Genomic DNA, 226,726 nt, shown 5'->3' on the forward strand with positions numbered 1-226,726 from the left:
AAATGCCGTCGATTTTGCGCGCAGCAATGTCAATGTGACGTGGGGCTGGACAGACGCCAGTGTCAGTGTGACCATTCAGGACGATGGCGAAGGGTTCAAACCGGAAATCCTCGACCGCATCGGCGAGCCTTATATGACCAGCCGTGATGCCACCAGAAACGGGGGCGGGCTGGGGCTTGGCCTGTTCATAGCCAAGACCCTGCTGGAACGATCCGGTGCGCAGATCACCTTCCGCAATCGCAATAATCCGGGGCAGGGTGCCGAAGTAAAGGTGATATGGCCCCGCTCTGCCTTTACATCGGTTTGACGGAGACGTTCGCATGACCATACCGCTGGAAATCCAGAGAGCGACCGAGGAGTTCGACAGGTTCCTCGCCACAGCGCGGGACGAAGCGGGACTTGCAACCCGCAACCAGACTTATACGATGGTGGAAGGCGTTCTCGTCACTTTCCGCCGCAGGCTCGACTTTGCTGAAGCGATTCGCTTCGCCGGCATCCTGCCGCCGGTCCTGCGTGCGATCTTTGTTGCGAACTGGGATCTGGACGAAGCGAAGCAACCATTTTTCAGCCGGCAAGTTTTGACAGAAGAAGTGCAGTCTTTGCGTAAGGATCATAATTTTGCGCCTGATTCGGCTATTTCAGACGTAACAAAGGCATTGCGCGCGCATATGGACCAAAAGGAACTCGATGCCGTTCTGGCGCAGTTGCCGCCGCAGGCACGCGATTACTGGGGTATCTCAAGCAACTGAAACAGAACCTGTATCAAATTCTTGTGTTTGGTGCGGGAAATATCCTGAAAATACAAGAACTTGCGTTGGAGGGGCTAATGAACATCTGTTCAAATTGCTTCAAGAATTCAATGGCTATTTGACTTTTTGACGCAGGGGTATCAATAAGGAAAGAAAAATACAGGCAGGAAGCACCCGATGGACGACTTGAAGCAGGAAGACACCGAAGCCATAGGCAACGATCCCACCCTTCTTCTGGTTGATGACGACAAACCCTTCTTGCAGCGCCTTGCCCGCGCCATGGAAAGCCGGGGTTTTCAGGTGACGACTGCAGAATCGGTTGAAGAAGGCATCGCAGCCGCCAGAGTCGCCGCTCCGGCCTATGCGGTCGTGGATATGCGGCTCGGCGATGGTAATGGACTCGATGTCATCGAGGCGATTCGTTCACGCCGTCCCGATACGCGGGCTATCGTTCTCACTGGTTACGGCAATATCGCAACCGCCGTGAATGCCGTGAAGCTCGGGGCGATCGACTATCTCTCCAAGCCTGCCGACGCGGACGAGGTTTTTGCGGCACTCACCCGCAAGCCAGGCGAAAAGGTTGCGCCGCCGGAAAACCCGATGTCTGCCGATCGGGTTCGTTGGGAGCATATCCAGCGTGTCTATGAAATGTGTGAGCGCAATGTTTCCGAAACGGCCCGCCGCCTCAACATGCACCGGCGCACATTGCAGCGCATCCTTGCCAAGCGCGCTCCCCGCTAATCTATTTCGGTCTCGGGCATATCAAAAGGCCGCTATACGCTGCGCCAGAAGCGTGTTCTCTGATTGACTGCTGCGGGAAAGCAGGTGGGTCTTATGGGAAATCACGATTGGCATGGCCACATTCTGTGTCCGTAATTTTTGTGAGGCAATTGCAAGCTCATGGCGTTTGTGGCCAGTTTTTGGCGTGGGAGCGTTGAAAATGGCAATAAAATGGCTGAAATAGGTTTTTTCAATTTACGGTTTACGGCTGGTTAATGATAATTCCGCATCGTGGACAATAAATAATTGATTCGTACCAGCAGTCCGAATGATTCAATCGAGGGGAAATTCATGAATTCTCGCGTCCTGCAACTGACCGCAGCTCTCCTTCTTGGTGGGGCGCTTGCGGGTTGCTCCACGGTTGGCGGCAGTTTTTACACCGCATCCTACTCGTCGGTCCGTGATGCCGGCTATACGATTCCCGCCATTCCGCGTGAGAAAATACCGGCGCAGTATCGCCGCCAGATCGTGAACTACCAGACTGCAGAAAAACCCGGAACGATCGTCGTCAATACGGGCGAAAAGTTCCTTTATTACGTCATGCCCGATGGCAAGGCGATGCGCTATGGCATTGGTGTCGGACGCGAGGGCTTTGGCTGGTCTGGAACGGCACGCGTTGCCATGAAGCGCGAATGGCCGACCTGGACGCCGCCTGCCGCCATGATCAAGCGCCAGCCGGAACTGGCCAAATACCGCACAGGCATGCAGCCGGGCCTGAAGAATCCGCTCGGTGCGCGTGCGCTTTATCTCTTCAACAAAGGTGGTGACACCGGTTATCGCCTGCATGGAACGCCCGAATGGTGGTCGATCGGCAAGTCGATGTCGTCCGGCTGTATCCGCCTGATGAATCAGGACATTCTCGACCTTTATGAACGCACCGAAAAGGGCGCAAAAGTTGTCGTAATTTAATAGAGGCAAGAACCAGAGCATTCCCAGCAAAAGCGAGAAATAGTTTTGCTGGGAATGTGCTCTGAATACAGGGCTTTTGGCCGATTTTTAAATAAAGCTGGTTATATTTGCGCAAAGCATCGTAACGAGATCTATGCCATTTTGGAAACGTAAGAAACAATCTGCAATATCATCTCCCCCGGCAGGTAAGTGTATCATTAAATCATATTCCCTTTTATATTAGAGAGAATATAATAAGATCATCACTCGGAAAATCACAAAAAATAGCGATCTATATATAGGGAAATGCAAATGGATTTAAGCATTCCCAGCAAATCCGTATGACAGACTTGCTGGAATTAACTTAAATCTGTTCGACCTGCTGCACTTCCGGCACGAAATGACGCAGAAGATTCTGGATGCCGTGCTTCAAGGTTGCCGTCGATGACGGGCAGCCCGAGCAGGCGCCCTTCATATGCAAAAACACGGTGCCGTTCTCAAAACCGCGGAAAGTGATATCCCCGCCATCCTGCGCGACGGCCGGGCGCACGCGGGTGTCGAGCAATTCCTTGATGATCCCCACAATTTCCGTATCGGCTTCATCGAAGAACTCTTCGTCGTCATGACCATGGCTGGCGCTAGCTGCGGCATTTTCCGCCATGACCGGCGCGCCCGACATGAAATGCTCCATGATCGTGCCGAGGATGGCAGGCTTGAGATGCTGCCATTCACTGTCTTCCTTGGTCACGGTAATGAAATCATAGCCGAAGAAGACGCCGGTTATGCCCGGCACGGCGAACAGTTTCGCTGCGAGCGGCGATGTATTGCCTGCGCTTGCCGCGTCGCGAAAATCGGCTGTACCCTCCGGCATGACCACCTTGCCGGGAAGAAACTTCAGGGTCGCCGGGTTCGGCGTGGTTTCGGTCTGGATGAACATGCCCGTTCTCCGCTTTCAATTCTGGAATAATTCTAATAAGCGCCTGTCCGTGAGGAAGCAAGGCTTGATAACAGCATCTTGGTTGCCACCAATATAGGATGCTTAGGTCACGGCATCAATGTCGTCATCGGTTAACCCTGCGGGGATCACGGTGACGGGGATCTGGAATTGTGCCCGACCGGCGAGCGATTGCACCAGAGGGCCGGGGCCTTCCTTGCCGGAACCTGCGGCGAGGACCAGAATGGCGATATCCTGATCTTCATCGATAAGGCTTGTCAATTCGTCACTGGTGCGGCCTTCGCGGATGATAAGTTCCGGCTCTATGCCCTGTTGTTCGCGCACGGTGGCGGCGAATTTTTCCAGCGTGGTGCGCGCGCGATCGCTGGCTTCCTGTTGCATGATTTCGCCGACGCCCAGAATCTGCTGGAATTCAGAATTGTCGACCACAAAGAGCATTACCAGCGCACCACTGGTATTCTTGGCGCGGCGCGCGGCATAGGCGACCGCCCGCTCGCATTCGGGCGTCTCGTCGATAACAGCCAGAAATTTGCGTCTATGTCCGGCTTCCCGGCTCAGTCGTCTTGATACCATGACGGCAATGTGCCACCGAGATGGATCGCCCGCAAGCGGGTAGCCGATGATTTTCAGAAATTGAACCTAGTTCTGCAACCAGCCGATAATGTCGCGCACATGGTGCATCGTCTCTTCGGCGATCATGCTAGCCCGTTCGCCGCCATCGCGCAGCACGCTGTCTATATAGGCTGGATCGGCCACCAGACGACGCATTTCCGCCGTGATAGGCGACAGCCGCGTTACGGCGAGATCAGCCAGCGACGATTTGAATTCGGAGAATTGACGTCCCCCGAATTCGGCAAGAATTTCTTCCTTCGACTGGGAGGCAAGCGCTGCATAGATGCCGAGGAGATTGTCGGCTTCGGGGCGCCCGGCCAGACCTTCGATCTGCGAGGGCAAGCCGTCCGAATCTGTCTTGGCCTTGCGAATCTTCTTGGTGATCGTGTCCTGATCATCGATCAGGTTGATACGCGAGAGGTCCGATGGGTCAGATTTCGACATCTTCTTGGTGCCGTCGCGTAGCGACATGATGCGCATGGCGGGCCCTGAGATCATCGGCTCGGTCAGCGGGAAGAAGCCTGAAACCTGCTCGTCGCCCATCTGCATGTCGACGCCAACACCCAGCGAAGCGATGCGGTCAGAATAATCATTGTTGAACTTCTGCGCGATGTCGCGGGTCAGTTCCAGATGCTGCTTCTGGTCATCGCCGACCGGCACATGCGTCGCGCGGTAAAGCAGAATATCGGCGGCCATCAGGCTCGGATAGGCGAAAAGCCCCAGCGAAGCATTCTCGCGGTCCTTGCCAGCCTTGTCCTTGAATTGCGTCATGCGGCTCATCCAGCCCACTCGCGCCACGCAATTGAACACCCATGCGAGTTCTGCGTGCTGCCGAACACGGCTCTGGTTGAAGACGATGCTCTTGCTGGCGTCGATTCCCGCCGCAAGGAAGGCTGCGGCCACTTCGCGTGTCGACTGGATCAGTTCAGCCGGGTCGGGCGATACGGTCAGCGCATGCATATCAACCACGCAGTAGATGCATTCCTGCGTCTCCTGAATCTCGACCCACCGCTTGATGGCACCAAGATAATTGCCGAGGTGAAGATTTCCCGTCGGCTGGACGCCGGAGAAGACAAGCGGTTTGAACGTGCTCATGATAATGCCCTGATGTTGGCCTTCGCCGGTGGAGAGCGAAGGGAAAGATAATGCCGGTGTTGTCGCAGACGGATGACTGCCTTTCAAGGGCAAATCACGTCTCTCCTTCCGGCTGTTTTTTTACAGCACCGCGCTTGACGCTGCGCCGGATCATGGCCGTGTTGGCGCCGCCAAGGCCGAAGGCGAGTGTAAAATAGATGGCCATAGCGGCAACTACGATTGCAGCGAGCGTGGCCGCCCGCAACCCAAGCGGAACCGCGGATGACAATTCATGCGAGAAATATTCGGTCGCATAATAGGCAGCGGCAGCCATGAGGGCAGCGGCGATGACAAGGCGCGGTATGCGGGTGAGCAGCGGAATGTCGCGCCCCCAATGGCCGCGCCAGACCAGCGTTGCAAAGAGCAGCACCGCATTGACCCAACCCGCGACGATCTCGGCTATGGCGATGCCGGTCGGCCCCATGCGCGGAAACAGCGTGACCGCGAGCGTGATATTCACCGCCACAGAAATAGCCGCGAAAATCATTGGCGTACGTGTGTCCTCGCGGGCGAAAAAGCCGGGAATGAATGCCTTGATAAGCACAAAAGCGGGCAGGCCCAGACCGTAAATCGCCAAAATGTTGGCAACCACCAGCGTCGAACTGGCACTGAACTGCCCGCGCTCGAACAGCAATCGCACGATGGGTTCCGACATGACGAGAAGGGCTGCGGCGGCAGGCAGTGTGAGAAACAGGGTGAACTCGACCGAGCGGTTTTGCAGGTTTGATGCTTCCTGCATATGTCCGCCGCGCAGCGCGCGCGACAATTCCGGCAGAAGCACGGTCGCCACCGCAATACCGACTACACCGAGCGGCAACTGATAGATGCGGTCGGCATAGACGAGCGAGGAAACCGCGCCTTCCATGCTGGAAGCTATATTGGTGTTGATAAGCAGGTTGATCTGCGTGATGCCGCCTGTAATTGCGGCAGGCAGCGCAAGCACCAGCAGCCGTTTGACATTCGACGTCAGGCGTGGGCGGCGAAAGCCGATTTTAATGCCCGCATTACGCACTGCCAGCCAGACGATTGCCAGTTGCACCAGACCTGCGGCCATGACGCCCCATGACAGGCCATAGCCGACGGAAAGCGCGTCATAGCCCTGCCACCAGGCGAATGCCAGCACGATGATCAGGATGATATTGAGGAAAACCGGCGCAATGGCCGCTGCAAAATAGCGATGCAGAGAATTGAGCATTCCGCCCATCATCGCGGCCAATGACATGCAGGCCAGATAGGGAAACATGATGATGGCAAGCCGCACGGTATTGTCGAATTTTATCGGATCGTCGGTAAAGCCCGGTGCAATCACCGTGCGCACGATGAAGGGCATTGAAAGCTCCATCGCGATGGTGAGAAAGAGTAGCACCGTGAACAGAACGCCGAATACTTCCTCGGAGAAGCGGCGCGCGCCATCCATACCACTCTGTTCGATTTCCTTGGCAAAAAGCGGCACGAATGCGGAATTGAACGCGCCCTCCGCAAAGAGTCTGCGAAATGTGTTTGGAAAACGGAACGCCGCATTGAAGGCGTCGGCAACCGGGCCGGTGCCGAGCGCTGCGGCCATGAACATTTCGCGCGTGAAACCGAAAATACGGCTCATCAGCGTGCCGGACGCAACAGTGGCGAACTTTTTGACCAAACTCATTTGCTTGAAATACCTATGCTGCTGTGCGCCCGTTTGTCTTTACATTGCTCTCGCCGCCAAGAACGGCAAGCAGCTTGCGCCTGATATTGCCCTGGCGGTTGGCGTTTGAAATCTTGTGGCCCACGAGATCTGTGACATAAAAACTGTCAATTACTTTTTCCCCGAAGGTTGTAATGTGAGCCGAAGCAATATCCAGTGAAAGGTCGGAAATAAGGCCGGTCAGTTCGGACAAAAGGCCGGGTCGGTCAAGTCCCTCCACTTCGATGACGGTAAATTTGTCTGAAAGCGTGTTGTTGATTTCAACGCGCGGCTCCACCGTGAAGGTTTTCGCGGCGCGTTTGGGTTTGGTGCGTTTCGCAAGCACATCGGGCAGATGGGCCTTGCCGGAGAGCACATCCTCAATCACCTTGCCGACGCGCTCTGCGCGCCTGCGCTCGTCTTCATCGGTGTCGAATTCGCGGTTAATGAGGATTGTGTCGAGTGCGCGCCCGTCGCGGGTCGTAAAAATCTGCGCATCGACAATGTTTCCGCCTGCGGCCGCACAGGCTCCGGTGATGATCGATAGCAGGCGCGGATGATCGGGTGCAAGCACGGTGATTTCAGTGACGGCCTCGAATGTATGCGGCTTGGCCATGGTTGCGAGCGCGCGCCCCATGCGGTCTGCTTCGCGTATGAAATTGGCATGACGCACCTGATCATCGAGGCTGACGGTCAGGAAATAATTGGTGTAATGCAGGCCAAGATAGGCGTTGCGTTCGTCTTCACGCCAGCCGGAGAGGCTTTGGTCCAGCGCTGCGCGCGCCTGACGCCCACGATCCGCCCGCGGCAGTTTTGAAAAGCCACCGGTGAGCACAAGTTCGGTTTCGTAGAATAATGTGCGCAGAAGTTGTCCCTTCCAGCCATTCCAGACACCGGGACCGACCGCCTTGATGTCGCAGACGGTGAGGATGAGAAGGAGTTTGAGCCGTTCCGTGGTCTGGACGGTGTCTGCGAAATCGATGATGGTCTTGCGGTCGTTGAGATCGCGCGATTGTGCCACCATGCTCATGGTCAGATGCTCGCGTACCAGCCATTCCACGGTTTCCGTCTCCGCTGCGCTCAATCCGAAACGTGGACAAAGCCTGCGAGCGATGCGCGCACCGGCAACGGAATGATCCTCTGGACGGCCTTTGGCGATATCATGCAGGAGCAGCGCCACATAAAGCAGGTTGCGGTCGCGCCGGATGGTGGTGATGATATGGTTCGAGAGCGGATGCTCGTTTTCGAGTTCGCCATGCTCGATTTCCGACAGAACCCCGATGCAGCGCAACAGATGTTCGTCCACCGTATAGTGGTGATACATGTTGAACTGCATCATGGCGACGATCTTGCCGAAATCGGGGATAAACTTGCCCAGGACCCCGGATTCGTTCATACGGCGCAGGATGAGTTCGGGATTGCGCGGCGAAGTCAGCACTTCGAGGAAAAGCCGGTTTGCTTCCCGGTTGTCGCGCAGTTCTGCATTGATGAGTTTTAGCGAGCGGGTTAGTTGCTGCATAGCTTCGGGATGAAATTCCAGTCCGTGCTTGTCGGCCAGATGGAATATGCGGATGATATTGACCGAATCTTTTTTGAACACATCAGGCGCCGCAATATTGATGCGATGGTTTTCCGAGACGAAAAAACGGCTGCCTGAAAGCCTGCGCTTGCGGCGCGAGAAGGTCAGAAAAATGCGGTTGAAGCCGGGTACATGCTTGACCTGCTCTTCTTCCAGCGCCGCACACAGAATGCGGGTCAGGTCTCCCACATCCTTGGCCACGAGGAAATAGTGCTTCATGAAGCGTTCGACATAGTTCTGGCCGGGGTGGGCCGTATAGCCCAGCCGCTCTGCGATCTCCGGCTGGATGTCGAAGGACAGGCGCTCTTCCGCTTTCAGCGTCGCAAAATGCATATGGCAGCGCACGGCCCACAGAAAGTCTTCCGCCTTGTTGAAAAGGCGCAGCTCGTTGCGTGACAGTACGCCGAGCTTGATGAGTTCTTCCTTGCTCTTGACACGATAGAAATATTTGGCGATCCAGAACAGCGTATGCAAGTCGCGCTGCCCGCCTTTGCCTTCCTTGACATTCGGTTCCACCAGATAGCGGGTTTCGCCAGCCTTGCGGTGGCGCGCATCGCGTTCGGCAAGCTTGGCCTGAATGAATTCCGGCCCCGTCCCCTTGACGACTTCCTCATCAAAACGGCTGACAAGCACCTGAAACAATTCCTTGTTACCGATGATGAAACGCGCATCCAACATAGCGGTGCGGATTGTCATGTCTTCTCGCGACAGGCGGACGCATTCATCCACGCTGCGGGTGGAATGGCCGACTTTCAGCCCCATGTCCCAGAGCATGTAGAGCATATACTCGACCACCTGCTCGCCCCATGGTGTCTGCTTGTAAGGCAGCAGGAACAACAGATCTATGTCCGAACCGGGCGCCAGCCCGCCGCGACCATAGCCGCCCACCGCCACGATCGCCATAATCTCGGCTTTTGACGGATTACGCATCGGATAGACTTTGGTGGTGGCAAAATCGAACAGCGCGCCGATAATCGTATCCATCAGATAGGAGAGCCGCCGCACGCAGAGCATGCCGCCGCCATCTTTCATCAGCATGCCTTCCGCATTGGTGCGTCCGCGTATCAGTGCGTCCTTCAGGGCATGCAGCACAACTTTGCGCACCGGCGCGCTCGTATAGCTTTCATCCGTAGCATCGGCGAGTTCATGCAGCTTTCGGCGCAGCGCCTCTGCATTGACGATCTCATCCAGCTTCAGCTCATGTGCGCTCATACAGCTTGCAGGTCCGGTTGGTGGGGTAGGAAATCGATCTTATAGCCGCTTTTGCCTGCCATGAACATGCAAAAGGCCGGGCAATGCCCGGCCTCCCTGTCCGACAATCGGAGAAGATCAGTTCGTGGCGTTATAGGCCGTGATCGCCGCCATATTGACGATATCGGAATCCTTCGCGCCGATGGTGACGATCTGCGCCGGCTTGTCGAGGCCGACGAGCAGCGGGCCGATGATGGTCGCGCCGCCCAGTTCCTGAAGCATGTCGGCGGCAATCGATGCCGAATGATTGTCAGGCGTAACGATTACATTGGCCGGGCCGGACAAGCGAATGAACGGATATTGTTCCATCAGCTTTGGATTGAGAGCCACATCTGCGCTCATTTCGCCGTCGAACTCGAAATCGACATGACGCGTGCTCAGGATGCGAACGGCTTCCTGAATTCGTGCCGAGCGTTCGCCGCCCATGTGGCCGAATGTGGAGAAGGCGGTGAGCGCCACGCGCGGCACATAGCCCATGCGTCGCGCCATGCCTGCGGCTTCCACGGCGATATCGGCCAGTTCTTCGGCCGTCGGCATTTCATGCACGGCTGTATCCGCGACGAAAACCGTGCGGCCGCGGCAAAGCGCAATCGACACGCCGACCACGCGATGACCCGGCTTGGAATCGATGACCCGGCGCACGTCGTCGAGGCCGGTTGCATAGTTGCGGGTCACGCCCGTCACCATGCCGTCCGCATCGCCGAGCGCCACCATGCAGGACGCGAAATGATTGCGGTCATTGTTGATGAGGCGATGGCAGTCGCGAGCCAGATAGCCCTTGCGCTGAAGCTTCTCGTAAAGATAGTCGGCATAGGCCGCATTGCGGCTGGAAAGGCGCGCATTGATGATCTCGATGCCGGGGCGCGAAAGATCGACACCCGCAGCTTCGGCTGTCTCCTTCACGCGCTCCTCGCGACCGACGAGGATGGCCGTCCCAAGCCCCTGATTGACGTAGGAAACGGCGGCGCGCATCACCTGCTCTTCTTCACCTTCGGCGAAGACGATACGCTTTGGCTGACGGCGCACGCGCTCATAGATGCCGCGCAGCGTCGAAGCGATGGGGTCGCGGCGGGCCGATAGTTCACGCTTGTAGCCTTCAATGTCATCGATTACCCGTCCGGCAACGCCGGTCTCGATAGCGGCCTTGGCGACGGCTGCCGAAACGGAAGCAAGCAGACGCGGGTCGAAGGGCACCGGAATGATGTAATTCGGGCCGAAGCGCGGGCGGCTGCCCTGATAGGCGGCGACCACATCGTCCGGCACGTCTTCACGCGCAAGCTCGGCGAGAGCATTGACGGCGGCGATCTTCATCGCATCGTTGATCATGGTTGCGCGCACGTCGAGCGCACCGCGGAAGATATAGGGAAAGCCCAGAACGTTGTTGACCTGATTCGGATAATCCGAACGGCCCGTTGCAACAATCGCGTCATCGCGCACTTCCGCAACATCTTCCGGCGTGACTTCCGGGTCGGGATTGGCCATGGCGAAAATGATCGGATTGGGTGCCATGGAGCGCACCATTTCCTTGGTCAGCGCGCCCTTGGCCGAAACGCCGAAGAAAATATCAGCATCCTGCATGGCGTCGGCCAGCGAGCGCTTATCGGTCTTGATCGCATGGGCCGACTTCCACTGGTTCATGCCCTCTTCACGCCCCTGATAGACCACACCCTTGGTGTCGCACAGCGTGACGTTTTCGGTGGGGAAACCCATCGCCTTGACGAGTTCGATACAGGCAATGCCCGCCGAGCCTGCACCATTGCAGACCAGCTTGGTCGTCTTGATATCGCGGCCCGTCAGATGCAGCGCATTGATCATGCCTGCGGCGGCGATGATTGCTGTGCCATGCTGGTCATCGTGGAAAACCGGAATGTCCATCAGTTCGCGCAGACGCTGCTCGATGATGAAGCAATCCGGCGCCTTGATATCTTCCAGATTGATGCCACCGAAAGATGGGCCGAGATAGCGCACGGCGTTGATGAAGGCATCGATATCGGTCGTATCGACTTCAAGATCGATGGAATCGACATCCGCAAAGCGCTTGAAGAGCACGGCCTTGCCTTCCATGACCGGCTTGGAAGCAAGCGCCCCCAGATTGCCCAGGCCGAGGATGGCGGTACCATTGGAGATGACGGCGACGAGGTTGCCTTTGGCGGTGTAATCATAGGCGCGCGCGGGATCTTCCGCGATTGCCTTCACGGGCACGGCTACGCCCGGCGAATAGGCAAGCGACAGGTCGCGCTGCGTCGTCATGGGCTTGGTGGGGTTGATCTCCAGCTTGCCCGGGCGGCCATTAGCGTGAAAGTCGAGAGCTTCCTTCTCACTGGCTGTGGGTGTGCGTTCTGATGTGTTGCCCTTCGGCGTTGAGGCTGGCATGTTCCCTCCGGTTTCATCTGCGGAAGAACTTCGATAGCGCTCGCGCAGCACTGTGTAAACAGCGCTTCAGGGAATAGATATTCATCCAAAAACGATGGAACACGAAATTTAATGACTTTGGCTGCGACAAGCGCGCAACAAATGAAGGTTTTATGGCATGGAAGCGAAGGTCGAGGACGGTATGCCGAAGGCGGAAGAAAGCACCGCGCAGGAGACGGTCGTACGCCTGACGCCCATGATGGAGCAATATATCGAGATCAAGGCGGCGAATGTTGATTCGCTGCTTTTCTACCGCATGGGCGATTTTTATGAATTGTTTTTCGACGATGCGGTGGAGGCTTCCAAGGCGCTGGGCATCGCGCTGACAAAGCGCGGCAAGCATCTTGGCGAAGATATTCCCATGTGCGGCGTGCCGGTCCATGCCGCCGACGATTACCTGCAAAAACTGATCGCCAAAGGCTATCGCGTCGCCGTCTGCGAGCAGATGGAAGATCCCGCAGAGGCAAAGAAGCGCGGTTCCAAATCGGTCGTTCGGCGCGATGTCATTCGCCTGGTGACACCAGGCACCATCACTGAAGAAAAGCTGCTGGACCCCTCCGAGGCCAATTATCTGATGGCGCTCGGCCGCACCAAGGGCGACGGCGCGCTGGCGCTTGCCTGGATCGATATTTCGACAGGCACGTTTCGTGTGGTGGAAACCACGGAAGACCGGCTTTTTGCCGATATTATGAGGATCGATCCAAGCGAACTGATCGTGGCCGATACCGCGTTTCATGATGCCGCATTGCGCCCGGTTTTCGACCTGATAGGCAAGGCGGTGATGCCGCAGCCCGCGACCCTGTTCGATAGCGCCGCTGCCGAAAATCGCATCCAGCGTTATTTCAATGTCGCCACGCTCGACGGTTTTGGCCAGTTCAGCCGGGCTGAGCTGTCGGCCATTTCGGGTGCTATCGCCTATATCGAGAAGACGCAGATTTCCGAGCGCCCGCCGCTGATGCGGCCCGAACGTGAGCATGAAGGCGGGACGATCTTCATCGATCCGGCGACGCGCGCCAGCCTGGAGCTTGTGCGCACCATGTCGGGCAGTCGGGACGGCAGTCTCCTGAAGGCCATCGACCGCACCGTGACGGGCGGCGGTGCGCGGCTTCTGGCCGAGCGCCTGAAAGCGCCGCTGACCGCCCCGAAGGCGATTGCGCAGCGCCATGATTCCGTTTCCTGGTTCCTGAGCGAACAGCCGCTTGGCGACGGCATGCGGCTGGAGCTGAAGGGCGTGCCGGATATGCCGCGTGCGCTTTCGCGCCTTGCGGTCGGTCGCGGGGGGCCGCGTGATCTTGGTGCGCTGGCGCGGGGATTTGAAGCTGCTGGAGCCATCGCGTCGCTTCTGGAAGGCGCGCTTCTGCCGGATGAGCTTGCTGCGGCATGCGAAGCCATCGAGAAAATGCCGGCAAGCTTTGCCGCGCATCTCGATCGTGCGCTGGCCGATGAAATGCCGCTTCTGAAGCGTGACGGCGGTTTCGTGCGCGAGGGCTATAATACCGAACTCGACGAGATGCGTGCGCTACGCGACCAGTCGCGCCGGGTGATTGCCGGTTTGCAGGCCGACTATATCGAGGAAACCGGCATCAAAACGCTGAAGATCAAGCACAACAATGTGCTTGGCTATTTCATCGAGGTGACGGCGAACAATTCTGGCGCGATGACCGGGACGGATGAAGCCAAGAGCCGCTTCATCCATCGCCAGACCATGGCCAACGCCATGCGTTTCACGACCACGGAACTGGCCGAGCTTGAAAGCAGGATTGCAAACGCTGCCGATCGTGCGCTGTCCATCGAGCTTGCGATCTTCGAGGAGCTGACGGCGGAAGCTGTTTCCCACGCAGACAGCATTCGCGCCGCGGCGGCAGCGCTTTCCGTCTTTGACGTGTCGGCGTCGCTGGCGGTGCTGGCCGATGAGCAGGGCTATTGCCGTCCGCTGGTCGATGACAGCCTTTCCTTCAACATCATTGCCGGGCGTCATCCGGTGGTTGAGCAGGCGCTGCGCCGTCAGGCAGCCAATCCGTTCGTGGCGAATGATTGCGATCTCTCGCCGCAAAAAGACGGTGGCAATGGTGCAATCTGGCTTCTGACCGGTCCGAATATGGGTGGTAAATCCACCTTCCTGCGCCAGAACGCGCTGATCGCCATTCTCGCCCAGATGGGCTCTTTCGTGCCAGCCGGTTCGGCTGAAATCGGTGTGGTGGACCGCCTGTTCAGTCGCGTCGGCGCGTCCGACGATCTGGCGCGCGGACGCTCTACCTTCATGGTCGAAATGGTGGAAACGGCAGCGATCCTCAATCAGGCAGGCGAGCGCTCGCTGGTGATCCTTGATGAGATCGGGCGCGGCACCGCCACTTTCGACGGGCTTTCCATCGCCTGGGCAGCGGTTGAATATCTGCATGAGAAGAACTGTTGCCGTGCGCTTTTCGCCACCCATTTTCACGAAATGACGGCGCTTTCAGAAAAGCTGGAACGGCTTTCAAATGTCACCATGCGGGTCAAGGAATGGGACAATGATGTCGTCTTCCTGCATGAAGTGGCAAAGGGCGCTGCCGATCGTTCCTACGGCGTGCAGGTGGCGCGGCTGGCCGGTTTGCCGGAAGCGGTCGTTAATCGCGCCCGCGATGTGCTGCATCAGTTGGAAGCGGGCGAAACGTCCGGCAAGGCCGATAAGCTGATCGATGATCTGCCGCTTTTCTCTGTTGTCTTGCAGCAGGAGAAGCCAAAAGCCCAGGCGACGGTACAGGATAGCGAACTGGTGAAGGCGGTCGCCGCCATCAGCCCGGACGAACTTACCCCGCGCGAGGCGCTGGAGCTGGTTTACAGGCTGAAGGAACTGGTTGGCAGGACATAAAACAAAAAGGCGAAACATATGTTTCGCCTTTTCTTTACACGAACCGGTTCGCCTCTGCTCCGTAATAGGTAATGTAACGGCTGGAGATGCGTTCGATCGGCAGGATGATGAAGACATCCGTCGTGCCGAAGGCTTCATCGATGACCGCGCCGTCACCGATCATCGCGCCGAGACGCAGATAACCCTTTACCAGAGGCGGCATGGAGAAGAGGGCAACCTTGTTGTTGATCGCCTCCGTCGGCATCAGATCCATTGGCTGATAGCGGTGCGGCAGAGCCCGTACGTCCCAGTCCGCAGTGGCGCGGCAATTGTGATGCAGGAAGGAAAGACCGAGCGCATGCGCGGCGGGTACGGCCCCGTGAAACGAGGCGCAGCCGAACATCACGTCAATCGAGTGGCGGCGGCAATAGGCCCATGCTCCCTGCCACAGCAGCTCCACCGTGCGCTTGGAACGGTATTCCGCCTGCACGCAGGAGCGGCCCAGCTCCAGTAGCCGGAGGTTGGGACGCGATAGCGCCAGACGCTGCACGTCATATTCATCCGCCGAATAGAAGCCGAGCGCTTTGTCCGCCTGTTCGCTGCGCATCAGGCGATAGGTGCCGACGATCTGGCGGTGTTCAGGCACGGGCAGGGCAGTATCATAGACGAGGAGATGATCGCAGATCGCATCGAAACGGTCGGAGTCACGTTGTTCCGCAGCTTCGATGGTTTCCTTGCGGGCGCCCATTTCTTCGAAGAACACGCGAAAACGCAGTTCCTGCGCGGCCTCGATAGCCTCGCGGGAGTTTGCAAGCCGTACTTCCAGCGAGCCGATGCGCCCCAGAACAAGGGGATCGCTGCTGGACGAAAAGAGCTTCGGTTGTGCGTCTATACCCGACATGACCGTATCATCAATGATTTGCTGGCCCATTCCAAGCGCTACTGTCATGATGATCGCTCCTGTTCTGTCTGTTCACATAGTCCCGAAATGGCTTTCCCACTGATATTTCAGCAGAACCACACCGCTTTCATGTCTTTGGCGGTTGCTGGAAAGCATGTCCGTTTCGAGTTCAATTTCGAACCGGATCGTAGGAATTTAGTGCTACGCGAGAATGACAGAAGCATGTCACCAATGTGTCAATTGGGGTGGGCGGCGCTTATCCCCTTAAAAAATATGTGAAATTTTCTGCACCAAAATATGTGAAACGCCGCTGCGGATCAAGCTGCATAGTTTGCCGGCAAGATTAGCGTGCCGCACGCTCGCGCCGCCAGCCGAGAAACTCCTCCCAAATAATGAGCGCGGCTCCGATGGTAATGAAGGCGTCGGCGAGATTGAAGATCGCGAACGACCATGCTGGCAGGTGAAACAGAACATAATCCACCACATAGCCATGCATGCTGCGGTCGATCAGATTACCGATAGCGCCACCGACCACCAGTGCGAAACCATAGCGCGCAAAGACGCGTTCGGGCGCATTGGTCCACCACAGATAAAGCACGAAGGCGATGACGGCGATAGTGATGGCGATCAGGCCCCCGTCATGCAGCCAGGCAAGCATGGAAAAGGCGATGCCCTCATTATGTACGCGCAGCAAGGCAAGGAAAGGCAGCAGATCGATCTGCTCGCCATAGCCCATGCCGGTTTCGACCTGAAATTTGACAAACTGATCGAGCGCGACCGCGAGGATGACGACAAGAAGCGAAGACAGAACCGCATGGCGTTTCATCGCTCTTCCCTTTCATCGAGAGCGAGCGCGTCGCGCCGGATCTCATAAAGCATGACGCCGGTTGCGATCGCCAGATTGAGCGAGTCGGCGCGGCCGGCCTGCGGGATGCGGGCAAGGTTGTCGCAAGCCGCAGCCAGATTGTCCGGCAGGCCCTGTTGCTCATTGCCCATGATCAGCACCACAGGCTTATTCTTGTAGGGGATTGTACGGTAGTCGACCGCACCCTTGAGATGCGTGCCGACGACAAGCCCCGAAAAGCCCTTGCGCCAGTGGAGGAAATCGGATTCGCTTATCTTGTAGAGCGGCACGGAGAAAACTGAACCCATCGTGGCGCGTACGGTTTCGAGTGAATAGGGATCGGTCGTATCACCGATAAGGATCACGCCCTTCGCGCCAACGGCATCGGCGGTGCGGATGACCGTACCCAGATTTCCAGGGTCACGCACGCGGTCGAGCGCGATATAGACATCGCCGCCTTTCGGCTTGAGGCTTGCCAGCGGCTGATATTGCTGCTCGAAAACGCCCACCACCATTTGCGGATTGTCGCGTCGGGTAATCGCCGAGATGACTTTATCGGTTACTTCCAGCACCAGCCCGCCTTTGGCGAAGGTGCGGGCCGCGACCTGCTCCACCGTTTTGTTGCCTTTGCCGGATTTCGCAAAAACCAGCGTCTTGATGCGCCAGTCCTGCTCCAGTGCGTCGATGACAAGCTTGAGTCCTTCGGCCAGAAACACGCCCTGCTGGTCGCGGAATTTCTTCAGGCTGAGCGAACGCAGGTCCTTAACAATCGGATTGGCGAGGCTGGTGACTTCCTTCACCTGTCCCACCTTCGAATATTCTCTGCGAACAGTGCCGCCTTTGGAAAAATCGTCGTTTCGGCTCATTTTGCTACCCAGCGGCTGAACATGGATGTCGATAGCGCGCGCCCTGCCGAGCGTTCACGCAGGATGAGTTCGCCTGATTCGACCGTACCGCCAAGACCAGTGAACCGGTCACGCATCAGTTCATGAATAGCGAAGAAAGAGGCACGGATTGAGTAGGCCGTCAATATGACAGCAAGCGACTTCGGGGTCAGGATCGAACGGCAGGTATCGACCATGGCGGGCAGATGCTCGAACAATTGCCAGACTTCACCGCTCGGGCCGCGCCCATAGGCGGGCGGATCGAGCAGGATGATGTCGTAGAAACTGCCGCGCCGTTCCTCGCGCTGCACGAATTTCATCGCGTCTTCGCAGATCCAGCGGATAGGCTTGTTGGAAAGCCCCGCCATTTCCTGATTCTCGCGCGCCCACAGGATGGCTTTCTTGGAGGCATCCACATGAGTTACTTCCGCACCGGCGCGCGCGGCAACCAGTGAGGCCAAGCCGGTATAACCGAAAAGATTGAGCACTTTCACGCTGCGTCCGGCCTTTGCGGCTTCGCGGACAAGTCCGTCCATGAACGACCAGTGCGCCGCCTGTTCAGGGAAAACACCGACATGACGGAACGAGGTGAAACGGCCATTGAATGAAATGCCGTCATGCTGCATCGGCCATGTTTCACCGAGTGGCACATGCGGAAAAGCCCACCGGCCCATGCCTTCCTCATCGGTATTGCCCGTGAAAACGGCGTCGGCTTCGTCCCATTCCTTTTGCGGCAGGCTCGGCAGCCAGATTGCCTGGCCTTCGGGGCGCACGATGCGATAGGGACCGTATTGTTCGAGTTTCAGCCCATTGCCGCTGTCGAGCAGCGCATAATCGTCCGATGGTTCGGTTTCGAGAATCAGCGGCAGCTTCTCACCGGGACGCGCGCCCGAATATGGCTTGATCTCGCGCATCGGGCTTGCAGCCTTTTCCTCAGCGGAACGGGGTGCGGCCTTCGCGAATTGCGGACGCGGTTTCTTGAAGAAAGATGCCTTGTTGTCCGGCTTGCTTTCCTGCTTGCCGCCCGTCGGCTTTCTGCCTTTTCCCTTTGGCGCTTTCACTTAAAACTCCGTTCAAGCTTTTTGGCTGTAGGTAGGGCAAATGCGGTTGGAACGAAAGGAAAAAAGACGGATGGTGCCTTTCAGTTATTGGACTGGCTACCGGGAAGGTGACGTTTTTCCGCTGATTCCGCGCGTTCGAGCAGTTGCGACGCTTCTTTTTTGTATCTGCGCTCGCGGCGGCGATGCTTGCCCTGCGTCAGCCATGTCACGGCCGAGCCGATCACGACGCCTGCAAGAAGCGCGCCGAACAGCCAGACAAACAGCGGCGCATGATAGGAAAGCGCGGGATTGCCAGGGTTGAACGGATCGACCGTGAGGGCGACCGTTTCCCGGTTGGCGACCGAAAGCGCAATCAGGATGATCGCGAGCGGCACCAGAATAACGATGGTTATGACGCGTTTTGCCATCATGACGCTTGATCAGACCGCGCCGTTGAGACGATCACGCAGTTCCTTGCCGGTCTTGAAGAACGGCACCCATTTTTCTTCCACATCCACTGTTTCGCCGGTGCGCGGATTGCGTCCGCTGCGGGCAGGACGGTTTTTGACCGAGAAAGCGCCGAAGCCGCGCAGTTCCACGCGATTACCTTCCGCGAGCGCGGTGGTGATCTCTTCAAAGACCGCGCCGACAATATTCTCGACATCGCGCTGGAAGAGATGCGGATTGCGGCTGGCGATAATCTGAACGAGTTCCGATTTGATCACGGCTTTAAACCCCTGTGTTTCTGTGCTGTCCGATGAACGGACTCATTTATTTACCGGCGTTGCGTCAACGTGCCAAACCGAAAGAATTCCGTCAAGGAAGATACGATCCTTGATGATATCCTTGAATACGCCATCAGCCTGCTGCGGCATGCCGAGAAACCGCGCACCGGCATGGATGATGAGGTCGCGGAGCGAAAAGCCCGTCTCGCTGCTTTCGGGTTTCCATTCCAGCCGTGGCAGCTTGTCGGGCACGCCTTTACCGGCCAGCCATTCGACGGCTTCTTCCTCGCCGCCAAGCCCGTCGATGAGTTTCTTTTCCAGCGCCTGACGCCCGGTGAAGACAGCGCCATTCGCCAGTGCCAGCGCTTCCTGATGTGTGAACGAGCGGCGTTCTTCGACAATGCCGACAAACCAGTCATAGGAATCCATAATCATGTCATGGATCATGGCCTTGGCTTCTTCGCTTGCCGGGCTGAAATAATTCGGCTCTGCCTTCAGTGGCGACGATTTGATTGTTTCGACCTTGATGCCGAGCGTGTCGAGCAGTTTCGAGACATCGGGATATTGGAACAGTACGCCGATGGAGCCGACGATGGAGGTCTGTCGCGCTACGATATGATCGGATGCGCTGGCGATCATATATCCGGCGGATGCGGCAAGGGTTCCGACCTGCGTCACCACCGGCTTCTTTTGCGCGATCTTGCGCACAGCCTCATAGATCGATTCTCCGCCTACCGTCGTACCACCCGGCGAATCGAGGATCAGGATCACGCCTTTGACGGCATCGTCCTTGGCGATTTTGTCGAGGCGCTTGAGCAGTTCTTCATTTTCGAAAATGGTGCCTTCGATACGCACTTTGGCGATATGGGGTGCCGCATAATTTGCGCCCCGCATCGAATAGGTGGCGATGCCGACGATCAGGATGGCCAGCAGAAGCAGAAAGGCAATGCGCCACGATGTCAGCTTTCTGCGCAGCTTGCGTCTTTCAATCACCGCCTCGGCGTCATAAGCCATATTTATCCATCCATTTCTTTGTATGAAACAGGGTCAGTTTAGAACATGCCACCCGAAACGTGAATATCGGTTGGGCGAGAATGGGTGGACAGGAGAAGCTTGTGTGACTCATCCTGTAAATGCAGCATCTGTAACCGCAATCCATTTTGTGGTAAAGAAAGGTTGATCGGCATTTTACGTGATGGAAAACGCCGTAGACACCATTATTAGGGCCGTGACTGCTATTTTGCATAGCAGGTGCGGTCTTTTGTGTCGTGCAATACTATTGAGTATCGGGGTATTGCACCCCAGATAAACCATATTGAGCTATGATAGCGGCAGATGAAACCGGTTTGCCCTGATGTGTTGTCCATTACTGAGTAACCGAAAGACAAGATGAACGCCGACACACCGCATATTCACGTATCGACCCACGCGGCGGCCGCAAGGCACGGTGGAGGAGGTATGCAGTTTGGCGCGTCCGAAAAGGCCGCGACACTCTTTCATGCGGCGCAGCGCCATTCGGTTCGCGTGCGCGTACTCAAGACAGCACTGCCGGTTGCGGCGATTGCCGTCGGCATTGTCTTTTCGTGGTATACGTTTCTGGCGACGCCTGCGGCTCCGGTAAAGGTCGAGGTCAATACGGGCGGAGAAAGCGGCAAGCTTGTCATGACCAGCCCGCAACTCAATGGCTACACCAAGGATAATCGGCCCTATTCGATGGTTGCCACTAAAGCCGTGCAGGATGCCAAGAATAGCGGCGTGATTTCGCTTGAGGGCATTTCCGCCCAATTGCCCGTGGGCGATGAGGGCAGCGCGCAGGTGGAAGCGGCGTCTGGCGTTTACGATAATGCCAATGGCCGTTTGCAACTTGATAAGGATTTTACTGTTACGACGGATAATGGCTTGCATGCGGTATTGCGCTCGGCGGATGTAAATCTGAAAAGCGGGCAGGTGACAACCGATGAGCCGGTCGATATTCGCAATGGCACCACGCAGATCAAGGCCGACAGTATGCAGATCAGGGACAGCGGCAAGGTTCTTATCTTTGAGAACAAGGTGCGCGTGGTTATTGACGGCAGTGCCGTTTCAGGTAACAAAACGCCCTGACGGCAATAAAACGCTATGGCGAATGCCGGATGAGAATTTAAGCGCTCCTTGCGCGTGGCGTGAGGGGAGCGAGGTGGGGAACTGATGAAGCGCGAGACGGGCAAGATGAACAAGACCATGAAGATCCGCACTTTGCGGATGGGATTTGCAGCTTTGGCGCTTGGCCTTGTTGTTTCGCCATTCTCCGTTCTGGCGCAGGACAGCGAGCAGGTGCCTTTCGGTAGCCTCAAGCTTTCCGACAGCAAGGATCCGATCAAGATCGATGCCGACAAGCTTGAAATGCGTGACAAGGAAGGCATGGCCATTTTCACGGGTAATGTTTCCGTCATACAGGGCGATGCCTTGCTCAAATCCGGCAAGATGATCGTCTATTATAACAAGGATGCGCAGGGTGAGGGCGGAGAGGCTTCCGGTACGGCCGGCCTTAGTTCGGCTGGCATCGATCATCTGGAAATCAGCGGCAAGGTCTATCTCAAATCCGGTACGCAGGTCGCCACTGGCGATAGCGGCACCTATGACGGCAAGAGCCAGGTCATGGTATTGGAGGGCCGGAAAGTCGTGCTGACTGATGGCGACAATGTCGCGACCGGTTGCAAGCTGACGGCCAATATGAGCACCGGCAAGGCTTTTCTCGAAAGCTGCAAGGGGCAGAGCAAGGGCCGCGTTTCGATCATCATGGCGCCCAAGGACCAACAGCAGGGCGGCACCGCGCCCAAGCCGAACTGACCGGAGCGCGTGTGGGATTGTTCCGGAACAAGAATACAGACGGGCAGCAGAGTGTTTCTGAAAATGCAGCCGCTTCTGCCAATGCCGGTGGTGTCATGCCATCGCAGCCCGGCAAGGCGACTCGTCTCAAGGGGACGCTGGTTGCGCGCGGGCTTTGCAAGAACTATCGTGGGCGTCAGGTTGTCAACGGTGTGTCGTTTGGCGTACGGGCGGGCGAGGCGGTCGGCATTCTCGGCCCCAACGGTGCAGGCAAGACGACCTGTTTCTATATGGTGACGGGCCTCGTGCCTGCCGATAGCGGCTCGATCGAGATCGATGGTTTCGACGTGTCTTCCATGCCCATGTATCGCCGCTCGCGGCTCGGTATCGGCTACTTGCCACAGGAAGCGTCGATTTTCCGCGGCCTTTCGGTCGAGAACAATATCAAGGCCGTACTGGAAGTGGTCGAAAAAGACCGCAAGAAGCGCGCCGGGGAACTCGATGCACTTCTGGAAGAGTTTCACATCGCGCATTTGCGTAAAGCGCCCGCGATTTCGCTCTCGGGCGGCGAACGGCGGCGTCTGGAAATTGCACGCGCACTCGCGTCGCGACCTAATTTCATGCTGCTTGACGAGCCTTTCGCCGGTGTCGATCCCATTGCGGTTTCGGATATTCAGCAGCTCGTGCGCCATCTCACCAGCCGCGGCATCGGTGTCCTCATCACCGATCATAATGTGCGTGAGACGCTCGGGCTGATCGACCGCGCCTATATTATCCATGCCGGTCAGGTCCTGACCCATGGCCGCCCCGCCGAGATCGTCGCCAATCCCGACGTACGCAGGCTCTATCTGGGAGACCAGTTTACCCTGTGAGCCATGCCGTTCTTGATGTATTCATTGAGGATCGATCGGAGTAGCCGGGGGAAGAACACCACGCATGGCCCTTTCGCCAAAGCTCGATTTTCGCCAGTCGCAATCGCTGGTGATGACGCCGCAGCTGATGCAATCCATCAAGCTGTTGCAGATGACGCATATCGAGCTGAACCAGTTTCTTGAACAGGAAATCGAGAAAAATCCGCTGCTTGATCTGATCGAGACGGCAGATGGCGATTTTTCTGACCCTGATTCGGCGGGGAAGACAGAGGAAACGGAAAGCGCCGACCCATCCTTCGACGAGGACTGGTTCAGGACCGACATGACGACGCAATGGGCGTCGCAAACCGGGGCGGGTGATTACGATATAGAGCAGATGACGGCGAGCCGCCGCTCGCTCAGCGAACATGTCTCTGAACAGATTGCATTGGCATTCCCCACGCCTGCTGATCGTTTTATCGCGACCGCTCTGGCGGATGCGCTGGACGAGAGTGGTTATCTGCGTACCGATATTTATGCGCTTGCGCAAAATTTAGGCATGGAAAGCGCGCATGTCGAACATATCTTGGAAAAGATGCAGGGCTTTGATCCGGCGGGTATTTTCGCGCGAGATCTGCGCGAATGCCTGGTTATTCAGCTTCGCCTTAAGGATCGCTACGATCCGGCGATGGCCGTATTGATCGATCATCTCGATCTGCTTGCGCGCCGCGACTTTGCCGTCCTCAAAAAGCTTTGCGGTGTTGATCAGTCCGATCTTGCCGATATGCTCCGCGAAATCAGGACGCTCGACCCCAAGCCCGGCGCTCTCTTTGAGGTCGATATTGCCGATACGATCATTCCCGATGTCCTTGTCACGCCTACGCACGAAGGCAATTGGACGATTGAGCTTGCTCCTGCAGCACTGCCGCGTCTGATCGTCAATAATCAATATTATGCGCAAGTCATCAGATCGGTGAAGGCCGAGGAAAAATCCTTTCTGTCCGATTGCATGCAGACAGCCAACTGGCTCGTGCGCAGTCTCGACCAGCGCGCCCGCACGATCCTGAAAGTATCGCAGGAGATCGTGCGCCAGCAGGACGGCTTCCTGCGCCATGGCGTGTTCCACCTCAAGCCTCTGAACTTGCGAGCCGTCGCCGATGCCGTCGGTATGCATGAATCGACCATAAGCCGTGTTACCGCCAACAAATTCATGGCAACGCCGCGAGGCGTGTTCGAATTACGCTATTTTTTTACTGCTTCCATCGCATCGTCGGAAGGCGGCGGCGCGCATTCCTCGGAGAGCGTGCGTCATCGTATCCGGCAGATGATCGATGCGGAAAGTTCCCATGCGGTTCTTTCCGATGACGCCATTGTGGACGCACTGAAACAAGACGGTGTGGATATCGCGCGAAGAACGGTGGCAAAATACCGGGAATCGATGAATATTGCTTCGTCAGTACAGCGCAGGCGCGAGAAAAAGGCCGAAGTAGGTCGTCCGTGAGAGAGGGGCTGGCAGAAGGTTCAATTGACATTTGACGTTTCAGTCAATAGAAGCCCCGCTCGCGTAGCGGAATTTGCCGGTGAATGCCGGTTTTCCAGTAATCTTCACGAAACGTTCGGTCGGTTCCGGCGTTATATTGCAAGGATATGCAGCTTCGTTCCACGGGGCGGATGACAAGAGTTCAGGGAGCCGTAATTTGAACGGAACGAAAAGCAGATTTAATGCTTGTTCGCTTTGCGCTTCCCTCACCATGTGATTAGACTATATCCCGTAATGTAACGCAAATGAGGTGTACCAAATGACTCTGCGTGTAGCTGGAAAGCATATGGACGTCGGCGAAGCCTTCACGGTTCGAATCAAGGATCGAGTCAATGAAGCCGTCGGCAAATATTTTGATCATGGCTTTTCCGGGCAGGTAACGGTCACCAAGTCCGGATCGCGGTTCAGTGCGGATTGTACCTTGCATCTCGATAGCGGTGCGACCTTGCAGAGCGCCGGAGAAGCGCAGGATCCGCAGCTGGCCTTCGATGCGGCTGCGGAAAAGATTGAGACCCGGCTGCGCCGTTACAAGCGCCGCCTGAAGTCGCGCCCTGCCACCACGCCAAATGCGATCTATGATGACGTGGCATATCGTGTTATGGCGCCGCTGCCGGAAGAGGAGGAGGAACTTCCGGCTGATTACGCGCCGACCATCGTTGCGGAATCTTCTGTGGCCCTGCGCACCCTTTCGGTGGCTTCGGCGGTTGTGGAGCTGGACCTGACAGAAAATCCGGTTCTGGTATTCCGCAATGCGGGCAATGATGAAGTGAATATCGTCTATCGTCGTGCGGACGGCAATATCGGCTGGGTGGACCCATCGACGGTCACACGTCAGGCCGCGCCTCGCGCGTGACGGCAAACCTGAAGCGCACGCAGTTGTCTGCTGTCGTGCGCTTCTCAAAACCGGGCCATGGCTGGCCTGATTGAAGAAGGAACGGAGAGAATGGATCTTAGTGATCTGATTCAGCCTGGGGCTATTATCCCTGCGCTGAAAGCCAGCTCCAAAAAGCAGCTTTTGCAGATATTGTCTGAGAAGGCCGCGGAACTGACCGGTCTCCCTGAGCGTGAAGTTTTCGAAACAATTCTCCAGCGTGAACGCCTCGGTTCCACCGGGGTCGGTAATGGCGTCGCCATTCCGCATGGCAAGCTGGAGAGCATCAATAAAATTGCTGGAATTTTTGCGCGCCTTGAAAACCCGGTTGATTTTGAAGCACTGGACGACCAGCCGGTTGATCTGGTTTTCCTGCTTCTGGCCCCAGAAAATGCTGGCGCTGACCATCTCAAGGCGCTGTCGCGTATCGCGCGCCTTTTGCGTGACCCTGATGTCGTGGCCAAGTTGCGCGGAACCCATGACGCGCAGGCGCTCTATTCATTCCTGACTTCGCGCCCGGCCTCGAACGCCGCTTAAATCCGGATTCTTTAAAAACAAGGCCGCCAGTCCGAAAGGACGACGGCCTTGTTTTTAGGCATTGTGCTCGCGCAAAACGGCTATGCACTTTTGCTGGAAATGCTCTAATGCAGCATTACGGTGCGTAGCTCGTGCTCGTGCGCGCCCTGCAATGCGGTGGCGCGTACATCGGAAAGCACGATCGGCTCGCCGCTGGCGCCAAACAGCGCCCAGAGTTCAAGTCCCGGCGCTATGGGAGGGAGAGCGGGGAAATTACGGGCAAGATCGTCAGAACGGACCTTGCGCACATAGGCCAGCTCACCCTCACCCAGATGGGCGAATTCCTGTTCGGTGAAAATCTGTCTGGTCATGGTCGTAGCCTCCATTTTGGCAGCATATCATTTACGATCATGCTGCTTGAGAGCTTTGATATTTCTCAATATAGCAGTGTAAGTGTGAATTGGGTCTGAACGGGTTCTAATCTTTCACCGCAATATCGATCCGCTTTATCACCCTTTCCGGTTCGGGACGGTCGAGGTCGATGGCGAGAAGGCCGTTTTTGAGCTCGCAGCCCACAACCCGCATTCCATCGGCCAGAACGAACACGCGCTGAAACTGTCGGGCAGCGATGCCGCGATGCAGATATTCGCGTTCGGTGTCGTCGGTCTGGCGTCCACGGATGACGAGCTGGCTGTCTTCCGTCATCACTTCCAGATCCTCGCTGGCAAAGCCCGCGACGGCCAGCGTGATGCGCAGGCGTTCGGAACCCGTCTCGCCGCATAGGCGTTCAATATTATAAGGCGGATAACCGTCGCCGGTTTTAGCGATCCGTTCCAGCGTCTTTTCCATTGTGTCGAATCCAAGCAGCAATGGACTCGAAAACGGTGTCATTCTTGTCATTTCATCAGTCCTTGTCGAAGCGACCGTTCTGGAAAGCACCCATTCGGCGTATCTTTCCATCCACTGATATGGCTTTTGAAAAGCTTGACTTCAAGGGCCGAAATCCGATTAGCCTTCGCATAAGGTAAACCGCTGCGTCGATGAGGAAAAGCTGTCAACTTGGATGAAAAATGAGGACAGCGGCTTCAGCGCCGTGCTTCGGAAAGCGCCTTGCCAAAGGCCGAGGCGAAGCTTTCGCGGTCATCGGGATTGAGGAAGCTGCCGATGGCGACACTGTCATTGCGGCTTTCCACCCGCATGGAGGCGATGCCTCTATCGGGTTTCCGCGCCACGTTGAAACGCGCCCAGAAGGGATTGAAGCGATGCGCGGTTACTTTGCCCGATGCCGTATATTGCCTTATATGCAGGGCCGAGCGGGAGATCGAGATTTCCTCGCGCGCTCGCGCCGCATGATAATTCCAGCGGAATGCGAGATAGATCAGCAATATGTCCAGCCCGAAAAAGCCGAAGATCGGCCATGCGCCGATAGACCAGAAAAGAGTGCCGACAAATAGCCAGCATGTTATCAGGATGCTCATCAAGGCCATGAAACCTGTCCGGCCCAGCGAGCGATAGGGCGTCAGCAGGGCTTCAAAAATGGGGGTGTCGAACCGGTCGGGTTGTGCGCCGTCTGGATGCTGCATCGAAATCTGCCTGGAAGCTGCGTCAAGCTGCTGATTGTTTTCCGGGGTCTAAACCGAGTATAGAGGCCAAATGCAAAAGGCCAAAATCAAATCCTCGTTCGTTGCCCCCGATGCACCTGCGCGCCGCCCGCGCCGCGTTGCGGGTACGCTTTATACGGCAGATGAAATCCATGAGATTTTCCGCCGCTTTTCTATCCTGCGCCCAGAGCCGAAAGGCGAGCTCGAGCATGTGAATTCCTTCACCCTGCTTGTTGCAGTCGTGCTTTCGGCGCAGGCGACCGATGCGGGCGTCAACAAGGCGACGCGGGCGCTTTTCGCAATTGCCGATACGCCGCAGAAAATGCTGGCTCTCGGAGAGGAAAAGGTCGGCGAATATATCCGCACCATCGGGCTGTGGCGCAACAAGGCAAAGAATGTCATTCTCCTGTCGGAAGCATTGATCCGCGATTATGGAGGCGAAGTGCCGGGCGAGCGCGACGAGTTGGTGAAGCTGCCCGGCGTGGGCCGAAAGACCGCCAATGTGGTGCTCAATATGGCCTTTGGCCAGCGAACCATGGCGGTGGATACGCATATTCTGCGCATTGGCAATCGCATCGGCCTTGCGCCCGGCAAGACGCCGGAGGCGGTCGAGGCTATCCTTGTGCGCGTCATTCCGCATGAATTCATGCTTCATGCCCATCACTGGCTGATCCTGCACGGGCGCTATGTGTGCAGGGCGCGCAAGCCCGAATGCGAGAAATGCGTCATTGCCGATATTTGCAAATATCCGGCGAAAACTTCCGATATTCCGGCACCGCTGGTCCCCTTGCCGCCTCAGGCGTAGCTTTTGGCTTCGCGCTGCGAAATGGCCTTGTGCAGATGCACCATCATGGCGGCAGCAAAAAGCGGAGTCAGCAGATTGACGATCGGAACCGCCATGAATGCAGCAATCAGCAGGCCAGCCAGAAAGACCGTCACGCCATATTGCGAGCGCAGCGCCCTGGCCTCCGCTTCGGGTCGATGACGCATGGCGGCGAATTCAAAAAATTCGCGGCCCAGCAGATAGGCATTGATGACGAAAAAGGCGATCAGATTGACGCCCGGAACGAAAAGCAAAAGCAGCGCCACGATATTGCCGACAATGACAATACAGAGGAATTTAAGCGAAACCACTATGGAACGCGCCAGCGGCAGCGGCGTGCCGGGCGCTTCGCCGGGATAGTCGTCGCGTTCGACCACTTCAGCCACATCGTCAAGGAACAGACCGGCCATCAGCGCGGTAACAGGTGCGATCATCAATGCCATGACCAGCGCGAGGCCAAGACCGGCGGCGATAGCAGCAATAATGCTGAGCCAGCCTGCCCAGTCCGGCATGCCGGGCAGCAACTGCTCCATCCACGGCCATGCGAAGACAACAAATATCTGCCGTATGGCTATCCATAGCCCGATGAGCAACAGCAGCGTCAGGCCGAGCGTTTTCCATAAAACCGAGCGAAACTCCGGCGTTAGCAGGCGTCTGAGTGCTTTCAGGGCGGCGTTAATGATCATGCTGGATCCATTTTGCGCAATTCGATGCGACGAAAATAGGAAGGTTGTTCGTCCGACACAAGATATTCTACCCACAACCGACGACATTGGCAGGGTAGCCAAAGTCCGTTCAACAGGCTAAACCGGCCCCGCATGACTTATGTCAAATCGCCGCCGCGACGCTCCCGCCGGGAGTGAACGGCAGACCGGAAGGGGAGTCCTGGTTCGCTCATGGCCACATTCGACGTTCTTTGCATCGGCAACGCCATTGTCGATATCATCGCACGCACTGATGATGCATTCCTCGAAACCAACGGCATTATCAAAGGCGCGATGAACCTGATTGATGCCGACCGCGCGGAGCTTCTTTATAGCCGTATGGGTCCAGCCACCGAAATGTCAGGCGGCAGCGCGGGCAATACGGCGGCAGGCATTGCGAACCTTGGCGGACGCGCCGCCTATTTCGGCAAGGTGGCGACCGATCATCTGGGCCGCATCTTCGCCCATGATATTCGTGCGCAGGGTGTCGCTTTCGATACTCGCCCGCTTGAAAAAGGCACGCCCACCGCCCGTTCGATGATTTTCGTCACCTCCGATGGCGAGCGCTCGATGAACACCTATCTTGGCGCCTGCGTTGAACTTGGGCCGGAAGATGTCGAAACCTCCAAGGTGGCAGACGCCAGAGTGACCTATTTCGAGGGATATCTGTGGGATCCGCCGCGCGCCAAGGAAGCCATTGTTCTGGCGGCAAAGATTGCGCATGAGCATGGCAGGCAGATCGCCATGACCTTGTCCGATCCGTTCTGTGTGGATCGTTATCGCAACGAATTTCTCGATCTGATGCGCAGCCGTACAGTCGATCTGGTCTTCGCCAATGAAGACGAGGCGAAGTCACTTTACCAAACCGGATCGCTGGACGAGGCGGTGGAAGCGATGCGCAAGGATTGCCCGCTGTCCATTATCACGCGCTCGGAAAATGGCGCGGTCGTCGTTACATCCGACCAGACAATCAAGGTGCCGGCAATCGAGATCGACAAGCTGGTGGATACCACCGGCGCGGGCGATCTATACGCTGCCGGTTTCCTTTATGGCTACACCAAGGAGCGTTCTCTGGAAGATTGCGCGCGACTGGGTTCGCTTGCTGCCGGAACGATCATCCAGCAGATGGGGCCGCGTCCGCTCATGAGCCTTCAGGCCTTGGCCGGTCAGGCCGGGCTGGCCTGATTGTATTGCTGGAAATACTTTATTCGTCGGGTCTGACGATCCGGTCGCGCTTGAGTTCTTCTTCGGTGCGGCCGGGATTGCTTTTATAGATCGGCAGCTTCCAGCCGAAATGGAGCGCGCCGCCACGTATGATGAAGGCGGTCAATGCTGCGGCCAGTGCCGAGAATGCCGAATCGACGCCAAGCCGCTCAAGCCCCACATAAAGACATGCGCCAGCGAGCGCAGCCGTCACATAAATCTCCCTGCGCATCAGCACCGATGGTTCACCCGCCACCATGTCGCGCAATATACCCCCAAGCGTGGCGGTGAAAATGCCGGTGACGATTGCGACCGCCGGGCTAAAGCCCAATGCAAGCCCCTTGGCGGCTCCCATCACCGTATAGGCCGACATGCCCATGGCATCGAACCAGAGCAGAAGGCGATAACGTGATTCCACCATATGGGCGGTGAAATAGACGATGATCGCGGGAACCGTTCCGGCAAGTAGGAAAAGCGGTTCATGCACCCAGAAAACAGGGCTGTCGCCTAGAACCAGATCGCGTAGCGTGCCGCCGCCGATACCGGTGATGTTGGCGAGGAATATAAAGCCAATAATATCAAGCTGACGACGTGAGGCGGCAAGCGCGCCTGTGGCGGCAAAAACGAAAACGCCTGCAAAATTAACCAGTTCTATAATCGCCACGCTGCAGGCCTCCCTCTTTCAGCGGAGTTTTGACCGGAAGTCGCGCGAGCGCAATAATAATATGCTAAAATGCAAAAGCGGCGGAATAACCCCGCCGCTTCATAAACAGTCTGGTTTTGGATCAGGTGTTGCTTTCGTCCTGATTGGCGTCCTGACTGGACGCACCATTATCGGCGCTGGCTTTCGGGCCGCCCTTGGAAACGCCGACCATCGCAGGTCGCAGGACGCGTTCGCCGATGGCGTAACCGGCCTGAACCACCTGCACGACTGTATTGTTCGGCAGATCGGGATTGGGAACCTCGAACATGGCCTGATGGAAGTTGGGGTCGAACTTTTGGCCTTCAGGATCGAGTCTGGTCACGCCATGGCGTTCCAATGCCTGCAACATGGCGCGCTCGGTCATTTCGACGCCTTCGGCAAGTGAATTCAGGTTCGCATCATTCTCTCTGGCATCGACCGGTATCGCTTCCAGTGCACGATTCAGATTGTCGGAAACCGAAAGCATGTCACGGGCAAAATTCGTCACTGCATAGCTGCGTGCATCCTGCACGTCGCGCTGCGTGCGCTTGCGCAGGTTTTCCATATCCGCCGCCATGCGCAGCATCTGATCCCTCAGGCCGGTATTTTCCGCTTCGAGCGCTGCCAGCGTGTCTGCGCTATCGTCAGTGGACGCCTCTTCTTCGTCCTCGGATGCCTCCGCGCGTGCTTCGGCCTTGCGGCTCTTGAGAAAATCATCGGCAGCCCGCTTGAGAGCTTCACGATCACGAGGATTGTTGATATCGCGCTGCTCAAGATCGGGGTTTTCGGTCGTATTTTTTTCGTCAGCCATAATGCTCTTCCGTCTTGAATGTTATTGGGCCGGATATTGAGTTTCGTGCCATTAAAATCAAGGTCTATTTTCAGAGGCTTGACAAGTCTGCCATGTTTACCGCAGCAATCGGGACACGATTTGCGCCGTATAATCCACCATCGGCACGATACGGGCATAATTGAGCCGGGTCGGACCGATCACGCCAAGCGCTCCGACGACCCTCTGGTCGGAATCGCGATAGGGAGCGACCACCAGCGACGAACCCGAAAGCGAAAACAGCTTGTTTTCCGAACCGATGAAGATGCGCACGCCCGAACCTGCTTCTGCCAGATCCAGGAGCTGGATCATGCCGTCTTTGGTTTCCAGATCATCGAAGAGATGCCGCAGGCGCTCGATGTCCTCCTGCGCATGGATGTTTTCAAGCAGATTGGCGCGCCCGCGCACGATCAGCCGTGCGGGCTGGTCCGTACCCGCGCCGCTCCATACTGCAAGCCCTTGCGCGACCAGTTCCTGCGATAATTGATCGAGTTCCTGCCTTGTTTCATCGGAGAGTTTCGTAAGCTCCGAACGTGCTTCCGACAGCGTGTGCCCATGAATATGCGCGTTGAGGAAATTTGACGCCTCGATCAGTTGCGAAGCGGAAATTCCTGTCGGCAGATTGATGACGCGGTTTTCGACATCGCCATTTTGCATGACCAGAACAGCCAGTGCGCGTGTCGGTTCAAGGCGCACGAATTCGATATGTTTCAACGCGCCTTCCGCCTTGGTGGCGAGGACCAGGCCCGCGCCGCGCGACAGGCCGGACAGAACCTGACTGGCTTCGGTCAGCACGCTTTCCACAGAATTGGAGCTGCCTGCGGCGCTTACCTGCGCTTCGATGGACGAACGTTCGTCGGGCGGCAGATCGCCCACTTCCAGAAAAGCATCGACGAAGAAGCGCAGGCCGATCTGGGTCGGCAGGCGGCCTGCCGAAATATGCGGCGCATAGATCAGGCCCAATTGCTCCAGATCGCTCATCACATTGCGGATGGTGGCAGGCGAGAGGCTGTGCGGCAACAGCCGCGACAGATTGCGCGAACCGAGAGGATCGCCATCGTTGAGGTAGCTGTCGACGATTAGCCGGAAAATATCGCGCGATCTCTGATCGAGCGCGTTGAGCAATTGGTGTTCCGGCGATTTGATCATGGTTCGGTTTATAAACTCTCTGATTTCTTAACCATAAATATAAGGTTACTGGCCGGGCCGTCAAAGCCTTACCTGTCCTCTCAACATCTGTCTTGCTGTTCGGGGGTAAATTTCCTTTCTATTTTACGCCAGCCATCCTAAAAGCTGCACTGAAAGCTGAATTATTGAATTAAGGAATTGTTATGCGTCCATCCAAGCGCACTGCTGATGAAATGCGCGCCGTGTCCTTTGAGCGCGGCGTCTCCAAACATGCGGAAGGTTCGTGCCTCGTCAAGTTCGGCGATACCCATGTGCTGTGCACCGCAAGTCTTGAGGAAAAGGTGCCCGGCTGGATGCGCAACAGCGGCAAGGGCTGGGTCACGGCGGAATACGGCATGTTGCCGCGTTCGACCGGCGACCGTATGCGCCGCGAAGCAGCGAGCGGCAAGCAGGGCGGACGCACGCAGGAAATCCAGCGCCTGATTGGCCGTTCCCTGCGCGCCGTGGTCGACATGCAGGCTCTGGGCGAGTTTCAGATCACGGTCGATTGCGATGTCATTCAGGCCGATGGCGGCACGCGCACGGCAGCAATCACCGGCGGCTGGGTGGCGCTGCATGATTGCCTGCGCTGGATGGAAGCGCGCCAGATGGTACGCATCGAAAAAGTGCTAAAAGATCATGTTGCTGCGATTTCCTGCGGTATTCATGAGGGCGAAGCTGTTCTCGATCTCGATTATGTCGAGGATTCCGCTGCTCAGACCGACAGCAATTTCGTCATGACCGGCAAGGGCGGCATCGTCGAAATTCAGGGAACTGCGGAAGGCGAACCTTTCTCGGAAGAAGAATTTTCTTCGCTGATGCGTCTGGCCCGTGGCGGCATTGATCGCCTGGTGTCATTGCAGAAGATGGCTATTTCCTGATAGATACGGCCTTCTCCAATGATGAGGAGGCCGGAACATGCGTGCAGCCCGTATTCTTGAAACCGCGCTTTATGTCCGCGATATTGCGGAGGCGGTTGCCTTCTATCGCGATGTGATGGGCCTTGTGCCGGTGGGGAAGATGAGCGAACGCAATGCGTTCTTCCACTGCGGCGAGGGTATATTGCTGCTTTTCAAAGCGGAAGAAACGCTTAAAACGCCCGCACCCGGATCGCTGCCTGTGCCGCCCCATGGCACAAGCGGGCCGGGCCATGTATGTTTTGCGGCAGAGCGCGATGAGATTGATAGCTGGGTTGGCCATCTGGAAAAGCACGGTGTTGCGATTGAATCGGATTTTGAATGGCCCAATGGCGCGCGTTCGATTTATTTTCGCGACCCTTCCGGCAATTCACTGGAAATAGCCGAACCGGGACTATGGAATTAGGCATGGTGCGCAAGGCCATACGGCTATGAGACAGGATTGAAAATGAGAGCACTTGAAAAAGGCAAGCTGATCGTTGCCTCGCACAATGCAGGCAAGCTGCGTGAGTTTGACGGGCTGCTCGGCCCTTACGGTTTTGAACTGAACTCAGTTGCTTCACTTGGCCTGCCTGAGCCGGAAGAAACCGGCACCACCTTTGAGGAAAACGCCTGTATCAAAGCCTTGGCTGCAGCCCAGATCACCGGCCTGCCGGCGCTTTCCGATGATTCGGGCATCATGATCGATGCGCTGAATGGTGAACCGGGCGTCTATACCGCCAACTGGGCGGAAAAGGCCGATGGCACACGCGATTTCGACATGGCGATGCAAAAGGTCGAAGATCTGTTGCAGGAAAAGGGCGCAACCACGCCCGACAAACGCAAGGCGCGTTTCGTTTCCGTCATTTGCCTCGCCTGGCCCGATGGCGAGGCGCAATATTATCGCGGCGAGGTCGAAGGGACTCTGGTCTGGCCGCCGCGCGGCGATCTGGGCTTCGGTTACGACCCGGTATTCCTGCCTGATGGCTATGAAAAGACCTTTGGTGAAATGGAGGCTGATGAAAAGCATGGCTGGAAACCAGGCGATGCTCTGGCTCTTTCACATCGTGCGCGCGCCTTCAGGCTTTTTGCTGAAAAGGCCCTCGGCACCGTTTCGGACGCGGCGGAATGAACAGGCACTTTTCTCCATCCGGCAGGACAGCGGATATTTTACCGATCGCCCGCGCGGACGGTGAAACCGCCTTTGGCGTCTATGTGCATTGGCCGTTTTGTCTGGCCAAGTGTCCCTATTGCGATTTCAACAGCCATGTTCGCCACCAGCCGGTGGATCAGGAGCGTTTTGCGAGCGCCTTCAATCGCGAAATGGAAACCTTGCGGGAGCGTACCGGCCCGCGCACCGTTACCAGCATATTCTTGGGCGGCGGCACACCCTCGCTGATGCAGCCTGCAACCGTGGGCGCCTTGCTTGATGGTATTGCGTCGCGCTGGTCGGTGGCGCCTGATATAGAAGTAACGCTGGAAGCCAACCCAACAAGCGTGGAAGCGGAGCGTTTCCGGGGCTATCGCGCGGCTGGCGTCAACCGCGTGTCGCTGGGCATTCAGGCATTGAACGACCCGGATTTGCGCAGGCTTGGCCGTATGCATTCGGTTGAGGAAGCAAAAGCGGCGATTCGTCTGGCGCGCGAGATTTTCCCACGCCTGTCCTTCGATCTGATCTATGCGCGGCCCGACCAGAGCATCGAAGCATGGCGCGAGGAACTGAAGGAAGCCATCGGCCTTGCCGCCGACCATCTCTCGCTCTACCAGCTCACCATTGAGGAAGGTACGCAGTTCTATAATCTGTGGAAGGCGGGCAAACTTGTGACGCCCGAGCCGGATCACGCAGCCGCACTTTATGAAGAAACGCAAAGGGTGACGGCGGCGCACGGTCTTCCGGCCTATGAGATTTCCAATCATGCCCTGCCGGGACGCGAATCGCAGCACAATCTGGTCTATTGGCGCTACGGGCAATATGTCGGCATCGGACCTGGCGCGCATGGGCGTTTTATCGAAAATGGCGTACGCACGGTGACGATCACCGAAAAGCACCCCGAAACATGGGTCGAAAAGGTCGAACAGAACGGCCACGGCATTATCGAGGAAGAATATCTCAATGGCGATCAGCAGGGCGATGAATTCCTGATGATGGGCCTGCGGCTGCGCGAAGGCATCGATCTTGAGCGTCACCGCCGCCTGACCGGCCATGAAATCGACCGTCGCCGCCTTGAAAGGCTGGTCGCTGCGGGCATGATCGAGCCGATGGAGGGAAGCTTCATCCGCGCCACGCCGCAAGGCGCGCTGGTGCTCGATGCGCTTGTCGCCGATCTGGCAAGTTAGGAACAGCGATGAGCGAATTTCAGGACGAGGTGAAACGCGACTATGTGGTGGGCGGCACATCCGTGCGCGCGCGTCCGCTGGAACCCGCACTCTATATCGTCTCGACTCCGATCGGCAATCTGGGTGATATGACCCTGCGCGGCGTGGAAACGCTCGCCAGCGCCGATGTGCTGGCCTGCGAGGATACGCGCGTGACCCGCGTTTTGCTTGATCGTTATGGCATTTCGCGCCGCCCGGTCAGCTATCATGAGCATAATGCTGCGGAGGCCGGACCGAAGCTCATTGCCGCTCTTTTACAAGGAAAGAGCGTGGCTCTCGTTTCCGATGCCGGGACGCCGCTGGTTTCTGATCCGGGCTTCCGTCTGGTGGGCGAGGCGCGCGAAGCAGGCATTCGCGTGGTGCCTGTTCCGGGCGCATCCGCCGTGCTGGCAGCTCTTGCCGCATCCGGACTTCCTACCGATACCTTCATGTTTTGCGGCTTCCTGCCCCCCAGGCACGGCCAGAAAATATCCCGGCTCGAAAGCCTCAAAACTATCGATGCGACGCTCGTTTTCTATGAATCGCCCAACCGTGCCGCCGCCACTCTGGCCGCCATGGTTGCGGTGTTCGGTGAGGCGCGCGAAGGCGCGCTCTGTCGCGAGCTGACCAAAGCCTATGAAACCATCGTCACCTTGCCCCTGGGCGAGCTGGCAGCGCAGTTTGACGGTGAAGACCGCATTCGGGGCGAGGTCGTACTTCTGGTCGGCCCGCCTTCGGGCGAGATGATACCGCAAAGCGAGGAAGACATCGACAGGCTGCTTTTATCGCTGGCGCAGGAACTGCCGCCATCGAAGGCTGCGGGCGAGGCGGCGCGCATGACGGGCGGGCAGAAATCCGTGCTGTACCAGCGGCTGATGCAATTGAAGGCAAAGGCCTGATGAGCGGGCTTCGCGAGAAAAGGCGCATGGCCTTCTTTCGCGGACACCGTGCCGAGCGTCTTGCGGCGCTCGCGCTTATGCTGAAAGGTTTTCGCATTGTTGCGCGGCGCTATCGTACGCGTCTTGGTGAAATCGACCTGATCGCGCGGCGTGGGCATCTTGTCCTCATCGTCGAGGTGAAGGCGCGCGCGAATATCGAGGCCGCGCATCTTGCGCTGACGCCGCAGGCCATGCGCCGGATCGAGGCAGCAGCCGATCTGTGGCTGCAACGCCAGCCGGATCACGCGCATCTGTCGCTCCGGTTCGATCTGGTGGCCGTGTTGCCCCGCCGCTGGCCCAGACACGTTCCGGCCTTCTTCACCAGCGCGGAATGAAAATCCTGCAAATCCTGTTTGCGCGAAAAAGCGATGCGCGGCGCTATGATGGCGCGCAAGCCCGTTTCTTATAAAATCGTGCGACACACGGAATAATGGCACTGTCTGAAAAAGGATAGTGCCATGGCTTTCGCATCCAAACCTCTTCTGGCTGATTTCCCCGCCTTCTTTCGCGTTTCGGAAGAAGTGGTCGCTGTCATTGGCGGGGGCGAGGAAGCGCTCAACAAGGCACGCCTCGTTGCGCTGACATCGGCGCGGCTGCGCATTGTCGCGGAAGAGGTCGAGCCTCCCCTTGTGCAATTCATTGCCGATCAGGGCGCAGAACATATTGCGCAGCCTTGCGCGCCCGAACATCTTGACGGAGCGAGGCTTGTTTTCGTGGCCACCGGCGATGAGGCGCAGGACCGCGCTATCGCAGCCATTGTGAAGAGCCGGAAAATCCCGGTCAATGTGGTGGACCGCCCCGCACTTTGCGATTTTCTGACCCCGGCAATCGTCAATCGCGCCCCCATCGCCATCGCCATCGGTTCGGAAGGTGCATCCCCGGTACTCACGCAAATGCTGCGCGCGCAGATCGATGCGGCCCTTTCGCCGCGTCTGGGTGATCTGGCACGTTTTGCCCAAAGCTGGCGACCAAAAGCCGAGCGCAGTTTGCCAAAAGGACTGGCGCGCCGCAATTTCTGGCGCAGCTTTCTTACAGGCCGTGTGGCTCGCGCCATAGAGGGCGGCGACCGCGACGGGGCAGAGAGGGCGGCTTATGAACTGATCGAACAAGACCACAGGACCGCCGGTTATGTCTGGCTGGTCGGGGCCGGTCCCGGCGCGGAAGATTTGCTTACCCTGCGCGCGCATCGCGTGCTGATGGAAGCGGATGTTATCGTCCATGACGCTTTGGTGCCTGAGTGCGTGATCGCCATGGGGCGCCGCGATGCCGAGCGCATTGCGGCGGGCAAGCGCAAGGGGTGCCATTCCAGGAGTCAGAACGAGATCAACCGGCTTCTGGTGTCGCTGGCGCAGGCAGGCAGGCGGGTGGTGCGGCTCAAATCCGGTGATCCGCTGGTCTTTGGCCGGGCGGGTGAAGAGATGGCGGCCCTGCGCGCTGCCGGTATCGGCTTTGAGGTGGTGCCCGGCATCACATCGGCCTTTGCTGCCGCAGCCGATATGGAACTGCCGCTGACCCTGCGCGGCATCGCCTCGTCGCTGGTCTTCACCACCGGCCACGATATGGCGGGCGATGTGCTGCCCGGCTGGGCGAAGCTCGCGGTCTGCGGTGCGACCATCGCCGTCTATATGGGCGCGTCGGTCGCAGCTTCCGTTGCCGCGCGGCTGATTTCGGCGGGACTGCATGAGGATACTGCGGTTGCCGTGATCGAGAATGCCAGCCGTCCCGGCAAAAGACTGTTTCATGGCACATTGAAGGATTTGCCCGCACTGGAGGGCAAGGCTCTGGCCGGACCCGTCATGGTCATTATCGGCGATGCGGTCGCGGGCGCCGCAATCGACAAGGCGGAGGCTCTGGCTGCAAACCCCGTCTCCATCGCCGTTGCTGCCTGATGGCGCAACGGGTTCGGATCAGGATGCGCGGTAAAGAAAAAGCAGGAGTTTGGATATGGTCGTAAAAGTTCTCACCGCAAACCGGCTCATTGACGGGCAGGCCGTATGGCTGGCTGCTGACGGCGCATGGCGTGAAACCATCGACGGCGCGCTGGTCGCCCGCCATGCGGAAGCAGTCGCGGCGCTTGAGCAGGCGGGGAAGCTTGCCGCTCGCGACAATCTCGTCGTGGATGTGAATGTCATCGATGTCGAGGAGCGTATGGAGGGGCTTTATCCCATTCGCCTGCGCGAGCGCATCCGTCTTTCCGGCCCGACCATCGTCACGCTGGGCCAGCCGCTTTTCAAGCACGCTTCCTGATCCAGAATACGGAATATACCATGTATCGTTATGATGAATTCGACCATGATTTCGTTGCAGCCCGCGTGGCGCAGTTCACCGATCAGGTCGAGCGCCGCCTTTCGGGCGAACTGACCGAAGACCAGTTCAAGCCGCTGCGGCTGATGAACGGTCTTTATCTGCAATTGCACGCCTATATGCTGCGCGTCGCGGTCCCTTACGGTACGCTGTCGAGCCGCCAGTTGCGCAAGCTTGGCTATATCGCCCGCACCTATGATCGCGGCTTCGGCCATTTCACCACGCGCCAGAACATCCAGTTCAACTGGCCCGCGCTCAAGGATGTACCGAGCATTCTCAAAGAGCTTGCGCAGGTGGAAATGCATTCCATCCAGACGTCTGGCAATTGCATTCGCAATGTGACTGCCGATCATTTCGCCGGTGCCGCCAGCGACGAGGTGGCCGATCCGCGCCCCTATGCCGAGATTCTGCGGCAATGGTCTTCGCTGCATCCGGAATTTTCCTATCTGCCGCGCAAGTTCAAAATCTCGGTTATCGGCTCGGAGCATGACCGTGCCGCCATTCAGGTCAACGATATCGGCCTGCAACTTAAAAAGAACGAGGCGGGCGAACTGGGTCTTGCGGTCTATGTTGGCGGCGGGCAGGGGCGCACCCCGATGGTGGCAAAGAAAATCCGCGATTTTCTGCCCGTCGAGGATATGCTCACCTATGTAACAGCGATTGTCCGCATCTATAATCTGTATGGGCGGCGCGACAACAAGTTCAAGGCGCGCATCAAGATACTGGTTCACGAAACCGGCGTCGAAGCGCTGGTCCGCGAAATCGAGGCCGAATGGGAGCAGATTCGCCATGGCGACCTGAAGCTTCCGCAGGGCGATATTGATGCCATCGAGAGCTATTTCCGGATGCCCGACCTGCCGCAGCGCCCCGAGGGCTGGGAAATTCTTGCCGCCGCGCAGAAATCCGATCCCGCTTTCGCGGTCTGGACGCAGCGCAATGTCACCACCCACAAACATCCTGATTATGCTGTGGTGACGATTTCGCTCAAGCCCATCGGCGGCATTCCGGGTGATGCCAGCGCAGAGCAGATGGAACTGATCGCCGACATTGCGCAGACCTATTCCTTTGACGAAATCCGCGTCAGCCACGAGCAGAACCTGATCCTGCCCCATGTCGCCAGGGCCGATCTTCCAGCCGTTTTTGACCTGCTTGAGTCGGATGGGCTGGTCACGGCCAATGCGGGGCTGATCACCGATATCATCGCCTGTCCCGGCCTTGATTATTGCGCGCTGGCCAATGCCCGCTCGATTCCGGTGGCGCAGCGCATTTCAGAACGTTTTGGCGCTTCCGAACGCCAGCTTGAAATCGGCGATCTCAAGATCAAGATTTCCGGCTGCATCAATGCCTGCGGCCATCATCATGTCGGTCATATCGGCATTCTCGGCGTGGAGAAAAAGGGCGAAGAGCTTTACCAGATCACGCTTGGCGGCTCGGCGGATGAAAATTCATCCATCGGCGACATTACCGGGCGCGGCTTTTCCTCGGAAGATGTGGTGGATGCCATCGAAACCATCGTCGATACTTATCTCGGCTTGCGCGAAAGCCCCGACGAAACCTTCCTCGACGCCTATCGCCGGGTGGGAATGGAGCCGTTCAAACAGGCCCTTTATGGGGAAATAAGCCGTGCTGCCTGATGCCGAACAACGCGCCAGTGCGCAAGCCCGCTTGCTGGAGGCAAGCCATGGGGCCTCTTTGCCGCAGGAGGTGATTGCGCTCGCCGTGCATGAGCTTTTTGCCGGGCATATCGCTGTCGTATCGTCCTTTGGCGCGGAATCGGCGGTGCTTTTGCACATGATTGCACAGATCGATGTGGCGACGCCGGTGCTGTTTCTCGATACGGGCAAGCATTTCCGCGCCACGCTCGATTATCGCCGCGATCTTGTGGATCAGCTTGGCCTCACCGATATTGAGGATATTCTGCCGCTTGAGGAGAGCGTGAAAAACGACGATCCTTTTGGCGCGCTGTCCATGACTGACAAGGACCGCTGCTGCTTCATTCGCAAGGTGGAGCCGATGGCGCGCGCGGTTGCGCCCTATCGCGCATGGATGACGGGCCGCAAGCAGTTTCAGGCATCAACCCGCAATGGTTTGCCGGTGTTTGAATCCGTGGGGCCGCGCATCCGCATCAACCCGCTGGCGCGCTGGCAAGCGGCTGACCTGCAAGCCTATGCGCAAAAACATGACCTGCCTGCCCATCCGCTCACCGCGCAGGGCTATCGTTCCATCGGCTGTATGCCGTGCACGCAGCCTGTGGGCGAGGGCGAGGATCAGCGCGCCGGGCGCTGGGCGGGATCGGAAAAGACTGAGTGCGGCATCCATCTTACGGGCCTTGCGGAAAGCTTGCAGAATTTGGGAGCAGCGGAGCACAAATGAGTGATACCACACCTGAAACAAAACTCTGGTCTTCGGAAGGCTTTCGCAAGGATGATTATATCTTTGCCGACGATCTGGACGTTGCGGGCGACGCGCCAGCGATCATCATCCCGCTCACCATCTGGCTGGAGCTTGGTGAAGAACAGCGTCGCTCGTCGAACCGCCGCATTGGCATTTTTGTCGCGCCGGGCGAGAAGATCGAACCGCTGCTGGAACATCTTGGCACCATTCCCCTGATCGCTCTGGAATTCCCGGCCTTCAATGACGGGCGATCCTACTCCAGGGCGGAAGTCCTGCGTCGCGCAGGTTTTCGGGGTGAATTGCGGGCGGTCGGCGATGTGCTGATCGATCAGGCGGTTTTGATGCTGCGCATTGGCTTCGACACTTTGCAGGTGAGCAATCATGTTGCGCAGGCACGGCTCGGCGAGCATCGTCTGGTTGACACGCCCGGCTATTATCAACCGGGCCGCGGTTCGGTGCCGCAGGAAGGCGGTTTCGCGTGGCGCCGCGTCAAAACCGGCTGAAATCACAGGTTAAACGTGGTTTTGCGGTTTTGTTCGTGGGATTGATGAGGTAGATACCCTCATCAATCTTTGGAGACAGGACGTGATCCGCCATATTGTTTTCTTCAGCGTCAAGCCAGACCAGGACGTCGAATTCGTCCGCAAGGCTCTGGAGCAGTTGGGTACTATTCCTCATTCGGAGGTGTTCGAGGTCGTAGCCAATTCCAAGGTCGACCCGATGGGCAACGAGATCGATCTTGTTGTCTATGCCGAGTTCAGGGATGAAGAAGCGCTTTTTGCCTATAAGAATCATCCGACCTATGACGCCACCACGCAATATGTCCGCCCCATGCGCGAATTGCGCTTTTCCGCCGATGTGGTGAGCCGTCTGACCTGATCAGAGGTCGGATTGCGGGCGTGCTTGCAGCGGCAATCCGCCAAAGAGATCGGCCTCTGGAGTAGTGCGGGCACGTTCGATATTGAGCAGCCGCAATTTGGTCTCGACCCCGCCCGCAGCGGAAAATCCGCCAACCTTGCCATTTGTGCCCAATACGCGATGGCAGGGAACGATGATGGGAAACGGGTTTTTGCCCAGCGCATGGCCGACCGCTTGCGAAAGATGCACATCGCCCAGCCGCCGCGCAATCGCGCCATAGGTCGTCGTTTCTCCGGCCTTGAGCTCGAGAATGATTTCATAGACTTGCCGGTTGAGATCGGGCAGCGGTTGAAGCGCCAGCGGCGTGGTGCCGAAATCAGGGTTTCCCCCCGCAAGCAGCGCCTGTATCTTTGCGACGGCCTCGATGACGAAAACGGGCGGCGTCGAAATTTTCCCCTCGGGGAAACGTTGCCTGAGCCGGTAGCCGGTTTCCTTTTCATCAGCATCGCCGATTTCCACGCCCGTAATTCTGCCTTCCTGCCATGCAATGCCGCAGGAGCCGATGGGTGTGTCGAAGAGGATGAGGCCGCGCGATTCCATGAAAACAAGCATAGCATGGCTTGTCGGCTTCTTCCGAAGGATTTGCGCAACACTTCGCAAGAATCCCAACGGATTGCGCAGCGAGATGGTTGAAGAACGCGGCAAATAGTGATTGTGTGAGAAAGAATGGTTATGGACTCACAAGTGTCCGTTTATTCAGATGACCTGATGATTTGATGACAGTTACCGGCACGTGCTATGTGGCCGGAACCGAGGAATTTAAATGGACGACTACGAACGCTACGCCACAGGGTTGATGATCGTTTTCGGCGCCCTGATTATTGCCGGGTTGATGGCGGCCAACCTTTATCATGGCGACAAGCCCGGCTTTCTGTTTGCGCTCGGCGCGGCGGTCGTTGCCTGGTTTTCGGCCTTCGCGGTTCTGTTCGACAAGCCGCGCGTCTATGGTGTGATGATTGCGGTAGCAATTGGTCTGGTGGCCGCTTCCATCGGTGCCTACGTTACCTGAGATCGCCCCATTTCTGAAAGTCCCGGCCTGAAAGAAAAGCCCCGGCTTGGTCCGGGGCTTTGCCGTTTCAGATAAAGGGCGAATAGCATTGGCGGCGCGGTCCGTTATAGGGCTGATATGTGTTGTCATAAGCACGATAGGATCGGTAGCGGTTATAGCACCAGCGCACATGCGCATTGCCGCGGCGATAAGCGCGGGGCGGTCTGATACGGGGACCGCGATAATGCCGGTGGTGGTGGCGATAGCGCGGATGATGGTGACGCCAGTTGCGCTCCGGGTATTGCTGCCAATGGCGACGATGACGATAATCGTAGTATTGCACATTTTCGACTGGCCCGGACGAAGCCAGGGGAATGGCTATGGGCGGTGCCGCCTCTGCCATGCTGGTCAAGGCCGGTACGCCCATGCCGAACGAAAGGCATACCGCAAAAAAGGAAGATGCAAGTCTTTTCATCGGTTCCTCCATGATGCGGCCCTGAGCCGCATATTTCCATCAATGTCCCTGACGATGATTTTGTTCCGGCATTGTGGCCCGTGGAAGGTGGCGAAACACACGATTTCTTGCCAGTGCATGAACTTGGTGATGGCTTTGGCGAATGCGAAGTAGCTCCCAATAGAATTGACATAAAGATATGTTTATGTCATTAAGTATGCTTTAGGATGGCGCGCACCCACGCGCTGGCATCCCGGTTAATCCATCCGCACATCATGCTGCCTGAAACCATTTTTGGATTTTCATGCTTCTGCTGTAGCGATCAGGCATATCTGAATACAGGTGTAATCCCCATGGCGTCCTCTCTTGATGATCTTTTTGGTGCAACTGCGGCAAAGCCGGACGGGTCCGAAGTGCTGGCGGCTCTCACCAAAGCCGCTAGGGAGCGCATCCTGATTCTTGACGGCGCGATGGGTACGCAGATTCAGGGGCTGGGCTTTCATGAAGAGCATTTTCGTGGCGAGCGCTTCGCATCCTGTGATTGCCAGCTTCAGGGTAACAACGACCTTCTAACTCTGACCCAGCCCAAATCCATTGAAGAAATCCACTATGCCTATGCGATGGCCGGGGCGGATATTCTCGAAACCAACACGTTTTCTTCAACTACCATCGCTCAGGCCGATTACGGCATGGAGGATGCAGTTTACGATCTCAACCGCGATGGTGCGCGTCTGGCCCGCCGTGCGGCCCTGCGCGCGCAGCAGAAGGATGGCCGTCGCCGTTTTGTGGCTGGAGCGCTTGGCCCGACCAACCGCACGGCGTCGCTCTCACCTGATGTCAGTAACCCCGGCTTCCGCGCCGTCACTTTCGATGATCTGCGCATCGCCTATGCGGAGCAGATCAGGGGGCTGATCGATGGCGGTTCCGACATTATCCTCATCGAGACGATTTTCGACACTCTGAATGCGAAAGCGGCGATCTTTGCCGCCGAAGAAGTGTTTATCGAAAAAGGCGTTCGCCTGCCGGTCATGATTTCGGGAACCATCACCGATCTTTCCGGTCGCACTCTTTCCGGCCAGACGCCCACGGCCTTCTGGTATTCTCTGCGTCACGCAATGCCATTTACGATCGGCCTCAACTGCGCGCTAGGCGCCAATGCGATGCGCGCGCATCTGGCGGAAATCGCTGGCATCGCCGATACATTTGTCTGCGCTTATCCGAATGCCGGACTGCCCAACGAATTCGGCCTTTATGACGAAAGCCCGGAGGCGATGGCGGCCCAGATCGGAGATTTCGCGCGCGAGGGTCTCGTCAATGTGGTGGGCGGATGCTGCGGCTCGACTCCCGAACATATCCGTGCGATTGGCGAGGCCGTCGCGAAATATCCTGCGCGAAAGCCCGTTAAAGTGCCGCCAATGATGCGCCTTTCCGGCCTTGAGCCGTTCACGCTGACCAAGGACATTCCTTTCGTCAATGTCGGTGAGCGCACAAACGTTACTGGCTCCGCGCGTTTTCGCAAACTGATCAAGGCAGGCGATTATTCGACAGCGCTGGAAGTGGCGCGCGATCAGGTGGAAAACGGTGCGCAGATCATCGACATCAATATGGATGAGGGCCTGATCGACTCGCAGAAGATCATAGTCGAATATCTCAATCTGATCGCCGCCGAGCCGGATATCGCCCGCGTGCCGGTCATGATCGACAGTTCCAAATGGGACGTGATTGAAGCCGGGCTGAAATGCGTTCAGGGCAAGCCGATCGTCAATTCGATTTCGCTTAAAGAGGGCGAGGAGGCTTTCCTGCATCACGCGCGGCTGGTGCGCGCCTATGGTGCGGCAGTCGTCATCATGGCTTTTGACGAAACCGGCCAGGCCGATACAGAAGAGCGCAAGGTGGAAATCTGCACCCGCGCTTACAAGATATTGACCGAGCAGGTCGGCTTTCCACCCGAAGACATCATCTTCGACCCGAATATTTTCGCAATCGCCACCGGTATCGATGAGCACAATAATTATGGTGTCGATTTTATCGAAGCGACCCGCAAGATCACTTCGACCCTGCCGCATGCTCATATTTCAGGTGGCGTGTCGAACCTTTCCTTCTCGTTTCGCGGCAACGAGCCGGTACGCGAGGCGATGCATGCGGTATTTCTCTATCACGCCATTCAAGTCGGTATGGATATGGGCATCGTCAACGCTGGCCAGCTTGCCGTTTATGACACCATTGATCCCGAACTACGCGAAGCTTGTGAGGACGTTGTTCTTAATCGCCGCACCGATGCGACCGAACGGCTTCTGGAACTTGCCGAGCGTTACCGGGATTCCGGCACGAAAGAAGGCAGGAAACAGGATCTGAGCTGGCGGGAATGGACAGTCGAAAAGCGGCTGGAACATGCGCTTGTCAACGGCATCACCGATTATATCGAGGCCGATACCGAAGAGGCGCGCCTTGCCGCCGCGCGACCGCTTCATGTGATTGAAGGTCCGCTGATGGCGGGCATGAATGTGGTGGGCGACCTATTCGGTTCGGGCAAGATGTTTCTGCCGCAAGTGGTCAAATCCGCCCGCGTGATGAAACAGGCCGTGGCTGTGCTTCTGCCCTTTATGGAAGAAGAGAAACGCCTCAATGGCGGCGAAGGTCGCCAGAGCGCCGGCAAGGTGCTGATGGCGACGGTCAAGGGCGACGTGCATGATATTGGCAAGAACATTGTCGGCGTCGTGCTGGCCTGCAACAATTATGAGATCATCGATCTGGGCGTGATGGTGCCAGCGCAGAAAATCCTTGAAACAGCGCGTGCGGAAAACGTTGATATAATCGGACTTTCCGGCCTTATCACCCCATCGCTCGACGAGATGGTGCATGTGGCTGCAGAAATGGAGCGGGAAGGTTTTAATTTGCCCTTGCTCATCGGCGGTGCCACGACCAGCCGCGTTCATACGGCGGTCAAGATTCACCCGCGTTACGAACAGGGGCAGGCTGTCTATGTGATCGATGCCAGCCGCGCGGTAGGCGTGGTGTCCAATCTGCTATCGCCCGAAAATAAGGCTGGCTATGTCGAAGGAATTCGGGCCGAATATGCAAAGGTGGCAGCAGCCCATGCCCGCAATGAGGCGGCAAAGAAGCGCCTGCCGCTGGAGCGCGCCCGTGCCAATGCGCACAAGCTCGACTGGGATGCTTACGAGCCGCCAAAGCCGACTTTTCTGGGTACGAAGGTTTTTGATGATTATGATCTGACCGAAATCGCGCGCTATATCGACTGGACGCCTTTCTTCCAGACCTGGGAATTGAAGGGGCGTTATCCGGCAATTCTTGAAGATGAGAAGCAGGGCGAGGCGGCGCGCGCGCTGTGGGAAGACGCGCAGGCCATGCTCAAAAAGGTTATTGATGAAAAATGGTTCGCGCCAAGAGCGGTAATCGGCTTCTGGCCAGCAAATACGGTGGGCGACGATATCCGCCTTTTCACGGATGAAGACCGTCAGGAAGAACTTGCAACCTTCTTCACCTTGCGCCAGCAACTCTCCAAGCGTGATGGGAGACCCAATGTGGCCATGTCCGACTTTGTCGCTCCGGTCGAGAGCGGCAAGCAGGATTATGTCGGCGGTTTCGTCGTCACCGCGGGCATTGAGGAAGTGGCAATTGCCGAGCGTTTCGAGCGGGCAAACGACGATTACTCGTCCATTCTGGTCAAGGCGCTGGCCGACCGCTTTGCGGAAGCTTTTGCGGAATTGATGCATAAGCGGGTGCGCCGCGAGTTCTGGGGCTATTCGCCCGATGAAGAAACGAGCAATGACGACCTGATCCATGAAAGATATGCCGGTATCCGCCCCGCGCCGGGCTATCCGGCCCAGCCCGACCATACCGAGAAAGCCACCCTGTTCAGGTTGCTCGATGCGACCGCCAAAGCCGGTGTTGAACTCACGGAAGGCTATTCCATGTGGCCGGGCTCGTCGGTTTCGGGCCTCTATATCGGCCATCCGGAAAGCTATTATTTCGGTGTTGCGAAGGTCGAGCGCGATCAGGTCGAGGATTATGCAGATCGCAAGGGCATGAGCATCGAAGAAGTCGAGCGCTGGTTGGGGCCGATTCTCAACTATGTACCAAGCGCGGCACCGGAGACGCTCGATCCCGCAGCCTGACCGTCTGATAGATAGAAACTGCGACGCGTCGATCTGATTGAGCCGGATCGGCGCGTTTATACTTTACGCTGAAAGCGGCGGTTGATCGTGCCGACCTTGCTTTAAAGTAATGTATATAAAATAAAATATTTGTATTATGAAACAACATTAAATTATTGAAAGCTTTGTTCGTGGATGAGTTGCAAAATTCATGCTAGTAAGTTTTCATCCCGCGGTTTTGTGAGGAATGATGATGTAACTATTGTTTGTTTTGATAAAAGCAATATTGGGATGTCGATTATGAAATGGGAAGACTTTTACGATAATATACAATCATCCGACAATGCGGAAAACCTGTTCGAACAGGTAAGACTTTATGCCGAAAAGCTCGGCTTTCCCTATATCTCCTATATCATGTGCGTGCCCTCGCTCACCAGCGTCGCGCATTGGATACGTTTTGAAGAACTGCCGGAGGGATGGCAGAAACACTATGCCGCCAGAAAATATGCCGAAATAGACCCGGTCATAAAGCGTGGGGCCAGCAGCATCGAACCGCTGGTCTGGTCGCCCCGGCTGTTTGCGGAAGCGCCGCAATTATGGTCGGACGCGCAGGAATACGGCCTGAAAACAGGTATTTCGCAGCCCTGCTGGGCGGCGAGGGGCGTTTTCGGAATCCTCTCCTTTATGCGCGACAAGCCAATTCTGTCGGCGGGCGAAATATCGATGCTGCGCCGTCAGATGCAGATTGTCACCAATCTTCTGCATCTCTCCATGTATGAACATCTCGACGTGCCGGGCATCAGTTGTGTATCGGAAGTTAATCTGACGGCGCGCGAACGCGAAATCCTACGCTGGACCAGTGAGGGCAAGACCGCTGAAATCATCGGGACGATCCTCAATATTTCAACTCGTACCGTGAATTTCCACATCAGTAACGTTCTCACCAAACTCGTTTCCGTCAACAAGGTTCAGGCTGTCGCTAAAGCGCGCACATTCGGCCTGCTCTGAAACGCAGATCCCGCGGCGGTTTGGTCCGACGGGTATCTCCTCTTCTCCCATATCCAGCTCGGTCCCACGGTCTGCCGCTTTGGCCGCGGCGCAAGTTTGTTCCCATGGAACGTCAAAAGCGGGCAAGTTTTCACGCGGGCTTTTCATAATAAGCGATAGCGTTCTTTTCCTTTTCGTTCTGTTTTCACGACAATGTCGGCACTGTGGTCTGCTTGCTGCGGCCATTGCTACGCCTGCGCTGGATGAGGCATTCGCCATCTTTCCCGCAATTTTTCAGTCCGTCCGGTTTCCGGGAGAGAATGTCGTGCATCATGCGTCCCTGACCAAGAATTTGACCCATCTCCAGCGCCTTGAAGCCGAAGCGATCCATATTTTCCGCGAGGTTGCAGCGACATTTTCCAATCCGGTCATGCTCTATTCGGTGGGCAAGGATTCCTCGGTCATGCTGCATCTGGCGATGAAGGCGTTCTATCCGGCCCCTCCGCCTTTTCCCTTTCTGCATGTGGATACGACATGGAAATTTCGCGAAATGATCGAATTTCGCGATGCCCAGGCGCGCCAGAAGGGCTTTGAACTGCTGGTCCATATCAATGAAGATGGTGTGCGCGAGGGCGTCGGCCCGTTCACCCATGGCTCAAATGTCCACACCCATATTATGAAGACGGTAGCGCTGCGCCAGGCACTCGACAGGTACAAGTTCGACGCGGCCTTTGGCGGCGCGCGGCGCGATGAGGAAAAATCCCGCGCCAAGGAGCGCATTTTTTCCTTCCGCAACAGCCAGCACGGCTGGGACCCCAAAAACCAGCGTCCGGAAATGTGGAAAATCTACAATACCCGTATTTCCCAAGGGGAATCGATCCGTGTCTTTCCGCTGTCCAACTGGACGGAACTCGATATCTGGCAATATATCTTGCAGGAAAACATCCCCATCGTGCCGCTTTACTTTGCCGCGCGCCGTCTGGTGGTCGAACGCGACGGAATGCTCATCAAGCTTGATGATGATCGCATGAAGCTTGCACCCCATGAGCGGGTCGAGGAGCGGCTGGTGCGCTTTCGCACGCTTGGCTGCTATCCGCTGACCGGGGCGATTGAATCGAGCGCATCAAGCCTGCCGGAAATTGTCGAGGAAATGCTGATCGCGCGCACGTCTGAACGTCAGGGTCGCGCTATCGATCGCGATGAAGCCGGATCGATGGAAAAGAAAAAGCGCGAGGGCTATTTCTGATGAATACGATGGTAAAGTTTGCCGTTGGCAATGATGCGGTCAGTGATTTTTTGGCGGATCAGGAGCGCAAGACGCTGCTGCGTTTTCTGACCTGCGGTTCGGTCGATGACGGCAAGTCCACGCTCATCGGACGCCTTCTCTATGATACGAGGCTGATCTTTGAGGACCAGCTGGCGGCGCTGAAGAATGACAGCCGCAAATTCGGCACCACCGATGACGATTTCGATTTTGCGCTGCTGGTGGACGGGCTGGAAGCCGAGCGCGAGCAGGGCATCACCATCGATGTGGCCTATCGCTTCTTTTCCACGCCGCGGCGCAAATTCATTGTCGCCGACACGCCGGGCCATGCGCAATATACGCGCAATATGGCGACGGGTGCATCCACGGCGGATCTGGCGATTGTGCTTGTCGATGCGCGGCAAGGCGTGCTTACGCAGACGCGCCGCCATTCCTTCATCGCTTCCCTGCTTGGCATCCGCCATATCGTGCTTGCGGTGAACAAGATCGATCTGGTTGATTTTTCCCAAGATGTTTTCGACAGGATTGTTGCCGATTATATGGGTTTTGCGAGGGACCTGAATTTCGCCAGCACTCAGGCCATCCCGATTTCGGCCCGCTTTGGCGATAATGTCAGCAGCCTTTCGCCACAAACTGGCTGGTATGAAGGGCCTTACCTGCTCGAACATCTGGAAACCGTGCGCATCGATACGGAAGCGTCCACAAGGCCGCTGCGTTTTCCTGTGCAATATGTGAACCGGCCCGATGCCGATTTCCGCGGTTTCTCCGGTACGGTCGCCGCAGGCTCTATTGGAACCGGCGACGTGGTGGTGGCCGCCAAGTCCGGCAAGCAATCGCGGGTCAGGCGGATCGTCACCTATGATGGCGATTTGCAAAGCGCTTCCGAGGGGCAGGCGGTGACGCTTGTTCTGGAGGACGAGATCGAAGTCTCACGCGGCAATATGCTGGTTAGTATGGAAGATCGCCCCGAAGTGGCGGATCGCTTTACAGCCAGTATTGTCTGGTTCGGTGAAGAGCCGTTGCAGCCGGGCCGCTCCTATCTGCTGCGCACCGAAGCTGACCAGACGCCGGTCGTTGTCAGCGAAATCCGCTACCGGACCGACGTAAATACATTTGCTCGCACACCAGCCCCGCATCTCGACCTCAATGAGGTTGGCTTCTGCCATCTCCAGACGGTGGAGCCGATTGTCTTCGATGCCTATGGCGACAATCGCGGTACGGGTGCCTTTGTGCTCATCGACCGACTCACCAACGCCACCATTGGCGCGGGCATGATTAAAGACGCATTGCGGCAGGCGACCAATATTCATTTGCAGGCGTTCGACCTCGACAGGCAGGCGCGCGCTGCGCAGAAATTCCAGAAACCGGCGGTGCTCTGGTTCACCGGGCTTTCGGCGTCGGGAAAATCCACCATCGCCAATCAGCTTGAACAGCGCCTTCACGCATTGGGCAAACATACCTATCTGCTCGATGGCGACAATATCCGCCATGGCCTCAACAGCGATCTGGGCTTCTCCGATGTGGATCGCGCCGAGAATATCCGCCGTATCGGCGAGGTGGCGCGCCTGATGGCCGATGCGGGTCTGATTGCGCTTGCCGCGTTCATTTCGCCGTTCCGCGCCGAGCGCGACCGCGTTCGCGCGGGTCTGCCGGAAGGCGAATTCATCGAAATATTTGTCGATACCCCCATCGAGGAATGCATGGCGCGCGACCCCAAGGGGCTTTATGCGCAGGCCCTGCGCGGAGAGATTACGGCTTTCACCGGGATCGATTCCCCTTATGAAGCACCGACCGCACCGGAACTGTATCTGCATACCTCAGGACGCACCATTGACGAACTGGTCGCGGAAGTGGAGAAATATCTCGCCGGTCGCGGTATCATCGGCAGCTATGGCAGTGATTCCTGGTCGATCTGAAAAAATGACAGTATTCCATTCCCAAAAGGCGGAACTGAACGGCAATGCCCTGCTTGCCGCCTTGCAGGAGGCCGCTCTTGCGGCCGGGCGTGTCATCATGCGCTATTATGAGGATGGCTGTGCGGTCTACAGCAAGGAAGATCAATCGCCAGTCACGGAAGCCGATCGCGCCGCCGAAGCGATCATTCTTGCAGCCCTTGCAACGGCTGCCCCGCAAATTCCGGTCGTTGCGGAAGAGGAAGCCGCAGCCGGGCGTCTGCCTGCTCAATTGGGGCGGAAATTCTTCCTGATCGACCCATTGGACGGAACCCGTGAATTTCTCAAGCGCAATGGCGATTTCACCGTCAATATCGCCCTCATCGACAATGGCGCGCCGGTGCTGGGTCTGGTCTATGCGCCCACGCGCAATCTGCTTTATCTGGGCGGGCCTGACGGGGCTGTAGAACTGCACACAAACGCTGGCCATGAGGCGCAACAGGCACGCATGATTGCAGCGCGCATTGCCCCACCCGATCCCGTGGCCGTTTGCAGCCGATCACATCGTACAGCGCAGACCGACCGGTTTCTGCACGGTAACCGCCTGGATCAGTTCATTTCGGTGGGGTCTTCGCTTAAATTCTGCATGATTGCACGCGGCGAAGCGGATATTTATCCGCGCTTTGGCCCGACGATGGAGTGGGATACGGCGGCAGGCGACGCAGTGCTGCGTGCGGCGGGTGGAATGACGGCCACATTCGATGGTGTGCCACTCACCTATGGGCGGCGTGCGGATGGCACGATGGGGGGGTTCGCCAACCCGGATTTTATCGCTTACGGGGCGGGCGGGATGCCGGTTTTTGCTGGACGCTGAAAATCGTGTCAAAAAAGCAGGGAATGCTCTTGCGGCTTGAAAATTGCGGGGCTATAAGCCGCCACAGGTCATGGCCAAATAGGCCACGGAGTGTAGCGCAGCCTGGTAGCGCACGTCGTTCGGGACGACGGGGTCGGAGGTTCGAATCCTCTCACTCCGACCATTATTTGTTTCTCCCAAAGACTGACATCCGCATGAATTCGCCGTCATATTCGGCAATGGAGATCAGGCGATCCCGGTCGAGAATTTCTACCTTGTAGGATTTGAAAATCACCAGCCCTTCCTCGCGTAGCTCCCGCAACATGCGGTTGAGGTGAATGGGCGTCAGTCCCAGCGCGTCGGCAAGCTGATATTGGGTAAGCGGGCAATAAAAGATATCTGGTTCGCCAATGCCGCAGGCGCGCACGCGGTCCGAGAGCTCCAGCAAGAGATGAGCAGTGCGTACGAAAGCACTTCGGCATCCGACATTGGTCAGATGCTCAATCAGCATCGAGCGCTGCCGCGATAGAAGTTCGATGAGGACGAGGCTTAGCTTGGGTGCTTGCCTGATACCTTCCTCCAGCGAAGAGAGTGGTATTTCAAATACCGACATCGGCGTGATTGATGCAATCGTATTGTAGCTGTAGCCATCAGCGGTCCTCAGTCCGACAAAATCGCAGCGCATCGGAAAATCGATAATCTGCCGCTTGCCATTGGCGAGGTCGCGATAAACGCAGCCCCAACCCGATGAAACAAGATGAATACTCTGGATGCGCGCGCCCTGATCGATGATGACGGTATCTGCGGGATATTGATTTTCCGTAACTGCAAGAGAGGAAAGAGCGCTTAACTCGTGCGTTCCGAGCTTGGCCAGGATTGGAGAGGACTCCAATAAACCAACCAGAGCTTCGGTAGGCGGGGCGGTGCTATGCCTGTTACCGCTGTGCATTTTTACTGCCTATGCCCAACGAAAGATATAGAAGCTATATCTTTCGATCCCCAAGGTCATTCTTATAGTCAGTGCGATTTTCCGAAAATCGCTAACCTAAGTTAATGACACGATTATTTAGCAATAGCAATATTTAGACTGATCTACATCGGGGTTAGCAATAAAATTTCGCATAAAATGCTGTCGTTTTGGGCAGCTATAGTGTTTGCGTAAAAAAAGCCTGAATAACAGGGGGACGGTATAATGTTTGAAATAATGGAGCGATATCTATGGGCTGCGCCTGACGGAACCAACAATGGAGCATTGATCGGAGCTGGCGCAGCCTTGGAAAACGGCGAGCGTGAGGCGACCCCGTCCGTACGTGGCGAACATCATCTCCTGCTCGTTTGCAAAAGCAATCTGGAGCGCGAATGTCTCTATAACGGCTTGATAATGAATGGGTTGAAGTTGCCCGTCGTCTCTCATGCCGCTATCAGTAAGAATATGCCGCTTGATGGGGCGGCAGTCATTTTGATGCATATCGGCTCACGGCGCCTCGCTGATCCGTTCTTCTCCGAAGAAGTGGAAACGACAATCAAGGCTTGGCACCCGGTCCCAGTTGTGCTGCTTGCGGAACGCGAGGACTGGCCGCAGGTGGTTCGCGCCATGGAGATCGGCGCGCGCGGCTATATTCCTACATCTGTCGATATCAGAATCTGCGTCGAAGCCATTCATCTGGCCATGGCGGGTGGAATGTATGTGCCGGCTTCGATGCTGACAAAACCGGCCACCCGTGATCTTGATGGCGACGTGCTGGGTGAATTGCTGACTGTACGCGAAATCGAGGTCGTGCACGCTATAAGAGTAGGCAAGTCGAACAAGATCATTGCCTTTGAACTGGGTATGAGCGAAGGGACCGTCAAGGCCCATGTCCATAATATCATGAAGAAAATCGGTGCGGCCAATCGCACGGAAGTCGCCTGCAAGCTGCATAAAATGTATGGAAACAAATTCAACGGCGACTGAGACAGAGCATTTCCAGCAAAAGTGCGAAGCGGTTTTGCGTGGGACCATGCGAGAACCAAAAGAGCATTTCCTGCAAAAGTGCGAAGCGGTGTTGCGAGGGACAATGCGAGAACCAAAAGAGCATTTCCTGCAAAAGTGCGAAGCGGTGTTGCGAGGGACAATGCGAGAACCAAAAGAGCATTTCCAGCAAAAGTGCGAAGCGGTTTTGCGTGGGACAATGCGAGAAACAAAAGAGCATTTCCAGCAAAAGTGCGAAGCGGTTTTGCGTGGGCCAATGCGAGAAACAAAAGAGCATTTCCAGCAAAAGTGCGAAGCGGTTTGGCGTGGGACAATGCGAGAAACAAAAGAGCCTTTCCAGCAAAAGTGCGAAGCGGTTTTGCGTGGGCCAATGCGAGAAACAAAAGAGCATTTCCAGCAAAAGTGCGAAGCGGTTTTGCGTCCGGACAATGCGTAAAAATAAATAGAGGGCTGTTCCAGTGCTTCAATCAAAACTGGAGCTGCTCAAGGCGACAATTATCAATCATTATCCTGTTTGACCATAAGTGTAGGGGCAGATTTTCATCTGCCCCTACAGAATGAGAGTGGGTATCCTTGAGGGGGTATGGACTCTCATTCTTTCGTTAGCGGGAGGAATGTAAGAAGCCTCCTTCGCGTTTCTTCAGACAGGGCCGAAAAATCCATTAGCTTTTTTGAACGGTGGTGTTCTTCCAATAGGAGCTGGCCCCATAAAAAATTAGGGCCGGAGCTGAACGCTGCCGGACGAGCCGCCGGAGGTCGAGCCATAGGCTGAACCTGACGAGCTGCCGAAAAACCCGGTTCCCGACTGCGACTGAGCCGCAGTTTGGCCACCAGAGCCAGCGCTGAATGTTCCGGTACCAATGCCAGCGCTAGCGCCGAATGGCGGGACGACGATAGCGCCGCCTACGACGCTGCCGCTGCCATTAGCCCAGCCCGTTGTCGCAGCACTGCCTTGAGCCATCGAGCCGCCGCCGCCAAAGCTGAAGCCGCTGACGGTTGAACCGGCGCCGCTGGTGCCGCCATAGTTGCCGCCCCAGTTGATGGTCTGTGACGCTGCTGGCAGTGCGCTGGCGGCAACGAGGGCCACCGCTGCAAAAAGGATTTTTTTCATGATTTTGACTCCTCCAAATTTTGGCAATTCATTGATTGCCAGGCATATCCCGACGATACACCCCGCTACCCATAGCTGAACGCCCGGCAGCCATGGGTAGAAGGCTACATCAACGGTATGAGACGCATATGCGAGGTTGATGCGCAGCATGTGTCGCGGGCAAGCCGATGTGCTCGCCCTGAATGCGTGTCACATCACTGGTCGCGGGCAGTGCCATGCCCGGCCATTTCGCGCGGTGGTCCGTATGACGCATCCCTTGGCCCTCAGTTCGCTCGACGAGAGGCCGAGCGCTCTGGCGGAATAGGTGCGCTTGCGTCCTGCGGGTGCCGGTGTGGCAGCCCGTGGGGCGGCAGCAGGGACAACTGCGGGTGCTTCTTCCGTAGATGCCGATGCAAACAGCGTCCTTCTGGCCGGTCGCGGGGCGGCGGTCCGGCTGGCGACGCCCTGTGACGGGCAGACGAAACCGGTTGCGTTCAGCGAGGACCTGACCTCCTTGTTAAGGCAGATCAGATCCAGTGCGGCCCCTTTGTGCCCCATGCCAAGAAGTGCTGCGGCAAATGCGCGACGGTTACATTCGCGCATTTCATACGTGCTGCCAAAGCCGAAGCCCCAGCCGGTCGCTCCCACGCCAACACTGGTCGAGCCTGCGCAGGAATGTACCCCCGCAGCCACCAGACCCGGCGCAAATGCGGGTACCGAGGTTTTGATTTTACTCGGCGAAACGCTGCCACCGCTGATCGCGATGGAGGACGAGCCGGCTTGCGATGCGGAATTTGTAGCGTTTTCAACGCCGATCGTCTGTGAAAAAGCCACTCCCCCATAAAGAAGAAATGCGCCAGACAAGCAAAGGATACCCAGTTTAGACATAGCTAACCCCTTCCATTTTAAGTCTATTTGTTGATGTTATTTTGATAGTGGCGCCAATATCATTTATTTTGTTATGCCGTTTTGCCTGCAAAAAGGATTAAAGAAATAATATGAAAAATAGAGAAAGGGGAAACATGTTTATTGGATTAATATTTATTCCTAAAGTTTATAGTTTACCTTGAATTTAACCTAGATCTCTATCTTTTGAATGGGATATAGATCTAAATCTATACTTAAGTTGCGCGTATAAACGAAAGTTCAACATCCTGATCACTAGTGGCAGTGAACTTGACATCCAGGTTTGGGAAACGGTGGTAAAAGAATCAACTTTCGATTCGAATTGTCATCAATCAGTTGCTTTCTCTTGCAAAAAGAAGAAATTACCAGTTCGCGATCAGAGTAATCCATTGCCGGACACAAAATGCAGCTTACGCCTCGTCATAATGCAATTCTGGATATCGCCCGCCGACAGGGACAGGTTCTGGTCGACGATCTTGCTGTTGCATTTGATGTGACGCCGCAAACCGTGCGCAAAGATCTCAACGATCTTTGCAAGGCGCGTCTGCTGCGCCGCATTCACGGCGGGGCGCTTTATCCCTCGGGCGTTGAAAACATGGAATATGAGGCGCGCCGCCGAATTGCCGCGCATGAAAAGGAACAGATCGGCCGCGCCGCCGCAACGATGATCCCTGAAGGGGCATCGCTTTTCATCAATATCGGCACGACGACCGAGGCGGTCAGCCATGCGCTGATCGACCACAATCATCTGATGGTCATCACCAACAATATCAACGTGGCCAATACGTTGCGCGTCTATCCCCAGATCGAAGTCGTAATTGCGGGCGGGGTCGTGCGCGCTTCCGATGGCGGTATTGTCGGCGAAGCGGCGGTGGATTTTATCCGCCAGTTCAAGGTCGATTATGCGATTATCGGCGCGTCTGCCATGGATGAGGACGGCGCGTTGCTCGATTTCGATTTCCGCGAGGTGAAGGTGGCGCAGGCAATCATCGCCAATGCGCGCCATGTCATTCTCGTAACTGATTCCACCAAGTTTGAGCGCACAGCCCCGGTGCGCCTGGGTCATATATCGCAGGTCGATACCTTCATTACCGACCGTTGCCCCTCGCGGCAATTGCGAGATTTATGTCGCGAGCACGATGTCGAGCTCATCGAAACGGATCAGGCCACGGCAAGCGAAAAGGAAATTTGAAGATTTCGTTTCCTTTTCATTTTGCTTTCATTTGGAATTAATTGTATTTCGCTTTGGTGGTGGAGATAATCTTCAGAGGTCGCCATGGCGCAGGAAAAGACACTCGACATTTTTATTATCGGCGGCGGTATCAACGGATGCGGCATTGCGCGCGATGCGGCGGGGCGTGGCTTTTCCGTGGGCCTTGCGGAAATGAACGACTTGGCGAGCGGCACTTCCTCGCGCGCCACCAAGCTCATTCATGGCGGCTTGCGCTATCTGGAATATTACGAATTCCGGCTGGTACGCGAAGCGCTGATGGAGCGCGAGGTTCTTTGGGCCAATGCGCCGCATATCATCCATCCGATGCGTTTCGTGCTGCCCTATCACAAGGGTGGCGTGCGTCCGGCATGGCTGCTGCGCCTTGGCCTGTTTCTTTATGACCACCTGGGAGGGCACAGGAAGCTGCCTACGACGCGCACGCTCGACATGCGTACTGATCCGGCAGCCGCTTCCCTGAAACCGCTTTTTACCAAGGCGTTCGAATATTCCGATTGTTGGGTCGACGACGCCCGTTTCGTGGCGCTGACGGCGCACGACGCTGCCAATCGGGGTGCTGCGATTCATACCCGGACAAAAGCGGTTTCTGCGCGCCGTGATGCCGATGCATGGACACTGGTACTTGAGAATACCGATACGGGCGTGCAGAAAGAGGTCCGTGCGCGGCTTCTGGTCAATGCCGCTGGCCCATGGGTCGATAAAGTGTTGCAGAATATCGAGGGGGAACGCCAGCTCCATAATGTCCGTCTGGTACAGGGCAGCCATATCGTGGTGCGTAAGAAATTTCCCGGCTCACGCTCCTATTTCTTCCAGAATAATGACGGGCGGATCATTTTTGCAATTCCCTATGAGGATAATTTCACGCTGATAGGCACTACGGATCAGGATTATCACGGCGATCCGGCCAAGGTGGCGATTACCGGGGAGGAAATCATCTATCTGTGTGATGCCGCCAGCGAATATTTCCGCGAGCCGGTGCGCACCGAAGACGTTGTCTGGGCCTATTCCGGCGTGCGCCCGCTCTATGATGATGGCGCAAGCAAGGCGCAGGAGGCGACGCGCGATTATGTGCTCAAGGAAGACGCGCCGGAGGGTGCGGCCCCACTCATCCATGTCTTTGGCGGCAAGCTGACCACCGCGCGAAAGCTGGCCGAGCATATGCTCGAAAAGATCGAGCGCCGGCTGGGTAGAAAAGCTGCGCCATGGACCTATGCGGCTCCTTTGCCGGGTGGCGATTTTCCGGAAACAGCTTTTGAGCAGGAGCTTGAAAAACTCAAAGCCGCCTATCCGTTTCTTTCGCCCGCCCATGCCCGCCGCTTGTTCCGCCTTTATGGAACGCGCGCGGGCATATTGCTTGGCAGTGCCGCCTCGCATGCGGATTTGGGGGAGTATTTCGGAGCAGATCTCTATGCGGCGGAAGTTCGCTACCTGATCGAAAACGAATGGGCGCGCAAGGCGGAAGACGTGTTGTGGCGCCGCACCAAGCTGGGGCTGCGTCTCAATGCATCCGAAGTGTCGGTGCTGGAGACTTTCATGCTGCCCGAGACTGTTTCACATCGGTAATCCGCAACCTTAAAGAGCCGCCCGGCATAATAAATTGGCTTTACTCTTTTCCTTGGCTTTCAAACTGTCTAGTTAGGTCGTGGAGTTTTGGGAGGAGCGATGACCGGGCATGGCTGCGACAGGTAAGAGAGCGACAATACATGACGTGGCCCGCCTTGCGGGCGTGTCGATCAAGACCGTATCGCGTGTCTATAATGATGAGCCGAACGTGCGCGATGCAATCCGCGAAAAGGTCAGACAGGCGGGCGCGGAACTACGCTATCGCCCCAATGCGGCGGCTCGCAATCTGGTTGAGCGTCGCTCGCATCTGATCGGGCTGTTCTTTGAAAACCCCAGCCAGAGCTATGTCACCGAATTGCAGGCCGGCGCGCTCGACAGGCTGCGCGGGACGCGCTATCGGCTGCTGATATTTCCCGTTGAAAACCGCGCGGATATTCGCGGCTCATTGATCGAAACCGCCCATGCGTCCGGTCTTGATGGTATTATCGTAACGCCGCCAATGTCTGATGATCCGGAAATCCTGCAGGAGCTTATCGCCTCCGCCATGCCTTTTGCGCGCGTGGCGGGCGATTTCAATGTGCATCCCACCGACAGCGTTGCCATTGACGATGACGCCGCCACCATTGATTTATTGCAATATCTTCTTGAACTCGCCCATACGAAGATCGCCATCATCATGGGGGATCTGACGCACCGTTCTGCACAATTGCGCCTTGGGGCCTATCGCCGGGCTCTGGAAAATGCCGGGATCGGGCGCAATCCCGATTATGAGGTCGAAGGGGGCTTCAGTTTTACCAGCGGGTTGAAAGCGGGAGAAAAGCTGCTTTCCCTGGAAGACCGGCCCACAGCAATTTTCGCATCGAACGACGATATGGCGGCGGCAGTGGTGCAGGTTGCCTATGAGCGCAAGATTGCAATTCCCGATGATCTGACTGTCGTGGGTTTTGATGACAGCACCATTGCCAATATGGTTTCGCCGCAGATCACCACCATCCGCCAGCCTATTTTTGAAATGACCCGCGATGCAGCCGATATGCTGCTGCACCAGATCGAGACGAGCGAGACAGCGCCCTCGCGCCGTATCGATCACAAGCTTATCATCCGTCAGTCTTCCGGCAAGGCTCCGTTCTAAAACGATGGCTTCTTCGGCCAAGCCGCGAGCTTGCGGGCAAAATGTGACACCGTGCTGTGCAGAAGCATGGTGAAAGCGGCCAGAACGAACAGGCAGGCGAACATCAGGTCCACTTTGGCGCGCCCATTGGCTAGCAGCATCAGATAGCCAAGCCCTCTTGACGCACCAACCCATTCGCCGATGACAGCCCCGATCGGCGCATAGACGCTCGCAAGGCTCAGGCCCGAGGCAAGCGCGGGAAAAGCCGCAGGTATGCGAACGCGAAACAGAATGGCTGGTCGCTTTGCACCGAGATTTTCGGCTGCATCGATCAGGTTCTGATCGGTGCGCTGCATGCCATCGAAAAAGGTGGAAACGACCGGGAAAAAGATCATCAATATAGTGACAGCGATTTTCGATTCCGGCCCATAGCCGAACCATAGAGTGAGGATCGGCGCGAGCGCGAAAATCGGAATGGCCTGACTAAAGACCATCACCGGCATGACCAGCCGTTGCATGAGTGGCGACATCATCAGCCCGATGGCAGTGATCGCGCCCACGATGCTGCCAAGCACGAGACCGCCCAGAACCTCGACAAAGGTCACAATAGCATTATCTGCGATCAGCCGCGCATTGGCGAAAAGCGCAAGGAAGACATCCAGCGGGCCGGGCAGGATGAAGCGCGGCATGTGCCATATGCTCACCACTGCCTGCCACAGCGCCAGAACCGCACCCGCCGACAGAAATCCGTCGGCGACGCGCCTTTTACGGGAACGTTTTGAAGCAACGCTTTCCACTTATGCGGCTTTCAATCCCATCTGCCAGAAGGAAGCCTCAAGCCTGCTTGCGGTTGCAAATATCTGGCAGAGGCGCGGCCAGCGCGGGCTGTTCTCGAAATCCTCGCCGATACGGTCTTTTGCGGCCTGATCGAAGAGCTTGCCGACCATATGGCACATGTCCTGAAAATCGGTGCCCGCATAGGTATCGATCCACTCCCGATAGGGCGTGTCGGGTGCAGCACTGGCGGCAAGGCTAAGGCCGATCTCGCCATAGCCATGCGCGCAGGGAACGAGTGCTGCCAGCAAATCGAGAAAGTCTCCGGTCTGCCCGCAATCGAGCACATAGCGCGTATATGCGAGATTTTCCGGCTCTTCCTCCGTGTTGAAAAGGTCCTCTTCGCTGATCCCCTCGCGCGCGCAGATGCCGATATGCAGCGGCAGTTCCACGTTGGCGAGACCGTGCATGATATCCGCGCAAAGACGTGTCTCCTGCAATGTCGTGGCCTTCACCACGCCAAGCGCCCATGCGCGCGCATAATGATGCAGATAGACATAGTCCTGCTTGAGATAATGCAGGAAAGCGGATCTCGACAGGGTTCCATCGCCAAGCCCGCGCACGAATGCATGGCCGATATAGGGCTTCCAATCGTCTAATGTTGCAGCGCGCAGCCGGCTGAAAAGTTCTGAAGAAAAATCCGGTTGCTGCAGGTTCATGACTTACCTCCTTCGGCATTCACATCGATGGCGAGTTTTTCTACAGGCAGGATGGATGGGACAAGGCCGTTCTCATGCAGGTAGGCCTCGTAGCGGCTCCAGCGGCCATGATCGAGGCTCGCAGGCGCACGCGAAAAACGTGCAACCGTGTCTTTCCATGCGCGCTGGTTCAGTTCGTCTTTGAGTTCCGTGCTGTAGGACGCAAACAGTTCATAGCCCTTGTCGGGATGGTTGACGATAAATTGCGCCGCCTTTTCAGTTGCTGCGAGAAAGCGCGATATTATCTCTTTCTCCAACTGGTTTTTGTTGGCGACATAGACCAGTTCGTCATAGGTCGGCACGCCCTCTTCTTCGACAAAGAAGCACTTGCCGGCGACACCCTCGACGGTCATCTGGTTCAGCTCGACATTGCGATAAGCGCCCATCACGGCATCGACCTGCTTCGACATCAGGGAAGGCGCGAGTGAGAAATTGACATTGATGAGTTCGACATCGGACAGTTTCACGCCGTGTTGCCCGAGAATAGTGCCGAGCAGGCTCTCTTCGACGCCAGCAACGGAAAAGCCGATCTTCTTGCCCTTGAGATCGGCGATCTTGTCCACCGATCCATCATCACGGGTCATCAGGCAGTTGAGCGGGGAATCGATCAGCGTGCCGACGCGAATGATCGGCAGACCCTCATGGACTTGCAGATGCACCTGCTGTTGATATGACACGGCAAGATCAGCTTGCCCTGCGGCCACCATCTTGGTCGGCGTCGATGCGTCGGCGGGTGCAATGATTTCCACATCAAGCCCTCCTTCCTTGAAAAGCCCAAGCTTGTCGGCGACGATGATCGGGCCGTGATCGGGGTTTACGTACCAGTCGAGGATCAGCTTTAATTTGTCATTGGCGTGTGCTGCCGAAGCGACGGTCAGGGCAGCGCTGAAAAGCGCGGCAAAAGCTAGTTTCTTCATCTTCATAACTCCGTAAATCAGGCAGTGTGGCTGTAATGCGCATGAGGGCGGGTGATCTTGATCCATTCCCGCACACGGGCTTCAGGGTCGGTGTTGAGCGTTATGTCCGTCACGACCGAAACAATATCCGCGCCTGCCTCGAATACGCCCGATGCACGCTCCACGCTCATGCCGCCAATGCCGACGAGCGGAATGTTGCCCATCTGCGCCTTCCATTCACCAAGGCGCGGCAATCCCTGCTGCTCCCATTTCATCTTTTTGAGAATGGTCGGATAGATCGGGCCGAGCGCGATGTAGTCGGGCCTGAGCGCGAGGGCGCGGTCAAGCTCGGCTTCGTCGTGGCTGGAGACGCCGAGTTTCAGGCCTCCGGCGCGAATGGCGTCGAGATCGGCATCATCAAGATCTTCCTGTCCCAGATGAATGAAGTCGCAGCCTTCTTCCAGCGCCAGCTTCCAGTAATCGTTGACGATCAGCTGGCAATCATGGGCTGCGCAAAGGTCGCGCGCTGCTCGAATTTCCGTGCGTAGTTCTGCCTCGCTATTGTCCTTGATACGCAGCTGCACAAGTTTGATACCCAGCGGCACCAGTCGTTCAAGCCAGCGAGCGCTGTCGAAAATCGGATAAAACGGGTCAAGAACCATCACAGAAAAGCCTTTCCGATGAGAGGAGTGGAGGGCGCGGCCATGTCGCGTGCGTCGATAGGGTCCGCCTCATAGGCGTTGCGCCCGGCCTCGATGGCGAGCGCAAAGGCCTTGGCCATGGATTTCGGGTTGCCTGCCTTGGCCACGGCGGTGTTTAACAGCACGGCATCGAAACCGAGTTCCATCGCCGCCGCCGCATGGGACGGCACGCCGATTCCGGCATCGACGACCAGCGGAGTGTCGGGAAAATGCGCGCGCATCGTTTTCAGCGCATAGGGATTGTTCAATCCGCGCCCGGAGCCGATGGGCGCGCCCCATGGCATCAGAACCTTGCATCCTGCTTCAAGCAGTTTCTCGGCCACGACGAGATCGTCATTCATGTAGGGAAAGACCTCAAATCCGTCGTCGCAGAGTGTGCGTGCGGCTTCGACAAGCCCGAACGGGTCGGGCTGTAGCGTGTCCTGATCGCCGATGACTTCCAGTTTGATCCATGCCGTGCCGAACACTTCGCGCGCCATGTGGGCAGTGGTGACAGCCTCGCGCGCCGTGTGGCAACCCGCCGTATTGGGCAGAACCTGGACGCCGAGCTCCTTGATGAGCGACCAGAAATCCTGACCGGCGCGCATGTCTCCGCTTTCGCGGCGCAGCGACACCGTGACGATCTGACTGCGGGAGGCGCGCACTGCGTCGGCGAGAATGGCAGGCGAGGGATATTGCGCTGTGCCAAGCAGCAGGCGGCTTTCAAATGTTTTGCCGTAAAATTCAACCATCTTAACCTCCTTGCATCGGGGCGAGCACTTCTATGCGGTCGCCCTCATGAATGGTGGTTGTTGCGCGCTCGTCGCTCGCGATGAATTCGCCATTGAGCGCGGTTGCGACTACGGCTTCATCAAGCTCGATTTCAGCCAGCAGTGCCGCGAGATTGGACGAGGCAGTTTCCTGAACCTCGCCATTCAAAACGATGTTCATGCATAATCCTCCATGAATTCAGGGTGGGCTTTCGGATCGGTCGCTGCCGCAACCGCCATGCGGGCGACCGCTGGCGAAAGCAGGAAACCGTGCCGGTAAAGTCCGTTGACATAGATCGTGTTGCCGCGGCGGCGTACGCGCGGCAGGTTATCGGGAAAGGCGGGGCGGGCATCGACGCCGGTTTCGAGGATATCGGCTTCGCCGAACGCCGGATGCAGCGCATAGGCCGCGCTCAGCAACTCCAGCGTCGCGCGTACGCTGATGCCCGTGCGCTGGTCGCTCTCGATCATGGTTGCACCGACCATATGCACCCCATCGCCGCGCGGCACGATGTAGACCGGTATGCGCGGATGCAGGAGGCGCACGGGCCGGGTGAGATTGATGTCACGGGATCGCACCACGAGCATTTCGCCCTTCACGCCGCGCAGATCGGGCAGTTCGCCGCGGGCGGCAAGCCCGCGTGCATCCACAACGATGTCGGCATTGATTGCCGTTTCTTTCGCGTCCACGCCCAGTTGGAAAACCACCCCCCTTCGCTGCAAGCGCTCCGCAAGTTCGATCAGCGTCTTGCGCGGATCGAGGTGGCCTTCGCGGGCAAAGTACAGGGCCTGGCGGAACCGCCCGGCAAGGTCCGGCTCCAGCTCGTCGATACGTTCCTGATCGATCATGTCGAAAGCTTCGGTGCGGCGGGCAAACCGGCGCAGCTCGCTCGTGTCGCGCGTATGGGAAAGCACAAGCGTGCCCTCACGCCTGACCGTGGAAACATGCCGTTCCCACCAGCCGATGGCTTCCTGTCCAAGGCGCACGACGGATTCTTCAGCGCTTTCACCTTCACACCACGGTGCGAGCATGCCCCCTGCAAGCCATGAGCAGCAGTCGGCCCCTATATGCGGGCTGCGTGCGATGACGGTGACGGCATGGCCTTGGTCGGTAAATTCAGCGGCTGTGGCAAGTCCGGCCACGCCGGCGCCGATGATCGTGACGCGCATCACACCGTCTCCCACAGGGCATGGAAATGATGCACCGGGCCGTGACCGCTGCCGACCCGGAGTTGGCCTGCCGCGCGGATTGCGCCTTGCAGATATCGGTGTGCTTCTACGAGCGCCTTTTCGAGCGCCAGATTCTTGGCCAGTTCTGCTGCAATTGCCGAGGAAAGAGTACAGCCGGTGCCATGCGTGTTGCCTGTGAGGACGCGCGGCGCTTCCAGACGAAAAGTGGGTCTGTCATGGCGGATCAGGAGATCGGTGCAGAGCGAGCCTTCCGCGTGGCCACCTTTCATCAGGACGGCCTTCGCGCCAAGCTTGAGCAAGGCGTGGCCCTGCGCTTCGGCTTCGTCGTCATTGCGTGCGACGTTGGTATCGAGCAAACAGGCGGCTTCCGGCCTGTTGGGTGTCAATACGGTCGCGAGCGGGATCAGTTTCTCACGCAAGACCGAGATTGCCGCCTCGCTCAAAAGCCTGTCGCCGGATTTTGCGACCATCACCGGATCAAGGACGAGAGGTCCGGAAAAGTGCGCAAGCCCGCGCGCAATGGCCTCGATGGTTTTCGGTGCTGAAACCATGCCGATCTTGACCGCTGCCACATCGAGATCGCTGAATACGGCATCGATCTGGGCCGAGACGATGTTTGCCGGCACGTCATGCACGGCTGTAACCGTATGGGTGTTCTGCGCGGTAATGGCGGCAATCACGCTCGCACCATAGACGCCGAGCGCCGAGAAGGTCTTGAGATCGGCCTGAATGCCCGCACCGCCGCCGCTGTCGGAACCGGCAATAGTCACGCATATCGGCACAGGGGCCGCATTGCCTTTGAGTGTATTGGTTCGGGAGAAACTTTGTCTCTGGTTCATAGTTACGTCTCTCATTCCGAACGGAAGGTGAGACGTCATGAACTGGTTTGGAACATGAGCTCCATTGAGGGATTGCCCCTCATCCGCGACGCGTCAAACTCCGTTCCCTACGCAGGTATTACCCGGATCAGGTTCAATGGGTTAACGTGGCGAACACGTCTCTCAGCCTCGAAAGGCACCCCAACGAATTTTGGTCCTTCAGGAATAGGCCGGAAATGCCGATGGGTCAAGTAGTTGGAAAAATTCCGATTGTACGGCTTGACCTTCCAACGGTTGGAAGGATTATTTATAGTGCAACTCTTGATATTGCGCCCTTATTGAAAGGGTGAAAGGATTGCCATGAACAAGCCGATCAAAGTGGAAGTTGCCAGTTTTCCTGTTCCAGTCGAAGGAATGAGCTGCGCTTCCTGTGTGTCATCCGTTGAAAAAGCTGTTTCCAAAGTTCCCGGCGTCGGCAAGGTTTCAGTAAACCTCGCGACCGAGCGTGCGGATGTGACGTTCAAGGGAACACCTGACATTCCTGCTGTGATCGATGCCATTCGCAAGGCCGGTTACGATGTTCCAGCCGGTAGCATCGATCTGGCCATCGAAGGCATGAGCTGCGCTTCCTGCGTCAGCAAGGTCGAAAAGGCGTTGAATGCCGTGCCGGGCGTGACGCGAGCCAGCGTCAATCTGGCGACGGAGCGGGCGCATGTCGAACTGGCTGGCCATGTGCCGGCTGCGGAACTCATCAAGGCTGTTGGGCAGGTGGGCTATGAAGCGCGCTCGCTTGAAGAGGCACAGAGCGATGCCGGGCAGGAAACCCAGTCTGAAAAGCGTGATGCCGAGGCGGCGGAGTTGAAGAAGAGCGTTATCCTCGCCGCAGTGCTGACCTTGCCGGTTTTTGTGATGGAGATGGGCTCGCATCTCATTCCGGCCGTCCATATGTTCGTCATGGACCGCATCGGCATGCAGAACAGCTGGTATCTGCAACTGGTGCTCACAACTCTCGTTCTGTTTGGCCCGGGTCTGCGTTTCTTCAAAAAGGGCGTGCCGACGCTTTTGCGCGGGACGCCCGACATGAACTCGCTGGTCGTGGTCGGCACGCTGGCCGCCTGGGGCTTTTCGGTCGTTGCAACCTTCGTGCCCGGCATATTGCCGGAAGGCACCGTGAACGTCTATTTCGAGGCAGCGGCGGTCATCGTTACATTGATCCTCATTGGCCGCTATCTGGAAGCGCGCGCCAAGGGCCGCACCAGCGCTGCAATCAGCCGCCTGGTTGGCTTGCAGGCGAAATCCGCGCGCGTGGTGCGTGACGGCGAGGCGCGTGACGTACCGCTGGAAGATGTGCGTGCTGGCGACATCGTGCAGGTGCGGCCCGGTGAGAAGATTCCGGTCGATGGCGAGGTGGTCGAGGGATCATCCTATGTCGATGAATCGATGATTACGGGCGAGTCTGTGCCTGTCGCCAAGGAAAAGGGTGCGGAAGTGGTCGGCGGCACGATCAACAAGACCGGCGCCTTCACTTTCCGCGCCACCAAGGTGGGCCGTGACATGGTGATCTCGCAGATCATCCGCATGGTCGAGGATGCACAGGCCGACAAGCTGCCCATCCAGGCCATGGTCGATAGGGTGACCGGCTGGTTCGTCCCGGCCGTCATGGCCGCTGCCGCGCTGACTTTCATGGTCTGGCTGGTTATCGGCGGCACGGGCATGCTGGGCTACGCCCTGGTCAACGCCATCGCGGTTCTCATCATTGCTTGCCCATGCGCCATGGGGCTCGCAACGCCTACTTCCATCATGGTCGGAACCGGCCGCGCTGCTGAATTCGGTGTTCTCTTCCGCCGTGGCGACGCGCTGCAAACCTTGCGTGATGCGTCTGTCATCGCCGTCGACAAGACCGGAACGCTGACACAGGGCAAGCCCGCACTGGCCCATTTCGCCACGGTTGACGGGTTCGACAAGGATGAATTACTGGCGCTGGTTGCCGCTGTTGAAGTACGCTCCGAACACCCGATTGCCGACGCCATTGTGGCTGCTGCAAAAGATAAGGGATTGAAGCTGGCGGAAGTTTCGGCGTTCGAGGCAGTGCCCGGTTTCGGCCTCAAGGCGCGGGTTTCCGGCCACGAGGTCGCCATCGGCGCAGATCGCTACATGGCGCAGCTGGGGCATGATGTTGCAGCTTTCGCTGATGACGCCAGACGCCTTGGCGATGAAGGCCAGTCGCCGCTTTATGCAGCGCTTGACGGCAAGCTGGCGGCGATCCTGACGGTGGCCGATCCGATGAAGGAAACAACGCCTGCCGCTATTGCGACTCTCCATGAGCAGGGGCTGAAAGTGGCAATGATCACCGGCGACAACCGTCGCACGGCAGAGGCGATCGCCAAGCGTCTCGGCATTGACGAGGTGGTGGCGGAAGTGCTGCCTGACGGCAAGGTGGAGGCGCTGAAACGCCTTTCGGCAGGCGGCAAGCGGATCGCCTTTGTCGGCGACGGCATCAATGATGCGCCTGCTTTGGCTGCTGCCGATGTCGGCATTGCGATTGGCACCGGCACGGACATTGCCATTGAAAGTGCGGATGTGGTGCTGATGTCCGGTGATCTGCGCGGTGTAGTCAATGCCATCGCCATTTCGAAGGCGACGATCCGCAATATCGGGGAAAACCTGTTCTGGGCGTTCGCCTATAACGTGGCGCTGATCCCGGTCGCAGCCGGTATCCTCTATCCGTTCACCGGCACCCTGCTGTCACCGGTGCTGGCGGCGGGAGCCATGGCATTCTCAAGCATCTTCGTGCTCAGCAATGCTCTGCGGCTCAAGGCTTTCAAAAGCCCGATCGAAGTATAGACAAACGAAAAGGCGCGGTCATAACCGTGCCTTTTCTCTTTAGTGAGTTCCCACGGCCCTGCCATAAGTCCGCACGACACTGCGCACCGCCTCCACCATCAGCGCATGCGGTGTGGCTTCGACTTTACCTGCGGCAACAGCCGGGTAAAGCGTTCCCAGATACTGGCTGATAAGCGTTTCGGGGATCTTGCGTCCTTCCAGACGCTTCAGAAGCGCATCGACGGCGGCGGATGCTTGCGGATGCGGCCAGTAGTAACGGATACGGTCGCTATAGGAGAAATGGCGCTGAAGGTGCAGTTCTTCTGCATCGCCGTGATAGTATTTTTCCCAGTTCTTCGGCTCTGCCAGCAACAGCTTTTCCATCTTGCCGCGAAGTGTTTCTTCCTCCGGCAGCTTGTCGAGGAAAGCCGCAATCTGGTCGAGACCGTACAGCGCCTCGCGCAGCGCAAAGGTCAGGCCGGGGCCCACTTTCAGAATGGCAAAACCATCGTGGACGAGGTCGGAAAGCGCCTCCACCGGCTGATAATCGGTCGAATGGGCCTCGAAGACGAATTGCGGCATTTCATTGAGGATACCGCTTAGCACCGTCGCTTTGTCGCTGTTGTAATAGACGACATTCTCATTGCCGAATTCCACGCCCGGCTGCACCACCACACCGATGGCACGAGCAAAGGCGTCTTCGAGACCGAGCGCCGCAAAAGCCTTGCGATGGATGGCGACAGTTTCCAGTGCGGCCTCGGGTCTGGTCAGTTCCAGTTCCTCGATTTCTTCCATCGCACCGCCAGGAATCGGAACTTCCGTGCCGATGATATAGACCGGTAGATCGAAACCAGCTTCGCTGGCAGCTTTTTCCGAGACTTTTGCCAGACGTGCCGCGCGTTCCGCGGTGACGGCATCAGGCAGGGCAACCGGTTCGCCAGCGCAGCCCATCGACGTGTCGAGGTGGATCTTGGTAAAGCCGGCGCGCACGAAAGCGTCCATCATCACGTCGGACTTCTGCATCGCTTCTTCGGCGGGCAGATGTTTCCACGGATTGGGGCCGAGATGATCGCCGCCAAGCACGAGCCGCTTGGTGTCGAAGCCGACACGGGCCGCGATCTCTTCCACGAAGCGGCGGAAATCGGCTGGCGTCATGCCAGTATAGCCGCCATCCTGATTGACCTGATTGCAGGTGGCCTCGATGAGCACGTCTGTATTGGTCGCAACGCCCTCGAGCAGGGCCGCTTCGATCACCAGCGGATGAGCCGAGCAGATGGAGGTGATGCCGCCGCGTGCGCCGTTTGCAAAATGTGCGGGAAGGGCGCCGAGGGTTTTGGTGCTGCTGCTCATGCCGTTACTCCATGCTTTTCGAGGAAGGCTTCGATTTCGGCCATGGTGGAAGTGCCTTCCATCGGGCCTTTCACGCCGACGGCGCGTGCGCCGGTCGCATTGGCAATGGCAAGCGCTTTTGCGGGCGCCATGCCGCGCAGCCAGCAGGTGACGAAGGCCGCGCCGAAGCTGTCGCCTGCTCCGGTCGGATCAATTTCCTCGACCTTGAAAGCAGGCGATGACACGCCGCCTGACCGGTCGAAATAGCTGGCGCCTTCCGCGCCGCGCTTGACGACAACGGCCTTGATGCCGCGCGCCAGCAGTTCCTCGATGGCCTCCTTTTCGCCTGTCGCTTTGGTGAAGAGGAAAATCTCCGGGCCGCTTGGCATGAACAGATCGGTATTCTCAAGGGCATGGGCGAGTGCCTGACGCATGCCCGGCAGCTCCAGCATTTCCTTGCGGATGTTCGGATCGAAGGAGACCGTGCCGCCGTTCGCCTTGATGCGGATGGTCGCCTCATGGATAGCCGAAACGATGCCTTCGGAGAACAGTGCCGATCCCATGATGTGCAGATGGTCAGCCGTCTTGATCAACGCTTCAGCCTCTGGCGTCAGGCCGATGGCGCTGCATGCGCTGTGCTTGATGTTGAAGATGAAATCACGATTTCCGTCAGGGCGATAGCGCACAAAGGCGCTGCCGGTAGCCGCTGTTGGATGCACGCCGATAGCCGAAACATCCACGCCGTCTTTTTGCAGCCGCTCGACATTGAGTGCGCCGAAGTCGTCATTGCCGACCGCGCTTACAAGTCCGCAGGGCTGGCCCATCTTGGCCACCTGATCGATGAAGATTGCAGGAGCGCCCGATGCAAAAGGCCCGATGAGCGGAATGGTGGTCTTGAAGCCGCTGCCGGTCTCCACGGCCATGATTTCCACGACGATTTCGCCGATGGTGATGATCTTCTTCATGTGTTGCACCGCTCCAGACGCGAAAGCGATTTTAGACATGATAGAGAATATATATCGTGTCAATATATAAATTATCGCGCGTAAAGAATTGCGCTGTGATCGGCGTCAGATCTTGCTGTGCAGCAATTCGCCTTTTCGCGGTGCGCGGCTGCGGATTTTCTCGGAGCTGCTATCGGCCAGCTGCTGGATGATCGGGCAATCGGGGCGATTGTCGCCATGGCAGTTATGGGCGAGATGACGCAGCGTATTGGCCATTTCCTGCAACTGGCGCATTTTGGCTTCCAGTTCGGCGACATGCCCGAGCGCTACTTTTTTCACATCGGCAGACGCACGATTGCGGTCGCGCCAGAGCGCGAGCAGTTCCCTGATCTGATCGACCTGAAAGCCGAGATCGCGGCTGCCGCGGATGAAACGTAGCGTTTCGACGTCTTTTTGTGTGTAAACTCGATAGCCGGAACTGGTGCGTTCGGCAGCTTCGATAAGCCCTATGGTTTCATAGTGGCGGATCATCTTGGCCGAAATGCCCGAGGCCGTTGCGGCTTGTCCGATATTCATCGCGTCCCTCACCGGTCTGTGCGTTCAGACGTATATAAGAACGCCGCGCGGCGATGCAACGAGCAGAAAGGAAAACTCCCGCCGGGTGAGTGGCGGGAGTCGTGTTGGTTCAAGCTTTTCAGCCTGCGAAGTCGTTCTGCGTACCGTGGGCTTCGATGGCCTGGGCGAGCCGTTCGAGCGCATGCACATAGGCGGCGGTGCGCAGGGTCAGGCCATGTTCCCTGGCATGGTTCCAGATGGCGCGGCCTTCGCGTTCCATGATCTTTTGCAGCCGTTCATGGATTTCTTCCAGGCCCCAGTAATAGCCCTGGCGGTTCTGCACCCACTCGAAATAGGAAACCGTGACGCCGCCGGCATTGGCAAGAATATCGGGAAGAATGATCACGCCCTTTTTGCCGAGGATTTCGTCGGCTTCGGCTGTGAGCGGTCCGTTTGCCAGTTCGACGATCAGCTTGGCGCGTACGGAAGTGGCATTGTCCTCGTCGATCATGTTTTCCATCGCGCTCGGCACAAGAACGTCGCAATCGACGCCGACCAGCTCTTCACCGCGCAGGGCTTCATGGCCTTTCTGGCCGATGGTGGCGATGACCGATTTGTTGTCGTTTTTGACTGCGAGCAGCAGATCGAGGTCGAGCCCGTCCGCGCAATAGACCGCACCGGCGGAATCCGATACGGCGACGATCTTGTGACCGTCGCTGGCCATGAGCCTGGCGATGTGCTGACCCGCATTGCCAAAACCCTGAACGGCGACGCGAAGCTGCGGGGCAAGACCGAGGTCCGGCGCCAGGTGGCGTACCAGATAGAAGCCGCCGCGCGCAGTCGCATCGTCGCGGCCGAGCGAACCGCCAAGCGCCAGCGGCTTGCCGGTGATCACAGCCGGGGCAGACTGACCGATAATCTGAGAATATTCGTCTGCCATCCAGCCCATGATCATGGAATTGGTATAGACGTCCGGTGCCGGAATATCGCGGTCGGGGCCGATAATGCCGGAGAAAGCCTGAATATAGGCGCGCGAAAGGCGTTCCAGTTCGGCCTTGGAAAGCTGGCGCGGGTCAACCTGGATGGCGCCCTTGCCGCCGCCGTATGGTAGGTTCATCACGGCGCACTTGAAGGTCATCCAGAAGGCGAGCGTTTCGACTTCCTCATCGGTCGCATGCGGATGATAACGGATGCCGCCCTTGGTCGGGCCGCGCGTGTCGTCATAACGGCAGCGCCATGCAAGAAAGGATTTTCGCGACCCGTCATCCATACGAATCATGAGACGGACTTTCATCGTCTCGCGCGCATATTTGAGCTTTTCAATAACGTCCGGGTCAATATTGATGTGGGTGGCTGCATCATCGAGACGGACGAGCGCGTTTTCGAGCAGATTCTCCTTGGTCACGAAATCACCTTTCTTGCGTTTAATTTTTTAAAATGCGCTTTTACGGACATCTGACTATCGTTTTACGCAATAAAAGAAAAGCAAAAAGGACAACCATGTTGTCCTATTTTTATTTCTCTGGAAGGGTTCCGCTTTTCAGGCACTTCTTTGGCGATATAACGGCTTCTCTGCCGGTTCTCATGTCGTGAGATGGTGCTGATGTCGTATTTGTGACGTGTTTTGACGCAAGCCTGCTGTCGGCCTTTTACGGGAGATAATACAAATATCTTCAAAGGCCCTGAGCGTCCTTCATGTACCCTGACGGACATGCGGCGCTCTATGTAACTGGTAGTTGTTCATGTCTCGCTTCTCTCTTGCTTCAGTCGTTAAAAACGCGCTTTCGGGCAATAAAAACTGGGAGCCGCAATGGCCCGACGCCGAACCGAAAGCCGAATATGATGTCATCATCGTTGGTGCTGGTGGGCATGGCCTCGGCACGGCCTATTATCTTGCCAAGGAACACGGCATCACCAATGTCGCGGTGATCGAAAAAGGGTGGCTCGGCGGCGGCAATACCGGGCGCAACACAACCATCATCCGCTCCAACTATCTCTATGATGAAAGCGCGCATCTTTACGATCACGCCGTCAAGCTCTGGGAAGGGCTTAGTCAGGATCTCAATTATAACGTCATGTTCTCGCAACGCGGCGTGATGATGCTCGCGCATACGCAGCATGACAGGCAGAGCTTCCAGCGGCACATTCATGCCAACCGCCTCAACGGTGTTGATAATGAATGGCTGACGAAAGAACAGGCGAAGGAATATTGCCCGCCGCTCGATATTTCCCCAAATGCCCGTTATCCGGTCATCGGCGCCACCTTGCAGCGGCGCGGCGGCGTTGCCCGTCACGATGCGGTGGCCTGGGGCTATGCGCGCGGCGCTTCGCAGCGCGGTGTCGACATCATCCAGAACTGCCCGGTACTGGCGATCCGCCGGGATGCGTCGGGCCGTGTTTCGGGTGTCGAAACCCCGCGCGGCTTCATCAAGGCAAAAAAGGTCGCCGTAGTGGCTGCGGGCAATACTTCGGTGATCATGGACACGGCGGGTGTGCGTATGCCGCTCGAAAGTTTTCCGCTTCAGGCGCTGGTGTCGGAACCTGTCAAGCCGATCTTCCCCTGCGTGGTCATGTCCAACACGGCCCATGCCTATATCAGCCAGTCCGACAAGGGCGAGCTGGTCATCGGGTCGGGCACGGACCAATATGTCTCCTACAGCCAGCGCGGCGGCCTGCCGCTCATTGAGCATACGCTGGCTGCGATCTGCGAAGTCTTTCCGATTTTCACCCGTATGAGAATGCTGCGCAAATGGGGCGGCATCGTTGATGTCACGCCTGACCGCTCGCCGATCATCGGCAAGACGCCGGTGCCCGGTCTTTATGTCAATTGCGGCTGGGGCACGGGCGGTTTCAAGGCGACGCCGGGCTCGGCCAATGTCTTTGCGCATACGGTTGCGCACGACGAGCCGCACTGGATCAACGCGCCGTTTACACTTGAACGCTTCACCACGGGCAGGCTCATCGACGAAGCAGCCGCTGCCGCTGTGGCTCACTAAGGAATAGGGGAAACCTCATGCTTTTGATCCGCTGTCCCTATTGCGAAATGGAACGCCCGGAACTGGAGTTTTCCTATGCCGGCGAAGCGCATATTGCGCGCCCTGCCGATCCTTCCGCGCTTTCCGATGATGAATGGCGCGATTTTCTGTTCACGCGCGCCAATCCGCGCGGCACCCATTATGAACGCTGGCGGCATATCAATGGCTGCGGCCGCTTCTTCAATGCCGTGCGCGATACGGTGAGCGACAAGTTTGTCAAGACTTACAAGGCGGGGGAACCGCGTCCGGTGCAGGTCGAAACTGCGGCTGCGGAGACGAAATGATGACTGATATGCGTATTCAGAACAAAGGCCGCGTCAACCGCTCGAAGCCGGTGCGCTTCACTTTCAACGGCCAGAATTATAATGGTTTCGAGGGCGATACGCTTGCTTCCGCCTTGCTTGGCCATGGCGAGCATCTGGCGGGCCGCTCCTTCAAATATCACCGCCCGCGCGGCATTCTTTCCGCAGGCTCGGAAGAACCAAATGCGTTGATGGGCGTCTCGCGCGGGGGCGGACGCTATGAACCGAACACGCGCGCAACCGTGCTTGAGCTTTATGACGGGCTGAAAGCGGAAAGCCAGAACCACTGGCCGTCGCTCAAACGTGATGTCGGCGCGGTCAATGATGCGCTCTACATGTTCTTCTCGGCAGGCTTCTACTACAAGACCTTCATGTGGCCCAAGAGCTTCTGGAACAAGGTCTATGAGCCTTTCATCCGTGGCGCTGCAGGTCTGGGAAAATCGCCCGTCGAACCCGATCCCGATAGCTATGCCAGCCGCTATGCCCATTGCGACGTGCTGGTGGTGGGGGCGGGGCCTGCCGGTCTTGCGGCAGCACTTGAAGCCGCAAAAAGCGGCGCCAGGGTCATGCTGGTCGATGAGCAGGCGGAAATGGGCGGCTCGCTGCTTTCCGAGCCGGAGCCGGTCATCAATGGCCGTGCAAGCTGGGACTGGCTGCATGAAACGCTGGCGGCGCTCGGGTCCATGCCCAATGTCACGCTGCTGCCGCGCACCACGGCTATCGGCTATTATCACCAGAATATGCTGGGCCTTTGCCAGCGCCTGACCGATCACCAGTCGAAGCCCGCGACCAACGCCCCGCGCGAGCGCATGTGGCGTGTGCGCGCAAAGCAGGTGGTGCTGGCGCAGGGCGCCATCGAAAAGCCGCTGGTCTTTGCTGGCAATGACCGGCCCGGTGTCATGCTGGCTTCCGCCGCGCGCACCTATCTCAACCGCTATGGCGTCAAGGTCGGCAACAAGGCGGTTGTCGTCACCTCGCATGATTCCGCATGGCTTGCGGCCTTCGATCTGGCGGTCGCAGGCGTCAGCGTTCCCGCCATCATCGACATACGCGAACAAGTCGCCGATAGCCTTCTCAACCGCGCCAAGATGCTGGGCATCGAAACGCTGACCGGCTGGACCGTGACCGACACATCGGGCCGTCTCCGCGTCTCGTCGGTGCGCGCCAACCCGGTCAAGGGCGGCGCGGTCGGGGCCGCGCGCACGATTGCCTGCGATGTGGTGCTGATGTCGGGCGGATGGAATCCGAGCGTGCATCTCTTCTCGCATACCAAGGGCCAGCTTGTCTGGGATGAGGAGCGCCAGATTTACCTGCCGGGTCAGCGCACCGAAGAAAGCCGCTGTGCGGGTGCGGGAAATGGTAACTTCGATCTTCAGGCGGCATTGCGCGAAGGCGCGGAAAGCGGCGCTGCCGCTGCGACCGATGCAGGCCGCAAGACGCGGGCTTCCGAATATGCGGTCGCTGGCGATTTCGTCTGCACCGGCGTCAATTGCCGCGAATTGCCCACCGATCGCGATCCGGGCAAGGCCAAGGCGTTCATCGATTTTCAGAACGATGTGACCGCCAAGGATATCCGGCTGGCCGTGCGCGAGGGCTTTCGCTCCATCGAACATATCAAGCGCTATACTACCACGGGCATGGCGACCGATCAGGGCAAGACCTCCAATATCAACGGATTGGCGGTTGCCTCCGATGCGCTCAGCCGTTCTGCTCCGCAGGTGGGCCTGACGACTTTCCGCCCGCCCTATACGCCGACGACTTTCGGCACCTTCTGCGGTTACAATCGGGGCAAGCTGTTCGATGTGACGCGCAAGACGCCTATCGACGCCTGGGCGGAACAGCATGGCGCGGCCTTCGAGCCGGTCTCGCTGTGGCGTCGCGCCTGGTATTTCCCCAGGCCCGGCGAGGATATACAGCAGGCGGTTGCGCGCGAATGCAAGGCGACGCGCCAATCACTGGGCATGTTCGATGCCTCGACCCTTGGCAAGATCGAAGTGGTCGGGCCGGATGCGGCAGAATTCATGAACCGCATGTATACCAATCCGTGGATCAAGCTGGGCGTCGGTCGCTGTCGCTACGGCCTGCTTCTGGGGGAAGATGGCTATATCCGCGATGACGGCGTGGTGGGCAGGCTCTCGCAGGATCGTTTCCACGTCACCACCACGACCGGCGGTGCGGCCAGCGTGCTCAATATGATGGAGGATTATCTCCAGACGGAATGGCCGGACCTCAAGGTCTCGCTCACCTCGACCACCGAGCAATGGGCCGTGGTGGCGATCAACGGCCCGAATGCGCGCAAGCTCATCGAGCCGATGGTCGAGGGCGCCGATATTTCTGATGAAGCCTTCCCGCATATGTCGGTGACAGAATGTAAGTTCCTCGGTGTGCCCGCGCGCCTATTCCGCATGAGTTTCACCGGCGAACTGGGCTTTGAAATCAATGTCCCGGCGCGTTACGGGCTGGCACTGTGGAAAGCTCTTTATGAAGCCGGACAGCAATACGACGTCACGCCCTATGGTACCGAAACCATGCACGTTCTGCGCGCTGAAAAGGGCTATATCATCGTCGGTCAGGACACGGATGGCACCGTGACGCCAGATGACGCCAGCCTTGGCTGGGCCATTGGCAAGCAGAAAGTTGATTTCGTCGGCAAGCGTTCGCTGTCCCGCCCTGATATTTTGAAGAAGGACCGCAAGCATCTTGTCGGCCTTCTGACCCAGGACCCGAAAATCGTGCTGGAAGAGGGCGCGCAGATCGTCGCTGATCCGAAACAGGCGCTGCCGATGACCATGCTTGGCCATGTCACCTCGTCCTACTGGAGCGAGGCGCTGGGTCGTTCCATCGCCATAGCGCTGGTCGCGGGCGGCAAGGATCGGATGGGTGAGACACTCTATATGCCAACGACCGATGGCCGCGTGCTTGAAGCTGTCGTCACTGGAACGGTCTTCTATGACCCCGAAGGCAAGAAGCTGAACGGATAGGATTACATCATGCTCGAACAGACCAACCCTTATTCGAACCGGCGTATCGTCATTTCCGGTCGTCTTGAAGTGCACTCGGCACCGGATGCAGCGCGTTTTATCCTGCGTATTGCGCCGGAAAAGCTTGCGCTGGCTGAAAAGGCGCTTGGCGCAAAAATTCCGGCGAAGATCGGTGATCTGGTGAAAACCGGCGAAACGGCGGTAGCCTGTATCGGCCCTGATGAGTGGTATATCTGGGCCGAGGAAGTCAAGGCCGGCGCAATCGTCGAGGCTTTCGGCAAGCTTTATGAGAACGAGCCGCATAGTCTGGTTGAGGTCAGCCATCGTGAGACGGGCATAGACCTTACCGGGCCGCAGGCGGAATGGCTGCTCAATGCCGCTTCTCCGCTCGAACTGGCGCAGATGCAAGCGCCGGGTGCTGCGCGCACGATCTTTGATCGCGCACAGGTCATTCTGCTCAAATGGGATGCCGCGCATTACCGCATCGAAGTGTGGAACTCCTTTGCTGATCACGTATGGACGCTGCTGGAAGCAGCGAGCCATGAAGTCGAATTGGAGATGCTGTCTTAATCGAGCGACAGGCGTGGCGTATTGCTGATGCGGCTTTCAGCCCATTTGGAAAAGCGCAGCACCGGATAGCAATAGACGAAATAGACCGCGGCGATGAGACCATAGATAAAGAGGATGTCGCGCGGATAACGCAATATCGTGATCTCGCCCTGCCGGGTCAGTTCGGCAATGCCCACGACCGACAGGATCGCGGTGCTCTTGATGATGATGACATAGACGCTGCTCATCGGCGCGATGGTCAGCTTGAGGGCTTGCGGCAGGATGATGTGCCACAGGCGCTGCATCTGGTTCATGCCGACTGATGTTGCGGCCTCCCATTGCCCCTTGGGTACGGCATCGATTGCGCCGCGCACGATTTCCGCCACATAGCTGGACGTATAGAGCGAAAGGGCGACGAAGGCTGCGGTCTGCGAACTCCAGTTGAGCCATTCCAGACCGGTATTGGGCAAGACGAAATAGAAGACATAGAGCTGAACGAGGAACGGCGTGCCGCGCAGGCAATGCACATAGAGCGCGAAGATTTGCGCCAGCAGCGGCACCCTGTAGCTGCGTATGATGCCGATGAAGGCACCGATCAGTGATCCGGCAACAATAGCCACCAGCGAGACGACGAAGGTTTCCTTGAACCCCTGCCAGAGAAACGGCAGAATCGAGATGGTGAGGTTCCAGTAATATTCCATTCTGTCAGCCCTTCATATTCCAGGCTGGTCCAGCCAGCTTTTGTTTGACGGCTTGCGAAAGCAACAGCACCAGCAGGTAGATGGCAAGATAGGCCACTGCGATCGTGAGAAAGCCTTCATTAGGGCGGACTCGCTCGCTATTGAGAAGAATGCCTGCGCTCGTTAGTTCGAATACGGTAATGAGCGACAAAAGCGAGGTATCCTTGATGAGGACCGCAGTCTGGCCGATCACCGGCGGTATGACATTGGCAAAAGCCTGCGGCAGGACGATATGGCGCAACCTCTGGCCATAGCTCATACCGACAGCCTTTGCGGCTTCCACCTGACCGCGCGCGACGCTTTCAATGCCGGTGCGGATGATTTCACACATATAGGGTGCGCAATTGATGACTAGTGCTGCAATGCCCAGGCTCATTTCCGGCCATCTTGCCGTAAACGGAAACAGTGCGGGCAAACCGAAATAGACGAGGTAAATCTGCACCAGAAGCGGGGTCGCTCGGATAAAGGTGACATAGGCCTGGATCAGATGGCGAATAATACCCCAATTGCTGAACAGTAGCAGCGCCATTATCGTGCCGAAAATCAGTGACAGGATCAGGCTGGTCGATGCCGCCCACATCGTATTGCCGAGCCCACGGACGAACGCGTCGTAATATTGGGCGACAATACGATAGTTGTAATAATCCAGTATGAAAGACGACATAAATAAACCTTGTATTCCGCACAGGGCATTTCCAGCAAAGGCGTAAAACGGTTTTGCGCTAGGACAATGCGTGAAAACAATCAGATAAAGCGGTTATCACCGATGCCGGTCATCCCGGGCGAAGGTAATATTCCGTTCGTCCGGGATGTTGTTTTGATTGCGATTATTTGTGGTCTTTTTCCCAATCGGTGGTGTTCCACCAGTAGTTCACCATCTTTTCCAGACGCTTGTCCGAAGTAATCAGTTCGACATAATTGTCGAGCCACATTTTCAGATGGAAGGCATCGGGACGAACGGCGAATGACAGCGGGTTCTTGACGACGATGCCATCGAGCAGTTTCAGATTATCGAAATCGTTGAGGAAGTTGGAGACATTGCCCAGATCCGAAACCAGACCATCAAGACGACCGGAAGAAAGGGCCTGCGATACAGCGGCAGTGCCTCCGGTATATTCCTTGAGCGTTGCTTCTGGCAGGAATTTCTTGATCGCATCACTGTAGGAACTGGCCTGAGTCGAGCCGATAGCAAGGTCTTCCTTATTGAGGTCTTCCCATTTCGTGTAAGGCGAGTCTTTAAGCGCAACCGCTACTGTTTCCTCGTAGAACATCGGACGAGAGAACAAAAGCTGCGCTGAACGCTGCGGCGTGGGCGTCATGTCGGCGGCAATCATATCCACCTTGCCAGCGAGCAGCGCCGGGATCAGGCCCTTCCAGTCATAATCCTGAATGACGATCTTGACGCCAAGATCTTCGGCCATCATGCGTGCCAGTTCCACTGCAAGGCCAGTCTGTTCGCCGTCCTTGTTGATGAAGGCAACCGGCGCGCCCTGTGTTTGCACTGCGACCCGCATCTCGCCGCGCTTGAGGATATCATCCATTTCATCAGCCTGTGTGGCTGATACGGCGGCACTCAGTCCCACCATTGCGGCAACCGATACGACAAGCTTTTTTAAGATACCCATTTCAGTTCTCCCTCTGGATATGTGGATTTATAGGATTTGCTCCAGGAAGCTCCTGGTGCGCTGTTGCGTCGGACTGGAAAAAAGCTCGACTGGCGTTCCCACTTCCACGATCTGCCCTTCATCCATGAAAATGACCCGATCCGCCACTTCGCGTGCGAAGCCCATTTCATGGGTGACGACAACCATCGTCATACCCTCGCTCGCCAGGTTTTTCATCAGTTCGAGAATGCCGCCGACCATTTCAGGATCGAGCGCGGAGGTTGCCTCATCGAACAGCATGACTTTCGGGTTCATCGCCAATGCTCTTGCGATCGCGACGCGCTGTTGCTGCCCGCCTGAAAGCTGGCTTGGATAATGGCCTTCCCGTTCGGCGATGCCGACTTTGGTGAGCATGTCGCGCGCGCGCGTGGTGGCGTCCTCACGGCTGCGCTTGAGCACAACCGTTTGTGGCAGAACGACGTTTTCCAGCGCGGTCTTGTGCTGAAAAAGATTGAAATGCTGGAACACCATGCCGATTTCCGACCGCGCGGAGTTCAGATTGGTTTTGGGATTTGAAATCTGCATGTGGTTGACTTCGATCAACCCGCAATCAATTCCTTCCAGTGCATTGAGGGTACGCAACAAGGTGCTCTTGCCCGACCCGGACGGACCGATAATAACGAGCACTTCCCCTTTTTCGACTGAAAACGACACATCTTTGAGCGCGAGATGGGCTTTCCCGTTGCGCGTGGCCGGATAGGTCTTCGAAATGGCTTCGACAGTGATGAATGCTTTGTCGGACACGATCAAATCAACTCCCGTGCGCTGATTCCATAGAATGATATGGCGACATCCCCCGTCAGCAATACAGCGTTTTTCCCAATTATGCGCACATCCAGGCTACCGCCCGGCATGTCCACCCTAGCCTGCATGCTCTGCATAAGACCTCTTTTATGCGCTGCCAATACTGTAGCGCAAGCCCCGCTGCCACAAGCCTGTGTAAGAATGCCTGGCCGTTCGTAAACTATGAGACGAATATGCCCTTCCGCCACGATCTCCGCGACATTGATATTAGCCTGTTGCGGCAGATAGGGACTTTTCTGGACAGGTTCGGCTAGAGCGGCGACATCGAGAGCATCGCGCTCGGGAACGAAATAAACCAGGTGCGGGTTGCCGGGATTGATCGCGAACGGGTTGCGAAGGGGGCCGTTCTCAAGAGTTGTTCCGGCTTGCGAAAGCGGCCCTGCAAGGGGGATCGATTGCCAGTCACTATGAATGCCTTCGATATGCAGGCTCACGCGATACTCGCCCGCACGCGCGGCTTCTATGGTGCCGCCCAATGTTTCAACGGCAACGGTGTCGGCGGCTTTCTCTTCCATGATCAGCCAGGAAGCACAGCGTGTGGCGTTGAAGCAGGCCTTCGCTTCGGCGCCATCAATATTATAGATTCTCAGCCTGATATCGGCCGCGGCAGAAGAGGGGGGCTCGATGACGAGCAATTGGTCGCCGCCGATCCCGGTATGGCGGTCGCATACCCACCTGATTGTTTCCGGGGAAGGGGAGAACGGCTCTTCGCGCCCATCGATGACCACGAAATCATTGCCCAGCCCGTGGGTTTTGATGAATGCGCGCCTCTTGCTCGATGCGGAGCTGAATATTCCGCGATCAGGCAGCAAGCCGGCCTCCCTTCGGTCCATAGGGTGCGAATGGATTTGCCGGTGCAGCAGGGCACGGATTGTCATATTCTGGCATGATAGTGGATGCAGCCCGCATCAATAGTCCCCCGTTGATCCTCATGCTGACGGTTGGCCCGCCCCTTATGTCTTTGATGCCATGCTAGCAATGGTTTTATATTCGTCAAATTCAATATTTCTGCCATTTTATTCATTTTTGATATGTTAACAACGCTATCTGGCAGGCAGTAACTGGCGAGGAACGGGATGCGGCTGACCCACCGGCAACTGGAAATTTTTCAATCTCTCATGCAGACGCTCAATATTACCGCGACTGCGCAGCAACTGTTTTCGTCGCAGCCGACGATCAGTCGCGAATTGAAGAATATTGAGGAAATACTTGGCTTCCACCTGTTCTATCGGGAAAATCGCAGGCTTGAACCAAGCCAGCAGGCAATTGCCCTAAATGTGATCGTGCAGCGGTCTTTTGTCAGTCTCGATGAGATAATCCGGACGGCGCAGGCCATTCGCGAAGACCGCCTGAAGAGGCTTTCGATTGCCTGTTTACCCGCTTTTGCCCATGCCTTGATTCCGCAGGCGCTCCAGCTTTTCCTCGCCCAACTGCCTGGGACATCCATTAAGATTCATTCGCTGGAAGAATCAGCCTTGACCCGCGATCTGGTCAGCAAGTTTTTTGATCTGGGGGTTGTAGAGGGAAATTTTGACAGAACCGCATCTTCCACTATCGATCTCTATGCGGGCGATCTCGTTTGCCTCATGCCAGCTTCACATCCACTGGCGAAATGCAGCGTTCTATACCCGCAAGATCTGGCCGGACAGGATTTCATCTATTATTCGGAGGAAGATTCCTATCGCAGAGAGGTGGATGCATTCTTTTCGCGCGCCAATGTTTCCCGGCGGCTGCTCGTCGAAACGACGACAGCCCCTTCTATCGGCTCTCTCGTCCGTTCCGGGATTGGCCTGTCCATTGTCAATCCGCTAACGGCGCTTGCCTTCCACGGAGATGGCGTATGCGTGCGGCCGCTTGCGCAAAAAATTGCTTATTATGTCCATGTCTGGCAACCTGAACCGGCCAAGCGGGGGCCATTTGCCTCTATTTTTATTCAATCATTGGAAAAGACTATCTTTGATTCCCGCCAGCGCCTTGATGAGCTGTTTCGGTGAATGAGAGCATTTCCAGCAAAAGTGTGAAACGGTTTTGCGTCCGGAGAATGCGTAAAAACAAAAAGTTAAAGCATTTCGTATGAGTATGATTAATCGTGACACGCTTTAGCGTCATCACCCCGCCATATCCGCTCCCACCAGCTTTGACAGGTCGCGCACCGTGTTCAGAAGCAGGGCGATAGTCTGCGTAATATCGGGTGCAGATGCCGGATTGACGAGCGATATGAACGGGCAGGTAAGGGAAGCGATACAAGCTCCGTCAGGGCCGAGAATGGGTGCGGACAGATTATAGACGCCCGCTATCTGGGCGCTGGGCATCATTTCGTAGCCGCGCTCCCTGATCTGGTCGAGTCTCTGATCGAAGTCCTCGCCAGGATCGACAGCGTGGCCTTCCTTGCCATGCGCCGCGATCATCATCCTGCGCTCTTCGGGAGAGCGGAAAGCCAGAAGCACATGGCCTGAACCCGTATCGAACAGGCTGATATGCGAGCCGACGCGAATGGAAATGCCCCAATAGTCAGGCGCTTCCTGCTGGGCGATGACCACGACCGATCCGCGGTCGAAAACCACAAGCTGATTGGCTTGCCTGGATTGATCCGCCAGATCGCGCATGAAGGGCGCCGCAAAAGAAGCAAGCCTGCGCACAGGCGCGTGCAACTGGCCAAGACCGAAAAGTTTCAGCGTCAGCGAATAACGGTCGCCGTCGAGTTTCGTCACATAACCGCGCTTCACCAGCCGGTCGAGCATACGATAGAACTCGTTTGGGCTGCGGTCGAGATGCTTTGCGATCTCCGCCTGGCTAAGTCCGCCATCCACGCTGGCCAGCAATTCGAGAATATCCAGCCCCTTGTCGAGGGCGGGGGCGCGGTAGCGATCATCTGTTTCCAAACCTGTTCCCTTCATGAATAATTTCTTTCACATACGAATGACATCATCGATGAAAGTCACAGACGCGTAAATGCGCCTTGACCGCTTTTGAATATTATGTTTGCATATAAATACCCTATTTACAATCGGGCGTGGAGCGGAGGGAGTTGTCCGCCCTGGCGAGGAGAAGCATCCGGTATTTCAAGGCATCTCTTCGGGCTGATTCTATCCTGCGGATCCGGGGATAGTTTCCGCTGGGGCGGCTTGCTGCGACCATATCCTGCCTGTCAAACGGAAGGCTTGAGAATGACGATACGATTTGATGGGAAAACCGCGCTGGTAACGGCAGCGGCGCAGGGCATCGGACGTGCCAGCGCCCTGGCTTTTGCCGAGGCTGGCGCGAAGGTCTATGCGACCGACATCAACATGGATGCCTTGCAGGAAATTGAAGGCGTCAGCGGTATTGTCACCCGCAAGCTCAATGTGCTTGACGACGCGCAGATAAAGGCGCTCGTCGCCGAGATTGGACAGGTCGATATATTGTTCAATTGTGCAGGCGTCGTGCATGGCGGTTCCATCCTTGAGATGAAGGATGAAGACCTCGACTTCGCAATCAATCTCAATGTCAAGGCGATGATCCGCACCATTCAGGCTGTGCTGCCCGGTATGCTGGAACGCAAGGATGGCGCTATCGTCAACATGGCGTCGGTTGCTTCCAGCGTGAAGGGCGTGCCCAATCGCTTCGCCTATGGTGTCACCAAGGCTGCCGTCATCGGCCTCACCAAAGCCGTCGCCGCCGATTATATCGGGCAGGGCATCCGCTGCAACGCGATCTGCCCTGGCACGGTGGAAAGCCCGTCATTGCAGGATCGGCTGCGTTCGCAGGGCGATTATGAAGAGCAGCGCACGGCCTTCATCGCCCGCCAGCCTATTGGCCGTCTTGGCCAGCCCGAAGAGATTGCCGATCTCGCCGTTTATCTTGCCGGTGCCACTTACACCAGCGGCCAGGCCTATAATATCGATGGCGGCTGGACGATCTAGTTCTGCTGCCGTTCCATTCCCCAAAGGAGTAATAAAATGAAGTTTCTTCGTTATGGTGAAGCTGGTCAGGAAAAGCCCGGCCTTCTCGATGCCGATGGCAATATCCGCGATCTTTCCGCCCATGTGAGCGATCTTTCCGGCGCAGCACTCAGCCCCGAAGCGCTGGCAAAGCTTGGCGCGCTTGATGTGAACGCGCTGCCCAAGGTTGAAGGCAATCCGCGCCTTGGTGCTTGCGTTGCCGGCACCGGCAAGTTCATCTGCATCGGCCTCAACTATTCCGACCATGCCGCCGAAACCGGCGCGACCGTTCCGTCCGAGCCGATCATCTTCATGAAGGCCACCTCGGCCATCGTCGGCCCGAATGACGATCTTCTCATTCCGCGCGGCTCCGAAAAGACCGATTGGGAAGTCGAGCTTGGCATCGTGATCGGCAAGACCGCAAAATATGTCAGCGAAGAAGACGCGCTTGATTATGTCGCCGGTTACTGCACCATTCATGATGTGTCCGAACGCGCATTCCAGATCGAGCGTCAGGGTCAGTGGACCAAGGGCAAGTCCTGCGACACATTCGGCCCGACCGGCCCATGGCTGGTGACGAAAGACGAAATCGCAGACCCGGAAAACCTTGCCATGTGGCTCAAGGTCAATGGCGAAACCATGCAGGACGGCTCGTCGAAGACCATGGTCTATGGCGTCCGTCATCTCGTTTCCTATCTGTCGCAGTTCATGTCGCTTCAGCCAGGTGACATCATCTCCACCGGCACGCCTCCCGGCGTCGGCATGGGCATGAAGCCGCCGCGCTATCTCAAGGCTGGCGATGTCGTCGAACTCGGCATCGAAGGGCTGGGCACGCAAAAGCAGAACGTGCGCGCCGACATCTGATTACGGACAGAAAATGACAAAAATTACTGATCTGCGCGTCTTCGACTTGCGCTTTCCCACATCGCAAAGTCTGGATGGCTCGGATGCGATGAATCCCGACCCGGATTATTCGGCAGCCTACGTCATCCTTGATACGGATGACGAGGCGCTGAAGGGCCACGGGCTGACTTTCACCATCGGGCGCGGCAATGATATTTGCTGCCAGGCGATCCTCGCCATGCGCCATCTGGTGGTAGGCAGCTCGCTCGATGAAATCCGCGAACATCCCGGCAAATACTGGCGTCATCTGACGAGCGACAGCCAGTTGCGCTGGATCGGCCCTGAAAAGGGCGCGATGCATCTGGCGACCGGTGCGGTCGTCAATGCGATCTGGGACCTGCTGGCGAAACAGTCCGGCAAGCCGGTCTGGCGTCTGGTATCGGAAATGTCTGCGGAAGAAATCGCCGATATCGTCGATTACCGCTATCTGACCGATGTGCTGACACGCGACGAAGCCGTTGAAATCCTGCGTAAGGCGGAAAACGGCAAGGCCGAACGTGTCGCTGAACTCGAAAGCAATGGCTATCCCTGCTACACGACTTCGGCAGGCTGGCTTGGCTATGACGACGACAAGCTGCGCCGTCTTTGCCAGGAAGCCATCGATGAGGGCTTCAACCACGTCAAGATGAAGGTCGGGCGCGATCTGGAAGACGACATTCGCCGTCTAACCATCGCGCGCGAGGTGATCGGCCCGGCTCGTTATCTGATGATTGATGCCAATCAGGTCTGGGAGGTCGATCAGGCGATTGAATGGGTCAACAAGCTGGCCTTCTCCAAGCCGTTCTTCATCGAAGAGCCGACCAGCCCGGACGATGTGGCTGGCCATCGCAAGATTCGCGACGCCATTGGCGATGTGAAGGTTGCGACCGGCGAAATGTGCCAGAACCGCATCATGTTCAAGCAGTTCATCGCTGAAGGCGCGATTGATGTCGTGCAGATCGACAGCTGCCGCATGGGCGGGCTGAACGAAGTTCTGGCCGTGCTGCTGATTGCTGCGAAATACGAAAAGCCGGTCTGGCCCCATGCGGGCGGCGTCGGCCTGTGTGAATATGTGCAGCATCTGTCGATGATCGACTATGTTGCCGTTTCAGGCACCAAGGAAGGCCGTGTGATCGAATATGTTGATCATCTGCACGAACACTTCCTCGATCCGTGTCTGATCAGGGACGCGGCCTATATGCCGCCATCGCTGCCGGGCTTCTCGATTGAGATGAAACCGCAATCGATAGCGGAATATACTTTCAAGGGCTGACAAGGACGCCGCGCTCAAAAGCGCGGCGTTTCTTATTGAGGCATTGTTTATCCAGATGTCTCATGCCCGCAAAATAGCGTTCACGCGCTGCCCGGATATAAACATACAATAGATTGTTGGAAAAAGAGACTGTCTGGAAAAGTGGTGCCCGGAGACGGATTTGAACCGCCGACACGCGGATTTTCAATCCGCTGCTCTACCAACTGAGCTATCCGGGCATCCCGCAAGGCTGCTACCTTGCCGCTTGGCGGTGTGCATGTCCGCCGGAATTGCGTGGGTTATAGCATTAAATCCGGCGCTGTCCAGCACCGTATCGCAATTTTTATCAGCTTTTCTCACAGACTTGCTAAACTACCGTTTTCGTTGTGGAAACCGATACCAGCAAGCTTCAGTTGTCGTTTTCTTCTTCCTCGTCAATCGGTTTTCCGGGGATGACATAGCTGCCCGAAAGCCAGCGATTGAGATCAATGCTTTTGCAGCGCGGCGAACAGAAAGGATATGTGTCGCGACTCGATGGCTTGCCGCATTCGGGGCAGGGGCGCGTGGGGCGCAGAGGCGTCACGCGGGCGCCTGCGGCGGCGGATATGTCTTTCTTGTCGCTCATCTGGGTTCAGACCTTCCCGCTGGACCAGTTCGCATAGACGGGATAATCGCCGTCCGCAAGCAGTCCCATTGTTTCCTGCAAGGGCAGTCCTACGACATTGGTGTAAGACCCCACAAGCTTGACCACAAAGCTGCCGGCAAGGCCCTGCACGGCATAGCCGCCAGCCTTGCCGCGCCATTCGCCCGAAGCCAGATAGGCATCGATCTGCCTGCGCGTCAGCCGCTCGAAGCGCAGCCGTGTTTCAACAAGGCTCAGCCGCTCCGCGCCATTGGGCAGGATCAGGCACACGCCGGTGAAAACCTTGTGCGTACGACCGGACAAAAGGCGCAAACATTCGCGCGCTTCGTCCATGATTTCCGCCTTGGGCAGAATGCGTCGCCCCACGGCAACGACCGTATCGGCTGCGAGCACGAAGGCATGGGCGAAGTTGTCGTCGCCTTTGAGGCGCTCCTGTGCGGCTCTGGCCTTTTCGCGCGCAAGACGGCGCGCCAGCGAACGCGGGTGTTCCGCGCGCTGTGGCGTTTCGTCAATATCAGCCGGCTGGATATGGTCCGGATCGATGCCAGCCTGCCGCAGAAGCTCGATCCTGCGGGGAGAGCCGGAGGCCAGAACCAGCTTGTGTTGCGCGCTCATCGACAAGGTTTTCCTGGAAAGCGGTGGTTGCTTACTTGAAGCGATAGGTAATGCGGCCCTTGGTCAGGTCGTATGGGGTCATTTCGACCAGAACCTTGTCACCAGCGAGAACGCGGATGCGGTTCTTGCGCATGCGGCCAGCAGTATGGGCAATGATTTCATGTTCGTTTTCGAGCTTTACGCGGAACATTGCATTGGGCAGCAGTTCCGTAACAACACCCGGAAATTCGAGGACTTCTTCTTTCGCCATGCGATACCTGTTTCTTTCTTTGATAATAATAGCCCGGACGGGGCCTAATCCTGATTTTGCGCGGAACCTATATGATTAGGCGGCATTTGTGAACAACGGAATTGGGCGAACCTATTCCGGTGCAAAACGCCGCGTTATTTGCCTCTTCAGGCGGTCCCGGACATCCCGATAGGCATTCATGATCTGCTCCCGGCTTCCGGTCATCAGCGTGGGATCAGGGGTCGGCCAATATTCCACATCGACGGAAAAGCCGCGCATACGCTCCAGAACCGTATGATGCGCCAGAGGTGTAAGCGTTATGATGAGGTCGAAATAGCCATCGGCCAGTTCTTCTATACCACGCGGCTGCCTGTCATCAAGCGACAAGCCGTCTTCCGATAGCACAGCATCCACAAATGGATCGCGTTCCCCGCGCATCACGCCCGCGGAAGCTATGTAAATATTGGGTGGCAGCAGCTTTCTTGCAAGAAGCTCGGCCATCGGCGAGCGAATGGCATTCTTCCCGCACACGAACAGCAGCGAAGTGGGGCGTTTTTCAGCCTCTTCTGCATCATCATCGGGGGCCATCGCATCTTCGGCTGCCATTGAGGATCAGCCCCGCCAGTGCAGAACGCAGACGAGCGTGAAAAGACGCCGCGCCGTGTGGAAATCGACCTTGATCTTGCCGTTGAGGCGCGTTTGCAGTGCTTGAGAGCCTTCATTATGCAGCCCGCGCCGCCCCATATCGATGGCTTCGATCTTGCTGGGGCTGGCTGAACGGATTGCTTCATAATAGCTTTCGCAGACCATGAAATAATCGCGCACGATACGCCGCAGGGGCGTCAGCGAAAGAATGTGGGTTGCAACCTCTTCGCCATTTTCGCGGCTGATGGAAAAGATCAGGCGCGTTTCCAATAGGGACAGCTTCAGCCGGTAAGGTCCGCCGATGCTGTCGCCGACCGGATAAAAGGCGTTCTCTTCGATCAGATCGAAAATGGCGACCGCGCGTTCATGCTCGACATCGGGCGTAGAGCGACCGATGGACTCATCAAGCTCGATATCGACGAGGCGAGCATTAGGAACACCAGCGGTCATGTTTCCTCATAAATTAAGCCGGATCGCGACCGATTGAGCATGGGCATCCAGTCCTTCGGCACGGGCGATTTCGATTGCTGCGGGTCCGAGCGCGCGCAACTGTTCAGGGCCGAGCTTGAGAAGCGAGGTGCGCTTCATATAGTCGAGCACCGACAGGCCCGATGAAAAACGCGCCGAACGGGCTGTCGGCAGAACGTGATTGCAGCCGCCGACATAATCCCCGATCACTTCGGGCGTATGCGCGCCGATGAAAATCGAACCTGCATTGCGGATTTTCGGCAGCAGCGCTTCAGGGTCAGCGGTCGCGATTTCGAGATGTTCGGCCGCAATCCGGTTGACAAGCGGAATGGCCGCTTCAAAATCCTCAACCAGGATGACAGCGCCGAAATCGCGCCAGCTTGCAGCCGCCGTTTCCGCACGCGGCAAGGTGCGAAGCTGGCGCTCGACCGCTTCCTCCACCGCCTTCGCCAATGGCTCGTCATTGGTCATCAGGATCGACTGCGCTGCTGTATCGTGTTCGGCCTGCGCCAGAATATCGGCGGCCAGCCAGTCGGGATTGTTGTCCCGGTCGGCGATCACCAGAACTTCCGAAGGCCCGGCGATCATGTCGATGCCCACCGTGCCGAAAACAATGCGCTTGGCAGCGGCGACATAAGCATTGCCGGGGCCGACGATCTTGGCGACCGGCTCAATGGTCTGCGTGCCGTAGGCCAGCGCGGCAATGGCCTGCGCGCCGCCCACGCGATAGATTTCGGATACGCCCGCAAGGCGAGCAGCCACCAGAACCAGCGGATTGAGGATGCCATCGGGTGAGGGGACCACCATCACGATGCGGTCGACGCCCGCAACCTTCGCAGGCACTGCATTCATCAGCACCGAGCTTGGATAGCTGGCCGTGCCGCCGGGCACATAAAGTCCAACCGCTTCGATAGCAGTCCAGCGCGAGCCAAGTTCGACGCCGAGCGCATCCGTATAGTAGTCGTCCTTGGGCAATTGGCGGGCATGGTGCTTTTCGATGCGCTCATGCGCCAGTTTCAGCGCTTCGATAGTGGATGCGGAGGCAAGATCAAACGCCGCATCAATTTCCGCCTGGCCGACGGCAATGCCGGTTTTTTCCAGATCGATGCGATCAAAGCGGCGCGAATAATCGATCAATGCTGCGTCGCCCTCGCGGCGTACGCGATCTATGATTTCCCGCGCGGCCCGATCGACATCCTCGGAAGCTTCGCGCTTGCCGGAAAGAAAGGCTGCGAACTTCTGTTCAAAATCGGGATCGGTTTGTCTGAGCGTCGTGACCACGCTGATATTCCTTAAACTGTCTGTAGGGCTGAAGCCTGTTTATGATGTTGACGAAAACGCCGGTCAGACATCGTGTCGCGGTCGGGAATCGGTTTCCCATGCTGCGCCAAGATCGCTCATTTGCGCTTCGATACATTCCACATCAAGCCGGATAGCCGCATTTGCCGAAAAAGTCAGTTCTATTGTTCCTGCCGGGGTGGCATCTGGAAGAAACCGGATCGCAAGCAGGGAAAGCACGTCCTCGCCTTTCTGCCGGTCTATACCATGTGCCTTGATGGCGCTGACGCGATTGAAATGCAATGCCGTGCGGCGGCGCTGATAGGCTGGCTTGCGCAAAAATCTGGGCTTGGCTTCTTCCCAGACAAAACGGTTGGCCGTGAGGATAAACCGCCTGTCCTTGGCAAAATACTGAAGATCGGAGACTTTGAGCACTGCATCCTGAAGATGGGCGGACAGGACCTGCAAATCCTCTTCATCCAGCGCCACAAGCTTCAACATTTCCATAATCTGAACCAATCCCTGTCGTTTTTAAAGCAATCAGGTTGACCGCCAAGCTTATCCAATCTTGCATGCCGACACAAAAAAATCGACAGGCTATTCAGCCCATTGAAGGAGAAATCGCGGCCGCAAAGAAAAAGCCGGAACGCTTGCAGGGTTCCGGCCTCTTGTCGATTATCGGCAATCAGCCGCTGATGCGCTCGACATTTGCGCCGCAGCGCGAGAGCTTTTCTTCCAGCCGCTCGAAGCCGCGATCAAGATGATAGACGCGGTTGACGAGGGTTTCGCCTTCGGCGGCAAGCCCTGCGATCACCAGCGAAACCGATGCGCGCAGATCGGTCGCCATCACCTGCGCGCCCTTGAGCCGTTCCACGCCCTCAACCGTAGCGGTCTGGCCGGAAAGTGAAATCTTCGCGCCCAGCCGCGCCAGTTCCTGCACATGCATGAAGCGGTTTTCAAAGATCGTTTCGGTGATGCGTGATGTACCCTTGGCCTTGGTCATCAGGCCCATGAATTGCGCCTGAAGGTCGGTGGGAAAACCGGGGAAGGGGTCGGTGACGATATCGACCGGCTCGATGCCATGGCCGTTGCGCACTACCCGCAGCCCGCTATTGGTTTCGGTGATTTCCGCACCGGCCCGGCGCAACGTTTCCAGCGCCGATGAAAGCTGATTTTCCTGCGCGCCCTCGAGCAGGACATCGCCGCCAGTCATGGCAACCGCCATGGCATAGGTGCCCGTCTCGATACGGTCGGAGATAACACGCACGCGCGCACCCGAAAGGCTTGTCACACCCTGAACATGGATGGTGCCTGTGCCCGCGCCGGTGACCTTCGCACCCATCGCATTGAGGCAATCGGCCAGATTGACGACTTCCGGCTCGCGGGCGGCATTTTCAATAATGGTTTCGCCCTTGGCCAAACTTGCGGCCATCAGCATCACATGGGTCGCGCCGACGGAGACTTTCGGGAATGTGTAGCGCGCTCCGACGAGGCCATCCTTGGCACGGGCCTTGGCATAGCCGTTTTCGATGTCGATCTGCGCGCCGAGCGCCTGAAGGCTTTCCAGCAGCAGATCGACCGGGCGCGTGCCGATGGCACAACCGCCGGGCAGCGACACATTGGCTTCGCCCGTGCGTGCCAGAAGCGGTGCGATCACCCAGAAACTCGCGCGCATCTTCGAGACAAGTTCATAGGGTGCGGTCGTATCGACGATATTGCGAGCCGTGAAATGGATCGTACGCGAATAGGCTCCGTTCTGGTGTTCGCGGCGGCCATTGACCGAATAATCGACGCCATGATTGCTCAGGATGCGGATCAGCTGCTCGACGTCGGCCAGATGCGGCACGTTTTCGAGTGTCAGCGTATCGTCGGTCAGGAGCGAGGCGATCATCAAGGGCAGCGCTGCATTTTTCGCGCCGGAGATGGGGATGACGCCATTGAGCTTGTTGCCGCCGACGATTTTGATGCGATCCATGCTGTTTCACCTTCTGGGCCGAAGCAATTGCCCTATAATTGTTTTTTGCAAAGCTCCGCAGCCTTCAGACCGCGCGGGATGCATTAAAAATAACAAGCCTTGCGGCGGAATTACGTCGATCGCGAATCGCGCCCTGGCCGCAACGCCACCGGAAACCGGAAATGGCTTTTAACCCAGCAATTCTCTCTCTTCAAGGAAGGCTTTGCCTGCGGCAGGGGTCATTCCGCATCTTTGCCGGCTACGGCAATACCATCGGTTCTTTCGTCAGCCTCGCCTGCGCGCCGCGAACGCGATTGCGCCTTGCGTCGCATCAGATTCGCTCGAAGCTGCTCGGCGCGCCGCTTTTTGCGCGGATCTGGCTGATCCTGTTTTTCTTTATTCGGTTTCTTTTCGCTCATTGTTTTTGCTTACTATGGTAAAAAGCGCCTTTCAAAGCGGGTCTCCATGGATTTCCACATTATATGCAAGGAAATGCAATTGCTGGCTTGCGATTTGTGTAATGATGTGGCAGAAGTCCGCCGCGTTCAAGAGAATGCTGCGGTAGCTCAGTGGTAGAGCACTCCCTTGGTAAGGGAGAGGTCGGGAGTTCAATCCTCCCTCGCAGCACCAGTCTTTCTACTTGAATTCGCAAAACTTCCTGAAAAACAATGATTTTTGAATGGCCTTCTGGTACACGGAGGTGATCCATATGGGTTTGTCTATCTTCACCTGTTAAGCAACCGAAGACTGGAGCCTGTTACCTCAGGCAACGTGTTCCTGCTGATTTGAAGGAGAAGGCTAAGGATAAACTCTTCGCACTTCCTGTCAACGGAACGCTTAAAAGTGTGAGGACAGGCGGGGGGTGCCTGGGTTCTTTAGGAATCAAAACCCGGCAAAGGCCAAAGACCGGTACAGGGAAGCCGACGCAGTGTTGGCTAAGTTTTGGGAAGCGACGTGGGACCATCCGGATCGTTTGGAAAGCCAAGAGCAGCTCCGGTTTTTTAATCACCGAAACTGCTCCGAGCTATTGGTTTACGCGTTGCGAGGATGGAATGCTTTAGCTGTCGAATGTCGTCAGCTGCGTTTCCAGTGCGCGCATGTTGTCGTAATCCATCAATTTCATGATGTCCTCGATGCCAACCAGCAAATCTTCACGATTGACGGGAACGCCGGTCGTCATGACCTCGCGCATAACGGTGAGCGCCTCCTGCATCGCGTGAATGGCAGCGGCCGGCAACATGCGCGGCAGGCTGATGCGGCGCACGCCGATCTTCTTGAGATGAGGCAGGGGAATGAGCGGTGTTGTGGGCCGCTGGCGGATACCGAAGCCCATATTGACGCTTACCGGAATGCCTGCTGCATCGACGATGCGCTTGATGTCGTCCTCGGTGCGCACCGCATCGGGAAACAGCATGTCCGCGCCTGCCGCCGCATAGGCCTTTGCGCGCTTGATCGCACCCTCAATACCCTCGATCGCCAGCGAATCCGTGCGCGCGATGATGACGAAGGCGTCGTCGCGGCGCGCCATGCATGCAGCCTCGATTTTCTTGACCATTTCAGCGGTGCTGACCACATCCTTGCCGGGCATATGACCGCAGCGCTTCGGGCTGACCTGGTCCTCGATATTGACGCCTGCGACACCCGCTTCCTCGAACATCTTGACCGTGTGGAACACGTTGACCGGATTGCCGTAGCCGTTGTCGGCGTCGGCGGTCAGCGGGATGGAGACGGAACGGGCGAGATTGCGGCAATGGTTGACGTTTTCGGTCAGCCCCATCACGCCGATATCGGCGATGCCGAGCAGCGCGTTGGATACGGCCGCGCCGCTGGTGCAGGCGGTCTTAAAGCCGGCGGCTTCGGCAAGACGAATGCTGTAGCCGTCGTAAACGCCCGGCGAGACGATGAATTCGCCTGACTCCAGAAGGGCCCGGAATTGCTTGGCGCCAGTGGTCATGAGGGTGGTTCTCCGGATAAAGGAAGTTTCAGATATCGGGTAGGCTCTCGCCGTCGAGATGGTCGAAAAGGTTTCGAGCCGCGCGGCGGATATGAGAGCGCATGAGGGATTCGGCCAGATGTGGATCACGCGCCTTCATGGCGCGCAGGATCTGCCAGTGTTCGTCGAATGCTTCTTCCTTGCGTTCGACGATCGCGCCGGAATGGCGGCGATAGATGCGCAGCAGATGATAGAGATCGCCGCACAGCAGATTGATGATACGTGCATTGCCACAAGCACGCACGATGCGCTCGTGAAAGTCAAACACACCCGCTTCTTTGGGTGCCGTGTCGGAATAGGTGTGGCGGCTACGCTTCAGTTCTGAGATCAGCGCGTCGATCTCGGTATCGCTCATGCGGCGGGCATCGAGATTACAGGCCATGCCTTCGAGCGCCATGCGCAGTTCGAACAGTTCGCGTGCGGTGCTGGCGTCGAGCGTCACGACGCGCGCCTTGAGATAGGGCTCACGCGAGACCATCTGAATGCCCTGAAGACGGCGCACCGCTTCGCGCACCGGACCCCGACTGACGCCGAATTCCTGTGCAAGCGCTGCCTCGTTCACCACGCTGCCCGGTGCTAGCCGTCCCTGATGGATGGCATCCAGAACCGCATGATAGATCGTGTCGGCGCGTGGCGTGCCGGCCTCTCCGGTCGCTATCTGCATATCGTCGCTAAAGGCGCTCAAAATGACATCCCTCCAACATCGATCTTGGAGACCGATTGTCGCTGGTTCTCAAAAAGTGTCAACTCTTTGAACATTCAACGCCTTAAATGTCAACACTTTTTGGTATTTTTAGGCTAGAATAGCATTTTACTACGGATAAGTGTTGACATTTTGAAATGTTTGCCCCTAAATCCCGTCAAATCGGACAGGGAGGTTCGGGCAGGGAGGCGGAATGGCAATAGAGCGTGAAATCGATTGGTCTGGACAGCGCCTGAGCCTTGCCGATGTGGCCGGGGTGGCTGCTGCGCATGGGGTTCCGGTGGGCCGGCTGCCTTATGCGAGCCGCGTTCTTCTCGAAAATCTGTGCCGCAGCGTGCTTTGGGGGCGTCCAGTCAGCGAGCGCGATATCGCTGCTCTTCTCGGTGGTACGGGTGCGGCCGATCTTCCGCTTTACGTCGCCCGTGTCATCTTGCCGGATTCGAGTGGTTTGCCTGCATTGCAGGATCTCGCTGCACTGCGCGACGCGGTTGCCCGCGAAGGCGGTGACGCGGCGGCGGTGGATGCGATGGTGCCGGTTGACCTGATTGTCGATCATTCGCTTCAGGTGGATGTCTGGGGTACGCCCGACGCCGAGCGCCGCAATCTTGCGCGCGAGCTTGAACGCAATGCCGAGCGTTATCGTTTCCTCAAATGGGCACAGAAAGAGTTTCGCCGGCTTCGGGTCTATCCGCCAGGCACGGGCATCATTCATCAGGTCAATATCGAAAGCATCGCCTCGGTTGTCGCCAGCGCGGACCATGACGGCAAGCGCTGGGCGTTTCCGGATTTCGTCATTGGCGGGGATTCTCACACACCGATGGTCAACGGTCTTGGCGTGCTGGGCTGGGGCGTCGGCGGTATCGACGCGGAAGCGGCCATGCTGGGGCAGGCTTATATCTTTCCGCGACCGCAGGTCGTGGGCGTACGTCTTTCCGGGCGGATCGCACCGCCAGCCATGACCACCGATGCCGCGCTCCTGATCACCCAAAGTCTGCGTGCCGCAGGCGTTGCCGGCTGCATGGTGGAGTTCTTCGGTCCGGCTGTGCCGCATCTGACGGTTGTCGAGCGTGCGACAATCGCCAATATGGCGCCGGAATATGGCGCAACCTGCGGCTTTTTCCCCGTCGATGAGCAGACGCTTGCCTATCTGCGCCAGACCGGTCGCGCTGAAAGCCATGTCGAACTGGTGGAGGCTTATTGCAAGGCCAACCATTTGTGGCGCGCCAATGCCGAGGAGTGCCCGGACTATGCACGCATCGTCGAGATCGATCTCGCCGATGCAGCGCCGGCGATGGCCGGGCCACGCCGCCCGCAGGACCGATTGCCGCTGACCCATGTTGCCGCGGATTTCAGTGCAAAGCTGACAAAGCCACTGTCCGAAGGTGGCTTTGGAGCGAAGGACGCAGTGCTGCCGTCCGACGTTTTTCCGGGCCATGGCGGTATTGCGCTTGCGGCGATCACGTCCTGCACGAACACGTCCAACCCAAGCGTGATGCTTGCTGCGGGCCTCGTCGCACGTCGTGCGGTGGAGAAGGGTCTGTCCGTTCCTGCTTGGGTCAAGACCTCAATGGCCCCCGGTTCGCGCGTGGTTACGCGCTATCTGGAGAAATCCGGCCTGCTGCCTTTCCTCGAAAAGCTAGGCTTCAATGTGATCGGCTATGGCTGCACCACCTGCGGGGGCAAGTCCGGTCCACTGCCGGCGGAGACGGCCGCCGCGATCGAACAAGGCGGGCTGGTCGCTGCCGCTGTCCTGTCCGGCAACCGCAATTTCGAAGGCCGCATCCATAAGCTGATCCGCGCCAATTATATCGGCGCGCCGCCACTGGTGGTACTTTATGCGCTGGCCGGAAGCATCGACATCGACTTCGACCGCGAGCCGGTCGGCTATGGTGCGGATGGCGCGCCGGTATTCCTGCGCGATCTGTGGCCGTCGCAGGCGGAAATCGATGCGCTTCTGCCGCTGGCCCGTGATCCGGCGCTGTTCACCGCCGTCTATGACGGCAAGGCAGCGGGTGCGGGCGTGTGGGAAGAACTCGACGCGCCGGTAGGCGAGACGTTCCCCTGGGATCGGCAGTCGCACTATCTGGTCGAGCCGCCGTTCTTCGCGCGCACCGGCGGCGCGGATCCGGTCGCCGATCTGGTGCGAAGCCTCGGCGATGCACGGGTTCTGGCCGCTTTCGGGGATTCACTGACGACCGATCACATCTCGCCTAGCGGCGAGATACCGCTTGATACGCCTGCCGGGCAATATCTTGCGGCTGCGGGTATCGCGCAAAAGGATTTCAATACCTATGTGGGACGGCGCGGCAATTTCGAGGTCATGACCCGCGCCACCTTCGCCAATATCCGCATCAAGAACGCGCTGATGCCGGAAGTGGAGGGTGGTTTCACCCGGCATTTCCCGGATGGTGAGACCATGACAGTTTTCGATGCATCTCGGCTTTACCAGCAGGAAGGCGTCGCGGCTATTGTGCTCGGCGGCAAGGAATACGGCACCGGATCGAGCCGTGACTGGGCAGCCAAGGGCACTGCGCTTCTGGGAGTGCGCGCCGTCATCGCTGAAAGTTTTGAGCGTATCCATCGCGCCAATCTGGTGGGCATGGGCGTGCTGCCGCTGGCCTTCCGCCCCGGCGAGGGCTGGCGTCAGCTCCACCTGACGGGCGGCGAACAGTTTTCCTTCGCCGGTATCGAGGCGGCGGTGCGTCACGGCACGCCGGTGCGGGTTACAGCGATGGGTGAAAAGGGTGCAGTGGTCTTCGAAGCCGAAGCGCAACTTCTCACCGACGCCGAGCGCGCGCTGCTTTCGGCAGGCGGTATTCTCAGACAGGTGCTCACGGATTTTTCGCCTTCAGAGCATGGCAGTAACGGATAAGGCAATGACACTCGATCTGGTTCTCAAAAATGCGCAATTGGTCCTTCCGGGCGGCGGACTGACGCCGGGTTCGGTTGGGGTCAAGGATGGCCGCATCGCTGTCATCGCCGAAACGGGCGAGGAACTGACCGGCCGTGAGACGGTGGATTGCCAAGGCCTGTGGCTGATGCCGGGCGTGGTCGATCCGCATGTGCATTTCGATTTTGGCGACCCCGAAACGGATTTTGAGACGGAATCGCGCGCGGCGGCCCTGGGCGGCACCACGTCGATCCTTTCCTTTCATCGATCGAAGGAATTGCGGGATTCCTTCCCGGTGGTGAAGGAGCGTGCGGAAAAGCAGAGCTGCATTGATTTCGGTCTGCATTTCGGCCTCACCAGCCAGATGCATGTCGAGTCGCTGGAAGAGGTCGCACGCCGTTTCGGTGTCACGTCTTTCAAGCTCTACATGATGTATAAGGGTGCTGCGGGTGCGGCCAAGGGCTTTACCGAGATCGACGATGCACTGCTTTATGCGGCGCTGAAGGCCACCGCCGCCATTCCTGGCGCGGTGATGGGCGTCCATTGCGAGAATGTCGAAGTGATCCCGGCGCTGCGCTCCGCGCTAAAGGCGGCGGGCCGCAATGATCTCAAGGCATGGAACGAGCAGAGCCCCGGTTTTCTCGAAGCGGAAAATGTATTCCGCGTCTGCTATTTCGCGGAACAGACCGGCACGTCGGTCAATATCGTGCACATGAGTAGCGGGGAGTCACTCGAAATCGTGCGCTACCTGCGCCAAAAGCCGTCGCGCCATGCCGGCCCGCCGATCTATGTCGAAACCTGTCCGCATTATCTCGTCGTCGATGACGAATGGCCGGCGGGTGTGCTGGCCAAGGTCAATCCGCCGGTGCGCGGCAAAGCCGACATTGAAGCGTTGTGGGAAGGTGTGTTCGACGGTTCCGTCACCACTATCGGTTCCGACCATGTGGCGCGCAAGCGCGGAACCAAAGACAAGGATATTTGGAGCGCCAGCGCCGGTTTCCCCGGCTCCGGCCTGCTTCTGCCGCTGATGCTGCATGAAGGCTATCATCGCCGCGGCCTGCCGCTCGACCGCATCGCCGATCTGACCTCGGCCAACGCGGCGAAGATTTACAATATGCCTTCGAAGGGCAGCATCGCGGTCGGCAAGGATGCGGACCTGCTGGTGGTCGATCCCGATCTCGAACGCACTGTCGATCATGCCATCTCCGAATCCTATTCCGACTATTCGCCCTATCAAGGCATGACGCTGAAGGGCTGGCCAGTGCGTACGCTGGTGCACGGCCGGACCGTGATGCTCGACGGCAGGATCACCGACGAAGCGCGCACCGCGCCATGGGGCCGCTATCTCGACCGCCGCACCTGACTCATTCAAACCGTAAGAGCAAACATATGACTGAGAATACGAGAATCTGGGACCGTTTTCTGACCGAACGTGACAAGCAGGTCTTCAAGGCTGCTGGTTATGGCAAGCGCGGCGGGTTCGGCACGCGCCCGGCGCTGTTCATCATTGATGTGCAGTATAATTTCTGCGGCGACACGCCCGAGGATATTCTGGAAGGCCTCAAGCAGTACCGCACCCATTGCGGCCATGAAGCCTGGGCGGCGGTGGAGCACATCGTTCCGCTTCTGGAACTGGCGCGCGAAAAGAACCTGCCGGTCTTCTACACCGAAAGCGGTCGTCGGCCCGACCTTCTCGACAGCGGGGTGCAGGTGGGCAAGAACCATCGCGGCGGCGAGAAAACCGTGATCGCGGGCACCCACGCCACGCGCACCGTCGAACCGCTGGCGCCGCGTCCGCAGGACATGCTGATCTCCAAGCAGAAGCCGTCCTGCTTCTTCGGTACTACCTTTATGAGCCAGCTCAATTTCCTCGATGTGGACACGCTTATTCTGGTCGGCTGCACGACGTCCGGCTGTCTGCGCGCCACGGCCGTGGATGCTTATTCGTTCAATTTCAAGGTTGTGATCCCGGAAGAAACCGCCTTCGATCGTTTCGAGGCGAGCCACGCCATCAACCTGTTCGACCTCAACTGCAAGTATGCCGATGTCATTCCGACGATCGAGGTCGCCGATTACCTGCGCGCGCTGCCGAAGCGCGGCTGATTCCAATCCCGTTACCGGAAGAACAACGCATGACCATGACTTTCACGCCCAAGGCACCTGAAACCACCCTGCCGCAGACCAAGGCTGACGCCGAAGGCGTTCGTCTTTACGGCATGTATATTGACGGTGAATTCACCACCACCGATGGCCGCGATATGATCGATTCCGTCGATCCGGTCACGGGCGAGGTCTGGGCGCGCATTTCGCGCGGCACCGCACAGGATGTGGACCGTGCGGCGAAAGCCGCACACCGCGCCTTCACGGAGGGCGAATGGCCGAAGATGAATCCGAGCCAGCGCGGCGCGATGCTGCGCCGCATCGGCGATCTCGTCACTGAGAGCGCCGACTGGCTCGCTTATGTCGAACAGCGCGACAACGGCAAGCTGATTGCCGAACTGTCGATGCAGATGCGCTACATGGCAAATTACTACTATTATTATGGTGGTCTGGCCGACAAGATCGAAGGTTCGGTGATCCCGACCGACAAGCCGGGCGTGCTCAATTACACCAAATACGAGCCGCTGGGCGTCGTCGCCTGCATCACACCGTGGAACTCGCCGCTGCCGCTCGCCAGCATGAAGATTGCGCCGGCGCTTGCCGCCGGCAATACGGTGGTGCTGAAGCCGTCGGAATTCACCTCCGCCTCGCTGATGGAGTTGATGAAGATCTTTGACAAGGCTGGCGTGCCGAAGGGCATTATCAATGTAGTGACCGGGCTTGGCGCAGAAGTGGGCGACGCGCTGGTCAGCCACCCGCATGTCGAGCGCATCGCCTTCACCGGCGGCCCCATCGCGGGCCAGATGATCAACGAAAAAGCTGCCAAGCATATGAAGCGCGTGACGCTGGAACTTGGCGGCAAATCGCCCAACATCATCTTCGAAGACGCCGACATGGACAATGCGCTGAAGGGCGCGATTGCCGGCATCTTCGCCGCCTCCGGCCAGACCTGCGTGGCGGGGTCGCGCCTTCTGGTGCAGGACAGCATTTATGACACCTTCGTTGCCCGGCTGATCGAGACGGTGAAGCAGGCGAAATTCGGCCATCCTGGCGACCCGGATTCGCAAATCGCGCCGATCTCGACCAGGCCGCAATTCGAGAAAGTGAAGTCCTACGTGGAGGTCGCGCTCGCTGACGGCGCGAAACTGGCACTCGGCGGCAGGCCGGCGAATGTGCCGGGTTGTCCGAACGGCCTCTTCTTCGAGCCGACCGTCTTCGTCGATGTCGAAAACAACATGCGTATTGCGCAGGAGGAAGTGTTCGGACCAATCCTGTCGATCATTCGCTTCAAGGATGAGGACGATGCGGTGCGTATCGCCAATGATATCGAATTCGGCCTTGCCGCCGGCATCTGGACACAGTCCATCGGCCGCGCCATCAACATGTCGGATCGCGTGCGCGCCGGGACGATCTGGATCAACAATTACCGCTCCACCAGCGTTACCTCGCCCTTCGGAGGTTTCAAGATGAGCGGCATCGGGCGCGAATGCGGCATCGCCGGCATGCGCGAATATATGGAATTGAAGAGTGTCTGGATTTCGACCGAAACCAACATTCCGAATCCGTTCGTCCGCCGCTGATACGGGCTTGAAAGGTTAATTATGTTGGATCGTGATGTCATCGTAGCGGGAGCCGGGCCAGTCGGGCTTGTCGCCGCGCTTGTTCTGGCCGAGGCCGGACTGCGGGTCGCCGTGCTTGAAAAACGTGGCGAACTCAATCAGGTATCGAAAGCTTCGACCTACCATGCCCCGACGCTCGATATTCTTGACCGCGTCGGCGTCTATGAGGCATTCAGCCGTCAGGCGCTGCATATCGACCGACTGCAATACCGCACCGTCGAGAGTGGTGTGCTGGGTGAGCTGGGCTTCGAGCTTCTGGAAGGTGTGACGCCGTTTCCCTTCCGCAAGCATTTGGAACAGTCGCTGCTGACGCCGATCCTGTTGGAAAAGCTGCGCGGTTTTGCCAATGCGGATTTTCATTTCAACGCCGAGTTTTCGGGCGTCGAGGATCGTGGTGACAACATTGTGGTGACGATCAGGCGCGACGGCAAGGATGAAACCATTACCGCGCGCTTCCTGTTGGGGGCCGACGGCGCGCATAGCGACGTGCGTCATGCGGTGGGCATCGGCTTCGACGGGACGGCCTATCCGGGCTTCCAGTTGCGCATCCGTACCGACAATACGATCCGTGATGTGGTCAAGGATATCGGCCCCGTCACCTATCTGGTCGGCAAAACCCATTCGGTGAGCTTTCTGCATATGCCGGACAACTGGCGCGTAATCCTGCGCGTACCGGAAGGCATTTCTGAGGAAACAGCACTCACCGACGAGTGGGCGCTGGAGCGACTGCGTGCGCTGATCCCCGATTTCTACATGCCGAACGTGGTGGATAAGGATTGCTATGCCGCGCGCAAATGCATCGCCTCGGCGGGCTTTGCCGGCAATGTCTTCCTTGCCGGCGATGCGTTGCATCTGACCAATACGCGCGGCGGCATGAACATGAATTGCGGCATCCATGACGGCTTCATGGTTGCAAACGCCATGGCCGAAGCCGTCCGCACGGGCGAGCGCGCCGCACTTGATGCCGCCGCCACGGAGCGCCACCGCGTCAGCAGCGAAATGCTTCTGCCCCGCACCGACACGATGGTGTCGCAGGAAAATGCCTGGATCACCAAGGTGGAGGGGCTCCTATCCGACAAGGACAAGGCCCGCGCCTATCTGGCGCAGACCGCAATGCTCGACATGGTCGAGCTTCCCGCCCGCGCCTGAATTTTGAGGACACTGTTTCGATGACCGTTCATCTTCCTTCGCTTCCTGCACCTAAGTTCCGCTTCGGCGGCGTGGTCCCGCCGGCCAATCCGACTGTCGAGATTGAATACCCGGTTCTGCTGCCCGCCGATGTCGCGCTGCACACGATGCGCCTGCCAGTCTTGTCTGGCGATCTCGACGACCGCAATCGCGGTTATGTCGAGAGCTTTCCGCAGATAATCAAGGGCTTCGGCTCGCTCAAGCTCGACGCCATCGCCATCGCGCTCACCGGCTCGCAATACCGGCTTTCGCCGAAGGGTGACCGCGACCTGTGCGACCGGCTTTCCGATCAGGCGGGCATTCCGGTCGAAACCGGCACCATCGCCATCGACAAGGCGTTGAAAAAGCTTGGGGTCGATACGGTGAGCCTGATGTCGCCTTATCCCAACTACCAGACCGAGCTTGCCGTCCGCTACTGGACGGATGCGGGCTACCGCGTTCACAGCGTCAGCCAGTTCGAGGACAAGCTGGTGGCCTATCACGTCACGCCGGCGGAAATCGGCAATACGCTGAAGGCTATGGATGCAGCACCCGATGGTGCCATCATCCTGAGCGGCACGGGCATGCGCACCATCGATATGATGGCCGCGACGGCGCACCAGATCACAGTGCCGGTCCTTGCCTCCAACATTTGCAGTATCTGGAGCCTCACGGCGCATTGGGGCGAGCCTTCGCCCTGGATGCGCGCGGTGACGCCCCCGGCATTGCTGAAATGAGATCACAACAACCCAACAACATTAAAAGGGGATCAATAACAATGAAACACTTGATTGGGAAACGCCTGATAAGCGCATTCGCCCTCTGCATGGGCATGGCGACGGTGGCACAGGCTGCCGATACCAATTTCACGCTCGCGCTGGCGCGCAACACCATCACGGCGGGCGAGGAAACCTTCACCTATGCGGTGCCGAAGCAGCTTGGCTACTTCGAAGAGGAAAAGCTGGTGCCGACCATCTTGCAGACCGATGGTTCGACCGCAGCGCTGCAAGCCGTCGCATCCGGCTCGGCCGATATCGGCTATGCTTCCTCGGCCAGTATCGCTGCGGCAATTGACAAGGGCGTCGGCCTGAGGGCTTTTGCGGGCATCACCGTGCAGTGGCCTTATTTCATCGGCGTACCGAAGGATTCGCCTATCAAGAAAATCGCCGATCTCAAGGGCAAGCGCATTGGCGTCATCAGCCTTGCGTCGGCTTCCTATGCGGATCTGCGCGCCAATCTCAAGCTTGCCGGTCTGGCCGAAACCGATGTGATCATCGTGCCGGTGGGCGCGGGCGCCCGCGCAGCGGCGGCCCTCAAGGCCGATCAGGTCGATGCCATCGACAGCTACTCCGACAGCTTTACCGTCATGCGCCAGAACGGCGTCGAACTAGATCTCCTGGCGCGCCCGGACGAAATGTCCAAGCTCTTTAGCGTGACCATGGTGACGAGCGACAAGACGCTGAAAAGCAAGCCCGAAGAACTCGCCGCCTTCGCACGCGCCGCCTACAAGGGTATCGTCTATACGAAGCTCTATCCAGAAAGCGCGCTGAAGCTCTCCTTCACGGAGTTCCCGCAACTCGCCGGTTCCGATGATCTCCAGAGCCAGGATGCCAAGAATACCGCGGAAGCCATGAAGATGGCGTTGGGCGATTCCATTCCCGCCGACAAGCCGGACCCGGCAAGCTGGGGCCAGTGGCTGAATCTGCCGGCCGATCGTTGGGAAGCTGTGCTCAACTTCGCCCATGAAACTGGGCAAACCGACAAGAAACTGACGGTCGAACAGGTTTGGGACGGCTCGCTGATGCCCAAGATCTACGACTTCGACGTATCGAAAATCGTCGAGAAGAAATAACGAACCGAATCGACCCCGACTGAAAGACATGACGATGGATAGTCTCTCCACGCCACTCATCCGGATCAATGGTCTGACCAAGCAGTATCACACGCGCACCGGTGACGTCACCGTAGCGCTCGATAAGGTCCATCTGGATATTCTCGACGGTGAATTTATTGCTCTGGTCGGTCCGTCCGGCTGCGGCAAGACCACGCTTCTCAAGATTCTGGCAGGGCTTGAGGGCCGTTTCGGCGGTGAGGTGCGTCTTGGCGACAAGGCGATCGTCAAGCCGTCTCCCGAAGTCGGGGTCGTGTTCCAGGAACCGACGCTTCTACCATGGCGAACCATTCTGGAAAATATCCTGCTCCCGGCAGAGCTGATGCATCTGGACCGCAAGGTCTACACCGAGCGCGCGCTCGACCTGATGGCGATGATCGGTCTCAAGGGATTTGAAAACAAGTATCCGCGCGAGCTTTCGGGCGGTATGCGCCAGCGTGCGGGCATCTGCCGCGCGCTGGTGCGCGATCCGAAAGTCCTCTTGATGGATGAGCCGTTCGGTGCGCTCGACGCCATGACGCGCGAATTCCTCAATGCTGAACTCCAGCGTATATGGATGAAGAGCCGTAAGACGGTGATCTTCGTCACCCACTCCATCCCGGAGGCGGTATTCCTCGCCGACCGCGTAGTGGTGATGAGTCCGCGTCCGGGCCGCATCAGCGAGGTGATCCCGGTGACGCTGCCGCGCGAGCGCAAGCTCGGCGACCTGTCGCAGGCGGGTGACGTGCTGGCGCGCATCCGCAGCCACTTCAACGACAGTTCCATGATCGACTGATCTGACAACCCGTCCAGACATATCCTTATTCGGGAGATATTCCGATGCATACCGAAAGCTCCAAACTCCTGCAGACCGTATTGGTCGTCCTTGTCTTCTTTCTAGTGACGGGTGGCTGGGAGTTCTACGTTTGGGCGACCGAAACGCCCGCCTTCGTGCTGCCTGCGCCCTCGGTCGTTGGCGGACAGCTCTGGTCGCTGCTCGGCAGCGGTATTTTCTGGGTCAATTTCAAGGTCACTATGTATGAGGTGCTGATGGGCTACCTGCTTGGCATCGCGATTGCGGTTGTGCTGGGCGTGCTCATCTCGCAGGTGCGCATCCTCGATCTCAGCCTCATGCCCTATATCGTCGCCTTCCAGACCATACCGAGCGTCGCGCTGGCACCGATCTTCCTGCAATGGTTCGGCTATGGCCTCGCCTCGAAAGTCATCATGGCCGCCCTGATTGCCTTCTTCCCGATGTTGGTCAATGTGATCGCCGGACTTCAGGCTTCGGGCCGCGACGAAATCCAGATGCTCAAGGCTTTCGGCGCCAATCGCTTCCAGATTCTGATGAAAGTGCGGGTTCCCAACTCCATGCCTTATGTGTTCGCGGGGCTTGGCCTCGGCGTGGTCTTCGCGCTGGTCGGCGCTATTGTTGCCGAATTCGTCGGTGCGCAGCAGGGCCTCGGCAAGATGATCCTGCAATTCAACGAGCAGTTCAATATTGCCGGCATGTTCGCCGTGCTGGTCGTACTGGCGACCATCGGCATGACTATGCATTCCATCGTCGGTATTGCCAAGCGCCGTATTGTTTTCTGGGCCGGGGAGCACTGACGGAACGTCCGTTCGTGAACGATCCCAGCCAATCAAGACCTGAAAGAATAACTGCCATGAGCCCTCTTGCCGCCCCCCTTTCCGCTTCTGCCTTTTCCGGCTCGGTGCAATATCGCGATTACGCGTCCAGATATCTGGCCAACGGCGTTTCGTCCACGCCGCGCGCATCACAATTGCCCGTGCCACTGGTGATCGCAAGCGCACGCGATGCGATTGTCACCGACGTCGATGGCAATGATTACATCGATTATACGCTGGGATATGGGCCGCTGGTGCTGGGCCATAGTCCGGCGCCGGTAGTCGAAAGGTTGAAGGAAGAAATCGACAAGGGTTTTCGCACGGCGAGCGTCCATGCGGGCGAGGGTCGACTGGCGGAACTGATCAGCGAAGCAGTGCCCTGCGCCGAGATCACCTCGTTCCTGAGCAGTGGCACCGAGGCGGTGCAGCTTGCGCTGCGCATCGCACGCGCAGCGACCGGGCGCACGCGCATCGTCAAATTCCGCGCCAATTATCACGGCTGGTTCGACAATATCCACGTTGCCAATAATCCCGGCAATGACGGGCCGAGCTCGTCGGGGCAGGATCAACAGGCAACGGCCAATGTCACGCTCGTCGACTGGGGCGATGCGGCTGCGCTGGAACAGGTGCTTTCGGATGAGTTTGCAGCCGTTATTCTGGAAGCGACGGCCATCAATGCGGGTTGTTTTACGCCCCCTGCTGGTTTCCTGCAAAGCGTTCGCGACCTGACGTGCAAACATGGCGTCGTGCTGATTTTCGACGAGGTAATTTCCGGTTTCCGGCTGGGACTTGGTGGCGCGCAGGCCAGTTATGGTGTCACCCCCGATATCGCCGTTCTGGGCAAGGCGCTTGGTGCCGGCTTGCCGATCAGCGCCGTGACCGGCAATCGCGCTGTCATGGCGCCGCTGATTGATGGGCGAGTGCTGCATCGCGGCACGTTCAACGGCAATCCGCTCTCGGTTGGCGCCGCGATTGCCTGTGTCGAATATTTGCAGGCCCATCATGCGGAAATCTATCCGCGCATGGACGCCCAGGCCGAAGCGATCCAGTCGCATTTCACCACTGAAGTGAAGGCACTGGATCTGGACCTGTGTGCCAATCGCATCGGTTCTGCGATCCAGCTTTTTGCTGGCGTCCGCAAGCTGGACAATATCGGCGATCTTGGCAAGGCCGACAAAAAGGAAATACTGAAGCTGACGGAAGCCTGCGTACTCAACGGCCTGAATCCACTGCCGCGCGGCTTGATGTATCTTTCGGCGGCTCATACGGACGCGGATATCGCCATCACGAAAGAGGCTTTGTCGCGCGCGCTGTGCCGGTTCAAATCCTTGAAATGAGATAGGATTGTGCTCCCGGCGGCGATGCCTGCCGGGAACGCACCATCATTGATGCAGATTGACGGGGGCAACGCCGCGCTTGGCAGAATCGTGATCGATATCGCCGCGCATCAACATGATGTTGCCCATGAATTCCACACCATTCGCCATGGCGTCCATGATAACTTTTGCCGTCTTGTCGGCATCGATGCTGGTTCCGTCCAGTGGCGACCTGTCGGGCAGCTCGATAATGCCGAGGGTCGTCATGGTCTTGAAGATATCGCTCAGATGCAGGCACGACCATTTCATGGACATCGTGAGTGGGCATTTCAGATAAAGCGTGGGGTGGGTGTGCCAGAGCGCAAGCCCGTTTTCATCCGCAAGGGTGAAAGTCAGCTCAACAGCGTTGTTCAGACGCCATTCGTCGTGAAATATGCGCTGCGCTATCGCCTCGCATCCCTTCATCAGGCCCGCGAGATCAACACTTTCCAGCGGTTGGACAACCGTTCCCGGCGCGCGCATTCCCTGATAATTTACGCTTAATTGTGCCAGATTTGACGGTTGATCTACCGTTACACTGAGAATTTTGAGCGTGTAATTCGATCCGAGATCAGTCATTCCATTGGCCCTGTCTTTGATGCATCCAAACTGAAGATACGTAATCAGTATGTAGGCAGTATTGCACGGATTCACCAGCCTCGATTATCGGAATCTGTTCGCTTTGTTCAATATGATGAGCGTTGCGCCGTTCTATCTCGTTGAAGCCACCGGACCCTGATCACCGGTGTGGTTGATAAGATCACCATCGTGGTGGGCGGCTACGACAAGCAAACCTTGGTGAGATTGTCTCGACCGCCGGGTATTCGTTGCGGCGTGGACAGGGCGGAGAAATCGTTGCGGGGAAGGCTCAGGGCGAGCCACCACAGTATCGTGGTGGCCCAAGGAGAATACGCGTTGCCTTAGACGATAAGGGTTTCCCCATCGCCAGGAGTGCGCAGCTTGTCGGCGAAACCGTTGGCACGGGCGAAAGCCCGAAGGTCAGCGCGGCTCACAGTGCAGTGATTCACCGCTTCCATGTGGCTGCCGATCAGGAGGGTTTCAGGGGCGGCCTTGTGGACCGAAAGCACGTCTTGCGTTCCCATGATGATGCCGCCCTCAATCCCGGCGGTCATCGCATAGCCGGTGTTCAGGATAGCCACATCTGGACGATATGTTTTCAGAGCTGCCGCCACCCGCTCGTGCCAGATCGTGTCGCCAGCCAGATAGATGGTCTTTAGTCCGGCCGTCCTGAACACGACACCGCAAGCTTCGCCCAGAACATCGCCGATCTTGGCGTAGTGCGCCTCGGTCCCGTGACGACCGTCCGTCTTGATGAGCTGTACACCCTTGAAGCTGGACGTGTCCGAAAGCACGCGCACATCGGAGAACCCCTGTCCCCGGATGGTTGCAGCATCCGCATCATTCTGCGCGAAAATCGGCAGCGCCCTCGGCAGAACCTTGCGCGCTTCTTCATCCCAATGGTCTTCGTGCAGATGGGTGACAATCACCGCGTCCACGTCGATGATTTCTTCCTTCGTTATCGGAAGACGCACAAGGGGATTGCGCTCCTCGCTGTTCACCGAGCCTTCAAAACCCGGCCAGGCGTGACGGTCCGAAAGCATCGGATCGACAAGAAAGCGAACGCCGCCATAGGCGATATGGAGCGTTGCGTTGCGTATCTGTGTGATTTTCACACTGCCCTGCGGCGTGGCGGTAACCTGCGCGCCTGCCGGAAAGGCGCTGGCGACAAGCGCAGCACCCGATAGGGCAAAAAGCTCTCTGCGTGTGGTCATGATAGTCTTCTCCCGAACAGGCCGTTAGCGAGCGAGGAAGGCGTCGGTGGAGATCACTTCGCCATAGCCAAAGGAAAGCGCTGCCATCAGCGCCGCGTGCACCTGTGCCGCTGGAGTGGTGACACCGTCGAAGTTCAGATCAAGCGTTGCGCAGGCATCGTGAATCGTTGTGGTTTTGTAGCCCAGATCGTTGGCTGCGCGCACCGTTGCATCGACGCACATATGGCTCATCGCGCCGACGACCACGACGTCCTCAACGCCCTTTTCCTTGAGCAGATCGCTCAACCCGGTTTCGCGGAAGGAGTTAGGGAAGTGCTTGGTGATGATGGGCTCATCATTCTTCGGCAGCACGGCTTGATTGATCTTGGCACCGTCGCTGCCGGGCACGAAGAATGGCGCTCCGGGCATCTCGTGGCGAATGTTAACGACCAGATCACCTTTCGCTCGGGCATGAGCCATAACGCGGGCGGCATTAGTGGCGGCGGCGTCGATGCCATGGAGCGGGAGGTTGCCCGATGGCCAATATTCATTTTGGAGATCAACGACCAGAATAGCGCGCTTCGACATGTCGAAAAATCCTTTCAGAGTTAGTTGTTGCTTGCGCTGAATATCGTTTCAGGCGAGTGTTGTCGCAACTGGCGAAATCGACATAATCATGGGCAATATCGACAATGGCATATGTGCGGATAGGAATCCTGCTTTACCCTGGCGCGCAGACATCGGCGGTGCTGGGACTGACCGATCTGTTCAAGGTCGCTTGCCGGATGGCTGATAATGCCGATCCCGCTACTCCACGTCTGCTGGTGCGGCATTTGCGGATCGAGGGCGATGAAGAGCCCGTTGTTGTGTTCGATAGCGATCCCGATGCAACCGGGGAGGACGCAGACTCTTGCGACGTGCTGATCTTGCCGCCTTCGCTGGAACCACCAATATCCGTTGAGATTGCCGCACCGCTTGCGCGCTGGCTGCGCGCACGTCATGGCGAGGGTTCGGTACTGGCTTCCGTCTGCGCCGGGGCGTTCCTTCTGGCGGAAACTGGGCTTCTCGCCGGACGAACGATTACAACCCACTGGGGTTCTGCCGATGCTTTCCGCAACCGCTTCCCTGATGTGGCGCTCGATACAGATCGGCTGATTATCGACGGTGGTGATATCATCTCGGTGGGCGGACTAATGGCGTGGACCGATCTCGGCTTGAAGCTGGTGGAGCGTTTTCTTGGTCCTGTGGTAATGGCACGGACCGCACGTATGCTGCTGATTGATCCACCGGGACGAGAGCAACGCTATTACAGCGGGTTCGCTCCCCGGCTGACCCATGGGGACGCAGCAATCATTAAAGCCCAGCATTTTCTTCAGGCGAATGGAGGCAAAGAAGCACGGCTTGCGATCCTAGCCGAACAGGCAGGACTGGAAGAACGCACCTTCCTGCGTCGCTTCCAGAAAGCCACGGGCATGACCGCCACCGACTACGCTCAACGCCTTCGGGTCTCCAAGGCTCAGGAGCTACTGCAATTCGGCCACTCCCCGATCGAACGGATCGCGTGGGAGGTCGGGTATTCTGATCCCGGCGCGTTTAGTAAAATCTTCGTTCGGATTGTTGGACTATCACCGGGGGAATATCGCCAGCGATTCCGGGCCTGACCCTGTCTCCCAAACCGCCTGAGTTGAACAGCAGGCCCGATGGAAAATAGGAAACACTTGATTTTCAAGGTGTTGCAATTTGCTCACCCGAAATCCGCAACACATTTTGTCCAGTGATCAATGCCATATGTGGCAGTGCGATCAAGCCAAAGAATGGCCGACATGATGGTTGCCACGGGTACTCAAGCTTGCGTTTCCGGACACATGCGGCTGGAACAGTCAGCAATCTTGCCCCAAAGGCAACTTAGTGGCCTCTGGTCTCAGTATAACCCATTGAGAATCATGGGGTCAAATTTTGTCAGTTGCAGTTAAGTTGCCTTTTTTGCCAAGATGTTTTGCCTATCATATTTTTAAGTGTCGCAAGTTTTAGGACAGTCTGCCTGACGCTGGCGACGTTGCAAATTCCGGGGTTTTGCGAAAAAGGAGGCCCGCACATTGGGGCTAAATCTATTGACGAAAGTTACAATTTTAGGGTGCGGTGCCACATATGGCGTTCCTCTGGCTGGTGGTGTCTGGGGTTTGTGTGATCCAACCAACCCCAAAAACGAAAGGATGAGGCCGTCAATTCAGGTTGAGCAGAATGGCCAATCCTTGATGATCGACATTGGGCCGGATTTTCGGCTGCAAACGTCGAGGGCGAAGGTTATTCCCGATGCTATCTTGATAACCCATGGCCATTGGGATCATATCGCGGGGATCGGTGAGCTTCCGTACTATATGGAGGAAGTCCTTAAGCGCGACCTGAACATTTATGCCGATGAACGATGCCTATCCTTCGTTCGTGGCATGTTTCCCTATCTGTTTTTCAACGAGGAAACGAAGGGCTCCACCAGCATCGTCGGTTTCGGAGAGAACAAGCAATACCGGATTTTCTGGCATCGTATACGCGCTTTTGAAACCATCGAAGCAAACGGCATCGAGATGCTCCCATTCTCGCAACATCATGGTGGATCGGACAGCTTGGGCGTCAGGATCGCCAACTTTGTCTATAGCTCGGATGTGAAGTCATTTCCGAAGGAGAGCTGGCGATTTCTGGCGGGAATCGACACTTGGATTCTGGATTGCGACTATTGGAAAGAGTCGGAATCGCATGGCGACCCTGAAACCGTCCTGAAGCATGTCGACCAATTCAACCCCAAGCAAGTTTTTCTCACTCATATGGACGAGAAGATGGACTATTCAGTCTTGAAGGCTTGGTTTGCGGATCGCGGATACCCTCAAATCGTCCCCGCCTACGATGGATTGAAAATTGATTTGAGCAGCATTCGCCAATAGGTGGCTCTTGTCGCATAAATCTTACAGACTATCCGAAAACACGAACACTGTATCCGAAGGTCAGCTTGCGCCTGTGTTTTCGGACGGTCTGCCCGAAACATGCGACAGCCTCAACCAGCATGATAAGCGGCGATAGTCGATACGAAGGCCGCCGTTTCGCTCCTAAATATTACCGAAAATCGTACCTGAAGGCATGTGTCATGCGGCTGGACCGTTGGGAAACGTCAGCAATCCTGACCCAAGGACAACATAGTGCCAAAAAGGCCAAATATAGTGTCATTTGACAATTGGAAAGAATGGCGCACCCGAAAGGATTCGAACCTCTGACCCCCAGATTCGTAGTCTGGTGCTCTATCCAGCTGAGCTACGGGTGCTTGCCCTAGTGACCGCTCATTGCGGCGCAGGCGGTTGATAATCGGACCCGGTATTAAATGCAAGCACCTTCTGAGAAAAAAATGCGCTTATATGAAGTTTTCTTTGCAATCTTCGGTTTTTACCGGCCTGCGGCTTGGCCAAACGCCCGATAGCCAGCGTCACTTCTCCTGCCAATCTGGCAGATCGGGAAGGCGAATCTCGAAATGTGCGCCAATCGGGCGATCCTCGCGCAATTCGATCGTGCCGCCATGCGCCTGTACAAGTTCCTGCGCTATGGCGAGGCCAAGCCCGGTGCCATCGCTGCGCGTGGAACCCTTGAAGGCCGTAAAGAGGTGGTCGCGCGCCTTTTGCGGCAGGCCCGGCCCGGTATCCTCAACACCGATAATTGTCGTGGTCCCGATCCGTCCTGCTGAAAGGGTGAGCCGTTTGATGATGGCCCCATCGTTGCCCGGGCTGCGTCCCATTGCCTGCACCGAATTACGGCACAGATTGCTCAGTATGCGGAAAAGCTGTTCCGAATCGACATTGATCTCAAAATCTTCCCCAATCAGATTCTCGAATTCGACGCCGCTGTCTCTGTCCAGATTGAGTGTTTCCTCAACTTCCGTAACGATGGCGCGAAGACGGACGCGGCGTGGTCTGGGTGGGGCTTCCTGTGAACGGCCATAAGCCATGACACTTTCCGAATAACGGATAGCGCGGCTCAGCGTATGGATGAGTTTGGGCGCAAAGCGCTGTACCATGGGGTCTTCGGTGTCCGCCAGCCGGTCGGACAATAACTGCGCTGACGCGAGAATATTGCGCATGTCATGATTGATCTTGGATACGGCCAAACCAAGGTCGGCGAGGTGCTTTCGTTCTTTCAATGTGCGTTGCACGTCGCTCTGCATATGGGAGATCTGATGCTGTGCGATACCGAATTCATCCTTGCGGTTGTCGGGTATGAGAATCCGGGTTGGGTTTTCGGGCGCGGAAGCAAAAGCCATCATATTGCGATGTATGATGCGGATGGGCCGCAGCAGCATCTCATGGATGATGAGATAGACAAGGCTTGCCGCGATGACCGATATGAGAAGCGAAATCAGAGCCACATTGCGGGCATAAACCAGCATGGCATGGCGCATGGGAGCATCGGATGTGACGATTTCAATGATGCGCCCGGAATCCGCCGGTGGAATCGAGCCGTAAATGCGTAGTATCCTGTCACCACCATTGAATAATGTTCCGAAGGCATCCCAGATGGCCGCCGCTTCGCTAGTATTATCGAGATCGATCACCTGGTCGATAGCGTCGGGCATTTCGGCCATCGCCAGCAGATGGGAGGCGCCCGCTTCGCGCAGGGCGATGGCCTTGGTGCCGGTCGTGACGAGCACCTTGTCCTGAACCTCGCGGGGAATATCCATATTGCCGCTTGCGATCAGAACTTCGCTGACTGCTGCGACGGTATCCAGACGCGAATCCATCCAGCGCACGCGCATATTGGCGATGGAAGGAACAAAGATCAGAATTTCGGCTACAAGAACGGCCAGAACGATGAGAAGCAAAAGCTTGCTCGAAAGTCGGTTGCGCCAGCGAAGCCGCGTAAATTGACCTTCCGATGTTTGCGCATCCTGTGCGGGGGCCTCAATGGGCGCAAGGGCGGTGGCGCTATCGCTGCCTTCACCTTGGCCCATGTTTTTTTCGATAGCCGCCATTGTCTGGTTCCAAATCGACAGGACTGGACCCTGTCGTCACGCTGCCCGTTCCAGTATGCCTTGCACAGTGCAAATCTTTAAATGCAGATTCTATATATGGAGCGATCCGATAAATCCAACCGGCATGCTGCATTGGTTAAGCTGTTTGGACGTCAGACAATTGCCTGCATTACCGAAATTTAACTCGACCTGCCGAAACCGCATGTGCAAAATCGTCAGCGGGAAAGCCTGTTCTGCCTGTTTGGCTGCATGATTTGCGTTCTATCGGGACAATTATCATTTTGATAATATTTACTGGCATTTTCTGCGACCAAAGTGAATATGGACGGTTTAGAACAAGGTCTTTCGAGGGTAACGCGACAGACCTTGCCGGAGAGTTGAATGAAAGCCTGGAAGCAGATCGCTCTGTGCCTGCTCGTTATTCTTGCCGCCGCTGGTGGCTGGTATGTTTATGACAACAAGAATAGCGGAGCCGAAATCTCCGGAAACGATGCTTCCCGCCATGCCGGAGAAGGATCTTCAGGGGAAAGAGCAGCGCCGCTGGTGATCGTGGAGCCCGCGGGCGAAGAGACAATCAACAACCGTCTCACTGCAATCGGTTCGGCGCGCGCTTTGCGCACGGTTTCCGTCACGCCCTATTCCAGCGGCTATATGACGAAACTCTTCGTGAAGGCAGGTGATGCGGTCAAGGAAGGTGATGCTATCGCCGAACTGGATAGCCAGACTGAGACGATTGCAGTCGCCAAGGCGGAAACGGCCTTACAGGATGCCGAAACCACGCGTACGCGTATTGCGCGCTTGCGCGCGACCAATACCGCTACCCAGGTACAGGCGGTCGAGGCCGAGCTTGGCGTGGCCAATGCCCGTCTGGCACTGCAAGATGCGCAACTGGCCCTGAGCCGACGCACTGTCCGCGCGCCTATTTCCGGCACAGTCGGCATTCTTCCTGTCAATGCCGGTAATTATATCACCGCTCAGACGCCCATCGCCCGTATCGACGACCGTTCCACGGTTCTGATCGACATCTGGGTGCCTGAACGTTTCGCGCCGCAGATTAAGGTGGGTCAGCCGCTGAGTGCCGTATCGACGGCCTTTCCCGGCGTGACCTATCAAGGCGTCATCAATGCGGTCGACAATATGCTGGATGAAGCCAGCCGCACCCTGCATGTGCGTGCGCAGATCGCCAACGACCAGGACCATCTGCGGGCCGGCATGTCTTTTTCTGTGACGATCCTGTTTCCTGGCGAGCGCTATCCATCCGTCAATCCGCTGGCGATCCAGTGGGGTGCGGATGGCTCCTTTATCTGGCGGGTCAACGACGGCGTCGCCCGAAAGATCGCAGCCCGTATTGTGCAGCGCAATTCAACCAATATATTGATCGACGGGCCAGTCAGGCAGGGCGATCTGATCGTCACGCAAGGTGTGCAGACCGTGCGTGACGATGCGCCGGTGCGGGTCCAGGACGAGCAGGGGACGGTGCTTGCCGATCCCGCCGCCTCTAGCCGCGTTGCAGGGTGAGGACAGAGCGTGAGCAATCCCCAGTCGCAACCGGAACATAATAGCGGCGGATCGACGGCGCTTTTCATTCGGCGCCCGGTTTTCGCCTTTGTCATCAATGTGTTGATTATTGTTGCGGGTCTGGCTGCTTTCACGGGCGTCGATATTCGCGAATTGCCGGATGTTGATCGGCCTGTCGTGACGATTAGCACCAATTTCAGTGGCGCTTCCGCCGAAACCATCGATCGCCAGCTTACGCAGGTGCTCGAAAATGCGGTCGCCCGCGTTTCGGGAGTGAAGACGATTTCGTCCAGCTCCTCATTCGAGCGCAGCCGCGTGACCGTCGAGTTCAACGATGGCGTGGATCTCAACGTTGCCGCCGCCGATATGCGCGACGCCATTTCCCGTGTCGCCAACACTGTTCCCGAAGAGGCCGATCCGTCGCGTATCATCAAGGCCGATTCCAACGCTGATCCTGTGATGCGCCTCGCGGTTACGTCCGACACTATGTCGGTGGATGACATGACGGTTCTGGTCGAGGATCAGATCGAGGATGTTCTTTCGGCGGTGCCGGGCGTGGCGGATGTGCAGATTAATGGCGAGCGCGAGAAAATTTTCCGTATCGACATCAACCACGCGCGCCTGGCCAGTTACGGCCTCACCATTGCCGATATTTCTAATGCGCTTTCATCCATGGGGCTCGATGCGCCTGCCGGCTCTCTGCGCAGCGCCGATCAGTCCATCGTGGTTCGTGCCACTGCCAATCTCGAAAAGCCCGAAGACTTCGAGAATGTCTTTATCAAGGATCATGTGCAAATCCGCGACGTGGCAACCGTCACGCTGGGGCCGGATATTGAAAGCTCCGCCGTCCGCTCCAACGGCAAGACGGCGGTCGGCCTCGGCATCGTGCGGCAGGCCCAGTCCAACACGCTCGATATTTCGCAAGGCATTCGCGCGGCGGTCGACAATTTGCAGAATACACTGCCGCCGGGCGTGAATATCACCGTCACCAGCGACGACGCCAATTTCATCAATGGTGCGATCCATGAAGTTGAGATTGCGCTGATCGCCTCGGTGCTGATCGTGGTGGCGATCATCTTCATGTTCCTGTGGGATGCACGCGCCACGCTCATTCCTGCCCTGGCCATGCCGGTCGCGCTGATCGGCACGATTGCGGCGATCTATCTGGTAGGCTTTTCGATCAATATCCTCACATTGCTGGCGCTGGTGCTGGCGACCGGCCTCGTGGTCGACGACGCTATCGTGGTGCTTGAAAATATCGTGCGTCGCCGCAATCAGGGTATGGGGCCGCGCGCAGCCGCAGTCCTTGGCACGCAGGAAGTTTTCTTCGCCGTTATAGCCACCACGCTGACGCTGGCTGCGGTTTTCGTGCCGATCTCCTTCCTGCCGGGGCAGGCGGGCGGACTATTTCGCGAGTTTGGCTTCGTGCTGGCAATCGCCATTCTGCTGTCATCGATCGTTGCCCTCACGCTCTGCCCCATGCTGGCATCCCGCCTGCTTAAGGAAGGGAATGGCGATGCGGATGCGGGGCATGGCCCGGCCTTTCTGCGCCGCATAGGGCGAGGGCTAGCGAATTTTTATCGCAAGAGCCTGCACGCATGCCTCTCTGCCCCCTTCATTGTCGTTCTGGTGGCGCTCCTCTTTGCGGCTGCGTCCTATGCCGGTTACGGCCTAATCCGGCAGGAACTGACGCCGACGGAGGACCGGGCGGTGGCGCTTCTGCGCATCAACGGCCCGCAGGGCATCAGCGTTGACTTCCTGCAATCGCAACTCGACCGGATCGAAGCAGCGATCCAGCCTCTACGCGGCAGCGGCGAAGTTCGCACCACTTATGCGATTGCTGGTTCTCGTGGTTCCTCCAATAATGGTTTCATGGTCCTGACACTGGCCCCGTGGAATGAACGCACCCGCAGCCAGCAGGAAATCATGGCTGATATAACGGCGAGGGTTCGCGGGATTGCGGCGGTGCGTATTTTCACCATGCAGCCCAATAGTCTTGGCATTCGCGGTGCAGGCAACGGCTTGCAATTCGCGCTTCTCGGCAATGATTACGCCAAAATCGGACCGGCGGCGGAAGCGATCATAGCGGCGCTGGAAAAAGATCCGCGTTTCGTGCAGCCGCGCCTGTCGGTCGAGCCAACCCAGCCTCAGCTTTCCGTCGAGATCGACCGCGTGCGCGCTTCGGATCTGGGCATTGATATTACCGGACTGGCCAACGCGGTGCAGTCGGTTCTGGATGGCCGCAAAATCGGTTCAGTTTATGTGGGTGATCGAAGTTTCGATGTGAAGCTTGTCTCGACCACCAACCCGATTAATGATCCGACCGATCTGGAAAATATCTTCCTCAAGACTGGCGATGGCCGCTATGTGCCCATGTCGTCCATCGCCTCGGTGGTGGAAAAGGCGGTCCCACCGCAACTGGACCGTGAGGAGCGCCAGCGCTCCGTCGCCATCACGACCGCTCTGCACAGCGATTTCGCGCTTGGCGATGCCTATGCCGCAGCTTTGCAGATAGCAGAGCCTCTGCTGCCTCCGGGCAGCTACATTATCCCGCTTGCAGAAGCGGCAACGCTCAGTGAAACCTCCAGCGGACTTCTGTTGGTCTTCGGCTTCGCCATTGTCATCATCCTGCTGGTGCTGGCCGCACAATTTGAAAGCTTTATCAGCGCGTTGATCGTCATGGCCACTGTGCCGCTGGGGCTGGGTTGCGCGGTCTTTGCGATGATCCTCACCGGAACGAGCCTCAACGTTTATAGCCAGATCGGCCTTGTCTTGCTGGTGGGCATCATGGCGAAAAACGGTATTCTGATTGTCGAATTCGCAGACCAGTTGCGCGACAAGGGCCTCGGTGTGCGCGAAGCCATAGAGGAGGCGGCGAATATTCGCCTGCGTCCGGTATGCATGACCATGATCTGCTCGGTTCTCGGCGGCCTGCCGCTGGTTTTGGCAAGCGGAGCAGGGGCAGAGGCGCGCGTGTCACTGGGCTGGGTCATCGTTGGCGGCTTGGGTCTTGCCGGTATTGCCACGCTTTATGTGACGCCAATAGCCTATCTGCTGCTCGGACGTTTTACCAAGCCGAAGGCGGAGGAAGAAGCCCGTCTGGAGCGTGAGCTCGCCCATGCCCTCAAAAATCAGAAGCCGGTCAAATAATTCGGGCAATGCGTTTTAAAAATAGCCAGAGCGGTTTCAACGATATCGTTGGGACTGCTCTGGCCGGTTTCTTTCCTGTCAAACTTACAAAAGGGCCGCTATTTCTTCATGGCGTCGGTGACTTTCGAGGACCAAGCACCTTCCGGCTTTTTGGTGATGACCGGATCGGAGCCACCGCCCAAAAGCGTTTCAACGGTGCGCTCTGCAGCCGCTACATCCAGTGTGCCGTCCGAACCGTCGATCAGCTTTCCGATCTCCTTGATCATACGCTCTTGGACTTCCTGCGTCTGTGCACCCGAAGCATCGTTGTCGAGAATGATCTCTGCCGCTTCAGCCGGGTTTTCGGTAGCGTAATTCCAGCCTTTCATGGATGCACGCACGAAGCGTGCGAGCTTTTCAACCATGGCGGGGTCGTCCAGGCTTTTTTCCAGCACATAGAGGCCGTCTTCCAGCGTCGCGACACCCTGTTCCTCATAGGGAAAAACCACGAGCTGGTCGGCGGGTATCCCTGCATCGATGACCTGCCAGTATTCGTTATAGGTCATCGTTGAGATACAGTCGGCCTGTTTCTGGATCAGCGGATCGACATTGAAGCCCTGCTTGAGAACGGTCACGCCATCCTTGCCGCCCTCGGTGGGGATTTTGAGATGACTCATCCAGGACAGGAACGGATATTCATTACCGCCGAACCAGACGCCGAGCGTGCGGCCCTTGAAGTCCTCGGGCTTGGTGATGCCGGTTTCCTTGCGACAGGTCAGCATCATGCCGGACTTCTTGAAGGGCTGAGCGATATTGACGAGCGGAACGCCTTTTTCACGGGTGGCCAGCGCTGAAGGCATCCAGTCCACTACAACATCGGCGCCGCCGCCCGCGATCACCTGTGGCGGGGCCACGTCCGGGCCGCCGGGCTTGATCTCGACATCGAGATCTTCTTCTTCGTAGAAGCCTTTGTCCTTGGCGACATAATAGCCCGCGAACTGCCCCTGCGTCACCCATTTAAGCTGCAAGGTCAGCTTGTCGGCCGCCATGGCCGTTCCTGACATGAGCGCCATTGCAAGCCCCGCCGTCAGCAATATTGCCTTTTTCATTTCAGTTCTCCTCCAGTTGACCGCCCCGCCTTATTCTTGCGGATGCCGGATGATTCAGCTCTTCCGATAGGAAGGATGCCAGAACGTCATTCTCCGCTCGATCAGCGCGATCAGCCCGTAGGAGAGCGAACCTGCAAGCGCTGCGACGAAAATCTCAGCCCATACCATATCCACATTCATGCGTCCGATTTCCGCCGAGATGCGGAAACCCATGCCGACGATGGGCGTGCCGAAAAACTCCGCCACTATGGCCCCGATCAGCGCCAGTGTGGAGTTGATCTTGAGCGCATTGAAGATGAAGGGCTGTGCTGCGGGCAGGCGCAGCTTGAGTAGCGTCTGCCAGTAATTCGAGCCATAGGTTTCCATCAGGTCGCGTTCCATCGCGCCAGTGCTGGCCAGCCCCGCAACCGTGTTCACCAGCATGGGAAAGAAGGTCATGATGATGACGACAGCTGCTTTGGATTGCCAGTCAAAGCCGAACCACATCACCATGATGGGAGCGACGCCGACGATGGGGAGCGCTGCCGCCAGAGTACCGAGCGGCAGCAGCCCCTTGCGCAGAAAGGGTACGCGGTCGGCGATGATGGCGGTGATGAAACCAAGCCCGCAGCCCGTCACATAGCCGATGATGACGGCTTTGAGGAATGTCTGACGGAAATCCGCCCAGAGGATGGGTACGGAGGCGACGATGCGCGCCCATATGGCTGAGGGTGCTGGCAAAAGCACGGATGGAATTGCGAAAAGCCGGACCGCCGCTTCCCATAGCAGCAGCATGGCGATGCCGAAAAGAGTGGGAACTGCAATGTCCAGAAGCTTCTGCACCTGCGCGTTACGGGACTTAAGGCTCGCCACCCAGCCGACGACGAGCCATGATGCGGCAATTAACGCAACAAGGGAAATGACATTGCTTGTCATGTGACGGCCCTTTCGGGTTTTGCGCCCATGCGGCGATTGATGATCCGCGCCGCCAGCCCGACAAGCGCCACCAGCACGCCTGCCATGATGGCGGCGGCGATCAGCGCCGCCCAGATTTGCACCGTCTGCCCGTAATAGGACCCGGCCAGCAGGCGTGCACCGAGGCCGGCCACCGCTCCGGTCGGCAACTCGCCGACAATGGCCCCGACAAGGCTGATCGCAACGGCGATCTGCATGGAGGTGAACAGGAACGGCATGGCGGCGGGCCAGCGCAGCTTCCAGAACAGTTGCGTGCGCGAGGCATTATAGGTGCGCATGAGGTCGAGATGCATCACATCCGGCGAGCGCAATCCCTTTACCATGCCGACCGCCACCGGAAAGAAGGACAGATAGGTCGAGATGATCGCCTTGGGCAACAGACCCGATATGCCAACGGCGTTCAGCACGACGATGATCATCGGCGCAATTGCAAGAATCGGTATCGTCTGCGAGGTGATGATCCACGGCATCAGGCTCTTGTCGAGCGTGCGCGAATGCACGATGCCGACCGCAAGCAGAACGCCGAGTACCGATCCCATGATGAAACCGAGCAGCGTCGAAGACAGCGTCACCCAGCCATGAAAGACGAGGCTGCGCTTGGATGTCGGCTTCACGCTGAAAACGCTTTTCCAGATTTCTTCAGCCACCTGATGCGGCGCGGGCAGGACGGGACGAGCCTGGCTCATAGTATTGGTGACGAGCGTGGAAAACGAAATTTCGGTCCCCGCGCGCTGAGCCTGATCACGCTCGAAAGGCGCATTCAGGAACACCGCAAGCGCATACCAGAGCGCGATGATGACGGCGAGAACAGTCGTCACCGGAATGAACTTGTCGTGCAGGAAGCTTTTCATCATTGCTCCCCTTTGCACGAAATAAAGGAGCGCTGTTCACTCATGGATATGCCCCAGCCGCAGCCCTTCACGTACGCGATGGGCGATTTTGAGGAAGGCTTCCGAGTCGCGGATTTCCAGTGAGCGGTTCGCTCCCAGATCGCAATCGATGATCTCATGAATGCGGCCGGGACGCGGGCTCATCACAACGATCTTGGTTGAGAGGAACACGGCTTCCGGTATCGAGTGGGTGACGAAAATCACGGTCTTCTGTGTGGCGGCCCACAGCTTCAAAAGCTGCTCGTTGAGATGGTCGCGAACAATCTCGTCGAGCGCCCCGAAAGGCTCATCCATCAAAAGCATGTCGGGATCGAACGACAAGGCGCGGGCAATGGAAGCGCGCTGCTGCATGCCGCCTGAAAGCTGCCACGGATATTTCTTCCCGAAGCCGGAAAGGTTGACCAATGCAAGGTTCTTTTCGATCAGCGCCTGACGGCCGGCCCTGGAATGCCCCATGATTTCCAGCGGCAGGCCGATATTGTCTTCAATGGTGCGCCACGGAAAAAGGGCCGCTGCCTGAAATACATAGCCGTAGGAACGATCGAGACGGGCCTGTTCCGGTGTCTTGCCGTTGACGGTCACGGAGCCGGCTGTCGGTTTCTCCAGATCGGCGACGACACGCATCAAGGTGGTCTTGCCACAACCTGAAGGGCCGATGAAGGAAACAAACTCGCCGCGTTTCACGGCGAGATCAATGTTGGAGAGCGCGTGGACCGGCCCGTCATTTGTCTCGAACACCAATGACAGATCGTCGATATTGATCACGGTTTCATCTGCATTTGCGCCCCGCTCCGGGGCCATGCTATCGACATTCATCACATGCATTTCCCGAAGCTGAGCCATGGTCATCGTTTCAGACCCCTATCGGCATGTGTTCAGCGCTGCGCTCCACCTTGCGGGGCGCTACGATTTCCTTCCATTGCGACAGGGCCTTGTTGACGGGGCCATTCGCCTCCCGTTCAATGAAGCGCCCGTCGCCGGGTTCTGCCTTCACCTTGCCCTTGTCGAAGGCAACGCGCCCGCGCGAGATCGTCTTGACCGGCAGGCCCTTCAGCTCGAACCCCTCGAACACATTGTAATCAATAGAAGAATGCTGCGTCTTGGCTGAGACTTTTTTGGTCGCCTCAGGATCCCAGATGACGAGATCGGCATCCGCACCCGGCAGGATTGCGCCCTTCTGCGGATAGATATTGAGGATTTTGGCAATATTGGTCGAGGTCACGGCCACGAATTCATTTGGCGTCAGACGTCCGGTGCGCACGCCACGCGACCACAGCACCGGCATGCGCTCCTCAAGGCCACCCGTGCCATTGGGGATTTTGGTGAAATTGCCTATGCCATAGCGCTTCTGCTCGGTGGTGAAGGCGCAATGGTCGGTTGCCACAACCTGAAGCGAACCGGCTGCAAGCCCCGCCCACAGGCTGTCCTGATTGAGCTGATCGCGGAAAGGTGGCGACATGACGCGACGCGCGGCATAATCCCAGTCGCGATTGTGATATTCGCTTTCATCGAGCGTCAGATGCTGGATCAGCGGCTCGCCATAGACGCGCATTCCCTTCTGCCGCGCACGGCGAATGGCTTCGTGGCTCTGCTCACAGGAAACATGCACGACATAAAGCGGCACGCCTGCCTGATCGGCGATCATGATGGCGCGGTTGGTCGCTTCGCCCTCCACTTCCGGCGGACGGGAATAGGCGTGGGCCTCCGGCCCGTCATTACCCTCCGCCATCAGCTTGGCCTGCAGTTGTGCGACAACGTCGCCGTTTTCCGCGTGCACCAGCGGCATGGCGCCCAGTTCCGCGCAGCGCTGGAACGAGGCGAACATCTCGTCGTCATTCACCATCAAGGCGCCCTTATAGGCCATGAAGTGCTTGAAGGTGTTGATGCCGCGCTTCACCACTTCGGCCATTTCATTAAAGGTACGCTCGTTCCAGCCGGTGATCGCCATATGGAATGAATAATCGGTGCGCGCCTTGCCCGCTTTCTGGAACCATTCCTGAAGCGCGTCGAGAAGATTGCCTTCCGAGCCGGGCAACACGAAATCGACAACCATCGTCGTGCCGCCGGCAAGCGCTGCCGCCGTGCCGGTGTCAAAATCATCCGATGAATAGGTGCCCATGAACGGCATTTGCAGATGGGTGTGCGGGTCGATGCCGCCGGGCATGATGTAGCAGCCGGATACATCTATGACTTCATCGCCAGCTAGATTATCGCCGACAGCGACAATCTTTTCGCCTTCGATGAGAACATCGGCTTTGAAGGTGCGGTCCGCTGTAATGACGGTGCCGCCTTTGATGACCTTGTTTGCCATTGTTCGTCGTTCCCCTTGTTGGTTTTGTTGCGAACAGAAGCAGTATTGGAGTCCTGAATGTCAGCTCACGATTTCAGCAGTCTCCAATACGGCATGCAAAAGAACGTCGGTTCCCGCCGACGCCCATTCCTTTGAAATATCCTCGTCTTCATTGTGGCTCAGCCCGTCCACGCAGGGACACATGATCATGGCGGTCGGCGCCACCCGATTGACCCAGCAGGCATCATGGCCCGCACCGGAAACGATATTGCGATGGCTGTAGCCGAGCCGCTCCGCCGCATTGCGGATCGCGCCGACACAACCCTCGTCGAATGTCACCGGATCGAAATGTCCCGCCACATCGATTTCGATGCCGATGCCAAGCTCTTCGGCAATTTTCGGCGCTTCCGTCTCGAAACGCGTCTTCATTGCGTCGAGCGTGGCCTGATGGGGCGAGCGGAAATCCGCCGTGAAAACGATCTGCCCCGGCAGCACATTGCGCGAATTGGGCGATACATCGATATGGCCGACGCCGCCCACCGCGTCGGGCTGATGCGCCATGGCGATCTCGTTGACAAGTTGCAGCATTTTGCCCAGGCCAAGGCTGGCATTCTTGCGCATTTTCATCGGCGTGGAGCCGGTATGGGCTTCCTTGCCGGTCAGCGTCACTTGCAGCCACCACAGGCCCTGGCCATGGGTGACGATGCCAATATCCTTGTTTTCTGCTTCGAGGATCGGCCCTTGTTCGATGTGGAGCTCGAACATGGCGTGGATTTTTCGCTGGCCCACCGGCTCATCGCCCTTCCAGCCGATGCGCTCCAGTTCATCACCGAATTTCTTGCCGTTGGCATCCTGCCGCCCATAGGCCCAGTCCTGGTCGTGTACGCCTGCGAAAACGCCCGATGCAAGCATGGCGGGCGCAAAGCGGGTGCCTTCCTCATTGGTCCAGTTGGCGATGACGATGGGGCGCTTTGTCCTGATGCTCATATCGTCGAGCGTGCGCACCACTTCGAGCGCGCCCAGCACCCCCAGAACGCCGTCGAACTTGCCGCCGGTCGGCTGCGTGTCTAGATGGCTGCCCATATAGACCGGGTCGGCATCGGCATCCTCGCCGGGGCGAGTGAAGAACATATTGCCCATCGTGTCGACAGCCATCGACAGGCCGGATTTTTCGCACCAGCCCTGAAACAGCTTGCGGCCCTCGCCATCCTCATCCGTCAGCGTCTGGCGGTTATTTCCGCCGCGCAGGCCGGGTCCGATTTTGGCCATCTCCATCAGGCTGTCCCACAGGCGGTCGCCATCAATGCGAAGATTGCTTATTTTGGGGTTGCTGCTGAGCTCCATATGCTCCGGCTCCACATTTTAATTTGCTGCAAGACTGTTTACCGTCTTTCATAGCATCTTGTATTTGTTCCCGCGACCTGGCTCTCGGGCCTCAATTTTCTTGCAAAGTTTGCAAAAACTTGACTAGTTGGTCAAAATGCAGGCTAGAAGAGCGTTCGGCAACGGTCAAGCGGTTTTAATGAATTCTGCCTGCGCAAAGGTGTTATATGGTCATGGACTCAGGCAACCCCGCAGAACCGGCCCCCGGCGAGAAGGCGGAAGGCGCGACACGTATTCAGGGAATCAACCGCAGGCTCATACTGGATGCAGCACTTGAGGTCTTTTCCCATTACGGTTTTCGCGGCTCGACGGTCGATCAGATTGCTGAAAAAGCAGGCATGTCGAAGCCGAATCTGCTCTATTATTTCCCGCGCAAACAGAATATTTACGTCACCGTTCTGGAAGAAACCCTGACCGAATGGCTTGAGCCGCTCGAAAACATCGATCCGAATGGCGATCCGCTGGCGGAACTGCGCCGCTACATTGCGCAAAAGCTTGAAATGTCGGCAAAAAAGCCCGAAGCATCGCGCCTCTTCGCCAATGAAATCCTGCATGGCGCACCGGCAATCTCGAATTTTCTCAAAGGCCATCTCAAGGATCTGGTCGATGAAAAAGCAGCCGTTATCCATCACTGGATCGCGCAAAGACGCATCGCGCCAGTCGATCCCTATCATCTGATCTTCACGATCTGGGCTGTCACGCAGCATTATTCCGATTTTTCGGTGCAGGTTTCCGCCATTCTCGGCAAACGTGCCGACAGTGCGGACTTTTACGAGGAAACGGCAAACTCGCTCGCCGCGATCATCCTCGACGGCGTGCGGGTGCGCAATGAAGCGCCGCAATCCTGAAACATGTCTTCCAAAAGTGAGAGCCGGTTTTGGGATAAAGACATGCGCAAAAACAAAGGTTTGAAGCGCCGGGCCCGTTGATCACGACCCGGCACCTGTTTCACTCCGCCGCTTCCCGCGCGGCCATGGGGTTGTTGGGATGCGTGGTCCAGTTGGCATATTCTGGCGCAATGGGCTCTTTCGTGCGCGGATCATAACCGGCGATCTGCTCCATTGTGATGCAGTTTTCGACGGGGCAGACATTGACGCAGAGATTGCAGCCCACGCATTCCTCGTCGATCACCTCGAAATGGCGCGCCCCATCAACCATCGCCGTGATTGCCTGATGCGACGTGTCCTCGCAAACAATGTGGCAGCGCCCGCATTTGATGCAAAGATCCTGATCAATGCGCGCCTTGGTGATGTAATTGAGATTGAGATAGCGCCAGTCCGTCACCTGGCCGACGGCGCGGCCTTGAAAATCATCAAGCGAGGTAAAGCCCTTCTCGTCCATCCAGTCCGAAAGCCCATCGATCATTTCCTGCACGACCTTGAAACCATAGGTCATGGCGGCGGTGCAGACCTGAACCGTGCCGCAGCCCAGCGCAATGAATTCGGCGGCATCGCGCCATGTGGTAATGCCGCCAATGCCTGAAATCGGCAGGCCCGCCGTTTCGGGATCGCGGGCGATTTCCGCCACCATGTTAAGTGCGATCGGCTTGACTGCCGGGCCGCAATAGCCGCCATGGCTGCCGCGCCCGTCAATGGAAGGCACTGGCGAGAAATTGTCGAGATCGACCGACACAATGGAGTTGATCGTGTTGATGAGCGACACCGCATCCGTGCCATGGGCGAAAGCCGCGCGTGCAGGATTGCGGATATCGGTGACATTGGGCGTCAGCTTGGTGATGACGGGCATCCGGCTATATTGTTTGCACCATTTGACGACCATGCCGACATATTCAGGCACCTGTCCGACCGCAGCCCCCATGCCGCGTTCGCTCATGCCGTGCGGACAGCCGAAATTAAGCTCGATACCGTCCGCGCCGGTTTCCTCCACCAGCGGCAGAATTGCCTTCCATGCTTCCTCCTCGCAAGGGACCATGATCGAGGCAATCAGCGCCCGGTCGGGCCAGCGCATCTTTACCTCTTTCATCTCGCGAAGATTGATCTCCAGCGGGCGATCGGTGATGAGTTCGATATTGTTGAGGCCCAGCAGCCGCCGGTCCGCCCCATGGATCGCGCCATAGCGCGGCCCGTTGACATTGACGACCGGGGGGCCTTCGGCGCCGAGCGTCTTCCACACCACGCCGCCCCAACCTGCCTGAAAGGCGCGCTCGACATTATAGGCCTTGTCGGTCGGCGGAGCCGAAGCCAGCCAGAACGGATTGGGTGATTTGATGCCAAGGAAATTTGTTGAAAGATCAGCCATGTTCGTGAACCTCCTCAGCCCTGTTCGCCTGCGAGCCAATTGGCTGGTTTGACGGGGGTTTCGCGCGCAAGCGAATGATGGACGCCGCCCGAAAGCACCGCTTCCGCGAAACCGTCTACGGCCTGGAGCGGTTGCATCAGCGCTGCATGGATCGATTCGGCGGCAATCTTGCCGTCCTCCACCGATGCGACGGTCAGGTCCTGGCCTCCAGCGACACAGTCGCCGCCCGCCCATATGCCCTCGACCGAGGTGCGTCCTTCGCCATCAACGCTTATGCGCCCTCTGGAAAGGCCGATACCAGACCCGTGCAGCGGTTCGGGATCGAAAGTCTGGCCGATAGCCTTGAAGACCTGATCGGCTTCCAGCATCAGATATTCGCCGGTACCGGCAAGCTTGCCTTCCTGATTGTGGGTATATTCGAAAATAACCGAATGCACGGTGCCGTCTTCATTGCACTCCAGCGAATGCGGCTGCAACCAGTGGCGGATCACGACGCCATGGATTTGCGCCAGATCCTGCTCATAGGCGCTGGCATTCATGCTTTCCTGCCCACGCCGGTAAACGACCGTGACATTTTCAGCGCCCAGCTTCTTGGTCTGGATCGCGGCATCGATTGCCGTCATGCCGCCGCCGATGACGACGATATTGCGGCCCACTGGGAGGGCGGAAAGGTCTTTTGCCTGCCGCAGATTTGCGATGTAATCGACCGCATCAAGCACGTTCGGCGCGTCTTCCCCGGCAAGGCCGAGACCGTTCACGCCGGGCAGGCCCATGCCAAGAAACACGGCGTCGTAACCGGCCTTGAGCGTATCGATGGTGATGTCCTGACCGAGCGTCTGATTATATTCTATATTGATGCCGCCGATTTTCAGCACGAATTCCAGCTCGCGCCGGGCGAAATCATCGACCGTCTTATAGGCCGCGATGCCATATTCATTCAGTCCGCCGCCCTTGGGCCGCGCTTCGAAAATCGTCACCTGATGGCCATGGGTTGCAAGCCGATGGGCGGCGGAAATGCCCGCTGGACCGGCCCCGACAATGGCGATGTGCTTGCCCGTTTCGGGCGCGCGGGTGAAAGGATGCATGTTCTGCGCCATCAGCACATCGGTCGCATAGCGTTGCAGATGGCCGATCTTCACCGGCTTGCCTTCCGCCACTTCACGTACGCACACTTCTTCGCACAGTGTTTCGGTGGGGCAAACGCGCGCGCACATGCCGCCCAGAATATTTTCGTTGAGAATGGTTTTGGCCGCGCCCACCGGGTTGCCGGCACTGATCTGCCGGATGAACAGCGGAATATCGATGCTCGTGGGGCAGGCATTCATGCAGGGTGCATCATAGCAGAAATAGCAACGGTCGGATTCGACGATGGCCTCATGCCGCGAGAGCGGCGGATGCAGATCATCGAAGACATGCGCATAATCGGCGGCTTCGAGCCGCGCGCCGCTTATATCCGGCCCGGATGCACCACCCGATGCACTAATGGATGAATTCCCTGCTGATCCCGTGTATGTCATGGATCGCATCTCCCATTTTGCTGGCGTTTCGACGCGGGTTCCCTTTGCGCGTCGTAACTGTTTTCCGGCCGCGATCTTTTTGGTCGCTTATGCCGGTTGCAAACAGGATGACATATTTTTTCAGAAGGTCAAATTTTTTATCATCTGGTCAATAATAGCAGCAATCACCCCGCCGCGATTGCTGCGCTGGAAGCGGCCAGCGCTATATTGGCAAAGAAGCGATCGGCGATTCTGCGCGCCACGGAGCCGAGCAGCTTCGTGCCAAGCTGGGCGATCCTGCCGCCTGCATCGCCGCGAATGGCATAGGAAAGGATTGTTTCGCCCTCCGCCTCATCCAGCTTTACGTCGGTCGCCCCATGCGCGAAACCGGCGATGGAGCCTTCGCCCTTGCCGGAGATGGTGTAGGAAAGCGGCGGGTTCATGTTGGAGAGTTCCAGAATGCCGTGAAAGCGCACATTGATCACGCCCAGCTTTACCTTGAGCGCGGCCCGGATTTCCGTGTCCGAAATGCGCTCCAGATCCTCACAGCCTGGAATACAGGCTTTCAGCGTTTCGATATTGTTCAATGCATCCCATACGGCCTGTCGGGGCGCTGCGATTCTCTCTTCTCCGGTCAGATCCATGCTTTACTCCCGATGGGATCAATCTAAATTGATGCATACGCAATGTCGGAACTGCATCCAAATTAAAAATTTCGTCATTTTGGTGCTGCAAACTCTGGCAAGAATGCTCTAATACCGCAGATTAAATCGATTTGATTTTGAGGAGTAGCATAATGGCACGAGACGCGGCGAAGCTTGAAGTGACGGTTGCAAAGCTCAAGAAACATTGGGCGGAATCCGCGCCGCAGGATATGCGCGCAGCCTTTGCTTCCGATCCCGGCCGCTTCTCGCGCTATTCGCTGGCGCTTGACGATCTTTTGTTTGACTGGTCGAAGTGCCGCATCAATGACGAGACGATTGCGCTTCTGACCGAACTGGCGCAGGCCGCCGATGTCGAAGGGCGGCGTGCCGCGATGTTTGCGGGTGAGCATATCAACAACACCGAGGACCGCGCCGTGCTGCATGTGGCGCTGCGCGATACATCCTCAAAAGAAGTGCTGGTCGATGGGCATGATGTATTGCCCGATGTCAAAGCGGTTCTCGATCGTATGGCTGAATTTTCGGAGGGCATCCGTTCCGGCGCGCTCAAGGGTGCGAATGGCAAAAAGATCACCGATATCGTGAATATCGGCATTGGCGGTTCCGACCTTGGTCCCGCTATGGTGACGCTGGCGCTCGCGCCCTGTCATGACGGCCCGCGCGCGCATTTCGTTTCCAATATCGACGGAGCGCATATAGCCGACACGCTGGAAAAGCTCGATCCGGGGACCACGCTGGTCATAATCGCTTCCAAGACCTTCACCACTATCGAAACCATGACCAATGCGCAGACGGCGCGCAAATGGGTGGCGGATGCGCTGGGCGAGGCGGCGGTCGGCGCGCATTTTGCCGCCGTTTCCACGGCGCTCGACAAGGTTGCGGCCTTCGGCATCGATCAGGATCGGGTTTTTGGCTTCTGGGATTGGGTCGGCGGTCGCTATTCGGTCTGGTCGGCCATCGGCCTGCCGGTGATGATCGCCATCGGGCCGGATAATTTCCGAAAATTCCTCGCTGGCGCCCATGCCATGGATGTGCATTTCCGCGATGCGCCGCTCAAAGACAATCTGCCTGTCTGGCTTGGCCTCATCGGCTATTGGCACCGCGCGATCTGTAATTATGGCAGCCGTGCGGTCATCCCTTACGACCAGCGTCTGGCGCGTCTGCCCGCCTATCTCCAGCAGCTCGATATGGAATCGAACGGCAAGAGCGTAAGCGTCGAAGGCAAGCCGGTTTCGGGCCCTACCGGCCCCGTCGTCTGGGGCGAGCCGGGTACAAATGGCCAGCACGCCTTCTTCCAGCTTCTGCATCAGGGTACGGATACGATCCCGCTGGAATTCATCGTCGCCGCCAAGGGCCACGAGCCGCAGCTCGTCCACCAGCATGAAATGCTGCTCGCCAATTGCCTTGCCCAGTCGGAAGCGCTGATGAAAGGCCGCACGCTTGATGAAGCGCGCGCGCAGTTGCAAGCGAAGAACCTGTCCGGACCGGAAGTGGAGCGCCTCGCGCCGCACCGGGTTTTTTCCGGCAATCGCCCGTCGCTGACGCTGGTGCATGATCAGCTCGATCCCTATGCGCTCGGACGCCTGATCGCGCTTTACGAGCACCGCGTCTTTGTCGAAGCGCAGATTTTCGGCATCAACGCCTTCGATCAATGGGGCGTGGAGCTTGGCAAGGAACTGGCAACCGAGCTTCTGCCGGTGGTGTCCGGCAAGGAAGCTGCCAGCAGTCGCGACGCCTCGACGCAAGGGCTGGTCGCGCATTTGCATGCGCGCCGCAAAGCCTGATAATAACAAATACAAGCTGGGCGCTTTGCCCGGCTTTTCTATGGTTTAAATGGGAACGATAATGAAGACTGAAATCATCGAGTTTGCTGGCGATGTACCGGGCAATGCCATCGAATTGCGCGTGCTGCGCTTTGCGGGCACGGATGCGCAAGCGCCGACCGCCTATCTGCAATCCTCGCTGCATGGCGGAGAACTGCCGGGGCAGGCGGCCCTTCATTTCCTCGTTCCCATGTTGAGACAAGCCGCCGATGAAGGCCGCATCCTTGGCAATATTACGGTCGTCCCGCAGGCGAATCCCATCGGTTCCGCCCAATGGCAGGCGCACCAGCATCTGGGCCGTTTCGAGTCTTTTTCGGCGGTCAATTTCAATCGCGCTTTTCCGCTTCTGCCGGATTTCAGCACCTCCGAACTGCCCGCGCCCGACGCGCCGGTGGCCCTTGTCCAGCGCCTCAAAGCTGCGCTGCTCAGGCTTGCCCTGCCCCATGATATTGTGCTCGACCTTCATTGCGACGATGAAAGCGAAAACTATCTCTATATCGCCGATGAATTCGTTGAGGACATGAAGGATCTTGCAATCGCCCTCGGCTCGACGGCGATTCTCGCCTGGGATACGACCGCAGATGCGGCCTTCGAGGAAGCCTGCGCGCATCCTGTGCTGCAACTGCCTGCTGATCAGCGCAATATGAAGCGCCGCGCCGTGACCACGGTTGAATTCCGTGGCCTGAGCGATGTCTATGCCGATATGGGCAAGGGTGATGCGGAAGGGCTTTACAAATTCCTCGTTCATCGCGGTGTGGTCCGCGATGAGAGCGTTAAGCTTGATCTTGATTACAAAGGTCTGGTAACGCCGCTTGAAAATGTCGAAATGCTGCGCGCGCCGGAAGGCGGGATGGTACTTTACCATGTTTCGCCCGGCGATGTGGTGGAAGAAGGCGCAAGGCTGGTGACGGTGGTCACAAAGCCCGGCGAGCCGGAAGGCGACATTACGCTGACCGCACCGCAGGCTGGCCGCATTCTGACACGGCGTTCACTGCGTTATATCCGCCGCGGCGATGATCTTCTCAAGCTGCTGGGCGCAAAGCCCTCGGCGATCAAAAAACGCGCTGGTGCGCTTGAGGCATGAGCGGAACATTGTTGCCGGAACGGCTTGAAAACATCCGTGCCATCCTGTTCGACAAGGATGGCACGCTGATTGATTTCGACCGCACATGGTTTTCGGTGTCGTGGCATCTGGCGCAGCGTGCGGCGGATGGCGACGAGACACGCGCGCGTTCGCTGCTCGAGGCGGGCGGCTATGACTGGCAGGCCCGGCGTTTTCGCCCCAATTCGGTGATTGCGGCAGGAACCGGACTTGACATTGTTTCGCTCTGGCATCCGACTCTGGCAGGCCGTAATTTTACGGACAAGCTGGCAGAATATGACGCCTATTGCGTGGCCGAAGGTGCGCGCTCGGCGGTTGCCATCGAGGGCTTGCGCGAAACGCTCCAGACCCTGCACGAGATGGGCTACAAGCTCGGCATCGCCACCAATGATTCAGAGGCAGGCGCACATGCTACCGCCAAGGCGCTCGGCATTGATGGATTTTTCGATGTGGTGATCGGCTATGACACGGCGGCGCGGCCAAAGCCTCATCCCGATCCACTGCTTTATTTTGCGCGAGAGACCGGGCTGAAGCCCGGCCAGATCGCCATGGTCGGCGATAATCTGCATGATCTGGAAACCGCACGCGCCGCAAAAGCGGGGCTGGCGATAGGCGTGCTTTCGGGCAACTCCCCGCGCGAGGTGCTGGAGCCTCATGCGGATCTGGTGCTGGATTCTATTGCGGCCCTGCCTGCTTTATTTAACCCCGTTGTTTAAGCGCGCAATTCGCGCCTGAGGATTTTGCCGACATTGGTCTTGGGCAAGGAATCGCGGAACTCCACCTCGCGCGGTCGCTTGTAATTGGTCAGCCGTTCGGCGCAGAAGGCCTTTACTTCGTCGGCTGTGAGACTGGGATCGCGCCGCACCACGAAAAGCTTCACGACTTCACCGGAATGCTCGTTGGCAATTCCAATAGCCGCCGATTCCAGAATACCGGGATGTTCCGCCGCCACTTCCTCGATTTCATTGGGATAGACGTTGAAGCCGGACACGATGATCATATCCTTCTTGCGGTCGACGATCTTGGTAAAGCCGCGCTCGTCCATGAAACCCATATCGCCGGTGCGGAAGAATCCATCCGGCATGAGGGTGCGGGCGGTCTCGTCGGGCCGATTCCAGTAGCCGAGCATGACCTGTGGCCCGCGCACGCAGATTTCCCCGACTTCACCCAGCGGCAGGTCGTGGCCGTCATCGTCGCGGATGGTAATTTCGGTCGATGGCATGGGCAGGCCGATGGTGCCGCTGAACTCCGTCGCATCAAGCGGATTGGCGGAAATCACCGGTGATGTCTCCGACAGGCCATAGCCTTCGGTAATATGACAGCCGGTCATTTTCGCCCAGCGTTCCGCAACCGGGCGCTGCACGGCCATGCCGCCGCCGACAGTAAGAACCAGTGGCTTGAAGTCGAGTGCGGCGAAATCCTGATTGTTCATCAATGCGTTGAACAGCGTATTGAGGCCGGGGAAAATATGGAACGGATATTTCTGCAATTCCTTGACGAAGGCCGGAATATCGCGCGGGTTGGGAATGAGAATATTGCGCGCGCCCAGCTTGAGGCCGATCATCGCATTCACGGTCAGCGCGAAGATATGATAGAGCGGCAGGGCGCAGATGAAATGCAGTTCCTTCGGCTTGCCCTTGTTGCGGAACGCCACTTCCAGCCATATCCGCATCTGCTCCATATTGGCAAGGATATTGGCATGGCTTAGCATCGCGCCCTTGGAGATGCCTGTGGTGCCGCCGGTATATTGCAGAAAGGCGGTATCCGAACTGTCCACCGGCACCGGGTCGAACGATTCGCTGCGGCCCTGTGCCAGGGCTTTCTTGAAGCGGGTATGACCGGGAATATGCCATTCCGGTACCAGCTTTTTCACGTTGCGTACGACGAAATTGATGATGTGGCCTTTCAGGCCATGCATGTCGCCCATGGAAGCAACAATGATATTGGATACGTTGAGTGACGGCAGGGCCTTTTGCACGGTGGCGGCAAAATTTTCCAGCACGATCAATGCTTTGGCGCCCGCATCGTTCAGCTGGTGCTCCAGTTCGCGCGGCGTATAGAGCGGATTGACATTGACGACGACCAGACCGGCCCGCAGCGCTGCCGTGATGGCGACCGGATATTGCAGAATATTGGGAAGCATGATGGCGACGCGATCGCCCTTGACCAGCCCGCGCGACTGAAACCACGCCGCAAGCCTGCGTGAATGCTCGTCCAGCTCCTTATAGGTTAAATCCTTGCCCATGCAGGTAAAGGCAGGCCGATCCGCAAATTGCCGGCAGGCATTACCGATCATGTCACCAATGGAACCAGTTTTACTCAGGTCGATCTCATGCGGAACGTCTTTGGGATAGGATTTCAGCCAGACTTTCCCACCGGCAGATTTCGTCGCAATTATCGCTTCAGACGAGACAGTCTCGAATGCCGCTCCGTTTTCTCCGCCGGCCTTATCTGGAGTGGTATGACCTGAAGTCGTTTGCGATGCTTTTTCCGCCATGTATTCTCCCCGGATTGCCCCATCCGTTGCCAACGGCGTAATCTGCCGCCTTTTTCCATTGCTGCCCCATTGAGACAGTCTCCTCAAAATCAATTTGGTCGACTTTTATCTTATGTGCAATAGTTACATTGACGTAAGCGTAAATTTAAATCCGATCTTTCCACTCTCCACATTTTCAGGCTTTCAGAATGTCGAGGTGATGCTGCTGACGATCGCCCACAGGATTATGGCGGCAGGCACAGTCAGGCAGGCGAGAAATATGCCGAAAAATACATAAAGCGCTTCATTTGGCGAACGGCGAGTCCGTTCGGGTGCTTTATGCCAATAGCCACTGGTATCGATATACATTGATTACTCCTCCTTCTCCTCAATATTGATTATTGAACGAAAGAGAGATTCTGCAAAGCAAATAAATCCATGTACTTTTTAAGAGGATGTGCTAAGAAGCGGTCGAAAATTATCCTGTATAGATAAAATTCTCCGTCTAACTCCTACCATTTCCTCTGCAATTATTTGATATGAAATAATTTTACTTTTATAATGTAAGTATCGAATAGACAGAAGTTTCAAAAAATATTGAAAATTCGCTCGATGATTTTTTTGATGCGGCAAAATAACCCAAGAAAAACCGTTCAATAGAAGCTGGTTGGAAAATAGCGCAGATAAAGCTCTGTCAGGATGCCTTTTTCTTGCAGGGCCTGGAGCGCATTGTTGAAGGCTGCTGCCAGCGGCGCATTTTCCTGACTCACAGCAATTACGAGACCTGGACCAAGATATTGCGGGGCCAAATAAGGACCATCGGTAAAGGTGCAGCATTCGCTTGACTGCGGGCTGCCGAGCCAGAAGGAAAGCGCCATTCCATCGTCGAACACGGCTTCCACTTCGCTTTTTTGCAGGGCGGCGAGCATGGCGGGACGATCTGGATAGGGCTTGGCCAGGGCTTGCGGAAAATAGCTTTTCAGCAATTCTTCGTGGGCGGTTCCGGCGATGATGCCTATATTTTTTCCACGCACGGCTGTCGCAGCCGGTTTTTTGAACGTCTTTGCCTTTGTTGTCGCAAAGCGCGCAGGAAGGCGTATATAAGCGCGTGTGAAGGCGAGCTTTTTCCGGTTCTGTCGAGTGGGCCCCAGTCCCGCGATAATGGCTTCGGCCCCGCCCTTTTCCAGGCGGTCTTCCATCTCATCCCACGGAACCGCCTCGATCTGGCAGATGTCGTTCAGTCCCATCTGGCTGCACAGTGCCTTGGCGAGGTCGACATTATAGCCCGAAAGCTGCCCGGCATCGTTGAGCATGTTGAAGGGCGGGAAGTCGAGCGTTGTCAGAAAACGAAGTCGGCTGACCCCCTGCAATGACGGCAGCGGCAGCCTCTCCTTCTGGTTGAAGAAGTCAGGCGCTCTGGGATCTGTCTGGGCCTGGGATGGCTGACTCCCCAAAAGCCAGCCAAACGCAACCGCAATACTCAGCAAGAGATATTTCATCGTCGCCTTGTATAAGGCATGTCCGATAATTTCGGGTTAATACCATTTTTGAATTTCAGATACTTTTACAAAAAGTCCCTATTTCAATTCCAAGTAAAACTAAGTAATACTACTTATAGATTCTTATAAAAGGATTCTTTAATATAATAATAATGGGGAGTGTTAATGTATAGAGAAATAATAATAGGTTCAATAGTCCTTTAGTTGTAGTGCGGGGGGTACTATGAAGATCAGAACGATCAGGTTCGATCAGGGGATATGCAGCGCGCTATCCGCCAGATTGGAACGACGGGGCGTGGCGCGTGAAAACATTACGCGGGCTTATGAAGCTGCAATTATAAATGGAACAAGCTTTTGCGAGGAGATTACGCATCAGCCGGATGTGACCGAGACGCTATTTTATGAAGTGGTGGCGGATTATCTGGGGTTGCCTTTTACGGATGAAATATCGCCGTCACGTATTTTTGTCTCCGGTGAGGAGGCACCCTCTATCTTCATTGAGGCCGGACAATTCCGGGTGGTAGAGCCGGGCGGCTCAACATTTCTCTATATCGCTCCGACGGAAAAGCACATTGCCAGATTGCGCGACCACTTGCGTGGTTCTCCTGATCTGCGTGAGCGGATCAGGATCTGTGCGCCATCGCTACTCAGACAGATCATAAGAAAACGCCATCAGAAAGAGCTGGCTTCCAGGGCGCATGCGATGACGCCGCAACTCTTTTCCGCGTCGCGTGTGCTTGAGACGCCGCAAGCTTTCTTCATCGCTATGGCGCTCTATGCTTTTGTCGCCAGTATCGTAAACTGGCCTGCGCAGACGACATTGACGCTGCACGTCAGCATGACATTGTTCTTCTTTGGCTGCGTCCTTATACGCCTGTTCGCCGCTTTATCCAGCCGCCGCTTGCAGTTTCCGCAGATCATGCCGTTCAGGCAGCGCGATCTGCCGACCTATTCCGTTCTGGTGCCGCTCTATCGCGAGCAGGCCGTGATCGGCCAGTTGGTCGCGGCCTTGCAGAGGCTGAACTGGCCAGCCAGCAAGCTCATATGCGAAAAGGATGATTTTGATACATTGGCGGCGATTAGGAGCCGGAAACTGCCGCCGAATTTCGAACTGGTTCTGGTGCCGCCGGGTGGGCCGCGCACCAAGCCCAAGGCGCTCAATTACGCCTTGCAATTCGCGCGCGGCGAAGTGGTCGCGGTTTTCGACGCCGAGGATCGCCCACATCCCGATCAGTTGCTGGAGGCATGGCAGGCTTTTCAGCACGGCGGCGGAAAGCTTGCCTGCGTACAGGCACCGCTCATTATCGGCAATTTCCGGCAAAACCTGCTGACCCGCATGTTCGCATTCGAATATGCGACATTGTTCCGGGGACTGTTACCATGGCTGGCCTCGCAGGGGCTGGTCATTCCGCTGGGTGGTACATCCAATCATTTCCGCCGTTCCTGTCTTGAGCAGGTTGGCGGATGGGATGCCTATAATGTCACCGAGGATGCCGATCTGGGCATACGTCTTGCCCGTTTCGGATATAAAATCGGTGTCATCTCGCGCGGCACGGTCGAAGATGCACCAGAGGATTATGCGGTCTGGCATAAACAGCGCACCCGCTGGATCAAGGGCTGGATGCAGACCTGGCTCGTTCATGGGCGAAGGCCTCATACGGCCTGGCGCGAGCTTGGCGGGTGGCGCTTTTTCGTCAGCCAGGTTTATACGGTGGGCATTATCGGCTCGGCACTGCTCCACCCGTTCATGCTCATGACGCTGCTGGTGCTGTTCATCTTGAGCTTTTTCGGTCCGCTGTCGCCGGGGAGCTTGTGGCTTCTGCGCATCGATCTGCTCAATATACTGATGGCCTATATGAGTTTCCATCTTCTCGGGACGCGAACGATGGAGCCGACAGAATTGGGAGGCTACGCCTATATCTTCGCTATACCCGTCTATTGGGTGCTGATCTCGCTATCGGCGTGGCGGGCTTTGTGGCAGTTGGTGCGCAAGCCGCATCTGTGGGAAAAGACCCCGCACCAGCCGAGCCTGTTTTATGTGCCGGACGCGGAGGATTTGTCCATATTGGAGGCAAGGAATGCGGCCCCGCGCCCGATAATGGACTCATCTTCCGGGCCGATCGCTTCAAGATCGCGCCCACTATAGGGCAATGACAACAAGATGTGCCGGATTGCGGCGAGTCTGGCGCGTCTTTTGTCATTGGAGCGGACGATCGTCCAGGACGCATAGGGCATGTCCGTGCGCTCCAGCATCGCATGCAGGGCAGCGGAATAATCGTCCCATCGTGAAATGCCTGCAACGTCCATGGGGGAGAACTTCCAGCTCTTGAGCGGGCTGTGGCGGCGCTCATGGAAGCGCTTGAGCTGCATTTCCTGCCCTATGTCGAGCCAGAATTTGAAAAGATGAATGCCTTCGGTGATAATCATCCGCTCGAAATCGGGTGTCTCGGTGAGAAATATCTCTACCTGCTGCTGGGTGCAGAACTCCATGACCCGCTCGACTCCGGCGCGATTGTACCAGGAGCGGTCGAAGGTGACAAATTCGCCGGATGTGGGAAAATGCTGCGCATAGCGCTGGAAATACCATTGCCCGCGCTCGGTTTCGGTCGGGGCGGGCAGGGCCACGTTGCGCGCGGTGCGCGGATTCATGAATTGCCGGATAGTGAAGATTGTTCCGCCCTTGCCAGCCGCGTCCCGGCCTTCAAAGACGCTGATGATGCGCCCGCCAGTATCTTGCAGCCAGTGCTGCAGCTTGACCAGCTCGATCTGGAGGCGCTCCAGCGTTTCCTCGTATTCACCTTTTTTCATCCTGGAGGAATAGGGATAGCCGCCCGACTCCAGCGCATAATCGTCGATCCATTGGGGAAGTTTTGGCTTGTCTATGTCGAATTCGCGAGTTTCGCCTGCGATCTTGAGCTTGATCGGCTTGACCGACAGCTTTTCGCCATTTGAAGGCTCCTTGTCGCCCTTTTTGTTAGCTGTCTTTGAACTGTCACCCACGGCGAGCTCCTTTCGTTTATATCAAAGCATGATATGGGCTGACAGGCAGGTTCGTAAAGGTGGGCTTGCTCAGTATTGGCCCGGTTTGAGCAGGGTTTGAGCTTGCGTGATGCTGCAACGACAGAGAGAATGCAGAATGAATGAAAATACCGACGAGTCCGGCCCGGAGCCGGTAGCCCCGGATGGCCTCTTTGTCCCCCTTCGTCGGGTCAGAGGCGTGCTGATTGTCAGTATTGTGCTGTCTTTGTGCATCATGCTGCTGGAATTACCCTTCTTGTTTCGTGTGGCGCTTATGATCGTCATCATTGTGGGTGCGGTCTGGGTGGCCGCTACCACTCATGACGAGGAAGTCACCGGCAAGCCGGAAAAGGCGGAAGTAGACAATGAAATGGCGGGCGTGTCCGGAGAACGCTTGGCCGATATGCTGTCGGATCCGATGATCGTTTTCGACCATCGGGGAACTGTCCTTTTTGCCAATACATCGGCGCTGGATGCGTTTCAGCCGCTGGAAAAGGGAACCGGTCTCTATCTGCGTTTCCGTGCTCCGGAAATGCATGCGCTCATTCAGGGTGTGATTGCCGATGGCGCGCCGCGCAGCATAGACTTTTTTGAACGCGTGCCAATCGACCGCTGGTACAAGGCTATGGTCAAGGCGCTGCGCAATGCGGAAGGAAAGCCGGAGCTTTTCGTGCTTTTGTTTCGCGATCAGAGCGAGACGCGCCGCATTGACCGCATGCGTTCCGACTTCATCGCCAATGCGAGCCATGAATTGCGTACGCCCCTTGCCTCGCTGCTCGGCTTTATCGAGACCTTGCAGGGGCCAGCCCGCGACGATGCCGCTGCTCGCGGCCAGTTTCTGGAAATCATGCAGAAACAGGCCGAACGCATGTCACGGCTGATCGATGATCTTCTGTCCTTGTCACGGCTGGAAATGCGCGCCCATCTGGCGGTCAATGAATGCGTGGACATGACGGCGGTGCTCAACCATGTGGCCGATACGCTCACCCCGCTCGCCGATGGACTGGGCGTCACTATAGAACGCCACCTGCCGGACCATCCGGTTCATGTCACTGGCACGCGCGATGAACTGATACAGGTCTTCCAGAATCTTGTCGAGAATGCCTGCAAATATGGGCAGGACGGCAAGCGCATCATTTTGAAGCTGGAGGAAGAAGAGAGTGAAACCGCATCGGACGCGGTGGTGTCGGTACAGGATTTCGGCCATGGCATCGCCGCCGAACACCTTCCGCGCCTGACGGAACGCTTCTATCGCATCGATGTGGAAACGAGCAGGGCGCGCAAGGGCACCGGGCTTGGACTTGCCATTGTCAAGCACGTTCTGGCCCGCCATCGCGGGCGGCTGGTGGTGCGCTCGCAGCTTGGCGAAGGCTCGACCTTTATGGTGCGCCTGCCCAAGAGGAAATAATCGCCTTTAAAAATGGGTCTGCTCAGGCTGTTTCAATGAAAATTCTTCAAAAGAAAGCCCCGGAAGCATTTCCGCTCCGGGGCAGGGAGGAATGTTATTGGCCGCTCAGCGCGCGCGGCGGCGCTCCGATGTCGGCTGGAAGGCGAGGCGCGAATGATAGCTGCAATAGGGGCTGGATTCGCCGGATTCGCTTCCGCAGAAATGGAAGTCGTCATTGAGCGGATCACCGATGGGCCATTTGCAGGTGCGCTCGCTCAGTTGCAGCAGCGACAGGCGGCGCGAGATCGGTACGACGACATCGGACTGCGGACGCATTACGGTCTCGGAAACGGCATCAGCAACATATTCCATCTGCAATGCGGTGGCGCCGACGCTCTTGGTGACGGTGGCGGTGCGCATGGTGGTGGTCGTCGCCTGCGGCCTGTTGTTGTTCTGGCTGGTGACGGAACGCGGCGTTGCCGCAGCAGCAGCCGTATTGACTTTCTTGCTGCGCGGGGCTGCGGTCGTGGTTTTTCCACGTCCCGAAAGCTTGAGACGGTGCACCTTGCCGATCACCGCATTACGGCTGACGCCGCCGAGCTGGGCAGCGATCTGGCTTGCGCTCAAGCCTTCGTTCCATAATTTCTTTAGCAGTTCGACGCGCTCATCTGTCCAGTTCATCGCCCTGGGCTCCAATCAATTTTCGTTATCCGGAATCCGTCAGTGTTCCCGGATCGCTCCAGGCACAATACTATATCTATCCGGGTGACTAGGTCTGTCGCACGAAATGTAGTCTTTAACTTTAATAAAGAAACTACATTACCGAACGACTCCATGACAAGGGATAGCCCTGCCAGGCGGATTCCATTTTTGTGGTTTTCCCCAACTTGGGTGCCAAAGACGGTTTTTCTGAGTCGATTTTGCTGTTTTGAAAGCCACTTTGCAAGAAACACCTGGCCGGGAAAACGTCTGGCGTCTATATATCCGCCCGTTCACGAAATTGCCAGCCTTATGCGCTGCTAACTCCAAAAGCTGCTTTCCGCATGAACTCATGCGAAGACAGATGATTATCCCTGCGCGCTTTGATTGACATTTTTCCAGCAAGCGCCAATATACGCATGCCGCCCGGAGGGCGGCTTTTTATTTCATCCGGGAGGATCATGCATCGCGCATGGGAATGCCCGATCCGTTCCGTGATTTGTCGAAATCGGGACCGGAATATCAGGACAATGGGAACGCTGCCTCACCGGCTGAGCCGGAGGCACTGCATTTAAAAGGCTTATGGAGGCCTGACTGCAATGACCGACGTTACGACTGCGCAACCGCTCTACGACACCTACAATCGTGCAGCTCTGCGCTTCGAGCGAGGTGAGGGCATCTGGTTGATTACCGAGGACGGCGAACGTTATCTCGATTTCGCCGCTGGCATTGCTGTCAATTCGCTGGGCCATTCCCATCCGCATCTGGTGCAGACGCTCAAGGATCAGGCCGAAAAGCTCTGGCACCTGTCCAATCTCTACACGGTTCCCGGTCAGGAGAAGCTTGGCCGCCGTCTGGTGGAAAGCACTTTTGCCGATAAGGTCTTTTTCACCAATTCCGGTGCCGAGGCGCTTGAATGCGCGATCAAGACCGCGCGGCGCTATCATTATGTCAATGGCAATCCCGAGCGCTTCCGCATCATCACCTTTGAAGGCGCGTTCCACGGACGTACGCTCGCAACCATCGCCGCTGGCGGCCAGGCCAAGTATCTCGAAGGCTTCGGTCCCAAGGTCGAAGGCTTCGATCAGGTGCCGTTTGGCGATGAGGCAGCCCTTCGCGCGGCCATCACGCCGGAAACGGCGGCAATCCTGCTTGAGCCGGTGCAGGGCGAGGGCGGTCTGCGCGTTGTTCCCGACGAGTTCATGCGGCTTTTGCGCACAATATGCGATGAAAAGGGCCTGCTGCTGATGCTTGATGAGGTGCAGTCGGGCGTTGGCCGCACCGGCAGGCTGTTTGCCCATGAATGGTCCGGTATTGCGCCCGACATCATGGCTGTCGCCAAGGGCATTGGCGGCGGGTTCCCGATGGGCGCCTGCCTGGCCACGGCAGAGGCTGCCAAGGGCATGACCGCTGGCACCCATGGCACCACCTATGGCGGCAATCCGCTGGCCATGGCGGTTGGCAATGGCGTGCTTGATATCGTGCTCGCAGGTGACTTTCTGGAAAATGTGCAGGCGACGGCGCTTGTGATGAAGCAGGGCCTTGCCTCCATCATCGACCGTTACCCGGATATCGTTTCGGAAATCCGCGGTCGCGGCTTGTTGTTGGGTATCAAATGCGTGGTTCCCAATGGCAATCTCATTCAGGCGCTGCGCGACGAGCATGTATTGAGCGTGGGCGCTGGCGACAATGTCGTACGTCTTCTGCCGCCGCTGATCACGACGTCCGAAGAGGCGCGCGAAGCATTGAAGCGCATTGAAATGGCTGTAGAGCGGCTTTCCGTTGCAAACCCGACCAGCAAGACGGCGTGATATCATGGCTACTGATAACGGCATCAAGCATTTTATCGATCTTGCCGCAGTTCCGGCTGCGCAACTGCGTGACATTCTCGAAGACGCCAAGGCGCGCAAAGCGCGCCTGAAGGCGGGCGAGATCGAAAAGCCTTTCGCCGGCAAGGTGCTGGCGATGATTTTCGAAAAGCCGTCCACCCGCACGCGCGTCTCGTTCGATGTCGGCATGCGCCAGCTCGGCGGCGAGACGATCATGCTCACCGGCTCGGAAATGCAGCTTGGACGCAGCGAAACCATTGCCGATACGGCCAAGGTTCTCTCGCGCTATGTCGATGCAATCATGATCCGCACCACCTCGCATGAGCGTATGCTGGAACTGGCGCAATATGCCACCGTTCCGATCATCAATGCACTGACTGATGATACGCACCCTTGTCAGATCATGGCTGACGTTCTTACATATGAGGAACATCGCGGCCCCGTCAAAGGCAAAACCTTCGCCTGGATGGGGGATGGAAACAATGTGCTGCACTCACTTCTTGAGGCTTCGGCGCGATTTGGCTTCAACGTCAATATCGCAACGCCCGAAGGCAGCGAACCGAGACAGGATTATATCGACTGGGCCAAAGCCAATGGCGCGCGCATCCTGTCGACGGTCGATCCGCAGGAGGCTGCAAGCGGGGCCGATTGTATTGTTACCGATACATGGGTGTCGATGGGGCAGGAAGATCGAGCTCGTGGCCATAATGTGTTCATGCCCTATCAGGTCAATGCGCAATTGATGGCCAAAGCCGACCGGCAAGCATTGTTCATGCATTGCCTGCCTGCCCACCGCGGCGAGGAAGTGACCGATGAAGTGATCGACGGACCGCAATCCGTTGTTTTTGATGAAGCCGAAAACAGGCTCCACGCCCAGAAAGCCATTCTGGCATGGTGCCTGCAAGGAGCATGAATTGTCCGATAAGACCAGCAATGAACGCCATGAAGTTGAAGCAGACGTTCAGATCGGCCTGAGCGATTTCAACTTTGCCGGCGACGATGCCGTCGTACCCTTTCAGGTGGAAGGGCTCGATGTACGCGGTCGCGCGGTCCAGTTGGGCGCGAGCATCGATGCCATTCTTCAACGTCATGACTACCCGGAAGCGGTCGCCCGTCTTCTGGCGGAAGCGACCGTGCTGACGGTTCTGCTTGGCACGTCGCTGAAATTTGAAGGCAAGTTCATCTTTCAGACCAAGTCTGATGGGCCGGTGGATATGCTGGTCGTGGATTTCCGCACGCCGCGTTCCGTGCGCGCTTATGCGCGCTTTGACGCGGAACGCGTGGCAGAAGCAGTCAATGCCGGGCGGACGCGGCCTGAAGAACTGCTTGGTCGCGGCACGCTCGCCTTTACCGTCGATCAGGGCGCCTATATGCAGCGTTATCAGGGCATCGTCGCGCTTGACGGATCCACGCTGGAGGAGATCGCACGCACTTATTTCCGCCAGTCGGAGCAAATCCCGACGGATCTGAAATTGAGCGTTGCCAAGCTTGTAGAGCGCGGCGCGGATGGCAAGCCGATTGAGCAATGGCGCGCTGGTGGCCTGATCATCCAGTTCCTGCCCGAATCCGAAATGCGCTCGCGCCTGCCCGATCTTCCGGGCGGCGACGGCGACGAAAACGAACCGGTGCTCGACCCGGATGACGATGGCTGGGATGAGGCGCGTTCGCTGGTGGGTACGATCGAAAGCTCAGAACTGACCGACCCGCAGGTCGGGGCGGAACGCCTGCTCTATCGCCTTTTTCATGAGCGCGGTGTGCGTGTTTATGAATCGGTGCCGATTCTGGCGGAATGTTCCTGCTCGCGCGACAAAATCAAGAGCGTGCTCTCGGGCTTTAGCGCTGAGGAAATCCGGGACAGCATTGAGGATGGCAAGATTGCCGTCACCTGCGAATTCTGCTCGAAACATTACGAGTTTGACCCGGCACAATTTGCCAGGGACTAATCGGACGATTAATTCAGCGTCCGCCGTGTTTCTGGAATATCCAGCGAAAAAGCTGGAATGTCGATCTCGAAAGCACCGCCGCTGGCACCTTGCATCTGATAGCGCCCGACCATGACGCCAGACGTTGTGGTCAGTGGGCAGCCGGATGAATATTGAAATGAATCGCCGGGATCGAGCGTCGGCTGTTCGCCGACGACGCCCGGCCCTTCGACTTCCTCGACATGCCCGTTGGCGTCGGTAATCTGCCAATAGCGGGAACGCAATTGCACGGTTTCGGCGGAATTATTGGCGATGGTAATACGATAGCCCCAGACATAGCGATTCTCTTCCGGCTCGGACTGGTCTTCCAGATAGAAAGGTTCAGCCGTTACCTCGATCCCCCGCGTTACCGCTCTATACATATGCACCCGCCTTTAAATCGCGTTTTATGACAATCCACCTATCGCCAAACTTGGTGTCGGGGTCAATCTGTCAGATATCTGCGATCTTACAGTACCCCCGAAAAGGGGCGGTTGCCGGAGCGCCCCGGCAATCGCGAGGTTTTATCAGCGTGTAGCCTTCAGTGCTTCCTCAAAATCCTCAACCAGGTCATCCGTATCTTCCAGACCGACCGAGATGCGCAGCAGCCCATCGGAAATGCCCAGTTCGGCGCGTGCTTCATCGGTGAGGCTCTTATGCGTCGTCGTGGCCGGATGGGTAATCAGGCTCTTGGTGTCGCCCAGATTATTGGTGATGCTGAAGACTTCAAGTCCGTTCTGGAACTTGAACGCCGCTTCCTTGCCGCCTTCCAGTTCCAACGCGATCAGGGTCGATCCGCCGCTCATCTGCTTTGCAATGATGTCTGCCTGCGGATGGTCGGCGCGTCCGGGAAAGATCACGCGCTTCACGCCCGGCTTGCCTGCGAGGAAATCGGCCAGTGCTGCCGCCGATTGCGTCTGCTGGCGCACGCGCACCGAAAGCGTCTCCAGACCCTTGAGCATGATCCACGCATTGAAAGGGCTCAGTCCCGGCCCGGTATGGCGGAAATATTCCTGCAAGGTGCCTTCGATCCATTCGCGGTCAGAAAGCACCACGCCGCCAAGACAGCGGCCCTGTCCGTCAATATGCTTGGTTGCCGAATAGACGACGATATGCGCGCCAAGCTCCAGCGGTTTCTGGAACAGCGGCGTCGCGAACACATTGTCGACGATCAGCTTCGCTCCTGCTTCATTTGCGATCTGCGCAACAGCGGCGATGTCGATGATTTCCAGCGTCGGGTTCGACGGGCTTTCAAGGAACATGACCTTGGTGTTTGGACGGACGGCGGCTTTCCAGTTCTCGGTGTTGGAACCGTCGATGATCGAGATTTCAACACCATATTTAGGCAGGATAGTCTCGACGATATAGCGGCAGGAGCCGAAGACGGCGCGCGCGGAAATCACATGATCGCCCGCCTGCACCTGGCACAATATGGCGGCGGCGACCGCAGCCATGCCCGACGCCGTGGCACGGGCTTCTTCCGCTCCTTCAAGCACGCACATGCGCTTTTCGAACATGTCGGTGGTCGGATTGGCATAGCGCGAATAGATGAACCCCGGATCTTCGCCATTAAAGCGCGCTTCGGCGGCTTCTGCTGATGGATAAAGAAAGCCCTGTGTCAGAAACAGGGCTTCGGACATTTCGGCGAAACCCGAGCGCAGCGATCCGGCATGGACGAGTTCGGTTGCGGGGCGGAATTTGCGGGTAGTCTTGTTCGTCATTTTTCCAACCTGTCGAAAAGCTGGTCGGCCGGGGCTGGAAGCCAAGCCTCGGCGGCCAATAAAAAACCGGCCTTGCGAAAACGCAAAAGGCCGGTCACAAACCGCGGCCCTTTTTAGCGAATTCTTTAACGTGGCTGCAAGCCGGCCGGCCAAATCACCACGGAATTTCTTTTCTTTATGCTTCTTGCGTCGAGGCGTCAATGTTTGAAACTGCGACAAACTTGAAAGGAGAGTCCGCTTTCTTGCGGAAAACCTAACAAAGAGGCGCGCAAGCGGCGCGATTGGTGCTAAGAGCAGTCAGTTGTTGAAAAGACCGTGATACGGCAGATGACGGGGTGCAGGCTTGATGGCGCAAAATGAAGCGGGAATTCTGGCGGACGCGGATATTGCCGCACTGTTTGAAGGCGGTTTACTGGCGTCGGCGCGCCCGCTCGATGCTGACCAGATACAGCCCGCCAGCCTCGATCTGCGCCTCGGCGCGAAGGCCTATCGCGTCCGCGCTTCCTTCATGCCTGGCCCCGGAACGCCGGTCATCGATAAGCTCGAGCGCCTCAAACTGCACGAAATTGACCTGGCTGCGGGCGCGGTTCTCGAAACCGGCTGCGTCTATATTGTGCCGCTGCTTGAAAGCCTCGCACTTGCGCCGGAGCTTTCCGCCGCCGCCAATCCGAAAAGCTCGACGGGGCGTCTTGATATTTTCACCCGCGTGATCGTCGATGGCGCGCAGGAATTCGACAAGGTTCCGGCCGGCTATCGAGGTCCGCTCTATCTCGAAGTGAGCCCGCGCACTTTCCCCATCGTCGCGCGCACCGGCTCGCGCTTGTCGCAAATACGTTTCCGCAAGGGCCGCGCGCAGCTTGACGAGGCTCAGCTTGCAGACCTTCATCAGGCCGAAACGCTGGTCGCCTCGGAGCAGCCGAATATTTCCGGCGGCGGCATCGCGCTTTCAGTTGATCTTTCGGGCGCTCTTTCCGGCGGCGAAGACAGGCTGGTCGGCTATCGCGGTAAGCACCATACAAGCGTCATCGATGTCGATAAGCGCGCCGCCCATGATGTGCTCGATTTCTGGGAGCCGATCTATGATCGCGGGGCGCGCGAACTCGTGCTCGACCCGGATGAATTCTATATTCTCGTCTCGCGCGAAGCGGTGCATGTTCCCCCGCTTTATGCGGCTGAAATGACGCCTTTCGACCCGCTGGTGGGCGAGTTCCGTGTGCATTATGCGGGCTTTTTCGACCCGGGCTTCGGCCACAGTGCGGCAGGCGGCACGGGAAGCCGTGCGGTGCTGGAAGTACGCAGCCATGAAGTCCCTTTCATTCTCGAACATGGCCAGATCGTTGGCCGCCTTGTCTATGAGCATATGCTTAATCGACCGAAAGCGCTTTACGGCATTGATTTAGGTTCCAACTATCAGGCGCAGCGATTGAAGCTCTCCAAGCATTTCAGGTGATTGCGTTCCTCCCGCCCTCGACCCTATAAAGGGATGGTGGAGGAGGCCGCTAGAGTGACGAATGCAATCCAGCTACGATCAGGAACAAGAGCGGAAGGCGCCAGCGATGCGCCGCACCGCCTGTCGGTCGGTATTGTGGCGCTTCCGGGTTTCACGCTGACGGCGCTCAGCCTGTTTCTCGATCCTTTCCGTCTGGCGGCGGACGATCGCGACAAGAGCCGGCAGATACGCTGCGGCTGGAAAATCTGCACCCTTTCGGGCGATCCGGTCACGTCGAGTTCCGGCATGGTGATCGAACCGACCGCACCTATTGGCGAGCTTGATGAATGCGACTATGTGGCCATTGTTGGCGGCATACTTGGCCAGTACCGTCCGCGTCAGCAAACGCTGATTGATCTCATCAGGCGTGCCGACCGGCGCGACCAGTCGGTAGTCGGCCTTTGCACTGCGGCTTTTCTTCTGGCGGAAGGCGGCTTGCTGGATGACCGCAACTGTTGCGTAAGCTGGTTTCATCGCGACGATTTTGTCGAAATGTTTGACGGATATACCGCTGATACGACCAGTCTTTTTCACCGCAGCGGGCGGCATTATACTTGCGCGGGCGGCTTGGGCGCGGCCTCGCTTGCTCTTTCGATCATCCAGAATGAAATTTCCGAGGAACTGGCGCGCAAGAGCGCTTCGATCCTGATGTTTCCCTATGAGCTGGTGCGCTCGGAACAGCCGGCTCTAAGCTTCAACGGCATCCGCTCGCCCATGATCCGCAAGGCGATCCGCATTTTTGAGGAAACGCTGGAAGATCCGGTGCCGATGATCGATGTGGCCCGCAGGCTGGGCATTTCCGTGCGGCAGATGGAACGCGGCTTCAGGATGACGCTCGGACGCACCGCTTTCGAGGTGCGCGAGGAATTGCGGGTGAAAAAGGCGCGCGAACTGTTGTCGGAAACCGCCCTTTCCCTGCTGGAAGTCGCAGTTGCGAGCGGCTTTACTGATACGCGCAGCATGAACCGTTCCTTTGTGCGCCAGAGACAGAAAGCGCCGCGCGAATATCGCAGGCATGGCTGATTTTGAATAAAGCGTGTTGCGAAGCCTGCGATGACGCCTTATTTCTGCACCATGGTTCTGCCGGTCCGGCAGGCAGGAGAAGCAGGAGATTTGCATGGCTGATGGTGTGAACCGTTTTCTGGGCGATACGCCGGGGCGCGTTATACTCAAACTGGTGCTGATCTCGCTCGTCGTGGGCGTGATGATGAGCGCTTTCCACTGGACGCCCTACGATATTTTGTGGGCTATCCGCGATTTCTTCCTGCGCCTGTGGAATATGGGCTTTTCGGCCATCGCCCGCTTTGCCGATTATCTCATTCTCGGTGCGGCGGTCGTCATTCCTGCCTTTATTTTGCTCCGTATCCTCAGTTACCGGAAATAACCCTTTCCGTAATCTCGAAGATATATTCAGGCAATGCAGCAAGACGACAAATTCATTCCTTCCCGGCGCAGCTTTCTGACCTTCGCCGGGGCCGCGCTCGCAATTTCGGCTTTGCCGCCAGCATTTGCGCAGGCCGCGGTCGAGGTCGATCCCACCGAACTGTTCAACCAGATCCGCAAGGCCCATGGTCTGCCTTTGATGGCGACCAACAGCAGACTTGAGCAGGCAGCACTTTATCAGGCCCGGCGCATGGCGGGGCATGGCAAGGTCAGCCATTCTGTGGGCTGGGGCAATGGTTTTGTGGCGCGTCTCAAGAAGGCGGGCATTCGCGGTCCGGCTGCGGAAAATGTCGCGTCCGGCCAGACCGATACCAGAGCGGTTTTCGATGCGTGGATGAACTCTCCCGGCCATCGCAAGAATATGCTTGACCCGATCTTCGCCCATTACGGCCTCGCCTGGGCCACGCCGGAAAGCAATCCGCGCTATATTTATTGGGCCATGATGCTGGGCCTGTAACTGGACCCGTAACCGGGTGTGTAGAGCCTGCTGACAGAATGATGTCAGGAGCTGCGGTAATAACGCGGTCGAATTTTCTGTTGTTTTGACTGGTTCCAGAGTAGAAGCTTCGCGCAGGCAATCTTTGAACAATGAGGCGGCAGAATGGATCAGGCGCTTTACGGCACTGGAGCGGTTTCGAGACCGTTTGAAGTGACCCATCGCATGGTGATGATGATCGCCGTGCCGATGACGCTTGCCGCCGTCACCACGCCGCTGCTCGGCCTTGTCGATATGGGCGTGGTCGGCCAGATGGGGCAGGCCGAACTGATCGGCGGCCTTGCGATTGGCGCGCTGGTATTCGATTTCCTGCTCACCATGTTCAGCTTCCTGCGTTCCGGCACGACCGGCCTTGTGGCGCAGGCTGTGGGCGCAGAGGATGCCGCCGAAGAACAGGCGATATTCTGGCGCGCCATCATCATTGCGGTTCTGGCTGGCTGCACGATGATCTTGTGCCTGCCGCTCATTCTGGCCATCGCCTCGGATTTCATCCACCCCACGCCCGCAACGCAGGATGCAATGGTGACTTATGTTTCCATCCGTATGCTGTCGGCACCGGTGGCGCTCATCAATTATTCGGTTCTTGGTCTGTTGCTCGGGCGAGGGCAGGGCGTTCTCGGACTGAGCCTTCAGGTGCTTCTCAACGGCATCAATATCGTGCTGTGCATCTTGCTGGGGCTTGAGCTTGGCTGGGGCGTGGCAGGCGTGGCATGGGCCACGGTCACGGGCGAGACGGTCGCGGCCATCGTGGGGCTTTCGCTTGTCGTCAGGCATTTTTACAAGGTCGCAGGCCACCCCGACCGCAGGCGCATTTTCCACAAAGCGGGCATCCTGCGCATGATCGCAATCAATCGCGACATCATGATCCGCTCGATCCTGCTTCTGACGGCCTTCGCCTTCTTCACCCGTGCCGGGTCTGATCTGGGCCCGGTGGCGCTGGCGGCAAATGCGGTTTTGTTGAACTTCTTCCTCGTCTGCGGCTTTTTCCTCGATGGCATGGCAGCAGCAGTCGAACAGATTGTGGGCCGTTCCATCGGTGCGCGCTACAGCCCCGCCTTCGTGCGCGGGGCCAAACTTACCTTCGTCTGGGGGTTGGGGATGGCCGGCATCGTTGCCCTGCTTTTGCTGGTATTCGGCGATGCGATCATCGGCCTGCTTTCCAAGGCGCAGGATGTGCGCATCGAGGCCGTCAAATATCTGCCATGGGCAGCGCTTACGGGGATAACCGGCTTGCTGGCCTTCCATATGGATGGGGTCTATATCGGGGCCACCTGGTCGCGCGACATGCGCAACATGATGTTCCTGTCGCTCGCCTTCTTTCTGGCCGTGCTTTATGCGTTGAAGCCCGCAATGGGCAATCACGGGCTTTGGCTGGCGCTCAACCTGTTTCTGTCGATCCGGGGCTTCACGCTTCTGGCAATATTGCCGCGCCGCTATCGTGCGCAATTTCCGTCATAATATCAAAGCGTCGATCTGACGGGATCAGATCGGCGCTTCACACTTTTCGGGCCGCGCTTATCAATCCGGCAGGCGACGCGCGGCCCAGTCCTTGGTCTCGCGGTCGCGCAGCGCGGCGATGGTGTCGACGCCCTCGCGCTTGACGGCATCCGACAATCCGCGCAGGATTTGTGCGGCCAGACCCGGCCCGCGATAGATCATGCCGGTATAAAGCTGCACCAGATCGGCTCCTGCCTTGATCTTGGTCAGTGCCGTATCGGCGCTGTCGATGCCGCCTACGCCGATCAGCGGCATGGCGGGTCCGACGCGTTCGCGCATGCGGGCGAGAATAACGGTCGAGCGCTCGAAAAGCGGCGCGCCGGAAAGCCCACCGGTCTCTTGGCGGTTTTCGGTGCTCTTCAGGGCCGTGCGCGCAAGCGTTGTATTGGAAACGATGATGCCATCGAGCTTCTGCGCCAAAGCTTCCGTCGCAATATCATCAAGTTCCTCATCGGCAAGATCGGGCGCGATCTTGAGAAAGACCGGGCGCTTCAACGTGCATTTGCTTCCCTCTTCGTTACGTGCTTCCAGCACGCGAGCGAGAAGCTCGTGCAGGGCCTCGCGCGACTGAAGATTGCGCAATCCCGGCGTATTGGGTGAGGAAATATTAACGGTGAAATAACGCGCGAGCTGATAGAAGCGGCGGATACCGGTCACATAATCGGCAACACGATCTTCCGCATCCTTGTTGGCACCGATATTGACGCCGACAATGCCGCTTTTGCCTACGCGCTGCGACAGCCGCTTGAATACGGCCTCATGGCCCTCATTGTTGAAGCCAAGGCGATTGATGACAGCGAGGTCATCGACCAGACGAAAAACGCGCGGACGCGGATTGCCGCTTTGCGGGCGCGGCGTGACGGTGCCGACTTCCGTAAAACCGAAGCCTAGCCTCAAAAGCGCATCCGGCACTTCGGCATTCTTGTCATACCCCGCCGCCATGCCGAGTGGATTGGGAAATTGTAGTCCCGCTACCTTTACCGAAAGAGCAGGGTCGTTTTTCTTGCTGCATGCGACGATACCGGTTTTCAGTCCGGCGATGGACAGGCCGTGGGCCTGCTCGGCATCGAGCGAGAACAGGGCTCGCCGCCCGAAAAGCTCAAAAAGTCCGCTCATTTGTCCTCAAGCTCCGGAAAAACATGGAGACCGTTTCCATCGAGCGGCAAAGGCTCGACCTTGACAACTGCTGTCATTGGCAGGGTTGCATAAAGATGCGGAAAAAGCGCCCCGCCGCGCGAGACCTCGTATTTCAGCTTGTCGCCGAGCGCATTCGCGTCGACGCTGACAAGCAGCAAATCCGTCTGGCGTGCAAAATGCCTCGCGGCTGTTTCGCGTACCTGTTCCATAGTGGAAAGATGGATATAGCCATCGGCAATATCAACTGGTGCACCGTCGAACGTGCCTGCCCTTTCCGCTTGCGCCCAGAGATCGCGGGGGACGATCTTGTAAATGGTCGTTTTGCTCATGGCTGCTCTCTAGACCGAATTTATTCAGAAATCAAAGCATGGAGTGTTCGTTTTTCTGCATAGCTGCCATATGATGAGGGATAGCAAATGAGGAGATTGAACCATGTCTGGTAAAATAGCGCCGCTTATTGGCGCTCTGGCGGTGATTTCCCTGCTCGGCACGGGCTTTGGAGCAAGCAGCGTCGATGCGCAGGAAGCGGGCCGTTATCGCCTCGAAAAGACCGAAACCGGCTATGTCCGGCTCGATACCCGTACGGGTGCGCTTTCGGTGTGCAACGAGCAGCAGGCGCAGCTTGTCTGCAAGATGGCGACCGAAGACCGGGAGGCTTATGAAAATGACATTTCCGGCTTGCAGGTTCGCGTGAAAAAGCTTGAGGACAAGGTTGCAGCCCTTGAAAAAAGTGGTTCGCCTGCCGCCTCGACCCTGCCCACGGAGGACGAATTCGAGAAATCCATGAGCTATATGGAGCGCTTCATGCGCCGCTTCATGGATATTGCCCGCAGCTTCGACCGGGAAACGGAAAAGCCGGAACCGGATACCGCTCCGGGCCGCACCTGATGCGGTATTCCCTATAGGCAGATGAGGAGGGGGGCGGTCGGCGATGCAGGGCTGGGGAATCATTGGCGCCGCCTTTTTATATTTGTTGCTGCTTTTCGCCGTGGCGAGTATCGGCGATCGGCGCGCCGCGCGCTGGAACAGTTCGCCGCGCCCCTATATCTATGCGCTCAGCCTTGCCGTTTATTGCACGTCGTGGACCTTCTTCGGCTCGGTTGGCCTTTCGGCACAGCGTGGGCTTGAGTTTCTCGGTATTTATATCGGTCCAATCCTCGTATTCACGCTTGGCAACCGTCTGCTGCGCCATATCGTGCGGCTCGCGAAAGCCGAGCATATCACCTCAGTTGCCGATTTTCTTGCCGTCCGTTATGGCAAGAGCTTCGGAGTAGCTTCGCTGGCGACATGTATCGCGGTTGTCGGTTCGATTCCCTATATCTCGCTGCAACTCAAGGCCGTATCGGGCAGTGTCGGCCTCGTCATGGATTATTATGGCGCGTCCCTCGATCCCTCAATCTTCCTTTTTGGAGATATTTCCCTGCCCGTAGCCGGTGTGCTTGCCGTCTTCGCGATCCTGTTTGGCACGCGCCACACCGATGCCACCGAACACCAGAACGGCCTCATTCTGGCAGTCGGGTTGGAATCGGTCATCAAGCTTTGCGCTTTTCTTGCGGTCGGTTTCGCCTGCACCTTTTTCCTGTTCGGCACACCAGTGCAGCTTGTCGAACAAATTATGCAATCGCCTGAAGCGCTGGAAGCCTTCCACTACGAAACCTCGATCGGCACATGGATTGTCCATACGGCGCTCAGCGCTTCGGCTATCCTCATGCTGCCACGCCAGTTTCATGTTACAGTCGTGGAAAGCCGGGGCGAAAAGGAACTGCGCACCGCCTCATGGCTGTTCCCGCTCTATCTGATCCTCATCAATATTTTCGTTTTCCCGATTGCGCTGATTGGCGTGATGACGCTTGGAGACAGCGTGAGCGGCGATCTCTACGTGCTGGCCCTGCCGTTATCGGCCAATGCGCACTGGCTGGCGCTGATCGCGTTCCTCGGCGGGCTGTCTGCTGCGACCGCCATGGTGATTGTTGCCTGCGTGGCGCTGTCGATCATGATTTCCAACCATCTGCTCCTGCCGCTCATCATCCGGCAACTGGCGATACGCCACCCCGCCCAGCAGCGCGATCTCATCGAGATCATCCTCAATACAAGACGCGTGACCATCATCGCCATTCTTGCGGTGGCCTTTGCCTATTACCGCATGACGTCGAACAATATTCATCTCGCGTCCATCGGCCTGGTGTCCTTTGCGGCTATCGCGCAATTCGTCCCGGCTTTTCTCGGCGGCCTGTTCTGGCGCAATGCCAACGGGCGTGGCGCGATGCTGGGCTTGTCCGCCGGGTTTCTCATTTGGGCCTACACGCTGCTTTTACCGACTGTGGCCCCTGACGATGCCGCCATCCTGCGCGAGGGCTTTCTCGGCTTCACGGCGCTGCGACCCGAAGCGCTTTTCGGCACCAGAGCGCTGCCGCTGACCAATGGCGTGATCTGGAGCCTCGCCGCCAACACGCTGTTTTATATACTGGGTTCGCTCTCGCGCGCTTCGACCCCGTTGGAACGCATTCAGGCCAGCATCTTCCTGCCGCGTTATTTCATTGCCGCGCCAGCCTTGAAGCGCTTTCGCACCACGGTCACGGTCGCCGAACTGAAAGCCACCATGGCGCGCTATCTTGGTGCGGAACGTGTCGAACGGGCGTTGTGTCGCTTCGAGGATCGCGAGCAGCGCCGCCTTGAGCCGGGCACTACCGTCGATACGCCGTTGATCCGCTATGCTGAGCAATTGCTGGGAACTGCTGTCGGCTCGTCTTCGGCGCGGCTTGTCCTCACGCTGCTTCTGCAGCGCAACGATGCCTCCGCGCGCGGTGCGCGCCAGCTGCTCGACGATGCTTCGGTCGCGCTGCAACAAAATCGCGATCTGTTGCAGATTGCGCTCGATCAGATGGATCAGGGCATTACCGTGCTTGATAAGGATCTGCGTCTCACCTGCTGGAACAGGCAGTTTGGTACACTGTTCGACCTTCCCGATGAAGTGGTGCAGGTGGGAATTCCGATTTCGGAAATTATCGAGTATCTGGCGCAGCGAGGCGATCTTGGGCAGGCGCAGAACATTGCTATCCGCTCGGTTGCGGCCATACGCCAGCCATGGCGCATGACATTCAGATCAACGGGTAGGATTCTGGAGATCAACTCCAATGCTATGCCCGAAGGCGGGCTGGTTACGACCTATACCGACATTACTGCCGAGGTTCAGGCCAGTATCATGCGCCAGAAGGCGGCCGAAATGCTCGAACAGCGCGTGGCCGACCGCACGGCGGAATTGACCGATGTGAATCGCAAGCTTGCCAAGGCGCAGATCGTCGCTGAAGAGGCCAATCTGGGTAAGACGCGCTTTCTGGCAGCGGCGGGACACGATATTCTGCAACCGCTCAATGCCGCGCGCCTTTACAGCACTGCTCTTGCCGAAAAGCTCGGCCGCTCGCAAACGAGCGAGCTTGCGCGCAATATCGATTCCTCCCTGGAAGCCGTGGAAGCAATTCTCGGCATGGTTCTCGATATATCGCGGCTCGATACGGGCGCTCTGAAACCGGACGTGTCAGTTTTCCGTCTCGACCGGCTGCTAAAACAGATCGCTACCGACTTCACCCCGCTTGCTCGCAAGAAGGGGCTAAAGCTGCGCGTTGTTCCCTCAAGCGTTGTCGTGAAGACCGACCGCAACATGCTGCGACGCCTTATCCAGAATCTGGTGTCCAATTCGATCAAATACAGCCGCGAAGGCGGCGTTCTGCTGGGCGTGCGGCGCAAGGGCGAATTCGTGGAACTGCAAGTGCTCGATACGGGTATCGGCATTGCGTCGCAAAAATTCAAACTGGTCTTCCGTGAATTCACGCGGCTCGATGAAGGCATACGCGAGGCGGAGGGCCTCGGGCTGGGCCTTTCCATTGTGGACCGCATCGCGCGGGTTCTGTCCCTGCCGCTGACATTATCGTCGATTCCCGGAAAGGGTAGTATCTTCACGTTGCGTATTCCGGTTAGCACAGCGCTTGTATCGGCGGAAGAATTCAAAAGCCACCAGACCTCGCGACCGGCTTTGGAACTGACGGGGCTGGATGTCCTGTGCATCGATAACGATGTTATGATTCTGGCAGGCATGGACACGCTGCTGACGAGTTGGGGCTGCAAGGTCGCAACCTTTGGCGGCGGCTCAGGGGTGAAGACATTCTGCGCGAGCCGGGAGGCGCCGCCCGATATCATCATAGCCGACTATCACCTCGTCAATGAAAACGGGCTGGATATGATCGGCTTTGCGCGCGAGAGCTTCGCCACCGAGATCCCCGCCATCCTTCTGACCGCCGATCGCTCGAAGGAAGTGCGCCAGCGTGCGGAAGAGGAGAATGTGACCGTCTTGCGCAAGCCTTTACGCCCGGCTGCACTGCGTACGCTCCTCTCTCAGGTCTATCACCAGCAAGAAGGGTGTGAAGCCCGATCTAACTAAGCCCTAACCGGCATCCGCCGTCAGGGCCTCATTTCCGATCCGTGACAGGAGAATAACGGCTTGCGTGCGGCTATCGACGCCGAGCTTTTGCAAAACCGCCGAGACATGCGCCTTCACGGTCGCTTCCGAAACCCCCAGCTCATAGGCGACTTGCTTGTTGAGCAGGCCGTCGGCGAGCATGGTCAGCACGCGGCCCTGCTGCGGTGTAAGAGTTCTGATCCGTGTGATCAGTGCCTCGATTTCGGGGTCATGCGCATGATCGAGATCGATATCGGACGCGACCCATATCTCGCCCGCAAGCACTGCACGAACTGCTTCGTCGATGATCTCCATGCTGGCCGACTTGGAAATGAAGCCCGATGCGCCCAGCTTGATTGCATGGCGGATCGTTGCGGCATCGTCGGTAGCCGAAATGATAATCGTGGGTAGCGCCGGTTGCAGCGCCTTGAGCGTGACAAGTCCAGACAGTCCGGTGCCGCCGGGCATTGTCAGGTCGAGTAGCAGAAGGTCGATATCATCCCGTTCCCCGACCAGCTTCTTCACGGCGCCGAAATCTCCAGCTTCGATGATTTCGGCAGCTTCCGGCTGGCCGGAAAGAACCTGCCGCAATGCACCCCTGAACAGCGGATGATCGTCAGCTATGATGAAACGCATGTTCCTCCCGCGCCATTTTGAATGGTCCTCCTCTGATATATCAACCTTATCGTTTTATGCCGATTTTCGACTTGGGCAAACAAAAATTGCATAATCATCGGTTTCCATTTTTTTCCTCGCCGCCATCTGGCCGCATTATGTGCTAGATTTATTTTGACAAAATGCAACAACGGCTCCCTCTGCATGGGAAACAAAAAAGGCAGTCCATGACCCGCAATACGCTTTATCCGGAAATTCAGCCCTTCAATGAAGAGATGCTCCAGGTTTCGTCGCTGCATCATATTTATGTTGAGCAATGCGGCAATCCGGATGGCAAGCCGGTCATCATGATTCACGGCGGTCCCGGCGGCGGCATTACCCCCGCTATGCGCCGCCTGCATGATCCAGAGCGCTATCGCATCATCCTGTTCGACCAGCGCGGCTGCGGACGTTCGACGCCGCATGCGGAACTGCGCGAGAACACCACTTGGGACCTGGTCGCCGATATGGAGCATATCCGTGCGCATCTGGGCATCGACAAGTGGCAGGTCTTTGGCGGTTCGTGGGGCTCGACACTTGGTCTGGCATACGCGCAGACTCATCCCGAGCATGTGGCCGAGCTGGTGCTGCGCGGTATTTTCATGATCCGCCGTTTCGAAGTGGACTGGATGTATTCCAACGGTGCGAGCATCGTCTTCCCCGATTATTTCGAGGCTTATCAGGATCATATTCCGGAAGCCGAGCGTGGCGACATGATCGCCGCTTACTACAAGCGCCTGACCGACCCCGACCCGCAGGTGCAGCTTGAAGCGGCCCGCCGCTGGGCGCGCTGGGAAGGCTCGGTGCTGTCGATTGAACCCGACCCGGCACGCGTTGATGCTTTTGGCGAGGATCTTTATGCAGTGGCTTTCGCGCGCATCGAATGCCATTATTTCCAGAATCGGGGCTTTCTTGAAGCCGATGACCAGCTTTTGCGCAATGTCGAGCGTATAAGGCATATTCCAGGCGTGATCGTGCATGGCCGCTACGATATGTGCACGCCGTTCATCAATGCATGGCAATTGAAGAAGATGTGGCCAGAGGCCGATCTTAAAATAGTCGAGGACAGCGGCCATGCCGTCACCGAGCCGGGCATCACTCATGAGTTGATCGAGGCGACGAAGCGTTTTGCTGGTTAAAGTCCCTTCGCTCGCCCTATTCTGATCGAATCTGACGAAATGCACTGTTTATCGGTGCATTTTTCGTCATTTATCTTTTCTTTGGTTATTTTCGCCTACAAACTGTTAAATGGCCAATTGCAATCGGCGTCGATTGCGATTGGCTATCGTCGGAACTTCATTTGGCGAACCTTAAACCAAAGCGGAGACGGCCCGGTTTATCGTTCGCGTTCGAGAGGGATACAGGCTAATGTTGAAAGAATTCAAGGAATTCGCCCTGAAGGGCAATATGGTCGATCTGGCTATTGGTGTCATCATCGGCGGCGCTTTCGGGGCCCTCGTCAATTCCATCGTCAACGATATTATCATGCCGATCATCGGATTGATCACCGGCGGCATCGATTTCTCCAACATGTTCATCCAGCTTGCGGGCGCTCCGCAGTCCACGCTGGACACTGCCCGTGAAGCTGGTGCAACCATTGCCTATGGCAACTTCATTACGCTTCTGATTAATTTCCTCATCATCGCCTGGGTGCTGTTTCTGGTGGTCAAGGCCATGAACAGGATGAAGCGGAAGGAAGAGGCGAAGCCCGCGCCGGAAGCGCCGCGCGAGGAAGTTCTGCTTACCGAGATCCGCGATCTTCTGGCGCAGAAGAAAGCCTGATCCATTTGTTCCGGATCATTTCCTGAACTGCATTGCAGCGGAGCCCTCGTGGCTCCGCTTTTGTTTGATTCATCAGGAAAGATGATCGGATCATCACAAAATGCTACGTGATTTCATCATTGTGCATTGCTAAGCAGTCATTACAGAAACGCATTCGGAGGGGAGCAAAAATGACGCTTATCGCCAATCTTCGCCGTGAGGCGGCTCAGTCGCCGGAAAGTGGCATCGTGGCTGTCTTCAACCATGGTCGCGGAAAGCCTGGCCTCATTCCGCTTTGGGTTGGCGAGGGCGACCTGCCGACGCCGGACTTTATTAGCCAGGCGGCGAGCAAGGGCATTGCCGATGGCGAAACCTTCTATACCTGGCAGGCGGGCATTCCCGAATTGCGCGAGGCGCTAGCCCGTTATCATGCGCGTCACTTTGCAATGCCTTTGCAGCCCGAAAATTTTTATGTCACAGGCTCGGGCATGCATGCCATAGAAATGGCATTGCGCGCGACGACCGGGGCAGGCGAGGAGACGATCTATCTTTCGCCCGCCTGGCCGAATTTTGTCGGTGCGGCCGGGCTCGCGGGCGTTATTCCGGTGCCGGTTCAGCTTGAATTTGGTGCGAATGGCTGGACGCTCGATCCAGAAAAAATAGCCAGCGCCGTTACGCCGCACACGCGTTCATTGTTCATCAATACGCCATCCAATCCGACAGGCTGGACTGCCGACCACGAAATGTTGCGTTTCATTCTCGATCTGGCGCGGGAGAAAGGTTTGTGGATCATCGCCGATGAGATTTACAGCCATTTCCATTATAGCGGTGGCCGTGCACCGTCCTTCATGGATATCATGGAGCCGGACGACCGCATCATTTTCGTCAATTCCTTTTCCAAGAATTGGGCGATGACCGGCTGGCGGATTGGGTGGATGACAGTACATCCGTCGCTCGGACCTGTTGTTGAAAACATGATCCAATATTCCAATTCCGGCGTGGCACAATTCATGCAGCGCGGCGCGGTCGCAGCTCTTGATGAGGGTGACGGTTTCATCGCCATGCAGGTTGAACGCGCGCGTTCGACGCGCGACCGTTTGTGCGCCGCCTTGCAAGGCACAGGAAAAGTGCGCCTGACGCCGCCGCAGGGCGCATTCTATCTGTTTTTCGGTGTTGAAGGCGTAACGGATTCAGTAAGAGCCGCTATCAACATGGTTGACAATGCCAATGTCGGCCTCGCTCCGGGCAGCGCCTTTGGCGCAGGTGGCGAAGGCTTCTTCCGCTTGTGCTTCGGCCGTGATCCGCAGCAGATTGATGAAGCCGCCGCGCGGCTGGTCGAATGGATCGATAGGAACTAAAGCATTTCCAGCAAAAGTGGGGCTGATTTTGCGTTAGGGTAATGCGACAAAGAAAGAGTTCAAATGAAAAGGCCGGTGAAAACCGGCCTTTTCATTGGCTATATTGAGCTTTTTTAACCGCCCGCCTTGGAAACCATTAGCGGAACGATGTGGTCGGAATTAGCAGCTTGAGGCGCATCCGGCTCGGCAAAAGGAATGCCCAGCTCGTTCCAAACTTCGATCAGCGCATCCTTGAGACCATCAATCAAGGCGTCGTCATGCAATGGCGACGGCGTGATGCGCAGGCGTTCGGTGCCTCGCGGCACGGTCGGATAATTGATTGGCTGGATATAGATGCCGTGCACGTTCAGCAGGCGGTCGCTGGCTTTCTTGCACAGTTCCGGATCGCCAACCAGTATAGGCACGATATGGGTTTCCGACGGCATAACCGGGAAACCGGCGGCGGAAAGCACATCCTTGGCGCGCTGCGCCTGACGTTGCTGGCCTTCGCGCTCCACCTGCGAAACCTTCAGGTGACGGATTGCAGCCGTCGCTGAAGCGGCAACCGCTGGAGGCAGCGAGGTGGTGAAGATGAAGCCCGGCGCATAGGAGCGCACAGCGTCGATAATGGCGCGCGAACCCGTAATATAGCCGCCCAGCGCGCCGAATGCCTTGGCCAGGGTGCCTTCGATGATATCGATGCGATCAGCAAGGCCGTCGCGTTCGGTAATGCCGCCGCCGCGCGCACCATACATGCCGACTGCATGGACTTCATCGATATAGGTCATGGCGTTGTATTTGTCGGCCAGATCGACGATCTGTTCGATAGGCGCAATGTCGCCATCCATCGAATAGACGGACTCGAAAACGATCAGCTTGGCGCGGGAGCGGTCGGCAGCTTTGAGCAGTTGCTCCAGATGCTCGACATCATTATGGCGAAAAATTTTCTTCTCCGTGCCCGAACGGCGCACGCCCTCGATCATCGAGGCATGATTGAGTTCGTCGGAAAGAATGAGACAATTGGGCAGCAGGCGTCCGATGGTCGAGATCGATGCTTCATTGGAAACGAAGCCCGAAGTGAAGACCAGTCCTGCTTCCTTGCCATGCAGATCGGCAAGCTCGGCCTCCAGCTCCACCAGCGGATGGCTGTTGCCCGAAATATTGCGGGTGCCGCCGGCGCCCGAACCCGCACTCTGCGCCGTGTCGCACATGGCATTGATGACATCGGGATGGTGGCCCATGCCCAGATAGTCATTCGAGCACCATACGGTAATCTCTTGGGCGACGCCATTATTGCGCCAAGTGGCTTGGGGGAAACGTCCGACGATGCGTTCGAGATCAGCAAAAACGCGGTAACGCTTTTCAGCGTGCAACTGATCGATCGCGTCTTCAAAAAAACGACGATAGTCCATTATGCGCTCCTTGTCTTTTTTTAGTAGCGCTTTTGGTTCTGTGCGTCCATTGCGCAATGGTGGGCAATTTGCCACGCTTTTGCAAGGCTGCATTGTTCCAGATCAATGGGATGGCTGATTTTCAGCGTGTCATCAGCCGGACGACGAATTTTGGCGGCAGATCGCGGCGGCGAACATAGACGCGTGGCATGCCGAACGGGTCGTCGCTCGCCCGTGCTCGCCCGCGCACTGTAGTGGTGGCGGTTTCAAAACCGGCCTCGCGGCACATCTCGCGGTGGACCGGGAGATTGCCGCCATAGGGATAGGCAAAATTTGTGACTTCAGCCCCCAACATGTCTTCCAGAGCCACTTTCGACTGGACGATCTGCTGCCGCGCTTCGACGTCCGGCACCTCTTCGAGATTGACATGATCGAGCGTATGTGCGCCGACCTCATGGCCAAGCGCTGCCCATTCACGCATTTGCGCAATCGACATGCAGGGTGTCAGCGGCACACCTGCCGCCTGATCCCAGACATTGCTGCCGCCAACCTGGTTGGCAACGAAATAATTGGTGGCGGTGAAGCCATACTCGTCAAGGACGGGCAGGGCGTTTTCATAAACATTGAGAAAACCGTCATCGAAGGTGATGACGGCGACCTTGCCGCTTTTCTCGCCCTTGATATAGGGCATGGCATCGCGCAGGGAGAGGCCGCGATACCCCAGCCGCTTGAGCCAGCCCATCTGGCTGCGAAACTTGTCGGGGTGCACCCACAATCCGCGAAACGGAATCTTCTTGTGCGGCAGTGGCGCAATCTGATGATAGAGAAGAACGGGAACGGCCATCGTTTTCACTTCACTCTGGAGGAAAAGCTGCGTATGCGCATTCGATAGAGGGGGCGCAGGATTTCACGCATCAGCTTGTCGGGGAAGGATTTTTTGATCTGGACTGTGGTGCCGCCCAGTTGCGCCGAGATTTCCCGTACGCCTCCCGGAAGGATGCTAAGCGGTTGCAACCCCGTTACCCAGCGCATCTGGATCATGGTGTCGACCGGGCGATCGAACCGGCTTGTAACATCGAGCAGTTTCCTGGCGGCATCATAGCTCACAAGCTGCGCCACCATACCAAGACCAATGGGATTGGGGATGATGATGCGCACATCCTGGTTGCGAAAGACTTCGCGCCCATGTTCGCGGCCCTCGCGAAAGGCAAAACGGATAAAACCGCCCGGTTCGAGATGATCGAGGGCTGCCCGAAAAGCGCTGCCGAAAACGTCGGTCAGTTCGATATCGTCTTCGATCACGAAACCCGCATCGAGCTTCTGGTCGACGATTGCCTGCCATGCCTTGCGATGCGACAGGAAACAGGCGATCTCGTTCCGGCTCAGTTGAAACGGATAATGCGGCCTGTGCAGCTTGCGCTTGTAGACTTGCGCGATTGTCCCATCGGACAGCGTGCGGCTGTCGATGGCCTCAATCAAGGAAGCTTTCACGGGCAATGCGCAGATAAGCTTCTCCACCTGCGGCGCTCGTTCGCTCGCCCGGCCCAGATGGATGATGAAAGCTTTGACGTTCATGGACAACCGGACGCATAGGAGTAAGGATAAGCCGCAGCGTTTTCCTATATCCGATATGTGCCTGTTTTTAGCAACCCGAACTTCTTAGGGTATATTTCGAAAAGCGCTATTCCAGAATCTGCAACTTGCCTTCCTTTATTCTCGCTTCGATCCACTGGCGTTCTGCCGCCCAATCATGGCGTTTCCACCCCTCCCAGCTAAAGCCGCATATTTTGATGTCCCAATGGGGCTGGGAATATTTGCGCAGAACGAGCCAGATGCCAAAGAAGCCGGTGCTCGGGAACATCTCCTTCATCCGCTCGGAGCCAATGCCCAGTTCTTCGCATACGTCGAAATAGAACTGGGCGGGCATGATGCGGATCTTCTTGCCCGCCTGCCCGAAATAATCGATGGCCTGCACGGTCCAGTCCGCCCTCCGCCCCTTGAGGCGTGAGAGAAAATTGGGGTGATGGTGGAAGCGCTTGATGATGCTGGGATGAAATGCAAACAGGATTTCGGGCGTATTGCGCACGATTTCCGAATTCACAAATGCAGGATCGGAGATCCATTGCTGCATCTGCTTGCTGGATGTCGCCAGCATCAGCATATCTGTCTTGCTGCCGCTCATGCCTATGGAAACACGCGGTTCGTTGAATCGCAGCACGAGATCGGCTCCATCGACCTGTGCAGATAAATCGCGGTTTAGAGGGCCGTTGCCGACGATTACGAGGGTTTTGTTCATCAAAGTTGTTTCGCCTGTCGTGGATAGGCGAAACACATAGAGAGGTAAATTAGGCTATTCTAAGTTAAAAACACCACCCTCTTTCTTGGGGTATGTTTCAGGCGTCCATTTCGTCGTTCAGAGCGTAGCTTCAGATATCGCCGGGATGCTTGAAGCGGATATGGATATCGTCGCTCGCCAGATCGAAGCCGGCATAATTGCGCTGGAAGGCGATAAGTGCATCGTTCACACCTTTGGAATAATCGTCCTCCTGCACATCGATATGATGCCGGTAAATGATCCTGTCGCCTTTGTAAAATATGACCTGACCGTCCATGATGTCCTCCTCTGACAGCCTTTCAGGCAGTATATAAACTGAGATAAGCGAACGGCACCGACTTTCAACCCTTGTGCCCTCTTTATGGCAAGTCGGGCACACGCCAATTCTTAAGCGGTGGCTTATTTGCATAACTGGTATGCGTTATTGACCGTTGCTGAATAATGAGGCCGCAACTACATATCGGTCATCGAGTTCACTCCTCCTCCCAGAACTCGATACGGATACGGCACTCCTCCTCCCAGCCGTATTCAAGATCAGGCCGCGCATCCTCCTCCCGCGCGGCCTTTTTCTTTTTCCGCTTTTCAAAACCTGCTGTTCGTGTTGACACTGCGTTTCCTCATGGCTCCATGGGCAAAGCGCGGCAGCTGCACTATTTCTGGTCCGAGCTTTCGCAAACAGGAGATCAGGCATGACCAGCGGTATTCATCACCTCACACTTGTCACGCGCAAGGTGCAGGCCAATGTCGATTTCTATGTCGGCTTCCTGGGTCTGCGTCTCGTCAAACAGACCGGCGGGTTCGAGGATGCAGAACAGCTTCACCTTTTTTATGGCGACCGCTCCGGCACGCCCGGTTCGCTCATCACCTTTCTTGTATGGGAGGATGGCGCCAGGGGCCGTGTCGGCCACGGACAGGTAAGCGAGATTGCGCTGGCCGTTGACCGCGCCTCTATCGGCTTCTGGCTGGAACGCGCGTTGCGCAATCAGGTGACGTCCGAAGGTCCGGTACAGGAATTCGGCGAGCCGGTGCTGCGGCTGCGCGATCCCGATGGCGTCATCGTCAAGCTGGTAGGCAGCGATCTTGTCGCCAACGACCCGTGGCAGTCGGGCGATATTCCGATGGAACACGCTGTGCGTCGGGTGCGTTCGGCGACTATTCTTTCCGAAGCGCCGGAACAGACAGCCGATTTCATCACCCGCTATTTCGGTTTCAAACCCATCGGCAAGGAAGGCGTGATCGACCGCCTTGTTTCGCAAGCGGGCGATGCCATCGACGTGCGCGACGCAACAGGCTTCTGGCCGGGCATTCCCGGCACTGGCATGTTCGACCATGTCGCTTTCCGTGCGGCTGACAATAAGGCTATCATGCAGGCGGAGAAGGCATTTTCAAAGCTCAATTCCAGTGAAACCAACTTGCACGACCGCAAGTACTTTACTTCGCTCTATGTTCGTGAACCGGGCGGAACCCTGTTCGAGCTTGCAACTGACGGCCCCGGCTTTACCATCGACGAGTCGGTCGAAAAACTGGGTCAGGCCCTGTTCGTACCGCCCGGCAATGAGGGGCAGGAAGCTGGCATTCGCGCAAGGATGCCGCAATTTTCGCTTCCCGGCGAGGAGCGGGTGGTTTACCGCGATCTGCCTTTTGTGCATCGCATCTATCGCCCTGCCGATCCCGACGGCTCCACGCTGGTGCTGCTGCATGGCACGGGTGGCAACGAGAACGATCTCATGCCGCTGGCAAGCATGGTTGCGCCGCGCGCGACGCTTCTTGGCGTGCGCGGGCGCAGCACGGAAGAGGGTACGCAGCGCTGGTTCCGCCGCCTGTCCATGAACCGTTTCGACCAGGCCGATATTCGTTTTGAGGCGGATGCTTTTGAAGCCTTCATGGAAGGAGCCGCCGCGGCCTATGATCTTGATTCCGGACGCATGGTCTTTCTGGGCTATTCCAACGGGGCCAATCTGATTGCGGCTTTTATGCGGCTTCATCCGCATATCGTGCACAAGGCGGTTCTGCTGCGCGGCATTGAGGTTCTTGAAGAGCCGCCGCTGGCCGATCTGTCCGATGCATCGGTGCTGCTGTTGAGCGGGGCGAACGATCTCTACGGCGCATTGGCGGGGCCGCTGGAAAAGGCGCTTGAGGAAGGCAGGGCCGATCTCGATGCAAGGCATCTGCCTGTAGGCCATGGGCTGGTTGATGATGATATGCACATCACCCGCGAATGGCTCCGAAGCAAGCTTTGACAAATAAAAGGCCGCCATTATCCACGGCGGCCTTTTGTTATTGAGGGCCAGTCAATCGAGTGGCTTCAGTCCTTTTTCGATCGCATCACGACGTCCTTCGAGGAAGGGCGGCAGCGACAGTCTCTCGCCAAGGCTCTCCAGCGGCTCATCGACGGCAAAGCCGGGACCGTCCGTTGCGATCTCGAACAGGATACCGTTCGGTTCGCGAAAATAGAGCGAGCGGAAGTAATAACGCTCGACCTCGCCGCTTGACGGAATGCGGAAAGCGCGCACCCGGTCGACCCATTCCTGCATGGTTTCCTGATCGGGTGTGCGAAAGGCGACATGATGAACGGCACCCGCGCCCTGACGCGCGGCGGGCAAGTCGGGTTGCACCGCGACATGCAGTTCCGCGCTTGGGCCTCCCGGTCCCATTGCGAAGACATGGACAGGCCCCTCGCCATCGGGCGAGGCATAGTCGCCCACCTCATGCATATTCATCACCTTCTCAAGTACGAGCCGGGTCGGCGCGAGGTCGGGAACGCTCAGCGTGATGGGTCCAAGGCCGCGTATCTGCCTTTCTGCCGGAACAGCGCTTTTGTCCCAATTATGCGCGTCGCCCACACCGCCATCGTCGGTGAGGCGCAGGCGCTGGCCTTCAGGGTCTTCGAAGTCGATAACGGCGCGTCCGGCGATCTCGAAAATCTCGCTGCTTTCGATGCCTTTTTGCCTGAGATGATTGCGCCACCAGTCGAGACTTTCCACGCTGTTCACGCGTAGGCCCGTGCGCGTAACGCTGTGGGTGCCGCGCTGTTCGCGTCCCACCGGCCAATCGAAAAAGGTGATGTCGGTGCCCGGCGATGCCATCCCATCGGCATAAAACAGGTGATAGGCACTGGTGTCGTCCTGATTGACGGTTTTCTTCACCAGCCGCAGGCCGAGCGTTTCGCTATAAAAGCGCCGGTTGGCGGGTGCGTTTGCGGTGATGGCGGTCAGATGATGCAATCCGGTGAGTTGCGGCGTAAGTTTTGAAGTCATAAGAGTGTCTCCTGCGCAAAGACCGATCTGCTTTGCCTTTGAGCCAATATGGTCGAAACAGACACCGGGGAAAGGGCAGTTTAGCGAAACAGTGTGTAACCGGGAAGCCGCAGCCGCGCATGTTTCTGCGCTGATTGATAAATCGGGCTTGGCATCTGCCGCAAGGTAAAGACTATACTCGTCGCGTTGTTTAAATCCATTGCTTGCTGGGAGAAGCCACGTTTTGCGCAACATCTTTCACCGCATTGCCCCAGCATTGCTTGTTGCGCTGTTCATGCTGGCCGGTTGCGCAAGCCGCCCCGAAGGCGTGCTTGTGCCGGTGAGCCAGACGGTGCCGCAGGCGTCGGTGGTGGATTTGCTGGTTGCGACCACCCGCGCGCCTTCCGGTAATCCCGGCACGCTCTTTTCCGGCGAGCGCGACGACGATATCAGCCTGACCGATATTGCGGTTTCCATTCCGCCGGCCAAAAACCGCAAGGTGGGCGAGGTGCAATGGCCCAAAAAGCTGCCGCCTGATCCGACAAAGGACTTCACCACCGTCAAGGTTGTTCCGCTCGACGGCGAGACCGGCGCCACGCGCTGGCTGCATGAACACCTGACCAAGACACGCCGCGCCATGGTCTTTGTCCACGGCTTCAACAATACCTATGAGGATTCGGTCTATCGCTTCGCACAGATTGTTTACGATTCTGGTGCGGATGTTGCGCCCATCATCTTCACATGGCCGTCGCGCGCCAGCATTTTCGATTATAATTACGACAAGGAAAGCACGAATTATTCGCGCGACGCGCTGGAAAAAATATTGCGCCGGATCGCTGCTGATCCGCAGGTCAAGGATATCACCGTCATGGCCCATTCTATGGGAAGCTGGCTGACAGTCGAGGCGCTGCGCCAGATGGCGATCCGTGACGGGCGCGTCAACCCCAAGATCACCGATGTCATTCTGGCCTCGCCCGATCTGGATGTCGACGTGTTCGGCAAGCAATATGCCGCGATGGGCAAGGACCATCCGCGCTTTACGCTGTTTACGTCGCGCGATGACCGCGCGCTGAGCATTTCCCGGCGCATTTCCGGCAATATCGACCGGCTGGGCCAGATCAATCCCTCGGTCGAGCCCTATCGCACGGCGCTGGAAAAAGCGGGAATTACCGTCATCGACCTGACCGAACTCAAGGCGGGTGACAGGCTCAATCACAGCAAATTCGCCGCAAGCCCCGAAGTGGTGCAGCTGATCGGAACGCGCCTCGTGGCAGGGCAGACCATCACCGATTCCCAGATCGGGCTGGGCGACAGGCTGGGTGCGGTTGCGCTCGGCACGGCGCAAGGTGTTGGCACGGCTGCCTCGCTGGTGGTCAGCGCGCCGATTGCCGTCTTCGACCCACACACCCGCAAAACCTACCAGCAGCAGATCGACCGCTTTGGCCGCGCGGTCGGCAATACGGTGGGCGCTCCATAGTGTGGCAACTTACAATAGCGAAGAGTATTGTCATATTTTACCGGAGCCTGTAGGACAGCCCCTGATCCGGCTTGAGCGACAGAGAGCCGGGCAGGGAAGGGCCGTATGCAGATCATCCGCACCATTGACGAATTGCGTCAGGCGCTGGCACCGCTGCGTCGAAGGGGAAGCAGCATCGGCCTCGTACCAACCATGGGCTATCTTCACAAAGGCCATCTGGAACTGGTTCGCCATGCGCACGAACAAAATGACGTGACGGTCGTGTCGATCTTTGTCAACCCGCTGCAGTTTGGGGCTAATGAGGATCTCGACAAATATCCGCGCGATCTGGAGCGCGACGCCGCCCTGCTCGAAAATGCCGGTGTGGATTATATCTTCGCGCCATCGGTTTCGGACATGTATCCATGCCCCATGCAGACGGTAGTTGATGTGCCTGTTCTGGGCAATCAGATGGAGGGCGAGGCGCGTCCGGGCCATTTTGCCGGTGTTGCGACAGTCGTTTCCAAGCTGTTTAACATTGTCGGGCCGGATAGCGCCTATTTTGGCGAAAAGGATTTTCAGCAGCTCGTCATCATCCGCCGCATGGTGCAGGACATGGCCATGCCGGTGCGTGTGGTCGGTGTCGAAACCATAAGGGAGGAGGACGGCCTCGCCTGTTCCTCGCGCAACGTCTATCTGACGCCTGAGCAGCGCACCGCAGCGACAATCGTGCCAAGGGCGCTTGATGAAGCCGAACGGCTTTATCGCTCCGGTATGGACGATCCCGATGCGCTCGAGGCGGCGATACGCGCCTTTATCGCAACTGAGCCGCTGGCCGTGCCGGAAGTGATTGCGCTGCGCGATCCGCAAACGCTGGAGCGACTAACAAGTGTTCAGGGGAAACCGGTTCTCGTTGCGCTTTTCGTGCGGTTCGGTTCGACACGGCTTCTCGATAATCGGGTGATTGCGCCGATAGCGCATCCCAACGCAAGAAAGGGCTGCATGAAATGAGTGCGACCATCAGGAAGAAGCGTCTTTCTCCCAGGGCGATTGAAGCGATGAAGGGTGAACGCCCGATTGTAAGTCTCACCGCCTATACGACCCCGATCGCGCGGCTGCTCGATCCGCATTGCGACCTGCTGCTGGTTGGCGACTCGCTCGGCATGGTGCTCTATGGCATGGATTCAACGCTTGGCGTCACACTGGATATGATGATCGCGCATGGACAGGCGGTCATGCGGGGCGCACAAAATGCCTGCGTGATCGTGGATATGCCTTTCGGCTCCTATCAGGAATCGAAGGAGCAGGCGTTCCGCAATGCAGCGCGTATCATGCAGGAAACCGGCTGCGATGGCGTCAAGCTTGAAGGCGGCGAGGAAATGGCTGAAACGGTCGGGTTTCTCGTCAGTCGCGGCATTCCGGTGTTCGGCCATGTCGGCCTGATGCCGCAGCAGGTCAATACGGTCGGCGGTTTTCGCACCCTGGGCCGTGGCGACGAGGAGGCGGATCGCATCCGTAACGATGCACAGGCAATCGCCGATGCCGGAGTCTTCGCGCTGGTGATTGAAGGCACCGTTGAGCCGCTGGCTCGTGAGATCACGGCGGCACTGGCAGTTCCCACCATCGGTATCGGCGCCTCCGCCGCCTGCGACGGGCAGATTCTCGTCTGCGATGACATGCTGGGCGTTTTCGAGGACTTCACGCCGCGCTTCGTCAAGCGTTTTGCCTCTCTTGCGCCGCAGATTTCCGATGCGGCCAAAGCCTATGCGCAGGAAGTACAGGCACGCACCTTTCCGGGACCGGAACATGTGATGGGAGCCAAACCCCGTTCCTAAAAGATAGGGAGGCCGAAGCCTCCCTTATTTTTCGACGAAAGCCTTTTCGATCACATAATGACCAGCGGAACTTTGGCTGCCTTCCTCAAAGCCGCGTTCTTCTAGAATTTCCTTGGTTTCGGCCAGCATATCCGGGCTACCGCATAGCATCATGCGGTCATCCTCATGGTTGAATTCGGGCATCCCGACGTCTTCGAAAAGCTGCCCTGAACGGATCAGATCGGTCAGGCGACCGCGATTGCGGTAAGGCTCGCGCGTGACGGTCGGATAGTAGATGAGCTGTTTCTTCACCATCTCGCCGATGAATTCGTCCTGCGGCAATTCGGTGGAGATGAAATCCGTATAGGCGAGTTCGGCAACCTGGCGCACGCCATGCACGAGAATAATCTTCTCGAAGCGTTCATAGGCTTCCAGATCGCGGATGATCGACAGGAACGGCGCAAGCCCGGTGCCTGTCGAGAGCAGCCACAAATTTTTGCCGGGCTTGAGATTGTCATAGAGCAGCGTGCCGACCGGCTTCTTGCTCAGCAGGATTTGATCACCTTTTTTCAGATGCTGAAGCTTTGAGGTCAGCGGGCCGTTGGGTACCTTGATCGAAAAGAATTCGAGACCGTCTTCATAAAGGCTCGATGCGATCGAATAAGCGCGCGTCAACGGCTTTCCGTTCACTTCCAGACCCATCATGATGAACTGGCCGCTCTGAAAACGGAAGCCTGGATCGCGGGTGGTGCGGAAGGAAAACAGCGTATCGGTCCAGTGATGGATGTCGGTGACGGTTTCCTGAATAAAATTGCTGCTCATCTTTGGAACTGTCTCTGTTTCGCTTTTTCACGGTTGCGCGCAACATAGTGTACCGCGCAACGAACTGCTTTGATCACAATCAAAAGGGACCGCGTTACGCTGCCTTATAAGGTTCATGGTCATGCCCGATATGACCGGACTGCCATGCATGCCGGGTGGCTTGCGCGGATTCGTGATGGGCCGGATTGCCGAGGAAATTCATCGAGCAGTCCGGCTGACGATTACGGAAATCGAGATAATGGTTATAATTCAAGACATCAAGCCCCTATCCGACATGGTTGGTGTGCAATTAAATTGAATTTGACCGCACCGACAAGGAAACTCGTTCTAATTCATGGATTGTAGAGGGTAGAATTTCCCCGCATGGCGTTTCAGGATTTGCGGATGAGGGTGATGGCCGCAAGTAGCGCCAGAGTCGACATGACGGCAAAACCGCAAAACAGCCACAAGGCGGCATTTGCTGTGCCTGCCATTCCGCCGGGATGGCTTAGCCCCGCCAGATTGGCGATCATGCCTGCAAGTGCTGCTCCCTGCGCAGTGGTGAAAAGCTGGACCATGGTGATCGAGGCCGATGCGAGGTTCTGATCTCCCGGTTCTGCGCGTTTGAGAATACGGGTGAGAAGATGCGGCCATGTCATGCCGACGCCAAGACCCACGACGGCCATGGCAAGGCAGATCGGCAGCAGGTCGTACCAGTGCCCCGCACTTGTCCGTGGAACCAGAATGGCGAGCACGGCCATGCCTGCGATGCCCATGAGGGGCGCGGCAAGGATGATGCGGTCAGCGCGCGCGCCTGCGACCCCGGAGGAGCCGATGGAGCCGAGCGTCCAGCTTGCGCCCATGATTGCCGCGAGATAACCCGCCACGAGTGGGGTTTGTTCATGTAGAACCTGAAAGAAGAGCGGCACGAAAACTTCCGAGCTGGTGACGGAAGCGCCCAGAAACCCCATGGTCAGATAAAGTGCGCCAAGCCGGTGAAGCCGGAATGAGCCTTTGGGCATGATGCGCTTGGCCGATCTGCGTTCTACGCGGACGAGCAGAACCAGCATGATGAGTGCGGCCAGAATGCCTGCGACATTGTGCAGGCTGTCTGCTGAAATGCTCGCAGCCGAAACGGCCAGCACCGAACCCGTCAGCAGGAGTAACTGCCGCCAGGCGAGACGGTCCTTGCTGCCTGCGCCCGGTGCCTGAAGCGGCAAGATGGTCATGGCCATCATGGCGAAGATGCCGATCACCGGCACGAGCGACCAGAAGGCGGCGCGCCACACGCCCAACTCGGCAAAAATGCCGCCCACGGCGGGGCCGACAAGGGTCGCCACACCCCACATGCCCGAAACCAGCGCAATGGCGCGCGGCCATAACGTCTCATCGAAGACAATACGGATCATGGCGTAAGACAGCGCCAGCATCATGCCACCGCCCAGTCCCTGCACGACGCGTCCGGCAAGCATGGCTGGCATGGAGGGAGCAAAGCCGCAAGCGAGCGTTCCGGTTGCAAATATGGCTGCCGCCGCCAGATAGGCATGGCGTGGCCCCGTTTGCGACAGAAGGCGCGGCACCAGCGCCGAGCCCAATATGGATGCAGTCACGAACAGGGCGGTGTTCCATGCGTAATAATCCATGCCGCCAATGTCGCGCACCACTGTCGGCAAGATCGTCGTCGCAATGAATACGTTGATTGCGTGCAATGCCACGCCACCGACAAGTGTCAGCGAGCGTATCGCATTCCTGCCTGCAAATAATTCGCCCCAGCCTGCGGTGCCGCTAGCTGGTTTGTGATCCTGCATCTGTTTGATCCTTTATCGCACACGCCGGATGGTGTGGCCGCTGCCTTATAGGCTGCTTCGCCGCAGATGGACAGTGGGGGCTTCAACTCGTGCCCGAAGGCCCTATATGAACAGGCGACGCGGGAAAAAATTTCTCCGATTGGCTGTGACGGATTTGTGTTTCTGTCACAAGCTTCATATAAGCCTACCTCAACAGCAGCTTTTAAAGCTCTATAGTGAACCGGCCAGCCTGCTGGCGCGGGTCCGACTTCCCCTGTTTAGATACCGGAACGCCCATGATCCAGACGCCATATTATCTGATCGACAAGTCCAAGCTGCAGCGCAACATGGAAAAAATCGCCTATGTGCGCGAGAAGTCCGGCGCGAAAGCTCTGCTGGCGCTCAAATGTTTTGCCACCTGGTCGGTGTTCGATCTGATGAGCGAATATATGGACGGCACCACCTCGTCCTCGCTCAATGAAGTGCGTCTGGGGCATGAGAAATTCGGCGGCGAAACCCATGCCTATAGCGTGGCCTATGCCGATCACGAGATCGATGAAGTGATTGCCAATGCCGACAAGATCATCTTCAATTCCATTGGGCAGCTGGAGCGCTTCGCCGACAAGGCTTCGCATATCAAGCGCGGCCTGCGGCTTAATCCCGGCGTTTCGACGTCGAGCTTCGATCTGGCCGACCCGGCGCGCCCGTTCAGCCGCCTTGGCGAATGGGACGTGGCGAAGGTGGAGACGGTTATGGACCGCATCACCGGCTTCATGATCCATAACAATTGCGAGAATTCCGATTTCGGCCTGTTCGACACGATGCTCGGCCAGATCGAAGAAAAATTCGGCGCGCTCCTGCATCGCGTCGAATGGGTAAGCCTCGGCGGCGGCATTCACTTCACTGGCGAAAACTATCCAGTCGATGAATTTTGCGCGCGGCTGAAAGCCTTCTCGGAAAAATTCGGCGTGCAGGTCTATCTGGAGCCGGGCGAAGCCTCGATCACGAATACCACGACGCTGGAAGTGACGGTTCTCGATACACTGTTCAACGGCAAGAACCTCGCCATCGTAGATAGCTCCATCGAAGCGCATATGCTTGACCTGCTGATCTATCGCGAAAAGGCAAAGATGGCGCCGAACAACGGCGAGCACAGCTACATGATCTGCGGAAAATCCTGTCTTGCGGGCGATGTGTTCGGCGAGTTCAACTTTGAAAAAGAGCTGAAAATCGGTGACCGCCTCTCCATGCAGGATGCGGCCGGTTATACGATGGTCAAGAAAAACTGGTTCAATGGCGTGAAAATGCCTGCGATCGCCGTGCGCGAACTCGACGGCACGGTCAAGGTTGTCCGCGAATTCGATTACGCGGATTTCAAGGGTTCGCTCTCCTGAACCTGGCCCTATAAGGAAATAAGCAAGTTAACAAAGCAAATGCGGGAAACCGCTGGAAGAGGAAGCATCGACATAAAATGAAGAAGAACGTTCTCATTATCGGCGCCGGTGGCGTAGCACAGGTCGTAGCGCATAAATGCGCTCAAAACAGTGATGTATTGGGAGATATACACATTGCGTCCCGCACGGTTGAGAAATGCCGCAAGATAGTTGAATCCGTGCACGAAAAGAAAAGCCTCAAGACCGGGGTCAAGCTGGAGGCGCATGCGCTCGACGCGCTTGACGTTGAGGCCACCAAGGCCCTGATCACCGAAACGGGTACACAGATTGTTATCAATGTCGGCTCGCCCTTCCTCAATATGTCGGTCCTGCGCGCCTGTATCGATACCGGCGTGGCCTATATGGACACCGCGATCCACGAAGACCCGAAGAAGATCTGCGAGACGCCGCCGTGGTATGGCAACTACGAGTGGAAACACCTGAAGGAATGCGAAGAGAAGGGCATCACCGCCATTCTCGGCATCGGGTTCGATCCGGGCGTGGTCAATGCCTATGCACGTCTGGCTGCTGACGACTATCTCGATGAAGTCAAATCCATCGATATCGTCGATATCAATGCCGGTTCGCATGGCCGCTGGTTCTCGACCAATTTCGACCCGGAAATCAACTTCCGCGAGTTTACCGGCACGGTCTATTCCTGGCAGAACGGCCAGTGGCAGACCAACAAGATGTTCGAGATCGGCAAGACTTTCGACATGCCGGTGGTAGGCCCCAGCAAGGCTTACATGACCGGCCATGATGAAGTGCATTCGCTTTCGAAGAACTATCCAAATGCCGATGTGCGTTTCTGGATGGGCTTTGGCGATCACTATATCAATGTCTTCACGGTGCTGAACAATCTTGGCCTCCTGTCCGAACAGCCGGTCAGGACCGCTGAAGGTCTGGAAGTCGTGCCGCTGAAAGTCGTCAAGGCGGTCCTGCCCGATCCCGCCTCGCTTGCGCCCGATTATACCGGCAAAACCTGTATCGGTGATTTCGTCAAGGGCACCAGGGACGGCAAGGAGAAGGAAGTCTTTATCTACAACGTTGCCGACCATAAGGATGCCTATAACGAAGTGGGAAGTCAGGGCATTTCCTACACGGCTGGCGTTCCGCCGGTCGCAGCCGCAATCCTCATCGCTTCGGGCGAATGGGATGTGAAGAAGATGGTCAACGTAGAAGAGCTTAATCCAAAGCCTTTCCTGCACATTCTCAATCACATCGGTCTGCCGACCCGCATCAAGGATGAGGACGGCGACCGCGCGCTCGATTTCGCCTGATTGATAAAGATCGAGAAAGAAACCCCGCTTCGGCGGGGTTTTACTTGCAGCGCATATATTCCACATCGGCCCATTGCAGCATTTGCGTATGGAGCCATATGAAGAATTCTTTTCCACTCCAGTTGCTTCTTTACGCAAGTCTGTTATCCATTCACCAGATTGCGTGATCCTGAAACACATATCGGTTTCGGGATGGATCATTCATAAATTTGTGCAAATCGATGTGCAGCCCGCTTGGCTCCGGATCAATTTCAGGGACATCCACAATGTTTCCGCCGAAATTGAGCTACCCGAAAAGCTGGAGTGTCTTTACCATCGAGGTAAAGCAGGCTCTTAGCCGGCATGGGACGGTCGATGATCGTATTGCACACCATGCGCCTCGGATCGACATTGTCTCTGACATCATGGTGCGCAATCTCTGGATTATGGAGCGTCCGGCGGTTGACCGCCGTGGATGTTTCGGGAGCATGGTGTGGGCAGGACAATGAATGCGGGTTTCCACAAGCCCGGTGAAACTGGTGTGAAGCGCTGGGGCATGGAAATTTCTGCGGCCCTCAAGCTGGGCTGGCCGCTGATTTTCACCAATCTTTCGCAGGCAGCGCTCACGGCGACCGATGTGATTTTCATCGGGCGGCTGGGGGCTGATACGCTGGCTTCGGGGCTGCTTGCGACCAGCCTTTATCATACGGTGATGATCTTCTCGATGGGCCTTGTTTCGGCGGTCATGCCGATGATCGCCATCACATTGGGTCGCCATCGCCATTCGGTGCGCGATGTGCGCCGCACCGTGCGTCAGGGCATGTGGACCGCCATCATCATCACGATCCCGTTCTGGGTGCTGCTCTGGCACGCGGAAGAAATCTATCTACTTATGGGACAGCGCCCGGACATTGCCGCACGCTCGACGGATTTCATGCACACGCTGCAATGGGCGCTGCTGCCCTATCTGTTCTATATCGTGTTGCGCTCTTTCTTCGCGGCGATGGAAAAGCCGATGTGGACATTGCTGGTTGCTGCCCTTGCAATCGGGTTTAACGCACTTGCGGGCTGGACGCTGATTTTCGGCCATTTCGGCTTTCCCCGCATGGAACTGCATGGCGCAGGCATTGCCACCACCGCGTCAAGCACGATGATGTTTCTCGGCCTCGCCTTCATCACAATGCGCCACCGCCGCTTTCGCCGCTATCACCTGTTCGGGCGCTTCTGGCGCCCCGATTGGCCACGCCTGATCGAGCTTTGGCGCATCGGCCTGCCCATGGCGCTGACTTTCGTATTCGAAACGTCGATCTTCTATGCGGCGGTGATCATGATGGGCCTGATCGGGCCGGTCGCCATGGCCGCGCATGCGGTGGCGATCCAGATTGCCTCGCTCACCTTCATGGTGCCGCTAGGCTTCGGGCAGGTGGCGACAGTGCGGGTGGGCCGTGCCTTCGGCAGGGGCGATCCGGCGGCAATCGCCTATGCAGGCTGGAGTTCCTACGCGCTTGGTGTCGGTTTCATGGCGCTGATGGGGTTGCTGATAATCATCTTCCCGCGCCTGTTTATCGGTATATTCCTCGACCTGCGTGACCCGCAGAACTTTCCTGTGATCGAACTGGCCGTGGTTTTTCTGGCGCTGGCGGCACTTTTCCAGATCGTGGATGGCGCGCAAGCGGTTGCCTCAGGCATGTTGCGCGGCCTGCGTGATACCCGGATTCCCATGTATCTGGCGCTGCTCGGTTATTGGGGTGTCGGCCTGCCGCTCGGTACGCTTCTAGCCTTTTATTTCGACCTCAAGGGCGTGGGAATCTGGTGCGGTCTGGCAGCTGGGCTTGGGATGGCCGCTGTACTGATGACGATGCGCTGGCGCCGCTATCTGGCGCATGTCACCGCCGCCGCCCAGCGAGCGTGAGCGGCGCTTTTAGCGAGTCGTTTCCCGCGCCTGTGAAATGGGCGCGGCTTACTTCGTCAGTGCGACGATACGGTCGAACGCTGCGCCGAAACCTTTGAGCGAAACCTTGAAGGCGACCGGCTGGCTTGGGCTGAGTGCCGTGGTGGTGACATTGAGATCGGTGCCCGCTTTCAGGGCTGTAACCTGCTTTGCATCGAAGGTGACAGGTGTCAGGCATCCCTGCGGCAGACAGGTCGAAAAAGCCAGATCTGGCCCGGTAGCATCATCGATCTTCAACGATGCCCCCTTGGCAAGATCAAGCCCGAACGGCATCAGCAGAACACCGTCGATCTTGCCGCCATCGACATTGCGAAATTCCACCGTCAGAACACGCTGACCCGTCTGGGTGCTGTTCTGGTCCTGCCGCATGGCACAGACACTTGAGGCGTTTTGCGTCTGGCAGGTAACGGTCCAGTCCTGATAGGTTTCCTGAAGCGTGCTGGCGCCGCCCGGAAGCGGGGCCGCGAGTGCCGGTACGAACGAGATTGCAGTAAAGGCGACGGCACAGCCGATGGAACGATAATTTTTCATAAGTATATTCTCTTTGAAATGACAATTCTTAAAGTCGGCACGCCTCTGCGCCCGCAGATATAACTGAGCATGAATCCGCGCATCGTTCAATCGCCAATATTCATTTAAATCCCTGTAATATAAGGGAATTATATAACATTCTCTGAATATGAAAATAAACGCGCGGCGCTCAACGCTGAAGGCTTTCGCTTAACGCGAAAGCTTCATATGGCGGTTCACATCCTTATAGAGCAGGTAGCGGAATCGTCCCGGGCCGCCTGCATAACAGGCTTGCGGGCAGAAGGCGCGCAGCCACATGAAATCGCCTGCTTCCACCTCCACCCAGTCCTGATTGAGCCGGTAGACTGCCTTGCCTTCGAGCACATAGAGCCCATGCTCCATGACGTGGGTTTCGGCAAAGGGGATCACGCCGCCCGGCTGGAATGTGACCACCGTCACATGCATGTCGTGGCGCAGATCTTCAGGATCAACAAAGCGTGTTGTCGCCCACGCGCCGTCCGTGTCGGGCATCGGGGTTGGCGCGATGTCCTTTTCATTGAGAAACAGCGCCTGCGGCACATCGAGCCCATCGACATATTCATAGCTCTTGCGTATCCAGTGAAAACGCGCGGTGGCCGTGCCCTCATTGCGCAATGTCCAGCCGCTTTTGGGCGGCAGATAGGCATAGCCGCCTTCGATAAGAACGTGTTTTTCGCCTGCAAGCGTGACGGTCACTTCACCTTCTACGACGAACAGGACACCTTGCGCGTGCTCATCGGGTTCTGTCCGTTCGCTGCCGCCGCCGGGCTGCACTTCCATGATATATTGCGAAAAAGTTTCGGCGAAGCCTGAAAGCGGGCGCGCGATCACCCATGCCCGCGTCTTGTCCCAGAACGGCAGGAAGCTGGTGACGATATCGCTGAACGTGCCTTTGGGGATGACGGCATAGGCTTCTGTAAACATGGCGCGGTCGGTCAGAAGCTGCGTCTGTGGCGGCAATCCGCCAGTGGGTGCATAATAGGTGCGGTTCATAATGGGATCCAATCAGTAAATCATGGGGCTCAGAGCGTTTCCGGCAATATGTCTTTGAGGCGCAGCAGCACGATGCGCTCGACCTGCGCGCAGGCGGCCTCAAATTCTACGTTTCTTTCGTTAGACAGGCGGCGCTTGAAAGCATCGAGGATTTCCTGCTTCGAGCGACCTTTCACGGCGATGATGAAAGGAAACTTGAATTTCTGCATATAGGCTTCATTGAGTTCGGTGAAAGCCTGTCGTTCCACATCGGACAGCGCATCCAGCCCCGCCGAAGCCTGTTCAGCGCTTGATTCGGCGGTGAGGCGTTTCGCCTGGGCAAGCTTGCCGGCAAGATCGGGATGGGCGAGCAGAACACCAAGTTTTTCGTCAGCGGTAGCTGAGCGAAAAGCATGAATCAATGCCGCATGCAGGCCGGAAGCGGTGTCTTCCAGTGTAGTAAAGCCTGCATCATGGGCGCGTTCGGCAATCCATGGCGAATGCTCAAAAATACCGCCATAGCGCGCGACGAATTCGGCACGCCCGGCTTTGGAAGGGATAACAGCGGCCATAATCGGCTTGTGATGTTCGTGCCAGTGTCGGGCAATGTCCACACGCTTGGCAACCCACACCTTGTCATGGCTTTGCACATAATCGAGAAAGCGTTCAAGCGCCGCCATGCGGCCCGGACGCCCGACAATGCGGCAATGCAGACCGATGGAAAGCATTTTTGGCGCGCCCTCCGCCCCCTCACGATAAAGCACGTCAAAGGCATCCTTGAGATAGGTGAAGAACTGCTCGCCGCAATTGAAGCCCTGGGGGGTGGCAAAGCGCATGTCATTGGCGTCGAGCGTGTAGGGCACAATCAGATGCGGCCCCTTGGGACCTTTGACCCAATAGGGCAGTTCATCGGCATAGGAATCGGCGGAATAGACAAAGCCGCCTTCCTCCATCACCAGCCTGAGCGTGTTGTCGGAGGGCTTGCCTTGATAAATGCCCAGCGGGCGCGAGCCGGTGATCTCGGTGTGCAGCCGCACGGCCTCGCTTATATGCTCGCGCTCCACCTCTTCGGGAACGTCCTTATATTCGAGCCAGCGCAGGCCATGGCTGGCGATTTCCCAATCGGCTTCCTTCATGGCGGCGACCGCTTCGGGGTTGCGCGCCATGGCGAGCGTCACGCCATAGACGGTGACGGGCATGTTACGGCGCGTAAAAGCGCGCCACAGTCGCCAGAAACCGGTGCGCGCGCCATATTCATAAATGGATTCCATATTGAGATTGCGCTGGCCCTGCCAGGCTTGCGCGCCGACGATCTCGGAAAGCAGGCATTCGGAGGCGGGATCGCCATCGAGAATGCAGCTTTCGCCGCCTTCTTCGTAATTGACGACGAACTGCACGGCGATATTGGCGTCGCCCGGCCAGAGTGGGTCGGGCGTATTGCGGCCATAGCCAACGAGATTGCGCGGATAGTTCATGCGGTTTTCCCTGATTCTGCCTTTTACCTATGATAGTAAAGACTTTCGGTTCTATTCCCCTTCAATTTTTTGAAAGACATCCAACGATAGCCGTCTTTCAGAATGCACGCGATAAGGAAATACTGGAGAATGGGAGCTTCCGCGTAACCCGAAAACCGGAAACGGTTTTTGCTGGAGAGAATGACGCGGAGAATACTGCATTTTGGCTTTTGCGGCAAAGAGGAGCATTATCTTTGCCTTGCATGTAGCCAGTCGGAGGAGGAAACTACAACATGGCTCAGGACATGGCGCAGCCAGTCAGGGATGTGTCCGTCAGACATGTGATCCGCTTTCTTCTCAATGGTCAGGCGGTCGAGCTTGGCCATGTGTCGCCTACCGAAACATTGCTCGATTATCTGCGTCTTTCGGCCAGGCTGCGCGGTACCAAGGAAGGCTGTGCCGAGGGCGATTGCGGTGCGTGCACTGTGCTGGTGGGCAGGGTGGCGGACGACGAACTTGTCTATGAAAGCGTCAATGCCTGCATTCGTTTCATGGGTTCGCTTGATGGCTGCCATGTCGTGACCATCGAACATTTGCGCGGCTCCGATGGCGGCCTGCACCCGGTGCAAAAAGCGATGATCGATTTTCACGGCTCGCAATGCGGCTTCTGCACGCCCGGTTTCGTCATGGCGCTTTATGCGCTGTGGATGCGCAATCCCCGGCCAACGGATGCGGCGATTGAAAAAGCGCTGCAAGGCAATCTCTGCCGCTGTACCGGCTATGAGGCGATCATTCGCGCGGCGCGCGCCATTTCCGACTATGGCACAGTGATGGAAGATCCGCTTGCCGCCGAGCGCGCATCGGTTCTTGAGAAAATTGCCGCCATGCGTGATGGCAGGCGCGTGGAAATCGGTGAGGACAGCGACCGGATGATTGTTCCTGCCAGCCTTGATGATTTCGCCGCCATTCTTGCGGCGGAACCCAAGGCGACTATCGTTGCCGGTTCGACCGATGTGGGCCTTTGGGTCACGAAAATGATGCGCGATATTTCGCCGGTCGTCTTCATCGGCCATATCGAGGAACTGCGCGCCATCCACGCGGAAAACGGCGTCGTCACCATCGGCGCAGGCGTTACCTATTCGGATGCGTTTTCCTTCCTCGCCGGGCGCATTCCGCCGCTGGCGCAGCTCATCGACCGCATCGGCGGCGAGCAGATACGCAATATGGGCACCATCGGCGGTAATATCGCCAATGGCTCACCGATTGGCGATACACCGCCGCCGCTGATCGCGCTTGATGCCAAGCTGACGCTGCGCCGGGGCGATGAGCGGCGGACCATCGCGCTTGAAGACTTTTTCATCGCCTATGGCAAGCAGGATCGTGCGCCCGGCGAATTCGTCGAAGCGGTGCATGTGCCGATCCCGCAGCCGGACAGCCATTTCGCAATCTATAAAATCTCCAAGCGCCGCGAGGAAGATATCACCGCTGCCCTTGGCGCATTCCATCTGGCGCTTGATGCGCAGGGCAATGTCGCATCCATCCGCATCGCCTATGGCGGCATGGCGGCGACGCCCAGGCGTGCCAGTGCGGTCGAAGCCGTGCTTATCGGCAAGCCATGGAACGAGGCAACGGTTGAAGCAGCCATTGATGCCTATAGCGTCGATTATCAGCCTTTGACCGATATGCGCGCCAGCGCGGAATATCGCCTCTTGGTGGCACGCAATCTGCTGCGCCGCTTTTTTATCGAGACGCAGGGCGAGGTCCCGCACCGCCGCTCCATCGAGGCTGCGTGAGGGGAATGAGATGAACAAACATCCGGCAAACCCGATGAAAGCTTCGCAGATCAAAGGCGGCGTCGCCACCGACCAGAAGCATGATTCCGCTCACAAGCATGTCACCGGAACCGCCGTCTATATTGACGACATGCCCGAACCCGAAGGCACGCTGCATATCGGTATCGGTTTTTCGACGGTCGCCCATGCGGTCATCAGATCGCTTGATTTTTCCGCGGTTCTTGCCGCCCCCGGCGTGGTCGATATCCTGACTTACAAGGATGTGCCGGGCGACAATGACGTGTCGCCATCGGGAATGCATGACGATCCGATCTTTGCCGATGGCAAGGTGGAGTTTCATGGCCAGCCGATCTTTGCTGTATTGGCAAAGACGCGCGATCAGGCGCGCCGCGCCGCCCGCCTTGCAAAAATCGACTATGATGAAATGCCGGGCCTCTTCTCCATTGCAAAGCTGGACGGCACCAGGGACCGGCTGGTCTTCACGCCTCTCACGCTCAATCGCGGTGATGCCCGCGCGGCCATCGATCACGCGCCGCGCAAGGTCAAGGGCCGCATGAGCCTTGGCGGGCAGGACCATTTCTATCTCGAAGGGCAGGCATCGCTGGCCATTCCCGGCGAGGATGAGGACGTCACCGTCTATTGTTCCACGCAGGGGCCGAGCGAGACCCAGCATCTGGTCGCTCAGGCGCTTGGCGTGCCAAGCCATAGCGTCACGGTTGAAGTGCGCCGCATGGGCGGCGGCTTTGGCGGCAAGGAAACGCAAGCCAATCAATGGGCCGCAATTGCTGCCATCGCCGCCAAGAAGCATCATTGCGCCGTCAAAATCCGGCTCGATCGCGACGAGGACATGACCTCGACCGGCAAGCGGCACGATTTCATGATCGATTATGAAGTCGGCTTCGATGACGAAGGCAATATTCTGGGCGTCGATTTCATGTTCGCGCTCAATGCCGGATTTTCCGCTGATCTTTCCGGGCCGGTCGGCGACCGCGCGCTGTTTCATTGTGACAACGCCTATTTTTATCCCACCGTCCATGCACAATCGGCGCCACTTTACACCAATACGGTTTCCAACACGGCCTTTCGTGGTTTCGGCGGTCCACAGGGCATGATCGGGGCGGAGCGCATCATCGACGAAGTGGCCTTTGCCGTCGGCAAGGACTCTCTCGAAATCCGCAAGCTTAATTTCTATGATGCAATGGGCATTGACGGTGCGCGTAATGTCACGCCCTATCATCAGAAGGTGGAAGACTGCATCATCCAGCGCATTGTGGCGGAACTGGAGGAAAGCGCGGATTACGTCAGGCGGCGCGAGGCGATCCGCGAGTTCAACGCCAAAAGCCGTTATATAAAGCGCGGCATGGCGCTGACGCCGGTCAAATTCGGCATCTCCTTCACCAAGACGGAATCCAATCAGGCCGGCGCTCTCGTGCATGTCTATAATGACGGTTCGGTTCACATGAACCATGGCGGCACAGAAATGGGGCAGGGACTTCATATGAAAGTGGCGCAGGTCGTGGCGGAAGAATTCCAGATCGACATTGACCGGGTGAAGATCACCGCCACCACCACCGCCAAGGTGCCCAATACCGCACCGACTGCTGCCTCGTCGGGCGCGGATCTCAATGGCATGGCGGCGCAGGATGCCGCACGCCAGATCAAGAAGCGCCTTGTTCACTTTGCCGCGCATCAATATCAGGTGCCGGAAGATCAGGTGGTCTTCCTGCCCAATCGCATACGCGTCGGCAATCAGGAAATCAGCTTCAACGATCTGGTGAAACAGGCCTATATCGGGCGCGTGCAGCTTTCGGCAGCAGGCCATTACAAGACGCCGAAAATCCACTGGGACCGGGCCAAGGGCAGGGGTCACGCCTTCTATTATTATGCCTATGGCGCGGCCTGTTCGGAAGTTTCGGTTGATATGCTGACCGGCGAATATGTGGTGGAACGCACCGATATTCTTCACGATACGGGCCGCTCGCTCAACCGCGCTATCGATATAGGGCAGGTGGAAGGCGGCTTCATTCAGGGCATGGGCTGGCTGACGACGGAGGAACTGGTCTGGGATGATAAGGGGCGGCTGCGCACCCATGCGCCCTCCACCTATAAAATTCCGCTCGCTTCCGACCGGCCCAAAATCTTCAACGTGGCGCTGACTGACTGGTCGGAAGCCTATGAGCCGACCATCCATCGCTCCAAGGCGGTGGGCGAGCCGCCTTTGCCGCATGGCATGTCGGTGCTGCACGCTCTGTCGGACGCCATTGCCAGCGTGGCCGATCACAAACTCTGCCCCCGCCTTGATGCGCCCGCCACGCCCGAGCGCGTGCTTATGGCCATTGAGCGGCTGCGCGCCGCAAAGGACTAGGCGATGCGGCGCGCGCGCGACGATATCAGGGCTTTTCTAAGCCGATATCCCGATTGCGTGGCGGTTGAAGTGGCGCGGGTGAAAGGCTCCGCACCGCGCGAAGCGGGTGCATGGATGCTGGTCTCGCGCGAGGGAATTTTCCGCACCATTGGCGGCGGCCAGCTCGAATATATGGCCATCGACCATGCCCGCAAAATTTTGGCGGGCGGCAGCAGCGACCCGATGGACGTGCCTTTGGGGCCGGAAATCGGCCAATGCTGCGGCGGGCGCGTGGGCCTGGATTTCCAGCGCGTCGATCAGGGCCTGACTGCTGAACTTATTGGCCGGATCGATGCGGAGATTGCAACCCGCCCCCATGTCTATGTCTTTGGTGCGGGCCATGTCGGTGATGCGCTGGCCTATGCCCTGTCGCTTGCGCCGGTGCGCGTTGTGCTGGTCGATACGCGCGAGAGCGAACTGCTTGCCGCCGATGCGCCGGGCGTCGAAACCTGCCTGACCGCCATGCCCGAACAGTTGGTGCGATCGGCCCCATCGGGCAGCGCCTTCATCATTCTCACCTATGACCATGCGCTTGATTTTCTGATCGCAACCGAAGCCTTGCAGCGCGGCGATGCGGCCTATGTCGGCATGATCGGCTCGAAAACCAAGAAAGCCACGTTCAGAAACTGGCTCAAGCGAGAAATGGATGGCGGTGATGCACTGTTTGAAAATCTCGTCTGCCCGATTGGCGGCGCGCTAGTGAAGGACAAAAGGCCCGAAATCATCGCCGCCCTGGTGACGGCGGAAGTACTAAGCGCGGTGCTGGCTCCCGCCAGAGCTGCGCAATCGAGCTGAAGTCGTTTTACGCCAATATTTCCCGGATCAGCCGCTGGCAGCGTTCTGCCATAAAGTCGATGATGAGGCGAACTTTTGGATCCTGAAAGCGTTTGTGCGGATAGATCGCTGCAAGCTGGATGGATGCGGGCGGTGTATTTTCAAGAATTGGAACCAGCCGTCCCTCGCGCATATATTCCTTCACCTCGAAGAGCGGCTTGTTGATGATGCCGCGTCCGCCAAGCGCCCATTCTGTCAGAACGTCGCCATCGTCAGAATCATATGGCCCCGTCACCTCGAACTTGCGCCTGCCTTCGGGCGTTTGCAGGGTCCAGTAATACTCCTTGGAGCCGGGAAAACGCAGCAACAGGCAATGATGCTTCTCTCCCAGCAGTTCTTCCGGTGCCTGCGGCACCCCGTGTTTCGCCAGATATTCAGGCGCGGCGCAGATCACGCGCTCGCAATCGAGAATGCCGCGCATACGCAGGTTGGAATTTTCCAGAACTCCCAGCTTGAAGGCGACATCGACGCCTTCGCTCATAATGTCGATCTCGTGATCGGACAGGCGCAGCCGCACTTCAATATCGGGATATTTGTCGTGAAACTCCGGAATGCCCGAAGCGATGAGCCGCCGCCCGATGCCCAGTGGCGCGGTGATGCGAATCGATCCCCTGGGGTTTTGCGCAAGGTCGGCGACCGCCGCTTCGGCCTCCTCCACCGCTTCGAGGATTTTCAGCGCCCCGTCATAAAACAGCCGGCCATGTTCGGTGGGGGTGAGCTTGCGCGTGGTGCGATTGAAGAGGCGCGCGCCCAGATGCTTTTCCAGCTCCTTGATACGATTGCTTGCAACCGCTGGAGAAACGCGCTGGTCGCGGCCTGCTGCCGAAAGATTTCCCAATTCGACAACACGAACGAAAACGCGCAGATTATCCAGATATGACATAGGCTGTTTGCACCATTGTCTAGATTTTTTTGAAAGTGATGGGTGTGATGTAATGTTCCCTCGACTGCGAAGCTTTGGCACATAATATAAAAGCAAACAATGGGAGCACCTGATGTATGATTTTGCCGTAGCCTGGGACTGGCTGGGCTTCGCCGCGCGGTGGCTGCATGTGATCACCGCTATCGCGTGGATCGGTTCGTCCTTTTATTTCATCGCGCTCGACCTTGGCCTGCGCCAGCGTCCCGGCCTGCCGGAAGGCGCGCATGGCGAGGAATGGCAGGTCCATGGCGGCGGCTTTTATCACATTCAGAAATATCTGGTCGCGCCCGCGCATATGCCCGAACATCTCATCTGGTTCAAATGGGAATCCTACGCCACATGGCTGTCGGGATTTGCGCTTTTGTGCATCGTCTATTATGCGGGTGCCGATCTTTACCTGATCGACCCCAATGTGCTCGATGTGTCTGCGCCGGTGGCCATTGCAATCTCCATCGCCTCGCTGGCGCTTGGCTGGCTGGCCTATGACACGATCTGCAAGCTGGCCCTGGGCAAAAGCGACACGCTGCTCATGGTTCTGCTCTATCTGGTCCTGGTCGTGGTCGCCTGGGGCTATACGCATCTGTTTACGGGCCGCGCCGCCTTCCTGCATCTGGGGGCCTTCACCGCGACCATCATGTCGGCCAACGTCTTCATGATCATCATTCCGAACCAGAAGATCGTAGTTGCCGATTTGATAGCAGGCCGTAAGCCCGATCCCAAATATGGCAAGATCGCCAAGCAGCGCTCGACTCATAACAACTATCTGACGCTGCCTGTCCTGTTCCTGATGCTGTCCAACCATTACCCGCTGGCTTTCGCGACCGAATATAACTGGATCATCGCATCGCTGGTGTTTCTGATGGGCGTCACCATTCGTCACTGGTTCAATAGCCGCCATGCGCGCAAGGGCAACCCGACATGGACATGGCTGGCGACGGTCATTCTTTTCATCGTCATCATCTGGCTTTCAACGGTGCCGAAAATTCTGACCGGCGAGCCGGAGGAGCAGAAAATCTCCGCCCTCCAGCAAGGCTTTATCTCCGATCCGCATTTTGAAAAAGTGCGCGACACGGTGTTGGGGCGCTGTGCCATGTGCCATGCCAGGGAGCCGGGCTGGCAAGGCATTATTGCGCCACCCAAGGGCGTCGTCCTTGAAACCGACCGCGAGATCGCCTCTCAGGCGCGTGAAATCTATTTGCAGGCGGGGCGCTCCCATGCCATGCCCCCGGCCAATGTGACCGGCGTCAGCGATGACGAGCGCCGCCTTCTCGCCTCCTGGTATGAATCCGCCATTGCTGGAGCAAAGAAATAATGACCCGACTTCTCATCCGTGGCCGCGTGCTGAGTTTTAATGATGAGCCGCAAAGCCTGGAAGATGCCAATTCTTACCGCTATATCGAAGATGGTGCGGTGCTGGTCGAAAATGGCCGTATTGCGCGCCTTGGCGATTATGCCAGCGTAAGCGCGCAGGCAGGCGCTAATGTGAAACTTGCCGATCACCGCCCGCATCTCATTCTGCCCGGCTTCATCGACACGCATATCCATTATCCGCAGACGCAGGTGGTTGCCTCCTATGCCGCCAATCTGCTGGAATGGCTCAACACCCATACTTTTGTGGCCGAACAGAAATTCGCCGACGAGCAGCACGCAGAATTCATCGCAGAGCGTTTTCTTGATGAGCTGATCCGTCACGGCACGACCACGGCTGTCGCCTATTGCTCGGTGCATCCGCAAAGTGTGGACGCCTATTTCCGCGCCTCGCAGCATCGCAATATGCGTATGCTCGGCGGCAAGGTGATGATGGATCGCAATGCGCCCCCGGCACTGTGTGATACGGCCCAATCAGGCTATGACGACAGCAAGGCGCTGATTGCGCGCTGGCACGGCAAGGACCGGCTTGAATATGTGATCACCCCGCGCTTTGCCATCACCTCGACCCCGGAACAGCTTGAAGCCAGCCAGGCGCTGGCCCGTGAGCATCCGGGTCTTTTCATCCAGACCCATCTTTCGGAAAATCTCGACGAGATCGCGTTTACAAAATCGCTCTATCCCGATGCGCCTGATTATCTGGGCATTTATGAGCATTACGGCCTTCTGGGCAACAAGACGCTGCTTGGCCATTCTATCCATCTGGAAGAGCGCGAAGTGCGCGTGATGGCGCAGACCGGCTCGATTGCCGTCTTCTGCCCGACCTCGAACCTGTTTCTCGGTTCTGGCCTGTTCGACCGCGACCGGCTCAAGGCGGCGGGAGTGCGCATGGCGGTTGCCACCGATATTGGCGGCGGCACCAGTTTTTCCATGCTGCGCACCATGGATGAAGGCTACAAGGTTCTGCAATTGCGCGGAAGCCGCATGAACCCGTTCCAGTCCTTCTATATGATGACGCTGGGCAATGCCCGCGCGCTCGCGATGGAAGACAGGATCGGCACGCTTGATGAAGGCACGGAAGCCGATATTGTGGTGCTCGATTCGTCCGCCACTTCGCCGATGCGGTTGCGCATGGCGGCGGGCGCGACGCTGGAACAGGAACTGTTTTTGTTGCAGACCTTGGGCGATGACCGCGCTATAGCTGAAACCTATATTGCCGGAAAGCCGCTCAAGAGTGTACTTTCATAGCCATCGGGACAAGCATGACCGTAATCGCCGATCCGAGGAAATTCCTCACCAGTCTTTTCGATGCCGCCGTTGCCGCAGCCGACCCCGAACTGACCATCCGCGCCAACCTGCCGCAAAAGCCCAAAGGCCGTACCATCGTGATCGGTGCTGGCAAGGGTTCGGCGCAAATGGCTGCAGCCTTTGAGAAAGTGTGGGACGCACCGCTGGAAGGCGTGGTGGTGACGCGTTACGGCTATGGCGCGCCGTGTGAACGCATCGAAATCATTGAAGCGGCGCATCCGGTGCCCGATGCGGCGGGACTGCAAGCCAGTGAACGGCTTTTTGCGGCCCTGTCCGGTCTCACGCAGGATGATCTGGTGGTGGCGTTGATTTCCGGCGGCGGTTCAGCGCTGCTGCCTTCACCGCCCGAAGGCATGACACTGGAGGATGAAATCGCCGTCAACGAGGCGCTGCTGGCCTCCGGCGCACCGATCTCGGCCATGAATGCGGTCAGAAAGCACCTCTCCACCATCAAGGGCGGCAGGCTTGCCGCCGCTGCCCATCCGGCACCGGTTTTTTCGCTGGTTGTCTCCGATATTCCCGGCGACAATCCCGCTTTCGTCGCCTCCGGCCCCACCGTGCCCGACGCAACCAGCCGCGACGATGCGCTGAAGGTCATCGAACGCTACCGGCTTGATCTGCCGCAGGCCGCGCTTGATCATATCCGGGGTGAAAACTGCCACGCGCCCAGGCCCGAAGACGAGATTTTCGCCAATAATGAAATACGCGTGATCGCTTCCGCCGCCGTGTCGCTGGAAGCTGCGGCACAGGAAGCCAAGCGCCATGGCATCGAGGCGGTGATCCTGTCGGATGCGATGGAAGGCGAGGCGCGCGAAGTGGCGCATGTTCACGCGGCAATCGCGCGCGAAGTGGCGGCTCGCGAGCGTCCGTTCAAAAAGCCGGTTGTCATGCTTTCGGGCGGGGAAACCACCGTCACTATTCGCGAAAAGGGCGGCAAGGGCGGACGCAACAGCGAATTCCTGCTCTCATTCGCGCTCGATATAGACGGCTATGCCAATATTCATGCGCTTGCCGCCGATACGGACGGCATTGACGGCTCGCAGGATAATGCCGGGGCCTTTGCCGATGGCGCGACGGTTTCGCGCTTGCAGCAGGCGGGCGCGGATGGCGCCGCGCGCCTCAACGCGAATGATGCCTGGACGGCTTTCAACGCCATAGGCGATCTGTTCGTGCCGGGGCCGACCGGCACCAATGTCAACGATCTTCGTGCGATTTTGATTCAGGATCAGGACTAGAATCATCATCGAGTAATATGCGGTTGGCCGCGCCGTCGAGATCCTCATACTGGCCGCTTTTCAGCGTCCAGAGGAAGGCGGCGAGGCCAAGCGCGCCTAAAAACAGCGCGATGGGAATGAGGAACAGAAGTCCGCTCATTCATGCGCCTCCCGCATCGTTGCGGCGCGCGCAGTGCCTGCGCTCTTTTGTGTGCTTTGCTTGCCCGCCCTGAGCCGCAGCGCATTGGAAATCACCACGATCGACGAGAACGACATCGAAAGGGCGGCAACAAGCGGCGTGACATAGCCGAAAATCGCAATCGGCACGGCGATGATATTATAGCCGATGGACAGCGCGAAATTCTGCCTGATCAGCTTGCCTGCTTCGCGCGAGACGGCAAGGGCAAGCGGCACGGCGGCGAGGCTTTCGCGCAGAAACACGAAATCGGCGGCGTTGCGGCCAATATCCGCAGCCGTTGCGGGTGCCATGGAAACATGGGCTGCAACAAGTGCAGGCGCGTCATTGAGGCCATCGCCCACCATCAGCACCTTGCCGCCATCGCTGGCAAGCTCCTGCACCAGCTTCGACTTGTCGGCAGGCAGAACCTCGCCGCGATAATTGTCCACACCGAGAAAACCCGCAAGCTTCTGCACCGCCGGCAGCTTGTCGCCCGACATGATGCCGAGCTTCACGCCCTCGCGCTTCAACGCGCCAAGAGCTGTTGCCGCATCCTCGCGCGGGCGGTCCTCGAAATGGAAGGTCTCGACGATTTCGCCATCAATGGCAAGGCAGGTTTGCGGGCCGGAGGCGGCAGGTGCATCGCTTTCGCCGCCAGCCCATTCGCGCTTGCCGAGCCGATAGGTGATGCCGTCCAATACAGCCTCGATGCCGCAGCCGGGCACTTCCTCAATGCGGGTGAACGCGCTCATCGGCTTGCTGCCGGAGAGGGCGGCAAGCGCCCGCGAAAGCGGATGGCGCGAATAAAGCGAAAGTTCGGCTGCGATTTCCAGATGGTGCGGATCGACGCTTTCCTGATCCGCCAGCCTTGGCTGTCCGAGTGTCAGCGTGCCGGTCTTGTCGAAAATCGCGGTATCGATTTCCGCCATGCGCTCCATGGCGGAGCCGTCCTTGATCATGATCCCGTTTTCAAACAGGCGGCGCGCGGCCACCACCTGCACGATGGGCACGGCCAGCGCCAGCGCGCAGGGGCAGGTGATGATGAGCGTGGAAATCGCAATATAGATCGAGCGATACCAGTCGCCACCCGTATGGATCATCCAGCCGACAAAGGCGAGAAAGGCGATGGAATGCACCAGCGGAACATAGAGTTCGGATGCGCGGTCGGCGAGACGGCGATAGCGCGCGCGACCGCCTTCAGCCACATCCATGAGCCGCACCATTTCGGCCAGAAACGAATTTTTGGCTTCCGCTGTCGCGCGGATGATGAGCGGCGCGGAAAGATTGAGCGTGCCTGCGCGAATATCCGACCCCGGCCCCACGGGCACGGCATCGCTTTCGCCCGATGCAATGGCGCAGTCGAGTTCGGAACGGCCTTCCTCTATGCGGGCATCGACCGGCACACGCTCGCCTGCCGCCAGAATGATGCGCATGTCGGGCCGGATTTCGTTGACCGGCAGGTAATTGCGTTCCCCATTCTCGCCGATCACCACCGCACCACGAGGGCTAAGCTGCGCCAGCCCGCGCACGGCAGAGCGCGCCCGCTCGCGCATCATGTAATCGAGCGTACGCCCGATCAGCAGGAAGAACAGCAGCGACACCGAGGCGTCGAAATAGGCATGTTCGCCATGATGCATGGTCTCATAGACGCTCATGGCGAAGGCCAGCGAAATGGCAAGCGCAATCGGCACATCCATATTCACACGCCGCGCCCGCAATGCCTTCCATGCGGAAGAGTAGAAAATACGACCCGAATAGACCAGCGTGGGCAGGGCGATGAGACCGGAAATCCAGTGGAACAGATCGCGCGTGGCCGCATCCGCGCCCGACCAGACGGCGACGGAAAGCAGCATTACATTGCTTGATGCAAAGGCTGCAACGCCGAGCGCGATCAGCAGGCGGGTGAAGGTCGGGTCTTTTTCCTGCGCCAGCTCGAATATATGCGCCTCATAGCCGAGCCTGCGCAGCGTATCGACCACATCGGGCGGGGTTTCGCCATCTTTCCAGCGCACCGAAACGCGCTTGGAAGTCAGATTGACGCGCGCATAGGCAATGCCCGGCAAGGCGTCGAGCCCGTCTTCGATGGTCTTGATACAAAGCCCGCAATGAACGTCGGGAACCGAAAGCTCCAACTGGCGCAGCCCGTCGCCGAGCGCGCGGCTGGAAAATTCCATTTCATCTGGTGAAACAGACTGGGTCGCGACCGCAAGCTGGGCGCTCTCGACACAGCAGCTCATAGCATTCTCCCATTGCGGATGAGGATGCGCAGAATATGGCGATAGGGATCGTCAAGCCCCGCATCTGCATTCACTTCCATGATCCAGCTTCCTTCGCCCAGTTCGACCGGCGCGCTCAGAAAACCGTCCGCACCTGTGTCCAGTTGGACCACGGTGTCGTTCACATCGCCGACCGGACGCTTGAATTCCACCGTGCCGCCGGTGGCGACAATGGCATTGCCGTCACGGTCGTTAAGACGGTAGGTGAAGATGCCGTTTTCATAGGCGGGTTTGGCCTGCCATTGAAGTGCTGCCTGCTGCTTGCCGGTCTGCGCTTTTTCGTTGAATTCCTGGCTGGCGACATAGGTATTGGGGACGACCAGTCCGCTCCAGCTATTGACCGCCTTATAGGCCATGACCAGATTGACGGCGATGATGACACCGAAGAAAGCCAGCATGATGCCCAGCATATGCCAGCCGGTGAACGTGCCTGAAGTTTTCGATTTGACAGCCATCATCTTTTCTCCGGAGCTATGAATGTTGCATCGTAGCGGGCGCTTTCCGCGCCGTCCGCATCGCGCACCTGGATCTCGAAGTCGGAACGATGCGCCTTGATAGCATCTTGCGGCAGGGTGACAAAGACGCGCAATGTCGTCAGGCGGTCGGGATCGACTGCCACCTCATAATTGCCGTCCGCTCCCGCTTCCTCGTCCTGAACGGTCAGCGCCGCTTCGGGCAGCCCCTCGATGGAAAGGTGGAACGTGCGCGGCTGCGGGATCATATTGAGCAGCTTGACCGTATAGCCATTGCGGATCGATCCGTCGGACAGGAGCACATATTGTGGTGTGCGGTCATGCAGCACATTGATGCCGATCCGCTGGCGCATATTGAGCGAAATGACCAGGGTGAGGCCGATCAGCGCCCAGACGGCAAAATAGAAAAGCGTGCGCGGGCGCAGCACCTTTTTCCACGACAGATTCTGCACTGCATCCGAAAACTTGTTTGGCGCTTCATAGACCCGCGCGGGATCGATTGATGCGGTGCCATTATTGGTCGCAAGGTCCATATTGGCGTCATAATCGGCGAGCGTCGCATAGGAAATCAGGCCGCGCGGCTTGCCGATCTTGTCCATCACGGAATTGCAGGCGTCGATGCACAATGCGCAGGTGATGCACTCAAGCTGCTGGCCGTCGCGAATATCGATACCCATGGGGCAAGCGGCGACACAGGCATTGCAATCCACGCAGTCCCCCACCGTCTCGCCCGCGGCGAGGGCCTTCTTGGAGTGGCGCGAGCGCGGCTCCCCGCGCCAGTCATTATAGGTGACGGTCAGCGAGTTTTCGTCCATCATCGCAGCCTGGATGCGCGGCCATGGGCACATATAGGTGCAGACCTGTTCGCGCATCAGGCCACCGAAAACATAGGTTGTTCCGGTGAGGATCGCGACGGTGAAATAGGCCACCGGTTCGGCATGGCCGGTCACGAAATCCATGAGCAGGGTGGGCGCGTCGGCGAAATAGAAAATCCAGGCGCCGCCGGTCAGAATGCCGATGACTATCCAGATGGAATGTTTGCTGACGCGCTTCCATAGCTTGTCCAGGGACCACGGTGCCTTGTCGAGCTTCATGCGGGCATTGCGGTCGCCTTCGATGGCGCGTTCCACCACAAGATAGAGATCGACCCAGACGGTCTGCGGGCAGGTATAGCCGCACCAGGCGCGCCCGGCGGCCGATGTGGCAAGAAACAGCCCCAGTCCCGCCATGATCAGCAGCCCGGCGACATAATAGAATTCCTGCGGCCAGATTTCGATGAAGAAGAAATAGAAGCGACGGTTCGCAAGGTCGATCAGCACCGCCTGATCGGGTGCATAGGGTCCGCGATCCCAGCGCAGCCACGGGGTCAGGTAATAGATGCCCAATGTTACGAGCATGACAATCCATTTGAAGCGCCGGAACTCGCCCTTCACGCGCTTTGGAAAGATTTTTATCCGTGCCGCATAGAGTGACTGGCGTGTTTTGGGGGAATTAACTGCCTGAACGTCAATCCGTTCGACATCATCTGACATTTGCCTTGCTCCTTGGGCATGGCTCGAAAGGCGTCAACGGGTTTTCGAAACCATGCCTGATCAGATAAATTCCGGCCCGCGCACCGTCGTGCGGGCCGGAATTTGTTATTCGCCGCCGCCCAGCGAGTGAACGAAAATGGCGAGCTGCTTGACGGTCGCATCTCCCAGACGGGCTTCCCATGCAGGCATCACGCCGTGCTTGGGGCGCGCGACCTGACGCACGATTGCATCTTCGCCCGAACCGTAGAACCAGATGGCGTCGGTGAGGTCCGGCGCGCCGAATTCGCGCATGCCCTTGGCATCGTCGCCGTGGCAGACCGCGCAATTTTCGGCATAGACCTGCTTGCCGTCCGGGATCATCGCCGGATCGTGCGGCGTGCCCGAAAGGCTGACCACATAGGCTGCGACATCGCGAATCTGCTGCGGTTCGAGAATGTCGGCGAAGGCCGGCATTTCCGAGATGCGGGTTTGCTCATCATCGGTCGAGCGCACGCCATGACGGATGGTCGTCAGGATGTCGTCGACGCTGCCGCCCCACAGCCAGTCATCGTCATTGAGGTTCGGATAGCCCGGCGCTCCTTGCGCACCGGAGCCGTGGCACTGTACGCAATTGACGCGGAACGCCGCAGCACCGCCTGCAATGGCATATTGGCGCAGATTTTCATCGGCCAGAATCTCATGCACATCCTTGGCCTTGATCTGATCGATAATGCCCTGGCGATCAGTAGCAATCCTGGCGTTTTCTTCCCAGAAAGTCCCGCGGCTGGACCAGCCGAGCACCCCTTCGGTGGAACTGGTAATCAGCGGCCATGCCGGATAGGCGATCACATAGAGAAGTGACCAGAAGATGGTCGCGTACCATGTCCACAGCCACCAGCGCGGCATGGGATTGTCGAGTTCGCGAATCCCATCCCATTCATGTCCCGTGGTCGAGACGCCGGTGACTTCATCAATTTGTTTTTCACTCATCTTTATCGTCCTTGAACGGGATATTCTTCGCATCGTCCGCCTTTTTCTTGCTTCCGGGCCGGAAGGCGAAAAGGATGACGAAGATAAAGAAGATCACCATGCCGAGGAGGCCCCAGCTATCGGCGAAAGTACGCATGGTGTTGTAATCCATTGCCTTGTTCCGCTTTATCTTGCCTGGGGCGATTGATCATAGGTCGAGAAATCAACCAGTGTGCCGAGCATCTGCAAATAGGCGACCAGCGCGTCCATTTCGGAGATCACCTGCGGATTGCCGTCGAAATCGCCGATCTTCGCCTTGGGGTAGCGCTCCTCTATGCCGGACGTATCGGCATCGGGATCGGCCTGCGCCTTCAGATCGTCGAGCGCATTGTCGAGCATCTCCTGCGTATAGGGAACGCCGACGCTCACATTGGCCTTGAGATTGGCTGTAATATTGGACGCATCGAGCGGCTTGTTCATCAGGAACGCATAGCTTGGCATCACCGATTCGGGCACCACATCGCGCGGGCGGATGAGATGCTGTACGTGCCATTCGTTGGAATAGCGGCCGCCGACGCGCGCAAGGTCCGGCCCCGTGCGCTTCGAGCCCCACTGGAACGAATGATCATACATGGATTCGGCAGCCAGGCTGTAATGGCCGTAGCGCTCCACCTCGTCGCGGAAAGGCCGGATCATCTGGCTGTGACACAGATAGCAGCCTTCACGCACATAGATGTCGCGCCCCGCCAGCTCCAGCGGCGAATAGGGGCGCATTCCTTCCACCTTCTCGATGGTGTTTTCGAGATAGAAGAGCGGTGCGATTTCAATAATGCCGCCGATCGTGACCACTGCCAGCGAAGCGACCAGCAGCAAGGTGGCGTTTTTCTCCAGTTTGGAGTGTTTATCCAGTACAGACATAAATCATACGCTCCTTATTCGGCAGGCTGCACGACGGTTGCACCGATAGCCGCTCTGGTGCCCCCCATGGGAGCCTCGCTGCGCAACTGGCCACGGATGGTCTGATAGACGTTCCACGCCATCACGAGTCCGCCAGCGAGATAGAACACGCCGCCAAGCGTACGGATGACATAGTAGGGGAACATTGCGAGCACGGTCTCCGCGAAGGAATAGACGAGGAAGCCCTGATCGTCATATTCGCGCCACATCAGGCCCTGCTGGATGCCGGCAACCCACATGGCAGAGGCGTAAAGCACGATGCCAAGCGTTGCGAGCCAGAAGTGCCAGTTGACCATGCGGATCGAATAGAGGCGCTCGCGGTTCCACAGCTTCGGCGCGAGATAATAGACGGCGGCAAAGGTGATCATGCCGTTCCAGCCCAGTGCGCCCGCGTGAACGTGGCCGATGGTCCAGTCGGTATAGTGCGAGAGCGAATTGACCGCCTTGATCGACATCAGCGGACCCTCGAAGGTCGCCATGCCGTAAAAAGCGATAGCCGCGACCATCAGGCGGATGATTGGATCGGTGCGTACCTTGTCCCATGCGCCGGAAAGGGTCATCAGACCATTGATCATGCCGCCCCAGGAGGGCATCCACAGCATGATGGAGAACACCATGCCCAGCGTCTGCGCCCAGTCGGGCACAGCGGTATAGTGCAGATGGTGCGGACCCGCCCAGATATAGAGAAAGATGATCGACCAGAAATGCACGATGGACAGACGGTACGAATAGACCGGACGTTCCGCCTGCTTGGGTACGAAATAATACATCATCGCGAGGAAGGGGACGGTGAGGAAGAATGCCACCGCATTATGCCCATACCACCATTGCGTCACCGCATCCTGTACGCCTGCGAAGGCAGAATAGCTCTTCACGCCAAGGAAGGATACCGGCACCGCCAGATTGTTGACGATATGCAGCATGGCAATGGTGATGATGAAGGAGAGGTAGAACCAGTTCGCCACATAGATATGCGGCTCCTTGCGCCGGAAAAGCGTTCCCATGAACACGATGAGATAGGCGACCCAGACGATGGTCAGCCATATATCGACATACCATTCCGGTTCGGCATATTCGCGCGACTGCGTGATGCCGAGCAGATAGCCGGTCGCCGCCATGATGATGAAAAGCTGGTAGCCCCAGAACACAAACCAGGCCAGATCGCCGCCGAACAGGCGCGCGCGGCAGGTGCGCTGCACCACATAGAACGACGATGCGATCAGTATATTGCCGCCAAAAGCGAAGACTACGCCGGATGTATGCAGCGGGCGCAGGCGACCGAAATTGAACCACGGTTCAAGATTGAGATCGGGGAACGCAAGCTGCGCTGCAATAAGAACCCCCGCCAGAAAACCGACCACGCCCCAGAATACCGTCGCAATCACGCCATAGCGGATCGGCCCGTCCATATAGGTGGACTGGTCGACGGCCTTTTTGGGCGCCAGGCCGTAATCGGCGTTGCGCATCAGCAAAATGGTGAAGATGGCAAGTGTTGCGAACAGAATCCACATATGGGTTCTGAACAGTTCATCATGAGAAAAGCCGGCCAGAAGCACAGCGAACAGTGCTCCAAGACCGGAAATGACGGTTCCAGCGGCGTAGTTCATGAAATCCCCTCGCAGCGCATGACAAAAACTGCCCGCAAAGGACAGCAATAACGATATTTCTGTATCCGCATTGAGCGGATCACTGTCATTGATCTAAATCAAATAGAACTAAAACGGGATGCGACCAAATGGATGGTTGGGAAAATCAGCGCGAACCCGTGTCGCAAACGAGGTGAACGAGAATGTCCACCTTGCTGATCCTGTAACCTGGCGGCGGAGGGGGAAGAGGGCCTACGCTGATGGCTTCGGTGGGAATATCGATGATCCTGTCGTCGGCCTCAATATAGAAATGCGTGTGATCGCCGGTATCCGTATCGAAATAGGTGCGTCCGCCATGAAGGCTGATCTTGCGCACAAGTCCGGCTTCCTCAAACTGCCTGAGCGTATTGTAGACGGTAGCGACGGAAAGCTTTTCGCCGTGCAGCAGAGCTTCCGCATTCAGCATATCCGGAGTGACATGCCGGTGCTCGCCCGTAAACAGCAGCCTTCCGAGCGTGAGACGCTGGCGGGTCGGGCGCAGCCCGGCCCGCCTTAAAATCGCCTTGACCGATGCCACCGTCTGCTTGCCCGGCCTCGATAGGATGGCGGACAAGGCCTGGGAGGTTTTGGTGTCGAGCAGCATGAACGGTCCCGGCTTCTTGGTTGAAAATGAGTATCTGAAACTTGAACTGTAATATATTGACCTTAATGCAAATAGTTTGCATTTGCAGAATATACGGAATCCTCTGGTGGTCAACGAAAATATGCGGGTGCTTATGTCGCAGCCGTACCCGGAATAATCAGTACTGCCCGCAGACCGCCCTCGGGACGATTGTGCAATTGTACGTCACCGCCCATGCGCCTTGCCGCCATCGCAACGATGGCAAGGCCAAGCCCGCTGCCCCCGCTATCGTTGTCGTTTCTGTTTGCCCCCCGGAAGAAGCGTTCGGTGACATGCGGCATTTCCTCTGGCGGAATGCCGGGGCCGTCGTCTTCGGCGCTAAAGATCAGTCCCTCGGCGCTGGAATCGAAGCTGCACCGCACGCAGCCCTCCTGCGGTGAATGATTGACCGCATTTTCGATCAGGTTGCGAGCCGCGATCATGAAGAGATGCGGAAATGGCATGGAAAGCGGTAGCGGATTGCGTGGCAATTCGATGGAAACGCCGCGTGGTGCAGCCAGCATGCGCATATCGGTCGAGATGGCTGCGAGCAGCGGGCCCGCCGGCTCAGGCGCTGCCGCTTCCATTTCGTCGCCCGCTTCAAGCGCTGCGAGATCGAGCAACTGGTTGACGAGACGGCTGGTACGATCGACGCCTGCGGCGATCTGCCGGACAGCGTTTTCGCGCACGGCCTCGTCTTTCGCGCCTGCGGCGATCTGCGCCTGCGTCTTGAGCCCCGCAAGCGGTGTTTTCAGTTCATGCGCGGCAAAAATCGCAAAATGGCGTTCACGCTCGCGTGCCTCTTCCACGCGATGAAACAGCCCGTTGAGGGCTGTTACTGCCGGGGCGATTTCGGGCGGCAGCTTGTGCTCGGACAGAGGGCTTAGATCTTTCGCCTCGCGCCGGGAAAGCGCAGCGGCAAGATGGCTGAGCGGTTGTAGGCCGCGCCGCACGCACAGCCAGATCATGACTGCCAGCAGCGGGAGTATCAAAAGCGCGGGCAGCGCCACGCCTGCCACCACATTCTGGACCAGCTTGTCGCGCACGGAGAGACTGTCGCCCACCATGACCCGCAGGCCAAGCTGCGTATTCTCGACGGCGAAAACCCGCCATCGCTGCCCCGCGACAACGGTTGTTGAGAAGCCGTTCGCCATCTGCGTGAGCTGGTCGCCGGGCGCGTGTTCGGAACGTCCCACCAGCTTGCCGTCCAGCGACCATATCTGGCAGAAAAGCTGCCGGTCATAGAGCGGGAAATCTGGCAACGGCTTGAATGAAAGCCGCCCGCCATCGCCTTCCGGTCCGACTTCCACACGCCGTTCGGTGAGCAGCGAATTGACCATGCGCGCGGCTTCCATCAGCCGCGCATCCAGCACTTTTTCAAGCTGCGATTGCGTGCTGGCATGAATCCAGATCACGGCAAAGAACCAGACCAGACAGGTGATGCCGATCAATATGCCCGTCAGACGACTGCGGATCGAACTCATGCCTGCGCCCTCGCAAGCCGGTAGCCAACGCCGCGCACGGTTTCGATGAAAGTGGAGCCGAGCTTGGAGCGCAAATGATGGATGTGAACTTCCACTGCATTGCTTTCCACTTCTTCCTGCCAGCCATAAAGGGCCTCTTCCAGCGCGGATTTGGAAATCGTCGCCGTGGGCCGCTCCATCAGGGCGCGCAATATGGAAAATTCACGCCGTGTCAGCCGCAGCGGCTCGCCATCGAATCGCGCCGACATTTCGGCAGGGTCGAGCTCGACGCCTTTCCAGGTCAGCGTGGCGTGGGCGCGGCCCGTGCCGCGCCGGGCTATGGCGCGCACCCTTGCGGCCAGTTCGTGCAGATCAAAGGGCTTGCCGACATAGTCGTCGGCGCCCGCATCGAGCCCCGCAATGCGCTCGGGCACCTGATCGCGCGCGGTGAGCAGCAGGACCGGCGTTTCATTTCGCGCCTGCCGCATGGATTTGAGAATATCGAGGCCGGAGCCGTCCGGCAGCATCAGATCAAGAACGATGGCATTATAATTCTGCGCGGCAATCGCGGCCTCGGCATCGCCGCAGCTCGACACCGCATCCACGGTGAACCCGGCAAGCCCCAACCCCACGGACAGGCCGTCGAGCAGGATTGCATCGTCTTCAATCACCAGAATGCGCATGTTGATTCCGCTTTTCGCCCTATTTGAACTTGAATTGTTTGAAACTTAAACCTTGCGAGCTTTTCTGCATCCCAGCTTAAGGCTGCCTTAAGGTGGCGGCGTCATCCGCTTTTTACAACCAGTCTATTTTACGCGAATCATATTCTTTGGAAGCACAGAATGCGTTTTTTAAAGACCTTAGCCTTTTCGTTGCTGGCTGCTTTAATACTGTCCGGCCCCGTCATTTCGCCCGGCTCTGCGCTGGCGGCCAATCCCCTGCCTGTCGATGAGGCGTTTCATCTTGAAGTGACGAAAGACGGCACCGACCGGCTGGTGTTCAACTGGCAGATCGCGAAAGGCTATTATCTTTATCGCGATCATATTGAGGCCCGCGACGGCAATGGCAAGGCGCTTTTAGTCGACACCCAGCCCGGCATTGCCAAGGACGATCCGAATTTCGGCAGGCTGGAAGTCTTTTATACCCATGCCAGCGCTGGCATGAAGGCAGGCAATTCCCCCATTGAACTGACCTATCAGGGCTGTCAGGAAGACGGTATTTGCTATCGTCCGGAAACCCGCACTATCGATCCGGTGACGCTTGCCATCAGCAGCCAGATGGGCAATCGCTTCACGCAGCAGCAGGCTTCGGATTTCACGCCCGCATCGCAGAGCGCTGCCTTTGCCCTGGCTCCCGAAAAAGGTCTGGTCGAAAGTCTTCTCGACCGGGGCGGCTCGCTTCTGGTCATTGCTGCTTTTCTGGCTTTCGGCGTGCTTCTGGCTTTCACCCCTTGCGTCTTTCCGATTTATCCCATCGTGGCGGGAACATTGGCGCGGGAGGGCGAAAAGCTCAATGCACGGCGCGGTTTCATATTGTCCTCGGTCTATGTGGTCAGTCTTGCGGTCGGCTTTGCTCTCGTTGGCGCAATCGCCGGCTGGTCGGGCCAGAATCTGCAAATCGTGCTGCAATCGAAATGGACGGCGCTGGCGCTGGCGGGAGTTTTTGTCCTGCTCGCCTTGTCGATGTTCGGCCTGTTTCAAATCCAGTTGCCGACCTCTTGGGTCAGCGCGGTTTCGGCGCGTACGGGGCAAAGAACCGGCTCGAAACGCTCTGCTGCCATTCTGGGCTTTTCTTCGGTGCTGATTGTTGGTCCGTGCGTCACAGCACCCTTGGCGGGCGCACTGCTTTATATCGCGCAGACCGCCAATGTGGCTCTGGGGGCCGCAGCCCTGTTTGCGCTTGGCATCGGCAAGGGCCTGCCGCTGATCGCTTTCGCCACGCTGGGTGCAGGCACGCTGCCGCGCGCGGGCGCATGGATGGAAACCGCCAAGCAGATCTTCGGCTTCGGTTTTCTTGCGACCGCCATTTTCATGGCCGCGCCGCTTTTGCCATCGGGCGTCGATCTGGTGTTCTGGGCCCTGCTGCTGTTTGGCGTGGCAAGCTTTGCCTTTCTCAAAATTCCCGGACGCAATGTCGTTGCTCGCACCATCGGAACAGCCGCCTTCGTCTATGGGGTGATCTTGATGCTGGGCGTCGCTTCGGGCGGTCGCGATCCATTGCAACCGCTGGCGGCTTTGGCTAACCGTGGCGGCGAGCAGCATCTGGCCGCATTGCGATTCGCTCCGGTCGATTCGGTTTCAGCCCTTGAGAAGAAACTGGATGCGGTGCGCGGCGAAAGGCCGACACTGGTCTATTTCACCGCAGACTGGTGTGTGAGCTGCGCAACGGTGGAGCGGCGTGTTCTGCCCGATGCTCAGGTGAAGAAAAATCTCGGTGCCTATCAGCTCATCAAGGTCGATGTGTCCGATCTGACGAAAAGCAAGGCCGAACTGATGGCGAAGCTCGGAGTTGCCGGGCCGCCGACGATGATTTTTTTCAATGAGGCGGGTAAGGAACCGCAAGGCACCCGCCTGGTGGGTGACGTGACATCGGTAACGATTACGCGCTCGACAGGCGTGGTCGCGGCTGACCCGAAACAGAAAGTCTAGGATTTGAACATGCGTTGGGCGCATTCATTGAACGCTGCAAGCAAGATGAAGACGAGTGGAGCAAGATTGGCGCGGATTGCCGTTCTGATCGGCCTGCCATGGACGGTTGCCGCCTGCACCACGGTTCCGGTGGTGGAAGGCCCGGTTGCGGTGATAATGCCCCAATCACAGCCACAGTCGCAGCCGCAGCCATTTACCGCCGCGCCCGAGCCGGAACAGGCGCCTGAAATCCAAACGGCAAAAAGCGAATATGAAGTCATGTATGGCGCCGTCAACGATGGCGGCAACCACATTGCGGCGCTCGATCTCGACAAGATCGGCGAACGCAATCTGCGCAGGCAGGTCGATTACCAGACCGATCATCCGGTTGGCACCATCATCGTCGATCCCTATGCGCGCTATCTCTATCTGGTGCAGCCCGGCGGCAAGGCCATGCGCTATTCCGTGGGCGTCGGGCGCGCGGGCATGGTGTTCAATGGCGAGGCGGAAGTCGCCTATAAGGCGCGCTGGCCCCGCTGGACGCCGACACAGAATATGATCAAGCGCAATCCCGAGCATTACGCAAAATATGCCAAGGGCCTTGAAGGCGGCATTCGTAATCCACTCGGCGCGCGGGCGCTCTATCTCCACCGCGACGGCAAGGATACGCTCTATCGCATCCACGGCACCAATGAGCCCTGGACGGTCGGTAAGGCCGCGTCTTCAGGCTGCATCCGCCTTTTCAATCAGGATATTCTCGATCTTCACAAGCGCGTTACCAATGGAAGCCGTGTGGTCGTTCTCAACAAATCCCAATCGGGACAAGGAGTAAGCTGATGATGAACCGCCGTCAGATGCTGGCTGCCACCGCAGCCGGTGCTGCGACATTTGCTCTTGCTGGCCGCGAGAGTTTTGCCCAGCGTGTTCCCTCCGTTGCGGAAGTTCTCTATGACGCGGAAATTCCGGTCCTGGGCAATCCCAATGGCGATGTTACCATTGTCGAATATTTCGACTATCAATGCCCCTATTGTAAGCGTGGTCACGCCGAACTGATGCGTGTTGTCAACAATGATGGCAATGTGCGTCTTGTCCTGAAAGACTGGATCATTTTCGGCGATAATTCCGCTTATGCATCAAGGCTGGTTCTGGCGGCGGAAAAATCCGGCAATTACGTAAAGGCTATGGAAGCAATGATGAAAACACCGGGACGCCTCACCAAAGAACAGATTGACACGGCGCTTGCGGGCGCGGGTCTCGATCCAAAGAAGCTAGAAGCCGATTACAAGGCAGATTCCGCACGCATCAACGGTATTCTCAGCCGGAATATGGATCAGGGTGAAGCCTTCAATTTCGGCGGCACGCCGTCTTTCGTGATCGGCACCAGGCTTTATGGCGGTGCTTTAAAGGAAGCAGAACTCATTGAAGCGATCAAGGAAGCACGCAAGACCTGATCCGGAAACAGAATTTGAAAGCAAGCAGCGGAGTGCGCGCTATATTGTGTTGAATTAGGTTTTCTTCATAGTGATATGAGGATAACGGACATGAATCTGATGACGACACATATGCACGAACTGGATGAAAGCCGCTGGCAGAAAGTGCTGGCGCGCGACCACGCATCGGATGGCGAATTCGTCTATGCGGTGCGCACAACGGGCGTCTATTGCCGTCCGTCCTGCCCATCCCGACGCGGGAAGCGAGAAAATGTGCAGTTCTTTCAATGCGTTGAAGACGCAGAACGCGCGGGGTTCCGGCCCTGCATGCGCTGCAAGCCGGACGTGAAAGCAACGCTCGAAGCGCAGAACAATGCGCGCCATGCCGATATGGTCGCCTGCGCCTGCCGTTTTATCGAAGCCGCGCAGGAAGTACCCGCACTGGAGGAAATCGCCAGCGCCCTCAACACCAGTCCGGCGCATTTGCATCGTATTTTCAAGGGCCTGACAGGGTTGACGCCCAAGGCTTATGCGAATGCGCATCGCGCCGATAAAATGCGCTCGGCGCTTAAAGTCCCGCAGGCAAGCGTGACGGATGCCATTTATGATGCGGGCTATGGTTCCTCAAGCCGCTTCTATGAAGCTTCGGATAAAATTCTTGGAATGAAACCAAAGACTTATAAATCCGGTGGGCAGAATGAAACCATTCGTTTCGCCATCGGTCAGTCGTCGCTTGGGGCGGTGCTCGTGGCGCAAAGCGATCACGGCGTCTGCGCTATTTTGATGGGCGACGAACCGGAAGAACTCATCCGCGATCTCGAAAAACGTTTTCCCAAGGCCGAACTCATCGGCGCTGACCGGGATTTCGAGGATCATATCGCGCAAGTGATTGGTTTTGTTGAGAACCCGCATATTGGCCTTGATCTGCCGCTCGATCTGCGCGGCACGGCTTTTCAGCAGCGCGTCTGGCGGGCCCTGCTCGAAATCCCGGCGGGAAGAACCTTGAGCTATAGTGAGCTTGCGCAAAGGCTTGGAGCGCCGAAATCGACCCGCGCGGTTGCCGGAGCCTGTGCCGCCAACAAGATTGCGGTCGCAGTTCCTTGCCATCGCGTGGTGCGCAATGATGGCGGTCTTTCTGGCTATCGCTGGGGGGTGGAGCGCAAGCGCAATTTGCTGGAGAGAGAACGAAAAAGCTGAGATTTCTGCATGCAGAATGCGCGCTTTTGCGTGCGGAAAATGCGATTTTCGCCAAACCAGGCCCGATTTTGCAAAATCGCCGCGGGCAATTGCGCAAATTTTGTGGCGGCGAGACTTTCGCGCTATAGATTTCCTCACGACTGAATCAGCAAGGAGAGGCTTCTATGAGCGTGACCATCTACGGCATCAAAAATTGCGACACCATGAAAAAGGCGCGCAACTGGCTGGATGACCACGGCATCGAATATGCCTTTCACGATTACAAAAAAGAAGGTCTAGACGCAGACACGCTCGACCGTTTTCTTGCAGGCATCGAATGGGAAAAACTACTCAACCGGGCAGGCACGACATTCCGCAAGCTGCCTGAAGAAGAGCGCCAGAATGTCGATGGAAACAAGGCGCGCGAGTTGATGCTGGCACAGCCCTCGATGGTCAAGCGTCCGGTACTCGAAAAAGACGGCGGCCTGACCGTCGGCTTCAAGCCGGATCAGTATGAGGCATTTTTCACGTCTTGAGCGCCTGCCGCCATGCCGGAGCGCAGGATGTAATCAGGGTGAACATCCCGATCAGAAAAATTCAATTGCTGGTAGGCAGGCGAGGCGTATGTTGCCAGCCATGAACCAGACATATCGCCTTCGCAGTTCTCACCAAACCGCCTTTCAATACGCTTTTGGCGGGTTTTTCACCATGGCAGCGGCCATGGGCATCGGGCGCTTCATCTATACGCCGAGCCTGCCTGGCATGATGGCCGATATCGGCTTCAATGCCGCTGATGCGGGCTTCATCGCTTCGGCCAATTATATCGGCTATCTGCTGGGTGCGATCGTGGCGGGCTACGGCTGGTCTGCGGGGATCGAGCGGGCAACCGTCATTGCGGGCCTCGCCGCAAGCGCGCTTCTGTGTCTCGCGATGGCTTTGTTCAACGATGTCTGGCTGTTTTCCGCAATTCGTCTTGCTGCCGGTTTTATCAGCGCAGTCACCATGATCCTGTGCACGACCATCGTTCTTGGCTATATCGCGGTGGCGGAAAGGGCAGGGCTGGGGGCATTGCATTTTGCAGGCGTAGGCAGCGGCATCGCGCTTTCCGCCGTGCTGGTCGCAGGCAGCGGCTATGTCGGATTGGGCTGGCGCGCGGACTGGATCGGATCGGCGATCCTGACCGCGCTGATTATCGTGCCGGTGGCATTGCTGGTGAAGAAGGGGCCGTTCGGCGGCAAGAAAGCTACGCGCGAGCCAAAACTGCCCAAAAGCTTTGCTTTCAATGCGCTCGCTCTGGCCTATGGAATTTTCGGTTTCGGTTATGTGATTACCGCGACTTTTCTTATTGCCATCGTCCGCTCCAGCGAGAGTGGCCCGGCGATGGAAGCCGCGGTCTGGATCGTAACGGGGCTTTGCGCCGCGCCGTCCATCTGGCTCTGGTCGCCATCGGCGCGGAAACTGGGTCTGTTCACTTCATTTGCGTTGACGGCAATTCTTGAAGCTGTTGGCGTTGCCGTAAGCGTGGTGCTGGCACCCCCGATCGGCCCTCTGGTCGGCGGCGCACTTTTGGGCGCGACCTTCATGGCCCTGACGGCTTTCGGCCTTCAGGCGGCGCGCGTGCTGGCACCGCAATCGCCCAAACGGGCTTTGGCGCGCATGACGGTCTGTTTCAGCGTCGGCCAGATCATCGGGCCGCTGGTCGCAGGCTTTATGGCGCACTATTCCGGCTCGTTCACATTGCCAAGCCTCGTCGCCGCCTTCTCGCTGATGGTCGCAGCGCTGATCGGCCTTGCCGCAGGACGCGAACGGTAATTCATCAGGATCGGTGTTGCGTGGGCTCACCTGCCTGCGGATCGATATTATTGAGATAATCGTCATATGTCGTGCATTCGACGTCCGCTTTGGTACAGACTTCTGCAACCAGCCGCTCCATGGCGCGCCAATAAGCTCCGTCATTCATCAGCACGAAATGAAAGCCGAGCTGGAGCGGAATGCGTTTGCCCGCATATTGCTTGTCGAAGGCGGCGCGGAACGCCTTATAGGCGCGCTCCTCGAATTGCGCTGCCCTCTGCGGCGCTTCCTTGCCCTTGGAATGGCGTACATAGAGATTGTAATCCATGCCGATGATTGGCCGCTGCGATGGGCCTTCCGGAATGAGCGGCAAGCCGAAAGAGGCAAACCCGCCGGAAATGTGCGGGCGTTCCGGCCCGCTGGTGACTGCCGAAGCCTGATAACGGAATCCGCTGGCTTTCAGCGCGTTCTGCACCGGTTTTGCGCTGGCCAGATAGGGCGCGCGGAAGCCTTTGATGCCATCGCGCACAAGCACCTGCCAGCCTTCCGGTTCGCCCTCAATGCCGTTGTTCTTGTAGGCTCCGGCCGTAATACGGCGAAACTCGGCGATTTCCTTTTTCCAACTGGTGGCGGACCAATCGGAACCGTCGAAATGGCCGCAGCCATGGCTGGCGATCTCGTTGCCTTCCAGATGTGCCTGCCAGATATTGTCGAGCCGTGTGATGACCTCGCTGCGGCTCAGGGCAAAGCCGACATTGGATGATCCGGCCTTTTTGCGCGGGGGCTGATAATCGCGCCGGTCCTTTTTAGTCATCAGAAAGACGCAGGACAGGAAATAGGTGAAATGCGCGTCATATTTCTTTGCAATTTCGCGCGAGCGCGTCCACAGCGCATTATCATGTGCACCATCGAATGAAATGAGCACATATTGTGTTCTCGCCGTTTCCGCCTGAACTGGATGGGCAGTAAAAGCAAGGGCGGACGCAGTAGTAAGGATGGACGAGATAATACGCATGGGAAATGAACGCCGGGCTGGGGAAAGATTGCTTTCTGGATCTTGAATGTGGCGAAGGTCGGACAGAAATGCATATTGTATGTTCTGTGACAGCTTATTTCACAGTCGGGACTTACATATGGCGCGAATTACGACTAAAAGCGCCAGAATAGACCTATCGAAGATCAATAGAATGGCAGGCCATGGCAGACGACAGCTTCATTCGCGAGGTAAATGAGGAACTCCGTTCAGAACGAATGAAATCGATCTGGCGGCGTTTCGGGCCGCTCTTGATCGGCGGCGCTGTCGCTCTGGTTCTCGGCACGGCGGGCATGGTCGGCTATCAGCATTGGACTGAGAGCAAGGCTTCCGCTTCGGGCGACAAGTTCCTCGCAGCGCTTGATCTGGCCGCCGCAGGCAAGAGCGATGAAGCACTGGCGGCTCTGGACGATCTGGAAAAGACCGGCTACGGCTCCTATCCGGTGCTGGCGCGCCTGCGCGCAGCCTCGGTCCTGGCCGAAAAGGGCGACGCGGCGGCAGCCGTCGCGGCCTTCGACAACATCATTGCCGACAATAACGTGCCTTCGTCAATTCGCGCTATAGCACGCCTGCGCGCAGGTTATCTGCTGGTCGACAACGGCTCTTATGATGATGCCGCAAGCCGCGTCGAGACGCTTTCGGCAGATGGCAACCCGATGCGCGGCAGCGCGCGCGAAGTGCTCGGCCTCGCCGCATGGAAGGCGGAGCGTTTTGACGACGCCTTCAAGCTCTTCCAGCAGATTGCCGATGACAACCTGGTGCCGGCAAATATTCGCCAACGCGCCAACACCATGCTCGATCTCATGCGCGGTGCGGGTATTACCGCGCAAAGCTGAGATCGGTCGATCCGAATTTTGGAGTAGTTTTCGTTCCATGGGTATTCAATGAGTTTCACTCTCGCCATCGTCGGGCGTCCCAATGTCGGCAAGTCCACGCTGTTCAATCGCCTCGTCGGCCGCAAGCTGGCGCTGGTCGATGACCTGCCGGGTGTCACGCGCGACCGGCGTATCCATGACGCCAAACTTTACGACCTGAAATTCGATGTCATCGACACGGCGGGTCTCGAAGAAGCCGCCAATGACAGTCTGGAAGCACGCATGCGCGCTCAGACGGAAGCGGCCATCGCCGAAGCCGACGCCATTCTTTTCATCATCGACGCCAAGGCAGGCGTGACGCCGACAGATGCCACTTTTGCCGAACTGGTGCGTCGCTCCGGCAAGCCGGTGGTGCTGGTCGCCAACAAGGCCGAAGCACGCGGCGCGCAGAGCGGCATGTATGATGCCTTCCAGCTCGGTCTTGGCGAACCGTGTCCAATTTCCGCCGAGCACGGTCAGGGCATGCCCGATCTGCGCGACGCCCTCGTCGAACTTCTTGGCGAAGAGCGCGTCTTCGCACATGAGCGCGAAGAGGAAGAAGCCGACGCGGCTTTCGCTGCCGCCACAGTTGGCGCGCTGGTCGGCGACGACATCGAAGACCCGGATGAAGAAGTCATTCCGGCCTATGACACCACCAAGCCGCTGCGCATCGCCATTGTCGGACGCCCCAATGCGGGCAAGTCCACCATGATCAATACGATGCTGGGTGAGGACCGCCTGCTGACGGGACCGGAAGCCGGGATCACGCGCGATTCGATTTCGGTTGACTGGGAATGGCGCGATCGCAAGATCAAGCTTTTCGATACGGCTGGCCTGCGTCGCAAGTCGCGCGTTCAGGAAAAGCTCGAAAAGCTTTCCGTCGCTGATGGCCTGCGGGCGATCCGCTTTGCCGAAGTGGTCATCATCGTGTTGGATGCGACGATTCCCTTCGAGAAGCAGGATTTGCAGATCGCCGATCTCATCATCCGCGAGGGCCGCGCGCCGGTCATCGCGTTTAACAAATGGGATCTGATCGAGGATCGCCAGATGGTGCTGGCCGATCTTTACGAAAAGACCACCCGGCTGCTGCCGCAGGTGCGCGGCCTGCGCGCCGTGCCGATCTCCGGCGAGCGCGGGCAGGGTCTCGACAAGCTCATGGAAAATGTGATCGCGACCCACGAGATCTGGAACCGCCGCATTTCCACCGGACGCCTCAATCGTTGGCTGGAAGGCGTTATCGCCCATCAGCCGCCGCCGGCGGTTTCGGGTCGCCGCCTGAAAGTAAAATATATGACGCAGGTCAAGACCCGCCCGCCGGGCTTCGTGGTTTCCTGCTCGCGCCCCGATGCGATGCCGCAATCCTATGTGCGCTATCTCATCAATGGCTTGCGCGAAACCTTCGATATGCCGGGCGTGCCGATAAGGCTTAGCTTGCGTACTTCCGAAAACCCCTTTGCGGGTCGCGCCAAAAAGAAGCGGTGAAAATAGAGCATTTCCAGCAAAAGTGTGAAACGGTTTTGCGTGGGATAATGCGACAAAGCAAATACCTGGCCCGGATTTTCCGGGCTTTTTCTTGCGCATCAATATGCAGGAAGTATCTTGTATTAATCAAAAATTAATCAATGTTTTCAAATAGTAAACAATACTCTGTTAACCAGTCATCAAGGTTAATACTCCATTATCGAGACAGTGAGTAAGCTAGTTTCGAGTGGAGTTTCCGGTGCACCTTGTATCGATACGAGGGCTGTTTGGCCGATCAAAAGCGGTTGCCGAGCCGGTATGGCATTATCCTGTCACAGGCTATTGCCCGCAGGATGGTCGCTATTATGCCGTGCGGGCAAAGCCGCGCCAGTTGCGCCGCAAGTATCGGCTTGCGCCCCTGCTGATTGCGTCCATTGCCTGGATTTCCAATTCCGGCACCGTTGCTTTGCAAGATATGGCAAGCCTTGTTCCCAGCGCTAATATTGCCGGTCATCGCTGGACGGCCTTCATCGCAAAAGCCCCGGTTGGCTCCGTGCATCAGGCGGAAATGCCTTTCGTCGATGCGACGACTGTCACGGGCAGTATCGCCACCTCTGGCATCGAAGTTCCGGGTATCGGTCGCGTAGCGCTTTCGGGCGAAAGAAAGAGCGCAAAATTGGGTGTCAACGATCCCAATCCCGACGAGAACCGCATCAATCGTTCCGACAAGACCAGCCGTATCGTTTCGGTGAAGCCCAAGGCCCCGGCGCGCGCTTTCAGCGCGGGCAGCATGTTTGAGAAAATCAGCATGATCACCCATCCACAGGAAAAAACCGATGTGCTGATGGCCTTCACCAATTCCGACATCGAGGGCAAGGAAGTTCAGATCGCCATGGCCTTCCATGCGATCAGGCGGCCCAAGCCCAAGGCGGAACTCCCGGTGCAGCTGGCGAAACTGGTCAATAATCCTGAGCCCGATATTCTGGCGCTCGGCTATGCGCCTGCAAAGCCTGATTATGGCAAGACTTCGCCATTCGAGGCCATCCTCGAACCAGAAGCTGATGCGGGCCGTTTTGTGCCGCCCATCAGCGAGGAGGATCACGCCTGGGCCGCGACGCCGCTGCCGGCGGATTCGTTTGGCAAAAAAGAACAGAAATGCCTGGCCGAGGCGGTCTATTATGAAGCGCGCGGCGAGAGCGTCAAGGGGCAGGTTGCGGTGGCGCAGGTGGTGCTCAACCGTGTGCGTAACCCCGCTTATCCCGGCACGATTTGCGGCGTGGTTTATCAGAATCGTAGCTGGCTCAATGCTTGCCAGTTTTCATTTGCCTGCGACGGACAGAAGCATCGCATCACCGAACGGCCGCAATGGCGCATGGCGCAGCAGGTTGCAAAAACCGTGACCGCTGGTCGGATATGGCTACCGGAAGTTGGCTCTGCCACGCATTACCACGCCACCTATGTCCGCCCCTTCTGGGCGCCAACCATGAAGAAACTGACCAAGATCGGCCTTCATGTATTTTACCGTACCTATGGCGGGGGCTGGAGCTGATGCATCACATTGCACACGAATATTTGTACGCAAGATGGCTTGAAGCGCCGGTCGATCAGTGAATCTATAGGCGAGGCTGACGGGATTCGATTCCAATTCTCGCGCCGATAGTGTGGCGCTCATGCGACTTTGGCCGGAAAATGAGTCGCACTATCTGCTAAGCTCATATTTTTCCAAGATAAAAAACCTTTTGTAGCAATCGCTTCACTGCCTTGACTAGCGCGTGCTGTGTCAATATGTTGCGCGCAACTTGGAAATGGGGTTGAAGGCCCTGCATTTCTTGCAAGAAGGAGCTGTCATGGCGCGCGGGACTGAACCCGGAAAGCCATCCGGAGCCGGTAGGGATGCGGACCACAAGCCTGTTTCGGGGGAGCTGGATCAGCGATTGAATCGCCTTGAGGTCGAACTGACCAAAAAAGGTGCGTTCAAGACACCGGCTTCCGAAGAGGAGCGGTCCGGAACATCGGGTTCGGTCGCGCAGGCCATGAAGCTTTCCAGCGAGTTCATCGCGGGCATCGTGGTCGGGGCGCTGATCGGCTGGTTTCTTGATCGTTTTGTCGGCACGTCGCCTTGGGGACTGATCGTATTCCTCCTCCTGGGCTTTGGCGCCGGCACCCTCAATGTGCTGCGGTCTTCAGGATATATTGCCGAACAAGGCAATATTAAGTCTGACGGGGAAAAGCGCGGCAAGGAATAAGTCTTCGCGGACATGCGCAAAATGTTCGCGTATAGACACATGACAACAGGACGTCGTGTCCAGAACGAAACGCCTTCGGGCAGACCAATTGCCTTCGGGCAGGAATGACAGACGAGGTTAAGGTGGCGAACGATCCGATCCATCAGTTCCAGGTTTCCCGGTTGATTCCGATCGATGTAGGTGGTTTGGACCTGTCGTTCACCAATGTTTCGGCTTTCATGGTCGCAACCGTGGTGCTCGCTTCAGGCTTTCTTTACTTCACCTCATCCAGTCGGGGCATGATTCCGAGCCGCTTGCAATCGGTTTCGGAAATGGCCTATGAATTCGTGGCCACCAGTCTTCGGGATTCGGCGGGATCGAAGGGCATGAAGTTCTTCCCCTTCGTCTTCTCGCTGTTCATGTTCGTGCTGATTGCGAATTTCATCGGTCTGGTGCCTTATTTCTATACGGTGACGAGCCAGATCATCGTGACCTTTGCCCTTTCGCTGCTGGTCATCGGCACGGTCATTTTCTACGGTTTCTTCAAGCACGGCTTCGGCTTTCTCAAGCTCTTCGTGCCGCAGGGCGTGCCGGGCATCATCGTGCCGCTGGTCGTCGCCATTGAGATAATCTCGTTTCTGTCACGCCCGATCAGCCTTTCGGTTCGTCTTTTCGCCAACATGCTAGCCGGTCACATCACGCTCAAGGTTTTCGCGGGCTTCGTGGTCTCGTTGGCTGCAATCGGCAATGTCTGGGGCATCGGCGGCGCTGTTCTGCCGCTCTTGATGACGGTCGCGATCACCGCGCTCGAATTCCTGGTGGCGTTTCTCCAGGCTTACGTCTTTACCGTTCTCACCTGCATGTACATCAACGACGCTGTACATCCGGGACACTGAGTTCTAACCGGCGGGCGACCGCCAGAACTGAAATCCGCACTTATTTTTATCCAGAAGGAGCTTAACATGGAAGCGGAAGCAGCAAAGTACATCGGCGCCGGTCTCGCCTGTTTCGGTATGGCCGGTACGGCTCTCGGCCTCGGCAACATCTTCGCAAGCTATCTCTCCGGCGCTCTGCGCAATCCGTCCGCCGCTGACAGCCAGTTCGGCCGTCTGGTGTTCGGCTTCGCCGTGACGGAAGCTCTGGGCATCTTCTCGCTGCTCATCGCGCTTCTGCTCCTCTTCGCCGTCTGATAACGGCTGCAAGGAACTGGCCTGCCGCGAAGCATCCAAATCCGGTGCATGCGCGGCTGGCCTTTGCATAAGACGTTTGAGCAAGGCATGATCCGGTTTACGGACAAGATCATGCCGGATTGAAGGGGAAATCTGGATGTTCGTGTCCACGGCGTTTGCCCAAACCGCCACAGAATCTCAACCGGCCAGCGAGCAAGGCTCAGTCCCTGCCACCGGTGAGGTGCACACCGAAACCGGGGTTGCGCAAGAGGCCGGGCACGGCAGCGGCGTATTTCCTCCGTTTGATTCCACCCATTACGCATCGCAGGTCCTCTGGCTGGCGATCACGTTCGGGCTTTTCTATCTGTTCCTGTCGCGCGTGGTTCTGCCACGTATCGGCGGCGTGATCGAAAACCGTCGCGACCGCATCGCACAGGATCTCGAGCAGGCCGCCCGTCTCAAGCAGGATGCGGACAACGCCATCGCTGCTTATGAACAGGAACTGGCTGCCGCCCGCGCCAAGGCATCTTCGATTGCCGAAGCCGCTCGTGCGAAAGGCAAGGGCGAAGCCGATGCCGAACGCGCAGCCGCTGAAGCCGTGCTTGAAAGCAAGCTCAAGGAAGCAGAAGAGCGCATCGCCGCCATCAAGGCCAAGGCCATGAGCGACGTTGGCGCTATCGCTGAAGATACTACGGCGATGATCGTCGAGCAGCTTCTGGGTACCAAAGCCGACAAGACCGCCATATCGGCGGCTGTCAAGGCGACGAACGCCTGAGGAGAAGACAATGGACGCTACATTCTGGGCATTTGTTGCTCTCGTCATCTTCATCGCCATCAATATTTACCTGAAGGTTCCGGGCATGATCGGGCGTTCGCTTGACGAGCGTGCGGACAATATTCGCAAGGAACTGGAAGAAGCGCGCACGTTGCGTGAAGAAGCGCAGCAGCTTCTGGCGGAATATCACCGCAAGCGCAAGGAAGCCGAGAAGGAAGCAGGCGACATCGTCGCTGCCGCCGAACGCGAGGCCAAGGCGCTGCTTGAGGAAGCCAAGCGTTCGACCGAGGAATATGTGGCCCGCCGCAACAAGCTTGCCGAGCAAAAGATCGCAACCGCGGAAGTGGATGCCATCAATGCGGTTCGCGCGTCTGCGGTTGATCTGGCGGTCGCAGCGGCAGGCAAGATCGTATCCGATAAGATGGATACGCGCCTTTCAGGCAATCTGTTCAAGGATGCGCTCACACAGGTCAAGTCGAACCTGAACTGATTTCGATTACAAATAGAGATCGTGAAAATGCCGCCTTCCATAGGCGGCATTTTTGTTGTTGCGGCTTGTTTCAGGCGCTGAAGCGCCCTTTGATCGGTGAGAAAGTATAGCGATGAATGCCAGGCACGGGACCGTCGCTTTCAATGGCGGCGCGGTGCCTTGCGGTTCCATATCCCGCATGGATTTCAAGACCGTAGGGCGGGTGAGCGATGCCCGCACGGATCATCATGCGATCACGCGTGACCTTCGCGACGATGGAGGCTGCGGCAATGGAAATCGAGCGCTGATCGCCCTTGATCAGAGCGGATCCGGGGCAGGAGAGGCCGGGAGGCACATCGCGCCCATCGATCAGCGCATGACAGGGCTTGAGGGTCAGGCCGACAAGGGCGCGGCGCATGGCTTCCAGCGCAGCCTTGCGAATATCGCTTGTATCGATGCTGCGCGCGCTCAGGCTGGCAACCGATATAGTCACGGCCTTGGCGAGGATTACCTCATAAAGCGCCTCGCGCTTTGCGGCCTTGAGCCGTTTGGAATCATCCAGGCCGTCCGGCAGATCGCCAGCATCCAAAACCACTGCCGCAGCCACGACCGGCCCTGCAAGCGGACCGCGCCCGGCTTCGTCAATGCCTGCAATATGAAAGCGCCCCCGCGCCAGCAGCCTTCTCTCTTCGGAGAAATCGGGGGCGACAGGAAGATCGAAAAGAAGCGGAGAATCAGAAGCGGAGCATGTCATGGGGCAGTCATGCTCGCATTGCTTCCGATTCTCCGCAAGGGCTTCCTGCCAGAGGGTGGCGGCTTGGGACAGAAAGCCTTCTCCTGAAACGAAAATCAGGCGAACAATGAAAGCTGTTTTCCGCCTTTCTCGACCGGTTCGAACAGATCGGTGCGCAGTGGCACGCGCCGCCTGTTAAAGCCCAGCTTGCGCGCCGCGATCTCGAACCGGCGTCCGATCTGCCATGCATAAGGCCCGGTTCCGCGCATGCGCTTACCCCATTCGGCGTCATAATCCTTGCCGTCGCGCATGGAGCGCACCAGCGACATGACATGGCGATAGCGATCTGGATAGTTGCGCAACAGCCAGTCCTTGAACAGGGGTGCAACTTCCAGCGGCAACCGCAACAGCACATAGCCTGCCTCACGCGCGCCTTGCGCATAAGCGGCGTCGAGAATGCGCTCGATCTCGTGATCATTGATGCCCGGAATGACCGGCCCCATCATCACATTGGCCGGAATGCCGGCATCGGCAAGCTTGCGGATCGCCTGAAGCCGTAGGGTGGGGGTCGAAGCGCGCGGCTCCATGGTACGGGCAAGACTTGCATCGAGCGTGGTCACCGAAAGCGCGACCTTGACCAGACCCTTTTCGGCCATGCGGCTCAATATATCGATATCGCGCACCACGAGAGCCGATTTGGTGACGATGCCCACCGGATGATTGGCGGCTTCCAACACTTCGAGAATCTCGCGCATGATGCGCCACTTCTTCTCAACCGGTTGATAGGGATCGGTATTGGTGCCGATGGCAATGGTTTTGGGCTGGTAGCCGGGCTTGGCCAGTTCGCGCTCCAAAAGGCGCGGCGCATCAGGCTTGGCAAACAGCCGCGTCTCGAAATCCAGGCCGGCAGAGAGACCCATATAGCTATGCGTCGGGCGGGCGAAGCAATAGATGCAGCCATGCTCGCAGCCGCGATAGGGATTGATCGAGCGGTCGAAGCTGATGTCGGGCGAATCATTGCGGGTGATGATCGTGCGTGGTTTTTCGACTTGCACATCGGTCTTGAATGCAGGCAGGTCTTCAAGCGTCGTCCAGCCATCGTCGAATTCGTGCCGCGTCGCCGGCTCGAACCGGCCCGTAGGATTGATGCCAGCCCCGCGTCCGCGCCGCCTTGAGTGATCGATACGCAGGCCCGCTTCACCGACCAGCGCATTGGCGTGTTCCGCCCGGTCTGTTCCGAATGTAGCCCCGAAGGCTACCTTGTCTGCCTGCTGGATGATGTCCATGATTCGGTTCTCTCATTGCTGAATCTATTCCTAACGGAAAACGTAGAACAAATCAAGAACATATTCTGTGACGGCGAAATTTAGATCGGAATCGGGCTGGAAGATGCCGTGCGGGCCGGGACGATAAACCAGCCGGGATGGTCGGAGCGGATCGCGGCGGCGGCGCGCTGCGCAGTTTCGATATCGGCAAAAAGCCCGAAACAGGTCGCGCCGGAACCTGATATTTGCGCATAAAGCGCCTGGTGGCCGCGCAGCAGATCGAGCTTTTTTGCAATATGCGGCGCAAGTGTAAGCGCCGCAGGCAGCAAATCGTTGCGGGTGGAACGCAGATAGGAGCACAATGATTCGAGAGGGGATTCAAGCGAGCGGAAAGCGCGCTGCGGCAGCGCTCCATTATCGCGCCGGCTCAGGGCACAAAATACATCCGGGGTTGCCAGCGCGGTGCCGTCATTGACGAGCAGCAGGGCAAGAGCGGGCATATCGTCGACAGGAATGATATCCTCGCCAATGCCGCGCGCAATAAGCGGCGTGCGGAAGGCCGCACCATGAAGGCACATGGGCAGATCGGCCCCAAGGGTAAGACCAAGGGTTGCGAGTTCGTCAAAACTCAAGCCCAGTTTCCACAGATCGTTGAGCGCGAGTAGCGTTGCTGCGGCATCACTCGATCCGCCGCCAATGCCGGAGGCGATGGGCAGGTTTTTTTCCAGATGAATGGCCACGGCAGGCAGCGCGGATCCGAATTCTCGGCGCAGAATATCGCGCGCCTTGAGCACCAGATTGCCGCTATCAAGCGGAATGCCGTCGGAAAATGGGCCGCTGATGCGAAAGCTGTCCGCGCCGCTTTTTTCGATATGAACGTGATCGCCGATATCGGCAAAGGCCACCAGCATGTCGAGCAGATGATAGCCGTCATCCCTGCGACCCGTCACATGGAGCGCCAGATTGATTTTGGCCGGGGCAAGACGCGTGACGCGGTGCACGGCCACATCAATGGCTGGATCGGCGTCCATAACGGGGTTCGTCATCGGCGGAAAGCGGATCAGTCTTTCTTGACGTAATATTCGCCCGTCTTCGGGTCCTGAACCAATGTGCCGTGGGCACGGTTCTGCGCTTCCTTTTCCGCCTGCCGCACGCGCTGGGTAACGCGCACCGCCTCGCGCTTGAACGAGCGGTAGCCGTACCAGGCGGCGGCAATGATCAGCAGCAGGAATATAAGCTGGGGCATGGCCTGTGTCCTTCGGCTTGCACATGGCCCCGAATGCCGTTTCGGGATCATGATCTGAAAATTCATGCAAATGGCATGGGATTGCCTGTCAGTACTGGCAGTATATCATGGTCAAACCATGAAATTCAAAGCCCGTAACGCGCCCAGAGTGCTTTTTCTTCCGCGACTGACAAAAGACCCGCACCGATATTGGCCCCGAGGCCCTGATCCAGGGCAAGTTCGACGCCGGGTATCTTGCGGCCCAGCATGCTGCGCTTCGGCTCAACCAGCTTCAGCCTGACCTTGTTTCCATAGGCCTTGCGCAAAAAGCTGCGCATATCACCCAGCCCGTCGATCAGGCCGAGTTCCTTGGCCTTCGTACCGGTCCAGAACAGCCCGGTGAAAAGATCGGGATCATTGGCAAGCTTGGTGCCGCGTCGTTCCTGCACCATGTCGATGAAAGTCTGGTGAATTTCCAGTTGCAGCGCCTTCAGACGCTCGATATCGGCTTTTTTCTCGGGCTGGAACGGATCGAGCGTGGCCTTGTTCTGTCCCGCCGTATAGACGCGCCGTTCCACGCCGATCTTCTTCAGAAGTTCGGGAAAGCCGAAAGAGGCCGAAACGACCCCGATGGAGCCGACAATGGAGGATGGGTCGGCGATGATCTCGTCGCCTGCCAACGCGATCATATAGCCGCCAGATGCTGCTGCGTCCTCGACAAAAATGAAGACGCGCTTGCCATGTTCGTCAGCGAGATCGCGGATGCGGCGATAAATCAGCCGCGACTGAACCGGCGAGCCGCCAGGGGAATTCAGCGAAATGGCGACCGCAGGCGCCTCCTTATCGGCGAAGGCTTTTTCCAGCACTTCTGCGGTACTTGCGAGCGACAGCATCGGGCGAAATGAATTGCCGCCCGTCATGATGGCGCCATGCATTCGCACGACGGGAATTTCAATGAATTTTGGGCGGAAACGGCGCGGAATGAGGCGGGTTAAAATGCCAAGCAAGGCGAACTCCAGGTTCTAAAAATTCTGTCAGATGCAATGTAGGAAAGAATATAGGCAACACAAAGAGAAATGCCCGGAATAATTTCCGGGCATTTCACGATCAGATATTCATCAGGCTTTTTTCTGCGGCGACAGCATCCGCAGCATGACATAGCCGCAGATGGCGGAAAGGGCCGAACCGGTCAGAACGCCGATCTTGGTTTCGGTCTGCAACAGTTCGGATGGGAACGACAGAAGACCGATGAAAATGCTCATGGTGAAACCGATGCCGCACAATATGGCGACGCCATAAAGCTGCGCCCAGCTTGCCCCCATCGGCTTTTGCGCAAGGCCCGTCTTGATTGCAAGCCATGCCGCGCCGAAAACACCAAGTTGCTTGCCCACGAAAAGACCGAGCATGATACCCAGCGGCAGCGTGTCGAAGACAATGGAAGGGGTCATGCCTGTAAAGGAAATGCCCGCATTGGCAAATCCGAACAGCGGCACGATGAAGAATGCGACCGGCTTTGCCAGCGCATGTTCGAGCCGGTGCAGCGGCGAACTCATATCGTCAGGCTTGGCCTTGGCGGGCTTGAGCGGGATCATCAGCGCCGCAACGACACCTGCAACGGTGGCATGGACGCCAGAGTTAAGCACGAAGAACCAAAGCACTGCACCGCCGATCAGATAGGGTAGCAGCCTGGCAACACCCATGCGGTTCATGATGAAAAGACATGCAGCTGCGGCAAAGGCTGCGCCCAGGTAGGCCATTGAAAGTTCTGCCGTATAGAAGATCGCGATAATGATTACGGCGGCAAGGTCGTCGAGAATGGCGAGTGTCGCCAGAAACACCTTGAGGCTGGAGGGCACGCGCGAGCCGAGCAGCGAGAGAACGCCGAGCGCGAAGGCGATATCGGTAGCCGAGGGCACCGCCCAGCCATGCACTTTTTCGGCGTCCTGATAATTGAAGGCGACAAAGATGATGGCAGGCACGATGACGCCGCCTGCGGCGGCAATGCCGGGCAACATGCGATTGGGCCAGCTTGCGAGCTGGCCGTCGAGGAATTCGCGCTTGATCTCCAGCCCGACCAGCATAAAGAAGATGGCCATTAGCGCGTCATTGACCCAGTGCGCCACGCTCAGCGGCCCGATATAAGAATGCAGGGTCCCGAAATAGGTATCCGCCAAAGGCGAATTGGCGACAATCAGCGCAAGTGCAGCCGCCACCATGAGCACGATGCCGCCTGCCGACTCGCTGTCAAGGAAACGGCGCATGATGGATATGGGGCGGACTGGTTTCAGACTATTGTTCATTGACCTGCGCTAGCTCTTTATTGGGAAGACTTGAATAACTCTCGATTGGCGTGTGGGTGCAGGAATATTGGCTTGATCGTGCTGCCGCAACCAAAATCGGTCAGAAAAGCGCGGCCTGCCCGTTATTGATGGCATCGGCACGCGACGTGAAGGCGTTGCCTTCATCCGTATGAAGGATGAGGGGAGGCATGAGCGAGAGCGCGGCGCGGCTGCCGCATATTCCGGTCACGACGATGCGGATGGCAGCACTTTCCGCTCGCGGCTGGACCGCTACGACCTTCAATCCGCCGAAGCGGCCCGTCATCGCATCAAGAATCTGCGTGATCGAAACAGGACGTGCGATGATGGCGACGCCGCCGCCCGGCTTCACGATGGCCGCAGCCGTTCGCAGCCATTGCTCGAACATGCCGTCGGGCATGACATGGGCTTCAGCCTTGAGCGGGTCGGGGGTGGAGCGGTCGCGCGGTTCGTTGAAGGGCGGATTCATGATGGCGAAATCGAAACCATTGTCGGCCAGCCCTGCCGCCACCCGCGCCTTGCCGACCAGCGCGACATCCGCTTCAATTATATCGATGCGCCCGGCCAGCGCGGCATTGAGCGGATGGGCGATGGTCTTGCGGGCGAAGCCTGCCATCAGGCGAGAGCGCTCGACGAGAACTATGCGCGAATTCTTGCAGCGTGCAGCCACTGCCAGCCCCGCAGCCCCGGCCCCGCTGCCAAGATCGGCGAGCCGTCCGGCAAAGCCTTGCGGCACGCAGCTTGCCAAAATCATGGCGTCGACTCCCGAACGATGCCCCTTCAATGCAGGCTGGACGAGATGGAATGCCCCGCGATGAAACACGTCGAGCGTTTCTTCCACGCTTTGCGGTCCGTCAGCGGCCGGGCAGGAGGATGAGGAAGTGCTATCGCTCATGATCGCGTAATTCGTGTTCCAGGCCTGCATCGACCAGATAGGTTCTGGCTTCTTCCAGCCTGCCGTTTTCGACCAGAAAACGGCGCGGCAGGATGCCCAGCGACCCCTCGACGATGCTCATATTGGCGTCGGCGATGAAATATCCGATTCCAGCCTCTTTCATCAAGGATTCGGCCACCGACAGCAAAACGGAATCATTTGTGCGCATAAGTTCGATCATCCCGACAATGTGTAACCAATAGAGCGCATTGACAACTGCTTCCTTCAATGATGAACAGGCGTCGGAATAATCGGGCTTCAAGGACGTTTGAGGACACATGCGTCTTGAGCAATCCGATCCGGTTAAATAGTGTGGCCGGGCCAGCAGGTATGATCCCCGAAAATTGCGAAGCGATTTTCAGAGGGGATCAGACTGAAAAGGAATCAATCGATGCATGGTTCTGCAATCATGTATCGAATGCGCTAGCTTCGGAGAAATGATATTGGGTGTCGTGCTGAATCTTGACGGGAAAGCGAAACAGGAAGGATCGGTGCAGCCGCTGGTCGACCTGACGAAAGCCGATATGGGACGTGTGAACGAGATGATCCTGTCTCGCGCCGGTTCCGATGTCGAAATGATTCCCGAAGTGGCCAATCATCTGATTTCGTCAGGCGGCAAGCGCCTGCGTCCCATGATGACGCTCGCGGCGGCGCGCATGTTCGGCTATGAGGGTGATGGCCATGTGCGCCTCGCAACCGCAGTCGAATTCATGCACACCGCAACGCTGCTGCATGATGA

The 226,726-nt window shown here is 57.5% G+C and carries 217 protein-coding genes, 4 tRNA genes and 2 riboswitches (2 of these 223 only partly in view); of the genes, 109 read left to right on the top strand and 112 right to left on the bottom strand.

The window, feature by feature from the left end:
* The 4 genes from KUG47_RS02110 to KUG47_RS02125 all read left to right on the top strand — a co-directional run.
* A protein-coding gene (locus KUG47_RS02110; protein WP_217676298.1) for an ActS/PrrB/RegB family redox-sensitive histidine kinase crosses the window boundary here: on the top strand, positions 1-307 show its 3' portion. The gene continues 986 nt to the left of window position 1, outside the view; only the last 307 of its 1,293 coding nucleotides appear in the window; its start codon lies off the left edge, out of view; the stop codon is at positions 305-307.
* 13 nt (positions 308-320) lie between these two features.
* Positions 321-749: a DUF2267 domain-containing protein gene (locus KUG47_RS02115; RefSeq protein ID WP_217676299.1), complete on the top strand. Its 429-nt coding sequence runs from the start codon at positions 321-323 to the stop codon at positions 747-749.
* 177 nt (positions 750-926) lie between these two features.
* Positions 927-1,490 (top strand): global response regulator transcription factor RegA, encoded by a 564-nt coding sequence (regA, locus tag KUG47_RS02120; protein WP_185917262.1) that lies wholly within the window; start codon positions 927-929, stop codon positions 1,488-1,490.
* A gap of 330 nt (positions 1,491-1,820) precedes the next feature.
* The gene (locus KUG47_RS02125; protein ID WP_217676300.1) at positions 1,821-2,438 is read left to right on the top strand and encodes a L,D-transpeptidase; all 618 of its coding nucleotides are present in this window, start codon (positions 1,821-1,823) and stop codon (positions 2,436-2,438) included.
* A 343-nt stretch (positions 2,439-2,781) separates the two neighbouring features.
* Here KUG47_RS02125 and KUG47_RS02130 read toward each other — a convergent pair whose 3' ends face one another.
* From KUG47_RS02130 to KUG47_RS02155, 6 genes are all read right to left on the bottom strand, one after another.
* Positions 2,782-3,354, bottom strand: a complete 573-nt coding sequence (locus tag KUG47_RS02130; protein ID WP_217676301.1) for a NifU family protein — start codon at positions 3,352-3,354, stop codon at positions 2,782-2,784.
* 102 nt (positions 3,355-3,456) lie between these two features.
* Positions 3,457-3,996, bottom strand: a complete 540-nt coding sequence (locus KUG47_RS02135) for a universal stress protein (RefSeq protein WP_217676951.1) — start codon at positions 3,994-3,996, stop codon at positions 3,457-3,459.
* A 15-nt stretch (positions 3,997-4,011) separates the two neighbouring features.
* Positions 4,012-5,079: a tryptophan--tRNA ligase gene (gene trpS, locus KUG47_RS02140; RefSeq protein ID WP_217676302.1), complete on the bottom strand. Its 1,068-nt coding sequence runs from the start codon at positions 5,077-5,079 to the stop codon at positions 4,012-4,014.
* Between the two features lie 94 nt (positions 5,080-5,173).
* On the bottom strand, positions 5,174-6,763 hold the full coding sequence (gene murJ / locus KUG47_RS02145; RefSeq protein ID WP_217676303.1) for a murein biosynthesis integral membrane protein MurJ: 1,590 nt from the start codon (positions 6,761-6,763) through the stop codon (positions 5,174-5,176).
* 13 nt (positions 6,764-6,776) lie between these two features.
* Positions 6,777-9,572: a [protein-PII] uridylyltransferase gene (locus tag KUG47_RS02150; protein ID WP_217676304.1), complete on the bottom strand. Its 2,796-nt coding sequence runs from the start codon at positions 9,570-9,572 to the stop codon at positions 6,777-6,779.
* A 117-nt stretch (positions 9,573-9,689) separates the two neighbouring features.
* Positions 9,690-11,984 (bottom strand): NADP-dependent malic enzyme, encoded by a 2,295-nt coding sequence (locus KUG47_RS02155; RefSeq protein ID WP_185917269.1) that lies wholly within the window; start codon positions 11,982-11,984, stop codon positions 9,690-9,692.
* A 157-nt stretch (positions 11,985-12,141) separates the two neighbouring features.
* On the opposite strand from KUG47_RS02155, the gene mutS reads away from it, so the two are divergent.
* Positions 12,142-14,874 carry a DNA mismatch repair protein MutS gene (mutS, locus tag KUG47_RS02160; protein ID WP_217676305.1) on the top strand — a complete coding sequence of 911 codons (2,733 nt, stop codon included), beginning with the start codon at positions 12,142-12,144 and terminating at the stop codon, positions 14,872-14,874.
* A 34-nt stretch (positions 14,875-14,908) separates the two neighbouring features.
* On the opposite strand, the gene olsB is transcribed toward mutS, so the two are convergent.
* The 7 genes from olsB to sppA form a co-directional block, all read right to left on the bottom strand.
* Entirely contained in the window at positions 14,909-15,802 is an 894-nt protein-coding gene (olsB, locus tag KUG47_RS02165) for a l-ornithine N(alpha)-acyltransferase (RefSeq protein ID WP_217676306.1), read from the bottom strand.
* Positions 15,803-16,097: 295 nt separating this feature from the next.
* Positions 16,098-16,580 (bottom strand): signal peptidase II, encoded by a 483-nt coding sequence (gene lspA, locus KUG47_RS02170; RefSeq protein ID WP_185917272.1) that lies wholly within the window; start codon positions 16,578-16,580, stop codon positions 16,098-16,100.
* The gene (locus tag KUG47_RS02175) at positions 16,577-17,464 is read right to left on the bottom strand and encodes a TrmH family RNA methyltransferase (protein WP_217676307.1); all 888 of its coding nucleotides are present in this window, start codon (positions 17,462-17,464) and stop codon (positions 16,577-16,579) included. Before KUG47_RS02175 ends, lspA begins: the two co-directional genes overlap by 4 nt.
* Positions 17,461-18,543, bottom strand: coding sequence for an RsmD family RNA methyltransferase (locus KUG47_RS02180; RefSeq protein WP_217676308.1), 1,083 nt, complete (start codon positions 18,541-18,543; stop codon positions 17,461-17,463). Before KUG47_RS02180 ends, KUG47_RS02175 begins: the two co-directional genes overlap by 4 nt.
* 80 nt (positions 18,544-18,623) lie before the next feature.
* Positions 18,624-18,953: a lipopolysaccharide assembly protein LapA domain-containing protein gene (locus KUG47_RS02185; RefSeq protein ID WP_217676309.1), complete on the bottom strand. Its 330-nt coding sequence runs from the start codon at positions 18,951-18,953 to the stop codon at positions 18,624-18,626.
* Positions 18,954-18,962: 9 nt separating this feature from the next.
* Positions 18,963-19,247: an integration host factor subunit beta gene (locus KUG47_RS02190; RefSeq protein WP_217676310.1), complete on the bottom strand. Its 285-nt coding sequence runs from the start codon at positions 19,245-19,247 to the stop codon at positions 18,963-18,965.
* A 42-nt stretch (positions 19,248-19,289) separates the two neighbouring features.
* The gene (gene sppA / locus KUG47_RS02195) at positions 19,290-20,261 is read right to left on the bottom strand and encodes a signal peptide peptidase SppA (RefSeq protein WP_217676311.1); all 972 of its coding nucleotides are present in this window, start codon (positions 20,259-20,261) and stop codon (positions 19,290-19,292) included.
* Between the two features lie 375 nt (positions 20,262-20,636).
* Here sppA and lptC point away from each other — a divergent pair, with 375 nt between their 5' ends.
* From lptC to ptsN, 6 genes are all read left to right on the top strand, one after another.
* On the top strand, positions 20,637-21,350 hold the full coding sequence (lptC, locus tag KUG47_RS02200; RefSeq protein ID WP_217676312.1) for an LPS export ABC transporter periplasmic protein LptC: 714 nt from the start codon (positions 20,637-20,639) through the stop codon (positions 21,348-21,350).
* Between the two features lie 84 nt (positions 21,351-21,434).
* Positions 21,435-22,076, top strand: a complete 642-nt coding sequence (locus tag KUG47_RS02205; protein ID WP_217676313.1) for an LptA/OstA family protein — start codon at positions 21,435-21,437, stop codon at positions 22,074-22,076.
* 11 nt (positions 22,077-22,087) lie between these two features.
* Positions 22,088-22,927, top strand: coding sequence for an LPS export ABC transporter ATP-binding protein (gene lptB / locus KUG47_RS02210; RefSeq protein ID WP_422718044.1), 840 nt, complete (start codon positions 22,088-22,090; stop codon positions 22,925-22,927).
* A gap of 64 nt (positions 22,928-22,991) precedes the next feature.
* Positions 22,992-24,407 carry an RNA polymerase factor sigma-54 gene (gene rpoN / locus KUG47_RS02215; RefSeq protein WP_217676314.1) on the top strand — a complete coding sequence of 472 codons (1,416 nt, stop codon included), beginning with the start codon at positions 22,992-22,994 and terminating at the stop codon, positions 24,405-24,407.
* 298 nt (positions 24,408-24,705) lie between these two features.
* On the top strand, positions 24,706-25,299 hold the full coding sequence (gene hpf, locus KUG47_RS02220; protein WP_217676315.1) for a ribosome hibernation-promoting factor, HPF/YfiA family: 594 nt from the start codon (positions 24,706-24,708) through the stop codon (positions 25,297-25,299).
* A 90-nt stretch (positions 25,300-25,389) separates the two neighbouring features.
* A complete protein-coding gene (gene ptsN / locus KUG47_RS02225; RefSeq protein ID WP_217676316.1) occupies positions 25,390-25,854 on the top strand; it encodes a PTS IIA-like nitrogen regulatory protein PtsN in 465 nt (154 codons plus the stop codon).
* Positions 25,855-25,958: 104 nt separating this feature from the next.
* On the opposite strand, the gene KUG47_RS02230 is transcribed toward ptsN, so the two are convergent.
* The 3 genes from KUG47_RS02230 to KUG47_RS02240 form a co-directional block, all read right to left on the bottom strand.
* The gene (locus KUG47_RS02230; RefSeq protein WP_422718045.1) at positions 25,959-26,219 is read right to left on the bottom strand and encodes a BQ00720 family protein; all 261 of its coding nucleotides are present in this window, start codon (positions 26,217-26,219) and stop codon (positions 25,959-25,961) included.
* A gap of 91 nt (positions 26,220-26,310) precedes the next feature.
* Positions 26,311-26,733 carry an Hsp20 family protein gene (locus KUG47_RS02235; protein ID WP_217676318.1) on the bottom strand — a complete coding sequence of 141 codons (423 nt, stop codon included), beginning with the start codon at positions 26,731-26,733 and terminating at the stop codon, positions 26,311-26,313.
* A gap of 185 nt (positions 26,734-26,918) precedes the next feature.
* Entirely contained in the window at positions 26,919-27,416 is a 498-nt protein-coding gene (locus tag KUG47_RS02240) for a DUF2244 domain-containing protein (protein ID WP_217676319.1), read from the bottom strand.
* A gap of 70 nt (positions 27,417-27,486) precedes the next feature.
* On the opposite strand from KUG47_RS02240, the gene nth reads away from it, so the two are divergent.
* Positions 27,487-28,239, top strand: coding sequence for an endonuclease III (nth, locus tag KUG47_RS02245; protein WP_217676320.1), 753 nt, complete (start codon positions 27,487-27,489; stop codon positions 28,237-28,239).
* Here the strand turns inward: nth and KUG47_RS02250 are convergent.
* Positions 28,230-28,943, bottom strand: a complete 714-nt coding sequence (locus KUG47_RS02250) for a sulfate transporter family protein (RefSeq protein ID WP_217676321.1) — start codon at positions 28,941-28,943, stop codon at positions 28,230-28,232. The two genes, nth and KUG47_RS02250, sit on opposite strands and share 10 nt — an antisense overlap.
* 210 nt (positions 28,944-29,153) lie before the next feature.
* Between KUG47_RS02250 and KUG47_RS02255 the strand changes: the two genes are divergently transcribed.
* On the top strand, positions 29,154-30,146 hold the full coding sequence (locus KUG47_RS02255; protein ID WP_217676322.1) for an adenosine kinase: 993 nt from the start codon (positions 29,154-29,156) through the stop codon (positions 30,144-30,146).
* Between the two features lie 19 nt (positions 30,147-30,165).
* On the opposite strand, the gene KUG47_RS02260 is transcribed toward KUG47_RS02255, so the two are convergent.
* The 3 genes from KUG47_RS02260 to hrcA form a co-directional block, all read right to left on the bottom strand.
* On the bottom strand, positions 30,166-30,828 hold the full coding sequence (locus tag KUG47_RS02260) for a trimeric intracellular cation channel family protein (RefSeq protein WP_217676323.1): 663 nt from the start codon (positions 30,826-30,828) through the stop codon (positions 30,166-30,168).
* Positions 30,829-30,949: 121 nt separating this feature from the next.
* The gene (gene grpE, locus KUG47_RS02265; RefSeq protein ID WP_217676324.1) at positions 30,950-31,657 is read right to left on the bottom strand and encodes a nucleotide exchange factor GrpE; all 708 of its coding nucleotides are present in this window, start codon (positions 31,655-31,657) and stop codon (positions 30,950-30,952) included.
* Positions 31,658-31,753: 96 nt separating this feature from the next.
* Positions 31,754-32,824 carry a heat-inducible transcriptional repressor HrcA gene (hrcA, locus tag KUG47_RS02270; protein WP_217676325.1) on the bottom strand — a complete coding sequence of 357 codons (1,071 nt, stop codon included), beginning with the start codon at positions 32,822-32,824 and terminating at the stop codon, positions 31,754-31,756.
* 182 nt (positions 32,825-33,006) lie between these two features.
* On the opposite strand from hrcA, the gene rph reads away from it, so the two are divergent.
* The 12 genes from rph to KUG47_RS02330 all read left to right on the top strand — a co-directional run bounded on the left by rph (position 33,007) and on the right by KUG47_RS02330 (position 42,608).
* On the top strand, positions 33,007-33,723 hold the full coding sequence (gene rph, locus KUG47_RS02275) for a ribonuclease PH (protein WP_217676326.1): 717 nt from the start codon (positions 33,007-33,009) through the stop codon (positions 33,721-33,723).
* A gap of 37 nt (positions 33,724-33,760) precedes the next feature.
* A complete protein-coding gene (locus KUG47_RS02280; RefSeq protein ID WP_217676327.1) occupies positions 33,761-34,165 on the top strand; it encodes a VOC family protein in 405 nt (134 codons plus the stop codon).
* Between the two features lie 42 nt (positions 34,166-34,207).
* Positions 34,208-34,870, top strand: a complete 663-nt coding sequence (gene rdgB / locus KUG47_RS02285; RefSeq protein WP_217676328.1) for an RdgB/HAM1 family non-canonical purine NTP pyrophosphatase — start codon at positions 34,208-34,210, stop codon at positions 34,868-34,870.
* Positions 34,867-36,075, top strand: a complete 1,209-nt coding sequence (hemW, locus tag KUG47_RS02290; RefSeq protein WP_217676329.1) for a radical SAM family heme chaperone HemW — start codon at positions 34,867-34,869, stop codon at positions 36,073-36,075. The genes rdgB and hemW overlap by 4 nt, the downstream gene beginning before the upstream one ends.
* Before the next feature lie 8 nt (positions 36,076-36,083).
* Complete coding sequence (rsmI, locus tag KUG47_RS02295; RefSeq protein ID WP_217676330.1) at positions 36,084-36,992, top strand: 16S rRNA (cytidine(1402)-2'-O)-methyltransferase; 909 nt, start codon at positions 36,084-36,086, stop codon at positions 36,990-36,992.
* Positions 36,992-37,366 (top strand): YraN family protein, encoded by a 375-nt coding sequence (locus KUG47_RS02300; RefSeq protein WP_217676331.1) that lies wholly within the window; start codon positions 36,992-36,994, stop codon positions 37,364-37,366. The genes rsmI and KUG47_RS02300 overlap by 1 nt, the downstream gene beginning before the upstream one ends.
* A gap of 123 nt (positions 37,367-37,489) precedes the next feature.
* A complete protein-coding gene (cysG, locus tag KUG47_RS02305; protein WP_217676332.1) occupies positions 37,490-38,920 on the top strand; it encodes a siroheme synthase CysG in 1,431 nt (476 codons plus the stop codon).
* 55 nt (positions 38,921-38,975) lie between these two features.
* Positions 38,976-39,278: a DUF2849 domain-containing protein gene (locus KUG47_RS02310; protein WP_217676333.1), complete on the top strand. Its 303-nt coding sequence runs from the start codon at positions 38,976-38,978 to the stop codon at positions 39,276-39,278.
* Between the two features lie 20 nt (positions 39,279-39,298).
* On the top strand, positions 39,299-40,969 hold the full coding sequence (locus KUG47_RS02315; protein WP_217676334.1) for a nitrite/sulfite reductase: 1,671 nt from the start codon (positions 39,299-39,301) through the stop codon (positions 40,967-40,969).
* Positions 40,959-41,708, top strand: a complete 750-nt coding sequence (locus KUG47_RS02320; protein WP_217676335.1) for a phosphoadenylyl-sulfate reductase — start codon at positions 40,959-40,961, stop codon at positions 41,706-41,708. The genes KUG47_RS02315 and KUG47_RS02320 overlap by 11 nt, the downstream gene beginning before the upstream one ends.
* Complete coding sequence (locus tag KUG47_RS02325; RefSeq protein ID WP_217676336.1) at positions 41,705-42,232, top strand: DUF934 domain-containing protein; 528 nt, start codon at positions 41,705-41,707, stop codon at positions 42,230-42,232. The genes KUG47_RS02320 and KUG47_RS02325 overlap by 4 nt, the downstream gene beginning before the upstream one ends.
* 82 nt (positions 42,233-42,314) lie before the next feature.
* Positions 42,315-42,608: a Dabb family protein gene (locus tag KUG47_RS02330; protein ID WP_217676337.1), complete on the top strand. Its 294-nt coding sequence runs from the start codon at positions 42,315-42,317 to the stop codon at positions 42,606-42,608.
* On the opposite strand, the gene KUG47_RS02335 is transcribed toward KUG47_RS02330, so the two are convergent.
* Positions 42,609-43,187 carry a methylated-DNA--[protein]-cysteine S-methyltransferase gene (locus KUG47_RS02335; protein ID WP_217676338.1) on the bottom strand — a complete coding sequence of 193 codons (579 nt, stop codon included), beginning with the start codon at positions 43,185-43,187 and terminating at the stop codon, positions 42,609-42,611.
* Positions 43,188-43,410: 223 nt separating this feature from the next.
* Here KUG47_RS02335 and KUG47_RS02340 point away from each other — a divergent pair, with 223 nt between their 5' ends.
* Complete coding sequence (locus tag KUG47_RS02340) at positions 43,411-43,656, top strand: hypothetical protein (RefSeq protein ID WP_217676339.1); 246 nt, start codon at positions 43,411-43,413, stop codon at positions 43,654-43,656.
* 67 nt (positions 43,657-43,723) lie between these two features.
* Here the strand turns inward: KUG47_RS02340 and KUG47_RS02345 are convergent, their stop codons facing one another.
* Entirely contained in the window at positions 43,724-44,110 is a 387-nt protein-coding gene (locus KUG47_RS02345; protein ID WP_217676340.1) for a BA14K family protein, read from the bottom strand.
* Between the two features lie 332 nt (positions 44,111-44,442).
* Here KUG47_RS02345 and metH point away from each other — a divergent pair, with 332 nt between their 5' ends.
* From metH to KUG47_RS02375, 6 genes are all read left to right on the top strand, one after another.
* A complete protein-coding gene (gene metH / locus KUG47_RS02350; protein WP_217676341.1) occupies positions 44,443-48,225 on the top strand; it encodes a methionine synthase in 3,783 nt (1,260 codons plus the stop codon).
* A gap of 279 nt (positions 48,226-48,504) precedes the next feature.
* Positions 48,505-49,212, top strand: coding sequence for an autoinducer binding domain-containing protein (locus tag KUG47_RS02355; RefSeq protein ID WP_217676953.1), 708 nt, complete (start codon positions 48,505-48,507; stop codon positions 49,210-49,212).
* Between the two features lie 304 nt (positions 49,213-49,516).
* On the top strand, positions 49,517-50,437 hold the full coding sequence (gene cysD, locus KUG47_RS02360; RefSeq protein WP_217676342.1) for a sulfate adenylyltransferase subunit CysD: 921 nt from the start codon (positions 49,517-49,519) through the stop codon (positions 50,435-50,437).
* On the top strand, positions 50,437-52,371 hold the full coding sequence (gene cysN / locus KUG47_RS02365; RefSeq protein WP_217676343.1) for a sulfate adenylyltransferase subunit CysN: 1,935 nt from the start codon (positions 50,437-50,439) through the stop codon (positions 52,369-52,371). The genes cysD and cysN overlap by 1 nt, the downstream gene beginning before the upstream one ends.
* A gap of 4 nt (positions 52,372-52,375) precedes the next feature.
* Entirely contained in the window at positions 52,376-53,221 is an 846-nt protein-coding gene (gene cysQ, locus KUG47_RS02370; protein WP_217676344.1) for a 3'(2'),5'-bisphosphate nucleotidase CysQ, read from the top strand.
* A gap of 86 nt (positions 53,222-53,307) precedes the next feature.
* A tRNA-Pro gene (locus KUG47_RS02375) sits at positions 53,308-53,384 on the top strand.
* Here the strand turns inward: KUG47_RS02375 and KUG47_RS02380 are convergent.
* Positions 53,385-54,149 carry a Crp/Fnr family transcriptional regulator gene (locus KUG47_RS02380; protein ID WP_217676345.1) on the bottom strand — a complete coding sequence of 255 codons (765 nt, stop codon included), beginning with the start codon at positions 54,147-54,149 and terminating at the stop codon, positions 53,385-53,387.
* Positions 54,150-54,392: 243 nt separating this feature from the next.
* Between KUG47_RS02380 and KUG47_RS02385 the strand changes: the two genes are divergently transcribed.
* Entirely contained in the window at positions 54,393-55,154 is a 762-nt protein-coding gene (locus KUG47_RS02385; RefSeq protein WP_217676346.1) for a response regulator transcription factor, read from the top strand.
* Complete coding sequence (locus tag KUG47_RS02390) at positions 55,129-55,608, top strand: hypothetical protein (protein ID WP_217676347.1); 480 nt, start codon at positions 55,129-55,131, stop codon at positions 55,606-55,608. The genes KUG47_RS02385 and KUG47_RS02390 overlap by 26 nt, the downstream gene beginning before the upstream one ends.
* Before the next feature lie 279 nt (positions 55,609-55,887).
* On the opposite strand, the gene KUG47_RS02395 is transcribed toward KUG47_RS02390, so the two are convergent.
* Both KUG47_RS02395 and KUG47_RS02400 read right to left on the bottom strand, forming a co-directional pair.
* Positions 55,888-56,283, bottom strand: coding sequence for a hypothetical protein (locus tag KUG47_RS02395; protein WP_217676348.1), 396 nt, complete (start codon positions 56,281-56,283; stop codon positions 55,888-55,890).
* A 189-nt stretch (positions 56,284-56,472) separates the two neighbouring features.
* The gene (locus tag KUG47_RS02400) at positions 56,473-57,150 is read right to left on the bottom strand and encodes a hypothetical protein (protein ID WP_217676349.1); all 678 of its coding nucleotides are present in this window, start codon (positions 57,148-57,150) and stop codon (positions 56,473-56,475) included.
* Between the two features lie 421 nt (positions 57,151-57,571).
* On the opposite strand from KUG47_RS02400, the gene KUG47_RS02405 reads away from it, so the two are divergent.
* From KUG47_RS02405 to KUG47_RS02415, 3 genes are all read left to right on the top strand, one after another.
* Complete coding sequence (locus KUG47_RS02405; protein ID WP_217676350.1) at positions 57,572-58,360, top strand: DeoR/GlpR family DNA-binding transcription regulator; 789 nt, start codon at positions 57,572-57,574, stop codon at positions 58,358-58,360.
* Positions 58,361-58,444: 84 nt separating this feature from the next.
* Positions 58,445-59,962, top strand: coding sequence for a glycerol-3-phosphate dehydrogenase (glpD, locus tag KUG47_RS02410; RefSeq protein ID WP_217676351.1), 1,518 nt, complete (start codon positions 58,445-58,447; stop codon positions 59,960-59,962).
* Positions 59,963-60,071: 109 nt separating this feature from the next.
* Positions 60,072-61,094: a LacI family DNA-binding transcriptional regulator gene (locus KUG47_RS02415; RefSeq protein ID WP_217676352.1), complete on the top strand. Its 1,023-nt coding sequence runs from the start codon at positions 60,072-60,074 to the stop codon at positions 61,092-61,094.
* Here KUG47_RS02415 and KUG47_RS02420 read toward each other — a convergent pair.
* The 8 genes from KUG47_RS02420 to thiD are packed head-to-tail and all read right to left on the bottom strand — an operon-like array spanning position 61,091 to position 66,981.
* Positions 61,091-61,870, bottom strand: a complete 780-nt coding sequence (locus KUG47_RS02420) for an ABC transporter permease (protein ID WP_217676353.1) — start codon at positions 61,868-61,870, stop codon at positions 61,091-61,093. The genes KUG47_RS02415 and KUG47_RS02420 overlap by 4 nt on opposite strands.
* Positions 61,871-62,566: a thiaminase II gene (gene tenA, locus KUG47_RS02425; RefSeq protein WP_217676354.1), complete on the bottom strand. Its 696-nt coding sequence runs from the start codon at positions 62,564-62,566 to the stop codon at positions 61,871-61,873. It abuts the gene before it with no gap.
* Entirely contained in the window at positions 62,563-63,522 is a 960-nt protein-coding gene (locus tag KUG47_RS02430) for an ABC transporter substrate-binding protein (RefSeq protein WP_217676355.1), read from the bottom strand. The genes tenA and KUG47_RS02430 overlap by 4 nt, the downstream gene beginning before the upstream one ends.
* Before the next feature lie 17 nt (positions 63,523-63,539).
* The gene (locus KUG47_RS02435; protein ID WP_217676356.1) at positions 63,540-64,166 is read right to left on the bottom strand and encodes a thiamine phosphate synthase; all 627 of its coding nucleotides are present in this window, start codon (positions 64,164-64,166) and stop codon (positions 63,540-63,542) included.
* Positions 64,163-64,933, bottom strand: a complete 771-nt coding sequence (locus tag KUG47_RS02440; RefSeq protein WP_185917325.1) for a thiazole synthase — start codon at positions 64,931-64,933, stop codon at positions 64,163-64,165. The genes KUG47_RS02435 and KUG47_RS02440 overlap by 4 nt, the downstream gene beginning before the upstream one ends.
* 1 nt (position 64,934) lies before the next feature.
* Positions 64,935-65,132, bottom strand: coding sequence for a sulfur carrier protein ThiS (thiS, locus tag KUG47_RS02445; protein ID WP_217676357.1), 198 nt, complete (start codon positions 65,130-65,132; stop codon positions 64,935-64,937).
* Positions 65,129-66,121 carry a glycine oxidase ThiO gene (thiO, locus tag KUG47_RS02450; RefSeq protein WP_217676358.1) on the bottom strand — a complete coding sequence of 331 codons (993 nt, stop codon included), beginning with the start codon at positions 66,119-66,121 and terminating at the stop codon, positions 65,129-65,131. The genes thiS and thiO overlap by 4 nt, the downstream gene beginning before the upstream one ends.
* Positions 66,121-66,981: a bifunctional hydroxymethylpyrimidine kinase/phosphomethylpyrimidine kinase gene (gene thiD / locus KUG47_RS02455; RefSeq protein ID WP_185917328.1), complete on the bottom strand. Its 861-nt coding sequence runs from the start codon at positions 66,979-66,981 to the stop codon at positions 66,121-66,123. Before thiD ends, thiO begins: the two co-directional genes overlap by 1 nt.
* Positions 66,982-67,068: 87 nt before the next feature.
* A riboswitch (TPP riboswitch) is annotated at positions 67,069-67,174 on the bottom strand.
* 146 nt (positions 67,175-67,320) lie between these two features.
* Here thiD and KUG47_RS02460 point away from each other — a divergent pair.
* Positions 67,321-69,804 carry a heavy metal translocating P-type ATPase gene (locus KUG47_RS02460; RefSeq protein ID WP_217676359.1) on the top strand — a complete coding sequence of 828 codons (2,484 nt, stop codon included), beginning with the start codon at positions 67,321-67,323 and terminating at the stop codon, positions 69,802-69,804.
* Positions 69,805-69,843: 39 nt separating this feature from the next.
* Here the strand turns inward: KUG47_RS02460 and KUG47_RS02465 are convergent, their stop codons facing one another.
* The 4 genes from KUG47_RS02465 to KUG47_RS02480 form a co-directional block, all read right to left on the bottom strand.
* A complete protein-coding gene (locus tag KUG47_RS02465) occupies positions 69,844-71,133 on the bottom strand; it encodes a D-tagatose-bisphosphate aldolase, class II, non-catalytic subunit (protein ID WP_217676360.1) in 1,290 nt (429 codons plus the stop codon).
* Positions 71,130-72,077: a tagatose kinase gene (locus KUG47_RS02470; RefSeq protein WP_217676361.1), complete on the bottom strand. Its 948-nt coding sequence runs from the start codon at positions 72,075-72,077 to the stop codon at positions 71,130-71,132. Before KUG47_RS02470 ends, KUG47_RS02465 begins: the two co-directional genes overlap by 4 nt.
* A gap of 105 nt (positions 72,078-72,182) precedes the next feature.
* The gene (gene cueR, locus KUG47_RS02475) at positions 72,183-72,632 is read right to left on the bottom strand and encodes a Cu(I)-responsive transcriptional regulator (protein ID WP_217676362.1); all 450 of its coding nucleotides are present in this window, start codon (positions 72,630-72,632) and stop codon (positions 72,183-72,185) included.
* Between the two features lie 118 nt (positions 72,633-72,750).
* The gene (locus tag KUG47_RS02480) at positions 72,751-74,016 is read right to left on the bottom strand and encodes a Glu/Leu/Phe/Val family dehydrogenase (protein ID WP_217676363.1); all 1,266 of its coding nucleotides are present in this window, start codon (positions 74,014-74,016) and stop codon (positions 72,751-72,753) included.
* Positions 74,017-74,353: 337 nt separating this feature from the next.
* Between KUG47_RS02480 and KUG47_RS02485 the strand changes: the two genes are divergently transcribed.
* The 4 genes from KUG47_RS02485 to KUG47_RS02500 are packed head-to-tail and all read left to right on the top strand — an operon-like array spanning position 74,354 to position 79,499.
* Positions 74,354-75,607, top strand: a complete 1,254-nt coding sequence (locus KUG47_RS02485; RefSeq protein ID WP_217676364.1) for a sarcosine oxidase subunit beta family protein — start codon at positions 74,354-74,356, stop codon at positions 75,605-75,607.
* Positions 75,608-75,624: 17 nt separating this feature from the next.
* Positions 75,625-75,930 (top strand): sarcosine oxidase subunit delta, encoded by a 306-nt coding sequence (locus tag KUG47_RS02490; RefSeq protein WP_217676365.1) that lies wholly within the window; start codon positions 75,625-75,627, stop codon positions 75,928-75,930.
* The gene (locus KUG47_RS02495) at positions 75,930-78,929 is read left to right on the top strand and encodes a sarcosine oxidase subunit alpha (RefSeq protein ID WP_479691056.1); all 3,000 of its coding nucleotides are present in this window, start codon (positions 75,930-75,932) and stop codon (positions 78,927-78,929) included. The genes KUG47_RS02490 and KUG47_RS02495 overlap by 1 nt, the downstream gene beginning before the upstream one ends.
* Before the next feature lie 9 nt (positions 78,930-78,938).
* The gene (locus KUG47_RS02500) at positions 78,939-79,499 is read left to right on the top strand and encodes a sarcosine oxidase subunit gamma (protein WP_217676367.1); all 561 of its coding nucleotides are present in this window, start codon (positions 78,939-78,941) and stop codon (positions 79,497-79,499) included.
* Here KUG47_RS02500 and KUG47_RS02505 read toward each other — a convergent pair.
* The 5 genes from KUG47_RS02505 to dapF all read right to left on the bottom strand — a co-directional run bounded on the left by KUG47_RS02505 (position 79,496) and on the right by dapF (position 83,498).
* Entirely contained in the window at positions 79,496-80,179 is a 684-nt protein-coding gene (locus KUG47_RS02505) for an amino acid ABC transporter permease (RefSeq protein WP_217676368.1), read from the bottom strand. The genes KUG47_RS02500 and KUG47_RS02505 overlap by 4 nt on opposite strands.
* Before the next feature lie 4 nt (positions 80,180-80,183).
* Complete coding sequence (locus KUG47_RS02510) at positions 80,184-80,882, bottom strand: amino acid ABC transporter permease (RefSeq protein WP_217676369.1); 699 nt, start codon at positions 80,880-80,882, stop codon at positions 80,184-80,186.
* Between the two features lie 163 nt (positions 80,883-81,045).
* Complete coding sequence (locus KUG47_RS02515) at positions 81,046-81,843, bottom strand: ABC transporter substrate-binding protein (RefSeq protein WP_217676370.1); 798 nt, start codon at positions 81,841-81,843, stop codon at positions 81,046-81,048.
* A gap of 27 nt (positions 81,844-81,870) precedes the next feature.
* Positions 81,871-82,626: an amino acid ABC transporter ATP-binding protein gene (locus KUG47_RS02520; RefSeq protein ID WP_479691053.1), complete on the bottom strand. Its 756-nt coding sequence runs from the start codon at positions 82,624-82,626 to the stop codon at positions 81,871-81,873.
* A gap of 2 nt (positions 82,627-82,628) precedes the next feature.
* A complete protein-coding gene (dapF, locus tag KUG47_RS02525) occupies positions 82,629-83,498 on the bottom strand; it encodes a diaminopimelate epimerase (protein ID WP_254799250.1) in 870 nt (289 codons plus the stop codon).
* A 264-nt stretch (positions 83,499-83,762) separates the two neighbouring features.
* Between dapF and KUG47_RS02530 the strand changes: the two genes are divergently transcribed.
* A complete protein-coding gene (locus tag KUG47_RS02530) occupies positions 83,763-84,680 on the top strand; it encodes a LysR substrate-binding domain-containing protein (RefSeq protein WP_217676372.1) in 918 nt (305 codons plus the stop codon).
* Between the two features lie 114 nt (positions 84,681-84,794).
* Here KUG47_RS02530 and KUG47_RS02535 read toward each other — a convergent pair whose 3' ends face one another.
* The gene (locus KUG47_RS02535; protein WP_217676373.1) at positions 84,795-85,583 is read right to left on the bottom strand and encodes an IclR family transcriptional regulator; all 789 of its coding nucleotides are present in this window, start codon (positions 85,581-85,583) and stop codon (positions 84,795-84,797) included.
* A 270-nt stretch (positions 85,584-85,853) separates the two neighbouring features.
* On the opposite strand from KUG47_RS02535, the gene KUG47_RS02540 reads away from it, so the two are divergent.
* Genes KUG47_RS02540 through KUG47_RS02550 form a run of 3 tightly spaced genes read left to right on the top strand, consistent with a single transcriptional unit; the run spans position 85,854 to position 88,761 of the window.
* Complete coding sequence (locus KUG47_RS02540; RefSeq protein WP_217676374.1) at positions 85,854-86,588, top strand: SDR family oxidoreductase; 735 nt, start codon at positions 85,854-85,856, stop codon at positions 86,586-86,588.
* A gap of 36 nt (positions 86,589-86,624) precedes the next feature.
* Complete coding sequence (locus tag KUG47_RS02545) at positions 86,625-87,470, top strand: fumarylacetoacetate hydrolase family protein (protein WP_217676375.1); 846 nt, start codon at positions 86,625-86,627, stop codon at positions 87,468-87,470.
* Positions 87,471-87,483: 13 nt separating this feature from the next.
* The gene (locus KUG47_RS02550; RefSeq protein ID WP_217676376.1) at positions 87,484-88,761 is read left to right on the top strand and encodes an L-fuconate dehydratase; all 1,278 of its coding nucleotides are present in this window, start codon (positions 87,484-87,486) and stop codon (positions 88,759-88,761) included.
* Positions 88,762-88,903: 142 nt separating this feature from the next.
* Here KUG47_RS02550 and KUG47_RS02555 read toward each other — a convergent pair.
* The 10 genes from KUG47_RS02555 to KUG47_RS02600 all read right to left on the bottom strand — a co-directional run bounded on the left by KUG47_RS02555 (position 88,904) and on the right by KUG47_RS02600 (position 94,991).
* A tRNA-Phe gene (locus KUG47_RS02555) sits at positions 88,904-88,979 on the bottom strand.
* Positions 88,980-89,149: 170 nt separating this feature from the next.
* A complete protein-coding gene (yacG, locus tag KUG47_RS02560) occupies positions 89,150-89,365 on the bottom strand; it encodes a DNA gyrase inhibitor YacG (protein ID WP_217676377.1) in 216 nt (71 codons plus the stop codon).
* Between the two features lie 6 nt (positions 89,366-89,371).
* Positions 89,372-89,998, bottom strand: a complete 627-nt coding sequence (locus KUG47_RS02565; RefSeq protein ID WP_217676378.1) for a Maf-like protein — start codon at positions 89,996-89,998, stop codon at positions 89,372-89,374.
* Between the two features lie 31 nt (positions 89,999-90,029).
* Entirely contained in the window at positions 90,030-90,248 is a 219-nt protein-coding gene (gene infA / locus KUG47_RS02570; protein ID WP_002965531.1) for a translation initiation factor IF-1, read from the bottom strand.
* Positions 90,249-90,359: 111 nt separating this feature from the next.
* Positions 90,360-90,833: an arsenate-mycothiol transferase ArsC gene (locus tag KUG47_RS02575; RefSeq protein WP_217676379.1), complete on the bottom strand. Its 474-nt coding sequence runs from the start codon at positions 90,831-90,833 to the stop codon at positions 90,360-90,362.
* Between the two features lie 6 nt (positions 90,834-90,839).
* Positions 90,840-91,322, bottom strand: a complete 483-nt coding sequence (locus KUG47_RS02580) for a UPF0262 family protein (RefSeq protein WP_217676380.1) — start codon at positions 91,320-91,322, stop codon at positions 90,840-90,842.
* A 6-nt stretch (positions 91,323-91,328) separates the two neighbouring features.
* Positions 91,329-92,621, bottom strand: a complete 1,293-nt coding sequence (gene hisD, locus KUG47_RS02585; protein WP_217676381.1) for a histidinol dehydrogenase — start codon at positions 92,619-92,621, stop codon at positions 91,329-91,331.
* A gap of 63 nt (positions 92,622-92,684) precedes the next feature.
* Positions 92,685-93,125: a DUF2948 family protein gene (locus KUG47_RS02590; protein WP_217676382.1), complete on the bottom strand. Its 441-nt coding sequence runs from the start codon at positions 93,123-93,125 to the stop codon at positions 92,685-92,687.
* 178 nt (positions 93,126-93,303) lie between these two features.
* The gene (murA, locus tag KUG47_RS02595) at positions 93,304-94,593 is read right to left on the bottom strand and encodes a UDP-N-acetylglucosamine 1-carboxyvinyltransferase (protein WP_217676383.1); all 1,290 of its coding nucleotides are present in this window, start codon (positions 94,591-94,593) and stop codon (positions 93,304-93,306) included.
* A gap of 218 nt (positions 94,594-94,811) precedes the next feature.
* Entirely contained in the window at positions 94,812-94,991 is a 180-nt protein-coding gene (locus KUG47_RS02600) for a hypothetical protein (RefSeq protein WP_217676384.1), read from the bottom strand.
* A gap of 136 nt (positions 94,992-95,127) precedes the next feature.
* Here KUG47_RS02600 and KUG47_RS02605 point away from each other — a divergent pair.
* Positions 95,128-95,202, top strand: a tRNA-Thr gene (locus KUG47_RS02605).
* A 427-nt stretch (positions 95,203-95,629) separates the two neighbouring features.
* Here the strand turns inward: KUG47_RS02605 and KUG47_RS02610 are convergent.
* Together KUG47_RS02610 and KUG47_RS02615 are read right to left on the bottom strand one after the other, a co-directional pair.
* On the bottom strand, positions 95,630-96,526 hold the full coding sequence (locus tag KUG47_RS02610) for an isocitrate lyase/PEP mutase family protein (protein ID WP_217676385.1): 897 nt from the start codon (positions 96,524-96,526) through the stop codon (positions 95,630-95,632).
* Positions 96,527-96,554: 28 nt separating this feature from the next.
* Positions 96,555-97,250: a GntR family transcriptional regulator gene (locus tag KUG47_RS02615; RefSeq protein ID WP_217676386.1), complete on the bottom strand. Its 696-nt coding sequence runs from the start codon at positions 97,248-97,250 to the stop codon at positions 96,555-96,557.
* A gap of 211 nt (positions 97,251-97,461) precedes the next feature.
* Here KUG47_RS02615 and acnA point away from each other — a divergent pair, with 211 nt between their 5' ends.
* From acnA to KUG47_RS02665, 10 genes are all read left to right on the top strand, one after another.
* On the top strand, positions 97,462-100,140 hold the full coding sequence (acnA, locus tag KUG47_RS02620; RefSeq protein WP_217676387.1) for an aconitate hydratase AcnA: 2,679 nt from the start codon (positions 97,462-97,464) through the stop codon (positions 100,138-100,140).
* A 4-nt stretch (positions 100,141-100,144) separates the two neighbouring features.
* The gene (locus KUG47_RS02625; protein WP_217676388.1) at positions 100,145-101,521 is read left to right on the top strand and encodes a dihydroorotase; all 1,377 of its coding nucleotides are present in this window, start codon (positions 100,145-100,147) and stop codon (positions 101,519-101,521) included.
* 26 nt (positions 101,522-101,547) lie between these two features.
* Positions 101,548-102,261, top strand: coding sequence for an isochorismatase family protein (locus tag KUG47_RS02630; protein WP_217676389.1), 714 nt, complete (start codon positions 101,548-101,550; stop codon positions 102,259-102,261).
* Positions 102,262-102,374: 113 nt separating this feature from the next.
* Positions 102,375-103,838 (top strand): aldehyde dehydrogenase, encoded by a 1,464-nt coding sequence (locus KUG47_RS02635; RefSeq protein WP_422718056.1) that lies wholly within the window; start codon positions 102,375-102,377, stop codon positions 103,836-103,838.
* Positions 103,839-103,859: 21 nt separating this feature from the next.
* Positions 103,860-105,026 (top strand): FAD-dependent oxidoreductase, encoded by a 1,167-nt coding sequence (locus KUG47_RS02640; protein WP_217676390.1) that lies wholly within the window; start codon positions 103,860-103,862, stop codon positions 105,024-105,026.
* Positions 105,027-105,046: 20 nt separating this feature from the next.
* Positions 105,047-105,781 (top strand): maleate cis-trans isomerase family protein, encoded by a 735-nt coding sequence (locus KUG47_RS02645; RefSeq protein ID WP_217676391.1) that lies wholly within the window; start codon positions 105,047-105,049, stop codon positions 105,779-105,781.
* A 41-nt stretch (positions 105,782-105,822) separates the two neighbouring features.
* Complete coding sequence (locus KUG47_RS02650) at positions 105,823-106,896, top strand: ABC transporter substrate-binding protein (RefSeq protein ID WP_217676392.1); 1,074 nt, start codon at positions 105,823-105,825, stop codon at positions 106,894-106,896.
* Positions 106,897-106,924: 28 nt separating this feature from the next.
* Positions 106,925-107,710 carry an ABC transporter ATP-binding protein gene (locus KUG47_RS02655; protein WP_340162773.1) on the top strand — a complete coding sequence of 262 codons (786 nt, stop codon included), beginning with the start codon at positions 106,925-106,927 and terminating at the stop codon, positions 107,708-107,710.
* 44 nt (positions 107,711-107,754) lie between these two features.
* Positions 107,755-108,525 (top strand): ABC transporter permease, encoded by a 771-nt coding sequence (locus tag KUG47_RS02660; protein WP_217676393.1) that lies wholly within the window; start codon positions 107,755-107,757, stop codon positions 108,523-108,525.
* 56 nt (positions 108,526-108,581) lie between these two features.
* Complete coding sequence (locus tag KUG47_RS02665) at positions 108,582-109,880, top strand: aspartate aminotransferase family protein (protein WP_217676394.1); 1,299 nt, start codon at positions 108,582-108,584, stop codon at positions 109,878-109,880.
* A gap of 45 nt (positions 109,881-109,925) precedes the next feature.
* Here KUG47_RS02665 and KUG47_RS02670 read toward each other — a convergent pair whose 3' ends face one another.
* The 3 genes from KUG47_RS02670 to KUG47_RS02680 form a co-directional block, all read right to left on the bottom strand.
* The gene (locus KUG47_RS02670) at positions 109,926-110,477 is read right to left on the bottom strand and encodes a hypothetical protein (RefSeq protein ID WP_217676395.1); all 552 of its coding nucleotides are present in this window, start codon (positions 110,475-110,477) and stop codon (positions 109,926-109,928) included.
* Between the two features lie 341 nt (positions 110,478-110,818).
* Positions 110,819-111,691 (bottom strand): MBL fold metallo-hydrolase, encoded by an 873-nt coding sequence (locus tag KUG47_RS02675; protein WP_217676396.1) that lies wholly within the window; start codon positions 111,689-111,691, stop codon positions 110,819-110,821.
* Between the two features lie 24 nt (positions 111,692-111,715).
* A complete protein-coding gene (locus tag KUG47_RS02680) occupies positions 111,716-112,258 on the bottom strand; it encodes a cysteine hydrolase family protein (RefSeq protein WP_217676397.1) in 543 nt (180 codons plus the stop codon).
* 104 nt (positions 112,259-112,362) lie between these two features.
* Between KUG47_RS02680 and KUG47_RS02685 the strand changes: the two genes are divergently transcribed.
* Together KUG47_RS02685 and KUG47_RS02690 are read left to right on the top strand one after the other, a co-directional pair.
* Positions 112,363-113,331 carry a GlxA family transcriptional regulator gene (locus KUG47_RS02685; protein WP_217676398.1) on the top strand — a complete coding sequence of 323 codons (969 nt, stop codon included), beginning with the start codon at positions 112,363-112,365 and terminating at the stop codon, positions 113,329-113,331.
* A gap of 552 nt (positions 113,332-113,883) precedes the next feature.
* Positions 113,884-114,606 carry an MBL fold metallo-hydrolase gene (locus tag KUG47_RS02690; RefSeq protein ID WP_256448751.1) on the top strand — a complete coding sequence of 241 codons (723 nt, stop codon included), beginning with the start codon at positions 113,884-113,886 and terminating at the stop codon, positions 114,604-114,606.
* Positions 114,607-114,903: 297 nt separating this feature from the next.
* Here KUG47_RS02690 and KUG47_RS02695 read toward each other — a convergent pair.
* Both KUG47_RS02695 and KUG47_RS02700 read right to left on the bottom strand, forming a co-directional pair.
* Positions 114,904-114,980: transfer RNA gene (locus KUG47_RS02695), tRNA-Arg, on the bottom strand.
* 159 nt (positions 114,981-115,139) lie between these two features.
* Entirely contained in the window at positions 115,140-116,675 is a 1,536-nt protein-coding gene (locus KUG47_RS02700; RefSeq protein ID WP_340162774.1) for a sensor histidine kinase, read from the bottom strand.
* Positions 116,676-117,056: 381 nt separating this feature from the next.
* Here KUG47_RS02700 and KUG47_RS02705 point away from each other — a divergent pair, with 381 nt between their 5' ends.
* Both KUG47_RS02705 and KUG47_RS02710 read left to right on the top strand, forming a co-directional pair.
* Positions 117,057-118,193 carry an efflux RND transporter periplasmic adaptor subunit gene (locus KUG47_RS02705; protein WP_217676400.1) on the top strand — a complete coding sequence of 379 codons (1,137 nt, stop codon included), beginning with the start codon at positions 117,057-117,059 and terminating at the stop codon, positions 118,191-118,193.
* A 9-nt stretch (positions 118,194-118,202) separates the two neighbouring features.
* A complete protein-coding gene (locus KUG47_RS02710; RefSeq protein ID WP_217676401.1) occupies positions 118,203-121,343 on the top strand; it encodes an efflux RND transporter permease subunit in 3,141 nt (1,046 codons plus the stop codon).
* 98 nt (positions 121,344-121,441) lie between these two features.
* On the opposite strand, the gene KUG47_RS02715 is transcribed toward KUG47_RS02710, so the two are convergent.
* From KUG47_RS02715 to KUG47_RS02740, 6 genes are read right to left on the bottom strand one after another with little or no spacing between them, the layout of a single operon-like run.
* Positions 121,442-122,431 (bottom strand): ABC transporter substrate-binding protein, encoded by a 990-nt coding sequence (locus tag KUG47_RS02715; RefSeq protein WP_217676402.1) that lies wholly within the window; start codon positions 122,429-122,431, stop codon positions 121,442-121,444.
* Positions 122,432-122,485: 54 nt separating this feature from the next.
* On the bottom strand, positions 122,486-123,346 hold the full coding sequence (locus tag KUG47_RS02720) for an ABC transporter permease (RefSeq protein WP_185917418.1): 861 nt from the start codon (positions 123,344-123,346) through the stop codon (positions 122,486-122,488).
* A complete protein-coding gene (locus KUG47_RS02725; RefSeq protein WP_217676958.1) occupies positions 123,343-124,236 on the bottom strand; it encodes an ABC transporter permease in 894 nt (297 codons plus the stop codon). Before KUG47_RS02725 ends, KUG47_RS02720 begins: the two co-directional genes overlap by 4 nt.
* Positions 124,237-124,272: 36 nt before the next feature.
* Positions 124,273-125,091: an ABC transporter ATP-binding protein gene (locus KUG47_RS02730; protein ID WP_185918134.1), complete on the bottom strand. Its 819-nt coding sequence runs from the start codon at positions 125,089-125,091 to the stop codon at positions 124,273-124,275.
* A gap of 37 nt (positions 125,092-125,128) precedes the next feature.
* A complete protein-coding gene (hydA, locus tag KUG47_RS02735; protein WP_217676403.1) occupies positions 125,129-126,586 on the bottom strand; it encodes a dihydropyrimidinase in 1,458 nt (485 codons plus the stop codon).
* 60 nt (positions 126,587-126,646) lie between these two features.
* The gene (locus tag KUG47_RS02740) at positions 126,647-127,909 is read right to left on the bottom strand and encodes a Zn-dependent hydrolase (RefSeq protein WP_217676404.1); all 1,263 of its coding nucleotides are present in this window, start codon (positions 127,907-127,909) and stop codon (positions 126,647-126,649) included.
* 206 nt (positions 127,910-128,115) lie between these two features.
* Here KUG47_RS02740 and KUG47_RS02745 point away from each other — a divergent pair, with 206 nt between their 5' ends.
* Positions 128,116-128,796: a TetR family transcriptional regulator C-terminal domain-containing protein gene (locus KUG47_RS02745; RefSeq protein WP_217676405.1), complete on the top strand. Its 681-nt coding sequence runs from the start codon at positions 128,116-128,118 to the stop codon at positions 128,794-128,796.
* Between the two features lie 100 nt (positions 128,797-128,896).
* Here the strand turns inward: KUG47_RS02745 and preA are convergent, their stop codons facing one another.
* The 3 genes from preA to KUG47_RS02760 all read right to left on the bottom strand — a co-directional run bounded on the left by preA (position 128,897) and on the right by KUG47_RS02760 (position 132,347).
* Positions 128,897-130,207: an NAD-dependent dihydropyrimidine dehydrogenase subunit PreA gene (gene preA / locus KUG47_RS02750; RefSeq protein WP_217676406.1), complete on the bottom strand. Its 1,311-nt coding sequence runs from the start codon at positions 130,205-130,207 to the stop codon at positions 128,897-128,899.
* A gap of 14 nt (positions 130,208-130,221) precedes the next feature.
* Complete coding sequence (locus tag KUG47_RS02755; RefSeq protein WP_217676408.1) at positions 130,222-131,724, bottom strand: NAD(P)-dependent oxidoreductase; 1,503 nt, start codon at positions 131,722-131,724, stop codon at positions 130,222-130,224.
* Between the two features lie 164 nt (positions 131,725-131,888).
* Positions 131,889-132,347, bottom strand: coding sequence for an SRPBCC family protein (locus KUG47_RS02760; protein ID WP_217676409.1), 459 nt, complete (start codon positions 132,345-132,347; stop codon positions 131,889-131,891).
* Between the two features lie 152 nt (positions 132,348-132,499).
* Between KUG47_RS02760 and pgi the strand changes: the two genes are divergently transcribed.
* The 3 genes from pgi to KUG47_RS02775 all read left to right on the top strand — a co-directional run bounded on the left by pgi (position 132,500) and on the right by KUG47_RS02775 (position 136,006).
* Positions 132,500-134,149 carry a glucose-6-phosphate isomerase gene (gene pgi / locus KUG47_RS02765; RefSeq protein ID WP_217676411.1) on the top strand — a complete coding sequence of 550 codons (1,650 nt, stop codon included), beginning with the start codon at positions 132,500-132,502 and terminating at the stop codon, positions 134,147-134,149.
* A gap of 61 nt (positions 134,150-134,210) precedes the next feature.
* Positions 134,211-135,272 (top strand): M14 family metallopeptidase, encoded by a 1,062-nt coding sequence (locus KUG47_RS02770; RefSeq protein ID WP_217676412.1) that lies wholly within the window; start codon positions 134,211-134,213, stop codon positions 135,270-135,272.
* The gene (locus KUG47_RS02775; RefSeq protein ID WP_217676413.1) at positions 135,269-136,006 is read left to right on the top strand and encodes an HAD family hydrolase; all 738 of its coding nucleotides are present in this window, start codon (positions 135,269-135,271) and stop codon (positions 136,004-136,006) included. The genes KUG47_RS02770 and KUG47_RS02775 overlap by 4 nt, the downstream gene beginning before the upstream one ends.
* On the opposite strand, the gene KUG47_RS02780 is transcribed toward KUG47_RS02775, so the two are convergent.
* From KUG47_RS02780 to KUG47_RS02790, 3 genes are all read right to left on the bottom strand, one after another.
* A complete protein-coding gene (locus KUG47_RS02780) occupies positions 136,003-137,787 on the bottom strand; it encodes a long-chain-fatty-acid--CoA ligase (protein ID WP_217676414.1) in 1,785 nt (594 codons plus the stop codon). The two genes, KUG47_RS02775 and KUG47_RS02780, sit on opposite strands and share 4 nt — an antisense overlap.
* Positions 137,788-137,970: 183 nt before the next feature.
* The gene (locus tag KUG47_RS02785) at positions 137,971-138,135 is read right to left on the bottom strand and encodes a hypothetical protein (RefSeq protein WP_217676415.1); all 165 of its coding nucleotides are present in this window, start codon (positions 138,133-138,135) and stop codon (positions 137,971-137,973) included.
* Between the two features lie 284 nt (positions 138,136-138,419).
* Positions 138,420-139,265 (bottom strand): transporter substrate-binding domain-containing protein, encoded by an 846-nt coding sequence (locus KUG47_RS02790; protein WP_217676416.1) that lies wholly within the window; start codon positions 139,263-139,265, stop codon positions 138,420-138,422.
* Between the two features lie 223 nt (positions 139,266-139,488).
* Here KUG47_RS02790 and KUG47_RS02795 point away from each other — a divergent pair, with 223 nt between their 5' ends.
* The gene (locus KUG47_RS02795) at positions 139,489-141,411 is read left to right on the top strand and encodes a glycosyltransferase (protein ID WP_217676417.1); all 1,923 of its coding nucleotides are present in this window, start codon (positions 139,489-139,491) and stop codon (positions 141,409-141,411) included.
* Here the strand turns inward: KUG47_RS02795 and ppk2 are convergent.
* Positions 141,300-142,265 carry a polyphosphate kinase 2 gene (gene ppk2, locus KUG47_RS02800; protein ID WP_217676418.1) on the bottom strand — a complete coding sequence of 322 codons (966 nt, stop codon included), beginning with the start codon at positions 142,263-142,265 and terminating at the stop codon, positions 141,300-141,302. The genes KUG47_RS02795 and ppk2 overlap by 112 nt on opposite strands.
* A gap of 136 nt (positions 142,266-142,401) precedes the next feature.
* On the opposite strand from ppk2, the gene KUG47_RS02805 reads away from it, so the two are divergent.
* The gene (locus KUG47_RS02805) at positions 142,402-143,691 is read left to right on the top strand and encodes an ATP-binding protein (RefSeq protein ID WP_217676419.1); all 1,290 of its coding nucleotides are present in this window, start codon (positions 142,402-142,404) and stop codon (positions 143,689-143,691) included.
* A 105-nt stretch (positions 143,692-143,796) separates the two neighbouring features.
* Here the strand turns inward: KUG47_RS02805 and KUG47_RS02810 are convergent, their stop codons facing one another.
* Positions 143,797-144,351, bottom strand: coding sequence for a GcrA family cell cycle regulator (locus KUG47_RS02810; protein ID WP_217676420.1), 555 nt, complete (start codon positions 144,349-144,351; stop codon positions 143,797-143,799).
* Positions 144,352-144,968: 617 nt separating this feature from the next.
* On the opposite strand from KUG47_RS02810, the gene KUG47_RS02815 reads away from it, so the two are divergent.
* From KUG47_RS02815 to KUG47_RS02825, 3 genes are read left to right on the top strand one after another with little or no spacing between them, the layout of a single operon-like run.
* Entirely contained in the window at positions 144,969-146,180 is a 1,212-nt protein-coding gene (locus KUG47_RS02815) for an aspartate aminotransferase family protein (RefSeq protein ID WP_217676421.1), read from the top strand.
* A 4-nt stretch (positions 146,181-146,184) separates the two neighbouring features.
* The gene (gene argF, locus KUG47_RS02820; protein WP_217676422.1) at positions 146,185-147,111 is read left to right on the top strand and encodes an ornithine carbamoyltransferase; all 927 of its coding nucleotides are present in this window, start codon (positions 146,185-146,187) and stop codon (positions 147,109-147,111) included.
* Position 147,112: 1 nt separating this feature from the next.
* Positions 147,113-148,141 (top strand): Hsp33 family molecular chaperone, encoded by a 1,029-nt coding sequence (locus KUG47_RS02825; protein ID WP_217676423.1) that lies wholly within the window; start codon positions 147,113-147,115, stop codon positions 148,139-148,141.
* A gap of 8 nt (positions 148,142-148,149) precedes the next feature.
* Here KUG47_RS02825 and apaG read toward each other — a convergent pair whose 3' ends face one another.
* Positions 148,150-148,542: a Co2+/Mg2+ efflux protein ApaG gene (gene apaG, locus KUG47_RS02830; RefSeq protein WP_217676424.1), complete on the bottom strand. Its 393-nt coding sequence runs from the start codon at positions 148,540-148,542 to the stop codon at positions 148,150-148,152.
* A 144-nt stretch (positions 148,543-148,686) separates the two neighbouring features.
* Positions 148,687-149,880, bottom strand: coding sequence for an O-succinylhomoserine sulfhydrylase (locus KUG47_RS02835; protein ID WP_217676425.1), 1,194 nt, complete (start codon positions 149,878-149,880; stop codon positions 148,687-148,689).
* Positions 149,881-149,971: 91 nt separating this feature from the next.
* Positions 149,972-150,051, bottom strand: a riboswitch (SAM riboswitch).
* A 175-nt stretch (positions 150,052-150,226) separates the two neighbouring features.
* Here KUG47_RS02835 and KUG47_RS02840 point away from each other — a divergent pair.
* The 5 genes from KUG47_RS02840 (at position 150,227) to KUG47_RS02860 (ending at position 154,766) form a co-directional block, all read left to right on the top strand.
* Complete coding sequence (locus tag KUG47_RS02840; RefSeq protein ID WP_217676426.1) at positions 150,227-151,330, top strand: 2'-deoxycytidine 5'-triphosphate deaminase; 1,104 nt, start codon at positions 150,227-150,229, stop codon at positions 151,328-151,330.
* A gap of 54 nt (positions 151,331-151,384) precedes the next feature.
* Positions 151,385-152,392, top strand: a complete 1,008-nt coding sequence (locus tag KUG47_RS02845) for a GlxA family transcriptional regulator (RefSeq protein ID WP_422718046.1) — start codon at positions 151,385-151,387, stop codon at positions 152,390-152,392.
* Positions 152,393-152,486: 94 nt separating this feature from the next.
* Positions 152,487-152,753 carry a DUF6460 domain-containing protein gene (locus KUG47_RS02850; protein WP_217676427.1) on the top strand — a complete coding sequence of 89 codons (267 nt, stop codon included), beginning with the start codon at positions 152,487-152,489 and terminating at the stop codon, positions 152,751-152,753.
* Between the two features lie 33 nt (positions 152,754-152,786).
* Complete coding sequence (locus tag KUG47_RS02855) at positions 152,787-153,269, top strand: CAP domain-containing protein (RefSeq protein WP_217676428.1); 483 nt, start codon at positions 152,787-152,789, stop codon at positions 153,267-153,269.
* Between the two features lie 144 nt (positions 153,270-153,413).
* Complete coding sequence (locus KUG47_RS02860) at positions 153,414-154,766, top strand: MATE family efflux transporter (protein ID WP_217676429.1); 1,353 nt, start codon at positions 153,414-153,416, stop codon at positions 154,764-154,766.
* A gap of 60 nt (positions 154,767-154,826) precedes the next feature.
* On the opposite strand, the gene KUG47_RS02865 is transcribed toward KUG47_RS02860, so the two are convergent.
* Positions 154,827-155,921, bottom strand: coding sequence for a quinone-dependent dihydroorotate dehydrogenase (locus KUG47_RS02865; protein WP_217676430.1), 1,095 nt, complete (start codon positions 155,919-155,921; stop codon positions 154,827-154,829).
* Complete coding sequence (locus tag KUG47_RS02870; RefSeq protein ID WP_217676431.1) at positions 155,918-156,271, bottom strand: DUF952 domain-containing protein; 354 nt, start codon at positions 156,269-156,271, stop codon at positions 155,918-155,920. Before KUG47_RS02870 ends, KUG47_RS02865 begins: the two co-directional genes overlap by 4 nt.
* Positions 156,272-156,374: 103 nt before the next feature.
* On the opposite strand from KUG47_RS02870, the gene KUG47_RS02875 reads away from it, so the two are divergent.
* Together KUG47_RS02875 and KUG47_RS02880 are read left to right on the top strand one after the other, a co-directional pair.
* Entirely contained in the window at positions 156,375-156,830 is a 456-nt protein-coding gene (locus KUG47_RS02875; RefSeq protein ID WP_217676432.1) for a hypothetical protein, read from the top strand.
* Positions 156,831-156,873: 43 nt separating this feature from the next.
* Positions 156,874-160,377, top strand: coding sequence for a hybrid sensor histidine kinase/response regulator (locus KUG47_RS02880; protein WP_217676433.1), 3,504 nt, complete (start codon positions 156,874-156,876; stop codon positions 160,375-160,377).
* 3 nt (positions 160,378-160,380) lie between these two features.
* Here the strand turns inward: KUG47_RS02880 and KUG47_RS02885 are convergent, their stop codons facing one another.
* The gene (locus tag KUG47_RS02885; RefSeq protein WP_217676434.1) at positions 160,381-161,031 is read right to left on the bottom strand and encodes a response regulator transcription factor; all 651 of its coding nucleotides are present in this window, start codon (positions 161,029-161,031) and stop codon (positions 160,381-160,383) included.
* Positions 161,032-161,237: 206 nt separating this feature from the next.
* Between KUG47_RS02885 and pip the strand changes: the two genes are divergently transcribed.
* The 3 genes from pip (at position 161,238) to KUG47_RS02900 (ending at position 164,168) form a co-directional block, all read left to right on the top strand.
* On the top strand, positions 161,238-162,188 hold the full coding sequence (pip, locus tag KUG47_RS02890; protein WP_217676435.1) for a prolyl aminopeptidase: 951 nt from the start codon (positions 161,238-161,240) through the stop codon (positions 162,186-162,188).
* Between the two features lie 229 nt (positions 162,189-162,417).
* Positions 162,418-162,831 (top strand): large conductance mechanosensitive channel protein MscL, encoded by a 414-nt coding sequence (gene mscL, locus KUG47_RS02895; RefSeq protein WP_217676436.1) that lies wholly within the window; start codon positions 162,418-162,420, stop codon positions 162,829-162,831.
* A gap of 170 nt (positions 162,832-163,001) precedes the next feature.
* Positions 163,002-164,168, top strand: a complete 1,167-nt coding sequence (locus tag KUG47_RS02900) for a pyridoxal phosphate-dependent aminotransferase (RefSeq protein WP_217676437.1) — start codon at positions 163,002-163,004, stop codon at positions 164,166-164,168.
* Between the two features lie 113 nt (positions 164,169-164,281).
* Here KUG47_RS02900 and hemA read toward each other — a convergent pair whose 3' ends face one another.
* From hemA to KUG47_RS16800, 6 genes are all read right to left on the bottom strand, one after another.
* Entirely contained in the window at positions 164,282-165,559 is a 1,278-nt protein-coding gene (hemA, locus tag KUG47_RS02905; RefSeq protein ID WP_217676438.1) for a 5-aminolevulinate synthase, read from the bottom strand.
* A 121-nt stretch (positions 165,560-165,680) separates the two neighbouring features.
* A complete protein-coding gene (locus tag KUG47_RS02910) occupies positions 165,681-166,382 on the bottom strand; it encodes a polysaccharide deacetylase family protein (RefSeq protein ID WP_217676439.1) in 702 nt (233 codons plus the stop codon).
* A 5-nt stretch (positions 166,383-166,387) separates the two neighbouring features.
* Complete coding sequence (locus KUG47_RS02915) at positions 166,388-167,113, bottom strand: glycosyltransferase family 25 protein (RefSeq protein ID WP_217676440.1); 726 nt, start codon at positions 167,111-167,113, stop codon at positions 166,388-166,390.
* Positions 167,114-167,219: 106 nt separating this feature from the next.
* Positions 167,220-167,834, bottom strand: coding sequence for a glycosyltransferase family 29 protein (locus KUG47_RS02920; RefSeq protein ID WP_217676441.1), 615 nt, complete (start codon positions 167,832-167,834; stop codon positions 167,220-167,222).
* A gap of 130 nt (positions 167,835-167,964) precedes the next feature.
* Positions 167,965-168,150: a hypothetical protein gene (locus KUG47_RS02925; protein WP_217676442.1), complete on the bottom strand. Its 186-nt coding sequence runs from the start codon at positions 168,148-168,150 to the stop codon at positions 167,965-167,967.
* Positions 168,151-168,346: 196 nt separating this feature from the next.
* Positions 168,347-168,481, bottom strand: coding sequence for a hypothetical protein (locus tag KUG47_RS16800; protein WP_256448749.1), 135 nt, complete (start codon positions 168,479-168,481; stop codon positions 168,347-168,349).
* Between the two features lie 81 nt (positions 168,482-168,562).
* Here KUG47_RS16800 and KUG47_RS02930 point away from each other — a divergent pair, with 81 nt between their 5' ends.
* Positions 168,563-170,113 (top strand): VOC family protein, encoded by a 1,551-nt coding sequence (locus KUG47_RS02930; RefSeq protein ID WP_217676443.1) that lies wholly within the window; start codon positions 168,563-168,565, stop codon positions 170,111-170,113.
* A gap of 51 nt (positions 170,114-170,164) precedes the next feature.
* Here KUG47_RS02930 and KUG47_RS02935 read toward each other — a convergent pair whose 3' ends face one another.
* Positions 170,165-171,130, bottom strand: coding sequence for a ring-cleaving dioxygenase (locus KUG47_RS02935; protein WP_217676444.1), 966 nt, complete (start codon positions 171,128-171,130; stop codon positions 170,165-170,167).
* A 274-nt stretch (positions 171,131-171,404) separates the two neighbouring features.
* On the opposite strand from KUG47_RS02935, the gene KUG47_RS02940 reads away from it, so the two are divergent.
* The 3 genes from KUG47_RS02940 (at position 171,405) to panB (ending at position 174,400) form a co-directional block, all read left to right on the top strand.
* Complete coding sequence (locus tag KUG47_RS02940) at positions 171,405-172,586, top strand: alpha/beta hydrolase (protein ID WP_217676960.1); 1,182 nt, start codon at positions 171,405-171,407, stop codon at positions 172,584-172,586.
* A 105-nt stretch (positions 172,587-172,691) separates the two neighbouring features.
* A complete protein-coding gene (gene panC, locus KUG47_RS02945; protein WP_217676445.1) occupies positions 172,692-173,576 on the top strand; it encodes a pantoate--beta-alanine ligase in 885 nt (294 codons plus the stop codon).
* Positions 173,573-174,400 (top strand): 3-methyl-2-oxobutanoate hydroxymethyltransferase, encoded by an 828-nt coding sequence (gene panB, locus KUG47_RS02950; protein ID WP_217676446.1) that lies wholly within the window; start codon positions 173,573-173,575, stop codon positions 174,398-174,400. Before panC ends, panB begins: the two co-directional genes overlap by 4 nt.
* Positions 174,401-174,424: 24 nt before the next feature.
* On the opposite strand, the gene KUG47_RS02955 is transcribed toward panB, so the two are convergent.
* On the bottom strand, positions 174,425-175,201 hold the full coding sequence (locus KUG47_RS02955; protein ID WP_217676447.1) for a ferredoxin--NADP reductase: 777 nt from the start codon (positions 175,199-175,201) through the stop codon (positions 174,425-174,427).
* Between the two features lie 121 nt (positions 175,202-175,322).
* On the opposite strand from KUG47_RS02955, the gene KUG47_RS02960 reads away from it, so the two are divergent.
* Positions 175,323-175,499, top strand: a complete 177-nt coding sequence (locus KUG47_RS02960; protein WP_217676448.1) for a hypothetical protein — start codon at positions 175,323-175,325, stop codon at positions 175,497-175,499.
* Between the two features lie 73 nt (positions 175,500-175,572).
* On the opposite strand, the gene KUG47_RS02965 is transcribed toward KUG47_RS02960, so the two are convergent.
* On the bottom strand, positions 175,573-176,988 hold the full coding sequence (locus KUG47_RS02965) for an MFS transporter (protein ID WP_217676449.1): 1,416 nt from the start codon (positions 176,986-176,988) through the stop codon (positions 175,573-175,575).
* 275 nt (positions 176,989-177,263) lie between these two features.
* Here KUG47_RS02965 and nspC point away from each other — a divergent pair, with 275 nt between their 5' ends.
* The 3 genes from nspC to KUG47_RS02980 all read left to right on the top strand — a co-directional run bounded on the left by nspC (position 177,264) and on the right by KUG47_RS02980 (position 181,571).
* Positions 177,264-178,361, top strand: a complete 1,098-nt coding sequence (nspC, locus tag KUG47_RS02970) for a carboxynorspermidine decarboxylase (protein ID WP_217676450.1) — start codon at positions 177,264-177,266, stop codon at positions 178,359-178,361.
* A 77-nt stretch (positions 178,362-178,438) separates the two neighbouring features.
* On the top strand, positions 178,439-179,680 hold the full coding sequence (locus tag KUG47_RS02975; RefSeq protein WP_185917500.1) for a saccharopine dehydrogenase family protein: 1,242 nt from the start codon (positions 178,439-178,441) through the stop codon (positions 179,678-179,680).
* Between the two features lie 484 nt (positions 179,681-180,164).
* Positions 180,165-181,571 (top strand): MATE family efflux transporter, encoded by a 1,407-nt coding sequence (locus KUG47_RS02980; protein ID WP_254799306.1) that lies wholly within the window; start codon positions 180,165-180,167, stop codon positions 181,569-181,571.
* A 48-nt stretch (positions 181,572-181,619) separates the two neighbouring features.
* Here KUG47_RS02980 and KUG47_RS02985 read toward each other — a convergent pair whose 3' ends face one another.
* From KUG47_RS02985 to puuE, 3 genes are all read right to left on the bottom strand, one after another.
* Positions 181,620-182,141 carry an invasion associated locus B family protein gene (locus KUG47_RS02985; RefSeq protein ID WP_217676452.1) on the bottom strand — a complete coding sequence of 174 codons (522 nt, stop codon included), beginning with the start codon at positions 182,139-182,141 and terminating at the stop codon, positions 181,620-181,622.
* A 189-nt stretch (positions 182,142-182,330) separates the two neighbouring features.
* On the bottom strand, positions 182,331-183,152 hold the full coding sequence (locus tag KUG47_RS02990; protein WP_217676453.1) for a bifunctional allantoicase/(S)-ureidoglycine aminohydrolase: 822 nt from the start codon (positions 183,150-183,152) through the stop codon (positions 182,331-182,333).
* A 29-nt stretch (positions 183,153-183,181) separates the two neighbouring features.
* The gene (gene puuE, locus KUG47_RS02995) at positions 183,182-184,606 is read right to left on the bottom strand and encodes an allantoinase PuuE (protein WP_217676454.1); all 1,425 of its coding nucleotides are present in this window, start codon (positions 184,604-184,606) and stop codon (positions 183,182-183,184) included.
* Between the two features lie 272 nt (positions 184,607-184,878).
* Between puuE and xdhA the strand changes: the two genes are divergently transcribed.
* From xdhA to xdhC, 3 genes are read left to right on the top strand one after another with little or no spacing between them, the layout of a single operon-like run.
* Positions 184,879-186,378 carry a xanthine dehydrogenase small subunit gene (gene xdhA, locus KUG47_RS03000; RefSeq protein WP_254799253.1) on the top strand — a complete coding sequence of 500 codons (1,500 nt, stop codon included), beginning with the start codon at positions 184,879-184,881 and terminating at the stop codon, positions 186,376-186,378.
* A 10-nt stretch (positions 186,379-186,388) separates the two neighbouring features.
* On the top strand, positions 186,389-188,743 hold the full coding sequence (gene xdhB / locus KUG47_RS03005; RefSeq protein WP_217676455.1) for a xanthine dehydrogenase molybdopterin binding subunit: 2,355 nt from the start codon (positions 186,389-186,391) through the stop codon (positions 188,741-188,743).
* 3 nt (positions 188,744-188,746) lie between these two features.
* Complete coding sequence (xdhC, locus tag KUG47_RS03010) at positions 188,747-189,577, top strand: xanthine dehydrogenase accessory protein XdhC (RefSeq protein WP_217676456.1); 831 nt, start codon at positions 188,747-188,749, stop codon at positions 189,575-189,577.
* A gap of 7 nt (positions 189,578-189,584) precedes the next feature.
* Here the strand turns inward: xdhC and KUG47_RS03015 are convergent, their stop codons facing one another.
* A complete protein-coding gene (locus KUG47_RS03015) occupies positions 189,585-190,499 on the bottom strand; it encodes a LysR family transcriptional regulator (protein ID WP_217676457.1) in 915 nt (304 codons plus the stop codon).
* 112 nt (positions 190,500-190,611) lie between these two features.
* On the opposite strand from KUG47_RS03015, the gene KUG47_RS03020 reads away from it, so the two are divergent.
* Genes KUG47_RS03020 through KUG47_RS03030 form a run of 3 tightly spaced genes read left to right on the top strand, consistent with a single transcriptional unit; the run spans position 190,612 to position 194,449 of the window.
* Complete coding sequence (locus KUG47_RS03020) at positions 190,612-191,850, top strand: urate hydroxylase PuuD (protein WP_217676458.1); 1,239 nt, start codon at positions 190,612-190,614, stop codon at positions 191,848-191,850.
* The gene (gene guaD, locus KUG47_RS03025) at positions 191,850-193,154 is read left to right on the top strand and encodes a guanine deaminase (RefSeq protein ID WP_217676459.1); all 1,305 of its coding nucleotides are present in this window, start codon (positions 191,850-191,852) and stop codon (positions 193,152-193,154) included. Before KUG47_RS03020 ends, guaD begins: the two co-directional genes overlap by 1 nt.
* 14 nt (positions 193,155-193,168) lie before the next feature.
* On the top strand, positions 193,169-194,449 hold the full coding sequence (locus tag KUG47_RS03030; RefSeq protein WP_217676460.1) for a glycerate kinase type-2 family protein: 1,281 nt from the start codon (positions 193,169-193,171) through the stop codon (positions 194,447-194,449).
* Here the strand turns inward: KUG47_RS03030 and ccoS are convergent.
* From ccoS to KUG47_RS03085, 11 genes are all read right to left on the bottom strand, one after another.
* Positions 194,409-194,588, bottom strand: a complete 180-nt coding sequence (gene ccoS / locus KUG47_RS03035) for a cbb3-type cytochrome oxidase assembly protein CcoS (RefSeq protein WP_217676461.1) — start codon at positions 194,586-194,588, stop codon at positions 194,409-194,411. The genes KUG47_RS03030 and ccoS overlap by 41 nt on opposite strands.
* Positions 194,585-196,843 (bottom strand): cation-translocating P-type ATPase, encoded by a 2,259-nt coding sequence (locus KUG47_RS03040; RefSeq protein WP_217676462.1) that lies wholly within the window; start codon positions 196,841-196,843, stop codon positions 194,585-194,587. Before KUG47_RS03040 ends, ccoS begins: the two co-directional genes overlap by 4 nt.
* Positions 196,840-197,337, bottom strand: coding sequence for a FixH family protein (locus tag KUG47_RS03045; RefSeq protein WP_217676962.1), 498 nt, complete (start codon positions 197,335-197,337; stop codon positions 196,840-196,842). Before KUG47_RS03045 ends, KUG47_RS03040 begins: the two co-directional genes overlap by 4 nt.
* On the bottom strand, positions 197,337-198,887 hold the full coding sequence (gene ccoG, locus KUG47_RS03050) for a cytochrome c oxidase accessory protein CcoG (protein ID WP_217676463.1): 1,551 nt from the start codon (positions 198,885-198,887) through the stop codon (positions 197,337-197,339). The genes KUG47_RS03045 and ccoG overlap by 1 nt, the downstream gene beginning before the upstream one ends.
* Before the next feature lie 105 nt (positions 198,888-198,992).
* On the bottom strand, positions 198,993-199,856 hold the full coding sequence (gene ccoP / locus KUG47_RS03055; protein ID WP_217676464.1) for a cytochrome-c oxidase, cbb3-type subunit III: 864 nt from the start codon (positions 199,854-199,856) through the stop codon (positions 198,993-198,995).
* Positions 199,849-200,007 carry a cbb3-type cytochrome c oxidase subunit 3 gene (locus KUG47_RS03060; RefSeq protein WP_217676465.1) on the bottom strand — a complete coding sequence of 53 codons (159 nt, stop codon included), beginning with the start codon at positions 200,005-200,007 and terminating at the stop codon, positions 199,849-199,851. Before KUG47_RS03060 ends, ccoP begins: the two co-directional genes overlap by 8 nt.
* Positions 200,008-200,021: 14 nt before the next feature.
* Entirely contained in the window at positions 200,022-200,753 is a 732-nt protein-coding gene (gene ccoO, locus KUG47_RS03065) for a cytochrome-c oxidase, cbb3-type subunit II (RefSeq protein WP_217676466.1), read from the bottom strand.
* A gap of 14 nt (positions 200,754-200,767) precedes the next feature.
* Positions 200,768-202,399: a cytochrome-c oxidase, cbb3-type subunit I gene (ccoN, locus tag KUG47_RS03070; protein WP_217676467.1), complete on the bottom strand. Its 1,632-nt coding sequence runs from the start codon at positions 202,397-202,399 to the stop codon at positions 200,768-200,770.
* A 145-nt stretch (positions 202,400-202,544) separates the two neighbouring features.
* Positions 202,545-203,021, bottom strand: coding sequence for an iron response transcriptional regulator IrrA (gene irrA, locus KUG47_RS03075; protein ID WP_217676468.1), 477 nt, complete (start codon positions 203,019-203,021; stop codon positions 202,545-202,547).
* A 131-nt stretch (positions 203,022-203,152) separates the two neighbouring features.
* A complete protein-coding gene (locus KUG47_RS03080; protein WP_217676469.1) occupies positions 203,153-204,523 on the bottom strand; it encodes an ATP-binding protein in 1,371 nt (456 codons plus the stop codon).
* Complete coding sequence (locus tag KUG47_RS03085) at positions 204,520-205,185, bottom strand: response regulator (protein WP_217676470.1); 666 nt, start codon at positions 205,183-205,185, stop codon at positions 204,520-204,522. The genes KUG47_RS03080 and KUG47_RS03085 overlap by 4 nt, the downstream gene beginning before the upstream one ends.
* Positions 205,186-205,344: 159 nt before the next feature.
* On the opposite strand from KUG47_RS03085, the gene dsbD reads away from it, so the two are divergent.
* The 6 genes from dsbD to KUG47_RS03115 all read left to right on the top strand — a co-directional run bounded on the left by dsbD (position 205,345) and on the right by KUG47_RS03115 (position 211,547).
* The gene (gene dsbD / locus KUG47_RS03090) at positions 205,345-207,150 is read left to right on the top strand and encodes a protein-disulfide reductase DsbD (protein WP_217676471.1); all 1,806 of its coding nucleotides are present in this window, start codon (positions 205,345-205,347) and stop codon (positions 207,148-207,150) included.
* A 9-nt stretch (positions 207,151-207,159) separates the two neighbouring features.
* On the top strand, positions 207,160-207,966 hold the full coding sequence (locus tag KUG47_RS03095) for a L,D-transpeptidase (RefSeq protein WP_254799254.1): 807 nt from the start codon (positions 207,160-207,162) through the stop codon (positions 207,964-207,966).
* Positions 207,966-208,580, top strand: coding sequence for a DsbA family protein (locus KUG47_RS03100; RefSeq protein ID WP_217676472.1), 615 nt, complete (start codon positions 207,966-207,968; stop codon positions 208,578-208,580). Before KUG47_RS03095 ends, KUG47_RS03100 begins: the two co-directional genes overlap by 1 nt.
* A gap of 90 nt (positions 208,581-208,670) precedes the next feature.
* The gene (gene ada, locus KUG47_RS03105) at positions 208,671-209,756 is read left to right on the top strand and encodes a bifunctional DNA-binding transcriptional regulator/O6-methylguanine-DNA methyltransferase Ada (RefSeq protein WP_217676473.1); all 1,086 of its coding nucleotides are present in this window, start codon (positions 208,671-208,673) and stop codon (positions 209,754-209,756) included.
* Between the two features lie 164 nt (positions 209,757-209,920).
* Complete coding sequence (locus KUG47_RS03110; protein WP_217676474.1) at positions 209,921-210,271, top strand: ArsC family reductase; 351 nt, start codon at positions 209,921-209,923, stop codon at positions 210,269-210,271.
* A 100-nt stretch (positions 210,272-210,371) separates the two neighbouring features.
* Positions 210,372-211,547 (top strand): YbfB/YjiJ family MFS transporter, encoded by a 1,176-nt coding sequence (locus KUG47_RS03115; RefSeq protein ID WP_217676475.1) that lies wholly within the window; start codon positions 210,372-210,374, stop codon positions 211,545-211,547.
* A gap of 4 nt (positions 211,548-211,551) precedes the next feature.
* Here KUG47_RS03115 and KUG47_RS03120 read toward each other — a convergent pair whose 3' ends face one another.
* A complete protein-coding gene (locus KUG47_RS03120; protein ID WP_217676476.1) occupies positions 211,552-212,541 on the bottom strand; it encodes a polysaccharide deacetylase family protein in 990 nt (329 codons plus the stop codon).
* 182 nt (positions 212,542-212,723) lie between these two features.
* Here KUG47_RS03120 and KUG47_RS03125 point away from each other — a divergent pair, with 182 nt between their 5' ends.
* From KUG47_RS03125 to KUG47_RS03160, 8 genes are all read left to right on the top strand, one after another.
* The gene (locus tag KUG47_RS03125) at positions 212,724-213,395 is read left to right on the top strand and encodes a tetratricopeptide repeat protein (protein ID WP_217676477.1); all 672 of its coding nucleotides are present in this window, start codon (positions 212,724-212,726) and stop codon (positions 213,393-213,395) included.
* A 48-nt stretch (positions 213,396-213,443) separates the two neighbouring features.
* Positions 213,444-214,895 carry a ribosome biogenesis GTPase Der gene (gene der / locus KUG47_RS03130; RefSeq protein ID WP_217676478.1) on the top strand — a complete coding sequence of 484 codons (1,452 nt, stop codon included), beginning with the start codon at positions 213,444-213,446 and terminating at the stop codon, positions 214,893-214,895.
* 238 nt (positions 214,896-215,133) lie between these two features.
* Positions 215,134-216,423: a cell wall hydrolase gene (locus KUG47_RS03135; protein WP_217676479.1), complete on the top strand. Its 1,290-nt coding sequence runs from the start codon at positions 215,134-215,136 to the stop codon at positions 216,421-216,423.
* A 298-nt stretch (positions 216,424-216,721) separates the two neighbouring features.
* Complete coding sequence (locus tag KUG47_RS03140; protein WP_217676480.1) at positions 216,722-217,120, top strand: AtpZ/AtpI family protein; 399 nt, start codon at positions 216,722-216,724, stop codon at positions 217,118-217,120.
* Between the two features lie 122 nt (positions 217,121-217,242).
* Positions 217,243-217,995: a F0F1 ATP synthase subunit A gene (locus tag KUG47_RS03145; RefSeq protein ID WP_217676964.1), complete on the top strand. Its 753-nt coding sequence runs from the start codon at positions 217,243-217,245 to the stop codon at positions 217,993-217,995.
* 66 nt (positions 217,996-218,061) lie between these two features.
* The gene (locus tag KUG47_RS03150; protein WP_109704553.1) at positions 218,062-218,289 is read left to right on the top strand and encodes a F0F1 ATP synthase subunit C; all 228 of its coding nucleotides are present in this window, start codon (positions 218,062-218,064) and stop codon (positions 218,287-218,289) included.
* A gap of 136 nt (positions 218,290-218,425) precedes the next feature.
* Positions 218,426-219,043 carry a F0F1 ATP synthase subunit B gene (locus KUG47_RS03155; RefSeq protein ID WP_217676481.1) on the top strand — a complete coding sequence of 206 codons (618 nt, stop codon included), beginning with the start codon at positions 218,426-218,428 and terminating at the stop codon, positions 219,041-219,043.
* A gap of 10 nt (positions 219,044-219,053) precedes the next feature.
* Positions 219,054-219,533: a F0F1 ATP synthase subunit B gene (locus KUG47_RS03160; RefSeq protein WP_217676482.1), complete on the top strand. Its 480-nt coding sequence runs from the start codon at positions 219,054-219,056 to the stop codon at positions 219,531-219,533.
* Positions 219,534-219,603: 70 nt separating this feature from the next.
* Here KUG47_RS03160 and KUG47_RS03165 read toward each other — a convergent pair whose 3' ends face one another.
* The 8 genes from KUG47_RS03165 to KUG47_RS03195 form a co-directional block, all read right to left on the bottom strand.
* The gene (locus KUG47_RS03165) at positions 219,604-220,266 is read right to left on the bottom strand and encodes a ribonuclease HII (protein WP_217676483.1); all 663 of its coding nucleotides are present in this window, start codon (positions 220,264-220,266) and stop codon (positions 219,604-219,606) included.
* 95 nt (positions 220,267-220,361) lie between these two features.
* Positions 220,362-221,531: a PA0069 family radical SAM protein gene (locus KUG47_RS03170; RefSeq protein ID WP_217676484.1), complete on the bottom strand. Its 1,170-nt coding sequence runs from the start codon at positions 221,529-221,531 to the stop codon at positions 220,362-220,364.
* 80 nt (positions 221,532-221,611) lie between these two features.
* The gene (locus KUG47_RS03175; protein ID WP_254799256.1) at positions 221,612-222,541 is read right to left on the bottom strand and encodes a 4-(cytidine 5'-diphospho)-2-C-methyl-D-erythritol kinase; all 930 of its coding nucleotides are present in this window, start codon (positions 222,539-222,541) and stop codon (positions 221,612-221,614) included.
* 29 nt (positions 222,542-222,570) lie between these two features.
* Positions 222,571-222,756: a hypothetical protein gene (locus KUG47_RS03180; protein ID WP_217676486.1), complete on the bottom strand. Its 186-nt coding sequence runs from the start codon at positions 222,754-222,756 to the stop codon at positions 222,571-222,573.
* A 125-nt stretch (positions 222,757-222,881) separates the two neighbouring features.
* On the bottom strand, positions 222,882-223,742 hold the full coding sequence (locus KUG47_RS16705; RefSeq protein WP_254799257.1) for a S49 family peptidase: 861 nt from the start codon (positions 223,740-223,742) through the stop codon (positions 222,882-222,884).
* A 111-nt stretch (positions 223,743-223,853) separates the two neighbouring features.
* Positions 223,854-225,035 carry a Na+/H+ antiporter NhaA gene (gene nhaA / locus KUG47_RS16710; RefSeq protein ID WP_254799258.1) on the bottom strand — a complete coding sequence of 394 codons (1,182 nt, stop codon included), beginning with the start codon at positions 225,033-225,035 and terminating at the stop codon, positions 223,854-223,856.
* Between the two features lie 100 nt (positions 225,036-225,135).
* Entirely contained in the window at positions 225,136-225,948 is an 813-nt protein-coding gene (locus KUG47_RS03190) for a tRNA1(Val) (adenine(37)-N6)-methyltransferase (RefSeq protein WP_217676487.1), read from the bottom strand.
* Entirely contained in the window at positions 225,938-226,168 is a 231-nt protein-coding gene (locus KUG47_RS03195) for a putative signal transducing protein (RefSeq protein WP_217676965.1), read from the bottom strand. The genes KUG47_RS03190 and KUG47_RS03195 overlap by 11 nt, the downstream gene beginning before the upstream one ends.
* A 262-nt stretch (positions 226,169-226,430) precedes the next feature.
* On the opposite strand from KUG47_RS03195, the gene KUG47_RS03200 reads away from it, so the two are divergent.
* Positions 226,431-226,726 carry the 5' end (the start) of a polyprenyl synthetase family protein gene (locus KUG47_RS03200; protein WP_217676966.1) on the top strand. Its footprint extends 721 nt past the window's final position, so only the first 296 of its 1,017 coding nucleotides appear in the window; the start codon lies at positions 226,431-226,433; its stop codon lies off the right edge, out of view.

The organism is Falsochrobactrum tianjinense (assembly GCF_019100495.1).
Classification (GTDB): Bacteria; Pseudomonadota; Alphaproteobacteria; order Rhizobiales; family Rhizobiaceae; genus Brucella; species Brucella tianjinense.

What these genes read in the sequence shown, in the direction of transcription:
- KUG47_RS02115 (WP_217676299.1), top strand. Translation starts at nt 321, where the DNA reads ATGACCATACCGCTGGAAATCCAGAGAGCGACCGAGGAGTTCGACAGG.
- regA (WP_185917262.1), top strand. Translation starts at nt 927, where the DNA reads ATGGACGACTTGAAGCAGGAAGACACCGAAGCCATAGGCAACGATCCC.
- KUG47_RS02125 (WP_217676300.1), top strand. Translation starts at nt 1,821, where the DNA reads ATGAATTCTCGCGTCCTGCAACTGACCGCAGCTCTCCTTCTTGGTGGG.
- KUG47_RS02130 (WP_217676301.1), bottom strand. Translation starts at nt 3,354, where the DNA reads ATGTTCATCCAGACCGAAACCACGCCGAACCCGGCGACCCTGAAGTTT.
- trpS (WP_217676302.1), bottom strand. Translation starts at nt 5,079, where the DNA reads ATGAGCACGTTCAAACCGCTTGTCTTCTCCGGCGTCCAGCCGACGGGA.
- murJ (WP_217676303.1), bottom strand. Translation starts at nt 6,763, where the DNA reads ATGAGTTTGGTCAAAAAGTTCGCCACTGTTGCGTCCGGCACGCTGATG.
- KUG47_RS02150 (WP_217676304.1), bottom strand. Translation starts at nt 9,572, where the DNA reads ATGAGCGCACATGAGCTGAAGCTGGATGAGATCGTCAATGCAGAGGCG.
- KUG47_RS02155 (WP_185917269.1), bottom strand. Translation starts at nt 11,984, where the DNA reads ATGCCAGCCTCAACGCCGAAGGGCAACACATCAGAACGCACACCCACA.
- mutS (WP_217676305.1), top strand. Translation starts at nt 12,142, where the DNA reads ATGGAAGCGAAGGTCGAGGACGGTATGCCGAAGGCGGAAGAAAGCACC.
- olsB (WP_217676306.1), bottom strand. Translation starts at nt 15,802, where the DNA reads ATGACAGTAGCGCTTGGAATGGGCCAGCAAATCATTGATGATACGGTC.
- lspA (WP_185917272.1), bottom strand. Translation starts at nt 16,580, where the DNA reads ATGAAACGCCATGCGGTTCTGTCTTCGCTTCTTGTCGTCATCCTCGCG.
- KUG47_RS02175 (WP_217676307.1), bottom strand. Translation starts at nt 17,464, where the DNA reads ATGAGCCGAAACGACGATTTTTCCAAAGGCGGCACTGTTCGCAGAGAA.
- KUG47_RS02185 (WP_217676309.1), bottom strand. Translation starts at nt 18,953, where the DNA reads ATGATGGCAAAACGCGTCATAACCATCGTTATTCTGGTGCCGCTCGCG.
- sppA (WP_217676311.1), bottom strand. Translation starts at nt 20,261, where the DNA reads ATGGCTTATGACGCCGAGGCGGTGATTGAAAGACGCAAGCTGCGCAGA.
- lptC (WP_217676312.1), top strand. Translation starts at nt 20,637, where the DNA reads ATGAACGCCGACACACCGCATATTCACGTATCGACCCACGCGGCGGCC.
- KUG47_RS02205 (WP_217676313.1), top strand. Translation starts at nt 21,435, where the DNA reads ATGAAGCGCGAGACGGGCAAGATGAACAAGACCATGAAGATCCGCACT.
- rpoN (WP_217676314.1), top strand. Translation starts at nt 22,992, where the DNA reads ATGGCCCTTTCGCCAAAGCTCGATTTTCGCCAGTCGCAATCGCTGGTG.
- hpf (WP_217676315.1), top strand. Translation starts at nt 24,706, where the DNA reads ATGACTCTGCGTGTAGCTGGAAAGCATATGGACGTCGGCGAAGCCTTC.
- ptsN (WP_217676316.1), top strand. Translation starts at nt 25,390, where the DNA reads ATGGATCTTAGTGATCTGATTCAGCCTGGGGCTATTATCCCTGCGCTG.
- KUG47_RS02230 (WP_422718045.1), bottom strand. Translation starts at nt 26,219, where the DNA reads ATGGAGGCTACGACCATGACCAGACAGATTTTCACCGAACAGGAATTC.
- KUG47_RS02235 (WP_217676318.1), bottom strand. Translation starts at nt 26,733, where the DNA reads ATGACAAGAATGACACCGTTTTCGAGTCCATTGCTGCTTGGATTCGAC.
- KUG47_RS02240 (WP_217676319.1), bottom strand. Translation starts at nt 27,416, where the DNA reads ATGCAGCATCCAGACGGCGCACAACCCGACCGGTTCGACACCCCCATT.
- nth (WP_217676320.1), top strand. Translation starts at nt 27,487, where the DNA reads ATGCAAAAGGCCAAAATCAAATCCTCGTTCGTTGCCCCCGATGCACCT.
- KUG47_RS02250 (WP_217676321.1), bottom strand. Translation starts at nt 28,943, where the DNA reads ATGATCATTAACGCCGCCCTGAAAGCACTCAGACGCCTGCTAACGCCG.
- KUG47_RS02255 (WP_217676322.1), top strand. Translation starts at nt 29,154, where the DNA reads ATGGCCACATTCGACGTTCTTTGCATCGGCAACGCCATTGTCGATATC.
- grpE (WP_217676324.1), bottom strand. Translation starts at nt 31,657, where the DNA reads ATGGCTGACGAAAAAAATACGACCGAAAACCCCGATCTTGAGCAGCGC.
- hrcA (WP_217676325.1), bottom strand. Translation starts at nt 32,824, where the DNA reads ATGATCAAATCGCCGGAACACCAATTGCTCAACGCGCTCGATCAGAGA.
- rph (WP_217676326.1), top strand. Translation starts at nt 33,007, where the DNA reads ATGCGTCCATCCAAGCGCACTGCTGATGAAATGCGCGCCGTGTCCTTT.
- KUG47_RS02280 (WP_217676327.1), top strand. Translation starts at nt 33,761, where the DNA reads ATGCGTGCAGCCCGTATTCTTGAAACCGCGCTTTATGTCCGCGATATT.
- rdgB (WP_217676328.1), top strand. Translation starts at nt 34,208, where the DNA reads ATGAGAGCACTTGAAAAAGGCAAGCTGATCGTTGCCTCGCACAATGCA.
- hemW (WP_217676329.1), top strand. Translation starts at nt 34,867, where the DNA reads ATGAACAGGCACTTTTCTCCATCCGGCAGGACAGCGGATATTTTACCG.
- rsmI (WP_217676330.1), top strand. Translation starts at nt 36,084, where the DNA reads ATGAGCGAATTTCAGGACGAGGTGAAACGCGACTATGTGGTGGGCGGC.
- KUG47_RS02300 (WP_217676331.1), top strand. Translation starts at nt 36,992, where the DNA reads ATGAGCGGGCTTCGCGAGAAAAGGCGCATGGCCTTCTTTCGCGGACAC.
- cysG (WP_217676332.1), top strand. Translation starts at nt 37,490, where the DNA reads ATGGCTTTCGCATCCAAACCTCTTCTGGCTGATTTCCCCGCCTTCTTT.
- KUG47_RS02310 (WP_217676333.1), top strand. Translation starts at nt 38,976, where the DNA reads ATGGTCGTAAAAGTTCTCACCGCAAACCGGCTCATTGACGGGCAGGCC.
- KUG47_RS02315 (WP_217676334.1), top strand. Translation starts at nt 39,299, where the DNA reads ATGTATCGTTATGATGAATTCGACCATGATTTCGTTGCAGCCCGCGTG.
- KUG47_RS02325 (WP_217676336.1), top strand. Translation starts at nt 41,705, where the DNA reads ATGAGTGATACCACACCTGAAACAAAACTCTGGTCTTCGGAAGGCTTT.
- KUG47_RS02335 (WP_217676338.1), bottom strand. Translation starts at nt 43,187, where the DNA reads ATGGAATCGCGCGGCCTCATCCTCTTCGACACACCCATCGGCTCCTGC.
- KUG47_RS02340 (WP_217676339.1), top strand. Translation starts at nt 43,411, where the DNA reads ATGGACGACTACGAACGCTACGCCACAGGGTTGATGATCGTTTTCGGC.
- KUG47_RS02345 (WP_217676340.1), bottom strand. Translation starts at nt 44,110, where the DNA reads ATGAAAAGACTTGCATCTTCCTTTTTTGCGGTATGCCTTTCGTTCGGC.
- metH (WP_217676341.1), top strand. Translation starts at nt 44,443, where the DNA reads ATGGCGTCCTCTCTTGATGATCTTTTTGGTGCAACTGCGGCAAAGCCG.
- KUG47_RS02355 (WP_217676953.1), top strand. Translation starts at nt 48,505, where the DNA reads ATGAAATGGGAAGACTTTTACGATAATATACAATCATCCGACAATGCG.
- cysN (WP_217676343.1), top strand. Translation starts at nt 50,437, where the DNA reads ATGAATACGATGGTAAAGTTTGCCGTTGGCAATGATGCGGTCAGTGAT.
- cysQ (WP_217676344.1), top strand. Translation starts at nt 52,376, where the DNA reads ATGACAGTATTCCATTCCCAAAAGGCGGAACTGAACGGCAATGCCCTG.
- KUG47_RS02380 (WP_217676345.1), bottom strand. Translation starts at nt 54,149, where the DNA reads ATGCACAGCGGTAACAGGCATAGCACCGCCCCGCCTACCGAAGCTCTG.
- KUG47_RS02385 (WP_217676346.1), top strand. Translation starts at nt 54,393, where the DNA reads ATGTTTGAAATAATGGAGCGATATCTATGGGCTGCGCCTGACGGAACC.
- KUG47_RS02390 (WP_217676347.1), top strand. Translation starts at nt 55,129, where the DNA reads ATGGAAACAAATTCAACGGCGACTGAGACAGAGCATTTCCAGCAAAAG.
- KUG47_RS02395 (WP_217676348.1), bottom strand. Translation starts at nt 56,283, where the DNA reads ATGAAAAAAATCCTTTTTGCAGCGGTGGCCCTCGTTGCCGCCAGCGCA.
- KUG47_RS02400 (WP_217676349.1), bottom strand. Translation starts at nt 57,150, where the DNA reads ATGTCTAAACTGGGTATCCTTTGCTTGTCTGGCGCATTTCTTCTTTAT.
- KUG47_RS02405 (WP_217676350.1), top strand. Translation starts at nt 57,572, where the DNA reads ATGCAGCTTACGCCTCGTCATAATGCAATTCTGGATATCGCCCGCCGA.
- glpD (WP_217676351.1), top strand. Translation starts at nt 58,445, where the DNA reads ATGGCGCAGGAAAAGACACTCGACATTTTTATTATCGGCGGCGGTATC.
- KUG47_RS02415 (WP_217676352.1), top strand. Translation starts at nt 60,072, where the DNA reads ATGGCTGCGACAGGTAAGAGAGCGACAATACATGACGTGGCCCGCCTT.
- tenA (WP_217676354.1), bottom strand. Translation starts at nt 62,566, where the DNA reads ATGAACCTGCAGCAACCGGATTTTTCTTCAGAACTTTTCAGCCGGCTG.
- KUG47_RS02430 (WP_217676355.1), bottom strand. Translation starts at nt 63,522, where the DNA reads ATGAAGAAACTAGCTTTTGCCGCGCTTTTCAGCGCTGCCCTGACCGTC.
- KUG47_RS02440 (WP_185917325.1), bottom strand. Translation starts at nt 64,933, where the DNA reads ATGGTTGAATTTTACGGCAAAACATTTGAAAGCCGCCTGCTGCTTGGC.
- thiS (WP_217676357.1), bottom strand. Translation starts at nt 65,132, where the DNA reads ATGAACATCGTTTTGAATGGCGAGGTTCAGGAAACTGCCTCGTCCAAT.
- thiO (WP_217676358.1), bottom strand. Translation starts at nt 66,121, where the DNA reads ATGCGCGTCACGATCATCGGCGCCGGCGTGGCCGGACTTGCCACAGCC.
- thiD (WP_185917328.1), bottom strand. Translation starts at nt 66,981, where the DNA reads ATGAACCAGAGACAAAGTTTCTCCCGAACCAATACACTCAAAGGCAAT.
- KUG47_RS02460 (WP_217676359.1), top strand. Translation starts at nt 67,321, where the DNA reads ATGAACAAGCCGATCAAAGTGGAAGTTGCCAGTTTTCCTGTTCCAGTC.
- KUG47_RS02465 (WP_217676360.1), bottom strand. Translation starts at nt 71,133, where the DNA reads ATGAGCAGCAGCACCAAAACCCTCGGCGCCCTTCCCGCACATTTTGCA.
- KUG47_RS02470 (WP_217676361.1), bottom strand. Translation starts at nt 72,077, where the DNA reads ATGAAGAAGATCATCACCATCGGCGAAATCGTCGTGGAAATCATGGCC.
- cueR (WP_217676362.1), bottom strand. Translation starts at nt 72,632, where the DNA reads ATGAATATCGGACAAGCCGCAACGGCCTCGGGCATTTCGGCCAAGATG.
- KUG47_RS02485 (WP_217676364.1), top strand. Translation starts at nt 74,354, where the DNA reads ATGTCTCGCTTCTCTCTTGCTTCAGTCGTTAAAAACGCGCTTTCGGGC.
- KUG47_RS02490 (WP_217676365.1), top strand. Translation starts at nt 75,625, where the DNA reads ATGCTTTTGATCCGCTGTCCCTATTGCGAAATGGAACGCCCGGAACTG.
- KUG47_RS02495 (WP_479691056.1), top strand. Translation starts at nt 75,930, where the DNA reads ATGACTGATATGCGTATTCAGAACAAAGGCCGCGTCAACCGCTCGAAG.
- KUG47_RS02500 (WP_217676367.1), top strand. Translation starts at nt 78,939, where the DNA reads ATGCTCGAACAGACCAACCCTTATTCGAACCGGCGTATCGTCATTTCC.
- KUG47_RS02505 (WP_217676368.1), bottom strand. Translation starts at nt 80,179, where the DNA reads ATGGAATATTACTGGAACCTCACCATCTCGATTCTGCCGTTTCTCTGG.
- KUG47_RS02510 (WP_217676369.1), bottom strand. Translation starts at nt 80,882, where the DNA reads ATGTCGTCTTTCATACTGGATTATTACAACTATCGTATTGTCGCCCAA.
- KUG47_RS02515 (WP_217676370.1), bottom strand. Translation starts at nt 81,843, where the DNA reads ATGGGTATCTTAAAAAAGCTTGTCGTATCGGTTGCCGCAATGGTGGGA.
- KUG47_RS02530 (WP_217676372.1), top strand. Translation starts at nt 83,763, where the DNA reads ATGCGGCTGACCCACCGGCAACTGGAAATTTTTCAATCTCTCATGCAG.
- KUG47_RS02535 (WP_217676373.1), bottom strand. Translation starts at nt 85,583, where the DNA reads ATGAAGGGAACAGGTTTGGAAACAGATGATCGCTACCGCGCCCCCGCC.
- KUG47_RS02540 (WP_217676374.1), top strand. Translation starts at nt 85,854, where the DNA reads ATGACGATACGATTTGATGGGAAAACCGCGCTGGTAACGGCAGCGGCG.
- KUG47_RS02545 (WP_217676375.1), top strand. Translation starts at nt 86,625, where the DNA reads ATGAAGTTTCTTCGTTATGGTGAAGCTGGTCAGGAAAAGCCCGGCCTT.
- KUG47_RS02550 (WP_217676376.1), top strand. Translation starts at nt 87,484, where the DNA reads ATGACAAAAATTACTGATCTGCGCGTCTTCGACTTGCGCTTTCCCACA.
- yacG (WP_217676377.1), bottom strand. Translation starts at nt 89,365, where the DNA reads ATGAGCGACAAGAAAGACATATCCGCCGCCGCAGGCGCCCGCGTGACG.
- KUG47_RS02565 (WP_217676378.1), bottom strand. Translation starts at nt 89,998, where the DNA reads ATGAGCGCGCAACACAAGCTGGTTCTGGCCTCCGGCTCTCCCCGCAGG.
- infA (WP_002965531.1), bottom strand. Translation starts at nt 90,248, where the DNA reads ATGGCGAAAGAAGAAGTCCTCGAATTTCCGGGTGTTGTTACGGAACTG.
- KUG47_RS02575 (WP_217676379.1), bottom strand. Translation starts at nt 90,833, where the DNA reads ATGGCAGCCGAAGATGCGATGGCCCCCGATGATGATGCAGAAGAGGCT.
- KUG47_RS02580 (WP_217676380.1), bottom strand. Translation starts at nt 91,322, where the DNA reads ATGACCGCTGGTGTTCCTAATGCTCGCCTCGTCGATATCGAGCTTGAT.
- KUG47_RS02590 (WP_217676382.1), bottom strand. Translation starts at nt 93,125, where the DNA reads ATGGAAATGTTGAAGCTTGTGGCGCTGGATGAAGAGGATTTGCAGGTC.
- murA (WP_217676383.1), bottom strand. Translation starts at nt 94,593, where the DNA reads ATGGATCGCATCAAAATCGTCGGCGGCAACAAGCTCAATGGCGTCATC.
- KUG47_RS02600 (WP_217676384.1), bottom strand. Translation starts at nt 94,991, where the DNA reads ATGAGCGAAAAGAAACCGAATAAAGAAAAACAGGATCAGCCAGATCCG.
- KUG47_RS02610 (WP_217676385.1), bottom strand. Translation starts at nt 96,526, where the DNA reads ATGACCACTGGCGCCAAGCAATTCCGGGCCCTTCTGGAGTCAGGCGAA.
- acnA (WP_217676387.1), top strand. Translation starts at nt 97,462, where the DNA reads ATGGCAATAGAGCGTGAAATCGATTGGTCTGGACAGCGCCTGAGCCTT.
- KUG47_RS02625 (WP_217676388.1), top strand. Translation starts at nt 100,145, where the DNA reads ATGACACTCGATCTGGTTCTCAAAAATGCGCAATTGGTCCTTCCGGGC.
- KUG47_RS02630 (WP_217676389.1), top strand. Translation starts at nt 101,548, where the DNA reads ATGACTGAGAATACGAGAATCTGGGACCGTTTTCTGACCGAACGTGAC.
- KUG47_RS02635 (WP_422718056.1), top strand. Translation starts at nt 102,375, where the DNA reads ATGTATATTGACGGTGAATTCACCACCACCGATGGCCGCGATATGATC.
- KUG47_RS02640 (WP_217676390.1), top strand. Translation starts at nt 103,860, where the DNA reads ATGTTGGATCGTGATGTCATCGTAGCGGGAGCCGGGCCAGTCGGGCTT.
- KUG47_RS02645 (WP_217676391.1), top strand. Translation starts at nt 105,047, where the DNA reads ATGACCGTTCATCTTCCTTCGCTTCCTGCACCTAAGTTCCGCTTCGGC.
- KUG47_RS02650 (WP_217676392.1), top strand. Translation starts at nt 105,823, where the DNA reads ATGAAACACTTGATTGGGAAACGCCTGATAAGCGCATTCGCCCTCTGC.
- KUG47_RS02655 (WP_340162773.1), top strand. Translation starts at nt 106,925, where the DNA reads ATGACGATGGATAGTCTCTCCACGCCACTCATCCGGATCAATGGTCTG.
- KUG47_RS02660 (WP_217676393.1), top strand. Translation starts at nt 107,755, where the DNA reads ATGCATACCGAAAGCTCCAAACTCCTGCAGACCGTATTGGTCGTCCTT.
- KUG47_RS02665 (WP_217676394.1), top strand. Translation starts at nt 108,582, where the DNA reads ATGAGCCCTCTTGCCGCCCCCCTTTCCGCTTCTGCCTTTTCCGGCTCG.
- KUG47_RS02670 (WP_217676395.1), bottom strand. Translation starts at nt 110,477, where the DNA reads ATGACTGATCTCGGATCGAATTACACGCTCAAAATTCTCAGTGTAACG.
- KUG47_RS02675 (WP_217676396.1), bottom strand. Translation starts at nt 111,691, where the DNA reads ATGACCACACGCAGAGAGCTTTTTGCCCTATCGGGTGCTGCGCTTGTC.
- KUG47_RS02680 (WP_217676397.1), bottom strand. Translation starts at nt 112,258, where the DNA reads ATGTCGAAGCGCGCTATTCTGGTCGTTGATCTCCAAAATGAATATTGG.
- KUG47_RS02685 (WP_217676398.1), top strand. Translation starts at nt 112,363, where the DNA reads ATGGCATATGTGCGGATAGGAATCCTGCTTTACCCTGGCGCGCAGACA.
- KUG47_RS02690 (WP_256448751.1), top strand. Translation starts at nt 113,884, where the DNA reads ATGAGGCCGTCAATTCAGGTTGAGCAGAATGGCCAATCCTTGATGATC.
- KUG47_RS02700 (WP_340162774.1), bottom strand. Translation starts at nt 116,675, where the DNA reads ATGGCGGCTATCGAAAAAAACATGGGCCAAGGTGAAGGCAGCGATAGC.
- KUG47_RS02705 (WP_217676400.1), top strand. Translation starts at nt 117,057, where the DNA reads ATGAAAGCCTGGAAGCAGATCGCTCTGTGCCTGCTCGTTATTCTTGCC.
- KUG47_RS02715 (WP_217676402.1), bottom strand. Translation starts at nt 122,431, where the DNA reads ATGAAAAAGGCAATATTGCTGACGGCGGGGCTTGCAATGGCGCTCATG.
- KUG47_RS02720 (WP_185917418.1), bottom strand. Translation starts at nt 123,346, where the DNA reads ATGACAAGCAATGTCATTTCCCTTGTTGCGTTAATTGCCGCATCATGG.
- KUG47_RS02725 (WP_217676958.1), bottom strand. Translation starts at nt 124,236, where the DNA reads ATGAAAAGCTTCCTGCACGACAAGTTCATTCCGGTGACGACTGTTCTC.
- KUG47_RS02730 (WP_185918134.1), bottom strand. Translation starts at nt 125,091, where the DNA reads ATGAATGTCGATAGCATGGCCCCGGAGCGGGGCGCAAATGCAGATGAA.
- hydA (WP_217676403.1), bottom strand. Translation starts at nt 126,586, where the DNA reads ATGGCAAACAAGGTCATCAAAGGCGGCACCGTCATTACAGCGGACCGC.
- KUG47_RS02740 (WP_217676404.1), bottom strand. Translation starts at nt 127,909, where the DNA reads ATGGAGCTCAGCAGCAACCCCAAAATAAGCAATCTTCGCATTGATGGC.
- KUG47_RS02745 (WP_217676405.1), top strand. Translation starts at nt 128,116, where the DNA reads ATGGTCATGGACTCAGGCAACCCCGCAGAACCGGCCCCCGGCGAGAAG.
- preA (WP_217676406.1), bottom strand. Translation starts at nt 130,207, where the DNA reads ATGGCTGATCTTTCAACAAATTTCCTTGGCATCAAATCACCCAATCCG.
- KUG47_RS02755 (WP_217676408.1), bottom strand. Translation starts at nt 131,724, where the DNA reads ATGACATACACGGGATCAGCAGGGAATTCATCCATTAGTGCATCGGGT.
- KUG47_RS02760 (WP_217676409.1), bottom strand. Translation starts at nt 132,347, where the DNA reads ATGGATCTGACCGGAGAAGAGAGAATCGCAGCGCCCCGACAGGCCGTA.
- pgi (WP_217676411.1), top strand. Translation starts at nt 132,500, where the DNA reads ATGGCACGAGACGCGGCGAAGCTTGAAGTGACGGTTGCAAAGCTCAAG.
- KUG47_RS02770 (WP_217676412.1), top strand. Translation starts at nt 134,211, where the DNA reads ATGAAGACTGAAATCATCGAGTTTGCTGGCGATGTACCGGGCAATGCC.
- KUG47_RS02775 (WP_217676413.1), top strand. Translation starts at nt 135,269, where the DNA reads ATGAGCGGAACATTGTTGCCGGAACGGCTTGAAAACATCCGTGCCATC.
- KUG47_RS02780 (WP_217676414.1), bottom strand. Translation starts at nt 137,787, where the DNA reads ATGGCGGAAAAAGCATCGCAAACGACTTCAGGTCATACCACTCCAGAT.
- KUG47_RS02785 (WP_217676415.1), bottom strand. Translation starts at nt 138,135, where the DNA reads ATGTATATCGATACCAGTGGCTATTGGCATAAAGCACCCGAACGGACT.
- KUG47_RS02790 (WP_217676416.1), bottom strand. Translation starts at nt 139,265, where the DNA reads ATGAAATATCTCTTGCTGAGTATTGCGGTTGCGTTTGGCTGGCTTTTG.
- KUG47_RS02795 (WP_217676417.1), top strand. Translation starts at nt 139,489, where the DNA reads ATGAAGATCAGAACGATCAGGTTCGATCAGGGGATATGCAGCGCGCTA.
- KUG47_RS02805 (WP_217676419.1), top strand. Translation starts at nt 142,402, where the DNA reads ATGAATGAAAATACCGACGAGTCCGGCCCGGAGCCGGTAGCCCCGGAT.
- KUG47_RS02810 (WP_217676420.1), bottom strand. Translation starts at nt 144,351, where the DNA reads ATGAACTGGACAGATGAGCGCGTCGAACTGCTAAAGAAATTATGGAAC.
- KUG47_RS02815 (WP_217676421.1), top strand. Translation starts at nt 144,969, where the DNA reads ATGACCGACGTTACGACTGCGCAACCGCTCTACGACACCTACAATCGT.
- argF (WP_217676422.1), top strand. Translation starts at nt 146,185, where the DNA reads ATGGCTACTGATAACGGCATCAAGCATTTTATCGATCTTGCCGCAGTT.
- apaG (WP_217676424.1), bottom strand. Translation starts at nt 148,542, where the DNA reads ATGTATAGAGCGGTAACGCGGGGGATCGAGGTAACGGCTGAACCTTTC.
- KUG47_RS02835 (WP_217676425.1), bottom strand. Translation starts at nt 149,880, where the DNA reads ATGACGAACAAGACTACCCGCAAATTCCGCCCCGCAACCGAACTCGTC.
- KUG47_RS02840 (WP_217676426.1), top strand. Translation starts at nt 150,227, where the DNA reads ATGGCGCAAAATGAAGCGGGAATTCTGGCGGACGCGGATATTGCCGCA.
- KUG47_RS02850 (WP_217676427.1), top strand. Translation starts at nt 152,487, where the DNA reads ATGGCTGATGGTGTGAACCGTTTTCTGGGCGATACGCCGGGGCGCGTT.
- KUG47_RS02855 (WP_217676428.1), top strand. Translation starts at nt 152,787, where the DNA reads ATGCAGCAAGACGACAAATTCATTCCTTCCCGGCGCAGCTTTCTGACC.
- KUG47_RS02860 (WP_217676429.1), top strand. Translation starts at nt 153,414, where the DNA reads ATGGATCAGGCGCTTTACGGCACTGGAGCGGTTTCGAGACCGTTTGAA.
- KUG47_RS02865 (WP_217676430.1), bottom strand. Translation starts at nt 155,921, where the DNA reads ATGAGCGGACTTTTTGAGCTTTTCGGGCGGCGAGCCCTGTTCTCGCTC.
- KUG47_RS02870 (WP_217676431.1), bottom strand. Translation starts at nt 156,271, where the DNA reads ATGAGCAAAACGACCATTTACAAGATCGTCCCCCGCGATCTCTGGGCG.
- KUG47_RS02875 (WP_217676432.1), top strand. Translation starts at nt 156,375, where the DNA reads ATGTCTGGTAAAATAGCGCCGCTTATTGGCGCTCTGGCGGTGATTTCC.
- KUG47_RS02880 (WP_217676433.1), top strand. Translation starts at nt 156,874, where the DNA reads ATGCAGGGCTGGGGAATCATTGGCGCCGCCTTTTTATATTTGTTGCTG.
- KUG47_RS02885 (WP_217676434.1), bottom strand. Translation starts at nt 161,031, where the DNA reads ATGCGTTTCATCATAGCTGACGATCATCCGCTGTTCAGGGGTGCATTG.
- pip (WP_217676435.1), top strand. Translation starts at nt 161,238, where the DNA reads ATGACCCGCAATACGCTTTATCCGGAAATTCAGCCCTTCAATGAAGAG.
- mscL (WP_217676436.1), top strand. Translation starts at nt 162,418, where the DNA reads ATGTTGAAAGAATTCAAGGAATTCGCCCTGAAGGGCAATATGGTCGAT.
- KUG47_RS02900 (WP_217676437.1), top strand. Translation starts at nt 163,002, where the DNA reads ATGACGCTTATCGCCAATCTTCGCCGTGAGGCGGCTCAGTCGCCGGAA.
- hemA (WP_217676438.1), bottom strand. Translation starts at nt 165,559, where the DNA reads ATGGACTATCGTCGTTTTTTTGAAGACGCGATCGATCAGTTGCACGCT.
- KUG47_RS02910 (WP_217676439.1), bottom strand. Translation starts at nt 166,382, where the DNA reads ATGGCCGTTCCCGTTCTTCTCTATCATCAGATTGCGCCACTGCCGCAC.
- KUG47_RS02915 (WP_217676440.1), bottom strand. Translation starts at nt 167,113, where the DNA reads ATGAACGTCAAAGCTTTCATCATCCATCTGGGCCGGGCGAGCGAACGA.
- KUG47_RS02920 (WP_217676441.1), bottom strand. Translation starts at nt 167,834, where the DNA reads ATGAACAAAACCCTCGTAATCGTCGGCAACGGCCCTCTAAACCGCGAT.
- KUG47_RS02925 (WP_217676442.1), bottom strand. Translation starts at nt 168,150, where the DNA reads ATGGACGGTCAGGTCATATTTTACAAAGGCGACAGGATCATTTACCGG.
- KUG47_RS02930 (WP_217676443.1), top strand. Translation starts at nt 168,563, where the DNA reads ATGACCAGCGGTATTCATCACCTCACACTTGTCACGCGCAAGGTGCAG.
- KUG47_RS02935 (WP_217676444.1), bottom strand. Translation starts at nt 171,130, where the DNA reads ATGACTTCAAAACTTACGCCGCAACTCACCGGATTGCATCATCTGACC.
- KUG47_RS02940 (WP_217676960.1), top strand. Translation starts at nt 171,405, where the DNA reads ATGCTGGCCGGTTGCGCAAGCCGCCCCGAAGGCGTGCTTGTGCCGGTG.
- panC (WP_217676445.1), top strand. Translation starts at nt 172,692, where the DNA reads ATGCAGATCATCCGCACCATTGACGAATTGCGTCAGGCGCTGGCACCG.
- panB (WP_217676446.1), top strand. Translation starts at nt 173,573, where the DNA reads ATGAGTGCGACCATCAGGAAGAAGCGTCTTTCTCCCAGGGCGATTGAA.
- KUG47_RS02955 (WP_217676447.1), bottom strand. Translation starts at nt 175,201, where the DNA reads ATGAGCAGCAATTTTATTCAGGAAACCGTCACCGACATCCATCACTGG.
- KUG47_RS02960 (WP_217676448.1), top strand. Translation starts at nt 175,323, where the DNA reads ATGCCCGATATGACCGGACTGCCATGCATGCCGGGTGGCTTGCGCGGA.
- KUG47_RS02965 (WP_217676449.1), bottom strand. Translation starts at nt 176,988, where the DNA reads ATGCAGGATCACAAACCAGCTAGCGGCACCGCAGGCTGGGGCGAATTA.
- nspC (WP_217676450.1), top strand. Translation starts at nt 177,264, where the DNA reads ATGATCCAGACGCCATATTATCTGATCGACAAGTCCAAGCTGCAGCGC.
- KUG47_RS02975 (WP_185917500.1), top strand. Translation starts at nt 178,439, where the DNA reads ATGAAGAAGAACGTTCTCATTATCGGCGCCGGTGGCGTAGCACAGGTC.
- KUG47_RS02980 (WP_254799306.1), top strand. Translation starts at nt 180,165, where the DNA reads ATGAATGCGGGTTTCCACAAGCCCGGTGAAACTGGTGTGAAGCGCTGG.
- KUG47_RS02985 (WP_217676452.1), bottom strand. Translation starts at nt 182,141, where the DNA reads ATGAAAAATTATCGTTCCATCGGCTGTGCCGTCGCCTTTACTGCAATC.
- KUG47_RS02990 (WP_217676453.1), bottom strand. Translation starts at nt 183,152, where the DNA reads ATGAACCGCACCTATTATGCACCCACTGGCGGATTGCCGCCACAGACG.
- puuE (WP_217676454.1), bottom strand. Translation starts at nt 184,606, where the DNA reads ATGAACTATCCGCGCAATCTCGTTGGCTATGGCCGCAATACGCCCGAC.
- xdhA (WP_254799253.1), top strand. Translation starts at nt 184,879, where the DNA reads ATGGCTCAGGACATGGCGCAGCCAGTCAGGGATGTGTCCGTCAGACAT.
- xdhB (WP_217676455.1), top strand. Translation starts at nt 186,389, where the DNA reads ATGAACAAACATCCGGCAAACCCGATGAAAGCTTCGCAGATCAAAGGC.
- xdhC (WP_217676456.1), top strand. Translation starts at nt 188,747, where the DNA reads ATGCGGCGCGCGCGCGACGATATCAGGGCTTTTCTAAGCCGATATCCC.
- KUG47_RS03015 (WP_217676457.1), bottom strand. Translation starts at nt 190,499, where the DNA reads ATGTCATATCTGGATAATCTGCGCGTTTTCGTTCGTGTTGTCGAATTG.
- KUG47_RS03020 (WP_217676458.1), top strand. Translation starts at nt 190,612, where the DNA reads ATGTATGATTTTGCCGTAGCCTGGGACTGGCTGGGCTTCGCCGCGCGG.
- guaD (WP_217676459.1), top strand. Translation starts at nt 191,850, where the DNA reads ATGACCCGACTTCTCATCCGTGGCCGCGTGCTGAGTTTTAATGATGAG.
- KUG47_RS03030 (WP_217676460.1), top strand. Translation starts at nt 193,169, where the DNA reads ATGACCGTAATCGCCGATCCGAGGAAATTCCTCACCAGTCTTTTCGAT.
- ccoS (WP_217676461.1), bottom strand. Translation starts at nt 194,588, where the DNA reads ATGAGCGGACTTCTGTTCCTCATTCCCATCGCGCTGTTTTTAGGCGCG.
- KUG47_RS03040 (WP_217676462.1), bottom strand. Translation starts at nt 196,843, where the DNA reads ATGAGCTGCTGTGTCGAGAGCGCCCAGCTTGCGGTCGCGACCCAGTCT.
- KUG47_RS03045 (WP_217676962.1), bottom strand. Translation starts at nt 197,337, where the DNA reads ATGGCTGTCAAATCGAAAACTTCAGGCACGTTCACCGGCTGGCATATG.
- ccoG (WP_217676463.1), bottom strand. Translation starts at nt 198,887, where the DNA reads ATGTCAGATGATGTCGAACGGATTGACGTTCAGGCAGTTAATTCCCCC.
- ccoP (WP_217676464.1), bottom strand. Translation starts at nt 199,856, where the DNA reads ATGAGTGAAAAACAAATTGATGAAGTCACCGGCGTCTCGACCACGGGA.
- KUG47_RS03060 (WP_217676465.1), bottom strand. Translation starts at nt 200,007, where the DNA reads ATGGATTACAACACCATGCGTACTTTCGCCGATAGCTGGGGCCTCCTC.
- ccoO (WP_217676466.1), bottom strand. Translation starts at nt 200,753, where the DNA reads ATGTCTGTACTGGATAAACACTCCAAACTGGAGAAAAACGCCACCTTG.
- ccoN (WP_217676467.1), bottom strand. Translation starts at nt 202,399, where the DNA reads ATGAACTACGCCGCTGGAACCGTCATTTCCGGTCTTGGAGCACTGTTC.
- irrA (WP_217676468.1), bottom strand. Translation starts at nt 203,021, where the DNA reads ATGCTGCTCGACACCAAAACCTCCCAGGCCTTGTCCGCCATCCTATCG.
- KUG47_RS03080 (WP_217676469.1), bottom strand. Translation starts at nt 204,523, where the DNA reads ATGAGTTCGATCCGCAGTCGTCTGACGGGCATATTGATCGGCATCACC.
- KUG47_RS03085 (WP_217676470.1), bottom strand. Translation starts at nt 205,185, where the DNA reads ATGCGCATTCTGGTGATTGAAGACGATGCAATCCTGCTCGACGGCCTG.
- dsbD (WP_217676471.1), top strand. Translation starts at nt 205,345, where the DNA reads ATGCGTTTTTTAAAGACCTTAGCCTTTTCGTTGCTGGCTGCTTTAATA.
- KUG47_RS03095 (WP_254799254.1), top strand. Translation starts at nt 207,160, where the DNA reads ATGCGTTGGGCGCATTCATTGAACGCTGCAAGCAAGATGAAGACGAGT.
- KUG47_RS03100 (WP_217676472.1), top strand. Translation starts at nt 207,966, where the DNA reads ATGATGAACCGCCGTCAGATGCTGGCTGCCACCGCAGCCGGTGCTGCG.
- ada (WP_217676473.1), top strand. Translation starts at nt 208,671, where the DNA reads ATGAATCTGATGACGACACATATGCACGAACTGGATGAAAGCCGCTGG.
- KUG47_RS03110 (WP_217676474.1), top strand. Translation starts at nt 209,921, where the DNA reads ATGAGCGTGACCATCTACGGCATCAAAAATTGCGACACCATGAAAAAG.
- KUG47_RS03115 (WP_217676475.1), top strand. Translation starts at nt 210,372, where the DNA reads ATGAACCAGACATATCGCCTTCGCAGTTCTCACCAAACCGCCTTTCAA.
- KUG47_RS03120 (WP_217676476.1), bottom strand. Translation starts at nt 212,541, where the DNA reads ATGCGTATTATCTCGTCCATCCTTACTACTGCGTCCGCCCTTGCTTTT.
- KUG47_RS03125 (WP_217676477.1), top strand. Translation starts at nt 212,724, where the DNA reads ATGGCAGACGACAGCTTCATTCGCGAGGTAAATGAGGAACTCCGTTCA.
- der (WP_217676478.1), top strand. Translation starts at nt 213,444, where the DNA reads ATGAGTTTCACTCTCGCCATCGTCGGGCGTCCCAATGTCGGCAAGTCC.
- KUG47_RS03140 (WP_217676480.1), top strand. Translation starts at nt 216,722, where the DNA reads ATGGCGCGCGGGACTGAACCCGGAAAGCCATCCGGAGCCGGTAGGGAT.
- KUG47_RS03150 (WP_109704553.1), top strand. Translation starts at nt 218,062, where the DNA reads ATGGAAGCGGAAGCAGCAAAGTACATCGGCGCCGGTCTCGCCTGTTTC.
- KUG47_RS03155 (WP_217676481.1), top strand. Translation starts at nt 218,426, where the DNA reads ATGTTCGTGTCCACGGCGTTTGCCCAAACCGCCACAGAATCTCAACCG.
- KUG47_RS03160 (WP_217676482.1), top strand. Translation starts at nt 219,054, where the DNA reads ATGGACGCTACATTCTGGGCATTTGTTGCTCTCGTCATCTTCATCGCC.
- KUG47_RS03165 (WP_217676483.1), bottom strand. Translation starts at nt 220,266, where the DNA reads ATGACATGCTCCGCTTCTGATTCTCCGCTTCTTTTCGATCTTCCTGTC.
- KUG47_RS03170 (WP_217676484.1), bottom strand. Translation starts at nt 221,531, where the DNA reads ATGGACATCATCCAGCAGGCAGACAAGGTAGCCTTCGGGGCTACATTC.
- KUG47_RS03175 (WP_254799256.1), bottom strand. Translation starts at nt 222,541, where the DNA reads ATGGACGCCGATCCAGCCATTGATGTGGCCGTGCACCGCGTCACGCGT.
- KUG47_RS03180 (WP_217676486.1), bottom strand. Translation starts at nt 222,756, where the DNA reads ATGCCCCAGCTTATATTCCTGCTGCTGATCATTGCCGCCGCCTGGTAC.
- nhaA (WP_254799258.1), bottom strand. Translation starts at nt 225,035, where the DNA reads ATGAACAATAGTCTGAAACCAGTCCGCCCCATATCCATCATGCGCCGT.
- KUG47_RS03190 (WP_217676487.1), bottom strand. Translation starts at nt 225,948, where the DNA reads ATGAGCGATAGCACTTCCTCATCCTCCTGCCCGGCCGCTGACGGACCG.
- KUG47_RS03195 (WP_217676965.1), bottom strand. Translation starts at nt 226,168, where the DNA reads ATGATCGAACTTATGCGCACAAATGATTCCGTTTTGCTGTCGGTGGCC.